Here is a 230,686-nt window from a genome sequence, read left to right on the forward strand (position 1 = left end):
TGGGAGAAATGCAGCCCCAAAACAGGCAGAAAAAGTCAATTTCGGTTCCGTGATTCCCATTTCCGTGCCGGCTACTTTTGCGGTATAACCTGAAATGAAATGATACATGGCTTGACTTTTATTCAGTCTTGAGATTGGAGGAATGACCCCAAAAGCATCCGCCGTCAGGAAGAAAATATTCTTCGGAATTCCTGCTATGGAGGGTTCAAGGGCATTTGGAATATGATGGATAGGGTAAGCAGTTCGGGTGTTTTCGGTGACGGATTTGTTGGTAAAGTCCACTTCACGGGTTCCGGGGATAAACCGGGTGTTTTCAACAATGGCTCCAAAACGAATTGCATCGTGAATTTCCGGCTCCCGCTCTTTATTCAGGTCAATGACTTTGGCATAGCAGCCTCCCTCAAAATTGAATACAGTGTCCTCAGTCCAGCCGTGCTCATCATCTCCAACCAAATTTCGATTTGGATCGGCAGAAAGCGTTGTTTTACCGGTACCTGATAGCCCAAAGAAAATCGCTGTATCGCCTTTCTTTCCAACGTTGGCGGAGCAATGCATGGATAAAACCTTGCGCTCATGGGGAAGGATGAAATTCAGCACTGAGAAAATGCCCTTTTTCATCTCTCCTGCATAGCCAGTTCCGCCGATCAGGATCATTCGCTTGGACATGTTCAGAATCGCGAAGTTCGGGTTTCTTACTCCGTCTTCTTCGGGATTTGCTTCAAATCCAGGGGCACAAATGATGGTGAAGTCATGTTCGAAATTCATCAACTCTTCCTGAGAAGGCCGAAGAAACATGTTTGCACAAAATAGGTTGTGCCAGGCCCAGGTGTTGATTACACGAAGTTTCAAACGGTAATCCGAATCTGCACCCGCGTAAGCATCTCTTACAAATAAATCCTTGTCTTCGAGATACACTTTCATTTTGTGGAGAAGCGAATCAAACTTAGTCGGTTCAATAGGGATGTTTATATCACCCCACCAAACGGCTTCACTCGTTTTTTCATCAAAGACGATGTACCGGTCCTTGGGAGAGCGGCCGGTAAATTTTCCGGTATCTGCCATCAAAGCACCGGAGTTGGTCAGTTTACTTTCATTTCGAGAAAGTGATTCCTCAACCAATTCTGCTTGGGAGAGATTGAAATATACTTTTCCCTTGGCATTTAACTGAAGAAAAGAAAGGGGAGAAGTAGGGGAGTCCAGAACCAGGTCCTGCATAAGATTTGGGTTTACAAACTGAAAATTGTCTTGTCAAAATTACCAATTGAAATTGAATCCAAAATCATAAAAAACCCTAAAATTTCGCTTTTCAATCGATTTCGGAAGTAAATCAATTTCAAGAATGACTTTTATCAGGAATCCCTAAAGGATCCATATAAAAACTTTTGGCCCAAATGAGATTTACCTTATAAAAGCAAACCACATATCCCGAAATCTTTGGAAACAAGGAGTAAAAAAGTTTATCATTGTAAAACTTATTTCCACCCAAATAAAGAATTTCCTTGGAAAAACAACTGAGTACTGAGATTGAAGGACCAACTGCTTTTGGTCATCCAAAGGGCCTTATGACCCTTTTTTTTACTGAAATGTGGGAGCGTTTCAGTTATTACGGAATGCGTGCATTGCTTATCCTCTTTATGACCAAAGCCATTGTGGATGGAGGATTGGGATTTGACGATAAGACTGCCGGAGCAGTCTATGGACTTTACACCATGGGCGTTTACCTTTTGGCTTTGCCAGGTGGCGGGCTTGCAGACCGACTATTTGGATTGAAAAAATCCGTATGGTATGGAGGAATCATAATTGCAATGGGCCATTTTATGATGGCATTGCCGGGAATTGAAACTTGGATAAACGGCGCAGCAGGTCCAAAGGAATCTCTTAGCACATTGGACACTACCTCTTTCTTTTTGGGGTTGATTCTAATTGTACTGGGTACAGGCTTATTGAAGCCGAATATCAGTTCCATTGTTGGTCAACTCTATCCTGAGGGTAGCTCAAAAAGAGACGCCGGTTTCAGTATTTTTTACATGGGAATTAATATCGGTGGATTCATAGCACCGATCGCGTGTAGCACAGTTGCTGAATATGACATGCACATGGGTTTTGGCTTGGCCGGCTTAGGTATGGTGCTTGGATTGATTCAATATAAGCTAACCGGAGGTGCCTTGGATGGGTATGGTGATGCCCCAGTTTTAAAAACAAAGGAGGAAATAACTGCTCAGAAGAAACTCCGCTCTGTAACTTCAATCATTGGCTTGGTAGGTGCAGCGATCATCGCAGTACTATTCACCGGAATTATCCCAATAGATGCTTCCGGAATTGCCAGTGCTTCAGGAACTGTGATCGCTGTTGTGGCTTTTGGGTATTTGGGGTATGTGATAGCCTTTGGTGGTTTGGGCAAAGCCGATAAAAACAAGGTTGGAGTTATTGCAATCCTGTTTATTTTCTCTGCGATGTTTTGGTCAGGTTTTGAGCAGGCCGGATCAACCTTGAATCTATTTGCAGAGCGATTTACGGACAGGACTATTTTAGGATGGGATATTCCCACCGGATACTTCCAATCGATCAATTCCCTGTTTATCATCATTTTTGCGCCGTTTTTTGCTGCACTTTGGGTGTGGTTGGGTCGGAAAAATCTTGAGCCAAGTTCTCCGCTTAAATTCACCTTCGGGTTGTTGCAGTTGGGGTTGGGTTTCTTTGTGATGTATTTCGCCACCAAGATCGCTGCCTCAGGAGAATTGGCAGCTCCAAGCTGGTTGATCATCACTTATTTACTTCACACCTTTGGCGAGCTTAGCTTATCTCCGGTTGGATTGTCACTTGTCACCAAACTAGCTCCAAAAGGTTATGGAGGGCAAATGATGGGAATTTGGTTCCTTTCAGTTGCATTGGGTAACCTCTTTGCAGGCTTGATCGCAGGTGAGGCTAGTGGTGGAACAGAAGAAGGCCTGGCAGCAATGCCAGACCAATTTATGATGATTGTTTATACGGTAATGGGCTCGGCAATTCTCTTGTTCTTGCTAAAACCAGTTCTGAGGAAAATGATGGGAAATGTTCATTAATCTTAGGCCACTAGCTTCTATTTAAAATTGAAAAGAGGCTGCTTCATCTCCATGAAGCAGCCTCTTTTTTTTTTTAGCGATAAAAGATTTGAATTTTTGTCTTTTAACCGAATAGAATTGCTTGAAGCGCTAATTAATTAATAGAGGATCTCACCTATACATCCATATTTTAAAAAGGTAGGTTTGTTCCAAATCTTAACCTAATCATCTTTAATTTCACGCTTTGCCTAATTCCCCTTTACCCTGATAGTCTTAATCCAACCTTTACAAATAAGATGTCATTTTTACTGGGTTCTGAAAATGGCTTTCTGCCCATCTTAATCTGTTCTTTTGGATATATACATCGGGCCAAATTGGCGAGAAATTACACCCTTCTTCAACTAGTCAATGGGTATAGGCAAAACCCAATTCTGAGGCGATGCCGATTGAAGTTTTTGAGGTTCCTTAAATTGATTGAATAAAAAAAGCTACCCGATTGCTCAGGTAGCTTTTTTCATTTTTGGGTTATTTAGTTAATTAATTCAGGAACTCGTCAAAGGTCAAGCTGATGTAGTACATCGTTCCAACAGTTGGGTTACCCCAAGCCTGACGATAACCTGTGGAATTAAACAGGTTGCTACCACCAATTTTCAGGATTGACTTCATGCTTTCAAGTTTGTAGCTGAGCTGTGCATCAAATGTTCCAAAGGCCGGCATAACAGACAATTGCTGAGAGGATACAGCTGGTGCAACAAATGAAGACTGCCATACAAATTCACCCTGCCATCTGTAGGAAAGTGAGAAACCGGTATTTTTCACAAATTCACGGTTTGCAAAATTGATCACATAACGATACTCTGGCGTATTGAATGATGGCTGGAAACCTGTTTCCGCAAAGTCTTCCAGGTTGGATAGCGTATTGTAAGATACGTTACCACCAACAGAATAATTCTTAGGAAGTTTATAATCCAATCCTAAAGCCCAACCCCAAGATTCAAGTACTTCAGTTCTGTTGACTGGCATGGAGTAAACGTTTCGGGTGTTTGCACTGAGCAAGTTCAAACCAAGTGCCGATGCCGGGTTTGCTGGATTTGGATTTTTGTCCTGAACCAAAACCTGTCCACCAATGAAGTTTTCAAATCGGTTGAAATAGGCATAAGCATCAACCAAGAGTCGATTTGCGAACAAGCCTTTGTATCCAATTTCAAAAGATTTTACCACCTCAGGTTTGAAGGTTGTTTGCTCATATTCCACCAGCTTATCCTGGTTGGCCTGAGCGGCAAATACTGGTACTAACTGAGGAGCTACTGTTTGTACAAATGCCTGTATAGCTGCCGGAGTAGCAGGGATTTGTCCGGCTTGAGCAGCTGCCAATGCTCGTCTTGTTGCTTCTGCAATTGCGGCCTGCTGAATTGCAGGGCTTTGAGCTGAGGCAAGTACTCCAGCACCGAAGTTTTGGACGGTTGCCAAACTATAAACCGGATTTGTATCAAAGTTATATCGTTCTCTAAACAGCGGCAGACCACCAATCAATCTGGCTTGAGGAGTGACTAGGTCGATGTATTGATCCTGAGTGGTAGGGATGCGGAAGCCTGTCTGATAGGAAGCCCTGAAATTGTGGTTCCCAGCGGTATATACACCTGAAACTCTTGGAGACCACTGACCTTCGAAGTTTTCGTTTTTGTCATATCTCAAAGAGGCTGTCAACTTAAATTTGTCATTGAACAATCTCTTAGCACCCTGAAGGTAACCGCCATATTCATTGATGCTGAATTCATCTCCGTTTTCATCTGTTGCGAAAAGGGTTTTTTCAGAATTAAGGGCATAGATTCTATAATTGGCACCCATTACGAAATCTGCAAACTTAATCCCCGTGAAAGTATAGGAGCCTTCAAAATGATACAAATTGGTTTTGTCCACAAACTGAGCACCTACACCACTCGCGTCACCCGGAATAGGTTTGGAGATCACCTTTTGCTTTGCATCCTCAAATCCAGGTGTTCCAGGCACCAATCTTCCCTGATCTGCAAAACCTCTCGCAGCCAGGTGTGCAGCATTAACATCTGCACCTTGTGCTCTAGCTTGGGCAAATGCACCTACGTATTGTGGAAACCAAAGGGTACTTGGTTTCCAAGCTTCGTTGATGCCTTGAGCGGCAATACCTACTGCAAATGCATCACCTGATCTCTCCTGAGTTGTATAAGCTCTCAGGAACCAGTTGGAACCACGCAATTCAGCCTTGTATTGTCCCAAATTAAAGTTGGCGATGGAATAACGGTCAGCACCGGTATAAACCGTCGTTCCGTATCCGTAATTACCTTGGATAATTGCCTCAATTCGGTCATTAACTCTCCAGTGGAGTGCTGCGTTGAATTTGAGGGATTTGGTATCATAATCTGCCAGATCACTTTCCAGATAGCCTGTTCTTGAAACAAAGGTCTGAGGAATCAATCCCAACAATTGTGCAGGAAGAGCTCCTGCTGCGACCATTTGCTGGGCAATGCTGTTCATGTTTACGTTTGTCTCGTCACCATAAATGTTGACACCATTGAAAGCAGGATTATTTGCTCTGCTTCCTGTTTCAATTGTCGAACCGTTTAGCAAAGACTGATCCCTGAAATCATTGGCTTGCCAGTCATCAGCTCTTAGGTAGGACATGTTGACCTTGAAAGCTACCTTATCGCTGAAGGCTTTCGCATATCGAGCACTGAAATCATAAAATCCGGTTCCCGCTGTTGTTCTGCTGTCTTCATTCATAAAGCCAGTTCTAACACTTGCTGATAGGCCTTGATACTGAAATGGATTCTTTGAATTCATCAACAGGATACCATTGATCGCATTTGGTCCATACAAGGCGGAAGAAGCTCCGGGAAGCAATTCAACGCTCTCCAAATCAAGCTCTGATATACCCACAATGTTACCAACAGAGAAATTCAACCCTGGAGCTTGATTGTCCATACCGTCAATCATTTGAACAGTCCTTACGTTTCCGTTGGCATTGAAACCTCTGGTATTGAAAGATTTGAACGTAAGGGATTGGGTACTCATTTCGACACCTTTCATGTTATTTAAGGCATCATAAAAGCTAGCTTGAGGTACTTCCCTAATGGCGATAATATCCATTTTTTCAACAGAAACTGGAGATTGCATGATGCTTTCTTCCACTCTGGAAGCTGAAATCACGACCTCTTGTCCCATGATGGAAGCTTCGGCCAACTCTACATTCAAATTACTCATTCCTCCAGTAACTTCGACTTCTTTGGAAGTAAAACCAACCATTGAAAACACTAATGTAAACGGAGGTTCCTGATTCACATTGAGGGTAAACTTACCGGAGAGGTCAGTGATCGTTCCAATCACTTTTCCTTTAACGATTATGTTTACACCTACCAAGGTCTCTTTTGTTTCCGCGTCGGTGACAGTTCCTGAGATGGTAGTCTGTGCATAAGCTGCACTGGTTCCAATGGAAACCAGCAGAGCAAGTGTAAACACTGCTCCCCAGATTTTTCTTGTAAAATTTCTCATAGGCTATTTTGTGAAATTGTTAAGGTGATTAATAAATCAGCATATGGCCGTTCATTTGTTCGAAATTTATGGTAAAAACCGAATTTCCAACGGTCAAGATTTAAAATTTTTTAACTCTTTAATAATGATAAAATTGCCTAAAAATGGAAACTGAGGGTATTTTTCCTGATTATCAAAAATTTTTAGGAGGTTCTATTAGAAATACTTAACTCACTTGCTGATTTTATTAAAAAATCCAAAAAACAGAATTTCACATAGGATTTTTTGAGTAACCAAAAAAGGCCTGATTTTCATCAAGCCTTTTTCGTTTTTTATCTGATTACCGAGAATTCCTTTTGTTTTCCTCGTTAACATGTTTGACCAATCGATCGCACAATTCTTTCATTTCTTCGGACATATATTCATCTCCAGTGCTGTTCAAAATGGTTTGGGCCATACCTCCAATTATATCGATATAGAATCTTTTCATTTCCACCACAGACATCTCGTCAGTCCACAGATCTATTCGAAGCGTAGCATGATTTAGGTTATCCCAAACATTTACACTGATACTTTTGGTGGATTCCATCCCCACACTTTCCTTATCCGAGGCATCCCATTGAATATTCTTTGGAAGGTTATTTCCATCCAGCTCGATCTGGAAATTGATTTCTGATTTTTTCATCTGCTTATTCTTGTTTTTAAGGACCGACGAAATATTGAATGCTTTTAACGGCATTTCAGTGTATCGCTGGCACCTTGCTTGATTACATGGATTCAAAATTTATCGGGTAACCATGAGTTGGTTTTGCAGGTTCCCTGTTTTAAAATTAGTCGAATGTCATTTCCGGAATTTCTCCGTAAATGATGAGTTTTCCGGCGGTTTTGGATTTGATTTCTTCGACAGAAACTCCAGGAGCTCTTTCTTTTAGAATAAATCCACCTTCGGGAGCAATTTCAAGCACTGCAAGATCGGACACTATTTTTTTCACACATTTGATTCCAGTAATTGGAAGGCTGCACTCAGGCAAAAGCTTAGATTGACCATCCTTGGAACAATGTTGCATAGCAACGATAATATTCTTGGCTGAAGCAACCAAATCCATAGCTCCTCCCATTCCTTTGACCATTTTACCAGGGATTTTCCAGTTGGCGATGTCACCGTTTTCCGATACTTCCATGGCGCCTAAAATAGTAAGATGAACATGCCCGCCACGAATCATGGCGAAAGATTCCGCTGAATTGAAAATGGCAGAGCCAGGCACCATGGTAATGGTTTGTTTGCCTGCATTGATCAGATCAGGATCTACTTGATCCTCGGTAGGGAAGGGGCCAATTCCCAAAAGTCCGTTTTCAGACTGAAGGACCACATCCAGATGCTTTGGAATGTAATTGGCTACTAGGGTAGGGATTCCGATTCCCAGATTGATATACTGCCCGTTTTTCACTTCTTTGGCGATACGTTGGGCGATTTGTTCTTTGGTTAGCATTTGGGTCTATTTGAAATCGAAGTAATTAAACTTAAGGCCGAAGAATTAACTCAGCCTACTTTCCTTCATCTATTTTGAAATAGTTCTGTGTTCGATTCTTTTCTCGTAATCCACTCCTTGGAAGATTCGTTGCACGTAGATTCCCGGAGTGTGTACCTGATTGGGGTCTAATTCACCTGCCGGCACCAATTCTTCGACTTCCGCAATGCAAATTTTCCCGGCTGCTGCCATGATGGGATTAAAATTTCTGGCCGTCCCCTTGAAGATTAGGTTTCCTGCGGTATCACCTTTCCAAGCTTTCACAATCGAAAAATCAGCCCGTAACCAGCGTTCCATCAAGTAAAGTTTTCCGTCAAACTCCCGGACTTCTTTTCCTTCTGCCACTTCCGTTCCAACACCCGCAGGTGTGAAAAATGCCGGAATACCTGCGCCCCCAGCTCTAACACGCTCCGCCAAAGTGCCCTGAGGAATCAAATCCACTTCAAGCTCACCATTTAGCAACTGTCTTTCAAATTCAGCATTTTCTCCGACATAGCTTGAAATCATCTTTTTGACCATTCGCTTTTTGAGCAAAAGGCCAATTCCGAAATCGTCCACACCTGCATTGTTTGAAACAATGGTCAATCCTGATATCTCTTTTTCCAAAAGGGCTTTAATGCAGTTTTCAGGAATACCGCTCAGACCGAATCCTCCCATCATCAGCATGCAATTGCTGGGTATATCTGCGACGGCTTCCTGTGCATTTTTTACGGTTTTGTTGATCATAACTTATTTGGGTTTATAGCAAGGCTTTTGCAGTCTTCTGATCCTGAATCAATTGGTTTTTCAACGCTTCAAGGTTCTCAAATTTCCGCTCCTCTCTTAAGAACTCATGAAAATAAACGGTAATCTGTTTGTCATAAAGATCTCCATGAAAATCAAACAGATTGGCTTCAACTGTCTTTTTTGAACCGTCCACAGTAGGCCGATTTCCAATATTGAGCATAGCTTTGTAAAGGATTCCATCTACCATTGTTTCCACTGCGTAAACGCCGTCTTTTGGAATTAGTTTGTAATCGTTTGGGATATGAATATTAGCCGTGGGAAATCCAATTGAACGGCCGATCTGCTGTCCTTTGATTACTAATCCGTTCAGTTCATACGGTCTACCCAGATACGTGACAGCTGTTTTTACATCGCCTGATTCCAATGCTTTTCGGATTTTGGTACTGGAAACTCCGATTTCATCTACGTCCTGTCGGGAAATTTCCTCCAGTTCAAATCCGAATTCTGCGCTGTTTGCCTTCAGGTATTCAAAGCTTCCTTCTCTGTTTTTTCCAAAACGGTGATCATATCCGATTACCAGTTTTTTGGTTTTCAACTTTTCCATTAGAACTCTCCGGATAAATTCTTCCGAAGTCATTTGGGAAAACTCCTTTGTAAAGGGAATGGTGATCAAATGATCAATCCCGAACTGGCGGAGCAGCTTGGTCTTTTCTTCGAAAGTGCTGAGCAGTCTTAGGTTGTGTTCATTGGGATAGAGGACCAACCGAGGGTGTGGCCAAAAAGTAATCAAAACTGTTTCTCCATCGATGGCCGTGGCGATTTCCCGAATCCGGTTAAGGATTTTTTGATGACCCAAGTGGACCCCGTCAAATGTTCCTGAAGTCACCACTGCATTTCTCACAGGAGAAAAATCCGCTAATCCTTCATAGATTCTCATGAGGTCGGGCTTTGATTTCTTCTATCAATTCCGGCAGATTGTGGGCTTCAGTCAATTGAAAATCTCCAATTCGGGTTCGGCAAAGGGCTTTCAGGTAAGCCCCAACACCTAAAATTTCCCCCAAATCCCGAGCAAGACTTCGGATATACGTTCCTTTGGAACAGGAAATCCGAAAATCCACTTCATTATTTTCAAATCGGGTGATTTCAAACTCTCTAACCTGAACAGGGCGGGCTTCCATTTTAACTTCAAGGCCTTTTCGGGCAGATTCGTATACTCTTTTACCATCCACTTTAATTGCTGAGTGCATGGGGGGAACCTGTAAAATATCTCCTGTCAGCTGTGCAACCGCGGCTTTTACCTGTTCCAAAGTTATGCGGGAAGCATCAGCAACGGGAATTATCGGTTTTTCCAGATCAAAAGATTCTGTGGTAGCACCGATTACAAAACTCCCGGTGTATTCCTTTTCCTGCCCCATGTAGGTTTCGATCTGCTTGGTTTGCTTGCCAGCACAAACGATCAAAAGTCCTGTTGCCAAAGGGTCAAGGGTACCTGCATGGCCGACTTTTTTGATACGAAGGGCATTTCTCACCTTTTTAACCACATCAAAGGAGGTCCATTCCAGTGGTTTGTTGATCAGAAATACTTCTCCGTAAGCTTCTTGTTGCATGTTTTTGTATTGAACAGCTTACTATAATTGAAGCTGAGAGCGAATGATTTTAGCTTTTTTCGGTTTTGGCGAAAATAGCGTAAAACTCAAAAATAAAGCCTGCCAAGGTTACTATAGGGCCAATGGTCAACCCGAGTACCCCGTTGCCGTGTGGTTCACCGTCCAGACCGATCAGAATAAAACCCAGGACAATCAATCCCAGGCCAATCAGCATGAGACGGTAGTTCTTTTTTGAAAAAGGAAAAGGAGTATTGCTCATGGTTAATATAGTTCGTCCAAGGACATATTTAGATATCTATTTACGGCGCGTAAGGTACTCAGTACAGAAAGGATTCCTCCGATAATGATCAAGGAAGCAAATAGTATCAGTAACATGGTTTGATTTTCAAGCATGGCAAATCCTTCGATATTGGCTTTTGTGTATTCAACCAATGCAAACAAAATCCCTGAAGCTACTGCTCCAGCCAGCATACCAAAGGCCAAGGCTCTTACCAAAAATGGCTTTCTGATAAAACCACGAGTAGCACCTACTAACTGCATCGAGCGGATCAAAAATCGCTGGGAAAACAAGGCCAATCGAATCGTATTGTTAATCAGCATTACCACAGTGATGATCAGTATCAGAATAAAACCTCCCATAACCAAGCTTACTTTGAGGAGATTTTTGTTGATGGAATCTACCAGATCTGTCATGTATGAGACTTCAAAGACTCCCGGAATCGCTTCTAAATCTTTTGCGATGGCCTGAAGCTGTTCTGAGGTCTGAAACTCTTCTGCAACTGAAATGACATAACTGTCACGAAGTGGATTGTCTTCGAGAAACTTGGTAAAGTCCTCTCCGGTACTTTCAATAAAGGCAGCAGCAGCTTCCTCATCTGAAATAAACCTTAGGCCGGGTGTATCCGATTTGGTCAAAATAAAAGGCCTGCCGGCAATGCTTTTTTGAATTTCCTGAAGTTGGTCTTCGGTTAAATTTTTATCGAGAAACACTTGGATTTCGATGTTTTCCCGGATCATTTTGGTCAGAGACCTAGCTTGGATCAAAATGACACCAAAAAGTCCCACAATGAAAAGTGATAGGGTGGTGCTAAACAGCACACTGCCAAACTTAAAATGTCCGAGTGTTTTTTTCTTTCGGGTTGGGTTAGCCATGATTGGGTAATTCGATTCAAAAATAGGAAAGCAAAGGGGATTTAACCAATCGATGTGCCAGAAAGGATCGGGATGATTTTTTCCCCGGTAATTCCCCAGATTTTGTCATTTTCCTCCGGCTGGACAAGAGCAAGTCCAGTAAAATTTCCAAAGGCAGGCAAAATCAACCGGGATTGAGTTTGGAAGAAGCAGGGGATTCTCACGGATTGTCGGGCTTTTCCAACCAATCTGACTCCGGGATGAATGTGTCCACAGATATTCAATAATCCTATGGGCACTTCATCCATGGGCTCATGGGACAAGAGGAATTTTTCCAAGCCTAAAGGCTGATTGTGAATCTTTAAAACCGATAGGCTGTAGGCCTTTGGAGAAAGGACATCGTGGTTTCCTTTGATCAAGTGAAATTGAGTCTCTTCAAAGCGAATGAGAAAATTGTTCAGGTATTCCCACTGTTCATTCCAATCGGAGTGAAACAGATCTCCGAGAAAAAAAGTATTGGTCGGCTTAAGGGATTCATGCAAGCGTTGAATCCTAAGCAGATCCATGTCGTGAACAGGTTCGGGTATGGGGATTCCTGATTTTCGAAAATGTGCGGCTTTTCCAAAATGCAAATCAGCAATCAGAAGTGTGGAGAGTTCTTTGATCCACAAGGCCTTGTCTTTCAGAAAAACCAACGAAAAACCTCCAAATTCAGCAACAACTGGTATGTTTTCTTGAGTTAATTTTTCCATGGGGAATAAAACAATTTCAAATCTATTCGTATTTACCGATATCAAAACTCGATCAGCATGAATAACCGACAGTTTATTTCACTGTTTCTCTTATTGTTCTTGGGAATGGTATGGAACATTCAGGCACAGTCTGAAAACGCCATTTTGGGACTATGGTACAACACCGAAAAGACAGCTCAGATACAGATTATTAAAAGTGGGTCCGAATACATTGGAAAGATTATTTGGGTTAAAAATCCCAATACGGACGGCAAGCCTGTGTTGGATAAACAGAACACAGATCCCAAACTAAGAACAAGACCGATTGTAGGTTTGTCTATTCTTGACGGGCTGAAATACGCAGGAGGTATCTGGAAAGACGGAGAAATCTATGATCCCAATTCTGGAAAGACATATTCCTGCGAACTCCGGCTTAAATCTGAATCAATACTGGAAGTCAAAGGATATTTGGGTTTTTCCTTTGTCGGGAAAACGGTGGAATGGTTTAAGGTCAAATAAATAAAGCGGGATATCCCGCTTTATTTATTATAAAACCAGTAGTAAGAGAATTCTACAACCTTTTTCAAATCAGAGTTTCTTTCCGAATTCCACTTTCATTTCTGTTCCAAATAGAAAGACTTTAGGAAATAAGCCAACTGCTCAAATTCAATCAAAAAAGCGTCATGCCCAGCGGTGGAAGTGATTTCTTTGTAGGTTCCTCGTTTTACTTTTTGACTGATGTATTGTGATTCAGCCGGCAAAAAGAGGAGATCTGAATCCACTCCAATAGCTAGAACTTTTGCCTCAATCGAACTTAAGGCAGCATCAATCCCACCTCGGTCTCTTCCCAAATCATGGCTGTCCATGGCCTTGGAAAGAGTCCAGTAGGAAAGGGCATTGAAGCGCTTGGCAAGTTTTTGGCCCTGGTAGCGAAGGTAGGAGGAAGCCCTGAACCCGTCCAGTTTTTCCTCCTTTTCACTTTGTTTGATTTTTAGATCTAAAGGATGACGGTAGCTTAGCATGGCGATCGCCCGAGCAGTTTCCAACCCTTTGGATCCAGCCAATTCATGGCGTTCTCCCCAAGTACAATCTGATTCAATAGCCATTCGCTGTGTTTCATTGAAGCCAATTACCCAAGGGGAAGTTTTTGGGGTTGAGGCTAGAATTACTGCATTTTTCAATTTTTGACCCAAGGTCACTGCCCATTCCAGACCAACCTGACCACCCAAAGAACCACCAATCAAGGTGTGGATTTGTTCGATTCCCAGGTGATTCCGCAGTCTTTCCAAACTTGCCGCCAAATCACGCGTGGTAACTTGGGGAAAGTCGTAATAATAGGGTTCACCTGTTTCGGGGTTTTCACTAAACGGATTGGTGGAACCATAGCAACTGCCCAGGAGATTGGCGCAGATGATGAAATGATTGGCCGGATCGAAAAATTTATCTTCTCCGATCAGTCCATTCCACCATTCGGCAGCTTTGGAATCTCCCGTAAGTGCATGGATGACCCAGATTACATTGGATTTTTCGGCATTCAACTGTCCATAAGTGGTATAAGCGAGGTCAAAATTTATTAGAACTTCGCCGGATTCCAGATGTAGCGATTCAATCGAATGGAAAACTTCCTGGGTCATAGTCAAGTCAGCAAATGGGCTTGTCAAATTCATTGGGGATAATCAGATTTTTTCGAATGCTTGCTGCAGATCAGCTTTGATGTCGTCGATGTGCTCGAGTCCAACAGAAATTCTCAACAGGTTAGGAGTGACCCCTGCAGCTTTTTGTTCTACATCAGAAAGTTGCTGATGGGTAGTCGCGGAAGGTTGGATAATAAGCGTCTTGGCATCACCCACATTTGCCAGGTGAGAGATCAATTGGAGGTTGTTGATGAATGCTGAAGTTTGCTCTTTGCTACCTTTAATTTCAAAACTCAACACCCCTCCAAAACCATTTTTGAGGTATTTTTTTCCTAAGGCATGATAAGGAGAAGAGGCAAGTCCCGGATAATTGACTTTAGCTACCTGAGGATGAGCTTCCAGCCATTTGGCTACTTCCAGCGCATTTTCGACAGTTCTTTGAACCCGAAGGGAAAGGGTTTCAATCCCCTGTAGGAGTAGGAAGGAATTGAATGGACTGATGGCAGGTCCAAAGTCTCTGAGACCTTCCACTCTTGCCCGAATCGCAAAAGCGATATTGGGAAGTCCGAGTGGGTTATTTTCTCCAAAAACCTGCCAGAAGTTCAAGCCATGATATCCCTCAGAAGGTTCTGAGAACTGAGGATATTTTCCATTTCCCCAATTGAAATTACCTGCATCCACGATAATGCCTCCAATGGAGGTTCCATGTCCACCTATCCACTTGGTAGCAGAGGAAGTCACGATGTTGGCACCGTGCTCTATTGGTCTGAACAGGTATCCTCCCGCACCGAAGGTATTGTCCACCACAAGCGGAATGTCATACTTTTTGGCCAAAGCAGCGATCGCCTCAAAATCCGGAATGTTAAACTCGGGGTTGCCGATGGTTTCCAGGTAGATAGCCTTGGTTTTGGTGTCGATCAGTTTTTCAAAAGCTTCAGGAGAATCTCCTTTTGCAAATCTGGCATCGATGCCGAGACGTTTGAATGCTACCTTGAATTGGTTGTAAGTTCCTCCGTAAAGAAAGGATGTGGAAACAAAATTGTCTCCTGATTCCATGATATTGTTCAAAGCCAAAAATTGGGCTGCCTGACCGGAACTGGTTGCAACAGCGGCGACGCCACCTTCAAGTGCAGCGATTCTTTTTTCAAAAACATCTGTCGTCGGATTCATAATCCTAGTGTAGATATTTCCGAATTCCTTTAGTCCAAACAGGTTTGCGCCATGTTCTGCGCTGTTAAACACGTAGGAAGTTGTCTGATAAATTGGAACAGCCCGAGAGTTAGTAGCTGGGTCTGGTGCTTGTCCTGCATGGAGCTGGAGCGTTTCAAAGCGGTAATTTGCTGACATAAGTTTGAAGAGTTAAAGGGTTAAAGAATTGTGGGTTAAAGTGCCCGATTGCTAAAATGAAAATTGAGTTTTAGACGTAGAATTGCCTAAAATTCAAACAGAGAAACGATACGTAACGATGTGTGGTTGGCTTGGAGCCTAAGAAAAGGGAAGGATTAAATCGCTTGGTCATCTTTCAAGGAATTTATAGTCCCGATTGAGACCCTCTCAACCGGCAGGAATTGGCACCTTGGATTTTCCAGGTTGCCAGAGGGTCACCGAGCCTGTCTCTCGCCTCTTCTTTATAAATCCCAACACCAAAAAGTGAAAGGACACTGCAAATAAAAGTGCAGGAAACGGAAATTCAAAACTTAAATCCGCTTCCTGCTAAAATTTTTAAATGGGATCATTGAGCAATTGCTCTGGATCCAGTCTGAAAATGGGATTAACGTTGTTTAAATCTGGTTCAATTTTTATCAATTCTTTCACCAAACCATTGTTTAATCCGTAAACCCAGCCATAAATGTGAGGCGCTTTGCGAATATGCCAAGCCTTCTGAACGATGGATGTTTTCATTAAATCCTGGCATTGCTCCATTACATTCAGCTCTACCAATCGATTGACTCTGGATGAGTGATCTTCAATGGAATCAATTTCTTTTTGGTACATTTTATATACCTCTTTGATATTTCGGAGCCACTTATTGATCAAACCGAAGTGTTTGTTGCCTAAAGCAGCTTCAATCCCTCCGCAACCATAGTGGCCACAAACGATGATATGCTCGACTTTCAATACATCCACGGCATACTGTAAAACGCTCAATAAATTGAGGTCGGTGTGAACGACCATGTTTGCAATATTTCGATGAACAAAAACCTCTCCCGGATCTGTACCTGTTATTTCATTTGCAGGTACACGGCTATCGGAACATCCAATCCAAAGAAATTTAGGCTTTTGCTGATGTGCAAGACGGCTAAAAAAGTCCTTGTCTGTTCTGATTTTTTCCTCAGACCAAGCTTTGTTTTGTAAAAGAAGTTTATCGTATGGATTCATAAGTGTTTTTGTAGATTATATGAAAATCCTTCCAGAGTTATGGTAATGTTTTTTGAAGGTGCTGTTGCAATGAAATCATTTAAAACTTCCTGAATGTCATGATCAATAAACTGGGCTTTTTGGGCATTTAGGATTACACTACTGCCTTGAGGTATTTCAGCTAATTTATTCAATAAGATGGCTTTATTTAAAAAAGAAACATCTTTTTGAAGTTTTACAAGGTAATTCCCTCCAAGCTCTGTGACCGTAATGGCTCTTTGAAAATTGGTTTTCATGACAAAAAACAACCCAAACACCATTCCTATTCCAATTCCTACCAATAAGTCGGTCAAGAGAATGGCTACAATTGTGACCATAAAAGGAATGAATTGGGCAATACCTTTTTCATAGGAAGAAATGAATATAGACGGTTTGGCTAATTTAAATCCAACTAGAAAAAGTACAGCAGCCAAGCAACTCAATGGGATCTTGCTTAAAAGCCCCGGGATAACCAAAACAAGAATAGCCAGAAGAAATCCATGAATTATGGCTGAAAGCTTTGTTCGTCCTCCGGATGCAATATTGGCTGAACTCCTCACGATAACTGCAGTGATCGGCAGTCCTCCTATCAATCCGGAAAGTGTATTGCCAATTCCTTGGGCTACCAATTCCTTACTTGCTGGTGTAATCCTTTTGTATGGATCCATTTTATCCGCAGCATCAATACTCAGCAAGGTTTCAATGCTTGCAATGGCAGCTAAAGTAAAAGCAACTACCCAGAATTCCGGTGAGGTAAAAAGCCCAAAATCCGGAAAAGTCAATAACGAACCCAATTCAGAAACTGAATTTACCATCGGAATATTCACCAAGTGTTCCCCATCAAGCTTCCAATCCGGTTTGATGATGCTATAAAGTTCATTGATCACAATCCCGGAAACTACCGCCCATAGGGCACCTGGTACTATCCCAAATATTTTGTGGTTTTTTAGTCGTGGATTTTCAAAGGAAATCAGAATGGCCAAGGCAACCAAAACAATCGGGATTGCACCGGGGCTGAAGTATTGAAAGGCATACCATATCTCTGTAAAGGTATTATGCTGGTCTGCCTGAAGAAAAGTTTCATCACCCATGGTATCCTTGTCATAGCCTAGGGCGTGGGGAATTTGCTTCAAAATCAAAATCAAGCCGATTGCACTCAACATTCCTTTAATTACCGAATGGGGGAAATAATAACCCAAAACCCCAGCCTTTAACAACCCAAGAAAAAGCTGAATCAATCCTGCCATTACAACAGCTCCAAGAAATAACTGAAATGTGCCAAGGGAAGAAATGGAATCTAAAACGATAACAGTTAGCCCAGCTGCTGGTCCGCTGACGCTTACATGGGAACCTGAAAGTGCTCCAACGACAATTCCACCAACGATTCCGGCAATCAACCCGGCCATTGGTGGTGCCCCACTGGCAATGGCAATACCTAAACAAAGAGGAAGTGCTACTAAAAATACCACCAAACTCGCTTTTAGGTCGTATTTCAAGTTTTCACCAAACAGGTTATCCATAGGTATTTTAGGTATAGTGCTTTCCGGATTGGAATGTTACCTAAAAGTAGATTTTTGCTATGAATGTTTATAAAAAAATTTGATGGATGAGATGAAGTTTATTTAATTAATTTTTGGTACGCAGCATCAATTTTCTGGAAATCAAATTCCGCGTTTGCCTTTTTCATTTTACCCTGAATTTCAACCAAACAAAGATTTCCAATACTTCCCTCATGGGTATGAGATAAGCTATTCTGATTAGGGGCAAAATTATCGGCCTCTATTTCCATCCCTACTTGTTTGTAAGCATCCCGGAATGGGACGCCACTCAATACCAATTCATTGACGGCTTCCACAGAGAACAAGTGCTTGTAAAAAGAATCCAGCAGGATATTTTGACGGACCTTTATTGATTGAAGCATAAAAGTGCTCATGCTGAGGCAGGATTTCAGCTTCTCGATAGCCGGAAAAATTTCCTCTTTGAGTAATTGCATGTCCCGATGATACCCAGTGCTCATATTGGTCAATAATAAACTGACAGCAGTCGGTACAGCTTGAATCTGATTGGTTTTTGCTCGGATCAACTCAAAAACATCCGGGTTTTTCTTATGGGGCATAATACTGCTTCCCGTAGTCAAATCATCCGGAAAAGAAATGAAGGCAAAATGCTGATTCATAAACAAACAGACATCCGTTGCCAGTTTATTTAATGTGCCACTGATTCCTGCAAGGGCAAAAGCCAAAGTTCGCTCAGTTTTGCCGCGACTGTTTTGTGCATTGATGACATTGTGATGAAGATCTGAAAATCCCAAAAGTTCCGTTGTAAGCGTCCGGTCCAGCGGAAAACTGGATCCATAGCCGGCTGCAGAGCCTAATGGATTCTTGTTACTGAGATCAAAAGCTGATTTCAGCAACCCCATATCCTCAGCCAAACCTTCAGCAAAAGAGCCAAACCAAAGACCGAATGAAGATGGCATGGCCAATTGGGTATGGGTATAACCTGGCATCAGGTCATTTTTGTGCTTTTCAGAAAGCTCGATCAGCAGGTCAAAAAGAATTTGGGCTTCTTCGGCAATATCCCTGATGGCTGATCGATAAAACAACTTCAGGTCTACCAAAACCTGATCATTTCGGCTTCTTCCACTGTGAAGTTTTTTACCAACCTCTCCATAACGCTCAGTCAGGAGAAATTCGACTTGGGAATGAACATCTTCAACACCGGGTGCTATGGAGAATTTTCCCTGTTCAATTTCATGGTAAATTTCCTTCAGCCCCTGTTGTAAAATCTTGTTATCCTCAGCCGTCAACAGCCCGATTTTAGTCAACATGTGGGCATGGGCCATGGATCCCAACACGTCAAAAGGTGCCAGAATTAGATCAAATTCCGGATCTCTTCCAATGGTAAATTGTTCGACTTCCTTTTTACTGCCGGTAGCTTTCTGCCAAAGTTTCATAGAGAATCAGATTTGTTTCGAGCTGAATTCAGCGTATTTGTTGATGATGGAAATGTAGCCTTGAATTCCTTCCCTGATTTCTTCAAGGAAAATGAATTCGTCTGCGGTATGGGAGCGAGCGGAGTCTCCGGGTCCAATTTTTACTGAAGAAAAAGGAATAAGTGCCTGATCAGAAAGGGTAGGACTTCCGAATTTTTCCAGATCCAACTCTTCTGCCACTCGGTACATCAAATGATCACCGGCAAGATGAGATGATTGCAATCGCATCGACCGGGGAGTCAGATCCGCTTTGAGGGCTGACTTTAGCTCTTCGAAAGCTTCCTCCAAAGTGTAAGCATCCGTGACCCGCACATCCAAAGTATATTCACAAAGATCGGGTACCACATTGTGTTGATGTCCTGCCTTGATAACCGTGGCGGTCACTTTGGTGCGACCCAAAAACGGGGATGTTTTGAAAAATTCAAAGTTTCGAATCTCGTCCAGGTCATCCAGAGCCAGGTAAATCGCATTGATTCCTTCCTCCCTTGCAGCATGTCCCGCTTTGCCATGGACTTTTGCATCTATCACGAGCAGACCTTTTTCGGCCACTGCCAGCTTCATTTGAGTAGGTTCGCCCACAATCGCCAATTCTGCTTCAGGAAGTTGCGAAATGATAGATGAAATGCCGTTAGAGCCAGAAATTTCCTCTTCGGCTGAAGCTATCATTAGCAAATTGAAGGGGAGGGGCTTTTCGATAAAATGACAGAAGCAGGCGATCAAGCTGACCAAAGGCCCACCGGCATCATTTGAACCGAGGCCAAAAAGCTTGCCTTCTTCCTCAATGGGCTGAAAGGGATCTTTCGTATAACCTGAATTGGGCTTGACCGTATCATGATGGGAATTAAGCCAAACAGTTGGCAAAACCGGATTGTATTCACTGGCAAAAGCCCAGACGTTATTTCCTGAACGATTGGTTTTTATTCTTTTTTGTGCCAAGAAAGATTCAATTTGATCTGCAGTTTGGTCTTCCTCTCTTGAAAAAGATTGGATTCGGATCAGATCTTTTAGCAGTAATACCGCCTCATCAAAAAGAGAATTTAGAGAGTCCATCAGTACAAGTCGTATCGATTCCGTTCAATCGTAGTGCCTGAAAGCTTCCCTTTGGCGGCTAGAAGTAGGTTTTCTGCTTTTCCGATCCACACGTTGTTCACCCCCTTTTTTAACGCTTCGAAGGCATTATCCAGCTTAGGGATCATGCCGGAATGAATCACATTTTCTTTGCGAAGCTCGGCATAGATATCCTCGTTAATCAATGGGATGATGGAATTTTCATTTTTTTCATCCACTAGAACACCGCTTTTGTTGAAGCAGAAATACAGATTGACCTGATGCGATACCGCCAAGCTCGTCGCCAAAGCTGAAGCGATTGAATCCGCGTTAGTATTGAGCAATTGTCCTTTTTTGTCGTGTGTGATCGCGTTGACCACCGGCTGTAACCCTGTGCTAAGAAGGGTGTCAATCAAACTGACATTGATCTCCTGAATGTCACCTACAAAACCGTAATCAATTCCTTTTACCGGACGCTTAATGGATCGGATTAAATTACCGTCTGCTCCTGTCATTCCGATGGCATTCACCTTCAGAGCCTGAAGTTTGGCTACGATATTTTTATTGATCAAACCTGCATACACCATCGTCACAATGTCCAGCGTATCCTTGTCGGTGATTCTGCGGCCATCCACCATTTCAGGCATCACGCCCATAGATTCTCCAAATCGGGATGCCATCACACCTCCTCCGTGAACGAGGATTTTGTGTCCGGGGAATTTTGCAAAAAGCGTCAGAAATTCATCCAACTTCTCCGGGAAGTCGATGACGTTTCCGCCGATTTTGATAATTGAAATCTTCATAGGTGTGAGAGCTTAAAAAGGGTTAACCCAGAATAGAACTGAGTACAGCCTGAGCTGCGTAAATTCTGTTTTCTGCCTGCTTTTGTACCAAAGAACGGGAACCATCCAGGATTTCATCTGAGAGCTCCAGATTCCTTCTGACAGGTAGACAATGCATTACTTTTGCGTTTTTGGCCTTTTTCAGATGCTTCTCCGTCAACATCCAGCTAGGGTCTGTTGACAGGATTTTGCCGTAATCATTAAACGAAGACCAGTTTTTAACATACACAAAATCAGCATCTTCCAAGGCTTTGCTTTGATTGTATTCGAGCGTTGCGCCTTTGGTGAAAACTTCGTCCAATTCGTATCCTTCAGGGTGGGTAATGGTCAGGTCATAGCCCATACCTAATGTCCATTCGGAAAAACTGTTAGCCACCGCATGAGGAATCGCTTTGATGTGAGGCCCCCACGTCAGGACTACTTTAGGCTTCTTCTTTCCATCTGAATATTCCTTCATGGTGATCTGATCTGCCAAGCTTTGCAGCGGATGACGGATGGCGGACTCCAAACTTACCACAGGCTTTCCGCAGTATTTGACAAATTGGCCAAAGATGAAATCGTTGACATCTTCATCCCGGTTGGTCAGGGAGGGAAATGCCCGAATCGCAAGAATATCGAAATATGAACCCAATACACCTGCGGCATCTTTGATATGCTCCACTGTCCCTTTGTTCATAATCGCACCCTCTTTCATCTCAAGTGCCCAGCCTTCTTTGTCCATATTGAGTACGATCGGCTCCATTCCCAGATTCTGGGCAGCGATCTGAGTTGAAACTCGAGTTCTAAGAGAAGGATTAAGGAAAATGCATCCGACCCTTTTGCCTTGACCTTTGGCCAAGTCAAGTCTGGGGGTTGCTTTATAGGCACGCGCAAGGTCGATCAATTCCTGACCCAGTTCTTTGGATTCAAATCGGATAAAATGCTTCATTTCAGTGTAAAAGGGATGAAAAAGACTCAGGCGCTAAGAACTTCTTTTAAGGCGACCAAGAACGAATTTAATTGATTCCATTCGATGGACAAGGGTGGAAGCAGTCGTATCGTTTGCTTTTTGGAAGCAGATCCAGTAAACATGTGGTATTTCTTCACCAATTCAGATCGCACAGGTCCTGCGTCACGGTCCAGGTCAATTCCGATCATCAGTCCTTTTCCTCTGACTTCAGTAATTCCGGGAATTTGCTTCAGTTCAGCAATCAGTTTTTCTCCCAATTCCAAAGCCTTGGCTTGAAGGTTTTCAGCCTCCAAAACTTCCAAAACAGCTAATCCTGCCGCACATGCGAGATGGTTTCCTCCGAAAGTTGTCCCAAGCAATCCGTGACTGGCTTTGAATTCAGGTGAAATCAGCAAACCTCCGATTGGAAAACCGTTGCCCATGCCTTTGGCCATGCTGATCAGGTCAGGCATGATGCCATCCACCCACTGATGGGCGAAGAAGCGTCCGGTTCTACCATAGCCTGATTGGACCTCGTCCAAAATCAGTTTGGCTTCATATTTTTTGGCCAAAGAAGAGATGCCCTGAAGAAATTCAGCAGAAGGCACTTGAATTCCGCCTACACCTTGGATTCCCTCTATGATAATTCCCGCAATGGTATTGGATTTCAAAGCTTCTTCAGTATCGTCCAAATCACCCCAAGGTAGGATGTGAAAATCTTCCCGGGCATTTGATGGGGCAACTATTTTAGGGTTGTCTGTCAGTGCAACAGCTCCAGAGGTTCTGCCATGAAAAGAACCGGAGTAGGCGATAAACCCTGATTTCCCGGTGGCGAAAGAAGCCATTTTGATGGCATTTTCATTGGCCTCAGCTCCGGAATTGCAGAGGAAAAGCTGGTAATCGTGTAAACAGGAAAGATGGCCGAGCTTGTCAGCAAATTCCTTTTGAATCGGAATCTCGATTGAATTGGAGTAGAACGCGATTTTGTCCAATTGATCCTTGATCCGCTTTACATAATGTGGGTGAGTATGTCCGATGGAAATCACCGCATGACCTCCATACAAATCCAAATATTCTTGACCCTGATCATCCCAAAGTTGGCAACCCTCAGCTTTGACCAAGGTGACCGGGATTAGGGGATATACGTCGAATAAATTCATTTTAAAGTTCGAGTTACGAAGTACGAATTAGAAAAATCAAATTTCGATTTTCAGATTTTTGATTTCGGATCGACCGAAATCCCAACTCCGAAATCAGAAAGCAATAGATTTCAGGTTTAGCCCCATTTTTTCATCCAGTCCAAAGGCCAAATTGAAATTCTGAACTGCCTGACCGGAAGCTCCCTTGAGCAGGTTGTCGATTGCCGAATAAATGACCAATTGTCCGGCTTCTTTCTGGACAAAAAGGAAACACTTATTCGTATTAACTGCTTGCTTCAGGTCGATGTCTTGCGTTGATACATGGGTAAAAGCAGCAGTTTGATAAAATTCCTGATAGGCTTTAACTGCTTCTTGTTCTGTTCCTTCAAAAGGAAAATATGCCGTCACCCAAATCCCTCTGGAAAAATTCCCACGGTAAGGTACAAACAACAATTCTGAATTGAAGTCTGCATTCAACTGCCTGAAAGTCTGTTTGATTTCTTTTAAATGCTGATGGGTAAACAGCTTGTAAACCGACATATTGCCGGTTCGGTAACTGAAGTGGGAAGTTTCTGCCAGTTTTTTTCCTGCTCCAGTACTTCCGGTGATTCCGGAGATTTGGACTGCATCTTTCACCCATCCTTTTGAAATGGCCGGTGCCAAAGCCAGCTGAATCCCTGTTGCAAAACAACCTGGATTGGCAATTCGCTTTGCAGTTTTGATTTTACCGGCATTCACCTCAGGTAGTCCATACAGAAATCCGTTGGATTCGTCCCTGAAATCAGTGGAAAGGTCAATGATAACCGTTTCGGATGGAAAGGGGTGAGCCTCCAGAAATCCTTTGGTTTCACCATGAGGTAAGCCCAAGAAAACGGCGTCCACGCTATTCAATGGCACTTCATCTGTAAATACCAATTCGGTATCTCCGATCAAATCAGGATGAACATCGGTTACTTTTTTGCCTTTTTGGCTGTTGGAATGGACGCAAACAAGGTCACAGGCTGGGTGATGAACCAGTATCCGGAGCAGTTCCCCTCCGGTGTATCCGGCAGCACCGATGACTGCGGTTCGAATCTTAGTCATTGCTGTTGACTTTGTGGAAGATGGCTGTCTGATTCCCCAAAATTCGAGTAAATCCTTTCACATCTTCTCCGGTGTAGCCCTTGTTCATTTCTCCGTAGCTTCCAAATTTCGAAGACATCAAATCATGGTCTGAGATGATTCCCAATAAGGTAAATCGGTAAGGCTGAAGCAATACCCGAACATCGCCGGAAACGTATTTTTGTGTATCAGCAAGGAACGCTTCAAGGTTTCTCATCACCGGATCAAGGTAATGCCCTTCATGAAGGTGGTTGCCATAAAATTCTGACAATTGGTTTTTCCAGAACATCTGCCACTTGGTCAAGGTGTGCTTTTCCAAAAGCTGATGGCCTTTGATGATGATGATAGGGGCTGCAGCTTCGAAGCCTACACGACCTTTAATCCCAATAATGGTGTCGCCAACGTGAATATCACGGCCGATTCCATAAGGTGCTGCGATTGCCTGTACCTTCTGAATGGCCTCAACTGGTTTTTCATATGCAACTCCATTCACGCCCTTTAACTCACCCTGAACGAAGGTCAATTTAATTTCCTTTGGTTCGGTTTCCGTAACCTGGGTTGGCCAGGCTTCTTCCGGAAGGTATTCAGAGGAAGTCAAGGTTTCCTTTCCTCCAACTGAAGTTCCCCAAATTCCTTTATTGATGGAATAAGCGGCTTTTTCGAAATTCATGGAAACCCCGTGCTTTTTCAAATAATCGATTTCTTCCTGACGGGAAAGCTTCAAATCACGGATCGGAGTGATGATTTCGATATCCGGCACTATGGTCTGGAAAATCATATCAAAACGAACCTGATCATTTCCAGCGCCTGTCGAACCATGGGCTACTGCTTTAGCTCCAATGGACTTGGCATATTCGGCCAAAGACTTGGCCTGAAGAATTCGCTCAGCTGATACGGATAGGGGATAGGTGGCATTCTTAAGGACATTACCAAAAACCAGGAACTTGATTACCTCCTGATAGTAAGTGTCCAATACTTCCAGAATATGAAAGGAAGCAACCCCGAGACTTTTTGCACGCTTTTCGATAGTTTCCAATTCTTCTTTGGAAAATCCACCAGTATTTACAATCACTGCATGAACTTCATATCCAAGGTCTTTGGTTAGATGAAGCGCGCAAAATGTGGTATCCAAGCCCCCACTGTAGGCTAAAACAACTTTTTTCATGATGTTTAATAGGTTTGTTCCCGAAGGAAATTGATTACAGGAAAAGGCTCATCACCGAGTCTTTTGACTTGGTGAGTTTAAGCATAACGAATTTTTTTAGCTGGACCCAACGATCAAACAGCTTCAGTTCTTTTTTAAAATCCTCCCGAAGAGCCAGGTCCTCGGTATGGTTCTTCTTCGCATGGGGATCATATAGCATGGCTGTACAAAGACAGTTCTGACGGTTTTTGGACATCAGAATCTCATAATTCACACAACTTTGGCATCCTTTCCAAAACTCCTGATCGTCTGTGAGATCTGAATAGGAAACTGGAATGTAGCCCAATTCGGAATTGATTTTCATCACTGCCGCACCGGTGGTCAATCCGAAGATCTTGGAATCAGGATATTTCTTACGGCTAAGTTTGAAGATCTCCTGCTTGATTTTTCGGGCTAATCCGTATTTGCGAAACTGGGGAGATACGATCAAACCAGAGTTGGCTACGAACTTACCGTGGCCCCAAGCTTCGATATAACAGAATCCAGCCCAAGTGCCATCAGAAGTGAGCGCAATGACCGCTTTTCCCTCATCCATCTTGGTTTCGATATAGGCGGGACTTCGCTTGGCAATTCCAGTTCCACGAGCTTTCGCAGAGCTTTCCATTTCCTCAGTAATAACAGTCGAGTAAACTTTATGAGAGGAATCAGCTACAATGATTTTGAAAGAGATGTCTTCCATGGATATTGTACGAATTAACCTTGCCTTTTGGGCTCAGGGGTTGGGATTAAGAAACTATTAGAATTTTAGGCGAGAGGAGTTTTCCGCATAGGAAAACAAATGATGGCATAGGGTCAAACCCTAAAAGTATACCTGTTCCTCCTCGAAGGGGAAAAAATTGGCATAACAGAACTCAAAACAGCTGGAATGATTGCTGCTAAGGATTGGTTCGCTATGTAGATTCGAGTGATCATGCTTTTGAGGCTGCAAATGTTGTACCTCAAAAAATCAATTGCAAGAAAATTATGTAATATTTTGATCCTTCAGGATTTTTACATCTTAAAGAACGGTTCCGGTTGTTTTTACTACTGAACTTAAGGATGTTCAGGATTTAATTTGGAAGGTTTGTTTCAACCCGCCATTTCTTTCAACGCAGCCACCAGTTGATCCAATTCGGCTGTGGAAGTGTAGATATTAGGTGAAACCCGAACACCTTTAACTCCTGAACCATCAATTGGCGCTGTGAAGATTTTGTATTTATCCATCAGTGTTTTGCCCATATCAGCAGGTGTATATTTCTCTACCCATACATTTCCAATTCCGCAGCAACGGTGATTTTCATGAGGAGTGTTTACTTTGATTCCCGGATAATTTCTTACCTGATCCGACCAATACTTTTGAAGAAACCTCAATCGGTGCTCTTTTCGATCAATTCCAATTTTATCCTGAAATTCCAATGCATTTATTACGGAAAGGTCTGTAGCTGCAGGGTGAGTACCGATATGATTTAGGTAACCAATCGTTTTTAAATTCATATCAAAAGGAGCCAAAAGTGGCTGAATCTTGCTGATTTTATCCTTTTTCACAAATAGCATTCCCGCTCCAAGCGGCACGCTAAGCCATTTGTGCAGGCTGCTCCCGTAATAATCACAATCCAATTCATGCATATTGAAAGCAAAATGTCCCACTGCATGAGCGCCGTCAAGCATGATTTCCACCCCGTGCTGATGTGCCATATCCGCAATCTTTCTGACTGGAAGAATATGTCCGGTAATATTCACGATGTGTGGCACCATCATCAATTTGGTATTTGGGGTAATAGCCTTTCGGTACGCTTCAACCACTTCCTCATCATTTTGAGGATGCATAGGAATATCAATTTTCACTGTTTTGATTCCCCAACGTTTGGATGCCAATTCGAACATGGTCTGCATACTTCCATAGTCCTGATGTGAAAAAATCACCTCATCCCCGGGTTTCCAGGGATAGCCAGAAATAATCAAATCAAGCGACTCTGTGGTATTCCTAGTCAAAACCACTTCTTCGGGTGAGGCTCCTACGAACTTGGCAAGCTGGGCAGCACATTTGGCTTTATTTTCAAACTGTACCCCACGCATGTAAAAAGAAGCTTGGTAATTAATCTCCCGGATGTGGGTGATGTATTTTTCCAGGGTTTCTTCCGGCAAAAAACAATAGTACCCATTTTCCAAATTGATGTAATCGGGCTTAATCCGATAGCCTTTTCGGATTTGGTCCCAGATATCATCTGCTGAATAATCCAGATTTTCCAGCGAAAACTCTTCCGCTTTAGCAGAAAAGAAAGTTCCGCTTCCGATGCCCAAGGCGGCCAAAGATTTAAGAAATGAACGCTTATTCATAGTGTGGGGTGGTTTCTCAGAGCAAGTAGGAAAGTAGCCAAATGATCACAAGAATCAGTGCCATCCATGTAATCCAAGGGGAACGTTTTGGGAACTCAAACTTGCAAATCGGGCAAACCGATGCTTTGGAGTCTATTTCCATTGCACAGGAGGGACATTCTTTGGTTTTCACGGTGATTCTTGAACTCTTTGGATTAAAATCCGATTTGACTTTTAATTAAAGAAAAAAAGTAATGAAATCAAGTATGTCCGTGTCCATATCAGACAGTGAAATGATTATCGGCCAGACGGGGTTTCCATATTGCCTTCAAAAAATATAATCTTATGAAAATCGAAATTTGGTCCGATATCGCTTGTCCCTTTTGTTACATCGGAAAGAGAAAGCTGGAAAAAGCAATTCAAAAATTCCCTTACAAAGATTCAATTGAGATCGAATGGAAGAGTTTTCAGCTCAATCCCGACCAAAAGACCGATCCGTCAGTCAGTTCTTTTGAATACCTGTCAAAATCCAAGGGTTGGTCAATGACTCAGGTGAAAGATATTACCGCGCATGTCTCTGAAATGGCAGAGGCAGAAGGCTTGACTTTTAATTATGAAAAAACCGTCATGGCCAATACAAAAAATGCCCATCGGCTGATTCATTTGGCTAAAAAGACCGGAAAGGGGAACGAGATGAAGGAGCAATTGCTGAATGCCTATTTCACCGACGGTATGAATGTGGATGATTCGGCGACATTGATTTCCCTTGGAAAAGAAGTTGGACTGGATGAAGCTGAAGTAAAAACAATGCTTGAATCGAATCAGTATGAAGAATCTGTAAATCAGGATATTTATGAATCCAGATTGATCGGAGTTAGGGGAGTTCCTTTCTTTGTTTTAGATCGGAAATTCGGAATCTCCGGAGCTCAGGCCGATGAGGTTTTTGATCAGACCTTGGAAAAAGCCTGGACAGAATTTGCCAAAAACAATCCGATTCTGGATATGGCAGGTAGCACCGAAGGAGAGAGTTGTGATGTGGATGGGGAAAATTGCTTTTAAAATTGTAGAAAGTCCGAAGACCGAAGCCATTTCTGACTTCGGTCTTCGGTCTACCAGCTTTTTTACCAAACTCCTCTTGTTTTCATCTTCAGGGTGTATACAGCATCCATTGCGGTAATAAACAAGGTTTTTCTGTCCAAGGCCCCAAATACAACATTTGCAGTCCATTTGGCAGGAACAGGGATATGAGCGATTTTTTCACCGTTTTTGTCAAAAACAGTGACTCCGTCCCCGGTGAGATAGACGTTGCCACGCTCATCAAGTGTCATTCCATCTGATCCCATCTCACAAAAAAGCGTTTTGTTGGTCAGGTAGCCATCATCCTGAATGTCATATTTCCAGGTTTTTTTAGCCCCGATATCTGCGACATACAAGTTCTTCCCATCTGGAGTTCCCACGATCCCGTTTGGCTTGGTCAAGTCTTCAGTCACTCTGAAAAACTCTGAGCGATCGGCGGACAAAAAATAGACATGCTCTCCATCTTGCTGTCTTTCGGGAGTTCGGATTCCTTCCCAATAAGGCCTGGCATAAAGTGGATCAGTGAAATACAACCCCCCTTTTGGCCTGACCCATACATCATTTGGCCCGTTCAGTTTTTTGCCTTTAAACGAGGGAACAATCACTGTTTCTTTTCCTGTGTTCTGATCTATTGCCCAAAGTTCATTATTCAAATCAGCCGCGGCAATGAGGGTACCGTCCAGTTGAAAATATAGCCCATTGGATCTTCCTGCACCTTCCCTAAAAAGGGTAACCTTATTGCTACCGGCTGACCATTTGTAGATTTTATCGTTGGGTTGATCCGTGAAGAAAATATCACCCATTCGGTTTACTGCCGGACCTTCGGTGAAGGTAAATCCATCCTGGACTTTTACCAACTCTGCATCTTTTGCCACAATTCCTCTTTTGTCTTCTATTTGGGCATAAAGAGCGGTTGAGGCCAATAATAAGGCTGAAAAAGCCAAGGCATTTTTAAAATTTCTATGCATAAGATTTTGGGTTATTTGCGTTGCATGACGATGACCAATTTATCCAAATCAGGACTGTAGGCCATTCTGGTGATATTCTGGTGGGTGTCAGAGGTGATTTTGCCTAGGAATTCCCATTCCGATTGGTTGACTCTCTTTCTATAAATTCCATTTCCCTGAGCCATCAGCAGGTAATTGTGATCTAGCCAAATAAAATCAAGTGATCCCGCTAAACCAAAGCCAAAAATATGCGCTTTTCCATTTTCAATATCGTAGCTGCGAATTGGTAACTCCAACCCAGCCAAGGTTTCTTTTGGGGATTTCATGGATAGGTAGCTGATCTGGGAAGTTTTGGGTCTTCGCTTCACCGATCGACCAATATGGGTATCTATTTCCAACAAATCGCCTTTTCCTCGGGCGTATACCAAGCGATTGGGTTCTCCAAGGATAAACATCGCTGCTTTGTTGTCATACCAGTCATAATAGCCCACCGGGGCTATGTCGTCATAAAGCAGCTCCGGTGCTTCGAGATTAATCGGATATAACCAAAGGCGCTGTGTGCTGTCCGGCTCCATCACTACAGCAGATACGTACTGGCCACAATCCGTGAGCGTTGGGGAAAACTCGCTTCGGTCCGCCGTTCTGCTCAGATTGGTGAAATTGCCCGTTCGGAAACTGTAGAGAATGATATCATGATTTCCCTTATCATCTGCCGCAGAAAAAACCAACTCTGCATCGTTGATGAAATTGGGTTGATTGTCGTATTCAGGTCGATTAGTTAGCGGTTTGGCAGTTTCAGTAAGGATTTTCAGCTTCCCTCCTTTGCCTTGTGTATCCAATACCCACAAGTCAAAACCTCCCTGAGCTTGAGCCAATTGAAGGGATGAAAGGAAAAGGATGAAAACTATTGACAGAAATACTCGCATGAAATTGGGCTTAAAGCCAACCAAATTACAAAATGAAGGTTAAAGTGACGTGGGGAAATTAAAGCTTTATACCAATTCTTTTTTTGACGAACTAAGACATCGACAGGATATTCTTGCAGATGATGCAGTTTCAGCTTTGATTCGAAATCCGGAATGGATCGAGTTGATCAACACTTGGGATAGTATTCCTTCTGAATTGCCTTCGTCTTTTTCTCCTGAACTCAAGGAGTATTTTGGCTTTTATGAAAAGAAAAAAGTATTGGTAGATGAGAATTCCCTAACTGGCGGACAACGATTTTTTGATAAAAATGGAGAGTTGTACTTGGCCATGCTTGGTTTTTATGCGCTTCCATATTGCTATGCATTTGCAGATGGGGCCCAAGTCTTGGTAAGATCTAAGCGGATTTTGGAAAATGTCGGGGAGCGATTGGGAGAGACTGCCAGTTTCGTGATGGATATTTTCGAACCGGGAGCATTTTTTCAAAAGGGAAAGGCCTATCTCACCTGTTCAAAAGTTCGGTTGATTCATGCGTTCAGTCGTTATTTTATCCTTCATTATGCAAAAGACTGGAATCCGGCTTTCGGCCAACCTGTCAATCAGGAAGACATGTTAGGCACTAATCTGGCTTTTAGTTTCATTGTGTTGAGGGGATTGACCAAGCTTGGTTTTCAACCTTCTGAGGATGAATACCGGGATGTTTTAAAGTATTGGAAATGGATCGGTGAATTAATGGGGATTGATGTTTCATTTTGGCCAGAAACCTCCAAAGAGTCATTCGAATTGGATAAACTAATCCGTAAGAGACACCTGAAAAGTTCGGAAGCCGGGCAAAAGTTATTGGATTCTTTAATCCTGAATTATCGAAGTACCATTCCGGATCCATTGATTAATCAACAGGTGGAGCGCCTGTTGTTTTTTTTCCTTGGCAAAGAAGCCTCAGCAGCACTTGGGTTAAAAGCAAGCAGAAAGCTTCCCGGTAACCTGCTGGGATTGATGTTTACATTTTTAGGATGGAAAAATTTTGGAGGGAAAAAAGGATATGCCCACATCAGACAAACCATGGAAACCCAGCAAAAAAGTCAATTCGGAAGGGTGCTAACTATCCGATTACCTGAGCTTAATCGTACATAATCGAACACTATTTGTTCGCAATTCACCCAAGTATTTTACATGAACGTGGAAATCTGTGGATTTAGGCCACATTTGCCAGCTGGCACCTTTTTCGTACTTTGAGTGGCATGAAGCAATTCACCGCATATCTGAATCGATTTCCTATGGAGTTGGTTTTTTGGATCGGAAGCTTAGCCGCTATTCTGATGCTGGACCCACACTCCGGAAGCCATCTGAGCTTATGTCCGCTCAGTCAGTTGGGATTCGACTGGTGTCCGGGTTGCGGATTGGGAAGGTCCATGAATCTCCTAGCGCGGGGTGATTTTCAGGCTTCCTGGTCTATGCATCCACTCGCCATGCTGGCTTATGCAGTGATCTTCCACAGAATCTGGAATCTTATAAAAACCCTAAAAACAACACACAATTATGGCTAATGTATTGAGACACCTTCCTGAATTGGAGGGTATGGAACTGGGATACATCCAGGGCTTGATGAAAAATATGGATGAAGACCAAGCGTCGCTTTTTGCTCAGGTTTATAGAGCAAGAAGAAAGGACGCGCAAATGATATTGATTTTGACCTTGATCGGTTTCTTTGGTTTTGCGGGATTACATCGCTTTATCCTAGGACAGATCGGTTTGGGGATTCTTTACATCCTGACAATCGGACTTTGTTTCATCGGTACCATTGTCGATTTGGTAAATTACAAGAGTCTGGCCTATGAGTATAACATCAAAGTGGCTCATGAGACTCTGGCCATGATTTCGAACCACTTCCCAACTATGGGTAACAATCCCACTACCTGATTTAATTAAACTTACACACGAAGGAGCCTCGGGAAACCGGGGCTTTTTTGGTTTTACCAATCCTCAGCCGAATCATTGGTGAAGTCATTTTCTCCTAAAAAGCTCAAAATTTCTTTCCCGTGATCAGATAGAATCAGATGGAATTTTTGAAGTAATTCTCCAACTACTTTCAATTCTTCAAAAGAAGCTTGGGCAATATGAACAGGAAGTTCAATCAGGCTTTCTTCTTTTGGAGAAAACGGGGGAGGAACCGCTGAAGAAAAGTAATAGGGCCACATTGTTTTTGCGCAACTTATTCCCCAAAAATCGATTGGATATTGGTTGGAATAGGATGTCAACCGCTCATTGATTTCTTCAAAAAAGTGTTCCGTTTCAGATAATCTGATTCGGGAACCTGCTCTGGATTTTCCTTTGGTTTTCAAGTGCTTAATTTGAGACTTTCCCTGCTTTTGTCTCACCATATAGGCTCTGAAGACCCTATGATCCAAAAGCTCTCCTCTGTGAAAATAGCCTGTAACTGCCTGCCCTGCTTTGATCAGCACCAGTGAAAAATGCGGATCGGCTTTTGACTTTATCTCCCTATTTCCTGTCCAATCCACAGTCAAGGGCAGATAGAGTTTTGCCAACCAGTCCTGTCCATTATCGATGATCAATTGATGCTTTTTCGGTTCGAACGTCAAATTGAAATTCCGGCTTTTGGAATCAGAAATCAGCTTTTCTGCTGATGATTGACTTAAGACTTTTGCCTGTGGAATATTCATCTCGGTGGAAAAAACAATTGGTTATCTTTGCACAAAGAAATCGAAAAATCATGCAGGAAGAAATCCAGAAAGTTTTTGACCGAATGTGCGATCCCAAAGAATCCGAAGCGTATCATTTTGCGGACAAACTCGGTGGGATGGCAGATGAGGAAGTAAAAGAAAAACTGATCGAACTGGTAAAAGGCGACAATTGGGAAATAGCTTATTTGGCTTGCCGAGCCTTATCCAAGACCCCTTTTCAGGAAGAGGCATTGGATGTGATTTTTGAAACCATTTTTGATAAAAAGAATAAGTCTGTTCAAGGAGCATTTGTCCAAATTTTGGAAGAATTTGATCTAAGCTCCAGGTTTGTGGATGTTTTCCGGGTTTACCTGTTCGGTAACTTCAAGGCTTCAACTTTAGCAAAGGATTATTTGGACGGGGTGGAATTTGACATCACTCCGAGAACTATCCGAAAAGCAGAAAAGCATTGGAACCATTACCTCCATAATCCTGAGGATGAAGGGAGTTTGATTCTTAAAAAATCTGAGGTTGAGCCCATGTTGCAGGAAATGAAGGAATTATTTTCCTGAGTCGATACAACAAATCCAAAATTCCTCTGTTAAAAATATATGAGGAAGATGGAAGTAATTGAGCTGCACCAGCAGTTTTTCACTGATTTTGGGTTTGAGTTTCACTCATCTCGAATGCTGTTCTACAAATCATTTCCCCAAGGGCAGCAGGTCGTATTTGTCCACTACACGGAATATCCTGATGTCAGCTATTTAGAATACAACTTGGGAATCCGGATCAATGCCGTTGAACAGATTATCCATCAATTCCTTCCTACACTCAGCGACTATGCTGAACGTTCCATTACCCTGATCCAAACTCCTGATGCGATAGGAAAATCTATCCCCAATCGGTTTGTAATTGAAGATGAAACTCAGCTGGCAGAAGCCATCCTCGCTGCTGAAAGGTTTTTTGTCCTAAATGGATTTCACTGGCTGGATGAAATGATTCAGCCGGAGAATTTGGAAAAAGCTTTTGCCCAGCAAAAAGATAAAGGATTTAAAACCCAAAACTTTGTTTACAATGCCTTTCGTGGGGCGACGTTGGCAAGATTTTATAATCCGAAAGACTATCCAATTTTGAGAAATTTCTATCTGGAACAAATCAAGAAACGAGAAATGACTCCTTTTACCATCGCTTCATTTCTTCAGCTCTTGGATTATCTGGACAAAATCAACGTTTGATCAAGTTTTCCTTTTGACTCCCCGTACTGCCTCGGCGCTGATTGGATCATCCGGCCATTCGTGCTTTGGATAGCGCCGTTTGAGTTCTTTCTTCACTTCAAAATATCCGTTTGCCCAAAAGCTTTTCAGATCCTGGGTCAATTGAACAGGTTTGTATCCTGGAGAAAGCATTTCAATCAACACTGGAACTTTTCCTTTATTCACTTTCGGAGTATCCAGCAACCCGAATAATTCCTGTAAGCGTACTGAAAGGAGAGGAGTAGCGCCTTCCTCCTTGTATTCCAGTTTGATTTGGCTTCCTGAAGGAACGTCTATTTTGCTTGGAGCAAGTTCTTCAAGTAGCTTTTGTTGGTCAAAGGAGAGGCTGTGCAGCAAAATTTGACTTAGATCCAATTTCTTGAAATCCTCATTTTTGGAGATGTTGTCCAAGTACGGTTCAAGCCAATCTTCGGCAGAGGAAATCAAGGTAGTTTTGGTCCATGAAGGCCAGTTTTGCTCGTGATTCCAGGCCTGTAGAGACTGAATTCGGTAGATCAACTGCATTACATCCTCGTTCCAATCCAATAGAAACTCGCCATCCTCAACAATAGCATCCAGAATGGCTGCTTTTGCCAAAGACCTATCAAACTTTTGAAGTGGTCTTGTACCCAAAATGATTGCACCGATTCGGATTTCGGAATGAGCGATCAAGCCACCTTTTTTTCGATCCCATTCCAACACTTCCTTGGTTTTAAGCATGGGAGCCAGGTCTTTTGGATTAAGAGGTGCTGCCAACCAGATTTTGCCCATTCCTTCGCGTGCGTCCACATGAGCTACTGCCAACCATGACTCGTGGGCTAAGTCGTCCCGATGTCCGATTTGAGCTATTTTTCCGTTGGAAAGCTGAAATTGAGCATTGTTTCCGGGACGGGCAGCAGCGATTCGCTCGGGATAAGCATAGGCCAAAAGCAATCCGGTAGCCCATGGATCCGCCGGCGTATTTTCAGGGGAAATCCCAAAAAGCCTGCGGTATTGCGCTGCTACTTTTTCAATTTTCTTGATTCGGGCCATGTTGACGCCTCTGTCCCGGAATCTCCGAAGTGTATCGATCCGGAGATTCAAATCTACCCCGGAATCAGCAGGCAAAGGATCTCGCTCCTCCAAAATTGCTGCAATGTCAGTTGCCAGCGCCAGTTGTTTCATCCGCTTGGCATAGATCAGCATGTGGGCGATCCGAGGGTGAACTGGCAATTGATGGATTTCTTTCCCGTGTTCAGTCAGCTTTCCATCAGCAATGGCATCGATGGCTTCGAGTACTTTTTCGGAAAGTGCCAAAGTTCCTGCAGGTGGCGGTGTCAACCAAGTCATGGAGCGAATGTCGTCCTTCCCCCAGGCCTTCATGTCCAGAACCAAACTGGTCAAATCAGCCTCCAGTAACTCTGGAGTGCGATAGTCCGCTAATTGTGCTTGGGTTGCCTTGGTCCAAAGCCGATAGGAGTGACCAGCTGACAATCGACCTGCCCGACCACTTCGCTGATCTGCCGAATCTTTGCTGATTCGATGCAAAACCAATCTAGAAAGTCCTGATCGGGCATCAAACCGGTTGGATTTGGCAAATCCCGAATCCACAACCACCCTGACTCCCTCGATAGTCAGGGAAGTTTCTGCGATGTCGGTTGACAGTACTATTTTCCTTTTCCCTGAGGGATGAGGAAGAATGGCTCGATTTTGTTCCGAAGGGGAAAGTTGGCCATATAAAGGTACAATGACATCTTGGGGCAAAGTTCTCCGCAGGATTTCCTCAGCTTTCTTGATTTCTCCCTGCCCCGGCAAAAAGACCAAAAAATCTCCTTCGTATTTTTTTGTCAAGGGAATTATTTGCCGTGCTGCATCCTCACCAATGGAAAATTCATCCACTTCATTGAGGTAATGAACATCCACCGGATATTGCCTTCCTTGGCTTTGAATCACTTTTGCGCCAAGCATATTCGAAAGCTGATCCGCGTCAATAGTGGCTGACATTAAGAGGATCCGTAGGTCTGGTCTTAGCACCTGTTGCACTTCTCTGCAAAGTGCCAATGCCACTTCTGAGAATAGATTTCGCTCATGAAACTCATCGAAAATAACCAATCCAATTCCTTCCAATGCATTGTCCTGATGCATCATTCGGGTTAAAATACCTTCTGTAATGACCTCAAGCCGGGTTTTCTCCGTGATGGCCGATTCAAATCGAATCCGATATCCGACTGTTTTCCCCAGTTCCTCACCGAGCATATCCGACATCCGCTGAGCAATACTTTTGGTTGCTAGGCGACGGGGTTCGAGCATGATGATTTTCTTCCCTTCAAGCCAAGGCTCCTTCAATAAGGCCAAAGGCAAAAGGGTACTTTTTCCCGCACCTGGAGGAGCCTGGATGATTAGGGAATTTTCAGTTGAAAGGTGATTTTTGACCTGAGGGATAATTTCCGTTACCGGAAGGTCAAAGGAAAAAGGATTGAAGTCAGACATCGCAGGCAAATTTAATCCCGAGTCGGTCAGTTTTCAGTTGATCCGTGAAAAAAGTGGGAATAAAAAAGCCACCGAGCTATCACCCGGTGGCTGTAGTTTTCTGGTATAATTGGATCAAGAACCGATTTTAGCAGTTGCTTTGGCGTATTCCCATCTTACTTCAAATCCGTCAGGCTTCACTTCATATACCAATCGCTCCTCCATGGTAGAAGTTTGCTGAGAAGGTACACTTACCCTAAGTGCATCTTGCTTAGCATCATAATCATAAGCTCCCCATTGCTTGGCGACTTTGTTGAAGATGAAAGTAGACTCAGTTTCACCTGGGATAATGAAGAAACTGTAAGTTCCTGCGGGTAATTTTTGTCCCTGTACGGTGATGTCTTTGGAAGTAGTGAAGGTAGTTGCTTCATCAGCACCTGCTCTCCAAACCTGACCTAATGGAACCAAGTCTCCCCAAATCACACGGCCTTTTACTGCAGGCGAGGAATAGTTGATGGTGATTTTAGAACCAGCAGCGGTTCCTTCAGCCTTTTTTGCAGGGCTTGCTTTTTCCTGTGCAGTTACGGAAAACGCTACAAATGCCATCATAGCAAAAGTCAAAATTGCATTTTTCAATTTCATGTAGAATTAAGTTTAGTTATTTAGTCAGTTTGAAATTCATTTAAAATCTGGGTAAAGAAAAAGCCTTTTCAAATGTCTTTGAAAAGGCTTAACAAATTTTAATTAAATCTTAACCCAAGCCTGCTTTTTGTTGCTTTCCACGATCCGTTCGCCAATGATCAACTCTCTCAAACCGCTTGCAAAAGTTGGATAGGAGGGGTTTTCGGGCTGTTTTCCGGCAGCAACTGCTGCATAGACTTCCTTAAACATTTGCTTGGAAGTATCCGGGAATCCTTCATTGTGTCCTCCAGGGAAACTGATCAAGGCGGATGCCTCAGGGTAAAACAGGGAAGGATCTTTCATCAGATGCTCATTCGCCTTTTCACGCTTTCCGATCCAAAGTTCATTTGGCCGTTCTGAATTGAATTCAAAATTTGACTTGGACCCGGAGATTTCGATGTTCAGTCGGTTTTTTCGTCCAGCACTCACTTGGGATACCGTGACAGAACCTTTGGATCCGTTGTCAAAGCGAAGCAAAACAGTCGCATGGTCTTCGGTAGTGATCGGAACCTCCGCATAATCAGAAGCTTGAAGCATTTTTCCGGAATAGGTTTCAATGGCTTTCAATGGCTTCAATCGAGTCTTGTGAACTGTAGAGAAATCTGCCATCACTTCGATGATTTTCAACCCTGTCACATACTCGGTAATGTCCAGCAAGTGCGAACCAATGTCGGCAATCGCTCTAGAATCACCGGATTTGTCAGGTTCCAGTCTCCAGTTGTAATCGGTTTGAAGGAAAAGCCAATCCTGAAGATAAGACCCCATCACGGAGTACACTTCTCCCAATTCGCCTTTTTCACGCATGGTTTTCATCTGACGAACCATTGGATAATAGCGCAAATTGAAGTGAACGGCATTGACCAGACCGGTTTGTGAAGCAATTTTCACCAACTCTTCGGCTTCGTGGATTTTTACTGCTAGAGGCTTTTCGCAGATCACGTGTTTTTCTGCTTCTAAAACGGCCTTCGCTTGAGCGTAGTGAAGAAAATTCGGAGTACAGATGTGCACCACATCTATGTCATCCTGCTTAAGCATTTCATTGAATGTGTAGGCTCTTGGGATACCCAGGGTTTTTGCCTTTTCATTGGCCAATTCCTGTGTGACTTCGCAAAGTGCTACTACTTCTACATTGGGTAATCGTCTAAGTGCCTCGAGATGAGCAGGTCCGATAAATCCGGTGCCTACGATGGCAGCTTTGATGGTTTGGGACATAGGTTTAGGGTTTTGTTAAAAAACAGAAGGATCGAAGATAAATAAATAATTTCCAAGAATCAGGTCCAAAAATCAAACTATTGAAGCTAAAATTTCAGAACTTGAATCTTCACCATGCTCAAAAAATGAACTTTTGGAGAAAAATTCCTAAGGATTTTGATTACCAAATCGCAAGAGTCTGTAAGCACTGCGAAAATACTTTTCAAGGCAAATTTTGCAATCATTGCGGAGAGAAAGTTTTGGAAAAGCAGGACCAAACTTTCAAGAATTATCTACTGAATTTGTTGAATGCATACACTTTCGTTGACGGTAAATTCTTTAACAGTATTTGGACTCTTTTGCGTAAACCTGGTAAGCTAACTTCCGATATTTCAGATGGAATAACGGTGCCCTACATGCAGCCGATCTCCTTTTTCTTTTTGGCGAACTTCATTTACTTTTTCTTTCCTGTCATACAGACCTTCAATACCAACCTTTTCAATCAATTGAATAGTATGCCGTATAGCGGCTTTGCGAGGGAAAAAGTGAATGAATTCCTCATCAATAATGATATCAACCTTACTGAATTTTCAACGGTATATGATCTGAACTCCACTGGAAATTCCAAACTGCTCCTTTTCCTCTTTGTCCTATATCTTCTTCCATTTATAATTCTGACCAACTTCTCCAAGCAGGTCACATTTGTGAAATACTTTCAACTCAGCCTGGAGTTTGTGACATTTATTTTGATCGTCCCTACTGTTGGGATTTCTTTATTGACAGCAGGGCTAGGCAAGATTCTCCAAGCAATCAACAGCGATTGGAATGTGGAAGTTGGTGACGCGTACTATTCTTTATTTCTTGCCTTTATCATTCTATGCTTTTTCGTCCCAGCAATTCGTAGAGTGGTTGGATTTTCATGGTGGAGAAGTATTCTTGGAGGATTTCTTTTGGTTTCCTCGCTGATAGTGGTCATTACGATCTATCGATTCACTCTTTTTATTGCCACCTTTTATTCGCTTTGAGATGAAAAACTTAACTGAAACCCCAAGATTTGAATCTTCAAATTTTGCCATTTTGTTGATGCGAATTTGGCTAGGAACAGTCATGTTAAAGCACAGTGGAACCTATCTTTTCCAAGGAAAAGTACCTGAATTGGCGGCATTTCTAGAATCCTTGAATTGGCCTATTCCATTGGCCATGGCTTACGCCTCTCAGCTGGCAGAATTTGGCGCAGCCATTCTGATTTTGCTTGGGGTTAGCTTTGGAGCCTGGATCATGGCCTTTACCCTTGGCATTGCCGTACTTTTTGCCCATTCAGGCAAAATCTACTCAGAGGCAGAGTTACCCTTTACTTATTTTTTATTGAGTGTTGTACTTGGCCTGATTGGTTTGGGTAAGCCTGGTTTGGATTCATTGAGATTCTTAAAGAAGGGAAATAGGTCCATGAATTAGTCAGAATTGGGAAAGTAAGATTCATTCATCCCTATTTAGAGCAACTCATCCAAAATCAAGGCAAGACACCTGAATTACAATTCGATATCCAAAAAATTATCTCTAAATTTTGTTTCTGAATAAACTAAAAACTCATGGCAAACTTTAACCTGAAAATTAACGGAAAGTCCCACACCGTTGATGTCGAAGACGATACCCCACTGTTGTGGGTCCTTCGGGATCACCTGGGATTGGTCGGTACCAAATTTAGCTGCGGGATCGCTCAGTGCGGTGCCTGCACGGTTCATCTCAATGGAAACGCCACTTTTTCCTGTGTTACTCCTGTTTCCAGCGTTGGAAATGGGGAAGTAGTCACCATTGAAGGACTTTCAGAAGACGGGGATCATCCCGTACAAAAGGCATGGGCGGAGGTCGATGTAGCTCAGTGTGGCTATTGTCAGGCAGGTCAGATTATGACCGCTGCCGCTTTTTTGGAAACCAACTCCAATCCAAGTATGGAGGATATAGACAATGCGATGAACCGGAACATTTGTCGCTGTGGTACCTATCATAAAATCCGTGAGGCTGTCGCTTTAGCCGCTAAAACCAAATAACCATGGCAACTCAATTGAAAGCAAGCAGAAGAGATTTCCTCAAAATCGCAGGAACTTCAGTAGGAGGATTAGTCATAGGATTCAACTGGTTCAGCTGTGACTCTCCAAAGGTCGAAGTACTCAGTACCGAACAGATTCTTTCCCAAGCTAAGTCCTTCAACAGTTATTTGTCCATTTCTCCAACAGGGGATGTGGTGATTTACTCCCCTAACCCAGAACTGGGTCAAAATATCAAGACATCATTCCCGATGGTCGTGGCAGAAGAACTGGAAGCGGACTGGGAAAAAGTTCGAGTGGTTCAGGCTAATCTTGATCCCGCCAAATATGACCGCCAGTTGACCGGTGGATCAGGTGCCATGCCTCATAGCTGGGAAAGACTGAGAAAAGCAGGAGCTACGGCCAAGTTTGTTTTGGTGGCAGCTGCAGCTAAAACCTGGAATGTCCCAGCAGCTGAGATCACCGTCGAAAAAGGAATCATTTCTCACAAAGGCTCCGGAAAAAGCGGACACTTTGGTGAGTTTGTAACTGAGGCTTCAGCCATGACTGCTCCGGAAGAGGTCACTTTAAAGGACAAGAAAGACTTCAAGATCATTGGTACCCCCGTAAAAAACGTGGATTCTAAGGACATGTATACCGGAAAGCCAATTTATGGACTTGATTTTCAGCGTGAAGGAATGCTGCATGCCATGATTCAGCGTGCTCCTTTTGGGATGAAAATCAAATCGGTGGATGACTCCGGTGCTAGAGCAGTCTCCGGAGTGAAAGATGTGGTCACTTTTGGAACCAGTGTAGCTGTAGTGGGTAATTCTACTTGGCCACTGTTGAAAGCGAAAAAACTCCTGAAAGTTGAATACGAACCGGATGGAACAGTGGAAAGTACAGCTGACCATGACCGGCTTTTTGCGGAATTGTTAAAGTCAGGAAAGGCTGAAGTCAAGCGGAAGGATGGCAATGTGGACGCAGCGTTCAAGGGTGCTGCTCAGGTAATTACCTCGGAATACCAGTGTCCTTTTATTGCGCATTCCCCGATGGAACCTGAGAATTTCTTTGCCCATGTGAAAGGGGATAAGGTAGAGTTGATTGGACCGACCCAAACTCCAGATCGTGCCAGACAGGAAACCGCCACGCTTTTGGGTATTCCACCGGAAAATGTCTCCGTGGAAATCACAAGACTTGGAGGTGGATTTGGTCGAAGACTTCGGGCAGATTACGTCATCGAGGCCGTCGAGGTGTCAAGAGCAGTAAACGCACCGGTAAAGGTTACTTGGAGCAGAGAAGATGAACTGACTGGTGGTGCTTATCGTCCGGCAGTTCGCTATCGATTTGAAGCTGCTTTGGATGCTTCGGGAAATATGATCGGATACAAACTCCGAGGCGTGGGAATGAACGCAGGGAATACCACCCGTGAAAATAACTTCCCATCGGGTGCAGTAGATAACGTCCTGATCGAAAGCATCGAACATAAGTCAAGCATTACCACTAATGCTTGGAGAGCTCCGATCACTAACTTCCTAGCTTATGCAGAGCAAAGTTTCTTGGATGAAGTAGCTTTAGCTGCAGGAAAGGATCCTGTTCAATTCCGTTTGGATTTGCTCAACCGTGCCAAAACCACTCCTGTCGGTGAATTGGGGTATGATGTGGACAGAATGATCGGTGTGGTGAAAACTGCAGCCGAGAAGTCCAATTGGGGCAAGAATCCAAATGTGAAACAAGGCTTCAGTGTCTATTTCTCTCACAGATCCTATGTGGCACAAGTGGCTGACATCGAAATGCAAGGCGGAACTCCAGTTTTGAAAAAAATCACGGCAGTAACCGACTGTGGCATGGTAGTCAATCCTACCGGCGCAAACCACCAAGTACGCGGCGGAATTGTAGACGGAATGGGCCATGCGATGTATGCCAACCTGACCTTTGAAAACGGGGTTCCAAAGCAGAAAAACTTCGATTCGTATCGATTGATTCGACTGAAAGAAGTTCCTGAAATCGATACCCATTTTGTGGATTCAGGATTTGATCCGACAGGATTGGGTGAGCCTGCATTACCTCCAACCGGTGGGGCGATTGCTAACGCAATTTTCTCAGCCACTGGTAGAAGGCTCAGAAGTCAGCCGTTCATCGAACAGAAAGAATTTTCGGACATCAAACTGGAAATCCGACGAGCCTAAAATTTTAAAATTACCGGATTGAAAAAATTGGAGATTGCCTAGATCTTGACGGTAAGTTTAAAAAAAAAGCCTCTAAATTAATTTTTAGAGGCTTTTTCATTTTAAGTTCCATTTAAGAAGGACCTTCTGATCGTTTACATACAGTATTTTTTCTTGAGACACATAGCCGTTTAGAAATTAATTATTCAAGCAATCTTTTCGGCCTCGGCTCTCAAAATTATATTTTCATCCGCCTTTCCGGATTCAATAAAATCTACAGCAGCTTTAGTCTTGGCCTGTCCTTTATTCAATAAAACTCCTAAAGACACCATCACTCCAATTCGGGTTCCGACCTTTTTGGCAGCAGTATCAAAAAGAGGTTCCAATTCCTCATAAGTCACCTCCTCGGCAAATTCCCGGATGGAATTCATGGCTGTTTCCAGCTTTTCTCCTGAAAGGTTCGTGAGCTTTTTACCGATTTGCTGGATCTCGTTAAGAGCTTTTTTCTGACCTTGAGGCTGAGTTGGGGCCTGAGGTTTTGGTTGATTTTGTGCCGGAGCTTGAGTGTTTTGCTTAGCCCAAGTGTCCTTTAATCCAACGGTTTTGTTGAACACCAACTTACCATCTTTGGAATCCGGATCAAGCGTAAAGTAGCCCAATCGCTGGAATTGATATTTGTCATTCAAGGTGGCATGTGCGAGGAAAGGCTCCAAATAGGCTTCTTTGATCACATTAAGTGAATTTGGATTGATAAATTCCAAGAAACCTTTTTCCTCATGAGCATCCGGCGCCTCATCCAAGAACAATCGATCGTACTCCCTAACCTCAGCTTTGATGGCATGTGCAATTGAAACCCAGTGAAGTGTTCCTTTGACTTTTCGTTCGCTGGCTTCAGTTCCACTTCCTGAACGTGTTTCAGGATCGTAGGTACAGTGGATTTCGAGGATATTACCTGCATCATCTTTTACTACTGATTCTGCTTTGATGATATAGGCACTTTTCAGACGAACCTCATTGCCAAGGGAGAGCCTGAAGAAGTTTTTACCTCCGTCTTCCTTGAAATCTTTCTGCTCGATAAATAATTCTTTGGAGAAAGGGACTTCATGGGTGCCAGAATTGGCTTCTTCTGGATTGTTTTCCATTTGAAGCATTTCAGATTGGCCTTCCGGATAATTGGTGATGATCAATTTGACCGGATTCAAAACTGCCATCACTCTGGTCGCTGACTTATTCAGGTCTTCTCTGATACAGAATTCCATCAAGGAAACATCCGTCACGTTATCCCGCTTCGCTATTCCAGCCAAATCACTGAATTTGCGAATGGAAGTAGGGGTATAGCCTCTTCTTCTTAGGCCCGAAATAGTAGGCATTCGTGGATCATCCCAACCTGACACAACCTTTTTTTGTACCAGCTCGAGCAGTTTTCGCTTACTCATAACGGTGTAACTCAAGTTTCGACGTGCAAATTCCCGCTGTTTCGGTCTCAAAAGTTTAGGATCATAAATTTGATCCACATACCAATCATAAAGTTCTCTATGCGCCTTGAACTCCAAGGTGCAAAGCGAATGGGAAACTTGCTCCACGTAGTCAGATTCCCCATGGGCCCAATCGTACATTGGGTATATGCACCAATCGTTACCTGTTCGATGGTGATGTGCGTTGATAATTCGATACATGATCGGATCACGCATGTGCATATTTGGTGAAGCCATGTCGATTTTGGCTCTCAAAACGTAACTGCCTGCCGGAAACTCCCCATTTTTCATTCGTTTGAACAAGTCCAAACTCTCAGCAATTGGTCTGTTTCTATAGGGACTGTCTGTTCCCGGAGTGGTAGGAGTGCCTTTTTGCGCCGCGATCTGCTCTGAAGTTTGCTGATCAACGTAAGCTTTGTCTTCTTTGATCAGTTGAACCGCCCAATCATGAAGCTGCTGAAAGTAATCTGAGGCGTAGCACTCGTTAGCCCATCGGAAGCCCAACCAAGCAATATCCCGCTTGATGGCATCTACGTATTCCTGTTCTTCTTTCGAAGGATTGGTGTCGTCAAAGCGTAGGTTTACCGGAGCATTATACTTTTCGCCCAAGCCAAAGTTGAGACAAATCGAAGCTGCATGACCGATGTGAAGGTAGCCGTTGGGTTCAGGAGGAAAACGAAAACGAAGCTTTTCCTGCGGAAAGCCGTTAGCCAAGTCTTCTTCGATAATATGTTCAATAAAATTCAGAGATTCTGTAGATTCCTTCATAGCCTAAAATTCAGGGCCAAAAATACTTCAATTGCGAGGAATTGCAACCAAAAAAGGAATGAGGCAGGATTATCTTATTGCACCTATATGCTAAATCTCATCCATCTCCCGACTTGGCCAATAGGCTCCAATCAACTTTACTTTCTCTGTAATCGGATCTATTTCAAAGGTGATTTTCATTTCCTCTCTGGCTTGCTCGTGAATAGCCAGGCAAGCATTAAAATGGACTAAGTCAAAACTTAAAACCATTGATCCGGTAGTTTTTGACTCAAATTCAGGACCTGATCTCAGTTTTACTTTTTCTGCTACAGCTCCTTCTTTTTTAAAATAATAAGAGAGAAAAATTCCAAGTTCTTTTTCATTCTTCACAAGTATCTCTTCCAAATCCTCTTTTGGTTTCGGGGATAAAGGAAAATCAAAAGTCCAGAATTCTTGCATGGTATTTAAAGTGGAAATGGGAAAGGTCACCCAAATCTACCTTTTCAACAACTTAAACCCAATTTCCCTTCCCTGACCCTGGAACATGGCCAAATTGATCCAAAACCAGGCAAATTGTTCCATCAACTCAAATTTGTCACTTCCTCCAATTGAATAACATTCCCCAAAGCCCGCATCCTTGGCCAATTGAATAGCTATTTTTTTCCCTTTTTCACTGTCTCCTGCCACAAACAGATCGATGGCCATATTTCCATAGGTTGGATTCTGCATGTTGTTGAATCCTGTCGTATTGAAGCATTTGACTACATCTCGGGTTTGGGTATTGGCCAAAATGGCTTCGGCAGTTGTTTTGAAACCTACCGGACCTCTGCCCATAACGATATTCATGGAGTCAATGATTACCTTACCAGTGGTGTCTCCCAGACTTTTTGCAACATCCACTGCTGCAGTGGCCGGTGTAGCAATTAAAACTACGTCTGATTTAGCAACAGCTTCTGCCAAAGGAAACAGCTTGGTATTGGGATTATTCAGCAGTTCTTTTCCTTTGAAATTGGCGGTATCCTGAACTCCAAGATTGATTTCATGTCCGGATTTGGCCCATTTGGTAGCCAGGGCTCCACCTACATTTCCGGTTCCGATTATTGCGATTTTCATGGATTAGTGTTTTTGGTAGTTATTTTCTCAGGGATAAAATACATGGCAGGAACTAAAAGCAGCAATACAAAGCTCGGGTAAATTGAAATCGGGCTCAACAAAGCCGCCCCCAAATACATACCTAAAGCCAATCTGTTTTTCCGTAGAATTTTCCTCTGTGCTTCCAAACTGATTGACTCATGGAGCAATTCCTTTCGGTTTACATATTTTCTCAAAAGAGCGAAGGCCCAAGAGTTAAAGAGAAAAATCAAACTGTAAAACGCCGTGGCATGCCAAAGACCTGGGTTTGCACCGATCAAGCTGGTTGCAAAAGGGATCAAGCTCATCCAGAAAAGGAGATGAAGATTGTACCAAAGCAATGCCCCGTCGCTGTGCTTGATTTGGTGAAAAAGCTGATGATGATTCACCCAAAGAATCGCAAGCACAAGAAAACTCACCACATAAGACAGCAATTTTGGAAGCAGGTTTACGATTGCCTTCCAAAAATCATCCTCAGAAATTGCCTCTGTGATTTTTAGATCAAAAACCATCACTGTGATGATAATGGCAATAACACCGTCACTGAAGGCTTCGATTCTGGATGTCGTTATGGGGAAGTGTGTGCTCATTAGAATAAGAATCCGTTTTCCGGAAGCATTTTTTCAGGAAGATTTTCTTCTCCCAGCATTTCTCTCAAGTCCCTTTCAATGGTGTTACAAATCGCCGTAAGAGGGACATCCGTAATCCGGTTCTCAAACGGATCTTCATTTACTTCCCCGACTTTGGCTAAAATGGAAAAGACAAAGGAAATGGTCAAAGAAACCGGGATCATCATAAAATTAACCCCCATTTTATTAAAATCACCAATCAGGGAAAAAGGCAAAAGGAAAATGAAAGCAAAAAGAAATAACCTGGTAAAAAAGTCGTACTGACGCAGTAGGGGCGTGTTTTTGATCCGCTCGCAACCCCCTTGGAAGTTGGCTAAAGCCAATAATTGTCCTTCCATTTGAAACGAATCAAAACCTCCCAAGACACCTGAGGCCATGGCATGATAGATTTTTTTGCCTATCAGCAGCTGTATAAAATTAGGTTTGTTTTGACTGCCCTCTAAGCTTTTGAATTCCTCCTTTTCCAAAAAGGGTTCTACTTCGTCCCAGTTTTCCTGTTTTCTCAAATGAAGCCTCAGCGCATGGACCCAAGCAATGCAAGCGTAAATCATCTGTTTCTTAAAAGCCTCACTTCGAACATTATCGTAGTTGGCCTGATGGGAGTGACTGTCTGTAAAAGTGATGATCAATCTGGCTAAAACGCGACTGGAATTAACGATTCCTCCCCATATTGTCCTGGCTTCCCACCATCGTCCATAGGAATTGTTGTTTCGGAAAGCAATGAAAATCGCCAAGGCACTTCCCAAAATCGCTGAAATGGAGAAGGGAAGGGCTACAACACTGATTTGATTTTCATAAGCCCACCAAACCAATAAGGAAACCAAAAGAGAAAATAACACTTCGCTTTTCACATATTGAAATACCCGAATCGGGTTGAAATTGCGTTTGATAATCATGCTGATTAGTTTTTCTTAAGTTGATAGCTGATTCCAAAGGTCAGAATCCGGTCCTCCTGTAGGACTTTGGTCGTTACTACTTCTTCGAAAGTGTAGGTATATTGAGCCGTGGCTGACAAACCTTTCCATACCGAAAGGTCAAAACCTATTTCCAAAGAAGTTCGGTTATTGGGTACTTCTTCCAATCCGGGCTGCCAGTAGCCAGAATAATACAGCCTGATTTTTTGATCCAATAGCTTATGCCAACCAGCTAGGTAAATCGTTCCTCGCCACAGAGGAATATCACTTCTGCCATTATAATAAGATTCATTATACAGATCATTCCGAAATGAGGTAGTTTCATAGACTAAGCTGCCTGACAGTTTCAGGTTTGACTTTGGGAGTTGGATTACTTGCCAAGTATATCCAGCACCACCGAAGATTCGGCTTTTGATTTCTCTCCGGTAATTCGTCTGAAAATACACCATTGCGAAAGGATAGTATTTTCTGAAAGGTTTGAAATAGAGGTAGTTTCTACTATTGATGTCATTATCCGCTTTAAACCCGCTGAATTCCTGATAAAGGCTGTTGTTTTGACTTTTAAAAACCAATTTTTTGTAACTGTTACTGACCAAGTCCAATTTTCCTCGAATAATCAGCAGGTCTACATTTCCTTTTTGAAGTGCTCCCGTCATGCCAGCCCTGAGTTGAAATCTTGCAGTATCGCTTTCGTTGAGCTGAGCCATTACCGGATCAAAAAAAGAAAGGAGAATAAGGCAGGAAAGAAAAAACGGGGGACCAAAATTTCTTCTCATCCACATCTCCTTTCTTCTTTGGTTTATTTGGAGTTCAACAGATCCACGACCATTTCAGCCGCAGCGGCGCCGGAATTTTGCTGCTGACCTGTAACCAAATTCCCGTCCATGATGGCATAAGAGGAAAACGGAGCAGCAACTTTGAAAGTGGTACCTTGAATTTTCCGAGCCTCATCCTCAATGCGATAGGGTTGGATTTTCATGCCGACAGCCTGATCTGCAAATTCTTCTTCTACATCCGCAAATCCTGTCCATATCTTACCTGCAACTAGAAGCTCTCCGTTGGACTTTTTGGCTTCTAAAAGCAAGGTAGTGGAATGGCAAACCGCTGCACTGGGTTTTCCGGCTTCGTAAAAAGCCACAAATAGCTTTTCCAATTCCTTGTTCCCCCGAAAGGTGTACATCGGGCCTTGTCCTCCGACTAAAAATATAGCGTCAAAGTCAGCTGGATTGACTTCCGTGAGTTTTTTGGTGTTTTCCAGCATAGCCTTAAATTCAGGTTTTTGCAAATAGCCCAAGGAAATGACGTCGTGTGCGGAATACCCGCTGGGATCATTTGGATTGGAATAGGAATCCATTTCAATTTTTCCACCCGCGGTGGAAACCAGTTCTACTTCATAGCCTGCTTCCTGAAACACGCGAAGCGGATGAGTCAATTCTGCAATCCAAAAACCAATCGGCCAACCGGTTTGCTTGGATACAGCAGGGGAACTGGCAACCATCAAGATTTTTCCTTTTGAAGGTGCGCCATGAAAGTGAACGTAGCTTTGTTTTTCTAAAATTTGATTCATGATTGTTTTTGAATAGTTGATCGAATCAAATTTTGAAATGAATACTATCTTTGAAAAGATACTTACCTAAGTTTATGATATGAACGTTTTGGTAAGAAATGGAAAATTGAAGCCCTATGCCTGATTTTTTGTTTAACAAAAAGCTGTATTACAATCCGGTCGAGTTTGCGATGGATCGGATAGGAGGTACTTGGAAGATGCCGATTCTTTGGCGATTGAAGGATCGCGTCATGCGTTACGGAGAGTTGAAAAAGGACATCCCGCATATCACCCATAAGATGCTTACCAGTCAATTGAGGGAATTAGAGGAAGAGGGTTTTATCCTAAGAAAAGTATATCCCGTTGTACCTCCTAAGGTAGAGTATTCAATCACGGCGCGAGGAATGAGGGCAATTCCAATTATTGAGACTATCCGAAATTATGGATTGCAATTGATGGAAGAATTTGAAATTGTCCACAAGCAATAGCTGAAAATTAACTGCCATGAATTATCCAATTTACCTCGATTACAATGCAACCACTCCCTGTGCACCGGAAGTGATTGAAGCTATGCTTCCGTATTTTGGGACGCATTTCGGCAATGCTGCCAGCAAAAGCCATCCTTTCGGTTGGGTGGCAGAAAATGCCGTAGATGAGGCTAGGGAAAAAGTCGCTCAACTTATCGGTGCAAAAGCCAAGGAAATCATTTTCACTTCAGGTGCTACTGAGTCCATCAATCTGGGAATCAAAGGAATTTTTGAGGTCTATTCAGGTGAAAAACAGCATTGCATCACCTGCTTGACGGAACATAAGGCGGTTTTGGACACTTTCGCCGAATTAGAAAAACGAGGAGCCGAAGTCACCTATCTACCAGTCAATTCCAAGGGGGAAATCAGTCTTGAAGAACTCGAAGCCGCCATCTTACCCCATACCAAACTGATCTGCCTGATGTGGGCAAATAATGAGACAGGAGTAATTCATCCGATAGAGAAAATCGCCCAAATGGCCGAATCGAGCAATATTGTTTTTTTTACTGATGCGGTGCAGGCTGCTGGAAAAATCCCTGTTTCTACCAGTGGAATCCATTTGATGGCGATCTCAGCCCATAAGCTCTATGGACCAAAAGGAGTAGGTGCGCTGTATGTTAGACACAATCACCAACTTCCTAAGCCCTTGGCCCAAATCCATGGAGGAGGTCATGAAAAAGGAATGCGAAGCGGGACACTGAATGTGCCCGGAATTGTCGGTTTTGGAAAGGCAGCTGAGCTACGATTTGTGGAAATGAAAGAGGAAGAAAAACGCCTTGGCAAGCAAAGGGATCGATTGGAAAACGGGTTGTTGGAAATCACGGATAGCAAACTGAACGGAAGTCAGGGAGCTCGACTCTCTCATGTCAGCAATATTGCATTTGGAGGTGTGGAAGGGGAGGAACTCCTCAAAAGAGTGAATCAAAAAGTAGCGGTGAGTTCGGGTTCGGCTTGTACTTCCATTTCCCCTAAGCCTAGTCACGTACTCCAAGCAATGGGCTTAGGTTCGGATTTGGGAAGGGCTTCAATCAGGTTTAGTTTGGGTAAAAACACCACCGAATCCGATATTGACCTGACTCTTAATTGGGTAAAGAAAGTAGTTTTGGAATTGAGAAGTAGTTAAGGTTTTAATTTTCCCAGCAGAGCTTGATCAAAGTTATTATTCGGGAATTTCCAAATCTTTCAATCTTTTCAAATCCTCCTCCGTATCCAAATCCACTGCTCCCTGAGGAAAGTCCAGTTCAAAAACATCATCTGCATTTCTCAGAATGACCTTTTTGGCTCCTTCAGAAACCTTCAATTCGAGCATTTCTTTAAAATAGGTTTGATCAAAAATCACCGGAACTCCCAAAGTATCCGAATAGCTGCAAGCCACAATTCCTTTTCCGGATTTTCCCTTCAACGAAATTAATTGATCCAAAAGACCGACATCCACGAAAGGCTGATCTACTAGCATCAAAATGACTTGATCGGGTTGCTCTTTTTCCAGTAAAAAACGAAGTCCTGCCTGCATGCTTGTGGCCATTCCTTCCTGCCAATTTTCATTAATCACATGAGGGATTTTCTCAGAATCAAAACCCGATTTGACCAATTCAGGATTCCATCCCAGTACCACCACCAAAGTATCTGCCTTACTTTTTTGGGCTTCGTCAATGGCTTTTTGAATAAGTTTTTTTCCCTGAAATTCAATCAATTGTTTTGGTCTTCCTAAACGAGAAGATGAGCCTGCAGCTAAAAGAATTATCCCAGTCTTCATTAGCCTTTCTCGTGAATAGGACCTTGCTTGTCCCTCAAAAAAATGGGCTGTTTCTTATTGAGAACTGCCTTTATTTCAGCTAAAATAGAAAGGGCAATTTCTTCGGAAGTTTCTGCTCCGATTTCGATTCCTATCGGGGCATACATGTTTTCAGTATAAACCTGGATTCCTTTTGATTGGAGTCTTTGAATCAGCTTTTCGGTTTTACGCTTTGGCCCCAAAACCCCGATGTATGGAATCATGTAGGTCATTAGTTTTTCCAAGACAATGACTTCATATTCAAAATTGTGAGTCATGAGCAAGGCCACCGTATTCAGATCAGTTTCGATCTGATTAATGACTTCTTCGGCAGGACCTTGGATAATTTGTTTGGCCGAGGGGAATCGGGTTTGAGTTGCAAGATTTTTTCTTCCATCGATTAAAATCAACTCAAATCCCAAAATCTCGGCAAGTTTGGCTACAGGAATCGTATCATTTCCAGCGCCAAAAAGAAGGATTCTGACAGAAGGCTTGATTACTTCAAAGAAAACAGAGAGTTGCTGATATTCGGAAAAAGACTGAATGAGATTTTGAGGGGCATCGAATTCTGAAATTTCCTTTTCTAAAACTTGTCTGAAATCCGCATGAACCTTGGATAAACTTCCGAAATCTTGACTTCCTTTTTTTAAAAAGACAGTTCCGATCTGTTCTGATTTAGAATTTTGAACAGAGAAAAGAGTCAACAGGAGTGAAGTCTGCCGATCGGAAAGTGCCTTTTTGATCAATTCAACTGGATTTTCAGAATTCTGAAAGTCAATCGGTTCAATCAAAACATGGATTATACCGTTACAGCCAAGTCCCACGCCGAATTTCTGATCATCTTCATCCGTGGTGTCATAGGTAACCAACATTGATTTTTGCTGAAAAATCACCGCTTGGGCTTTTCGAAGCGCATCACCTTCCAAGCATCCTCCGCTTATTGCACCGGTCAGATTTCCCTCCTGAGTTACCAGCATTCTGGCACCGGGCCGACGGTAAGCAGAACCATCCACTTGTACCACAGTGGCCAAAGCCACGGATTGGTTCTCTGATTTACAGACCTCGTAAGCTTGGATTATCTGCTGAAGTTCTTTCATTTATTCGAACTGGATTAATTAGCGAGTTGAAGCTTTTCTTTTCTGAATGAAAACCAAACCGAAAATAGCGCTGACACAACCAAGTACCCTACGAAAAAGTACACCGAACCAGGCAAAAAGCTATTTAAACCAAACCAATCTCCTGAAGTAATTACAAAATACATGGCGTAGGACGCTTTCAACAACTCCCAAGCCCAGGCATTCGGGTTTCGATCCATCAGTTCGGTGTAGGCAAACACGGTGAGAAACACAAACCCTCCATAATAGAAAATCCCTGGAGCTCCGATAGCAGCAAGATTTCCGAATAAGTAGCTGAGCAAAAGCAGGAGGACAATCAGCTGTCCAAAACTCCAAACCAGCATTCCTTTCGTGAGAAATGGGTTGTATTTGTCGAAGTGGTACACATCCTGAATTTTATTGACTGGATATTTTTTGGCCACATCGGCAGGTCTCCAACCAAGTGGCATAAACCATATTTTGAGCTTATCCATCCAGTTTTGGGCTCTCCAGGCATCTTTGATCAATAGCCAAAGGTGCATAAAATTGATCTTGATCGGATTCCAGGTTTGTACTGGTCTAGTCACGCCATAGACGGGAGGAATTTCGTCCTTTTCCTCCTGATAGGTGCCAAACCATTTGTCCCAAAAAATGAAAATCTGCCCGTAATTCTTATCCAGGTATTCAGGATTGATGGCATGGTGGACACGATGATGGGAGGGAGTGACAATGATTTTTTCCAAAAAACCCATTCTTCCAATGTGACGGGTATGATACCAAAACTGGGCGAAAAGGTGAAGAGGAGCAACAATGGCGATTACTTGAGGAGGCACCCCCAAAATAGCTGCAGGAATAAGAAATACAGCGAAAATCTTAACGATGGAGGAAATGCTCTGACGAAGAGCACATGCCAGGTTGAACTCTTCGCTGCTGTGGTGAATGATGTGGTTGTTCCAAAAAACATTGTACTCATGTGCAATGCGATGGGTCCAATATCCTGCAAAATCCAAAGCGAAAAAGGCAATCACATACACCAGCCAAGTCGCTTCAATTTGGAAAAAGGAGAATTTTTCAAACAACCAACCATAAGAAATCACGGCAATACTGAGCCCCAAAACGTCTTTGGTGACATTTGTGATTCCCGAACTCAAACTGGATATCATATCATTGACAGGGACTGTGTCATTGCCCTTCCAAATGCCCCAGAATTTTTCAAATAATACCAGCACAAAAAACGCCGGCATTGCAATCAATAAAATCTGTCCGTAAGCTTCCATCGGGTTTATCGTTCTGGATCTAAACTTATTGATTAACTCGCTTCCGTTCAACATTTCTTTGGGCTGTCCTGGATTTTTTGATGAAAATCACATGTAGATGTTTGAGTGGAAAAGTGAGGCTGTTTGAATCTTATTACTTTTAAGCATGGAAATTCCATCGCTTGCCGAACTCAAAAAAGACCTGAGCTACTTATCCGAAAAAGAACTGATCACGCTGATCACGGATTTGGCCAAATTCAGTCGGGAAAACAAAGCCTTTCTCTACTTCAAACTCAACGAGCGGGATCAACCCGGCCTTTTTGTGGATTCGGTCAAAGAAGAATTGGAGGAAGCTTTTCAGACAGCCAATACCAAAAATTATCACCTCGGAAAAAAAGCAGCTCAGGCTATTCGCCGAAAACTTAACAAGGCGCTTAAACTGAGCAAGAATAAAGCAGATCAAACTGAATTGATTTTATTTTTCTGCGAAGAACTCAAAAAATACGGCTACCTGAAATTCAAACATCCAGTGATCAACAACCTCTTTCAGGTGCAACTTGGAAAAGCAAAAAAGCTGATTTCGGGACTTCATGAAGATTTACAGAGCGACTTTTCATATCGAATCGAAGAACTTGAATAAACCCCACCTATGACTATTTCTATTTCTCAAAATCCTGTGGAATTGGGTCAAACTGCCGGAAAAATCGGAGCTGAACTAATCCGGAAATCGATCCAAAATCAGGGTTTTGCTAACCTTATTCTTGCCACAGGAACGAGTCAGTTTGAAACGCTAAAACAGCTTTTGGCCGAAAAAGACATCGATTGGAGCAAGGTGACGGTGTTTCATTTGGATGAATACCTTGGACTTCCAATTACCCATCCGGCGAGTTTTCGGAAATATCTACTGGAAAGGTTTTTCGTTCATGTTCCGCAATTGAAAGCCTATCACTTAATTGATGGAGAAAATGATCCCGGAAAAGAATGTGAGAGACTGTCGGCTTTAATTCAAAATCACCCGATAGATGTCGCTTTCGTTGGAATTGGAGAAAATGGACACCTGGCCTTCAATGACCCACCTGCTGATTTTGAAACGGAGAATCCTTACTTGGTTGTCAATTTGGACCACGCCTGCAGGATGCAGCAGTTGGGAGAAGGTTGGTTTCCAAACTTGGAAGCGGTACCCACTCAGGCCATCAGCATGTCTATCAGACAGATTATGAAGTCAAAAGCTATCATTTGTTCAGTTCCAGAGCTGAGGAAAGCCCAAGCCGTAAAAGAATGCTTGGAGGGAGAAATCACCAATCTTCATCCGGCTTCGATTCTGCAAAGTCATCCCGAATGCCGGATTTTTTTGGACAAACCCGCTTCATCCTTGCTTTCCAACCATTGATCGGAAATTTTTTGGATGGGTGACATAAAATTTGGTATTTAAGGCAAGGGGAAATCAAATCCGATTTCCTTTTGCCTTAAACCCAAAACCAGCCTATGTCAAAAACCACCGCTGCGGTTCGTGCCGATCAGCTGAGCCAACGGGACACTTGGATTTCGATCGGAATCATCGGGATGCTGTTTTTTATTTTTGGATTTGTTTCCTGGGTCAATGCGATCCTGATTCCCTATTTCAAAATCGCCTTTACCCTTAGCAACTTCGATTCATACCTCGTTGCTTTCGCTTTTTACATTTCCTATCTAGTCATGTCTGTGCCTTCATCTTACCTGCTTAAAGCAGTGGGATTTAAGAAAGGGATGATGGTTGGATTCTTTGCTATGGCGGTTGGAGCCTTCATTTTTGTTCCTGCAGCGATGAGCCGAACCTATGAGATTTTCCTATTGGGGTTGTTCACATTGGGAACAGGTTTGGCGGTACTTCAAACTGCAGCAAATCCGTATGTGACTGTATTAGGTCCGAAAGAAAATGCCGCCCAACGCATCAGCGTGATGGGGATTTTCAATAAAGGCGCAGGGATTTTGGCGCCGATCTTGTTTGCTGCGGTCATTCTAAGAGTAGGGGATAATGAGCTTTTTCAGCAGTTGGACACCATGACCCCCGAGGCGAAAGACGCTGCCTTGGATGAATTGATCCGGCGAGTCATTTTGCCTTATTCCGTAGTCGGAACCGTGCTTTTGGCATTGGGGATATTTGTACGGTTTTCTCCACTTCCGGAAATTGACACCGAGCATGAGACGGCTGAAGTTGCAGAAGCTAATTCAGGCAAAACCTCCATTTTCCAGTTTCCTCACCTGATTTTGGGAGCTGTGGCAATTTTCCTGCATGTAGGTACTCAGGTCATCGCTATCGATACGGTCATTCCATACGCCAACTCCTTTGGGATTGGATTGATGGAGGCCAAAGTTTTTCCGTCCTACACACTGGCTTTTACGATTTTGGGATATCTGATCGGAATTTCTCTGATTCCCAAGGTGATTTCTCAGGTAAATGTGCTTCGGATTTGTACGCTTTTGGGTACGGTATTCACACTGCTGATCATTTTTACTTCCGGTCAAGTAACAATTTTGGGGATCACAACAGATGTTTCCATTTGGTTTGTGGTATTGTTAGGGTTGGCCAATTCTTTGGTTTGGGCAGGGATTTGGCCTTTGGCTTTGGACGGATTGGGTCGATTCACCAAACTCGGCGCTTCCATCATGATCATGGGGCTTTGCGGAAATGCGATCATGCCGCTTGCTTATGGGGCCGTGGCTGACGCGATCAACGTGCAGCAGGCCTATTGGGTGCTTTTCCCTTGCTATCTGTATTTGGTGTTTTATGCGGTACATGGACATAAAATCAGAAGATGGAAACTCGCCTGATCGGAAAGTCTTTTTTGGACGGAAAGCCGCTGGAAGTCTGCGTTTCCGAAGGAAAGATCAAGTCTGTTTTATCTGTTGATACCTGTCCGGAAAATGTTTGGATAGGAACTGGTTTTACGGATATTCAGGTCAATGGCTATTCTGGTCTGGACTACAATTCGATTCAAAGTGATATTTTGGCTTTGGGTCAAATTTCCAGAAAATTGCTTTCATGCGGCGTTACGAGCCATTTTCCGACGATCATCACCAATTCTCCGGAGAAGATTTCAGCTTTAATTCATCAGGTGGTTCAGCTTCGCAAAATGGATTCATTGGCTCATTCCTGCATCACAGGAATCCATATCGAGGGGCCTTTTATTTCACCGGTGGACGGACCACGAGGAGCTCATTTCAGAGAGTTTGTCCAGGCACCGGATTGGAATTTATTTCAAAAATGGATCAATGAAAGCGAAGGCCTAATCCGGATGATCACCCTTTCTCCGGAATGGGAGGGAAGTACTTCCTTTATCGAAAAATGCGTGGAATCCGGGATTTTAGTTTCCATCGGTCATACCAATGCAAATCATGAGCAAATCATGGAAGCTGTTAAAGCAGGAGCAAGGCTTTCCACCCATTTGGGAAATGGAATGCACAGTCTCATAGCTCGCCATCCCAATTACCTCTGGTCTCAACTGGCAGCCGAAAACCTTTCTGCCACCATAATTGCGGATGGATTTCATCTTCCGGCTGAAGTGATTCAGGTGTTTAAGAAAGTGAAAGCTGAAAAACTGATGCTAGTCAGCGACTCCGTGGCTTTGGCTGGAATGCCGCCTGGAGAATACGAAGCTGCTGTTGGTGGAAAAGTGACCTTGGCGTCAAATGGAAAGCTTCACTTGTTAGGAAATCCCAACACACTTGCAGGATCGGCGATGAATATCCTCCAAGGCATCAATTTTCTTCTTAAAAACAATCTCGTAGATCTTCCTGAAGCCTGGCAAATGGCATCTATTCGGCCTCATAGGCTATTTGAACCCGCTTTTGAACCTTTCACAATCGGTCAAAAGGCCGACCTTATTTTAGCTGAACAGCTACCTGACCACAGTTTAAAAATCATCAAGGTCTTTAAAAACGAAGTAGAAATACCTCTTGGTTAACCCAAAATCAAAACCACAGCATTATGAAAAATAATCTCAATCGTCGTCATTTTATCAAATCTGCTGCTACCGGAGCATTGGGGCTCGGCGTTGCATCTTCCGCTTTTTCCTTTAATATCCTTTCCCAATACCCGCTCAAAGACAAATATCGAGTAGCCATAATCGGTGTCAACAGTCGGGGTTCCCAACATATACAGGCTTTCGCCAAAATCCCGAATGTGGAAATCGCTTACATCTGCGATGTGGATTCCCGTGCTCGGGAAAACGGAATCGCCTTGGCATTAAAGGAAGGAGTAAAAACGGCACCAACAGGTTTGGTGGATTTCAGGAAAGCCTTGGAAGACAAAACTCTGGATGCAGTCTCGATTGCCATGCCTGATTTTTGGCACACTCCAGCCTCAATCATGGCGCTTCAGGCAGGAAAACATGTGTATTTGGAAAAGCCAGGATCGCACAATCCTGCCGAATCGGAACTGCTCGTGGAAGCTACCAAAAAGTATGGAAAAATCGTTCAGATGGGCAATCAGCGCCGATCCTGGCCGAGAGTGCAGGAAGCCATGAAAGAGCTTCACTCCGGTGCAATCGGAAAGGCCTATTATGCCCGAGCCTGGTATACGAATACACGAAAATCCATTGGATATGGCAAGCCAGCAGCTGTTCCTGAATGGCTGGATTTTGAGCTTTGGCAAGGTCCTGTTCCCCGAAAAGAATTCAAAGACAACCTGATTCATTACAACTGGCACTGGTTCTGGCATTGGGGCACAGGAGAAATCGTCAATAATGGCGTGCACTTTTTAGATTTGGCTAGATGGGGATTGCAGGAAAATTACCCAGTCAAGGCTTATTCCAGCGGTGGGAGGTATCACTTCCAAGATGATTGGGAAACACCGGATACTCAAATCGCCTCTTTCGACTTTGCCAACGGGAAGTCCATCCTCTGGGAAGGTCGCAGCTGCAATGCCCGCGACATCAACGCGATGGGCTCAGGTGTCTCTTTCCACGGAGAAAACGGAACGCTCGAACTCCTGAACAACTCCTACAAAATCTACGACAATGCCAACAAATTGGTGAAATCCGCCGAACCAACCACCAATACTGTGGTCGATCAGCGAGGGGCAGGATTTGACATGGACATTGCTCATTTCACCAATTTCATCAATGCCATTGATAAAGGGGAAAGTCAGATTTCTCCTTACCCTGAGATTCAAAAAAGCGTATTACTGTGTCATTTGGGCAATATTTCATACCGAACAGGCAAAGCTTTAGAAATTGACCAAAATTCAGGAAAGATCCTTGGTGACAAGGAAGCTATGAAACTTTGGGGCAGAGAATACCAAAAAGGTTGGGAACCTAAACTCTGATTCACATGACTACGAGCCTTTCCGTCGGATCAAAACGTCTGGTTTCCATCGATGCCCTTCGGGGTTTTGACATGCTGATGATTTGCGGTGCCGATGCGTTTTTCAGAAGCCTTGAAGGAAAAACAGGTTTGGGATGGGTAGATGCCATTGCCCTACAATTTGAGCATCCAGAATGGGTTGGATTTGCCTTTTACGACTTTATTTTTCCGCTTTTTCTGTTCATTTCAGGAGTTTCTATTCCTTTTTCCCTTACCAAAGCTCTGGAAACTCATGCTCCTAAAAATGAGATTTACCGGAAGGCTTTTGTTAGAATGCTAATTCTGATTGGATTGGGCATGCTCGACAAAAATGCACCTTTTCCGTTTTTCGATTGGGAGCAGATCCGGCTTGGAAGTGTGCTGGGAAGGATCGGAATAGCTGGATTTATTACCGTCGTGCTGGTTCTCAATTTTGATTCGATCAAGCGACTGTTGATTGTCGCGGTAATTTTACTGTTGTACTACGCTGCAGTTTTTTTGGTTCCGGTACCGGGATTTGGAGCTGGCGATTTGAGTTTCGAGGGAAATCTGGTGGGTTGGTTTGACCGGACGTTTCTACCAGGAAGATTGCTTCAGGGGCAATTCGACGAACTGGGAATTCTGACCACGTTTCCAGCTATTTGTTTGACCATTTTGGGAGCTCATGCAGGAGAAATCCTGAAAAAAGTCGCTGCCTCCGAAAACGAAAAACTCAAAGAATTGGTGGTGACCGGACTGATTTGCATTGGCATTGCGCTGATTTGGAACCTTCATTTCCCAATTTTCAAACGGATGTGGACGAGTTCCTTTATAATGTTGACTTCCGGTTTGGCATTTCTTTCAATGGGCCTTTTTTACCTGATCATCGACATTCTGAAATTTCAAAGATGGGCTTTCTTCTTTGTAGTGGTTGGAATGAACAGTTTGACGATCTACATGATTTATCGCTTTGTCAATTTCAGGTATACTTCGAGGCTTTTGTTTGAGGGGCTTTATAAACCCTTGGGAGAAAATTGGATTCCGGTGATGGAGAGTTTGGGCGCTTTGGGGTTGGTTTGGCTGTTCTTGTATTTTCTTTATCGGAAGAAGATTTTCTTTAAGGTGTAATCTTTTGGTCAACGGTCCACTGTCGACAGTCAACAACTTCTTCTGGAAAAATCAATTAGATTCAAAGGTTAACTAACTAGTAACAAATATTTTATTATCAAATACTTATGAAATCATCGCGTCGATCATTTATAAAAAAAACCACAGCTTTAGGAGCTGCAGCCAGTTTGAGTTCGTTGCCTTTTTCACTCTTGGCAAATCCCCAATCTGATCCGATTAAAATAGGAATCATAGGTTTGGACACCTCTCACGCACCCGCATTTACCAAGCTTTTCAATGCTGAAAGTCCCAAGCCGGAATTGGCAGGTTTCCGGGTGGTAGCGGCTTACCCTTATGGCAGTCGTGATATCAAATCGAGCATGGACCGAATTCCGGGTTACATCGATCAGGTGAAGGAACTCGGGGTGGAAATAGTAGATTCAATTGATGCCTTACTGCAAAAAGTGGATGTGGTACTTCTGGAAACTAATGATGGAAAACCTCATTTGGAACAAGCTAAGGTCGTATTCAAGGCCAAAAAGCCTGTATTTATTGATAAACCGGTTGCAGGTTCTTTTGCAGATGCAGTAAAAATCTACCAAGAAGCAAAAGCGGCAGGAGTTCCGATGTTTTCTTCATCCTCCCTTCGCTACCAAAAAAATGTCCATGCCGTCCGCCATGAAAACAAAATCGGTAAGGTCTTGGCCTGTGATGCCTTTAGTCCTGCAACCTTGGAGCCCAGCCATCCGGATTTGTTTTGGTATGGGATTCATGGGGTGGAAATCCTCTTTACCGCCATGGGTGCGGGATGTGAGTCTGTGACGCGATATTCCACTCAAGATGCGGAAGTAGTGGTAGGCACTTGGAAAGATGGAAGAATCGGAACCTTCCGGGGCATGCGATCTGGAAAGCACGACTATGGAGGAACTGCCTTTGGAACAGAAGGAAACCTATTCTTTGGTCCATTTGAAGGCTATGAACCCTTGGCTATCCAAATCGCTAACTTTTTCCGAACCAAAAAACTCCCGGTTGATCCTCAGGAAACGTTGGAAATCTATGCCTTTATGGAGGCAGCCGATGAGAGCAAAAGGCGGGGAGGAGCACCGGTTAGCCTTTCAGAGACTTTCAAGCTAGCAGGGAATTAACCCTGAAACAGAGGTTTATAATTATTTTTTGCTTTATCCCTAGAATGAAAAGAGGTTTTCCTTGTATGGAAAACCTCTCTATTCATTCCAAAATCAAACCTTGGTTACTTCGTTTCGATCGTAATCTTTTGAGGAAGCTTCTCATTTAGACTTTTCAAATCATTCTGGATGATACCATTCAGTTTTGACAAATGACCTGCTAACTCCTTCGACAATTCTTCAAAAACCACATAGGCTGCATCTGTTGGCCTGGCTTGACCAGTTTCCACACTTCGTTGCAAAGAAGCCAAACGGTTGTTCAGTTTGATTGGAAAATTCAGGGGATCCTGAGGGCTTTGATTCTGAACCTGATACAAATCTTCCTCGATCACTCTCATCTTATCCAGCATCGCCTTTAGCGCTGTGCTGGTGTTTTGATCAGTTGAATTTTCAAGTAGGGTTGCTTGTGCTCTAACTTTTCGAATCAGAATAACCGCCTCGTTCGCCTCAGAAACCTTATTTCGGATTTGAACTGCCAGATCAAACTGCTTTTGCAAATCCTCAGCAGTTATCCCCACCAAGTTAGGATCCATTTCAAGTTCGAAGGAAGTGGTTTTTTCTACTCCTCCGGCCTTGAGGCTTACCTGATATTCCCCAAGTGGTGCCAAAGGACCTCTTTGTGGTCTTGCACTCCAGATAATCATACCGTCAAATACTGTAGCTCCCGGATAGCGCATGTCCCAAGTAAAGGTATTCAAGTCATGCTTTGTAGATGGAGAATTCCGTTCGGTTTTTCCTTTTTTTCCGGTATAGCTAGTGATCAGATTACCTTTAGCGTCCTTTATTTCAATCGTTACACTGTCCGTTTCAGTTGGCAAATAGTATTGAATAACGGCGTTATAAACACCACGAATTGGGTTTGCAGGTTTGAACAAAGCAATCTCTTTTTTGGCATTTACCTCCATTGCTTCTCGCAATGGCCGGATATCATCCAAAATCCAGAACCCTCTTCCATGAGACCCAAGTACGACATCGTCATTTTTCAAAACCAAATCCCTGATCGGAGTATCCGGTAGATTCAGCTGTAAGGACTGCCAATCAGCACCATCATTAAAAGAAACATATACGCCATGCTCTGTTGCCAAATAGAGTAGCCCCGGCTTGACCAAATCTTCCCGGACAGCTCTCGCAAAATGTCCATCTGCAATTCCGTTGGTTATTTTGGTCCAAGTTTTTCCATAATCCGTGGTCTTGAAAACATAAGGCTGACGGTCGTCTACCTGATACCGGTTGGCTGCCAGATACACTGTTCCAGGCTTGAATTTCCCTTCATCCAGGATTTCGATTCTGGAGTATCTTGGAAGGTCTTTTGGGGTAATGTCAGTCCAGCTTTTTCCACCATTTCTGGTAATGCTTACTTTCCCATCATCAGATCCAGCCCAAATGGTATTGATATCATGGCTTGAGGGTGCCAAGGCAAAAACAGTCCCATAAATCTCAGGACCATTCATGTCTTTGGTGATTTCTCCACCGGTGACACCCAAGGTCTCTGGATCTGCAAATGTTAAATCCGGGCTGATTTTTTCCCAGGATTGCCCGTCGTTGGTCGTTTTCCAGACGTGCTGGGAAGTGGTGTACATGACCGTAGGATCCAAGGGTGAAAACATAATTGGGAATGTCCACTGCCATCTTTCCGGCAATGCAGATGCTGGTTCACCGGAGAAAAATCTTGGATAAACCTGAATATCCCGAATCTGGCCTGTTTTTCGGTTGTATCGGGTGAGTAAAGCTCCTTGACTACCTGAATAAAACACATCCGGGTCAACAGGGCTTTGTGTGATCCAACCACTTTCTCCGCCCCCAACTTCATAATGCCAACCATGCCCGGGACCACTTCCAAGCTTATGTTCCCAACCATCACTTGGCATTGCGATCGTGGTATTATCCTGCTGAGCGCCGGCCACATGGTAGGGCACATCACTCGTCGTCATAACGTGATAAAGTTGGGTAGTCGGATAGTCTTCTTCAGTCCAGGTTTTTCCACCGTTTATACTTACAACCCCGCCACCGTCATTGGAACTGATCATTCGCATGGGATCATTTGGGTCAATCCAGAGGTCGTGGTTATCGCCATGGGGTACTGTGATTTCTATGTTAAATGTTTTGCCTCCGTCAGTCGATTTGAAAAAATCCACATTCAAACAATAGACCGTTTCTCTATCCATTGGATCAGCATAGATGCGTGAATAATAGAAAGCCCGCTGCCGAAGTTTACGTTCCTCATTTACTTTTTCCCAAGTCCATCCGCCATCATCCGAGCGGAAAACTCCGCCTTCATTAGCTTCAACAATAGCCCAGATTCGATTGGGGTCTGCAGGGGAGACCGTCACGCCGATTTTTCCGATCGGACCTTTTGGCATTCCAGGGTTTGAGGTCAAGTCAATCCAGGTATTTCCCCCGTCCAAGGATTTGAAAAGTTTGCTATCGGGACCTCCTCCCCACATCTTCCAGGCTTTACGGTAAACTTGCCAAGTGGATGCATAGAGCACATTTGGGTTGGTACGGTCAATGATCAGATCTGCAGCGCCTGCTTTGTCACTTACGTAAAGCACTTTTTCCCAGGTATTTCCTCCGTCTTTGGATCGAAAAACGCCACGTTCCTCATTTTCTCCGTAAGGATGGCCTAAGGCTGCCACATAGACGATATTAGGATTGGTTGGATGGATTCGGATCCTTGAGATAGCCTGGGTTTCTTTCAATCCCAAATGCCGCCAGGTCTTACCACCATCGATGGTTTTGTAAACGCCGTCACCCTGCGTAATGCTTCCGCGCAACTGGGTTTCACCGCCACCGATGTAAACGATATCGGGATTGGTTTCCGCAACTGCTACTGCTCCGATACTGGAGGAACTAATTTGGCCGTCGGTAACAGGAAACCATTCGTTTCCTCCATCCACCGTTTTCCACAGTCCTCCGCCTGTTGCGCCAAAATAATATTCATTAGGTCTTCCCGGACTTCCGGCGCTTCCAAGGGAGCGACCGCCACGGTTGGGTCCAATGTTTCTCCAGGAAAAACTCTCATAATAGGAGGGATCGACGACAGGTTTTAGGTTTTGGGCCAAAAGCCTTGGCTCCGGCAAAAATAGCCCTCCTGCTAAAAAAGCCAGAGTTAGAATTGAGTGTTTATTCTTCATAAAGTTCAGCTGGTGGTTTGATTTGAATGTACTAATTCTCGAGGAAGGATCGATGGGGAGTTTTATCAAAGGCAGGAATTTGGGACTTATGTAGTAAAGTAATAGGGGTGAGGCATTCTCACAAAAAGAATTAAATTTTGGTTAGATATCCTTTTCTCACTTACCACACTATTAAAAAACCATGATTCGACATTCAGTAGTATTGAAACTCAAGCATAAAGCAGGTTCTCGGGAGGAAAAGGAATTTCTGGATGAGGCTTGGAAACTGAAGTCCATTCCAGGAGTCATGAAGTTTGAAATAATGAAAGAGATTAGTTCAAATAATCCATACCAATTCGGGATTTCAATGGAGTTTGAAGACCAGAAAACCTATGATTTCTATTCAAATCATCCGGATCATACGCGATTCGTTGAGCAACACTGGATTCCTAATGTTGATGTTTTTATGGAAATTGATTACCTCCTTGAATAAAAGACGAAAAATACGAATCCTTGCACGGATCGATTTTTTTAGAAAACTTGATAGCCTGTAACCATCTCTAGCTTCAATCCCCGAATGAATTTCCGAATTAATCTAATCAGCAGCGTTCTGTTTTTTGCGCTTTCCACAGCTACTTATTCCCAGCAAAAATTTACCAAAGCGGATACCTTACGCGGAAGTATTACACCCGAACGGGCTTGGTGGGACTTGAATCATTACCATCTAGCCGTGGAGATTTTCCCAGAAACAAAATCCATAAAAGGCTCAAATACAATTCGATATAAAGTTTTATCTGAACATCAGGTTTTACAATTAGATCTTCAGGAGCCACTGAAAATCACTTCCATAGTTCAGGAAGGGGAGAAGCTCGACTTCAAACGGGAAGGAGCAGTACATTGGGTAACGCTAAAGAAAAAGCAGGTTCCGGGAAAATTTGAAGAGTTGGTGGTCAGTTACGAAGGCCAACCTAAAGAGGCGGTTCGACCACCTTGGGATGGTGGGATCACATGGACAAAAGATTCCAACGGAAAATACTTTATCGCTTCATCCAATCAGGGTATTGGTTCCAGCATCTGGTGGCCAACGAAAGATCATCCGGCAGACGAGGTGGACAGCCTGATGATGAGTATCACCGTTCCCAGAGGCCTGATGGATGTTTCCAATGGGCGTTTGGTCAACATCGAAATGGGGCAAACCACCGATACTTTTCATTGGTCAGTTCTTAATCCGATCAATGATTATGGCGTCAATATCAATATCGGGGACTATGTCCATTTTGGAGAGAAATACGCAGGTGAAAAAGGAACCTTGGACATGGATTATTTTGTACTCCGCGAGAATTTGGAGAAAGCAAAGGTTCATTTTCAGGATGCCGGACGAATGATGAAAGCATTTGAGCATTGGTTTGGACCGTATCCTTTTTATGAAGACGGATTCAAACTGGTGGATGCGCCCTACTTGGGCATGGAGCACCAGAGTTCGGTCACCTATGGCAACGGCTATCAAAACGGGTATCGGGGACGCGATCTCAGTGGCACTGGCTGGGGATTGAAATTTGACTTTATCATCATCCATGAAGCCGGTCATGAGTGGTTTGCCAATAATATCACTTACAAAGACGTGGCTGATATGTGGATCCACGAAAGCTTCACCAATTATTCCGAAAGCCTCTTTTTGGATTATCATTACGGAAAAGAAGCCGGTCAGCAATACGTCCGAGGTACCCGTATGAACATCGCCAATGACCGACCCATCATCGGAACCTATGGTGTCAATCAGCGGGGATCGGGTGACATGTACTATAAAGGTGGCAACCTACTTAACATGCTTCGTGAAATCCTGAACGATGATGAAAAGTGGAGACAAATCCTGAGACGTTTGAATCAGGAATTTTACCATCAGACAGTAACAACACAGCAGGTGGAAAGCTATATCTCTCAGGCTTTTGGGACCGATTTAAAACCAATTTTTGACCAATATTTAAGAGATCATAGAATCCCGGTTTTTGAATATTACTATTCGGATGAAAAGACGCTGAATTATCGGTTTAGTAACTGTCTGACTAATTTTGAAATGCCGGTAGACGTTGAATTAGGTGGTAAAAGCCAACGGATCAAAGCAAATACCAAATGGAATCAGTTGCAGGTAGGCCAAAATTCAGAATTGGAGTTTGACCCTGATTTTTATGTTTCTGTTTTCAAGTTGAGGTAGTGGGATTTCTTTCTCGGTAAAAATCAGATGATTTTTATCATAGATCACTTTCTTTAATCCGGCTAACTTCTGGAAGAGAATCCAGAAGATATGATCCCTTCAAAATATCCGGTTATTTCATTACTCCTCCTGCTTGCCAATTTTGGCCTTGGCTTTTCCCAAGAAGCCAAAGAAATCATGCGAAAAGCGGATGAAAAAATGAGGGGAAAAACCTCCGAGGCAGAGATGGTGATTAGGACTACTCGTCCTACTTGGAGCCGTGAAATGGGCGTGAAAACCTGGATGAAAGGCAATGAATTTGCCATGATCCTGATCCAATCGCCTGCAAAAGACAAGGGAACGGTATTTCTCAAGCGAAAGAAAGAAGTCTGGAATTGGTTGCCCACTGTGGAGCGGACAATAAAACTTCCTCCATCCATGATGAGCCAAAGCTGGATGGGAACTGACTTTACCAATGACGATTTGGTCAAGGAATCTTCAGTTTTAGAAGACTACACCCATTCCATTCTCGGAGACACCACCGTAGGCAGCAGGGAAAGTTACGTGCTTCAGTTGATACCCAAACCTGAAACAGCCTTAGTTTGGGGAAAACTCATTGTAGTCATTGACAAAAAAGATTACTTGGAGTTGCACACCCGGTTTTATGATGAAGACGGGTTCTTGGTCAATACCATGACAGCATATGACTTCCAGGAAATGGACGGCAGGCTGATTCCCACCCGCTTTGAAATGATTCCACAGGACAAAAAGAATCAGAAAACGGAGATTATCTACAAAAGTATCCGATTTAATCGGCCACTGGAGGACAGCTTTTTCACTATGGATCAAATGCGAAAACTCAACTAAGATGTGGTTGCTGAAGCTGGCATGGAAGAATATGTGGCGAAACCGGAACCGGACGGCCATAACCATTGCGGCGGTATTTTTTTCGGTAATCCTATCCATCCTCACCAATTCCCTTCAGGACGGGATTTTTGATAATCTGATCAAAAACGTAGTCAGCTTTTACAACGGATACATTCAGGTACATAAGCAGGGATATTGGGACGAACAAATTTTGGATAACACCTTTGAAGGTACCTCAGCCCTAGAAGACAGTATTCTAGCCTTGGAAAATGTGAATGCCTTGGCGCCACGTTTGGAATCTTTTGCACTCGCCTCATCCGACACGCTCACAAAAGGTTGCCTTGTAATCGGCATTTCTCCAGAAAAAGAAAACTCCATCACGGAACTCAAAAACAAGCTGAAAGAAGGGGAGTATTTGAACGAACAGGATTTCGGTGCCTTGATAGCTGAAGGACTCGCAAAGCGTCTTAAACTCTACCTGCATGACACCTTGGTCATAATCGGTCAGGGCTATCATGGAGCAATGGCTGTCGGAAAATATCCAATTAAGGGTATCCTAAAGTTTGGTTCACCAGATTTAAACGATCAGATGCTGTATCTGTCGCTCCCGGCAGCACAGGAACTTTACGGTGCGCCAAAGATGCTTACTTCTTATGTGGTGGGTTTGGAAAATCCATCTAATCTTGATCCCACCGCAGAAATTTTAAGGGACAAGTTAGGCAACGAGTATGAAGCAATGACTTGGGAGGAGATGATGCCTGAAGTGGTCCAGCACATTCGAACTGACAAGGGCAGCTTGGTCATCATTCAAGGCGTTTTGTACATGCTCATTGGTTTTGGAATCATCGGAACCTTGCTTATGATGATGGTGGAGCGCAAATATGAAATGGGAATGCTCGTGGCAATTGGCATGAAAAAGCGGAAACTGATGCAGTTGATGCTGATTGAATCAGTTTTTACCGTGTTAAGCGGCTGTATTTTGGGTATGCTGGCGAGTATTCCGATTGTATTTTATTTAAATCGGTATCCAATCAAATTCAAAGGTGAATTAGCCGAAGTGTATGAGGAGTTTGGATTTGAGGCCATTTTTCCAACATCCACAAATCCTGAAATTTTCCTGACCCAAGGGCTCTTTGTGATTTGTATGGCGCTTTTGCTTTCCCTTTACCCGATTGTGAAAATAGCCCGTTTGGACCCTGTCGCTGCGATGAAAAAATGAACTTGAAACTGGCTTGGCGAAACGTATGGCGAAACAAAACCAGAAGCCTGATCATCATGGCTTCTGTGGCTATAGGTTTGCTTGCAGGTATTTTTGTACTGGGTCTTTACCAGGGAATGATGAGGTCTCGGGTTCGAACGGTTATTGACACCGAGGTAGCGCACCTACAAATCCACCATAAAGAGTTTAAAGAAGATTATGACCCTTCCTACACCTTGGATCAGGAACTGATTTCAAAGAACCTGAAGAAAATCTCTGAAATAAAATCTTTTGCAAATCGATCGGTGACCCAGGGGATGCTGGCCACGACCACTGGCACTTCAGGAGTCCGCATATACGGAATACAACCCAAGGAAGAAATTGAGGTCTCTCAGCTGGCATTTAAGATCAAGGAAGGAGAGGTATTAAATCCCTCCAAAAAAAACGGCATCCTGATCGGTAAGAAGCTGGCCGACAAAATGAAGTTGAAGCTTGGGTCAAAGTTGGTGCTGACTTTTACAGACAGGGAAAGTAGCGTGACCTCAGGAGCGTTTCGGGTAAATGGAATTTACCAAACCATCAATACACCATTGGACGAGGTCATAGTGTACATAAATCGAAGTACATTAAATGAATACCTCGGTTTGGAGGACACCAGTCATGAAATCGCCATTTTATTACACCGGGATGAAGACCTTGAGTTGGTAAAAAATTCACTTCAGGCTCAATTTCCTCGGTATTCGGTGATGACTTGGAAGGAAAATTCCCCGGAAACCGATCTGATGGTGGGAACAATAAACCAATATTCAACCATCATTATCATCATTATAATGATTGCTCTTGCCTTTGGAATCATAAACACCATGCTGATGTCTGTGATCGAACGAACAAGAGAAATTGGGATGCTATCAGCCTTGGGTATGAATCGGAAAAAGGTCTTCGCCTTGATCCTAACTGAGACTGTTATCCTGACATTCGTAGGAGTGCCAGTAGGATTTATACTGTCTTGGTTTTCAATTCTTTATTTTTCAAAAGCTGGAATTGATATTTCCCCCTTCTCTGAGGAAGCGATGTCCAGTTTTGGCTTCACAAGTATAATTTACCCTGAATTTCCAGTTGATACAATGGGAAGTGTATTGATCATAGTCATCAGCACTGCGCTGATTTCCGCCTTTTTTCCCTCTTTGAAAGCGATTAGACTTCAACCGGCTGATGCCTTGCGGCAATAAATTCCAAATGCATGAACACTGTCATCGATGCTCATCAGGTAAGCAAAACCTTTAATCCAACCACCATTCCCATATTGGCGGTAAATAATGTTCACCTTCATCTGGAACGGGGTGAATTTACCGCATTGGTTGGCCCATCAGGGTCAGGAAAGACCACCTTGTTGAATTTGCTTGGAGGACTGGATAAGCCGGATAAAGGAAGTATTTTCATCAATGGGGTAGATATCACCAAACTATCTCCCAATGCGCTGATTGATTTTCGATTGAACAACATCGGTTTTGTTTTTCAGTCTTTTAATCTGATACCCGTGTTGACTGCCAGAGAAAATGTGGAATTGATCATGCAGCTGCAGCACAAGGATAGGAGGGAGATCAATGAACGGGTGGAGACTTTATTCAGGGAAATCGGTCTGGAGGACAAATTGGATACCCGTCCAGCGCAGCTATCAGGAGGACAGCAGCAGCGTGTGGCCGTGGCAAGAGCATTGGCATCCAAGCCACAATTTGTACTGGCGGATGAGCCAACAGCCAATTTGGATTCCAAATCTGCAACCAACCTCCTGGACATAATGGCAAAATTGAACCAGGAGGAAAACATCACCTTTATTTTTTCCACGCATGATGTTCGGGTGATCGAGCGGGCTAGGAGGGTGATAACGTTGGTTGATGGTCAAATCCATTCCGATACGGCAAAGGTTTCAACAGAAGTACCTCATACTGCCCAAAAAAGAACCCCATGATCCATGGCTGATGTCGGGTGCTTCCAGAGAATTTTTATCTTTTTCAGCCTTTTTCTGCTGTTACAAAATTCTCTATTTGCTCAATCCGAAACAGAACGACCCAAAAAACTGGAGTTGAGGGGGTATGTAAAAGACCTTCAATCACTCACTTTTGATAAAAATTTTGATAGCCTCATTACCGGCAACCTGATTCATAACCGAATGAATCTGAGATGGAATCCCAGTCAAAAATTTAAAGGTGCAGCAGAATTTCGAACCCGGTTATTTTGGGGAGAAGAAGTAAAATACACACCTGAATTTTCGGCAGCTATCCGAAATTCCAACGAATGGATCAACGCATCTGTGACTTGGTTTGAGACGGAAAGCATGGTGATGCAGACCTATATTGATCGGTTTTGGTTGGAATACCAACACCAAAATTGGGAAATCAGGCTGGGTAGGCAACGGATCAATTGGGGAATCGCAACGATTTGGAATCCGAATGATATTTTCAATACCTACAACTTTCTGGATTTTGACTATGAAGAAAGACCAGGCAGGGATGCAGTAAAAGTTCGCTACCGTCTGTCCCAAACATCGAGCATAGAATTGGCTGCCTCTGCAGCGGATGAAAGCAATAAGGCTGTAGCTGCGATCAAATATAATTTTAATAGGTCAACCTATGATTTTCAGTTTTCCGGAGGAGTATACCATGAAATACTTACCCTGGGAACAGGTTGGTCAGGAAGTATCGGTCAAGCAGGATTCAAAGGTGAGTTGCAATATTTTGCTCCTCATCAGGACACTACTAGCCAGATTAACTTAGTACTTGAAAGTGATTATGTGTTTGAAAAAGGCTGGTATGTCAACCTTGGTTTTTTGTTCAACAGCAAAGGGATGGATGATCCCGTTGAAAATCTCAGCCTTTTTAATTTTCAATTATCACCCCAAAACCTAATGCCGACCAAATGGAACGGTGTCTTTACCACAGCCAAGCAATTCACACCGCTGCTTTCCGGACAAGTAGCGGTGATCTATGCACCAGGGACTCGGTTGATGCTGGTGCTGCCATCTGTTCAATATAATCTGTCGACCAATCTCGATGTAGACTTTACCTGGCAATCGTTCTATGCAGAACAATACCAAGACTTTCAGGGAGTAATCCATAGAGGATACCTCCGAATGAAATGGAGTTTTTGATTATTTGTTTTATAATTTATATTATGTTAAATATAAAAATTGCAAACCTGTTACTAATTCTTTTTTATCTTCCCACCTGTTTATTACCAACCTGATATCCCCTGCCTGAAAATGAATAATTGGTTTACCCGATTGGGACTATACTTGGGTCCTTTATCATTTTTGATGATCTATTTTCTGGTAGATTCCCCCGACTTAAATCCGGAAGCTAAAGCTATGCTTGGTCTTACCGCTTGGATGGCGATCTGGTGGATTTCTGAAGCAATGCCCATCGCAGCTACTTCTTTCCTTCCTTTAATTTTTATGCCACTCTTAGGTTTACTGGATATTGAATCTGTTTCAGCTAATTACATGCATCCAACTGTGATGCTCTATATGGGTGGATTCCTTCTTGCTACAGGAATTGAAAAATGGGGACTTCACCGTAGAATAGCACTTACCATTATTAATCTCATCGGAACAGATCTCAGAATGATTGTCTTGGGGTTTATCGTTGCAACCGGATTTATATCCATGTGGATTTCCAATTCTGCTACAGCATTGATGATGCTTCCAATCGGACTTGCTGTGGTAAATCAGTTAACAATTCAATTGGAAAACTCAGATCAGTTAGTTTCAGACAACTTTGGAAAAAATATCATGCTGGGAATTGCCTATAGTGCCTCCATTGGTGGCTTGGGTACGCTGATTGGGACCCCTACCAATCTGGTTTTTGCTGGAGTGATTGAGGAATTGTATGATTACAAGCTTGGATTTATAGAATGGATGTTGTTCGGTGTGCCTTTGGTAATTGGTTTGATTCTCATTTGTTGGTTTTATCTGGTCAATTTTGGAAACAAACTCCCTAAAAAATTTAGTATTCCTGAAGGCAAAAGCATTATTGGGACTCAACTAAAGTCTCTTGGTAAAATTACATTTGAGGAAAAGGCTGTTTTGATTGTTTTTGGATTGGTTTGTCTGGCCTGGATTCTTCGTGGGTTTGTCCTGGATCAATTGATCCCTGGAGTTGATGATACCATCATTGTGTTAATCGGAGTGGTTTTGGTTTTTTTATTGCCCTCTTCCACTCCCGGTGTACGGATATTGGACTGGAAAACCTCCGAGCGGATCCCCTGGGGTGTTTTGATTTTGTTTGGGGGAGGTTTGGCTTTGGCTGAAGGTTTTAAAGTTACTGGGCTTGCTGATTGGATTGGTTCAGGGTTTTCGATGATAGAGGGCCTCAGCTTTTTTGTCCTATTACTGATTATCGTGGCATCTGTTGTTTTTCTTTCTGAGGTAACCTCAAATGTTGCAACTGCAGCTATGATTCTGCCGATTTTGGCCTCCGTTGCAATGAAATTTGATCTTCATCCTTTGGGAATAATGGTTGGTGCCACAGTTGCTGCAAGTTGTGCCTTCATGCTCCCTGTTGGGACCCCTCCCAATGCGGTTGTTTTTGCATCTGGATTTCTTCAGATCAAGGATATGGTAAAAGCTGGATTTTGGTTGAATGTCACTTCAATTATCCTGATCACATTAATGGTTTATTTTGTCCTTCCTTTAATTTGGGGAATTGACTTGGAAGCATATCCTTTTTGATTTCAATAATTTGATTTTCAATTCAGGATTGGGGGGCAGAAATTCGATATCTCCAATCCAAAATCGATTCTGCCCCTAAAACTCCTTATTTCGTCACATTTTTTTGATAGCGCAATTGGCGTGCTCTAATCTTGGTGAAAGTTTTACTCAACTGAAACTAAACCAACTATTTTATGCACGCTACTCTCCATTTACTGATTTCGGGCTTGCTTGGACTGGGAATCAGTACTACCCCCTCCGAAAAGAGGTTTGACGAAGACGATTTTAAAGTCCTCGAGCAAACAGCCAAAGAGCAGCAGTTCAATGGCTCAATGGCTATATATCAAGGAAATCAACTCGTATTCAAGATGTCCAGCGGAGCAGCTGATCCAGAAAAAGGATTAGCCAATGACCTTGATGTACGGTTTAATGTAGGCTCCATCGGTAAATCCATGACTTCCATTCTGGTCCTTCAGCAAGTTGAATCAGGGGCGATCAACCTGGATCAGACCATCGACCACTATCTGCCTGAATCCGAACCGGTGCCCAATGATCACTTGATTACGGTCCGGCATTTACTCACCAATACCTCCGGTTTGGGAGATTTCTTTGAAAGTCCCGACTATCTGGAAGGACAGCGGTATGACGTAGGGAGTCTTTTTCCCCTAGTCCAGAAAATGCCTTTGATCAAAGAAAAACCAGGTACCGGCCTGGACTATTCCAATTCAGGTTTTATCGTATTGGGAAGAATTCTTGAGCATATTCATAAAAAACCTTACCAAGCGATTGTACAAGAACAGCTACTTAATCCACTGAAAATCAATTATAAAAATCACTCCAAAATGGCTACCGGTTGGAGGCTGGAAAATGATCAATTGGTTTTGGGGGAAGGAAATGATCCATCCTCCTGGTCCTCTGCAGGAGGCATTTTCCTCAGCATTTCAGAAATGCATCAGCTCGTTTCTCACTTGGCAAACGGTGGCTATTTGAAACCTGAAACCCGCGAATTGATGTGGACGCCGCAAGTTCAACCTGCGCACGAACCGCCTTTTGTCCATTATGGATTAGGCTGGATGATCGAAAAGCCACAGGATCTCCATTTCCTTGGTCATAATGGCGGAGTCAGGGGATTTCAGGCAGCATTCCGGTATTTGCCGCAGACGGACACCTACATCTATACCTTTTCCAATCGGGAAAACGGTGCCGAAGGACTCTTCATGACTGCATTGATGCAACTCATTCAAAAACCCTGACTCATCCTTGGAACCGCTCAGTAAACAAGTTCAAAATCTAAAAATGGACCGAAGAAAAGCTTATTACCTCCTGATTGGAGCTGCTATTGTGTACAACCTCATTTTAGCCTTTTCCTAAAAGGATGCATTTCAATCTGCTCCAATAATTAATCTGTCATTTATCTCCCAACCTTAAATAGTCCTTATTTTACAGCTATGAAATCCAAAAGTCTTGATTTCCGACAAATCGAATGGTGGATCGTTACCAGTGCCACCCTGATTGCCTTTCTTTTTATTCTTTTCGGCCATAGCCCAAGCTTCAATGGCGACTCAGGTTTTGAAATTTTCAAATTCGCCAGCCGCCTGCTGATCCTTGCGGTCCTTTATTCGGCTTTCCACCTTGTTCATATGGTGCTGATTCCGAGATATCAAAGTGAATCAAAGAAATGGAAACCTATTGTTTGGATCGTGTTCACAGGTATGGTCTCATTTGCAGTATCAGCCATATTCGGCTATCAAGCTCAGTTGACCTCAGCGCCATTCCCCACCTTTTTCCTTGGGATAATTGTGCTTTACGCCTGCTACCTGATTGCATCAAATCTGTTAAGTCAAGCACTGACACCTCCTAAGCTTCGTGATTTCCAAGCGTACAATATCACTCGACTGATTTTCTCCTATTTGTTCACTTTCTTTTTTCTAATCCAGGTTAATCCAATAAGCAGCGAAGGGCCATCCATCATTTTCGGCATTTTCATCCCAGTAATTTTAATTGCCACTTTTTACAATTTCTATTTGGTCTATGGCAAAAGGAAAAAAGGTAAAATCAAACAGTCCAGATGGTACAATTGGGGCTTGGTGGCAGGACTATTCATCTTATTTGGAATCATTGCCGCCAATGCAGGACAAGAAGAAATCTTTCTTATTGGGGGATTAGGAGCCAATGCTTTTTTGCAGTTGATCTTTTTCCCACTGACTTCTTTACTTTTTAAGAAATATGATTCATTTATCGGCCAGATTTCGACGCTTTCTTACCAAGTAGATCAGGGACATGCGAGCATGGATTTTCTCCGATCGCAAATCAATCCTCATTTCCTTTTCAATGCCCTCAATACGCTTTATGCCAGTGCATTGATAGAAAATGCAGAAAAAACCTCTGACGGCATTCAAAAGCTTGGTGACATGATGCGGTTTATGCTCCATGAGAATCAATTGCCGCGAATTCCGCTATCCAGGGAAATCGCTTACCTGAGAAACTACCTGGATTTACAGATGCTTCGCTTTGGTGCCCAATCCAACCTGGAATTGGACATCCAAATCAATGAAAGCCAATGTGCGGGTGAAATAGCTCCGATGCTCATTATTCCATTTGTGGAAAATGCCTTCAAACACGGTATCAGCACCAAGGAAAAATCGTGGATTCGGCTTAATTTAAGATGTATTTCAGGTTCGGTTCACCTGGATTTGGTCAACAGCATTCATCCCGACAAGCCTGCCGCAGAGCAATCCAGAGAAGAATCCGGAATCGGCCTGGAAAATGTCAAAAGCCGTCTTCAGTTGGTTTATCCTGAGCGCCATCAGTTAAATGTTATCCAAAATGACACCGACTTTTTTGTTCATCTTTCGATCCAACTCAACTGATAAATGATTTCAGCAATCGCAATTGACGATGAATCCTATGCCCTGGAAGTAATCAAAGCCCACGCTTCCAGGGTCCCTTTTTTGGAGTTGAAAGCTACATTCACAGATGCCGTCCAAGGCCTCGAATATCTGAAAACAGAGTCTGTTCAGCTGGTCTTTTTGGATATCAACATGCCCGATATTTCAGGAATGGACTTGGCTGCCTTACTTCCCAAGGAAACTCTGGTCATTTTTACGACGGCCTATTCTGACTATGCCGTCAAGGGCTTCGAACTGGATGCGTTGGATTATTTGCTTAAGCCTTTTAATCTCAGCCGCTTTCTGAAAGCCTGTCAAAAAGCGCAGGAATGGATCGATTTGCAGCCAAAAAATGAACCTGCTTTTCTTTTTGTCAAAACCGGAGAAGGACAAGAGCGCGTGGACTTCAGCGAGTTGTTGTATTGCGAGGCGACAGGAAACTATGTGACTTTCCAACTGCCTACCCAAAAAATCCTCAGTCGGATGACACTTTCTGAAACGGAAAAGCTCCTACCCTCTTACTTTATCCGAACTCACCGCTCTTTTTTGGCCAATAAAAACCAGATCACCAAAGCCGAACGGCATCAACTTCACCTGGGAGGATTCCGGGTCCCCATCAGTTCCTCCTATCTGGATTCCGTTTTGGAGAAAATCAAATAAGCAGAGTGTTTTTGAATTCTTTCCGGTATTCCATGGGGGTCTTTTTGATCCTCTCCCTAAAAAGCTTGTTGAAATTGGAAAGGGTAAAGAACCCGCATTCATAAGAAATCTCGCTGATATTCAGGTCCGATTCATTCAAAAGCTTACAGGCATGGGAAATTCGAACGTCAGTCAGAAAATCGGAAAACGATTTATTCACCCTGGATTTGAAAAATCGGGAAAAAGCAGAAACAGACATATTGGATAGTTGGGCTGCCTCTTCCAAACTCACTTTTCCCTGAAAATTCTGCATCACATATTCATAAACCTGCCCCATTCTATCCTTTTCTGATTCCCGGTTGGTGTTGATGTAGGCAGAATCGGCGATCATTTTGCAATCCGGAGAATCCACCATCAGGTTCAGGATTTTGAGCAGTTGAATCAGACTTTTGGCTCCTTTCATTTCGAGCATTTCGATCATCATTTCCCGGATCAACAAGTTGGTGCTGCCTTTTACCTCTATTCCTCTCAAGGATTTCCGAAGCATTTGGGCTATGCCGTCAAATTCTTCCAGTTCAAAAACGGAGTTGTTCAGTAAGTTATCCTGAAAATAGATCACAATCCCATGTGTTTCCAATCCATTAGAGGGATCATGGTATTCCTTGTCATTTTTCCATAAATGAGGAAGATTCGGCCCAGTCAGTACCATGTCCCCTTCCCGGAAAGCCTGCATATGATCCCCAATAAACCGGGTACCTCTCCCCTTCAAGGCGGTAAACAACTGGTATTCTGAGTGAAAATGCCAGTTTACATCAAAATAGGGCGCGATTAATTCCTTGATTACAAAAGCTTTTCCTTCAGGGATTCTGGATTTTCGAAAGGGGGTTTTCACGGTTTATTGCTCTTTTTTACGCTTATTGAAAGTCAAATTGACAAAAAACAGTCATAAAACAAGGTAAAACAGTGAGATTTTATTGCGGTAAAATGAGAATATTTAACCCTAAAATAAGAGAACCCAAAGTATGACCCAATTCAAACTGCTTAGAAGCTTCAGTCTTCTGTTGCTCGCCGCACTTTCCCTTCTGGCAAGCTGTGGCAAAAAGAACAACTTCCTCTCCATGACCGAACCCCGACGGGTAGAAATTCTGGTCCTGGGGCATGACAGTGAGCATCACAATTCCGAAAAATTGATGATGTATCTAAGTACTCCCCTGTTTCAAAAAGGCATCAACCTGACCTACACGTCCGATGTCAATGACCTGAATGAGGAGACACTTTACAATTACGATGGTCTAATGATTTATGCCAATCATGACTCTATCTCTCCTTCTCAGGAAGCTGCTTTGAAAGATTATGTGCAAAGCGGAAAAGCCCTGATTCCTATTCACAGTGCCTCTTACTGTTTCCGAAATTCCGACTGGTACGTTAGTGCAGTCGGTGGTCAATTCAGTAAGCATGGTGATGGTCGATTCACTGCTACTATCGTGGACAAAGCCCATCCGATCATGAACGGCATAGAGGAATTCGAGACTTGGGATGAAACCTACGTACACACTGCCATCAATCCAGACAAGCAAGTCTTGATGGAGCGCGTGGATGGTGATCACCGAGAACCCTACACTTGGGTGAGAAATGAAGGAGATGGCCGCGTCTTTTACACCGCTTATGGTCACAACGAAGAGACTTGGAAGCAGCCTGAGTTTCAGGAACTGGTAGCCAATGGGATTCTTTGGGCAGTTGGTGAAAAAGTCAACGAGCTTCTGGCCGCTTATGAAATCCCAACTCCGGAATTCAAGGATGCTGAAATCCCCAACTACGAAAAGCGCGATCCTGCTCCAAGATTCCAACTTCCACTTTCTCCGGAGCAAAGCATGAAGTTGATCCAGGTTCCGGTGGGATTTGAATTGCAGTTGTTTGCTTCCGAACCGATGATCATCAATCCCATGGCGATGGCTTGGGATGAACGAGGTAGATTGTATGTAATTGAGACCGTCGACTATCCAAATGAGGTAAGAACTGAGGGCGGAAATGACAAGATTAAAATCCTCGAAGATACCGACGGAGACGGAAAGGCGGATAAAGCAACTGTTTTTGCGGAAAATCTAAATATTCCAACCTCGATCATGGCGGTCAATGGAGGTATTCTGATCTCTATGGCTCCTGATTTTGTATTCTTGAAAGATACTGATGGGGACGATGTAGCAGATGTTCGTGAAGTGGTCATGACCGGTTGGGGAAAAAGTGACACCCATGCAGGTCCTTCCAACTTGAAATATGGCTTTGACAATAAAATCTGGGGAGTCTTAGGCTACTCTGGCTTCAACGGAGAAGTCAGTGGCAAGCAGCACTCCTTCGGGCAGGGCGTTTATCGCTTTGATCCAAGTGGAGACAATCTGGAATACCTAGGAAACACCTCCAACAACACCTGGGGACTCGGATTTACAGAAGATTTCGAAACCTTCATTTCCACAGCCAACGGTCAGCACAGTGTTTACTTTGCCATGGCTAATAACTATGTGAAGCGACCAGTTTTTCAGGGTTCTGCCAATACGGTTCATGGTATTGACTCTCACTACGACATGCCCCACCTCACTCCTTTCCTGAGACAGGTAGATTGGCATGGAAGCTATACAGCTGCTGCAGGACATAACTTCTACACGGCCAGAAGCTTTCCGGAGAAATATTGGAACAAAATTGCCTTCGTAGCCGAACCAACTGGTCGGGTATTGCATAATGCCATCATCAATCCGGATGGATCAGGTTATAAGGAGAAAAACGGATTCAATATCCTGGCAAGCTCTGACGAATGGTTCTCCCCTGTGCACGCAGAAGTAGGTCCGGATGGAGCGCTTTGGGTTGCCGATTGGTATGACTTTATCATTCAACACAATCCGACTCCAAGAGGCTTTGAAAACGGTGCAGGCAATGCCTATATCAACCCCCTTCGCGACAGCAAGCATGGTAGAATCTACCGAATGGTGTACAAAGGCGGGGAAGACTCCGAGACATTTGACCTGAAGGACGCAGATCCCGATGAGCTGATCGAAGCCCTGAAAAGTGAAAACATGTTCTGGAGATTGACCGCTCAGCGATTGATCGTGGAGACCAAAAACAAGGAAGTACTTCCTGAATTGTATAATATCATCGGTACTGAAACTACCGATGCGGTAGGCCTCAACGGTCCGGCAATCAACGCGCTGTGGGCATTGCACGGATTAGGCGAACTGAGCGGTGAAAACAAAGAAGCGATCCAAGTGGTGGAAAAAGCCCTCAGCCATCCATCCGCTGCAGTTCGAAAAAATGCCCTGAGAGTTATCCCTCGCAACGAGGCCTCATTGACAGCTATTTTAACTGCCAATCTGATGAATGACCCGGATTTGCATACCAGAAAATATGCCTTCCTAGCTGTTTCCGAGATGCCATTCTCCGAGGAAGCTGCCAAAGCATTGGTCAAAGCAGCTGACGTACCTGAAAACGGAACGGATGCTTATTTGCCACAGGCCATTTTCGCAGCGGTTCTGTCGCATCCAACTGAATTTGCAAAACGGGATAATACAAAAGCACTTCAGACCCCTAGTGATGCCGAATTCTCTTTGGCTGACCGAATCAGTCGAAGCTTAGTGGCTGAGCAATATCCGTTGGATCAGCGCAACTCCATTCTTTTCCCACCGGATGTAGCCGGAAAAGAAATTGCCATCCGAATGATTATTTCAAAGGCAAAAGATCCGTTGGAAGGTGTCTTGGTAGCCCAGGGAAATAACACCAATGGTTACAGCTTGTACATCTTCCAGGATGCGTTACATTTTGTAGTAGCTCAGGATGAAAAACAAACGATTATCAGTTCCAAAAAAGGGCTTCCGGAAGAACAATTCACTATTGATGCGACTTTGGTCGAAGACGGAAGCATGAGTCTGAAGATCAACGGGGAGGAAATTGCCAAAGGAAAAACCAAAGGGCTATTCCCTGCGGAGCTAAGTCCTCGCAATGTCCGCGTGGGTCGAAACGACAGCCGAAATGTGGTGGGTAAATACGAAGGTACTTGGTGGTTTGGAGGAAGACTCAGCAACAAATCCACGCTTGCTCTGAAGAAACCAGGAGCGGATGTTCAGTTGCTTTCGGATGAAGTAACAGCAGCTGCAGCAAATGGCACCACAATTATCAAGTTGGCGGTGGTTCCTCACGAAATGAAGTTCAGCAAAACTACCTTCACGGTGAAAGCAGGTTCTCAGGTGACGATCGATTTCGAAAACCCGGACTTCATGCAGCACAACCTTGTGGTTGGACAGAAGGGATCCATGGAAACCATCGGCAAAGCCGCGGATGATTTGGCCCGTGATCCAAAAGGTGCTGAGCAAAATTACGTTCCTAAAATTCCTCAGGTCATTGCCGCCACCCGACTGGTGGATCCGGAAGGAAGAGAGTCGATCGTCTTCACTGCACCTACAGAGCCTGGAGAATATCCGTTTATCTGTACCGTGCCAGGTCACTGGAGAATCATGAACGGAATCATGAAAGTGGAATAAGAATGGCCTTGAATGTAAAATTTGCAGTCAGCACCTGGCTCTGGACTTCTCCTTTCAACAACGAAACCGTCAGGCTTTTTCCAAAAATCAAAAGCTACGGGTACGATGCGGTGGAAATTCCGGTGGAAGACCCCAGTTTAATAGATATTGATTTGGTAAAGAAAGCATTGGCAGATAATGGGCTCAGTCCCATTATCTGCGGGGCTTTCGGAACCAGTCGAGACCTGACTCACGACGATCCCTCCTTTCACAAAACCTGCTTCGATTACCTCGATTCCTGCTTTGAAATTTCCTCACAACTCGGGGCTAAATTTGTGGCAGGTCCGATGTACTCTGCTGTTGGAAAAGCCCGTTTGGTCTCTCCGGAGCAGAAAAAAATCGAATGGAACCGGGCCGTGACCAACCTCCGAAAAGTCTGCCATCGTGCAGCAGAATTCGGACAGGAAATCGCGATAGAGACACTGAACCGGTTTGAAACGGATCTGATCAATACTGCTGAGGAATTGATGCAATTGATCACAGATATCAACGAACCACAGGCCAAAGCAATTCTGGATGGATTTCACATGAATATCGAAGAGCCCAGTATTGAAGCAGCCATTCGAAGAGTCGGCGACAAACTGATCCACGTTCAGGTATCGGAAAACTACCGTGGCACTCCCGGAACCGGCCAAACCAACTGGGCGGCCTGGAAGCGAGGCCTAGAAGCGGTCAATTATCAGGGCGTAATCTCCATCGAAAGCTTCACCCCAGAGATTAAGGAATTGGCCGGTGCGGTATGCATCTGGAAACCTTTGGTTCCATCTCAGGACGGCTTCGCCAAAGAAGGCTTGGAATTCCTCAGGAAATGGGCCGCGGAATAATGAAGGATGAGGTCTGAAGCACGAAATGGGAATTATGAGATTTTCGCATCCTTTACAAGTGCTGAACTTAGGTCACTGAGCTTGTTGAAGTGGTTAAAGCATCGGCATAGGTAACTACCCAACTTCCAAACATCCTGACCTCCTAACATAAAAACACCCTTTTTCAACCCAAAAATTAACTCACAAATGAGCAAAAAACCAATCAACATCGCGATCATCGGACTGGGATTTGGTGCGGAGTTTATTCCGATTTATCAAAAACACCCATTGGCCAACATGTATGCGATTTGCCAGCGCAATAAGGAAAAAGCAGAGGAAATCGGAAAGGCATTCGGTATCGAGAAAGTCTACACCGATTACGACGAGCTCCTGAAAGATCCTAACATCGATGCCGTCCACATCAATACACCGATTCAAAACCATGCGGAGCAAAGTATCAAAGCACTTCGTGCCGGCAAACATGTAGCCTGTACGGTTCCCATGGCGACCACAGTAGAAGAATGCCGCCAAATCGTGGAACTCTGCGAGGAGACCGGGCTCACCTACATGATGATGGAGACGGTGATTTACAGCCGTGAATTCCTTTTCGTCAAGGAAATGTACGAGAAAGGGGAACTGGGCAAAATTCAGTTTCTCCGCGCTTCCCACCAGCAGGAAATGGCTGGTTGGCCAGGCTATTGGGAAGGCCTCCCTCCCATGCATTACGCCACACATTGTGTAGGTCCAGTTTTGGCTTTGCCAAAGGGTCAGGCGGAATATGTGTCCTGCTTGGGTTCCGGTAGAATCGATGAAAACCTAATTCCAAAGTACGGTTCCCCATTTGCGATCGAAACCTGCCACATCAAACTAAAAGATTCCGACTTGGCCGCTGAGGTGACCCGTTCCCTGTTCAATACGGCCAGACAGTATCGGGAAAGCTTTGATGTGTACGGCTCCAAAAAGTCCTTCGAGTGGACCTTGATCGAGCATGAGGATTCGGTCATCCATACCGGAGAAGTGCCGGAGAAAGTGAAAATCCCGGACTATGCACATTTGTTACCAGAGGAAATCGCTCCGTTTACAACCCAAGGCGTGTATGATTCGGATGAAAACCAGCACCTGTCCTTTATTCAGGGTTCAGGCCATGGAGGTTCGCACCCGCACTTGGTCAATGAGTTTCTAAACGCCTTGACTGAGGGCCGTGCTCCGTATCCAGACGCAAGACAATCCGCCAACATCACCTGTGTAGGGATTTTGGCCCATGAGTCGGCCATGGAAGGAGGAAAAATCAAGTACCTGCCGGAGTTTACCCTGAGCAAGAAATAAAGCAAAAGGCCTGGATATCACCTCCAGGCCTTAGTTTTTTAAAGACAAAGAACACAACTGTTTTTTACCACTGAGTTCACAGAGAAATTGGAGAGAGAATTTGTAAGGCGCCCCGCCACAGTCTTTCCAACTTCCTAACCTCCAAACTTCTGTCGTCCAGGATTAGAAATCCTACCTTTATTCCTTCACCTTCTTCGCCTCGGCAGTAAACATATCCATCAAGGATCCGGTAGCACTTTCATCATCCACTTTTTTCAGGCTGATATACACGTCATAACCGGTAATTGTAAAATACGCAGTCAAAACATCCTCCGAAATGGTGACGGAAGACATAGCGATTTCATTGCCGGAGGCATCTTCCATAAAATACCCCTTGGTCACCCCATCCACTGTCTCAAAACGCATCGGAATGGTGGCAGTACCTTGAGGGGTATCTTTGACAGTCACCGCCCATTTGCCTTCGAAATACTCGGGGGAAAAGGACTGAAAACTGGACAAGCCAACGACCGTATAAGCAGCAAAAAGGGCAAAAAAGAGAACTGTACTTAATTTTTTCATGATTGGTAAGTGTTGAATTGATGGTTAGAAATATAAGAAATTATCCCTTTTCGCGAATCATCAAAAACAGACAACTGTCAAAAGCAAAAACTCTCAGGGAAGTAAATTTCATCCTCAGGAGGATTAAAGGATAAAAAAGATAAATTCAATTAAACTAAAACAAAAAAACAACTCATTTCTGAGTGGTTTTTGGAGCCCCTTGCCGGGATCGTCCCGATGGCTATCGCGGACAGCGACCTACTGATTTTCATCTGCGTACTTTTTACACAATTTTTCACCTATTTCCGGATAGCGAATAAAATCCTCAACATATTTCCTTGATCTGTTTTTCTTGATGTGGGACTCTATTTTGATCGCTTGCCACTTAGATTGACAAGGCAAACTTTTCTTCATTTGCCAATCAGATGCAATTTTTGTAAAGGAATCTTGATAAAGATGGGAATTATGTTCAGTCAAACGACGATCAAGATCTTCCGTTTGACCAATGTAATAGCGGTCCGTTTGTTGTGAGTAAAGAATATAGACAAAATGTGAATTCATTGAAAAGTGGTCTAAAAAAGAAAAAGGGAAGCATTTCTGCTTCCCTATCTTGGAGCCCCTTGCCGGGATCGAACCAGCGACCTACTGATTACAAGTCAGTTGCTCTACCAGCTGAGCTAAAGAGGCTTTCCTTTATTGTGGGGCAAATATAGACCTTCAGTCCATTCGCTCCAAACCCAATATCAGAGATTTTTATATGTCTCAGATTTTGAGCTAGATTAATTTTAGAATTCTTTCAGGATCGAAAGCTTCTTCTTCAACTTATCGATCTCTTCTTCCGCTTTCTGGATTTTGATGTCAAATTGATCCCGGAGTTTGTCTGCTGTTTTGGAAGCTGTAAAGAACTCAAGGTTATTTCTCCATAGCGTGATGCTGTTTTCCAGATCGGAAATCTGCTTACGAATGCCGTGTTCTTTCTTGTTTAGCGTCTTCACAGAGTTTGGATCGGACTGGATTCGGTTCAGGTTCAATCGGAACAGGAAGTCATCCTTATCTGATCCAGCCGGATTAAGTTTCTCCAGGTACTTATCCACTGCATCTTTAAACTGCGCTTGGATTTCCTTGATGTTTTTCCGAGGCACAAATCCGATTTCGTTGAACTCGGCCACCCATGCGGTCAAGGTCTCTTCACTCAATCCCTCCCCTTTGGTAGCATCTACGATCTGCTTGATCAGATCCTGCTTTTTCTTCAGGTTTTGGTCAAACTCGGTATTTGCTGCCTTATTGGTATTTCTTCGGTTTTCAAAGAAAGCATCACAAGCTGTTTTGAACTTCTTGTAAAGTGCATCGCGGTTTTTCTCAGGTGTTGGACCAAGCTTTTTCCACTCCTGCTGAAGTTTCACAAGTTGATTGGCTGTAGACTGCCAATCGGTGTTTTCCATCAGGGCTTCTGCCTGGGTAATCAAGTCCTCTGCCTTTTTTTGGTTGGTTGCCCGAATTTCATCAAGCTCCTTAAAGAAGACATTCTTGTTATGGAAAAACTGCTTAAATGCCGCCCAAAACGCTTTATTGATGTCTTTTCCAGCTTCTTTGGGTACTGGACCGATTTTCTCCCAAGCCTTCTGAAGTTCCAGAATTTCCTTGGTTTTGGTATTCCAGTCTTTGATACGATCCGCTTTGAAATCCGCGTAAGGTGCCAGCTGTGCTATCAGGTTTTCTTTTTCGGTTTGATTTACTTTATAGACCTCTTTTTGACCTTCGAAAAAGTCTTTTCTTCGATCGTAAACCGCATCGGAAGCAGCTTTGAACCTCTGCCAGAGGTTTTCCTGATCTTCGCGTGGCACAGGTCCGATGTGCTTAAATTCCTCATGAAGTTCATTCAACTGACGGATCGCTTCCTTCAGATCTTTGACTTCTTTGAGTAACTCTGCCTTGTGGCAGAGATCCATTTTACTTTCGAGGTTCTTCTTTCGATCGAGCTCCTTCAGTTCAAAATAGATACTTCTGTTGTCATAAAACCGATCCATCAAGGCATTGAAGCTCGCCCAAAGGTTTTTGCTTTGCGCCATTGGCACAGGACCTATAGCCTTCCATTGCTCCTGAATAGACTTAATCGCATTCATACTCAGCGTGGTCTCTTCCCCATCAACCAAGTCACGAAGTCTGTTGAGCAATTCAGTTTTTGCCGTAAGATTCTTTTCTTTTTGTTTATCGGCTTCTTTTCTTAGCGAATTGAGCTGGTATCGGAAATCATTGAATGTTTTGGAAAACTCCCGCTCCTCTTCATGCTGACGGTATTCGAAGTCGTCTTCGGAGCCGCCATCTGCCTTGAATTTGGAAAGTGCTTCTTCTCGCTCTTTTGAAACCAAGTCGTCAAAAGCCGCTTTGATCTCATGAGCTAGTTTGTCCAGCTTCAGAATCGATCCGTGCTGTATTTTATCTTTAAGGAGCTTTAGGAGTTGAATTTTAGTAAGACCGGCAAGCTCGATGTGCTCATCTGTATGCTCTTCCTCTTCGACGGCCTCTTCGTGCGTTTCAGCGGATGAAGCCGTGACTTCCTCCGATGGGGTATGGTCATTGAGTTCCTCCGACTCTGATTCGGCCAACTCTTCTGAAACAGAAAGTTGAGAACCAGAAGCTTCTTCCATCTTTTCCTCAACAACCTCTATTACTTCTGGGGAAATTTCAGGTACCGACACTTCTGCTGTTCCTAATTCAGAAGCAACAGGTTCTGTTTCCTCAATTTTGGAATCTGCAAGTTCAGCTACTTCCTCAGTTTCACCGGCTTGATTTTCTTTTTCGATACCTTTTGCTTCCTCAGCAGAAGCTTGGGTCACCTTGTCCTTATCGGACAATTCATTACTTTTCTCGGTCATAAAAACACTACTATTTCAAGGCAATATGGGCAAAAGTAGGGATTTTGCCTAATTTAATCTTGGGTCCAAGGGATAATTTGCAATTACCTTAAACTCCCCTCCCATGTTTTTTAGGAGTACCCGCCATAGCTCTTCGGGTGTATTTTCAAGGACCTCCGAATCGATTTTTGATTCACAAATGATCCAGGTGTTTTCGCTTAACTCGTCGGACAATTGACCCGCTCCCCATCCACTGTAGCCGATAAAAAAACGGACTGAGTCAGCCTGCATGGTTCCAAGTTTTAAATTCTCGACCAAAGCTTCAAAATCACCTCCCCACCAAAGATTTTCCCCAATTGGAAGGCTTCCCTCCAATTTCTTTTCACCGAAATAGATAAAATGAAGGGTATTCTGCTCCACTGGACCACCGACATAGACCTCACTTTCCAAAAATGAAAGTTCCTCAACCAATTCGCTGAGATGTAAAATTGAGGGCTTGTTCAAGACCAATCCAAAGCTTCCTTCCGAGTTGTGCTCGCAAAGCAATACAACCGAGCGAACAAAGTTTTCATCCTGCAAAAAAGGCTCTGAAATAAGTAAATTTCCGGCCTGAGGCAGTTTGGAAGGATCATTCTTCATGCAGTTCAATTTCGTTTTGTGTGAAATATATAGGCTTAAATTTTAAAAATCCAATGCCTGTGGTACTTTTAACAATCAATTTTCAACTTCTCCTACAATTCATGAATCTTTCTGAAATCCGCAAAGACTATTCTTATAAATCATTGGATATCAATGACGTTACCCATGAACCCTTTCATCAATTTAAGATTTGGTTTGGGGAAGCGGTGGATTCTGAGGTTCCGGAGGTAAATGCCATGTGCCTGTCCACATTTGGGCTAAATGGATATCCAAACAGTAGAATTGTACTTTTGAAAGAGGTGGATCATGGTTTTGTCTTTTTCACAAATTATGAAAGTGAAAAAGGTCAGGAAATCGCAGCAAACCCTAAAGCAAGCCTTACCTTTTTCTGGCCTGAGTTAGAAAGACAAGTCAGAGTCACCGGGGATTTGGAAAAAGTCAGCGCTGAGGAATCTGATCGGTATTATTTTTCAAGACCTTTTGGCTCACAGATTGGAGCTTGGACTTCGCCGCAAAGCAAGGAAATTTCCAGTAGAGAAGAATTGGATCAAATTCAAAAATCAGTCGAAGAGCGGTTTACCAAAGAACCCATTACCCGACCACCTCATTGGGGAGGATTCCGCCTTATCCCTTTCAAAGTGGAATTTTGGCAGGGACGTCCCAGCCGACTTCACGATCGGATCAATTACCAAAAACAAAGTAATGGAGAGTGGAAGATTTCCCGATTAGCTCCCTGATTATTTCAGATCAAAAAGATCCTGAACTCCAATAAATCGCTCCACGGTAAATCCTTCGCCGTACTTAGCCATGATTCTATGGCCCAGCTCTCTTGCCCTTGATTCAATAAACGGAAGAAACTCCGGTGAAGAGATGAAACTTACAGGTTCCTTGCTGGAAGGATCGAAAAACTGCGATTTGAAAGCCAGAATACTGGCAATTTTGGTGTCCCAATGGGGGGTGATGTCAAAAATAAAATCAGGCTCAATGTAATTGTTCTGAATGTAGTGGTAGACGAATTTGGGTCTCCAAGCCTCTTGCAAGACACCATCCAGAGTTGTTTCAATCCTTCTCAAGCCACTCATAAAGCAAGAATTTGTAGCAAGTGATGCTCCTTTGCCATGATCCGGATGACGGTCTGAAATGGCATTTGCCAAAACAATGTCAGGCTGATATTTCCGAATTACTTTGATCAATTCCAGTTGATGGGATTCATCATCCTTGAAGAATATATCCCTGAATCCCATATTTTCTCTGGCAGAAAGCCCCAGAACTTTTGCGGCAGCAGCAGATTCCTCCAGCCGTATTTCGGGGGTGCCTCGGGTTCCCATTTCACCATGGGTCAAATCTACAATACCCACTTTGTACCCTTTGGCTACATGTGCGGCTATCGTTCCTGAACAACCCAATTCAGCGTCATCAGGATGCGCAGCGATCACCAGAATATCAAGTTTGCTCATGGCTATTTGCTTAAGTTTCTATTTTACTCGGAGGTTTTGGCCAATTCTCAGGATTGTCCGGGTTGAAATTCGGTTCAATCGTGTCAATTGGCTGACTGTAACGCCGTATTTACGAGCAATGGACCCCAAATTTTCTCCCCTTTTTACACGGTGGTAAGCAGCAGCTCTTGCCTGAGCTACCTGACCAAAAAGCTCTTTGGAAATCGTGAACATCGGTCCAGCTATGGTGAGATTTGGAAAATCATACACTTTTTGGGGGTCAAAGGGTAATCCTCGATATCTCAGCTCATAATGAAGGTGAGGTCCTGTACTTCGTCCCGTACTACCTCCTTTACCGACTACTTCACCTGCTTTCAATTCCTCTCCTACTTCCACCAGTTGCTTGGAAAGGTGTCCATAAAGGGACTCAAGGCCATTTTTATGCCTGACCAAAATATAATATCCCCAACCATAACGGTCATAGGACCTTACTCTGACGATACCGTCAAACGCAGAATAAACAGGATCACCGGTTTCCAGATCCAAATCTGTTCCATAGTGACCTCTACCCCATCTTGGACCATACACGGAATTCACTTTGATTTGATCCAAAGGCATTTTCCAGTGTTCACCAGCCTCAATATCATACAACTTAAGGGTAACACTATCCTGAAAATCTTTGATCTGAAAATTATAGATATCTACTTTTTTACTGTCCCAATTGGAAAAATATTCATAGGCCGTCACCCAAATACTGTCGATTTGAATTTGTTCGGATATTCGGATAAGTTGATTTGTGGGAGCCCAGGTAAGGTCGTTTTCATCTTCCGAGATGATGGATCTCATCCGGGCGAGGTTTACATTATTTTGAAAAATCAAAGAATCCGTCTGCGAAGAAAGTGTACGCAGATAGGTTTCCTCGTCAAATTGTCTCAGTTCGATATTTCTCCTCTCCTGAGAGTTTGCTGGATTGGTAGTAGTATTTTTCTTGATAATCTTAGGAAAAACTTGAGCATTGGCTTCGAAAAAACCAATGCTCAAGATCAATCCAAGAATAATTTTCAGAATGAAATTCCTCATCAATCGGGTTTAATGATGCTCTTGCGCAGCCAGGAAGCGTTCCGCATCCAATGCTGCCATACAGCCTGTTCCTGCTGCAGTGACGGCTTGTCTATAAACATTATCCTGAGCGTCACCGCAGGCAAATACGCCTTCAATGTTTGTTTTGGTACTTCCGGGGATAGTCTTGATATATCCAGAAGAATCCATCTGGATAAAATCTTTGAAAATCTCGGTGTTTGGTTGGTGACCAATAGCAACAAAGAAGCCAGAAATTGCAATCTCGCGCTTTTCTCCGGTTTTATTGTTGACAACACGAACTCCGTTGACTTCTTCTTCGCCGAGAATTTCTTCTGTTTCTGTATTCCAAAGGATTTCAATTTTTGGATTGTTCATTACCCGCTTTTGCATGATTTGAGAAGCTCTCATTTCTTCCCTTCTCACGATCATGTAAACTTTGGAGCATATATTAGCAAGGTAAGAGGCTTCCTCACAAGCCGTATCACCGGCTCCAACAATGGCCACTTCCTGGCCTCTGAAAAAGAACCCATCACATACCGCGCAAGCAGAAACTCCTTTACCATTTAATCGGGATTCACTTTCTATACCCAGCCATTTTGCAGAAGCACCGGTAGAAATTATCACCGTTTCAGCGTGAATAATTTTCTGATCATCCACTGTAACCAAATGCGGTCTGGCAGAAAAATCAACTTTAGTCACCATGCCATAACGTACATCTGTTCCAAATCGCTCGGCCTGTTTCTTAAAATCTTCCATCATCTCAGGACCCATAATTCCATCTGGGTATCCAGGATAATTTTCAACATCATTGGTGATGGTGAGTTGACCTCCTGGCTGTCCACCGGTATAAAGAATCGGGGATAAACCTGCCCTTGAGGCATAAATAGCGGCGGTGTAGCCGGCAGGGCCTGATCCGATGATCAATACCTTGACCCTTTCAATTTCTTGGTTCATTAATAGCTTGTATTAAATCGGTTAAATTTTGTCATTTTTGAATAGGTAACAAAACCAGGTAGAGTTAAAATTCCCAAAAGAGAGGGTTGTCACTTATTCTCAGTTGAATAAAATTTGGTGGGATTAACAATAAAAAAGGGGCCTGAGCCCCTTTCGATCTTTTATCCCAGATAAGGTTTGAGCGTCTTACTTCTGGAAGTATGACGCAGCCTTCGGATTGCTTTTTCTTTAATCTGTCGTACTCTTTCTCTGGTCAAATTAAACTTTTCACCGATTTCCTCCAGGGTCATAGCGTGTTCACCATTCAATCCAAAATAAAGGGTGATCACGTCTGCTTCCCGTTGAGTCAAGGTAGATAGCGCTCGCTGAACTTCTTTTCTGAGAGAATCAGTCATCAAGCCATCGTCCGGTTTTTCATCTCCGTCGTTTTCCAATACATCAAGAAGACTGTTTTCTTCTCCTTGAACAAACGGAGCGTCCATGGATACGTGACGACCTGAAATCTTCATGGTATCAACCACCTCGGAAGCAGTCACTTCAAGCACTTCTGCCAACTCCTCAGGAGACGGCTCGCGCTCGAACTTTTGCTCCAATTCGCTGAATGTTTTTGATATCTTATTCAACGAACCAACTCGGTTCAATGGCAGACGAACAATTCTGGATTGCTCTGCCAATGCCTGAAGGATAGACTGTCTAATCCACCAAACTGCATAGGAAATGAACTTAAAACCACGGGTTTCGTCAAAACGCTGCGCAGCTTTGATCAAACCAAGGTTTCCTTCATTGATCAAGTCTCCCAGGGAAAGACCTTGATTTTGGTATTGTTTGGCCACAGATACCACAAATCGGAGGTTAGCTTTGGTCAATTTTTCGAGGGCAAGTTGATCGCCTTCACGAATCCGCTTTGCCAAAACCACTTCTTCATCCGCTGTCAACAGGTCCACTTTACCAATTTCCTGCAAGTATTTATCCAGTGATTGGGATTCTCTGTTGGTAATCTGCTTGCTAATTTTTAGCTGCCTCATTCAGAATAGAATTTGAGAAATTAATTTTTTAATGCAATAAGATAGTCAAATGTTTGATCAAGCCTGACCTTTGGATTCAGGTTTTTCAGGCTTTGGCAAAAGAACCTTTCGCGAAAGTTTGAATTTACCTGTCTTTTTGTCAACGTCAATCAATTTGACCATGATCTCTTCACCTGGTTCGAGCACTCCATCCATACTTTCCAGACGCTCCCACTTGATCTCGGAGATATGAAGTAAACCATCTTTGCCCGGCATAAATTCCACAAATGCACCAAATGGTTGAATGTTTTTCACTTTACCAGTATAAACCTCACCAATTTCAGGCTGAGCAACAATTGCTTTGATCCTTCTGATCGCTGCATCCATATTGGTTTGATTTGCAGAGAACACATTAATCTTGCCTTGACCTTCTATTTCTTCAATGACAATCGTAGTAGCTGTGTCTTTTTGAATTTCCTGGATTACTTTTCCACCTGGTCCGATTACTGCGCCAATCAATTCCTTAGGGATCCACATCATAAATGAACGTGGAGTATGAGGCTTAAGATCAGCTTTAGGAGCTGCAAGAGTTTTAGAAATTTCTCTCAGAATATGAAGGCGTCCTTCTTTGGCTTGGTACAGTGCTTCTTTTAAAACAGAGTAATCCAAACCTTCTACCTTAAGGTCCATCTGACAGGCAGTGATTCCTTTTTCGGTACCAGTCACTTTGAAGTCCATGTCTCCCAAATGATCTTCATCACCAAGGATATCAGAAAGGATTGCATATTTCTTGGTCTTAGCATCGGAAATCATCCCCATTGCAATTCCGGTAACAGGAGCCTTAATCTGAACACCCGCATCCATCAAAGCCAAAGAACCCGCACAAACAGTTGCCATCGAAGAAGATCCGTTTGATTCCAGAATGTCTGAAACGATTCGAATGGTGTATGGATTTTCGTTTTCAGGAGGAAGGACTTTCTTCAACGCTCTCATGGCCAAGTTGCCATGTCCTACCTCTCTTCTACCTGGGCCTCTGTTAGGTTTAACCTCACCGGTTGAAAAACCAGGGAAGTTATAGTGCAAAAAGAATTTGTTGTAGCCTGAAATAACAGCGCCATCAACCATCTGCTCGTCCATCTTGGTACCCAAGGTACATGTCGTTACAGACTGGGTTTCACCTCTAGTGAAAACTGCAGAACCATGAGCAGAAGGCAAGTAATCAACAACCGACCAAATCGGTCTGATTTCATCCAAATTTCTGCCATCCAATCTTTTCTTGGTCTCAAGCGTAAGATTTCTTGCAGCTTCTTTATGGATTTTATGAAAATATGGTCCGATTAAACTAGCCTCAAAACCATGATTTTCACCAAGGTTAGCGACGAATTCATCTTTAATTTCTTTGATCAAGGCCGAACGCTCAGACTTATTTGCGATTTGCTTACTTACTGAAGCAAACAGCTTGTCGTAAAGCTCAGACTTCATTTTATCGTACAAGGCGGGGTCGGATTTTTCGTGAGAGTATTCTCTCTTCTTTTCTTTCCCAACCATCTTGGTCAATTCCATTTGAGCCAAGCAGTGACGCTTGATCTCTTCATGTGCAAACTGCAACGCCTCGACCATTTCATCTTCCTGGATTTCAGAAGCCTCACCCTCAACCATCAGAATATATTCCAATGAACCGGCAACGATAAATTCCAAGCTTGCTTTTGCAAGTTGGGCTGGACTTGGATTTAAAAGCAATGTGCCGTCGATTTTGGCGACACGAACTTCAGAGATTGGACCGTTGAACGGAATATCCGAAACCGCCAAGGCAGCTGAAGCAGCCAGGCCAGCCAAGCAATCCGGTAAAACCTCATCATCAGAAGACATCAAGGTTATAGCAACCTGAGTATCTGCATGATAATCATCAGGGAAAATCGGACGAATAGCTCGGTCAACCAATCGGCTGATCAATACTTCATAGTCAGAAAGCTTTCCTTCTCTCTTCAAAAATCCTCCTGGAATCTTTCCGGAGGCAGCAAATTTTTCTTGATAGTCAACTGACAAAGGCAAAAAGTCTACTCCTTCCAAAGCATCTTTTTTTGCAACTACGGTAGCCAACAACATGGCTTTACCCATTCTAACTACTACAGAACCGTCAGCCTGTTTGGCAAGTGCTCCTGTCTCGATAATGATTTCTCTGCCATCCTGTAAGTAGATGGACTTGGTGATTAAATTTGGTAACATAAATGGTTATTAGTATAATTTCTTCGGTCTGAAAAATTTTTGCATCTAGCTTAAAAAAGAAAAAAGTAAGGTTCTCAAGTTAGAGAACCTTACTGAAAGGATTATTTTCTGATTCCGAGCTCGGCAATGATTGCTCTGTATCGCTCAATGTTATTCTTATGGAGGTAATCCAGCAAGCTTCTTCTTTTACCTACCAGCTTCATCAAACCCAATCTTGAGGAGTGATCTTTTTTATTTGACTTCAAGTGCTCAGTCAAATGCTGGATTCTGTGTGTGAAGAGGGCAATCTGAGATTCAGGAGATCCTGTATCAGTAGCAGATTTTAACCGTCCATGATTCTTAAACAACTCTTGTTTTTTCTCTGATGTTAAATACATGTTTAGCTAAATTTTATAAAACAGTTACAAAGGTATGACTATTATTTCAAAAAGTAAACGCTCAATTGGATTTTGCTAAGGATTTGGCCAAAAAGCCGGACACTTTTTTCCATAGTCCAGAATAAAAATCAGCTTCAAAAAGCCGCGCATCTTTTCTTGCTTGTCTAAGGAAAAACAGACCAAAAGGTAGCAGGCATAGGTTAGAGAATACTGTCCCAAATAACGAATCAGTTACTCCCTCTTTTGCCCATTTTTCACCTGTGATGGTCAACATGTAGAATAAAATGAAGAAAATAATTGAAATTAAAACCGGCATCCCCAAACCACCTTTTTTAATAATTGATCCCAAGGGGGCGCCAATCAAAAACATCACGAAACATGCTATAGCCTGGGTGTATTTTTGATACCAAGCGATCTCATATCTCCGGTATTCTCTTTCATGACTATCCACTTGAGACATTTTTACATTAAATGTATTCTTTAGATTTCTTGAATTGTTCAAGGCCATCGTCATGGCATTGGAAATATAGCCTCGCTTGTAAATAACGGAGTCGAGAAGTTGTTTTTCCGTTACAGTTAGGGGTGCTGTTCTTGGTACTTTCTTTACCTCCTCTTTTCCTGTTGTGTCCACGGAGGTAATTAGGACAGGTTTTTCCGCTACGGTATCCTGAATGGCAAATCTCCTTCTAAGTTTCCGCTCAAAAAGCGAATCAGACTTGGGCGCTTCGGTTGTGGAAGCTACTGCTAGATTTAACTCTCGGGAGTTTAGAGAGTCAATGATTTTCAGCTGGCCTGAATCCTGTTCAATTTTTACTTTAACCAATGAGTCTTTTTCTCGGGACTCTTTTTCTATTCGACTCCTTCTTAGTTCATCATCCCGCTGTTTTCTCCTCTTGATTTCTTCAGGAGGAGTCAGCTTTCTGTTTTTAGTGAAAAAAGGATAAATACTTTCAGCAGTTTGGAAATTCTGAAATTTCAGGTCATTTACGATTGTATTGATAGAGTCTAACCCAAGTCTAATCTCATTAATATTTTTGATTGCACGATTGGTCGACCATAGATCTTCAGGAGTACGGCTCAATTGAAATGCATCCAGATTAAACACGATAACATTTTCATCAAACTTCGTTCTTGAGAACTCAACTGGCGGTTCAGAAATACCGCGAGTTGACCTGGCCTCTTTATAATTCTGACCGTTATACAGCGTAAGTTTTAAATAGCTATCATTGAAAAATGTCTCCATTCTGCCGGAATCGGCCAAGGTGACATTCAAATTACCATCCTGCTCTGCATGATTATAGATAATAATGTCTTTAAGCCTGACATCATCAAGTTTTTGGTTGACTTTAATACTGTAATTAGGAATACCGGCATAAAAAACACCCTCTTTGATATCCAATGCCGGTGACTTCATCCTTATATCATATAAAAGGCTGAAGGTTTTCAAGTTGACTTTGGGGACCAGATAATTATTGGATAAAAAGGCAACTATGGTCAGCATAATTGCAAAAATCCCAATAGGCCGCATGGCCCTGATCAAAGAGATTCCGCTGCTTTTGATTGCTGTCAACTCAAAATGCTCGCCTAGATTACCAAACGTCATAAGGCTTGAAAGCAATACCGCCAAAGGAAGAGCCATTGGAGAAATGCTGATCACAAAGTATCCGATCAATTCGGCGTAGATCCAAAACCCCAATCCTTTCCCGAAAATCTCATCAAAATACTTAAGCATGTTGACAATCAGTAGAATGAAGTCAACAACCAAAAAAGTCAGTAAAAATGGCCCCAAAAAGGATCCTAAAATAAGCTTATCGAGTTTTTTCATCCTTACACACTTCGCCGGAAAAGCAACGATTACCGCTACCGGAATTCAAAGTTGGTAATTTGAATGGAATTTATCCACCGATAATCTCTTTTAACTTGGAAACCATTCCATCCCATATCGCTTCCAATTCTTCTTCTTCATAATCATTGGAATAATCGATTACTTTCAAAAAAAGCGACTGAGTCAATTCATTTTCCTCCAACTTGAACTCAATGAAGGAATGATCGGACTCATTTGGGTTTTTAGGATCAAAAAAATCAAACTTCACATGGATGTTGGACCTAAGAGAAGTTAATCGGGCATAGTGATCTTCATTGTCAAAATTGAAAATGTAATTTTTATCCTCATCAATCCGCACTTCATCTGCAAACCACTCCTCTAACCCACTGGCAGTACTTAAATAATGAAAGACAATTTTCTTGGAAGCATTTATTTGATAATCAGCTACAAACTTATTTTTGACCATAATGCGATAATTTAAAGGTGATTTTTTCACACTTTTTCTCAAAACTGAACTTGCATTTCAAAGTACAAGACCTCATATTTGCATTCCCTTTTAAAGGGGGCTAAAAGAGGCTTATTTCACAAGGAAAACGCCTGATTTTTGGGAATCTGATGATGGTTTAAGTTAGCCATTAATTTCAAAAACCCACACGATAAAAAATTTATTTAAACTAATTCGGCGAGGTATTCCGATAACCTCTGGATTCATATCCGACGCGGCGGAAACGGCTCCATCGCCTTAAAGAATTTGAATTATTAGTTTAAAAATATTTGGCGAGGTAGCTCAGTTGGTTAGAGCGCAGGATTCATAACCCTGAGGTCACGGGTTCAACTCCCGTCCTCGCTACAAAGGCTTTCAGAAATGAAAGCCTTTTTCATTTTTGGAATTCGGTAATTTGAAAAACCTTTTTGGCTATATTCCAACTGAATGAGCCCTAAATCCATCCAAAACCCACCAACCTCTTTTTTCAAAAAACTCGGTTTTCTGGGCCCTGGGTTTATTCTTTCTGCTTCAATTGTTGGCTCAGGTGAATTAATTGCCACCACAGTACTTGGTGCAAAAGGTGGTTTTATCACGTTTTGGGTGATTCTGGTAAGCTGCCTGATCAAAGTCGCTATTCAGCTTGAATATGGAAAAAATGCCATTGTTTCAGGTAATCCTTTGATGCATGAGTTCAATAGACTTTCAGGTCCGGTATTTGGAAAAGGAAACTGGGCGGTATGGTCTACATTCTTATTGACCCTAATCAAAATCCTGCAGCTTGGAGGCATGCTAGGAGGATCAGCCATTGTTTTATCCCTTATTTTCCCGGGAATCCCTGTGACTCTATGGGTGATATTGCTTGGATTTAGCCTCAGTTTACTGATTTTTAAAAACTACTACCACCTCATCGAAAAAGCAGCCACTTTGATGGTATTTGGGTTTACCCTATTTACAATAGCCTCCCTAATAGGTTTGTTTTTTACCCCCTATCGATTCTCCTTTGAACAAGTTTTATCAGGATTGACTTTCGAATTACCCCAACAGGTCATTTTTGTTGCAATCGGAGCTTTTGGCATTACTGGAGTTGCAAGCGATGAAATCATCGCTTATACCTATTGGTGTCAGGAGAAAGGTTATGCTGCATACACTGGCCCAAATGATGGTTCGGAAGCCTGGAAAATTAGGGCTCGAGGGTGGATAAAAATAATGTATCTGGATGCTTTTTTGGCCATGATAATTTACACACTGGTAACTGCAGCGTTTTATCTTTTAGGCGCGGCAGTCCTTTATGGTCAGAAGGAAATTCCGGATGGTACTGAATTGATTAATGCATTAGCCAATATTTATACAGAATCTCTGGGGCAAGGCGCAAGATTTGGCTACTTGGCTGGTGGTTTTTTTGCCCTTTATTCCAGCGTGTTTGCAACACTTGCTTATTGGTCCAGGTTATTTCCAGATCTATTTTACCAGTTTGGATGGATCAAAACTACAGATGAGTTGACCCGTGAAAAATGGATCAGAATGTTAGCTTGGGTGTTTCCAATACTTTGGATTGTCACTTACCTATTCGTAAAACTTCCCGGATTTATGGTGCTTTCAGGAGGAGTTGTTGGGTCAGTTCTTCTTTTGGTTGTGGTAGTAGGCGCAGTTCAATTTCGGGCAAAAAACAGGGAGTTAAAACTACTATCAGGCCCTTGGTCGGAAATCATGTTCTGGCTAAGTGTGGTTTCAATTTTACTGGTATCTGCCTATGGAATTTTCAAACTATTCTAAACAAAAAAAGCCTTCCCAAAGGAAGGCTTTTGCAAAATAAGGAAGTGCAAACCTTATTTTACTCTTTCAACTACAGCTTTGAATGCCTCAGGATGGTTCATTGCCAAATCAGCCAAAACCTTTCTGTTAAGTTCGATTTCAGCTTTCTTCAACAAACCCATCAATTGAGAATAGGAAACACCGTGCTCTCTGGCACCGGCATTGATACGCTGAATCCACAAAGCTCTGAATTCTCTTTTCTTTGCTTTACGGTCTCTGTATGCGTACTGAAGACCTTTCTCATACTTGTTTTTGGCTACCGTCCACACGTTTTTACCTCTTCCGAAGTAACCTCTAGTGGCCTTAAGTACCTTTTTTCTTCTTGCTCGTGACGCTACCGCGTTTACTGATCTAGGCATAGTATTTTGTTTTTTGACACTTGGTGTTCCGATTTGTTCGGAATCTTGTTTACCAAAGCATCTGGTGAATTAATAAACCTTACTTTTTTTAAGAGGATGGAATGAAGATCAGATCTTCAGCATGTCTCTTACTCTACCTTCGTCGGAAGTATGTACCAAACCAGCTTTGGTGAGGTTATGCTTACGCTTAGTAGATTTTTTCGTCAGGATGTGGCTTTTGAAAGCGTGTTTCCTTTTGATCTTGCCGGTCCCTGTTAAAGAGAACCGCTTCTTTGCACTTGATTTGGTTTTTACTTTAGGCATTTTGCTGTATTTAGTTGGTTGAAATTTATTTTTTGCCAGGTTTCGGTGCAATAAAGATGTTCATCCGCTTACCCTCCAACTTTGGCATTTGCTCTACTACTCCTTGATCTTCAAGAGCTTGGGCAAATTTCAAGAGTAGCATCTCTCCTCTTTCTTTGAAAACAATCGAGCGGCCGACGAAATGTACATAAGCCTTTACTTTTGCTCCTTCTTTTAGAAAGTTGATCGCGTGCTTCAACTTGAAATTGAAGTCGTGGTCATCTGTATTAGGTCCGAATCTGATTTCCTTTAAAACAACTTTGGCCGCATTTGCCTTGATCTCCTTTTGCTTTTTCTTTTGCTCGTACTTAAACTTTGCGTAATCAATGATTTTACAAACTGGAGGCTCGGCATTAGGGGAAATCTCAACAAGATCCAACTCGTTGTCTTGGGCTAGTTTAATGGCTTTTTCTATAGGAAGAACGGCGTTGCCCCCTTCTACAAAATCACCTACTAACCTTACTTCACGTACTCTGATCTTGTGATTGATACGATAAGGTTCTTCTTGTCTTCCTCTTGGCTGCTGTGGTCTTGGATTCAAGTTAGCTTTGGTTGTTTTTTGTTAAATGCCTGCAAATATCGGAATTATTTCTAATTCTAAAAAAAGAATAAAATAATACGTTTTACTGCTGACTCAATGATTCTGAAATAATCCCTTGAAAATACTTGATGAATTCCTCCGGAGAGAAGGTTCCCAAGTCTCCTTGTCCGTGCTTTCGCACAGAAATCTTACGTTCTTCCTGTTCTTTTTCTCCTACGATCAGCATGAAAGGAACCTTCTTAACCTCCGAATCACGAATCTTTCTGCCGATTTTTTCATCTCGGTTATCGATATTTCCAGTTATGCCTGCTTCGTCCAAAATACTTTTCAGTTCTTCTGCATAAGCAATATACTTCTCTGAAATAGGGAGAATATTAATCTGTTCTGGTGAAAGCCAAAGTGGAAAATCACCTGCACAATGCTCAATCAAAACTGCTACAAATCGCTCCAAGGAACCAAATGGTGCTCTATGGATCATCACAGGTCGGTGCTTCTGATTATCAGAGCCAATGTACTCCAACTGGAATCGCTCCGGTAATTGATAGTCAACCTGAATGGTACCCAACTGCCATTTTCTACCCAAGGCATCTTTCACCATGAAATCGAGCTTTGGGCCATAAAAGGCTGCTTCGCCTAGTTCTGTGACAGTTTCAAGTCCTTTTTCTGCGGCAGCCTCGATAATTGCAGATTCTGCTTTTTCCCAAGCTTCGTCTGTTCCGATGTATTTTTCCTTTTTCTCAGGATCTCTCAAAGAAATCTGAGCAGTGTAATCCTGAAAGCCCAAGGCTTTGAATACATAAAGTACCAAATCAATGACTTTGATGAACTCTTCTTTCACCTGATCCGGACGGCAGAATATGTGCGCATCATCCTGAGTAAATCCCCGAACCCGAGTCAAACCGTGTAATTCTCCGCTTTGCTCGTAACGGTAAACGGTTCCGAACTCAGCATAGCGAATCGGTAAATCTTTATATGATCTTGGCTTATGTTTATAAATCTCACAGTGGTGAGGACAGTTCATTGGCTTCAACAAAAATGCTTCACCTTCATGTGGTGTTGTTATCGGCTGGAATGAATCTTTGCCATACTTCTCATAATGACCGGAAGTTTCATACAACACTTTGCTTCCGATGTGGGGAGTAGTCACCTGTTGATAGCCTGATTTATCCTGAGCCTTTTTCATGAAGCTAATCAAGCGCTCACGCAGCAGCGTGCCTTTGGGAAGCCAAAGCGGCAATCCCATTCCCACTTTTTCAGAGAAAGTGAAAAGCTCCAGTTCACGGCCGATTTTTCTGTGATCGCGTTTTTTGGCTTCTTCCAAAAGCGTCAGATAATCTTTCAATTCCTGAGCCTTTGGGAATGTCACCCCATAAATACGAGTTAGCATTTTTCGCTTCTCATCCCCTCTCCAATAGGCGCCTGCAATATTGGTCAACTTTACTGCTTTGATAAATCCGGTGTTTGGAATGTGTGGGCCTCGGCAAAGATCTGTGAAGTTTCCTTGCTCATAGAACGTAATCGAACCGTCTTCCAATCCTTCCAAAAGGTCAAGCTTGTATTCATCCCCCTTTTCCTGGAAGTAGGCAACAGCGTCTTTTTTTTTGACTTCCTTACGGATGTATTCATTCTTTTCCTTGGCAAGCTCGATCATTTTGATTTCGATCTTTTCCAGCTCATCACCTTCCAACTTGTGATCTCCAAAGTCTACGTCATAATAAAATCCAGTCTCAATTGGCGGACCAATGCCGAATTTGGTGCCGGGATACAGGGCTTCCAATGCCTCAGCCATCAAGTGGGCGGATGAGTGCCAGAAGGTGTTCTTCCCTTCAAGGTCATTCCAGGTCAGCAATTGCAAAGTGGAATTCTCATGGATGGGACGGGTTGCATCCCAAACCTGTCCGTTTACTTTGGCTGCAAGGACATTCCGTGCCAAACCCTCGCTGATACTAGCAGCAATCTGTAGCCCGGTAGTTCCTTTTTCATACTCCCTAACGGAACCGTCCGGAAGGGTAATCTTAATTTGTTGTGACATGTGTTTTTGTTTTTCTGCCCATACAAACAGGCAGGTTGATTCAACTGCAAATATGCATAAGCAGCAGGCAAAGGAAAAATATTAAAGAACCGAATCCTGAAAACTTTCTTTCAAAGAATAAACTGAGCACTGATTTTCACCTGAAATGGTTTCGCGCCGGGATTATCCAAATAAGTCATCCGATGGAAAAAATCCACCCTGAAAAATTTGAAAATATTCTCAATTCCATAGCCTAGTTCCAAATAGGGTTTCCCAAAATCCAATCGTCCAAAGGTATTCAATGGATTGCCTTCCGGATCCACAGCGGGCACATTCTCTACATTATAGTTTTCTACCGAACCCCAAAGTACATTGGCATTTCCAACGGCTCTCCATTTCAACCGCTTAATCAGAGGAATGGAATTGAGGAGAAAGCCTTCGAAGGCATGCCGGTAGCGAATGCTGAAATATTGATCTGAGGTGAATTCGGTGAAATTCATAGTGTTGAAAGCGGCCGTTGTGTAGAAGACCGTTTCATTACCAAGGTGATTTTTCAGGATCGGGTAAGGAACCTCTCCAAAAATCTTTCCCGCATCCAATTCATACCTGCCCACTCCCAGCAATCCCATATTAATTCGCTGATAGACATAAAATGAAAGTTTGGAGTACTCCATGTCACCACCCAGCCATTGCATTCCTTTGGTATAATTGACTTCAAAAATTGGCCATTTTAACGAGCCCAATGAAGCGCGTTCATTGTCATTGATAATAATGATTTCATCCCGGCCATATCGGATTCCAAGCCTTATTTCGGCTGTTTCAAAGCTTGATTTATATTCTCTGGTGTCTTTTTCCAAATAGTAAAAATTGTAAAGCGGATCAAACTGACCGGAGTTCATGCCCGCTTTTACCAAAAATCCCTTGAAAAATTCCCGCTGAATGTTGATCCCGTGATTGGTACTTAAATACGGACTTCTTAACGTACCAAAACGGCTGGCGGCAAGAAATACACTGTTGCTCTGGAGGTTCGCAATTTCCAATCCGACCTGATCAATTTCCTTGTTGGAATAAGCTTGGATGGTTGTCCATCGGTTTCTGTCAAGAATTCGGGTGACTGAGCCGGAATATTTCCAGGTTTCATCTCCAAAACCATAAGCCAAATATCCCTTCAGTTCCCACTTTTTACTAAACTTATAATTGGTTCGTACCCCCATCCCCAAGCGCACACTTTCCACGTCATTGTAATTGAAAAATCCTGGCCAAGGACCGATATCCACCTTTCCGATCATTTTGTATCCCGTTGCAAAAAACTTCAATCCTTCCGAGTAAAATCGGATAATCGGGATCCGCTTCAAAGTATCCACCATCTGCAGCACTGCCAATTCCTCCGAACTCAGAGGATCTGGCCTATTTTCAACCCAAAAATTTGCATCTGAATCTCCAAAGTCCGGTTTCAACTCCACCGCCTGGTTAAAGAAACTGGTAGCCTTGGGATCGTTGACTACGACACTGTCCGTGGCCGTGTAAAACTTTGCCAAAAGACCAGCTGTATCATCTGTTACTTGGGCAATTTTAATTAAAACTCGGGTTTTGGAAGGAATCAACGGGCCTGCAGAACTTGGTTCTAGTTCTTGCTGGATTTTGATCCGGTCAACAAAGTTCAAATTTGCCGTCTTGGGAATCGTAAGGTCTACTTGCTTGAGTGAATAATCGTCCTTCTTGATCCAGATCGTGCCCGAAAAAGCCAAATCCTGCTCCCTCCGAGGATAAACTGTGAGTTTGTAACAGGTATCCTGACCCACCAAGACAGAGTCCAGCAGATCATAATCGTAAAAGGTTTTCCATCCGTCGGCTATGGGCGAAATGAAATCCTTGTTCAGGATGGAAAGCCAGTTTTTGTAAAAATTATATTCCTGGAAAACCGATCCGGTAATTTGGGAGGTAGTAGAACCATCGGTGATCCCCACTCCGGAAACCTTGGATTTTTCGATTACTTCCTTGCGAAGCTCAGGGTTATTTCGGTAGTAAAACTTGGAAACCGTTTCAGAGAAAAAAACCGGAAGGATCTTTTCCCCCTCGTCATTGGTCAACTCCTGTATACTGTCGAGCACCGATGTGACTTTCTGAACAGATTTTCGCTGTCGGAAATCCTCCGAAAGATTATCGATGTCGATTTCAATTTTGGTGTAATTCTTTGTTTCGTAGGCGTTCAAGGATCGTTTGTCAAAGTCCTTTCTTCGTTCTGAGGCCCTTCGGATAATTTCAAAGGCAGGATTTTCACCCGCCTCAAAGACAAAAGCTTCCAACTCAAATGAAGTTGGTCTCAACTGGAAATTGATCGTTTGGTCGGGCTGATTGAGTAACGGCTTGGACTGGGTGATATATCCCAAGTAGCTGACTTGTAAACTGTCACTCAACGTCCTCGACTGAATGAGGTAATTTCCCTCAAAATCCGTAGTAATTCCAGTGGTGGTGCCTTTCAGGATTACATTGGCAAAAGCGATCGGGTCACCTGTTTCTGCATCTGTCACCCTTCCTTGGATGGTAAATTGGGCCCAAAGGGGACTTGAAAAAAGAAGGAAAACTGCAAAAAGAAGGGCTCGAAGCATTGAATGCACTGTAGCTGAAAATCTAAAACTGACGCAAGTTAAATTTAAACTGGAGCTTCTTGGTTCATTCCAAGTGTGAAATTTTCCAAAATCAGAGCTCTTTATTGAACACCAAAAGCTCTTGGAATGATTAATCGGCATGTATATTTGAGGCCAAATTGATTTTGAACATGATATACGATGTAGTAATTGTCGGAGGTGGAATTGTGGGCTTGGCTACTGGGCTTAAAATTCAGAAAGCGCGTCCAGATCTAAAGATTGCCCTTTTGGAAAAAGAAGGTCAACTTTCCAAACACCAAACCGGCAATAATTCCGGTGTGATTCACTCAGGTCTTTATTACAAACCGGGTTCCTTGAAGGCCACAAATTGCATCAATGGGTATCATGAATTGATTCAGTTTTGCCAGGAAGAAAAAATCCCATTTGAAATCACCGGTAAAGTGGTCGTTGCAACTCGGGAGGAACAAAAGCCATTGCTCAAAACACTATTGGAAAGAGGTTTGCAAAATGGACTTACCGGCACCCGATCAATCACCTTGGAAGAATTGAAAGAATTCGAACCTTATTGTGCTGGTGTGGCTGCGCTTCATGTGCCTCAGACAGGTATCGTTGATTATTTTCAGGTGGCCTTAGCCTATGGTAGAAAAATAATTCAAAGTGGCGGAGAGATTTTTCTGAATCATAAAGTATTGAAAATAAGTCAAAAAGACGGAATCAATTACATTGAAACGTTAAATAAAACTTTTGAAGCAAAATTGGTAATCAACTGTGCAGGATTGTACTCAGACAAAGTTGCTCAGATGAATGATCCTGAAATAGACGACGTGAAAATCATCCCTTTCCGTGGAGAATATTACAAGCTGAAAAAGGAAAAAGAATACCTGGTCAAAAACTTGATTTATCCGGTTCCGGATCCAAACTTCCCTTTCTTGGGAGTTCATTTTACCAGAATGAAAAAAGGAGGCGTCGAAGCGGGTCCAAATGCCGTTTTGGCTTTTAGAAGAGAGGGCTATAAAAAATCCCAAATCAATCTTAGCGAACTTGTAGAAACGCTTGCGTGGCCTGGATTTCAAAAGGTAGCTGCCAAATATTGGAAAACTGGTTTTGGGGAATTATACCGTTCGTTTTCAAAGGGCGCCTTTACGAAAGCCCTTCAGGAATTAATTCCGGAAATTCAGGAATCGGATTTGGTAGACGGAGGAGCTGGTGTACGTGCCCAAGCATGTGATCGAACAGGAGGTTTATTGGATGATTTTGCTATCCGTGAGTCTCCTTTCGCTATTAACGTGCTGAATGCCCCTTCACCTGCTGCGACAAGTTCTTTGTCTATTGGAGGTACGGTTGCCGAGATGGCAATAAAAAGATTTTAAAATGAAAAGGAGGCTTTTAGCCTCCTTTAATTCTTTCCGGTAAAAAATTCCAGAAAGCGATATTCTGCCCAGGTAAATTCCTGATTTTTAACAACAAATCCGGTATGCCCACCTCTTTTTGGCATTTCCAAAAGAATTTCCGGCTTAGATTCCGCCAGCTTTTTTGGATAACATTCCGGGCCAAGCAGTGGGTCGTTTTGCGCGTTTACAATCAAAGTGGGAATCTGGATTTTGTCCATCCAATTATCAGCGCTCACAGATCGATAAAAGTCAGCTGCGTCTTTGTATCCATGCAGTTTTGCAGTGAAATGGGTGTCAAATTCATCGAAATTCTTCACTTTCTTGAGTAAATCCAGGTCGATAAGTTCAGGAAACTGAACTGCTTTTGCTTCCATTTTCTTTTTCAGCTTTCCCAGAAAACGGTTTTTGTAGAAGAGGTTTGAGCGATATTTTAACGTTTCGGCACTTGAAGGAAGATTGCATGGCGTAGAGTAAACTGCCGCTCGGGTGATTTCTTTAGGTAAATCCTGACCCTGTTCTCCCAAATATTTCAAGGTTTGAGCTCCTCCCATGCTTATTCCGGCTAGAAAAATTTCCTTGTAAAAATGATGAGTTTGGATATGCCTTATGACCGTCTCCAAGTCGTAACTGGCGCCATGATGGTAAAGAATTGGCTTTAAGTTCAGTTCACCCCCGCAGGTTCGATTATTCCAGGCCACTACGTCAACTCCATTGAGATTGAATAATTTGGCCAAACCCATTGCATAATGCCTTTTGGAATCGCCCTCCAAGCCATGGGAAATAATGAGAAGCTTCTCCCCTCCGACTCTCGACCAATCAATAGTCAAAAAATCCCCGTCAGGAGTGGAAATTTTCTCGCGCAGATATTGAACTCCCTCAACCCTCCTAAACAGACTTGGGATGATGGTCTCCAAATGCCCATTAAAAAGATATGATGGCGGTCGACCGTATGAAGATTTGAGAATTGGCATGTATAGAAAATCGAAAAGCCTTAATTCAAGTTCATTTTGCCATAAAATTGACGAAAAAGGCCGGGTTTAGCCACGGGAAGTTAAATTCCGCAAGGAGTTAATAAAAAAATCAGACCAATATGCTTTTGTTCCTATCCTAGTTTTTAAGCCGATTCACTTCTTCAACAGCTATTTTTACTTTTTCCAGAAAATCATGAAAATGAGCCTCAAATGATTTTCCGAATCCTTCCGTTTCCAATATTATTTTCCCTTCCTGGAGCGAATTGGTTAATAAGTCAAATTCAAACATGGCCAAGGTTGGCTTAACCTTATGTCGAATCTGTTGAATTTTCACTTCATCTCTGTCCATTAGGCCCTCCGAATATTTTGCCTCGAGTTCCAACAAACCATTGTAAATCGCAGAGGTCAGTTCCAGCCTGAATTCCTCATCTCCTTCTGCCATTTCCAGAATCCTTTGATTTAATTCCGGGTAAAAGTTGCTCATAAAGTGGTTTCTTTAATTGACTTACCTGCCAAAAACCCCGTGGACCAAGCTGCCTGAAAATTAAAGCCTCCTGTAATTCCGTCAATATTTAGGACTTCTCCGGCAAAGTATAGTTTTGGGTGAAATTTACTTTGCATCGTTTCCGGATCGACTTCATCCAAAGAAATTCCGCCTGCGGTGACAAACTCTTCCTTGAAAGTTGTTTTTCCCTTTACCTGCAAAATATAGCAAAAAAGGTTCTGTACTAACCTGTTCAAAAGCTTTTTTGGCAAATTCCCATAAACATTGCCATCCACTATACCCGATCGTTCACAAAAATGCTCCCAAAGTCTGGACGGTATATTGAATAAGGGATGGGAATGAACTTTACGATTGGGGTGAACTTTACCATAATTGGTCAATTGGTCAATGTAATCATTCTCTCCAAGTGCAGCATTCCAATTGACAATCGCTTTGGCTTGATATTGATGTTCGTGGAGCCACTCAGCACCAAATGCGGAAAGTTTCAATACAGCCGGACCGCTGATTCCCCAGTGCGTAATTAAAATCGGACCCCGATAATTCAATTTGGTTCCTTCGATTTTAACAAGACCCTCGGGAACGGAAATTCCCATTAAATCACGAATTGGCTCTTCCGGAGTGTTGAAAGTGAAAAGGGAAGGTATTGGATCTACGATATTGTGATTGAGTGATTTAAGAAAAAAATATCCTTCTGATTTTGGATGCCCTCCTGTAGAAATGACCACTGCATCGGCCCGAAATACTCCCTTTTCGGTAATCAATTCATAGCCAGATGCGGTAGGATTCAGTTCTTTGATTCCGGTGGATACCAGAATCTTAACTCCGGATTTTTCAGCTTCTCGTTGCAAGCAATCCATTATGGTCTCGGAAGAATCACTCACTGGAAAAACTCTGCCATCCGATTCGATTTTCAAAGAAACTCCCCGGGATTCAAACCATTCAAATGTGTCCTGGATTGAAAAATGATGAAAGACCTTTTTCAGAAATTTTTCGCCCCGAGGGTAATTTTTGATCAGTTTGGAGATTTCCATCGGTTGGTGCGTAACATTACATCTACCCCCACCGGACACTTTTACCTTAGAAAGCAACTTGGGTGTTTTCTCAAAAAGAGTCACTTCTCTTTCAGGGCCACTGGCCTGGATAGCGGCAAAAAAACCTGCCGCTCCTCCTCCGATTACAGCTACTTTCAATTTTATAAGAATTTATTATAGAGATAATTAAGCCTATCTTTTTTTACCTGAGAATGAACCCAAAATTCCTCTTGCCAGCTCACGGAACAAGGTTCTGCCCAATTGTCGGACCATGGTATTTTTGCTGAGCTCTTCGATCAGGGATTCATCCTCCTTGGTCCGGGTGGTTGTCCTACCGGAAGAATTTGGAAGTGGTTGCGAAGATCGCTCTTGTTCCTGTTGAACAGACATCATTTTGCGCTCCAATATTTCAAAAGCGCTATCATGATCAATGTCCTTATTGTATTTGTATACCAAATCCGAAGTAGCGACCAATTGGTCGATTTCGGAGTCTGAAAGAATATCCATCCGGGTAATTGGAGCCCTTACCAGAGTGTGAGCCAAGGGAGTCGAAATTCCCTTTTCATTCAAAGCCGTAACTAAAGCCTCCCCGATCCCCATCGCAGTCAATACTTCAGCCGTATCGTAAAAAGGTGAATCCGGGTAATTTTCTGCGGTCTTGGTGATTGCCTTTCTGTCTTTGGCGGTAAAGGCTCTCAGAGCATGTTGAACTTTCAGTCCTAATTGACCTAGGACACTCTCAGGTACATCGGTTGGTGTTTGGGTACAAAAGAAAACCCCCACTCCCTTGGATCGGATCAATTTGATGATTGCCTCGATTTTTTCAAGCAAGTCCTTGGAAGCATTTGAAAACACCAAATGTGCTTCATCGATAAACAAACAAAGCTTGGGCTGATCAGCATCCCCTTGCTCTGGAAACGACTCATAAATCTCAGAAAGCAAGCTCAGCATAAAAGTAGAAAAGAGCTTGGGCCGGCTTTGGATATCGGTCAGGCGAATCACTGAAATAACACCTTTGCCGTCTTTGGTCCGAACAAAATCATCCACATCAAACGATAGCTCCCCAAAAAACCGTTCCGCTCCCTGCTGCTCCAATTCAATAATCTTTCGCATGATGGTATTGACGGATGCAGACGAAACCTGGCCAAATTCCTTCTCAATGGCATCCTTACCCTCATTGGTGATGAACTGGAGCACACGCTTGAAATCCTTCAGGTCCAACAAAGGAAGATGATGTGTGTCGCAATATCTGAACACCAGCGCCACCACTCCTTGTTGGGTATAATTCAGTTCCATAATCTGCGAAAGCAACACTGGTCCAAATTCCGAAACCGTGGCTTTTAACCTTACTCCTTTTTCATTGGAAATGGACATGAGCTCGACCGGAAGCCCCTGAGGATCATAATCCACGCCTATTGTTTCAGATCGCTTTAAAATAAAATCGTTGGTAGTTCCAGGCTTAGCAAGACCGGAAAGGTCACCTTTAAGGTCCATCAAGACGGAGGGAATCCCTTTGAGGGAAAGCTGTTCCGCAATAACCTGAAGGGTTTTGGTTTTGCCAGTACCCGTAGCACCTGCAATCAAACCATGACGGTTCATGGTTTTTAACGGAATTTTCACTTGGGCTTGGGGAATAGGCTCACCGTCCAAAATCCCTGTGCCGAGTATGATGTAATCCTTTTTAAAAACCTGTCCTTCTGCGAGATGCGTTTTAAACTGCTCAATTTTGCTCATGGGTAAAAAGTTTTGGTTTCCAAACTACAAAAAAACCCAACCCGAACGGAGATATCTTTTGCTCAAACAGGAATTCTTCCATTTAGTAAACCTTAACTTTGGAGTGCTGATTCTAGTTAGTTACTTGCCAAAAAATATTTCTCCGATTGAATTCCCTCATTTCTAAGATACAATTACTTCTTTTCGCGGCTTTGTTTTCTGCTGTTTCACTTGCAGAAGCCCAAGTGAATCTGGGTCAAACAGACCGATGGATGAAAGGTGCTCTGGCAGCCATGGAGCGAAAAGATTACCAAACTGCCAATTCGATTTTCAGGAATCTCATTGAATCAGGCCTTCCTCTACCCGACGAAATGCCCTATTATTTTTCAGAGACACTTTTCGAATTGGGCCAATACGACAACAGTTCGAATTTTCTAAACAAATACCTGGAGTTGACCGGCTTCAAAGGTGAAAATTATGAAGGAGCAAAAGACCTTCAGGCAAGACTGAAAGCGCCTTTGGCAGCAATCGAGTCCTGTGAATTGTGCGATCGAAGGGGCTACCGATACCAAACCTGTTTTACCTGTGACGGATCAAAACAAATCGAGCAAACCTGCAACTATTGCAAATCAAAAGGGATAGTGGGCTGCAGCCGATGTGCTGCTTCTGGAATGATCAAAAAAGTAAACGTCTTTAATATTGTCGAATTTTTTGAGTGTGAGCGATGCTCAGGCAAAGGCCGATTGACCTGTCCCGAATGTGCAGGGTCTGGAAAAGAAGTGAGTGACTGTAAAACCTGCTCCGGATCGGGAAAAATCACCTCAGACTCAATCTGCGACCACAAACCTCATGTCCACGAAGGGGAGTCGGTAAAGTAAAAAATCCCGCATTTTACGGGATTTCGATTACTTGCAATACTTGGTAAAAGACTCCTCTGCTCCCGGATATTCCAAAACCATAGCCAGTTTGAAATCCTCGCAAGCTTGCTTGTTCCGCTCCAAGGCAACCTTCAACATGCCTCTGTTGAAATATGCCTGCCCGAAATCTTTATCAAGTTGGATGGCATTGCCGTAAGCTTTGAGCGCATCCTCTGCCATACCCAATTGATGCAATGCCCTTCCTTTCAGGAAAGAAGCCATAGCGGGAGCTCCGGAGATTTCTTCAGCTTTGGTGGCATAAAGCAAGGCACTTGCATAACTTTTTTCCTCAAGCTGAATTGCTGCCAAACTGAGGAGAACTTGAAAATTATTTGGATCCTGTGTTAAAGCAGATTCAAAATCCTTTCGTGCTTCATTGAATTTACCCAATTCCTGGTAAGCCCGACCTCTGTTGTAGAGTATCTTGACATCATTGGGATTGAATTTGAGTTCCTCGGAATATTTCTGAGCCGCTTTTTCAAATTGACCCTTCTCAAAAAATGAATCCGCTGGATTGCTTTTAGATTCACTACAAGCCCAAATCGTCCCGGCCAAAACCGGAACGAGAAGGACTCTGATTATTAATTTCATGTTTGTTGTTTTAGACTGCTACGTTGTTTTCTCTTAGCGCATCGTTGAGTGATGTCTTGAGATCGGTAGAAGCCTTTCGCTGACCGATGATCAGCGCACAAGGAACCTGATATGTTCCTGCTGGAAAATTCTTTGATAATGAACCCGGAATCACAACCGAACGAGGAGGAACAAAACCTTTGTATTCCACAGGTTCAGATCCAGTCACGTCGATGATCTTGGAACTTGCCGTCAACGTGACGCCTGCTCCGATAACCGCCTCTTTTCCGATTCTCACTCCTTCAACAATGATTGCCCGAGACCCTATAAAGGCACCCTCTTCCACAATCACGGGAGCGGCCTGAACAGGTTCCAACACTCCACCGATACCCACACCACCACTCAAATGAACGTTTTTGCCGATCTGCGCACAGGAACCGACCGTGGCCCAAGTATCAACCATCGTGCCACTGTCCACATAAGCACCGATATTCACATAGCTTGGCATCATCACAACACCACTTGCCAGATATGCACCATAACGGGCCACTGCGTGAGGAACTACTCTTACACCTTGCTTGGCATAGTTGGTTTTGAGTGCCATTTTATCATGGAATTCAAATGGACCCACTTCAATTGTTTGCATTTTTTGGATCGGGAAATAAAGAATTACCGCCTTTTTCACCCAGTCATTTACTTTCCAGTTTCCGTCTTCGGTAGGCTCAGCCACTCTGAGTTGACCCGCATCCAAATCGGCAATGATGGTTTTGATGGCAATTTCGGTTTCCTTTTCCTTAAGCAATTCCCGGTTTTCCCAGGCAGCCTCAATGATTGTCTTGAGTTCCATTATTTTATTTAGTTTCGTTTATGAGTCAGATTCAGGGCCAAAAGGTTTCCGTTTTGATTGCTTCGACTTTGAAGCCCGTCAAGGACGTCCGGGCCTATAGTAAGCTGGCCCGTTCGCTTGGCGAAACAAATAAATACCGCCTATTTATCATAGGTTTTTCTCCTAAAAAGCCTAAAACAGAACCTGGATTCCGATTCTTTTCTTCTATGAGTCATTTCGACTCCAAATTGGATAGAGTCTTGGTACAGGGAAGATTTTTACTCAGGCTTCTTTGGATCCGCCCAAAAATCCTGATTTGTTGCACGTTTGAATTGATACCGATTGCTGCTTTTTTCAAGCCTCTCATTGGATATCAATTGGTCTATGATGTACAGGAAAACTATCTAGCCAATCTAGATCTAAATCCGGCATTATCGTTTGATGCAAAACAAAAAGCTGGAAGACTAATTCAGAAATGCGAGTCCGCCCAAGGCATCGATCTTTATCTCCTGGCGGAAAAATGCTACGTCAAGGAAATGCCCGAAAAGCAGCCGTTTCTCATCATAGAGAACAAATACCAAGGTGAAATCCGACAAAAAGGGCCTATCCAATTTGTCGGGAAAAATGATTATAAATTCTGCATCACCGGAACCATCACTCCTGCCTTTGGGACCTTGGATGCTATCCTTTGGTTTATCGAGATTTTAAAATCATTCCCAACATCCAAATTAGAAATCCTTGGACATTGCCCAGTCGATTCATTTAGAAAAAAGCTGGTTGAAGTTACCCTTGACTTTCCACAAGTTTCACTCAGAATTAACCCAAACCCAATTCCCCATCAGGAGTTAATCGATTGTCTCGGCGCCTCAGACTTTGCCCTTTTACCTTATCAGAGCCATCCTGCGATCAATGGTAAAATGCCCACCAAGCTGTACGAATGTGCAGCCTTGGGAATTCCGGTATTGATTAGTCCTAATCCAATTTGGGAGGAATTTTTTGCTGATTTCGCCGGTGGATATTCGGTTGATTTTTCAAACCCAGATACTGCAATTGCTCAGTTTAAGGAAGGGTTAAAGCAAACATTTTTTACTTCCACACCGCCTGAATCCATTTTGTGGAAAACTGAAAAGGCTCATTTTCAGAAAGCTATACAGAATCTCCTTTACTAACCCCTAATCTTTAGGCATTATGGATGGATAACTGTGGAAAGTTATCCACTCCTCCCCTGCTTTTGACACCCATTTTCACAGAATGGAAACTGGGACTTTTCGTCACGGTTTTCAATTTTTCGCTATTTATTAAATCACAACTAGCTGGTTTTTAACATCCTGGTTAATTAATAGAGTACACTAATTTTATTTTTAGCCTTACCTAAATCTTGAAACACACTTTAAATATACTTTTCCACACCTGATTTAGCTTAAGTAAAATTTATTTTTAGCTATATCTAAATTAATTTTTATATTTGTCTCATTATCCATATTGAGTAAAAATGGAATTGACTACAGCAGAAGAGAATTACCTCAAGGCGATCTACCACCTCTCTGATGGAGGAAAAAAGAGTGTGTCGACAAATGACATCGCGGCTGAGATGAATACAAAGGCGGCGTCTGTAAGTGACATGCTTAGAAAACTTGGCGAAAAAGAGGTCATTGAATACCGCAAATATTACGGACTTCAAATCACCGAATCCGGAAAAAGGCATGCACTTCAAACGATCCGAAAGCATAGACTTTGGGAAGTGTTTCTCGTGGAGAAACTCAACTTTGCCTGGGATGAAGTACATGAGGTGGCAGAGCAACTTGAACACATCCACTCCCCGCTTCTTATCCAGCGTTTGGACTCCTATCTCAATTACCCAAAGTTTGACCCCCATGGTGACCCAATACCAGATGAGTTTGGGGATGTCAGATCCCGACCAAGGGTTCAACTCAATGAAATGGAAGTAGACCAGACCGGACAAATCGTGGCAGTAAAAGACAGTTCGGCTGCTTTTCTCCGCTACTTGGACAAGGTGGGCGCCTACATCGGTGCACGAATCAAAATATTAGATAAGGTAGAGTTTGACGGATCCTTAGAAATATTGGTCGATCAAAAGAAAACCCTTTTTATGTCAAAGGAAGTAGCCTGCAATATTTTGGTATTACAGTCATGAGAAAGCTCCTACTCTTTTTCTTACTGATTGGGTTGGTTATTTCCTGCAAAAGTGACTCGAAAGAAAGCCGTCAAAAACCAAGGATAGTGGCTACTACCAGTATTCTGGCTGACGGGATCAAAAACTTGGTGGGAGACCAAGCGGAAGTGGTTGCTTTAATGCCTGCCGGAGTAGATCCCCACCTTTATAAAGCCTCAGTTAGGGATTTGGACTTACTCACTAATGCAGACCTTGTCGTATATCATGGTTTGTACCTCGAAGGTAAAATGACCGAGATATTTGAGAAATTGGCCCTAAGTCAATCCCTTATTGACATCTCCGTTGGTATCCCAAAGGAAAGTTTGTTGCGGTCTGGACCCGAGGCCCATAGCGTTGACCCTCACATTTGGTTTGATGTTAACCTTTGGTCAAAGGCAATGAAATACACAGCAACAGAAATGATCACATGGAGGCCTGAATGGAAGTCAATCATTGAATCCAATTCATCCTCCTATCAAGAACAACTCGCCAAGCTTGATGCTGAAGTCCGACTCAAAGTCAATGAACTCCGGTCAGCGGGACAGGTTTTGGTGACTGCGCATGATGCTTTTGCTTATTTCGGAAAAGCCTATCAACTCGAGGTCAAATCCCTTCAGGGACTTTCGACCCTGAGCGAACCCGGGCTCCGGGATTTGACCGAGTTAATTCAGACCGTTCAGGAAAAGAAGGTAAAGGCAATTTTTGCAGAGCAAACCATCTCTCCCAAAGCCATCCGTGCTGTCGCAGCCGGAGCAGCCGAACGGAACCATGAGGTTAAACTTGCCGGACCACTCTATACTGATAGTTTGGATGCCGAAGGAACACCGGCTGGCACTTACATCGGAATGGTAGAAATGAATTTGAAAACTATTTATGAAAACCTCTTGCCATGATTAAGCAGGTAGAAAACCCAATTCTTGAAATTCATGACTTAACGGTCAGCTACGATCAAAATCCTGTTCTCTGGAATGTGGACCTGAGCTTACCCGGCGGCAATTTGGTTGGCATACTCGGACCAAATGGTGCCGGAAAATCTACCTTGATCAAAGCCATCATGGGACTGATCTCTCCCACTTCCGGCTACGTCAAGGTTTTTGATAAACCTCTAAACGATGTCAGAGCACGAATCAGCTATGTTCCGCAGCGGGAATCCGTGGACTGGAATTTTCCTGCATCTGTTTTGGACGTAGTCCTGATGGGAACTTATGGTAAACTGGGACTCTTCCGGAGACCTGGGAAAAAGGAAAATGAAATCGCAATGAAAAGTCTGGAACAAGTCGGAATGAGTGGCTTTGTGAGCAGACAGATTTCTGAGCTTTCGGGCGGACAGCAGCAGCGGGTTTTTATCGCCCGTGCGCTAGCCCAGCAAGCAGATCTTTATTTGATGGATGAGCCTTTTGCGGGAGTGGATATGGCCACAGAGACAGCAATTTTTCAATTGCTGAAAGAAATGACGGAAGCGGGAAAAACCATCATAGTTGTCCATCACGATATTCATTCGGCAATGAATTTCTTTGACTGGCTCATTATGCTTAACCTCCATCTGGTGGCCTCCGGTCCAAAAGAACTGGTAATGAATGAGGAAATGCTTCGAAAAACCTACGGAGGAAAGCTCAATCTCCTCACCCGTGTCACCGACCTGATCAGACAACAAGACTTCAATCCTTTGAAAAGCTGACATGGAAGATTTTATCTACTTCTTTACTTTTCAAGACCCCTCGATCGCATGGGTTGTTTTGGGTATTACCTTATTGGGAATCGGTTCCGCCTATGTTGGTACTTTTTCATTTCTAGATAAAAAAGCCCTGCTTGGTGATGCCATCTCCCATGCTGTCCTGCCAGGAATTTGTCTTGGATTTATGTTGGCTGGAGAGAAAAACCCTGTCTATATCGTCACAGGAGCGTTTTTATCAGGAGCCCTGGCCACATTTATGAGTAGCTGGCTGAAGCGCAACACCAAACTCAGCGAGGACACGATCATCGCAACCATTCTGTCGGTGTTTTTTGGATTCGGGATAGTTCTGTTGACTGCACTTCAGAAAAGTGGCAATCCAGAAATTGCCGGATTGAATTCCTTCATTTTTGGCAATGCCATTGGGATCTCGGAATCAGACCTTATGCTTTACGGCGGGCTCTCAATATTGATTATCCTGGTTTTGACCGTAATGTTGAAGGAATTCAGACTCATGGTTTTCGACCCGGAGTATGGAAAAGCCATCGGTTTTCCAATGAAGACGATTTCATTTCTGTTCAATGTGTTGATGATATTGGCCGTGGTAATCGGAATCCAGGCCATTGGAGTCGTATTAATGGCAGCTTTGCTCATTACCCCGGGAGCCGCAGCGAGATTCTGGACTGACCGGTTGAATCCACTTTTGATCCTGGCTGCATTCTTCTCTGTGCTTTCAGGAATCTTGGGGACCTATGTTTCCTTTGTGCTTCCCCAAATGCCAACAGGTCCATGGGTTGTTGTTTTTCTTTCGCTGTTTGCTTTGATTTCATTTTTGATCTCCCCGAAAAGCGGAATGCTTTTCCGGTATTTTGCCCGTAAAAAATACCTCAGGAAAACCCATCGGGACCACTTGATGAAGGCCTTGTATAAAGCCAGAGAGGAAGGCAAAAGAGGGCTCACCATAGAAGAAATCTATCAACTCTATCCCTATCAAAAATCTGAAATTGACCAATCTATCTTAGATTTAATCAAATCGGATTTTATATCTAAAAATCAATCATTTATAATCCTTAGTGAGCAGGGGATTTCAGATGCAATGCGGATCGTTCGTTTGCATAGACTATGGGAATTATACCTTAATGAGTCCATGAATATAGCCCCGGATCACGTCCATGATTCGGCTGAACAGTTGGAGCATTTACTTACCCCTGAACTTGAAGCTTTACTCGAAAAAAGGTTGAACTACCCCACTCTTGATCCCCACCAAGAAACTATCCCCCGAGAAAAATCATGACCTTTGACAGCAATGCATTTCTGATCATTTTCACCGGTTCGCTGATTGCGATTTCATGTGGTTTTTTGGGCGTCTTTATGATGCTTCGCAAAATGTCCATGACCGGTGACGCCATTTCCCACGCCGTACTTCCGGGAATTGTTATAGGATTTTTCGTATCAGGCAGTCAGCGGAGTCTGGAAGTCATTATCGGTGCCGGTCTTTTGGGGATTTTGGCCACGTTGATGATTGACTGGCTTCGCAAAAAAGCACGAGTTCAATTGGATGCTTCCATAGGGATTACCTTTACTCTCCTCTTTGCTATTGGAATTATTCTGATCAATCTACTGGCCTACAAAGTTGATCTGGATCAAGAATGCGTCCTCTATGGGGAAATTGCCTACTTGCCAATTGACAGCTGGATCACCAAAAGCGGATTGAATCTCGGGCCTCGAATTACCTGGCTCGCAGCCTTAAATTTTATGTTTGTAGTAGGATTTATCTATTTATTATACAAGGAGTTAATACTTACCAGTTTCGATGAAAGCTTTAGCTCTGTGATGGGTATTCCGGCAAAAGGAATTAATCTGGCGTTGATGAGCATTGTATCCTACACCACGGTCAGTAGCTTCGAGTCGGTCGGCGCGATCTTGGTTGTTGCCTTACTTGTAGTACCACCAGCCACATCCTTCCTCTGGACCAAAAGCCTCATGCCTTTGTTGAAACTAACCGCTGTTTTAGGCATTTTAATTGCACTGCTGGGATATTACCTTGCCTACTGGTTTGACAGTTCCATTGCTGGTATGATGGTAACCGTTGCTGGGATATTTTTCGGAATCAGTGTTTTGATTCAGGGAAAAAGACCCTTCTGGGCAAAAGGAACTTCCACAGTGAATCAACCGTTTGGAATTTGATGAATACTATGAAATCGTTAGTCTTCCTTTTTGCCGCCTTACTCTTGAGCTTTTCCTTAAAAGCCCAAGACCAAATTCAATGGATGAAATTTGAAGAAGCTGTTGCTGCCAATGCCAAAAATCCAAAAATGATTTTGGTTGACGTATACACCGACTGGTGTGGTTGGTGCAAAAAGATGGATAAAGAGACGTTCACTGACCCGAAAGTAGTCGATTATGTAAACAGCAAGTTTTACGCGGTTAAAATGAATGCCGAGGACACTCAAAGGACGTTTGACTTTATGGGCAAAACTTACAATGAAGCCCAAATGGCGGCGGCAATGCGAGTTCGCTCCTATCCAAATTTTGTGATCATCGAGCCTAAGCTCCAAAACATCGCCCAACTTCCCGGCTATCGGCAACCTGCTGAATTTTTGTCCGGACTCAATGAATTAATCGAAAAAGCTTTCCGAGTAAAACCATGAGTTTTTCCCTCGCCGAGCGCGAAGACACCATTATTGCTCTAGCCACTCCACAGGGAGTTGGGGCAATTGCTGTTATTCGGCTTTCCGGAAAAGATGCAATCAAAGTAACCAATGAGGTTTTCTTTGGAAAGAATCTTGAGAACCAACCTTCTCATACCATTCATTTCGGCACGATCCGAAATGGAGAAAAAATCATCGACGAGGTGCTGGTATCCATATTCAAAGCACCAAAATCCTTTACCAAAGAAAACGTAGTGGAAATTTCCACCCACGGCTCTTCCTATATCATCAATCAGGTGCTGAAGCTTTTTGTTAGGAAGGGAGTTCGACTGGCCAAACCAGGAGAATTTACTCAGCGTGCGTTTCTAAATGGTCAGTTTGATCTCGCACAGGCCGAAGCGGTGGCAGATCTAATCCATGCAGACTCAGAGACTAGTCATCAAGCCGCGCTGAATCAGATGCGTGGTGGATTCAGCTCGGAAATCCAGGAATTGAGAAATCAGCTCATTCATTTTGCCTCCATGATTGAACTGGAACTCGATTTCACCGAAGAGGATGTCGAGTTTGCCAGTCGGAATGACCTTCGGGTACTGGTTGAGCGGATTCTGAGAATCGTGGAAGAGTTGATTCTGAGCTTTGATTTGGGTAATGTGATTAAAAACGGGGTTCCAACTGTCATCGCCGGAAAACCAAATGCCGGAAAATCCACCTTGCTCAATGCCCTCTTGAATGAGGAAAAAGCCATTGTGTCAGATATTGCCGGGACTACACGGGATTTTATTGAAGACGAAATCAGCATTGGAGGAGTAATCTTCCGATTTATCGATACGGCAGGTTTGCGGGAAACGACCGATACCATTGAGGCCATCGGAGTCAGCCGAACTCAGGAGAAAATGAAAACAGCATCCCTGATTCTGTACCTATTTGACCTGAGCGATACAGATCTAGTGGAAATCAATCGGGACATCAACAAACTGGAAAACCTGGGCGTGCCTTTCCTGAAAGTAGCCAACAAAACAGACAAGGCTAAGGAAAATATAATCAGTGAGTTAAAGGCTCAGCATCCCGATACTATTTTTATTTCTGCAGGCCAAAAAGAAAACCTTGAAGGCCTTAAAGCACGCATCCTTGAACTCGTCAATCTTGATAAATTCCGTACTGGAAATACCATCGTGACCAATGTCCGCCACTACGATAGCCTGACAAAAACCCGGGAATCCCTGCTAGATGTGTTGACAGGGTTGGATAATCAAGTAACCAACGATTTTCTGGCCATGGACATCCGCCGAGCCCTACATTACCTCGGAGAGATTACAGGAGCCGTGACTACGGATGATTTGCTCGCTAATATTTTCTCGAAGTTTTGTATCGGAAAGTAGAATCCAAAAATGACTTGTCCTTTCAGCCAGAAAAATGAAGAGCTATTTTCCCTTTTAATTTCTGGGCTTTAATAATCTGATCCCTCTTTTCAATTTACAAACAGCTCGTCTACTAACAGTAAGCCTGCGCCGCCCTTTCTTTTACTCCAGCTACCTATTTTTTCCACAGGCTTAGCCACGACTTTGATATATTTTGCTTTAACCGGCTTAAAATCACAGGTGATTAGCTCAATGTAAGGAACCCCTTCCTTATTGGGCTGGATAGGTCTCATTTTCCCCACCAACCTTAATGAATTTGGGTCATCTCCTCCCCAGATTTCAATGGATTCCGGAGGAAAAATAACATTGCTGGGCTCCACCAAAACGCGCATACTTACAGCACTGATGTTCACGCTTTGACCATATTCCAACAGCAATTCCATTGGATTACCTCGAAAACCTGCCCAATTGTTTGCCCAAGCCGGACTGTTGGCGTTATAGGTTCCGAGCTCAGTATCGAAGAAAGTTTTGGAGCCATTTGCAGGATGAACACGACTCAACTTACTTAACAGCAGCACTGTATCCGGTTTGTTACTGTTTTTATAAATATTGAAAGTGGCGACTTCACTGGCACTCCACCCTTCCTTATAGGCTCTGGCCTTCACCAGTTTTCCCTCTGTCAGGACTGTTTCACCAAAAACAAATTTGGGGGAATTCTCCTTGTCAGGATCGGTCCCGTCCAAGGTGTAGCGAATCTCGACGTCACGAATCGGGTGCCCGATATTTAAGGCCATGGTATCTTTAAAAATAGTCGAAGCATTGGCCAGTTGAGGCAGGTTCAACTGAAGTATTTCCTCATCCAGACCCTCTCTTCCGTAAATCCATGCGATTTGTTTAAACTCGTTTTTGAGTGTTTCCAGCTCTGATTTGGTCAAAGGTGTTTCCCAAACAGTCATAGTTTTCAGGGACTCAATACCTCGGGCAACCGTCTGAATCGAAGTTAAATCCACCTTTGTTCCTGAGATGGAAAGATGCTGGAGCTTACCAAGTTTCACCAATTCTACAAGGCCTTTGCCGGTTATTTCAGTATAGTTCAGGTTAAGCCTGATCAGATTTTCAAAGCGCAAAAGAGCCTGGATATCCTGATCTTTTACCGGCATTTTATTAAGATTTAAGGCTACCACCTGTTCACTCACTTTTACCAGTTCATCGATAGAACTTGAGGTAAAATTTGCAGGGCTAAAGAGTACTACGTCCAAGGCTGGAGAATCTTTAGCCAAAGGAATTACTGCACGATAGGAAGTATTGAGTTCTTGGATGGTTTGGGGATTTGCTTCAGCAAAGTCAAAAGAAAGCTCCTGTGTTTTGGAATCAAAAAATCCCTTGGCCATGATTCTCAATTCATCAGATTCAGGAAGTGTAACCAGAAGGGTTTCCGGTTCCAGATTGGATTTAATCCATTGTTCCAAAATAGCTTTTTCGCTATCAGTTAACTGAGGTTTTCCAGTTGGAGGCATGTGGTCCTCATCTTCCTCGGGCAGGTGGATCCGATTTAGTAAGGGACTTTCCTCCGGTTTTCCTCCCACAAACACCACCCCATTTTCTCCCCCTTTCAACAAAGCTTCCAGAGTAGTCATGATTAATTCCCCCTTTGCTTTGGAGGGATTGTGACAGGAATTGCATTTACTTTCTAAAATCGGAAGAATTAAATGGTCAAAGACCTGCGCTTCCTCAAATGGAACTTGCTCTACTTTGTTCGCAAGAATAGGCTCCAAAATAAAGTTTTCCCCATGGGTTAGATTTGATCCAAAATGTCCTGCCAGAATGATGGAGAGAGCAGTCACTCCAATCCCTACATTGGCTATGTTGCCTGGATACCAAGGATAATTTCGAAATGCATAAACCAAGGAGGCAAGAAAAACCATCCCGGCCCCAGACCATTTATGCCAATTCAGCATCTGACCGGAATAACCTTCCTCCTGAGCCAAAAACAAGCCCATAATAGCGGCAATCAATCCTGTCAAAATGGAAAATAAGAACAGATTTCCGGAAAACTTCTGAAAGAACGCCTGAGAGCGGAATTCCGGTTTAAATCGGAAAAGCTCAAGGAAAAGCGCCAAAAGCAAGAGTGCGATCGGAAAATGAAGCATCACAGGATGCAACCGGCCAATGGGCTGCATCCAAAGAGGAATATGGATATACGATTCAAATAGTAGGAAGAAAAGCAATAAACAATTGCCTCCAAACAAAATTCTTTCTGCAATGCTGGTCAGCTTGCTCTTCATAGCTGGGGTGATGTTAATAGTAGGGATTCCAATTTTTAGGATATCAGGCCTTTGACCACATGGCCGGAAACATCAGTCAATCTGAATCTTCGTCCAAGGTGCTTATAGATTAGTTTTTCATGATCCAATCCCAGCAAATGCAACACAGTAGCCTGAAAATCATGAATGTGTACCGGATCTTTGGCCACATTGTAACCCAATTCATCAGTTTCTCCATAAACCAAACCCGGCTTAACTCCTCCCCCTGCCATCCAAATGCTGAAACAACGTGGATGGTGATCCCGACCATAATCCGAGGGGTCAAGTTTCCCCTGGCTGTAATTTGTCCTTCCAAATTCTCCTCCCCATATCACCAGCGTCTCGTCCAAAAGCCCACGCTGCTTTAAATCTGTCACCAAAGCTGCGGAAGCCTGATCGGTATCTTTGGCTTGATGGGTGATTTCATAAGGAAGATTTCCATGCTGATCCCATCCTTGGTGATAGAGCTGCACAAACCGGACTCCGCTTTCGGAAAGTTTTCTAGCCAATAAGCAATTGGCGGCATAAGTCCCGGGAACCAAGCAATCAGGACCGTATAGCTTGATTACCGAATCAGGTTCTTTATTCAGGTCCATGATTTCGGGGACCGTCGTCTGCATTTTATAGGCCATTTCGTATTGCTTGATTTTGGCACTGATCTCCGGATCGCCAAATTTTTCATAGGAAAGCTGATTCAACTCCGAAATATTGTCCAGCATCACTCTTCGCTCTTCCCTACTCATTCCTTTAGGGTCTTTCAGGTATAAAACGGGATCTTCCCCGCTGCTAAACTGTACACCTTGGTGGACGGAGTCCAGGAATCCATTCGTCCAAAGTTTGGAATATACCCCTTGACCATTTCCAATACCTCTGGAAAGCAATACGGTAAATGCAGGTAAATTTTGATTCTCACTTCCCAAACCATAACTCAGCCAGGCTCCCATACTTGGTCTATTACCCTGCTGTGCTCCTGTCTGGAAGAAAGTCAGCGCAGGATCATGATTAATTGCTTCCGTATGCATTGACCTGACAATGCAAAGGTCATCAACTATTTTGGCGGTGTAGGGCATCAAATCGCTTATCCATGCCCCGGATTGCCCATACTGTTTGAAATCAGCAAAAGATCCCACCAACGGAAATGAAGATTGGTTGGCTGTCATTCCCGTCAATCGCTGTCCACCTCGTACTGAATCAGGAAGTTCCTGTCCAAACATTTCTTTCAGCTTGGGCTTGTAATCGAAGGTTTCAATCTGAGAAGGGGCACCATTTTGAAACAGGTAGATTACCCGTTTCGCTTTGGGGGCAAAGTCCCTTAATCCTGGAATCATCTCGGCATCCATACTTCCGGTGCCTTTGAACAAGTCCGGCATCAGCAGAGATCCTAATGCCACGCTTCCCACTCCCATACTCAGATGTGACAAGAATCGTCTTCTGTTGATGTTTAATCGGTATTCGAAAATATCTTTCTCCATATCAGGTTTTGGAAATGGTTTCTTCTAGGTTGTAAATGCTGACGATCACTTGCATTAGGGAGGCTAACTGTATGGTATCCAGACCGGGAGGATTTGGATATTCCCCGACAGCTAAAAGCTCTTTTGCATCTGCTTCATTCAATCCCTGGATCCTTCCATCGTAGTATCTTTTTAGAATTCCGAGCTCCTGTTCGGTAGGAGTCCGGCAAACTATCATTCGAAATGCTTTTTGAATGTTAGCTTCCGAATCTTTTGATTCTTTGAGGATTTTTCCTGCCAAAACCCTACTGGCTTCCAGTACTGTGGGATCATTTAGCATCACCAAGGCTTGAAGGGGTGTATTGGTAATGGGGCGCTGAACTTCACATTGATCTCGATTGCTTCCATCAAATATGATCATCGCTGGAGGAGGAACCGTTCGTTTAATAAAGTTGTACAACCCTCGTCGGTAGAGTTTTTCGTGATGATCCTGCTTATACACTGACAAAATCCCTCTGCCAGAAGTAGCTCCTTCCCAGAGTCCGGCAGGCTGATAAGGTTTGACACTTGGTCCACCAATCTCAGGATTAAGAAGTCCGCTACTTGCCAGAATTACATCCCTCACAAATTCTGCTTTGATTCGGTGGCGTGGAGCACGGCTTAACAACAAGTTATCAGGATCTTTTTCCAGTTTCTTTTTACTCACCACAGCAGACTGCCGGTAAGTGGCTGAAGTGACCATATGTCTTACCAATCGCTTGATGTTCCAACCGTTTTCCATCAAGTCCACCGCAAGCCAATCCAGAAGTTCGGGATGGGTCGGTAATGCTCCCTGCATTCCAAAATCCCCCGGAGTACTCACAATGCCTCTTCCAAAGATTTCCTGCCAAATCTGATTTACAAAAACCCTTGCCGTTAGAGGATTTTCTCTGTTAAACATCCACTTGGCCAATCCCAGCCTGTTTTTCTCATATTTGGGTCCAAAGCTCAAAATCGACTCAGGGGTTGTGGCTTGCACCTCAACTGTCTGCCTATCATATACACCCCGGTCAAGCACATAGGTAGGTCGAATGGAATCGAGCTCACCCATCACCGAAACAATCAGATCAAGGGTGTCTTTTTTATTGATGAATGTGAGAATAGAGTCCACTTCTGCATTGCTGATTTCCATCAGAGGGCGCTTGGCATAGGTCTCGGGGCCTCCTACCGAGGATTCGATTCCTTTTTCCTTGATGTTGTTAAAAAAGGAGAAAAAGGAATAGTATTCTTTCTGGGAAATGGGGTCATACTTATGGTCATGGCATGCGGCACACTCCATTGTGATTCCCATCAGGGATTTGCCCACGGTATTGGTTCGGTCGGTTACATACATTACCCGGTATTCTTCATCCACTACCCCGCCTTCCTCGGTGATTTTATGGTTTCGGTTAAATCCAGTAGCAAGTATTTGTTCTTTTGTCGCATTTGGAAGTAGGTCTCCGGCCAGTTGCCAAGTGATAAATTGATCGTAAGGCATATTCTTGTTGAAGGCATGGATTACCCAATCTCTCCAAGGCCATTGACTTCTGTAGCTGTCATCCTGAAATCCATGAGAATCGGCAAAACGGGCTAAATCCATCCAATAGACCGCCATTTTTTCCCCATAAGTCGGGCTGGAGAGGAGTCGATCAATCGCTTTTTCATAAGCCTCAGCAGAGTTGTCCGCCAAAAATTCATCCATCATTTCCAGAGTTGGAGGCAGACCTGTAAGATCCAAACTAGCCCTTTTTAATAAGGCCTCTTTGTCTGATTCCTCATTAGGCTTGAGTCCCGATTCTTCCAACTTTGCCAAAATGAAAAAATCCACCTCATTTTTTGGCCAATTTTCATCATCCACCTCTGGAAGCTTGGAGCTTATTGGAGGTACAAAAGCCCAATGCTTCTCGTATTCCGCTCCTTGACGGATCCACTTTTCAATTAGCCTGATTTCCCGATCGGTAAGTTTAAGGTTTGATTCGGGAGGAGGCATTTGGATACTGGGGTCATCGGAAATGAGTCTGCGATAGGCTTCAGACTCATCAGGCTTTCCAGGAACCCAACCGTGTGCGCCGGGAGTTTCTTTCAAAGCCTTATAGGCTTCTTCCGCAATATCAAGCCGCAATCCTGCTTCTCTCTTGTTTGCATCTGGTCCATGACAGGCAAAGCAATTATCAGAAAGAATTGGCCTGATGTGAAAATTATAACTAACCTGATCGGGCATTTTTGAACTTTCAGCTTCTATCCCATCCCCATTATCACAGGAAGGAAGAAAGAACATGGCTGAGATCAGCACTACCCCTAGAAGATATAATCGGTTGTACATAGATTTATTGCGCTAAATCTGATAAGGTTGACGCGTTAATTTTCTTTACAGAAAGCTTAAAATATAGTTTTTATGTTAGCTAGGTGTCCTACTGTATCCTATTTATTCTGGCTTAAATGTTTTTTCTGAAATTTTTTACTGAATGAAACCCATTATTCAATGCATTCTGGGATTTATCCATGTGGTCCCCTTTCACTTAACTTCTATTTTTCCAGGACTTTAGAATCCCAGACTTAAACTACTTGGTTGAAGTTCAAAACGAGATAGCTCCTCTTCAGCCAGGCATTCCAAATTTCAGGTTTCAAAAGACACCGATTTCCTACTTCTTGTTAAGTCATCAATATTCAAAACTCTTGAAGAATCAATTGAATTTGGAAGTCTGCCAAAAAACATTGCTCAGCCTTTTGTATTTCGCAACCAAAATTTTGAAGCTCAAATTAATATTTATGAATATTATACTGTATTTTAATTTTTTTCAAAATTTTATTTTGATTATTATTTCTTTTATCCTAGTTTTCAATGGTTTATGTGGAAGGCATCGAAAGAATGGTTTGTCATTCCAAAGGACTTGTATCATTTAAACATTGATCAAACTCTATGAAACTGGGAATCCTTGGCGGCACTACGCTCGCCAGAACATTGGGCAAAAAATACCTGGAAGCAGGTCTTTCTGTAGTATTCGGGGTAAGGTCTGATTTTGACACCGAAGCAAGTGATTGGAAAAACCTCAATCGGCTTCACAACAGAATCTGTCCTTTTGAATCTGCAATCATACAATCGGAAATTATTTTGATCTGTTGCGAAAATCAATATTTACCGGAAGTCTGTGCTGCGTTAAAAAATGTAGAGCTGGACGATAAGATTATCATTGACTGCACCAATGCGAATTACGATAAAAGTCTTGCCAGCAAAAACACGCGCTTGATACAAAAAGCAGCTCCAAAGGCCTCCCTATTCAAGGCATTCAATAATTTGGGAATAGATTATCCAAAATCCGACATTCTGGGAGTAATAAAAGAGACCTATTTCTGCGGGGATAATGTATTGGATAAGATTAGGGTAAAGCGATTGATTGAACTTATTGGATTTAGAGCAATTGACGCCGGAAAAATGACCAATGCCCCTCTTTTAGAAGCCTTTTATCACCTAAGCAAGGAAATCAGCTGGAATAGAAAAGATCCATCCAATTACCACTTCAAGTTAGTTTCAGTTTAAAGTCAATTTTTTGAATCACCCTTATCAAAAAAAAGTGGACTCCTCAGAGTCCACTTTTTGTTTTTCAATAAAATTAGATTGATACAAAACCAATTTCTTTTGATTCTCAATTCAATTTTTTCGAATGGAATCAAGCTGATTCTCCATGCTGAGAAATATCAAGCCCAATCTCTTCATAATCCCCTCTCACTCTCAATGAGACAAACTTGTTCAAGAGGAAGAAAATCAAATATCCCATCGCAAAAGAGAAAACAGATACAACAACTAACACTAGCATATGGGATCCGAAAACTGACCAACCTCCATAGAGCAAACTCGAACCTGGCTTATTTGCAAAAATCGCAGTAAGAATCATTCCCATAATCCCCCCGATTCCGTGGCAGGCAAAAACATCCAATGTATCGTCAATTCTTTTTAATGCTTGTGCATGCATGGCAAGATTGGAAACGATAGCACCTGCAAAACCGAAGAAAAGGCTTTGAGGGATCGTAATAAATCCAGCCGCAGGGGTAATCACAACTAGTCCAACCACCGCGCCGATACATGCGCCTAATGCAGTAATCTTTCTTCCTTGCATTCTATCAAAGAACACCCAAGTCATCATGGCAGTAGCTGAACTGATCGTTGTCGTTGCAAAAGCAATTGCCGCTGTTCCGTTTGCTGCCAATGAGGAACCAGCATTGAAACCAAACCAGCCAAACCAAAGCATACCAGTCCCAAGAAGGACATAGGTAATATTGGATGCGGAGCTGTTGGTATTGATTCGTTTCCCAATAAAAATTGCGCCTGCAAGAGAGGCTAAACCTGCACTAATGTGAACCACCGTGCCTCCTGCAAAATCCACTACCCCAAAGTAAGCTCCTATTATTCCATTTGGGTGCCAAACCATATGAGCCAATGGAGCATAGACTAAAATGCAGAATATCCCCATGAAGAAAATATAACCGATGAATCTCACCCGCTCAGCGAAAGATCCGGTAATAATAGCAGGAGTAATAACTGCAAATTTCATTTGAAACAGTGCAAAAAGGACAAACGGAATAGTCCCGGAAATGACTTTGTGCGGCAGAGCTCCTACCTGATCAAACATAAAGTATTGAAATGGATTACCGAAAAACCCATAAGTTTTACCGTTTATTTCAATTCCGATTGGATCTCCAAAAGCAATACTGAAGCCTACCACTACCCAAACCATGGTGATGACCCCCAAAGAGATAAAGCTTTGAAGCATGGTGGAAATCATATTTTTCTTTCCTACCATTCCACCGTAAAAAAGCGATAGCCCCGGTGTCATCAATAAAACCAAACAGGAAGCAGTAAGCAGCCAGGCAATGTCAGAAAAAACCAATTGTTCCTCTGTTCCAAAACTTTCAGGTCCCGGTGATTGAGTTGGCCAAAACAATCCAGCTAAAGCAGTGGCAATGATCAATCCAAAGGCTATTTTCCATTTCTTTTTCATACAATAGGGTTTTTCGGTTTGAATTTTAATCAAAAATCAAATTTTTTTTGATTTAGGTAAACATTTTGGTCTAAAATTAACTCATTTTCATCTAAGCATTCGTTTTATTGAAAAAGAAATAATAATATCTTATCCTTATCTTAGGGTTCATGTGCTGCTTAATAACTAAGCAATTGGATTGTTTGGGATTATATTCAGCTATCCTAATTCGGGTAATTGCTGTTATCCCTAAATCCAATTTCTGAGCATTTGAAGTCGGATTAAATTTGATCAACACTTAAAATCCTGATTCATAGTATTAAATCGAGTTCAATAACCCGATTTCAAAGCCTGGTGAAGTAAAAAATTGCAAAACTTAAAAAGGATTTACTTTCACCTTCTAAAATTCAAATCCATCTTTATACACCGAAAGCGGAAAACAAGCATTGATGAAAGTACTAGTCATAGATATTGGAGGATCCAACATTAAAATCCTGGCAACAGGACAGCCTGAGCGGATTAAAATTCCTTCAGGTAGGGATTTCACCCCCGAACAAATGGTTCCACTTGTAAAGGAAGCTTCCAAAGACTGGGATTATGAAGCGATTTCAATTGGTTTTCCAGGAGTGGTTAAGCACGGTAAAATCGTAGCCAACCCAATTAATATGGGAATCGGCTGGACTGGATTTGACTTTGAAAGTGCCTTTGGCTGCAAAGTGAAAATCATTAATGATGCTGCCATGCAGGCTTTGGGAAGTTATGAGGGTGGAAAATTACTTTTTATGGGATTCGGAACAGGTCTTGGCACAGCCATGATTTTCGAAGATGTCATTTTACCGTTGGAAGGGGGTCATCTCCCATTTAAGCTGGGGACTTTTGAATCCCATGTCGGTAATGACGCCTTGAAGAAACTCGGAAAAACCCGATGGAAAGAATTGGTTTATCAGACCATCGCTCATTTTCAGCATTGCTTTCAGCCTGATGAAATTGTCTTAGGAGGGGGCAACTCCAAGCTCCTGGAAGAAATCCCACCTTATTGCCGATTGGGATCCAACAAAAACGCATTTACCGGAGGATTTCGCCTTTGGGAAAAATCTTTCAGATCCTAAACCCGCTAATCCAAACTTATACCAGTAGTTGGAACTTTAGAACTTCAACTTCCTATTGAAGCAAATAATTGCTTTATAAAACCCTGACTTAAACCTTTACACACTATCCATTTTCTCTTTCATGAGTCAAGTAAAATCAGATGCTTTGGTTTTTTACGGTGCAACCGGAGATCTGGCTTATAAAAAAATTTTCCCTGCCCTTCACATGATGGTCAAGCGGGGAAATCTCAATTCACCCATCATTGGCGTAGCTCGCGGAGATTACGATTTGGATAAACTTCGTGCCCGAGCCAAGGAGAGCATTCAAAAGCACGGGAATTACGAAGAGGAATCTTACAAGAAATTCTGCAGCTTTTTAGCCTTTGTCGGAGGAGATTATACTGATCAGGAAACGTTCCGAAGGATTCGAGAAGCATTGGGTGAAGCCAAAAATCCAACTCATTACCTGGCTATTCCACCGGTGCTTTTCCCTACCATTATTGCTCAGTTAGATCAGTCAGGCTGTGCCAAAGGTGCTAGAATCATTGTCGAGAAGCCATTTGGAACTGATTTTGAATCCGCCCGTGCCCTAAACAAGGTGCTGTTGGCAAAATTTTCAGAAAGTGCCATTTATCGAATCGACCATTACCTTGGTAAGCGTCCGGTCAATAACATTGTGTTCTTCAGGTTTGTCAATTCCCTTTTGGAACCTGTTTGGAATAAGGACCACATCGAAAGCATGCAAATTACAATGGCCGAGGATTTTGGAATCCAAAGTAGAGGCGCTTTTTACGATGTGACAGGAGCCATAAGAGATGTGATTCAAAATCATCTCTTTCAGATTCTTTGCAATCTGACTATGGAACCACCCAAAGCACTGGACAGTGAATCTATCCGGGATGAAAAAGTAAAAGTACTCAAAGCAATATCTCCACTCCGCGCTCAGGACGTGATATGTGGACAGTACCAGGGTTACCTCAGTGAAAAGGCTGTAAAAGAAGGTTCGAAAACCGAAACTTTCGCAGCAATCCGATTGCATATTGATTCTCCCAGATGGGATGGTGTGCCTTTTTACATCAGAGCAGGAAAAAACCTACCGGTGACTTCCACCGAGATTCTGATTCGGTTCAAACATTTGCCTTCAGCTTATTCTTCGATTGCCACTCAACCCAATCATATCCGGTTTCGCATAAGTCCCGATGTAAAAGTTGCTTTTGGAATGCTAATTATGGCTCCGGGAGAGGATATGAGCTCCGTATTATCCGAAGTTCAGGGAAATCCAACACCATTCCCTAATGAAAAAGATGCATATGAGCGTGTCCTGACTGATGCAATGGCCGGAGATCCGACCCACTTTGCGCGTCAGGATTATGTCGAGGAAGCTTGGAAAATCGTAGATGACTACCTTTCATCTGACCATCCTGTTTATTCATATGAACCAGGCACTTGGGGACCTGAAAATGTTGACGAACAAATCCTTCCTCCGGGGGGATGGAATAATCCTATTGTAACCAAACGATAAAAAATGGAACTCAAAATCCTCCAATCTGCAGATGAAGTAGCCCGTCAAGCAGCGCTTTTTATTGCAGATTTAATCAAAGAAAATGTCGCAAAAAAAGGATTTTTCACCTTGGCTATCAGTGGTGGCCGCACCCCTTGGGAAATGATTAAGATTCTGGCTCAAGAAAACCTTCCCTGGGAGAAAGTTTACCTATTTCAAGTGGATGAACGCATCGCACCGGAGGGAAATCCAGAACGAAACCTTACCCAGCTTTTTACCACCATTCAGGGAACCAGGCTAATGACTAGGCTAAATATCTTTCCGATGAGGGTAATTGCTGAAAATCTTGAAGAAGCCTGCGAAGAATATGCCAGCCACATTCAGGAGGTTACCAGAAACGGGAAGCTTGATCTTATCCACCTTGGGTTGGGTTCCGATGGGCACACAGCCTCCTTGGTCCCCGGTGACGCGGTGTGTGAAGTAGCGGATCGGGATGTAGCATTGACCACCTCTCCTTATCAAGGAAGGCAGCGAATGACACTCACTTACCCCCTGATCAATCGGGCTGAAAAAATCCTTTGGCTCCTAACCGGAGAAGAAAAAACGGAAATGCTTCAACGATTACTGAATGCAGGTCAGGAAATTCCTGCGGGAAGAGTCTCCCAAAATCAAGCATTGATTTTTGCAGATGAACCTGCCGCCAAAAACCTAATTCAATAATCAGGAACCAGCCTTTGGCTGGTTTTTCTTTTTAAAGTTTACCACTTTCACTCCTCGGGTTAAATAAGCTTTTAAGCTCATTCCAAAAGCATCATTTTCAGCTACCTCATCGCCGTTGGCAAACTGATGATTCCAATAGACCTCGTAATTGATAAATCTAGTCACCCGGAATTCTACCCCAACCTGCGTCCGAAACCTGTTTATGGAGGAGTTTCCAAAATAGGCAAAGTACTCCACAAACGCAGATGCAGTGAAAAACATGTATTCTGTCCTAAGATCCCGCTCCATCATCAATCTTGGCCGATAACGGCTTTTGAAATCTCCATCAAGAACGCGCCAATCAATTCGATTTTTAAGAGTCAGTAAAACCTCAAAAGGCAAATACGATCTGGAATTTAACTCGGTAACGACGATATGTTCTTTGAAAGGATTCTCGGCCTCCGGCGGTGAGGCCCCATATTGATACCCCCCACGTAACCAAAGAAATTTACCGGGAAGGCTATCATTTCGATCCGGCAAAAACTTATTGGCCAATTTGAGCGGAAAGGTGAAATAATCAAAATAAATCCCAACACCCCCATCGGCATAGTTGGACTCTTGCAATTTTGTGCCGGATACCGTCCCGTAAAGCCTGGATTTAGGACTGATTTTATAATATAAATCCAAAGCTGGCCATACCTCTTGGGACTTAGTCGCCAATTGGGCAAAAGAATCATGGGAAAAAATTCCTGAAAAAATCAATACCAATAAACATTTACCAATCCCAAACCTCTTTTTCATTCTAAATAACAAAACAGGATTAAATCTAGAGATTGATCCCTACAAAAAGAAACGAACACACTTCTTGGAGCCAATTAGACTAGTCGGTAAAGTCTAATTCACTTTTTAGCCAAAAAATACGGCATTTTCCGTATGGAGGCTACCCGAAATAAATCGGATCAATTTGATAGATTCGGTGCATAAAATCCTAGAAAATATTAAAATCCCAAACCTTATGAAGAAACTACTTTTGATTCCCATCCTTATGCTAGTAGCGCTCGTTGGCTACAGTCAAACCACCAAACTCACAGTCAATATCAAATTTGTCGGCATCGAGGAAGGTTATGATCACGAAACAAAATCTGTGGTGTTAATCGACGGCGAGGAAATTGCCTTTTCTCCAAACACCCTGCAAAGTAAAACAGGAGCTTTCACCGTAGACGTCCCTCAGGGATCTCACCAATTGAAAGTAGTAAACTATGCACTTTATGAGGGAAATTGGGAAGAGCATACGGTTGCCAATGAATACAGCATTGACTGCCTCTACGAAGAAACTCATACGTTTAAAAAGCCTGAAAAACTTTACCTCCTGTTTGACATCGACAGTGGAACAACAGCTTCCTGGAAAAAGCCTGTAAAAATGAAAAAATGAAATTTTCTCCTCAAGCCCGGTTCGCAGCCGGGCTTTTTTGTTGACAGATATAGAAAGTATTTCCGCTTTACTATCTTTCCGCAAAATCAAACCTTATGGAAAGGCTTTTCCGCCAAGCGATTCAAAACCCTGCAAAAGTTGCCATTGTTGATCAATCCAAAGCGTATTCTTATGGTGAATTGATGACTTCCGCCACAAGGATTGCTACTTTTTTGCTGGGAGAAAAGTCAGATTTGAATGAAGCCCGGGTCGGATTCATGGTTTCACCCGGATTTGACTATGTGGCAGTCCAATGGGGCATCTGGATGGCCGGGGGAATTGCTGTTCCACTTTGCATTACCTATCCTTTTCCCTCCCTTCAATATGTGATCGAGGATACAGGAGCAGACATCATCCTGGTGGGTCCGGAGTATGAGGAAATTTTGCATCCCTACTCCGATTACTCCAAAATCCGGTTTATTCGCCTTTCTGCCGGAATTGCTACTACAGAACCCCGAACACTACCTCAAATCAACCCCAACCGAGGGGCGATGATTCTCTATACCTCAGGAACTACCAGCTTGCCAAAAGGGGTATTGACCACACATGGCACAATTGAATCCCAGATCAGCACCCTAATCGAGGCCTGGAAATGGTCCAGTGAAGATTACACGGTTTGCCTGCTTCCCCTCCATCATGTTCACGGAATCATCAACGTGGTCTGTTGTTCCCTTTGGGCTGGTGCCACAGTAGAGTTTATTCATCCCTTTGATGCAAAGCAGGTTTTTGAAACTTTTATGGAAGGAAAAGTAAATGTTTTCATGGCAGTTCCGACCATCTATTTCAAGTTGATTTCCCAGTTTGAATCAGAGTCATCTGAACGAAAATCCGCCATTTCGGCCCGCTTGAACCAATTCCGTCTGATGGTTTCCGGCTCGGCAGCATTGCCAGTTTCAGTGATGGAAAAGTGGCAGCAAATCTCCGGTCATTACCTATTAGAGCGCTACGGGATGACTGAGATCGGTATGGCTATCAGCAATCCCTATGATGGGGAACGAAAAGCCGGATACATCGGCAAGCCACTCCCGGGGGTGGAAATCCGATTGGTGGATGAACAGAACGTCGAAGTACCGTTCGGAGAACCCGGGGAAATTCAGGTAAAGGGTCCTTCGGTTTTCAAGGAATATTGGGGAAAGCCGACTGCAACAGCAAACGCATTTACTGCCGATGGATGGTTCATGACCGGAGATATCGCTGTAGTAGAGCAGGAATACTTCCGGATTTTGGGTCGTGACTCAGTTGACATCATCAAATCCGGAGGGTATAAAATCTCAGCATTGGAAATCGAGGAAGTCCTGCGAACCCATCCGGCAATCAAAGATTGCGGCGTGGTAGGGCTGCCGGACGAAGAATGGGGAGAGTTGGTAGCTGCTGCATTGGTAAGCGATCACGCCTTGGATACCAAAGAACTGACAACCTGGCTCAGGGAACGAATACCGGCCTACAAAACCCCAAGAAAATACCTGCTTCTGGATGAACTTCCTCGCAATGCCATGGGAAAAGTGGTCAAGAATGATCTGAAAAATCTTTTTTGACCTTCACCTTAAAATTCAATTGATCAATCCAAAGCTTCAAGGCTGTTGGTCTTATACGAAAAATCTTAATACAATCAACCTAAATCCCCATGATCAAAGGCCTTGCCCTACTTTCATTCTCATTCATTCTCGGTATGTGGACAGGTGAACTGCTTGGATCCTGGCTGGGGATCAGCGCCAATGTGGGCGGTGTTGGGTTTGCAATGATTTTCCTGATTGTGACCAAGGAGTATTTCACTCAAAATGGCTGGTGGAAAGGCGAACTGGAATTTGGAATTGAATTTTGGAACAAACTATATATCCCGATTGTGATCGCGATGGCTGCCAGTTTGAATGTAAAATCAGCGGTTTCCTCCGGTACCTTGGCCATATTCGGAGGAATAATTCCAGTGGTGCTTGCCTTTGGAGTTTTCTATATGCTGATCAAATCCTTCAAAACAGAAGAATGAAATGGAGGAATTTGTAAAAATTATCGACAAAAACGGGCTCATAGTCGCTTTCATATTAGTAGGCTTATTGACTTGGTTGACAGATGTGTTTTCCAAAAAAATCCTCCAGTCCAAGATACCGGGATCGGCCATCGCAATTTTCCTCGCATTGGTTTTTGGCTATCTGGGAGGAGTAGTCGGAAAAGGTGAAAACGGACTTTCCGACATCGGTCTGTTCAAAGGTCTGGCTACCCTTGGTGGCTCGATGTTTCGGGATTTTTCAATTGTCGCAACCGCTATTGGAGCAAGTTTTTTATTGATCCGAAAAAGTGGGCTGCTGGGATTGATTTCCTTGATTTTGGGAATTGGCGTATTCTTTTTAGCAGGTGTTGCCATCGCCTGGGCCTGGGGCTATCGAGATGCGGTGAGTCTTTGCACGATCGGTGCTGGAGCCTGTACCTACATCGTTGGGCCAGTTACCGGAGGTGCCATCGGTGCGAGTTCAGAGGTGATTGCGCTCAGCATAGGGACTGGAGTAGTCAAGACCATTGCCGTTACAATTCTCACTCCGATTTTGGCTCCCAAAATCGGACTCAACAATCCCGGCTCCGCCATGGCTTTCGGCGGAATCATGGGGACTTCCAGCGGGGTAGCCGCAGGATTGGCTGCTACCGACCCGAAGCTGGTTCCCTATGGTGCAGTGACCGCAACCTTCTATACCGGTTTGGGATGCTTGGTATGTCCTTCGCTTTTTTACCTTTTGCTGGATTGGGCCCTCTAGAATAGCAAAACAGACCTGATTTAGTTGATTAAACTTGCCTGGGTTATTGACTTTTGTCAGGAATGTCTTTCTGGGGATGGGGTAAGTTTCGGCCTTAATCTACCCCCTATGAACAAATTAATACGCTTTGGAAGAATTTCCCTCTTTATCATTTACTTCTGGTTTGGAATCCTAAAAGTCCTGGGCATCTCCCCTGCCGAACCTCTGGTTAACAATCTCTTCGATCAGATTCTGGCCGGAATAATCCCATTTGATATCTTCTCCCGACTCTTTGGACTGTTTGAATGCATTATCGGAATCATCTGGCTTTTTCCCCAAATCACCAGGATGGCCTTGTACATTTTACTGATTCACATGGTTTCGACCTTTTTGCCAGTACTTCTCTTGCCAAACGATACCTGGCATAGCTGGTTTACGCCCACCTTGGTCGGTCAATACATCATCAAAAACTTTGCGTTGATCGCACTAGGAATGATTATTTTCCAAGTTGATCAACCTAAAACAAGGACGCCGGAAGTGTCGATTTAGCACAGCCCCCAAAACAAAAATCCGGTTCATCAAACCGGATTTTTGGCTATTTATTAAACCAAAAGTAACCAAAATGAGTCTTTGAAGACTTATTTTGATCGAGTAATCTACAATCATAATTTTTGTTTTTAAAATATTTTAAAACTTTTTTATTTCTAATAGACAAGTATCCAAAATAAAATATTGATATATCGGAAATAACTTCCTTGCTCGAAAAAAGCAAAATGCAGCTATGGAACCCTGCCGGTAAATTCGGACCTTTACAGAAATATTATTTTTATGGAGATCCTGATCAAGAATATGGTGTGTCCACGCTGCATCGAAGCAGTCAAAAAATCACTGGAGGATGCCCAAATTGATTTTGATAACCTAGAACTCGGAAAAGTAACCCTTTCCACACCATTGAGTGAAAGGCAAAAAACGGAACTTGCCCAGTCCTTAAACCAAAAAGGATTTGAGTTGCTTGAATCCAAATCATCCGCCTTAATTTCCCGAATTAAAGCCCTGATCATCGAGCAAATCCACCATTCTGATCAAAATTTGGGGGAAAACTACTCAACCTACTTAGCTGATAAACTGGATCATGAGTACAGTTCCCTGAGTCGTCTTTTTTCCCAGGTCGAGGGAATCACCATTGAGAAGTTTATTACCCGACAAAAAATCGAGCGGGTCAAAGAATTACTTTTTTATGACCAACTCAGTCTCTCCGAAATTGCCTTCCAGCTGAATTACAGCAGCGTGGCCTACCTCTCGGCCCAGTTCAAAAAAGAGACCGGCATGACTCCATCCGAATTCAAGCGAAACCATCCCGGAGAAAGAAAATCTCTGGATCAGATTTGAGGATTTATTATAATCCTCAATTCAAACGGGCTGACACTGCTAAGTCGATACCGTCAATTAATTATTCGATTGATCCGGTCCGCCTTTCCTTTTACCATCGAATCTACCTTTGAGGCAGTATCATTGATCAAAGAATCCAACGAGTTTACCTTTTCCAATTCTTTATTGATCATTGCGTCCAGCGAATCTGCCTTGTCCAAATTTCGGTTAATTAATGAATCCAAGGAATTCACTTTGCCCAATTCCTTATTCATCAGGGAATCAAGCGACTCTGCTTTTTCATTGATCAGGTTTACTTTTTCCTGAAGTTTCCCCTCCAGATTTTCACAGGAAGTAGTGACTACCAGAAGAAAAAGTAAAATAGGAAGGACGAACATTTTCATTTTGACAGGATTTACAAATCACTAATGTTAGCGATTTGGAGTAAATACGACCAATCTTCCACCTAGTTGGGAAAACATCAGCTAACCCTGAGAAATAAGTTGAAGTAATTACTATGATACCTATAGCATCTGTTTATAGTAACCAACAATCTTCCAAAAAAATGGCCTTAAGCCTCCAAAAATAAAGAATCCAACGAAATGGGATGAATTTGACAACTTTGAAGAGCAAGTCCCGATTAGCTCCGCAATTTCGTATGGTTGAACTTGTGGGAAAGAAGGTAATCTGTTCGACAACCTTCGGGGTCGGGGAATTGATGTCGTTCTCAATTGGTTCAAGTCTTCGGGCTTTGACCCATAATTATTCAGTCTAACAACTGCTATTAAAAAAAACTTTTCCTGACAGGCACAGGGATAAGAGATTGCTTTTCAACCTACCCCAGCCCTTCTCCAATTTCCCCAACCTCCCCACCTCCTTCCCCACATCAAAATCTTATAAATCTTCTACAAAATCCTATAAGATTTTTGAGTGGGTCATTCCCCAATTTTGTATCATTAAAACTAGCTAATGATGGATGCAACTGAAATCCGTGATCCGAAAAGCCTGCCAGGCACAGGTAATAAATCGGAAGGATCATTAATCAAACAAACTTTTCCGGTGTTGGGTATGACCTGCGCAGGCTGTGCTGCCAGTGTGGAGTCCATGCTTAGCCACACCGATGGCGTCAAATCGGCAGCCGTCAACTTTGCTGCCAATACGGTCTTGGTCGAATACACCAAGGGAACCACACCTGAATCCCTCCAAAAAGCCCTTCAGTCGGTCGGATATGATCTGATTGTAGATGCGGAAGATCCCTCTGCCGCACAGGATGAGGCTCGGTTGGAACATTACCTCAAGGTCAAAAAACAAACAATCGGTGCAGCCATCCTAACCCTGCCGATAGTTGTTTTCGGCATGTTCTTCATGGATTGGGAACCGGGAAGATGGATTTCTCTGGTGCTAAGTGTTCCGGTATTGTTTTTCTTCGGAAGGGATTTTTACATACACGCCTGGAAGCAAGCCCGAAACGGGAAGGCCAATATGGATACACTGGTGGCCCTGAGTACTGGAATCGCATTTATTTTCTCGGTGTTTAACACCCTTTTTCCCGAATTCTGGCATGCACGGGGGATACATCCTCATGTCTACTTTGAAGCAGCCACAGTCATTATTGTGTTTATTTCCTTTGGAAAACTTCTCGAGGAGCGGGCCAAATCCGGTACCTCCGAAGCCTTGAAAAAACTCATGGGCCTACAGCCGAAAACACTCAAAGTGGTGGTTGATGGCGTTGAAAAGGAACTCTCAATCGCTGAAGTGCAAGTTGGAAATGAAATTCTGGTGCGTCCGGGTGAAAAAATTCCAGTAGATGGCCGAGTAATCAGCGGTGATTCCTACGTAGACGAAAGCATGATCAGCGGAGAACCCGTTCCTGTTCTGAAAAAAGCGGGAGAAAAAGTCTTTTCCGGAACGGTCAATCAAAAAGGCAGCTTTCACTTCATCGCTGAAAAAGTAGGGAAAGAAACCCTCCTTTCCCAAATCATCCAGAAAGTGCAGGAAGCACAGGGCAGCAAGGCCCCTGTTCAAAAATTAGTGGATAAAATTGCCGGAATCTTTGTTCCAACCGTCATTTTGATCTCCCTGTTGACGTTTGGCGTGTGGATGGTTGTTGGTGGAGAGGATGCGTTTACCCATGGTCTGTTGACCTCCGTGGCCGTATTGGTAATTGCCTGTCCTTGTGCCCTGGGTTTAGCTACTCCTACAGCCATCATGGTTGGAATGGGCAAAGGAGCCGAAAATCAAATCCTGATCAAAGATGCCGAAAGTCTGGAATTGGGGCATCGGGTGAATGCTGTGATCCTAGATAAAACAGGGACTATTACGGAAGGAAAGCCAACAGTGGCAAGTGTTCAGTGGGCAGAATCCAGTGGGCAGAGTTCAGTGGGCAGTGAACAGTCAACAGTACACCGACCACATTCCACCCACGGGGAAACGTATCCAGCTGTGGACAGTGTGCAAACGTCATTGCGAGCGACAGAGGAGCGAAGCAATCTGGATAGTGCAACAGCTTTTTCTTCTCCCCCTTCAGGGGGTTGGGGGGTACAGCAAATCCTTCTGGCCTTGGAATCCAAATCCGAGCATCCTCTCGCGGACGCAGTGGTAAAGTACCTGAAAGAAAAAGGCGTACAGCCGAGTTCGTTGCAGGGTTTTGAAAGCCTTACCGGTCGGGGCGTTAAGGGCAAAGTGGAAGGCAAATCCTACTTCGTGGGTAATCAGAAAATGCTTCTGGAAAATGGAATTGCAATCACTGCAGATCTTGAAGCCGAAGCAAAAGTCTGGAGTGAACGAGCCCAAACGGTGATTTGGTTTGCAGATGAAACCCGATCACTGACCATCTTAGGTATTGAAGATCAAATTAAACCGAGTTCAAGGTCCGCAATCCAAAAACTCCAAAAGTCGGGAGTGGAAGTGTATATGCTAACCGGCGATAACAGACAAACAGCAGCAGCAGTGGCAAAACAAATGGGTTTGACCGATTTCAGAGCAGAGGTAATGCCGGCGGACAAGGCTGAATTTGTCAAGGAACTGCAGTCCAAGGGAAAAATCGTAGCCATGGTCGGCGACGGAATTAACGATTCCCAGGCTTTGGCTCAGGCGGATGTCAGCATCGCTATGGGACACGGCTCGGATATTGCAATGGATGTAGCTAAAATGACACTGATTACCTCAGATTTGGAAAAAGTCCCTCAGGCATTTAAACTTTCAACATTAACCGTGAACGGAATCAAGCAAAACCTCTTTTGGGCTTTTATTTACAACATCATCGGCATTCCGATCGCTGCAGGCATCCTCTACCCGATCAACGGCTTCCTGTTGGATCCGATGATTGCCGGTGCCGCGATGGCTTTCAGTTCGGTATCGGTAGTGCTGAATAGTCTCCGTTTGAAAGGAAGAACCTTGTAAAAGTACGCTAGCCTAGTTTAGGCTATCAACAAAAAAACAAATCCAAATATCTCTATTCTCTTATTCTCTAATTAACTAATTCAAAAAATGAAAACGCTTCAATTCAAAACCAACATCAAATGCAGCGGCTGTATTGCCACTGTTACTCCACACCTGAATGCTGCAGAATCAGTTTCCAACTGGTCTGTGGATATAGCCAATCCATCCAAAATTTTGACAGTCGAAGGTGAAAACTTATCCGAAACAGAGGTCATCGAAAAAGTAAAAACCGCAGGCTACACTATTGAGAAAGTAGAAGGGTAATCCTTCTGCTTTCTCCTGAAAAAATTTTAAACCCTTTAACTCTTCTACATCATGAACCGAATTCTGATTCTCCTTTTACTTCTTGGGTTTTCCTTCACTGCCAAGGCCCAAACCAATCCAATTTTGTCCAACTATTTGACGCTCAAAGATGCACTGGTGAGCAGTGATGTGACCAAATCCAGTGCCGCCATCAGTGAACTCTCCAAAAGCCTGAATGCTTCTCCTGAATTTCCCCAAAAGAAAGATCTGGTAAAGCAAACAGAAGCAATGGTAAAAGCAGGAAGTGATCTGGAAAAACAACGGGCTGCATTTGCTGGGTTGTCTACCGTCCTCTGGGAAGCTGCAAAAACCCAGAAATGGGCCAATCAAGAGCTGTTTTATCAATATTGCCCGATGAAAAAGAGCTATTGGCTTAGCACAGAATCCGCCATCAAAAACCCATACTATGGCTCAAAAATGCTAGCCTGCGGTAACGTCAAAGAAACGCTTAAACCGAAGAATTGACCCCAAACCATCTCATGAAAAAAGCACTTCAATATCTTTCCAATAAACTTGGATCCAAAACTTCATTCCTTGGTCTTTGCTTGGTTTGTTCCGGGATGATTCTATCCAATCCTAGCCAGGCCCAGCACGAGCACCACACAAATTCTCCTCAAGCCCAGCAGGACACCATCAAAGGAAGCATCCAACGAGAAGTCCATCAATTGGTAGGGGAAAACCACTTTACCCTAAACTATTATGCTCCTGCGGTACGCGGAAGAATGATATGGGGAGGTTTGGTAGCCTATGATCAAGTCTGGGTCACTGGTGCTCATCGAGCCACGAATGTGGAATTTACGCAAGCCATCCGAATCGACGGAAAAGTTATTCCAGCAGGAAAATATGCGATTTTCACCATCCCGGAAAAAAAGAAATGGATCCTGATCCTCAATACCCGATGGGATCAACATCTGGCAGATGAATATAATGCTGCTGAGGATGTCATTCGACTCGAAGTCAAACCAGAGAAATCCAAGGAATTCTTCGAGCGCCTGACGTATGAAATTCAGGAAGTATCTCCTGAAGAAGGAACGATAGTGGTGAGTTGGGAAAAAGTGAGCGTCCATCTGGACTTCACGAATGTGAACTGATATTATGAAACAAAATTGGAAATCCGCTTTGCTTTTTTTGGGATTGGGGCTTTTTACGGTGGAGGCTTTTTCCCAAAAACGGGTGGAATATGACCTGTTTGTGAAGGACACGCTGGTCAACTTCAGCGGAAAGGTGAAGCCTGGCATTGCGGTCAACGGACAAATTCCTATGCCTACCCTGCACTTTACCGAAGGGGACACCGCGATAGTTCGGGTGCACAACCTGATGCACCATGAGACCTCCATTCACTGGCATGGACTTTTGCTTCCCAATGAACAGGACGGAGTTCCTTATTTAACCACGGCTCCGGTCAAATCCCACGGAACCCATACGTTTGAGTTTGTACTCAGACAAAATGGAACCTATTGGTATCATTCGCACACGATGCTTCAGGAGCAAGTCGGGATGTACGGGGCAATAGTAATTCACAAAGCCGGTGAGCAGCCCAAAAATGAGGAAGTACTCTTGCTCAGCGATTGGAGTGACGAAAATCCGCATCAGATCGAACGTTCCCTGCACTTTGCTACCGATTGGTATATGGTTCAAAAAAATTCAGTACAGAGTTATGCGGAATCCATCAAAGAGGGAAAATTCTCTACCAAACTCAACAACGAATGGAAGCGCATGCACGCCATGGACGTGAGCGACGTGTACTACGAAAAGTTTTTGGTGAATGGAAAGGAAAGTGAGGAGCGGAAAAGCTATAAACCCGGGGAGAAAGTTCGTCTTCGGGTGATTAACGGAAGTGCATCCACCTATTTCTGGCTGACCTATGCCGGGGGTAAAATTACCGTGTTGGCTTCGGATGGAATCGATGTGGAGCCGGTTGAAGTGGATCGCCTGATTGTTGGGGTTTCTGAGATCTACGATGTGGAAGTGACCGTGCCGGAATCCGGAAAAATGGCTGAATTTCTCGCCACTTCCGAGGATCGCATTGGATCCGCTTCCTTTTGGTTGGGTTCAGGAGAAAAACTCCCTGCTACTCCCCTTCCTCGGCTGGACTATTTCGAAGGCATGCAGATGATGAACGACATGATGACTGTAGGTGGCAAAATGAACGATATGGGCATGAATATGAGCCTCCAGCAAATGGATATGAATGGGGTGATGTATCGGGAATTTACCGAACCACCATCCACAGATCAGAATCCCGGAGAAATCGTGACCCTCAATTACGGTATGCTCAAATCTCCGGTTAAAACCACCCTTCCCGATGGACCTGTTCGAACGTTGGAGTTTGAACTCACCGGAAATATGAACCGGTACGTCTGGACACTGGACAATAAAACGATTTCCGAAAGCGATAAAATCCTCATCAAAAAGGGAGAAAACATCCGAATTATCCTGAAGAACAATTCGATGATGCGGCATCCCATGCACTTACACGGGCATTTCTTCCGCGTGGTAAATGAAATGGGGGACTATTCTCCGTTAAAAAATGTGCTGGATATCATGCCCATGGAGACGGATACCATTGAGTTCAATGCCTCAGAGGAATATGGAGACTGGTATTTTCACTGCCATATTCTTTATCACATGATGGCTGGAATGGGAAGGATTTTCACCTACGAAAACTCCCCTCCCAACCCTCAGATCCCGGATCCCCGGTATGCATTGCGAAAAGTCTATGCTGATGATCGCCGGTTTTATCTCGGGGCCGAAATAGGGCTTGAAAGCAATGGCTCCGATGGAGAAGTGACCCTGATGAATACCCGATGGATGTTGCAGACTGAATGGAGACTTGGCTTGAATCCGAAAAACGGATACGAAACGGAAAGTCATTTTGGAAGACTTCTTGGCCGAAATCAGTTTGCTTTTGGCTATGTAGGATGGGACTTCAGGTATAGGGAAACAGATGAGGCGGAGGAAAGCTTATTTGGTCAGACCAATACCAAAGATGACCGAAGCGTCTTCCACCTGGGATTCCAGTACACTGCCCCCTGGTTCATTGTGGCCGATCTGAAGGTTGACCATACAGGATATGTACGCCTCCAACTAAGCCGGGATGATATTCCAATTACCAAGCGGGCTAGGCTTTTCGGCATGGTCAATTCGGATCTGGAGTATGCGGTGGGTGCTCGATACATTCTCACCAAATACTGGTCGGCTTCCTCCCATTACGACAGTGACATGGGCTGGGGAATCGGAGCGACATTTACCTATTAAGGAAAAAAAGGCTTTTGGTTTTAGAAAAATGGAGGCTTGACTTATCTTTCGAAAAATCAACTATGGAGAAAAGGATCTGTCATCCTTTTCTCCCTTAGGAAAAAGCCCTCTTCTTTCGCTAATGATATCACCCAAGAAGCTGATTGTACTTTTAATTTTTTTGGCCCTCTCGGGTCATCTTACTGCTCAGGAAAGCCCTGTGATGCTTCCTGTGGTGACTTCCAAAATCAACGGAATCAACATCTATGGAAAGCCAGTGGACCAGCAAACCCGCTGTGTTCACTGGCATTCCCAACTTGATGTAATCGCCATTAAATTTAAATGCTGCGAAAAATATTACCCCTGCTTTTCCTGTCATGAGGAAACTGCAGACCACGATCCGAAAGTTTGGCCAAAGAAAGAATTTGATACCAAAGGAATTCTATGTGGGGTCTGCGGGACCGAACTGACCATCAATGAGTACATGGGAAGCAACAATACCTGCCCAAATTGCAAAGCGGCCTTTAACCCGGGTTGTAGCAAGCACTATCATTTGTATTTTGAAACTAAGATGGAGGACGGGAGCCCCAAGACTGAAGAAAAATTTCAAACCAGTAACCGATAGCCCATTACCTGTTACCTCCAATCACCCTTAACTAATGAGAAAAAATAACCAGTACTTTGCCCGAAGAATTCACCGGTTTTTGGGCGTTTTTATTGGAATCCAATTCTTTTTCTGGACGGTTTCTGGCTTGTATTTCTCCTGGACAGATATCGATGAAATCCACGGGGATCACTTCCATCAGGACCACATGATGCACGTGACCGCCAGTAATCTGGTAGATCCTGCTAGTTTGGATTCCACCTTGGAAATTTCAACCCTGGAGTTACGATTCGTGAATCATCAGCCCTATTACTGGGTAAACCAAAGCCAGCTTTTCCACGCCCAAACAGGAAAAGCCAAAGGGGAAATCACAGAAGAGGAGGCCAAGGCAATTGCCAAGATTTACATCAAAGAAGACTTGCAGATCAAGTCAGTGGAGTATCTCACCGAAACAGGGAATCACCATGAATTTCGGGGAAGGCCTCTTCCTGCTTGGGCAGTAAACTTTGACCATCCGGAAAATCTGACGGCCTATATTGATGCAAAAAGCGGGAGTTTTGAACGTGTTCGGCACCGCAGCTGGAGATGGTTTGATGCTCTTTGGATGTTTCACACGATGGATTATGCCGGTCGGGACAATTTCAACAACCTCCTGTTGAGGGCTTTTTCCCTGTTTGGACTGGCTACAATAGCCTCGGGTTTTACGCTGTTTTTCATGACTATGAAAAAAACAGGATCTGTAAAAAAATAAGTGTTTAGCATTTTATGCTTCTTCTCGAGAAGCTGCATAGTTCATTTCCTACACACCTTTTCCGAAGTTTGAAACTTTGGAAAAGTTTGGGTCATTTCGTTTACTCCTTCCACTTCCGATTCGCCTTTTTTTCTGCCTGGACTTTCTTGGATTTGAGACGGTCTTCGACTGCACCTTTACTTGGTTTGGTTGCCTTCCGGATTTTCTTTTTGTGAAAAGACGTTTTCAGAAGGTCGTAAAATTTCCTGATCACGAGTTCTTTATTCTGAATCTGAGATCGCTTTTCCTGGCAGGAAAGATGCAGATTTCCTTCTTGATCAATTTTGTTGGCGGCTTTTTGAAGCAAAGTCAATTTTTCCTCTTCACTCAAAACCAAGGAATTATTCACATTAAAACTGAGCTGGACCTTAGTCTCCACTTTGTTGACATTCTGACCACCCGGACCGCTACTTCTGGCAGTTTGGAATTCCAATTCGGATAAAAAAGCTCCAGTTTGGATGCGGGATTGTAGGGAGAACATAGGATTGGAAAATTTGAAGGTTACAAAAATTGGAAAATCATACTAAGGACTAACCTCAATCAATTTTCCAATGTTACAATTTTTCAATCTTTCAATTACCCAATTCTCTACCTTCACGAACTTATTGAAACCAAATCGACGTTTCCATCCCGTAACCTAATGGACCTTGAATCCATTATCTATTACTTATGCGAACAAAACCTAGAGTAGTCGTCGGCCTCTCCGGAGGGGTTGACAGCAGCGTTGCCGCCCATTTGCTGATCGAGCAAGGATATGAAGTCATCGGAATGTTTATGAAAAACTGGCACGATGAATCCGTAACAATCTCCAACGAATGCCCCTGGATGGAGGACTCCACCGATGCCATGCTGGTAGCGGAAAAACTGGGAATCCCCTTTCAGGCCATCGATCTCAGTGAAGAATACCGCGAACGCATCGTGGATTACATGTTTGCTGAATACGAAGCTGGCCGAACTCCCAACCCTGACATTCTTTGCAACAGAGAAATCAAATTTGATATTTTCCTCAAAGCCGCCCAAAAACTCAAGGCTGACTTTGTAGCTACCGGTCATTATTGTCAAAAAGGTGAAATCGAGGTAGATGGAAAGCCCGTGTACCAGCTTTTGGCCGGAGCTGATCCCAATAAGGATCAAAGCTATTTCCTCTGTCAGCTTTCTCAAGAACAACTGGCAAAGGCATTATTTCCAATTGGCCATTTGCAAAAACCGGAAGTCCGAAGAATCGCCAAGGAAGCAGACTTGATTACAGCCGACAAAAAGGATTCTCAGGGGCTATGCTTTATCGGAAAGGTGCGCTTACCGGAGTTTCTACAGCAGCAACTCAAGCCCAAAAAAGGCAAAATCATCCAAATCCCGGAGAATCTGGAAGTTTATTACAACGTTCAGATACCGGCAGGAATAGCGCCAGAAGACTGGGATGAGGAGATTTTGGATGCTGTTTCTCTACCAATTCATTACACACCAAATCAAGGAAAAGTACTCGGAGAGCACACCGGAGCGCATTATTTTACTGTTGGCCAACGGAAAGGTTTACAGGTGGGCGGGACAGGAAAGCCGCTATTTGTAATTTCCACCGATACCAAAGAAAATGTGATTTACACGGGTTTGGGTGAAGACCATCCGGGATTGCTGAGAAATGCGCTATTCGTGAAATCGGATCAGATCCACTGGATTCGGGAGGATCTGGCCCTTAAACCCGGAGAATCTGCTCGGTATCAGGCCCGTATTCGATATAGACAGCCCTTGAGCGGTGCTACCTTGATCCGGAAAGAAAAAGGGCTTTATGTTCTATTTGACCAACCCCAAAAAGGAATTGCTTCCGGTCAGTTTGTGGCTTGGCATCAGGGTGAGGAATGCATCGGTTCCGGGACTATCTTTTAATTTAACTCAGCATAATCAGAGATAAGGAGGATTTCCGCGATTGGGACTAAGTTTCATTCAACCTCTCTATTGCTTTCGGTGAACTCCGTGGTGGAAAAAACATGCTAAACATCCTTTTTGAAGACGAATACCTTGTAATCATCGACAAGCCTGCGGGCTTACTGGTACACCGTACCAGGCAGGCCTTTGGGGAGTCGGATTGCGCCTTGCAATTCCTAAGAGATCAGATTGGGTCCTGGGTTTCGCCTGTCCATCGATTGGACCGAGCTACCAGCGGTATTTTGCTTTTCGCAAAGCAGGAAGAAATTCTTCCTGCCTTGAAAAATCAGTTTATGGATCGATCTGTCCAAAAGTCATACCTCACGATTGCCCGCGGGATTCCCCAGGAAAAAACCGGATTGATTGACCACCCCTTGCATAGCGAGCGCTCGGGAAAACTACAGGAAGCTCAAACCAGTTTCAGCGTAGTAGCCCAATCCGAAATACCCTATAATTCAACTGGAAGGTATCCTACGAGTAGGTACAGCCTTCTTAAAATCGACCTTCATACAGGACGAACTCATCAAATTCGGAGGCATTTGGCACATATCAGGCACTACATCATTGGGGACAAAAAACACGGAGATAACAAGCAAAACATTTTCTTCGAAAACCAATTTGGATTGAAGAATCTATTGCTGCATGCTTACCACTTGGAATTCAAACATCCGGTCACTACTGAAATACTAAACTTAACCTGTCCGATTCCAGTACATTTCCATTCAATCATGCAGGAATTGGGCTGGCAATCGGATGAAATCCTGAAAGACAGGATTTGAAATCAGGATTTTCACCTATTTTCCCAACGAAACTAATTACCCCATGAACAAACCGACTTTATCCTTGGGCTTATTGCTCATTGCAGGTTCTTTTGCCAATGCCCAAAAACAGGACATTGAAAAGAACTTTAACAGTAAAGAAGCCATTTCCAATTTCACTTATCTCGCATCCGATGAACTTAAGGGAAGAGATCCTGCTAGACCAGATGTGAAATTGACTTACACGTTTCTCGCAGATCAACTTCAAAAATCCGGAGCAAAGCCAATTCCCGGAGCCGATGGGTTTTACCAGAATATTCCGTTCAGGCTTTCTGCACCGCCCAAATCAGGAACCATAAAAATGGGTGGTATGGAGTTTAAGCAGGGACAAAATATGTTGGTTTTGGACGGAAAGTCCTTCTCTGGAACCTATGAGTTGGTGGATGTAGGATTTGGAATGGCAGCAGACTTTGCAGGAAAAGACTTGAAAGGAAAAATTGCTGTTACCAACGCCGGTGCTCCAAATAAGCTCAGTCCAAACCAACTTTTTTCCGAAGGAAGAGAAAAAACTGCCCGAGCAAAAGAAGCAAGTGCGGTGGCTTTGATTGAACGGTTTAATGTTCCCTCAGTTCCATGGCAATTGGTTTCCGGTTTTTTGAACCGAACCCAAATGAGTGTTAGCCAAGGTGCTACGAGTGACCTTCCCTACGTTTGGATTGAGGATCTGAAAAATCAAATGACCGGCGATAAGCTAAAATCAGCTGAAGTTTCAGTAGAAGGAAAAGTAAATTCGACCGTTGAAGGCAAAAATGTACTGGCTTGGATCGAAGGAACCGATCCGGTTTTAAAAAATGAATACATCATGCTTTCCGCCCATTACGACCATGTGGGAGTAGGTACTCCGGATGCAGAGGGAGATTCCATTTACAACGGTGCCCGTGACAATGCTGTCGGAGCTGTGGCAGTGATCAATGCCGCCAAATACTTTGCGAAAAATCCTCCGAAACGATCTGTACTGATCGCTCTTTGGACCGCAGAGGAAAAAGGATTATTGGGAAGTGGCTATTTTGCAAACAATCCATTGGTTCCATTGAATCAAATCGTTTACAATCTGAATATTGACAATGCCGGCTACAATGACACCTCAATCATTACAGTTATCGGGTTGGGAAGAACCAGCGCTGATTTTTTGATCAACGAAGCCGTAGCAGAATTTGGGTTAACTGCCAAATCTGACCCATCTCCTGAGCAAGGACTTTACGACCGCTCTGACAATGTGAACTTTGCCCGAAAGGGTATCCCTGCTCCTAGTTTCACCTTGGGCTTTACAGCTTTTGATGACAAAATCAACCAGTATTACCACAAAGCTGCCGATGAGGTGGAAAGCTTTGATCTGGATTATGCTCAGGTTTATTGGAAGTCCTACATCCTTTCCGCTCAGAAAATTGCCAATTGGAGCCAAAGACCTACCTGGGCAGCTGGTGACAAATACGAAGAGGTAAGCAAAGGTCTTTATGGAACAAAAGAATAAATCTTAGAAATAAGAATTTAGAAAAATCATAAAAAAAGCCCGATTTCTTAATGGAAATCGGGCTTTTCGTTTTTCAACCTTACTACTTCAGAATTGAGCTCTAAGGTCTCCGATCTAAATTCTAATACAGCATCCCCGCAACTGTCGCCGTCATTAAACAGGCTAAAGAGGCTGCAGCCAAAGCCTTGAAACCTAAACGGCTAAGATTACCCTGTTGATTTGGTGCAACGATAGAGATTCCTCCTAGTTGAATGGCGATCGAACTGAAGTTGGAAAATCCGCAAAGCGCATAAGTGGCAATTACAATCGATTTTGGACTGATTGAAGCTGCCTCTTTCATATCCGCTAAACTTAAATATGCAACAAATTCGTTGATAACAGTTTTCTGCCCAAGCAAACTACCAACCTGAAGTGTATCAACCCATTCCACACCGATTATCCAAGCAAAAGCACGAAACATCTGTCCAAACAAATATTCCAAAGAAAAACCTTTGAATTGTCCACCGGTGGAGCTTTCCACCCAGGCATTGAGGCCTGTATACTCACCAATCAATCCGCTGAGTCCAAAGTTGATTGCAGCGATGACCGCAATAAAGGCAAGAAGCATCCCTCCTACATTCAAGGCTAGTTTCAAGCCTTCTGCTGCACCGATCGACATGGCGTCGATCAGGTTCACGCCCATCGCTTCCTTATTTACTTCCAGTTTATCCTGCTTGATTTCCTTTTCTGTTTCAGGGATGAACATCTTGGACATTACAATGGCGCCGGGTGCATTCATAATACTGGCACCTAGAAGGTAAGCTGCAAATTTGCTTTGCTCCTCCATACTATCCCCACCTAAAAAAGCAACATACCCAGCCAAAACTCCTCCGGCAATTGTAGCCATGCCACCTGTCATCAGGCACATCAACTCGGATTTACTCATTTGGGGAATGAATGGTCTTACCAATAATGGGGCTTCAGTCTGACCCAGGAAGATATTTCCTGCTGCAGAAAGTGACTCCGGACCGGAAAGTCGCATGGTCCGTGCCATCACCCAGGCAATCCCAAATACTACTTTTTGCAGAATCCCCAAGTAATACAAGCCAGCGGATACGGTGGAAAAGAATATTATGGTAGGAAGAACCTTGAATGCGAAAATGAATCCAAAACTGTCTCCGGCCAAATCGCCAAAAATGAAGGTGGCACCTGCGCCGCTGAAACTGAGAAACTTTACAAATCCCTCAGAAAGCAATTCAAATCCCATCCGGACAAATTCGACTTTGGTGATTAAAAAACCGAAAACCAGTTGTAGGGCGATCCCTATCCCGACCAATCTCCAATCTATTCTCCTTTTATTATTTGAAAAAATATATGCCACCAGTACTATGACGGCCAAACCTAAAGCACCTCTCAAATATTCCATGCAAAGCAATTTATTGAAGGGCTAAAAATAGGCCAAAGGCAGGCAAGAAAAAAGCCCCGAATTTGGATTCGAGGCCTTGTTTCTAGTTTCTCTTGTTTATTTCGTCCCGGATTCGGGCGGCTCTTTCGTAATCTTCGTTGTTGATCGCTTTTTCCAGCATCTGATTCAATTTATCCAAACTGAAATCTTTTAGCGAACCTTCCTTCTTTGGAGCAAGTTTTGGCTGGGAAGACTTTTCCTCTTTTTTACTTTCCTGCTTTTTATCCTCCTCAGTGAATTCTATGGCAGCCTCTGACATTACTTTCTCCGCACAGAAAATAGGCGCTGTAAATCTTACTGCAATAGCTATCGCATCCGAAGGCCTACTGTCAATTTCAACTTCTGCAAAACTGCTTTTACAATGGATTTTGGCATAAAAGACTCCCTCCTTCATATCTGAGATGACAATTCGGTCAATTTCAAACTTGAAGCTATCAGCAAATGATCTAAACAAATCATGCGTCATAGGTCTGTTGGGAATGATTTTTTCGATCTCGATGGCAATCGCCTGAGCTTCAAACATCCCAATGACAATAGGTAATCTTCTGCTTCCTTCCACCTCTCCCATTACCAGGGTAAATGACCCTGATTGAGAGTGGTTGGATGAGAGCCCCAAAATTTCCAGTTCTACGAGTTTTTCCACAAAAATTAAAGTTCTGCTTTAAGCGCCTCCGTTAGTTTTGGTAATACCTCAAAAGCATCTCCCACAATCCCGTAATCGGCAGCTTTGAAAAATGGCGCCTCAGGGTCTTTATTAATAACCACGATGCATTTTGATGAATTGACCCCTGCAAGATGTTGAATCGCTCCTGAAATTCCTACCGCCACATACAAACTTGGCGCAACTTTTACACCTGTTTGACCTACGTGCTCATGATGAGGTCTCCAACCTATATCTGATACCGGTTTGGAACAGCCTGTTGCGGCACCGAGAACCTTAGCCAGATTTTCAATCATTCCCCAGTTTTCCGGACCTTTCATTCCTCGACCACCAGAAACGACGATATCAGCCTCAGGAAGCAGGATTTCTCCCGTTGCTCTTTCGGTTGAAGTGATTTTGGAAGCAAAATCCGAATCAGAAAGATTTACTGAGAATGCTTCCACAGAAGCATTTGCACCATCGGTCTTTAAGTCTACGGCATTTTTCTTTACCGCAAGAATCTTATTTTCAGTGGTGACTTTTGTTTCAGCAAAAGCCTTTCCTGTGTAGATGCTTCGCTTGACCACATACCCATTATCGGTGTTAGGCAACTCAATCACATTGGAAACCAATCCCGCGTTCAATTTGATCGCCAGCCGTGCTGCTACTGCATCACCAAGAGAGGATTTGGCCAAAACCAAAGTTTTAGCTCCAACAGATTTGAAAGCTTGAGCTACAGCAGCTGCATGAGCTTGAATGACTCCGTCGTTTAACCGGGAATCGGAAGCATGCAATACTTTCGCCGCTCCGGCTTTTCCAACAGAAGCCAATTCGCCTGAATCAACTGTACCCAAAGCCACAGCGATAACTTCACCTTCCCGGGTCTTTGCTGAAAGTTCTTTTGCAAAGGAAACAGCCTCAAGACTGGTCTTTTTTACTTTTCCCTCTGCATGCTCGATATATACTAAAATAGACATAAATTCTTGATTTAATGAGATTTACCAAAGATTGATTAAAGTACCTTAGCTTCGTTTTTAAGCAATTTTACCAACTCACCAACATTGTCTTTGTCGACAAGCTTAACCGACCCTTTTGCAGGAGGAAGTTGGTAGCTGGAAGCTTCGGCCTGCGTTTCCTGAGAGACAGGTTCCACCACCTTCAAAGGCTTGGTTCGGGCAGACATGATACCTCTCATGTTTGGAATTTTCCATTCTGCAATGGGTTCTTGGCACCCAGCAATCAGTGGCAGCTGAGCTTCTACATATTCTTTTCCCCCCTCAATTTCTCTGGCCATTTTCACCTTGGATCCTTCTACCTCCAATTTCATAACAGGTGAAAAAGAAGGCATTCCAAGCAATTCACCAACCATTCCATGAACCATTCCTCCATTGAAATCGATGGACTCACGTCCCATCAGAATCAAATCATAACCACCTTCTTTGGCATAATGGGCTATTTGGGTAGCCACAAAAAAGGAATCTTTTGGAAAAGAATTTACCCGAATTGCATCATCTGCACCAATAGCGAGTGATTTTCTTAAAGTCGGTTCAGTTTCGGCTTCTCCTACATTAATCGCAGTCAATGTGCCTCCAGTTTGATCTCTAAGTTCTACAGCTCGGGCCAAAGCGTAATCGTCATAGGGTCCGATGATGTATTGCACTCCTGTGGTATCAAACTTGGTATTGTTGGCAGTAAACTGAATCTTGGAAGTCGTATCCGGCACGTGGGTGATACAAACAAGAATCTTCATTGGTTTAGAGTTAGATTATTTTAGATTTATTTTGCGTGAAAATAACAGGCTACCTTTAATTAAAAAAACAATTCATGGGCAATTTGGACAGACTTCAATTACTGAGAGACTTTATCAAAGAAGAGCCCGAAAACCCCTTTAACTACTATGCTTTGGCACTGGAACTTCGGGAAAAACTCCCCGAAGAAGCGTCTGAATTGTTTGAATTTCTCCTAAAAAACCATCCCGAGTACCTTCCTGTTTACTTTACGGCCGCTCATTTTTTTGCAGAGTCAAATGAAATCCAAAAAGCACGGGAAATTTTTGAAAAAGGAATTCAATTGGCAGATTCTCAAAAAGAAGAAAAGGCCCTGAAAGAACTAAAAAACGCCTTTCAGAACTTCCTTTTCGAATATGATCTCGATTAGGATTTTATTTTAAATCCGGATGGAAAATGCTCTCCAAGGATTTCTTGTTCCCCTGCTTTGAATCCCAAATCATAAAGTTGCTGGCAGTTTTCTGCATTGTCCATCGCGGCCAAATTGTCCACATCTTTTTGAGTAAATGGTTTTGTTGGTTTAAAGCGTTCATTTAGGTCCTTGGTATCTATAAAGAGATTATACCTCAAATAGGAAATCAGTCCTTTTTTCCTTTCCGGATCATCTGAAAGGATGTCATCCTTCATGACTTCCACTTCACTGTCAATGTGAAATGCCGTTGGGGAATGGGAAAGCCACTGTAGTATCTGTTGATTTTGCCAGCTGGCATCCTGCATGAACATTTCGGGAAGATTAGCTGCCCAACTTAACAAATGGCTCTTTTTGATCTCTTTTGGCATTTTTTTCCAGCGAGTCATTCCTGTTCCCACCGAGACCAACAAAATATTATCCTCGCCCATACGCCAGTGATAGGGGAATCCTTTAAGAGTAGCAACCATAAGCATCTGAAGCGCAGGATTATTTGCCATGGATACTCCTCCGTCTACAAAAGCTGCATAACTATTGTCTCCTCCTACTTCGATTGACTGCGGGAGAAAATAAGTTGGAGCGGCTGCGCTGGCACGAACACACTGCCAAAGGGGAATCGCTTTGTTGTTTCCATGTCCAGAGTCATAAAATTTACCTTTCGGATGGTTGTTTAACGGCCAAACGGAGTTGGTATCTGCGCGCTTGGCCACGATGACTAAGGCAGTTCGAATTTTTTCCTGATCTCCAAGTGTAGTTTCTCCGAGCACATTACGAAGTTCAGTAACCAATGCTTCATCATTATACTTGGCTTTCACAGCATCATCTATTTCAAAAATTTTCCACCACTTAAACTTCCTGCCAAATATCTTTTCACCCAATTGAAAGTACTTTTCCCTGATTTTATCCACCTCCCATCCCAATGCCAATAAAGTAGCAATAATGGATCCCGTGGAGGTCCCTCCGATCATGTCAAAATAATCCGAAAGCAAGAGCTTTGGGTTATTGTGCTGCTTTCTCAAATGATCTTCAATATGCTTGAGGTATCCCAATGAAAGGGCTCCTCGGATTCCTCCCCCATCAAGTGCCAAAATTCGTTTGGGCCCGTTAGGAGCAAGTTTTTGTGCAAGTGTTGTCATAAAAATCAGGTTTTTTTAAAAAAGGGTTTGAATGAATTGAAAATCAATTTACTAAATTGAACTTGTTCCAAATCACCAGAATTGATTTTTGCTATGATTACCCAAAAAGAAATGTTAACACACTTTTTACCCATCATGGAAAGTGCTGGGAAGAGATTTAAAAAACGAAGTCTTGTACGGGCAAAAAAAGCCGAGCCTGGTCTTCATGTAATTACAATGACCAGTGACGGATTTGAAACTCAAAATACAGCCGAAAAAGGCGATTGGCTGGTTGAAAACCAAACCTCTGCCAAGGAACGTTACCTCGTTAAGGCTGAAACTTTTGAAAAGAAATATACCCTCATGGACTCCTTGGGAAATGGATGGGGATGCTATCGCCCAAAAGGCGAAGTCTATGCTTTGGAAGTGACTAAAGCTGAATTGGAAAAATTGGGAGCAAAGGATTCTTTGGAGTTTCAGGCTCCCTGGAAAGAGACAATCATTGTTAAATCTGGCGATTTCTTAGTAATCCCACTTGAAAAAAACGAAATCTATCGGATTGCCAGGAAGGAATTCACCCAAACCTATGAGCAAATCAAAGAGTGATTACAATTTTCCCAAGTTGATCACCTGCCCTCATCCGCTCAAAGGCCTTTAAAGTATCCGCCAAAGAAAAAACCTGGTCGATCACCGGATGGATCTCATGTTGCTTTACAAAAGAGATCATATTCGAAAAATCCTGATCTGACCCCATCGTTGAACCGATGATTTTCAACTGATTCCAAAAAATTCTCCTGGCTTCCAGCCTGTTTGGAGGACCAAGGGTAGCGCCGTAAATGACGATTTTTCCACCCGGTTTACAAACCTGAGTGAGATTATTAATAGCATCACCGGACGCCCCGTCAATGATCAAACCAAACCCTCCGGTAGTTTCCAAGGCTTTGGTAACCCAATCCGCTTCCAGGTAATTGAAGGCAAAAGATGCCCCCATGGTTTTGGCATGATCCAATTTGGAGGACCGACTGCTACTTACCCCAAGCTTTGCTCCCAATGCAAGTGAAAACTGAGCAGCAAACTGAGCCACTCCACCTCCAAAACCTGTTACCAACACCTGATCTCCAGCTTGAGCCTGTCCTTGGTAAATCAACGCCCGGTAGGCAGTTACTCCGGCTAAAGGCAATGCCGCAGCTTCTTCCCAGGTAAGATGGACAGGTTTTTCCACCAAGCGATCTGCCGGAACTACCATGTATTCTGACAGGGTTCCATTCCGGGGAACACCAAGAACTTCGAAGGCTTTGCTTTGAGCAGCCTGATTGGATCCCCAGTTTATCGCTGGGTTAATGATTACCTCTTTACCAATCCAAGTAGAATCGACATTTGGAGAAACAACTTCCACAATGCCAGCCCCATCTGAACCCATGATAGCACCGTCTCTTAAATTAGCGTATTGACCCTGGCGACACCATTCGTCGCGGTGATTAAGGGCAGCTGCCTTGATACGGACTAAGGCTTCACCAGGACCAATTGCAGGTATTGGCAGGTCTACAAGTTCTATTCCTGACTCGATTTGTCTGTTAAGTACAATTGCTTTCATGGAAATTAGAAGGCTACCGGACCGTTATCTCGTTTAAACACGTCATCGATATCATCTTCATTTGCCCGGCTGGAAATCTTAATTGTATTGCCAGATTCAAAAGCTGAAACCCCAGTGGAACCTGAGGTAAATTTCTGGGAATAAGTCGTTTCAACTGCCTGATTGGGAGGGTAATTGATACCAGAATCCAAGTCAGTAAACTTGGTGTATTTACCAATAAACCGAAGTTTGACATTTTCCAAAGAACCGTTTCGGTGCTTGGCGATGATTACCTCACCCACTCCAGCAGTGGAGTGATTGTCCTCGTCCTGAGTGATGCCATAGTATTCGGGACGGTAGAGGAACATAACCATATCCGCATCCTGCTCAATGGCGCCTGATTCACGAAGGTCAGAAAGCTGAGGCCGCTTGTCTCCTCCCCTAGTTTCCACAGCTCTGGACAACTGGGAAAGTGCGATCACCGGAATACTGAGTTCCTTGGCAATTTTTTTCAAAGCTCGCGAAATACTGGCAATCTCCTGTTCACGGTTTCCACCCTGTCCACCACTTTTTGAGTCGCCGGACATCAGCTGGAGATAGTCAATTACGACCATCTGAATGTCATGCTGAGCTTTCAGTTTTCGGCATTTTGCTCTCAATTCCAGAATGGACAAAGCAGGTGTGTCGTCTACGAATAGTGGCGCTTTGGAAAGTTTGGCCGTTTTGTGAACCAGTTGAGCCCATTCGTGATCAGCAAGTGAGCCTTTTTTGATTTTTTCTGAATCGAGTTCAGCCTCAGAGGAAATCAAACGGTTCACCAGTTGAACAGAGGACATTTCCAGTGAAAAAATAGCTACGGGACGATTGTGATCCACAGCTGCATTTCTCAAAACAGAAAGAACAAAAGCCGTCTTACCCATCGCCGGACGTGCAGCAATAATTACAAGGTCGGACTTTTGCCAACCGGAGGTTACTCGGTCCAAAGCTGTAAATCCGGATGGAACACCGGTCAAACCGTCTTTTTGAAGTTTTCGGGCTTCCAGTTCGATGATTGCCTCCCGCATGATGGAGCGCATATCGGAGTAGTTTTTCCGGATGTTTTTCTCAGAAATCTCGAAAAGAGACTGTTCCATTTTATCCAAAAGCTCAAACACGTCGGTCGTATCTTCGAAGGCATCCTTTTGGATTTCCCCGGAAATACGGATCAATTCGCGCTTGATGGACTGCTCGGTAATTATCCGGGCATGGTATTCAATATTTGCCGCAGAGGCAACTTTAGAAGTAAGTTCGGTAATGTAAAAAGCCCCTCCTGCAATCTCCAAAGCCCCGTTTTTACGGAGTTGAGTAGTCACGGTAAGCAGGTCAATAGGCTGACTTTCGGTGAAAAGATCCAAAATAGCCTGAAAAATCACTTTGTGTGACTCTTTGTAAAAACTTTCCACCTTAAGAATGTCGATTACATTCGTCAGCGCATCCTTTTCGAGCATCAATGCACCTAGGACAGCTTCTTCCAGTTCTACAGCTTGGGGAGGAACTTTGCCCAAAAAGTTGGTAGGATTTTCGTAAGATGGCTTTTTTCGGATGATTCGCGGTTGGTTGGTATTATCGGTCATAGAGCAAATGTATCTGCTGGGAAGCAAGAGTTTTTAACAAGTTTTCCCAGACTTATCAACATTGACATGAAAGCAAAAATCAGGCCCTGATCAGGTGCTTACTTTATAGTAAACTCCGTTTCGATAGCCTCGAAACATGGAGCAAAGAATTGCCCAGCTCGAGTGCCAAAGAATCTCTGAAAGGGGAATTCCGAAAATTTTCAAGCCCAAAACAGGCTCATCAAGCATACCGTAGGTCTCCCAGAAATGAGGGAAAAGGATCTGAAAATTGAGATAATAAATTACCAAGGTAATGGCCAAAGTAGCCACACCTGAGACCAAAGAAAGGTAAATCAAATCCGGCCTTTGAATCCAGATGTAAATCGATAAAGCCATGAAAGTCAAAAAGGTAACATATCCTGAATGAATTTTTAAAATAAGGCTGAAAACAGTCAAACTTGCGCATCCTATCAGCCAGAGGAAAAAGAAATCCCTATTCTTTGCAGCGGTCTGACGTTCGAAATCGATCTCCTTTCGGGTAAAGGAAGAATGGATGTATCCCCCTACTCCAAACAATGCAAACCCGATGATGTAATCTTCAACTCCGACTATCCCTACTCCAAAAAGCGTCGGTGGTCTCCAATAATCCTGAAAGTACCACACCTCAGCAATTACTCCCATGATACCTCCGATGGCTCCCACTTTTATCATTCCACTTTTCCAGGGGTTTTTAACAAAAACCACCAGCCAGGCCACCATATACAGCAGCGAAAGAATCAAATAAGCGTACTTGTCGTCAATCATAATTTGAAAAATAACTGGGCGAAAATAGCCAAAAACCCTCCGGCTCAAAAAATCTCAAAAATGAAAAAAGCATTAACCCTGAGCACCCGCATTTTATTTTTAAGTTTGGCAGGTCATATTATTCCTGATTATCCCCTATGAAAAAGTACCACTTCATCGCTATTGGTGGAGCTGTCATGCACAATCTCGCGCTTGCTCTTGTCCAAAAAGGCTATCAGGTGACTGGATCCGACGATGAAATCTACGAGCCCTCCCGAACCCGATTGGAAAGAGCGGGAATTTTACCCGCTGCATATGGTTGGTTTCCGGAAAAAATCACCTCCGATCTGGACGGAATAATTCTTGGAATGCATGCCCGTATAGACAATCCCGAATTGATTCGGGCTCAGGAATTAGGGGTTCCGGTTTTCTCTTTTCCTGAATTCATCTATAATCAAAGTCAAACCAAAAAGCGGGTCGTGATTGCAGGATCTCATGGGAAAACTTCGATTACTTCCATGATTCTCCATGTCTTAAAAGACCAAAACGTCGATTTCGATTACCTCGTGGGCGCCCAAATTGAAGGTTTTGATCTAATGGTTAGGCTTTCGGATGCTCCGGTTATCGTGATTGAGGGGGACGAATACCTAACCTCCCCAATTGACAGAACTCCAAAGTTCTTTCATTACCGCCACGACATTGCCTTGGTCAGTGGGATCGCCTGGGATCACTTCAATGTTTTCCCTGATTTTGAAGATTACAAGGCACAGTTTTCCAAGTTGATGGACCGGACCCTTATCGAGGGTGAACTGATCTATTGTGCTGTAGATCCCTTGGTCAAAGAAGCAGCTGAAAAAAGCTCAACTCCCGGTCAAAAAACACCCTATCAAGCCCATCCAGCTGAAATTCAGGAAGGAAAGACCTATCTAAAAACAGAATCAGGATTGGTTGAAATCGGAGTATTCGGAGATCATAACCTTCAAAATCTTCAGGGAGCCTTGGAAATCTGCCGTGCCTTGGGAGTCAGCAAGGAGCAATTTTATCGATCCATCGGTTCGTTCAAAGGAGCCGCAAAACGTCAGGAAGTCTTGGCAGCAGGCACTTCCGGAATCCTATTCAGGGACTTTGCACATGCCCCATCCAAATTGAAAGCAACCGTAAATGCGGTGAAAAACCAATTTCCCGAGCGGAGGTTGATTGCCGTACAGGAACTTCACACCTATTCATCCTTAAACAAAGCCTTTCTTCCTAATTATGCCCATTCTATGGATGAGGCAGATGAGGCGATAATCTACCTCAATCCTCATGCTGTGGCTTTGAAAAAGCTGGAACTTATGGATGAGGCTACCTTGCGTGAAGGATTTAAGCGGGCAGATTTGAAGCTTTTTACCGAAAGTCAGGCTTTAAAAGACTACCTTTTGACCCAAAATTATTCCAATACTAACCTGCTTTTGATGAGTTCGGGTAATTACGACAACCTGGATCTGGAACCTCTAAAAGCAAAATTCAACACCCATGAAGCTTAATCTAAGAAACCCGATTGCATTTTTTGATCTGGAAGCTACCGGCACCAATGTGGGAACGGACCGAATTGTGGAGATTTCCATTGTCAAACTCCATCCGGATGAAGGCCGAGAAATCTATACCAAGCGCGTCAATCCTGGAATTCCCATTCCGCTTGAAGCATCGTTGATTCATGGGATTTACGACAAGGATGTCAAAAATGAGCCCTTCTTCAAGGATATTGCCAAGGACGTTCAGCAGTTTATCGGTCAGGCTGATTTGGGAGGATTTAATGTGCTGAAATATGACATTCCACTTTTGGTTGAGGAATTTTTAAGGTCGGGAATTGATTTTGATCTGGAAAGAAGAAATCTACTTGATGCTCAGAAAATTTTCTTCCTGATGGAAAAGCGAAATCTCACCGCAGCCTACAAGTTTTATTGTGGAAGAACACTCGAAAATGCCCACAGTGCCGAGGCAGATACCTTGGCAACCTTGGACGTTTTCCAAGCTCAAGTAGAGCGATATCAGGGCGAGGAAGTGGAAGATTTGCAAGGAAACAAAGTAGGTATTTTTCAAAATGACATGAAAAAAATCCACGAGATGGTCAATGAAAAAATGGTGGATTTGGCCGGAAGATTTGTTTTCAATTCCCAAGGACAGGAAATCTTCAACTTCGGTAAACACAAAGGAAAAACCATCGATCAGGCCTTGAAAGAGGAGCCTGGCTATTACGATTGGATGATGAAAGGTGATTTCCCTTTGGATACCAAGAGAAAACTAACACAGGTAAAATTGAGGGGATTTGGGAATAAGTGATTAGGTCTGGCAATCAGCCTCAGTTGAGATATAAATCGATAAGTTTTGATGGCACAGTGGTCTGAGAAAAGAGCCCGAATTCTAGATTTGAATTCGGGCTCTTTCTCTTCAAAAGCTTTTAACAAACTCCTATTTAGCCTTCTCGTAGTACTCCATTGCTTTTGGCATATTGGCATTTAAACGCTCAATTCGGCGATCTGGTCCAGGGTGCGTGGATAGAAATTCCGGTGGTGCTGCGCCTCCTGATTTGGACATTCTCTCCCAGAAAATCGGAGCCTGTCTCGGATCATAGCCTGCCATCGCCATGAAAATAAGGCCCATTTCGTCTGCCTCAAGTTCATGTTTTCTGGAGAAACTCAACATTCCCAGTTCACTCCCCATACCGATTGACTGAAGCAAAATCTGCTGCGTCATGGTAGGATTTTGCCCCATAGCAGTGGAAACAGCCGACATACCCATGTTCAACATCATACCGTTGGACATTCTTTCGCGGGCATGAGATGCTACTGCGTGAGCAATTTCGTGACCCATTACCACTGCAATCCCTGTCTCATCCTGGCAAATTGGCATGATCCCGGTGTAAAAAGCCACTTTTCCTCCCGGCATACACCAAGCATTTACTTGGTCACTTTCCAACAGATTAAATTCCCAGGCAAACTCCTTTACCAAGCTTTCATATCCTTCTGAAATCAAATAGGCTTCAACCGCCTTTGCCATTTTTTCCCCTACGCGGACTACTTTTTTACCTTCAGCGGTAGTGGTCAAAATCTTACTGGAGGATTTTGCTTTATTGTACTCTTCGTTTACCAATGGCTGAATTTCTGCACTTGACACCATGGCCAACTGACTTCTCCCGGTCAAAGGAACCGTGGCACATCCATATGCCAAAAGCCCGACCGCAAAAATTAGAACTATCTTTTTCATGTTTATTTTATTTCTTTTTGAAGTAGTTTCAAAAACGGTACCAAGGTACGCCCATCAAGCTAATTTTAGTATTTTGATCCAAAATCACTGAAAATGAAATCCAATTCAGAAAAACTAACTCCTGCAGCATTGGACTACCGGCGTAAAATGACCAATCCCCTGATTTTTTGGTTTGCCATGCTAGTCAAACTTCCCTCTGCTATTTTCTGGAAACTGAAAGTAAAGAGTTTGACTTCAGAAGAATGTGTGGTGACTATTCCCTATTTCTGGCGCTCACAGAATCCATTCAAATCAATTTATTTTGCCGCTTTGGCAGGAGCCGCAGAACTAAGCACCGGAGCACTTTGCCAGTTAGCTTTGGCAGGAAGAGGCCAATTCAGCATGTTGGTGGTTGATTTTCGGGCGGAGTATTACAAAAAAGCCAATTCAAAAATCGCTTTCACTTGTGATCAGGGAACCGAACTTTTTAATTTGATCGAAGGCCTCCGTCCCGGTGATACTTCGCAATTGACAATGATTTCCACCGGTAGAACTGCCTCGGGGGAAACCGTTGCCAAGTTTTTCGTCACTTGGTCATTCAAGCGTAAAAGTTAATTCTCCAAAAGAGACTCAATCCTAAGAAATTCCTTCAAGCTGGCAATTACCCGGTCTTTTGACCAATCCAAAAACTCATGATTCAAGTGAAATTCATTGAATCGGATGATCATTTCATCCCAATCCTTTCGATCAAGTTTATAGCTTTCCATCAATACAGTTCGGATAGAGTCTGAATCAATCACCTCAAGGTACCCTTGTCTCCGCTTGATCCATTCCAGTCGGGCCTCATACCGCCGAAGTTGGGTATTCCGTTTGGTGAAATAACTGATTGGCCCGTAAATGGCCAATCCCCCTCCTCCATCGGATGTTCCGGTACCCATACTAACACCCTTCGATAAGCTCCTTTCCTGTTCCGATTCATCTTCAGCTAGGTACAGTTTCCCGTCTCGAAATCTGAAGCGATAGGGCTCTGCATCCACTTGAAAAGTCGGAAGCAATCTTGCCTTATCCTGAATCTGAAGCAACAGAAACTTGTCCTGACCTAAAACAACTTTTTGATCAATAAATCCCGGAAAACTCAAGATCAGGGTGTCGCCCATTACTCCCGAAACATTGAAATATCCACGGGAATTAGTCTGGGTACTCCCTTTTCCTGCTACAGAAACAGTCACACCTTCCAGATACTTTTTGTCAAAAGCATCAAGCACATTTCCGGAATAGCTCGATTGAGCCCAAACCGAAAGGGTCAGTAGGAAGAAACAAAACAGGAAAACAGGGATCTTCATTGCTCCTGCAAATTACAGCATCGCATACATGAATGAAAAATGGCTTCCGTTAAAGTACCTTAAGGAAACTGTTCATTCCTGAGACTTGATCTCCAGCAGTTTATCCGTTCCAAGAAATTCCGGAGTTTCTGTTCTGTACCAAGTCCGGTTTTTTGGGATTTTCAATCCTTTGAATTCTTCTTCCCCATCAAGGTAAATGATCTCGCCTTTGAGGTTTGGCTCATCCTGGTAAAATTTGTATCCAGCCATCCGATAGGTCTCTGGCTCCAGAAAGAAATACCAAATGTCCTTTTCATACGGTACGCGGACTACATGATAATTGACTCCATTTACAGTTTCCATTCGGACCGAATCTTCGATCTTAGTGCCTTCATCCATCAGTTTCATCGGTAATCCCCAGAGGTATTGGTAATAATTCCGCATCCTCAGGGCTCTCTCTTTTTCAATTTCTCCCTCAAAAACCTGCACCGAATCATTCCAGACGATGTAGTGAAGTCCTTCGATTTTATAAATCAGTTTGTTTTGGGAATTGTCAACCGAAAATTCATAAAAACGGGAATCACGGCCGGCCGGTAAGCTGTCCTGAATTACAAAGGTGGCTTTCAACTCTTTCCAAAGCCCTTTGGGATCGTGGTAGGCAATAGACTTCAAAATATAGTCCCGGCCAGTCACAGGGATTTCGGAGTTGGAATTGCAACCGAATAGAAAGGCCAAAAAGTAGAGCCCAAGCAAGTGGTGTTTCATGCTTTTTTTGATCCAATCTAGCTAATTTGGCCGGATGAAGTTCAGTTTAACCCGTATTGCACCCACACCCAGCGGATTTTTGCATTTAGGAAATGCCTATTCCTTTCTCATGACCAAGGCTCTTGCAGAAAAAACCGGAGCCAAAATTCTGCTTCGGATAGATGATCTGGACCGGGAAAGGTATCGACCGGAGTATGTTCAGGATATTTTTGATACCCTTGATTTTTTGGAAATCAACATTGACTTGGGACCAAAAAACCTGAAAGAATTTGAAACAGAATGGTCTCAAATCCATCGCATGGGCCTTTATGAAAATGCCTTGGAAAAACTTAGATCCGGTGGAAGTTTGTTTGCATGCGACTGCTCCCGAAAGAAAATCCAGATGCTGGATTCCTCAGGGTATTACCTGGGCCAATGCCTGGACCGGAGACTTTCACTAGACAAGCTGGAAGTAGCTTGGAGGGTGAATACCATGGAATCTGATGAAGTTGTTTTCACCGAGTATCCCGGGCAAATGATTTCTGCCTTGATTCCTCAGGATACCGCATTTTATGTAGTTCGAAAAAAAGACAGATTGCCTGCTTACCACCTGACCTCCGTCGTGGATGATATGCATTTTGGCGTGGATTTAATCATAAGAGGAAAAGACCTGTACAGCTCGACATTGGCCCAATTGGATTTGGCCAAAAAACTGGGATATGACCAGTTTTCCAAAATCACTTTTTCCCACCATGCCTTGATCAAAGGAGAAAAACAGGAAAAACTCTCTAAATCCGAGGGAGCTACTTCCATTCAATATTTGAGAAAAGAAGGAAAAAAACTCAGTGACATATTGGGGATTTTGGGACACCTTTTGGGAATAAAAGAGCCCATCCACTCGATTTCCGATTTTCAAAAATGGACCTAAAAAAGCCCGGAATTTCTCCCGGGCTTTCCTGATCTGAAATTGCTCGATCAATTCATTTTCAATATTTGGCTGGCTTTCCAGGAGCCACAGATGACTTGATAATAAACTGACGGATATCTTCATTGGATGTGGCTAAATCCTCGGCTCTCAGATACATCATGTGGCCGGAGCGATAGCCTTTGAAGTCAATTCGGTCCTTCATTTTTCCATTTGGATCAATGTGCCAAGTACTGTACTTCGCATTAAAGTAGTCAGTTCCTCCATCAAAATATCCGGACTGGACCATCAGATGAAGGTATGGATTCTGACGCATGGCAGTTCCCAAATCATATCCGGTTGTTTCATTGGTTCTGTCCCAAGGATTGACGGGGCCGAAAAGGTTATAAGTCAGATCAGTGTTGAATTTCAGGACGTTTTTGGCATAAGTCTGGAATGCCGGTGCAAAGGCATGGTTCCAACTAGTCAAAGCCGGATCGAAATCATAGGCAGAACCTGCTTCCATCCGATCAAAGCCTTTGTATCGGCTGTCCAAACGGCCAACGGTCATTCCATCACGCTCTCTCAAGAGTTCTTTCCAGAAAAAGCTGGTTGGAACCATCAGGTTATACTGAAGGATCGCCTCTTTCTTCAACCCCGAATAGTAGGCCATTTTAGTAGCGATGGCATCCCTCTCAGCCTCAGAAAGCATACCTCCTTTGGTCATGGCAGGAAGAATTTCATTAATCGCCATCGGTTCTACGATCGCTAAAATTTCATCCAAATCCTTCGCTTGCAATTCGGCAGGAAGGGCTTTGTGATACCAGGCAGTAGCAGCATAGTAAGGCCAATAGTTGGCCATTTTCACCGGACCTCCTCTGTCTATTCCCATATCAGTTGGGGACACCAGAATTACCCCGTTGAAATACATCCAATGGGAATTTTGCAGTTGGGCCACCAAACCTGCAACCCGGGTAGTTCCATAACTTTCGCCGATCAAATACTTTGGTGAAGCCCATCTGTTTGCACGGGTCACGAAGGTATTGACCCAATCTGCCAAATACTTGATATCAGAATTGATTCCGAAAAAGGTACTTCTTGGCGTGTCTTCTTTTACAATTCTGGAATATCCTGTATTTACAGGATCGACATAAACGATGTCAGCGACATCCAGAATGGAGTGGGGATTTGACTTTGTCCCATACGGCTGTACCGGATAGCCCTCATCGTCTATATTGAGCAAGACAGGCCCTGTGTAGGCCAAATGCATCCAAATGGAAGCAGAACCTGGACCACCATTAAAACTGATCACCAAGGGCCGTTTCGTTTTGTCAGTCACATCAGTTCTCTCGTAGTAGGTGTAGAAAAGGGATGCTATTGGTTCGCCCTTTTCGTCCCATACCGGCTGAGTTCCTGCAGTTGCTTTGTAGGGAACCCGCTTGCCTTTGATCGTCACTTCAGCAGTTGATTCTACCTTGGACTCAATTGGGATTTTACGGGTTTCCTGAGCCAGGGAAATGCCGCAAAGCAAGACCCCGAGGAAGAGTAAGTAAATTTTTCTCATAGTTCTGATTCTAAGTTTGATTAAAAATTAAGCAGGAAATAAGCACAGTGGGAGTTGATTTTACAGGAGCGGAAAATCTCATTACTTTGAATGGGTACTTGTCCCTACCAACTTAGCAATCACTACTGCAGGATAAAGTACTCCAATTGTGGAAAGCATGACTGCGAGCATTTTTGACATGATGTTGACAGGAGTATAATCCCCAAACCCTACAGTGGTCAGGGAGACCAAGCAAAAGTAGATGTAAGTCGAAAAGTCTGAATCTACACCACTGAGCTTGATGATTTCTAAATCCTTGTTTATTCCCGAAATCGAAGACCCCACACTGATCTGAATAACCTCCAAAGCAAAAGCTCCGAGTATTGCGATTAATAAATAAACATTAATCGCTCCGATCACCCTATAAAGATTGATCTCATAATTTCTAAATAACAATCTGATATTCAGAAATATAAATACCAGCATATTCAGTAATCCCATAATCCGTTCGAGAAAATAAAACTCAAAAGGAAAATCGCTGATTCTGAGAATTCTCAAACCTAATTGGGCAAGGAAAAGAAGGGTGGTCAGCGCTATCAGAAGCTTATTGTCCGACGCCCATATCCCAGTAAAAAACAGGAATATGAACACGATGTTGACAAAAAACATATTTACATGTCCATATTCAATCAGGACTGGCAGGATAAAAACTGTAAAAACCAGTGCAACCAAAAGCACTACAAAACTGGCATCATTGAGCCAGTAATTCGCAATATGCTTTACGACCCTTTTTACCCGGTGTACTTTGGAATTTTCTTCCTGCGTCATTTGGATCAATTTATTTCTAAAGTTCCCACCAACACCCTGACTGCTTTTCCTTTGATCATTACTCGGTCATCGTGCTTTTCCAGAAAAAGCTCTCCTCCTCTTTTGCTTGCCTGATATGCTTTCAATTGGGTTTTTCCTGTCTTTTGATTCCAATAATCCATCAAAGCACAATGGGCAAAACCGGTCACCGGATCCTCAGGAACTCCAACGTTGGGTCCAAAAAACCGGCTTACAATATCGTATTGTCCATCTCCTTTTGCCGTGACAATAAAACCCTCCTCACTGTTTTCTGCTATTTCTCCGAAATCTGGAATTAATTCCCTTACAGCTTTTTCGCTTTCAAGTTCAAAAATCCAGTTTTTCCTGAGTTGAGCAGCATGAACTATAGGATTTCCAAAAAGCTCCAAACTGAATCTTGGATGAGTGTCAGTAAACGTAGGAATCAACGGGAAATCCATGATTAGCCATCCCCCTTCACTTTTCACCCTCAATTCACCACTTCTAGTCTGAAATCGAATGGTTTCTCCTTCATGAGCCCAACCGGATTGTAACATCCAAAAAGAAGATGCCAAGGTAGCGTGTCCGCATAGGTCAATTTCCAAAGTGGGTGTAAACCATCTAAGTGAAAATACTCCATGTTCTGCGGTTCGTTCCACAAAGGCGGTTTCGCTCAGGTTCATTTCCATGGCAATAGCCTGCATTTGTTCCGCCGACAAAGTTTTTTCCAACAGGCAAACACCCGCTGGATTTCCTGAAAAGGGCTTGTCGGTAAACGCATCGACAACTGCAATAGGTAAATTCATAGCTTAGTATCTCTCTTTCAATATTGAAAAATGGTGAATAAAATGTCCTGGAATGATCCAAAACAAGGCTCTTGGAGTGATTGGATTTCCGTTGGCATTTCCCACATTATCCAATACACTTTCACTTAAGGTTGTGATTAAGGTTAACAAAGCCTTCCTCTGGGCCTCAAAATCTGCCAGTAGATTTTCAACTGGCACCTGCCCAAAACGGGCATTAAGAACATATGGATCCTGATCAAAACCAGGCAGAGCTTTACTTTCCCCTCTTGCAAAGCACAAAGCCCTGAATGTCATAATCCGCTCCGTGTCTATCATATGACCCAAAACTTCCTTTGGAGTCCATTTTCCAGCAGCATAAGGTCTGGAATCCCATCCCGGTTCTTTGGATTGGAACAGGTTTTTCAACTCTTCGATTTGTTGAAGCGCAAGGACTGAGAAATTTTCATCCGGAATTTTGGAAAGGTAGGTATCGTAGTAGCCGGGGTATTCGCCTTTTTTTGGCAGTGAGAATGTGTTCATGTAAAACTTGAGTTGGTTTATAACCTTACGGGATAAATTTAGGGTTAAGGATAAAACCAACCTCATTATGCGAAAAATTTTATTCACCCTGAGCCTGGGCTTTTTGTCCCTCGGTTCATTTGCACAAAGTACAATCATACGAAATCCGGAAATTGAAAAACTGGTTCAGGAGGTTTCGTCAGACTCCCTCAAAAAGTACATTTACGATTTGTCTGCCTTCCATTCCCGTCATACGCTCAGCACCGATGAGAAAAACGGAATGCCTGCTGCACAGCGCTATGTACTTTCCAAATTCAATTCATTTGCGAAAGCCTCCAACGGCCGCATGACCGCACAAATCGAAGAGTTTGTGATCCCTGCAGACGGTCGGAGAATTACTGCGGATTCCAAAGTGGCCAATGTGATCGCTACACTTAAGGGAACAAATCCAGCCGATAATCGGATATTCATTGTTTCAGGACATCTGGACTCCAGAAACAAAGACGTAATGGATGCGACCGGAGGGTCTCCCGGTGCCAATGACGATGGCAGCGGCGTAGCAGCTGTAATTGAACTGGCTCGGGTTTTGGCCAAAAAGGAATTCTCCGCAACCGTCCTATTCGTTGCTTTTACAGGTGAAGAACAAGGCCTCAAGGGAGCAACTTATCTTGCTGACAAAGCAAAAGCAGAAGGCTGGAAAATAGAGGCAGTCCTCAACAATGACATCATCGGAAACAGCAACTCCTCCCAGACGCTCATCAGCAACAACACCCAAATGCGGGTATTCTCTGAATCAATTCCACTGGCTGAGGACGAGCGTGGAGCTGCTATCCGCCGTTCCACCAATTCAGACAACGACAGCCCGTCCCGTCAACTTGCTCGATACATCAAAGAAAACGGGGAAAAATACGTGGATCATATGGAGGTTAAATTGATCTATCGAAGCGATCGATTCCTGCGTGGAGGAGATCAGACACCTTTCATGAGAAACGGATTTACGGCCGTGAGAATGTCAGAAATGAACGAAAACTTCTACCATCAGCATGAAAACGTAAGAGTGGAAAATGGAATCCAATACGGTGACCTTCCCGAATTCATGGATTTTGAATACCTGAGAAAAGTATCTGCTGTGAATCTGGCTTCCGCGGCTTCCTTGGCCAACTCAGCGGAAATGCCGGAGGAAGTACGAATAGATGTCCGAGGTTTGACCAATACCTCTACCCTGCTTTGGAAAGCTCCGGCAGTGGGAAAAGTAAAAGGTTATTATGTGTTGATCCGCGAAACTTCCTCTCCGATGTGGGAAAAGAAATTCTTTACTACCGAGACCACCATAACCTTACCGTATTCCAAAGACAATTACTTCTTTGCTGTACAAAGCGTAACTGAAGGCGGAGAGGAAAGCTTGGCTGTTTTTCCTTCACCATTAACCCGTTGATCGACGGAAGTCCTAATTAAATCAATTCTAAATTTCCATCGAAAAAAGGAACTTGGGGAACGATTGACGGGTGATTTCGTTAAGTTTAATGAATAAATTTTATAGACTATGAAACAGAAAGAGATCGTAACGCTCCAGCGTTCATTACTTCCCGATACCGAAGCCTTACTTAACAAGCAGATTGAAATGGAAGGTAAATCTTCAGCTTATTACCTTTCAATGGCTTCTTGGTGCCACATGATGGGCTATGCCAATGCCGCCAAATACCTTTACACCCATGCGGATGAGGAACGGATGCACATGATGAAAATCTTCCAATATGTAAATGAGGCTGGAGGTCATGCCATTCAACCTGAAATCACCGGAATTCGACACAATTTCAATTCCTTGAGGGAGGTTTTTGAGTTGATTTTGGAGCATGAAATCAAGGTTACCAAATCAATCAACAACATCGTGGATCATGCATTTTCTGCAAAAGACTTTGCGACTTTCAGCTTTATGCAGTGGTATGTGACTGAGCAGCGAGAAGAAGAAACTATGTCCAGAAGAGCGCTCGAACTCTTTGAAATCATCGGTGAGGAAGGAATTGGGCTTTGGACGATCGATCAGGAGTTGGGTAAGCTTCATGCTGCTGCCGCATCCGGAGAATAATTTTCTTTGGTCAATCCTATCAATAAGAGGCTGTCTCATTACGAGGCAGCCTCTTTTTTTAACCTGCTTGATCCTATGATTTTTTGCAAAATCTGCAAAAGGGAGGCAATCGATCGAATAAAGTAGGGAAAATTAGGAAAATGAGGCCAACCCGGAATCACATTGGGGATTACGGATAATCTGAAATATGACGATGTGAAAGGGGAGTTTCAAAGGCATTTGATGAGAAATACCTTTCTCAAAAACATCCCTTGTCATGGAAAAGCCTATTAACACACCCGTAAAAAATCTCATTCTATGCTTTGCCGCCTTTTTGTTTTTCGAATTATGCATCATGGTAATAGCGCATGCCTTGGAAAATCCACCCGCCAAACTTCTGATCCTGATAGGAGCTGGTTGGTTGATGTGGACCTTTGTAGAGTATGGAATCCACCGATTTCTGATGCACGAATTAATTGTCCCCGGAAAAAAAGATGAGCTTTTTCATCACCAAAATCACCATCAAAATCCCAGTGAACTCCTGGTCGGCTGGCCACACCGTTTGTTGATAGGTGTTTTGGGTAGTTTACTATTGGTTGTAGCAATTATTTACCAAAACCCTTCTTTCTCTTTTTTTACCGGTTTCTTTATCGGCTTTTTGTTTTATAATTTCCTTCATTACCTACTGCACAGACCCATTGGAAAATTCCTGCTTCCCAATGTCCAACGAGCTCATATTCTTCACCATACCCGATTTCCAAATTGTGGATACAGTTTTAGTACTGTACTTTGGGATTGGCTCTTTGATACCTTACCTCCAGCAGATGCATTGGTTACAGAGCAAATGAAAAAGACTTACTTCAACCCAAGAGCCCCAAGACAAAGACAAAAACCAAATTTAATAGTAGACTGTAACTTAAAAAAGGAAACCAGTTCAACTCTCTTCATTCTGATTGCAGGCGCCCTACTTCCAAGCTGCGTACCGGTATTTTCAGACCTTCAAAGCGCCCGCACTGTTGGAGCCGGACAAGTGGAAATGACTCCATTTGTTACAATCAATGATGCACAAACTGAATATGGTGCCAATGTAGCAATCGGTATTACCCCCAATTTTGATCTCTGGGCGAGGTATGAATACGTGTCTTTAGGAGATGGAGAAGGTACGGGAGTATTCGGCATGGGTCCAAAATTCGGAATTGTACCCGGACGGATTGCAGCGTTTCTACCTGTTGGAAATGCCTTTAATCCCGACTTCTCGGATAATTGGCAATTTCAGCCCACGATACTTCTTACCCAACCCATAGTGGATGACAAATTTGAAGCAACACTTTCACCCAAATACCTGGTCTATTTCTGTGATTCCTGCGGTGGATATTTTGCTACCAATCTGGGATTTGCATGGGGAAAAGATTTGAATCTTTGGGCAATCCGGGCTGAGTATGGAAGGATTTTCAGCGAAGGTGGAGTTGGCCAATTCAGCATGGGCTTTTGATTTAATCTTAATCCCAATGAGTAAGGTTTTTTAAAAACTTTTGGTGAAAAATCGGGAGGTCAAAACCTCCTTTTTTTATGCTTAACCGAAAAGGATAATCAAAATTGGAATATTGCAATCTACCATAAAGTCAAAAATATCTAGTATAAATTTTATTTTGCTTTATTAGTTATTTTCAAAACATTTTTAATAATACAAATCTATCACCAAAATATTATTTCTTCTTCGTTGATAATAAGTATAACTTTTCTTACTTTGAATTTGACTTTTATCGGTATTTGACTTTTCTAAAATAACCCAATATGACGATTTCATCTAATACTCAGGCACAGTTTTTCCAAAGTCTGAAGCACACCATCCCCTCCTACGCATCTTTGGTAGACGAGGTCGCCGAAACCCTCAACGTGAGCATGGATAGTGCATACCGCAGAATTCGAGGAGAAAAACTTCTTGACTTTGAAGAGCTGAGGATTCTTTGCCAACGATTCAACGTCTCGCTCGACAAGTTTTTTAGCATGAATTCAAATTCAATTCAGTTTCAGGGTAGACTAAACACCTATCATGAAGATGCTTTTCAACTATGGATGGAAGACGTTTTGGCGCAGCTCAGTTTGGTCAACAGCTTCAGCCATAGGCATGTATATTTTTTGGTTAAAGACATGCCTCCTTTCCACCATTATTACCATCCAGCCTTGGCAAGTTTCAAATTTTTCTTTTGGATGAAGTCGATTCTGTACTATGATAGCCTGAAAAATGAAAAGTTTGCCATTTCAGATAATCTCTATTCCAGATATCAGGAATTGACACAAAAGATCCTAAAAGTCTACCTCAAGGTACCCACTTCCGAGATTTGGAATGAAGAAGGATTGACTACCACGATCCGACAGATCGAAGTCTATCACGAAATGGGACTTATCAAAAACCCACAGGATACGATCACGCTGTATCATTGCCTTTTGGAAGTGATTGATCATCTCGAAAAGATGGCAGAAACGGGAAAAAAATCGATGTTTGGACAGACGCCAACCGAGGAAAGCGCGGAATACCGTCTTTTTCTCAATGAAATTGTACTCGGGGACAATACGTTCATGGCGGAAATCGGAGATACGAAAATTACCTACCTTAATCACAGCGTTCTCTATTTTGTGGGATCCGTTGATCAAAAATTCAACGAAAGCATGTTTCGAAATCTCGAAAATCTGATGAAAAAATCGACGCTGATCAGCGGAACCGGGGAAAAGGAACGTAAGCAGTTTTTCAATAAACTTCGAAAAAAAGTCCAGGCGAAGATCTCTTTGGTAGAAGTTTAAATCAATGTGAGCAGATCTTGATGGCTTAAAATTACTTTTTCAGCTAACTTGCCAGAATGAAACGCCCAGCATTTTCTTCCTTTCTTGTCTTTTCACTTATTCCAAGCCTTGTACTCTTTTCCTGTAAGTCAAAAGAGGAATCCAAGGAGGCAGTATCATCCTCTTCCACGTCTGCAGTTCAATTTGCAGACCCTGAGCCACCGCAAAAAGAAGCTGGAATGGCTTGGATACCCGGTGGAAAATTCACTATGGGAACAAACGAGGAAGATGCCTATCCTGCCGAAAAACCTGCCGTGGAAGTGGAGGTAAGCGGTTTTTGGATGGATACCCATGAAGTTACCAATGCAGAATTTGCCAAGTTTGTAGAGGCAACTGGCTATGTCACAGTGGCTGAACGCAAGCCGGAATGGGAAGAGCTCAAAAAACAACTTCCTCCCGGAACACCCAAGCCGGATGAATCCATTTTGGTTCCTGGTTCCATGGTATTCTCCCCACCACCCTATGCCGTACCTACTGCTGATATTTCCCTTTGGTGGAAATGGGTGAACGGTGCCAGCTGGAAGCACCCGGAAGGCCCTGAAAGCACGACCAAGGGGAGAGAAAACCATCCTGTAGTTCACATTGCATTTGAAGATGCAGAGGCCTATGCCAGATGGGTTGGCAAGCGTCTCCCAACTGAATTTGAATGGGAATTTGCTGCTCGAGGAGGTGTAAACGGTAAGCGATTCGCATGGGGAGATGAACTTCATCCAAACGGACAATACCTTGCCAATACCTTTCAGGGAGTTTTCCCTCATCAAAATGACGGCAAAGACGGTTTTATCGGAACGTCACCTGTGGCCACATTTGCTCCTAATCCATTTGGATTGTATGACATGATAGGCAATGTCTGGGAACTCACTTCGGACTGGTATGACTTTCTGAAATTTGCACGCCTTGCAGGACAAGCACCAAAACTGGATGCCGGTATGAACCCCTGCTACAATCCGGAAAATCCCTACGCCATGGAACATGTCATCAAAGGTGGCTCCTTCCTCTGTGCAGCAAACTACTGCGTCAATTATCGGCCTTCTGCCCGGCAGGGAACATCCTTTGATTCAGGTACTTCCAATGTAGGTTTCCGCCTTATAAAAGATCCCCAAACCAAAGCGCTTGGATTAAACCAATAAATTCTAACTGAGTTATTCAAACGGCATTTAATCCAAGTGCCGTTTTTTTTATTTCCATTTTATGAACAAAATAAAATTCCTATTGCTATCCACTTTTCTTCTTTGGGGAAAAGTCTCTTTCGCTCAACTTACCCCTGGATTTTCTCCGAAAGAGTACAAAGACTTTTTGGGAATCACAGCCGGAAGCGTCCAGGATTCGGCTTTTAGAAAAGGCATACCTCAGAATCAAAACCTGAAACGGATTTATGAATCTCCATTGGTCGGACTGGACAACAAATGGTACCTATGGGTGAATAAACCTCAAAAAATCGCCTGGCTCACCATTCGGGGAACTGCCAATAACCCCACTTCCTGGTTGGCTAATTTTTACTCGGCAATGATTCCAGCAAAGGGAATGATGAAAATATCGGACACCAATTCCTTTGAATACAACTTCAGCAATAATCCCAAAGCAGCAGTTCATGTGGGTTGGACACTTTCCACTGGTGCACTGGCAGAGACCTTGGTTCCTAAGATGGATTCACTTTATCAGGCTGGCTATCGGGATTTTGTGGTTTCGGGGCACAGTCAGGGAGGGGCAATATCCTATCTTATGACGGCTCATTTATATCACCTAAAGGAATCCGGAAGATGGCCCGAACCGATTCGGATCAAGACTTACGCCAGTGCAGCACCTAAACCCGGTAACCTCTATTTTGCCTACCACTATGAATACATCACGCGTGGAGGCTGGGCATACAATGTGGTCAATGGGGCTGATTGGGTACCTGAGACTCCTTTTTCCGTGCAAACCGTGAAGGATTTCAACACCATCAATCCATTTACCGATGCCAGTGCTTTCATCAGCAAACAAAAATTCCCTCAGAAACTAATCTTCCGGAAGGTTTACAACAATCTGAACAAGCCGACGGAAAAGGCCAAAAAGAACTTCCAGAAGTATTTGGGAGAATTTGCCGGAAAACAAGTAACCAAAAACCTACCCGAATATCAATCTCCGGAGTTTTTCAACAGCAATCACTTTACCCGAGCGGGAAATTTCATCGTGCTGAATCCTGATGAGGAGTATTCCAAAATTTATCCCGACGACAAGGAAAAGGTATTCAGACACCACGGACTTCAACCTTATCTCTTTTTGCTGGAAAGGCAGTATCCTGAATAGATTAGGCTATCAGGCAGTTGGATAGCCTTTGATAATGCGGGCTATGTACTTTCCTATGATATCAAATTCCAGATTGACCAAGTCCCCGACCTGAAGCTGATGGAAATTGGTATGTTCATATGTATAGGGAATAATCGCAACCGAAAACCGCCCCGGGCCTGAATTAAAGCAAGTCAAGCTCGTGCCGTTGATGGTAATGGAACCTTTTTCAACCGTGACATTACCAGTGGACTGGTCAAATTCAAAATCGAAAAGCCAGGATCCATTTTCATCGGAAATGCCCTTCACCACACCAGTTTGGTCCACGTGTCCCTGCACGATGTGCCCATCAAATCGGCCGTTTGCCGGCATGCAGCGCTCCAGGTTTACTTTCTTCCCAACTTTCCACCCTGCAAGGTTTGTCTTTCGGATGGTCTCCTCAATCGCCGTAACCCGATAAGTCTCCGAAGTCACATTTACCACCGTCAGACATACGCCATCATGGGCAAGAGACTGATCTACTTTGAGTTCAAAAGCGATGGAAGCACTTAAATCAAAATGCACATTGCTACCTTCTTGGGTGATTTTTTGGATTGTTCCAAAGGACTCGATAATTCCTGTAAACATGGCTGAAATTTAAACTTCGACAGATCAAACGGATAAGCAAAAAATGCCCTTCCGGGTTCAAAGTAAGGCAAATATTCATTTATCTTCGAACACCTAAACCCGCCCGGAATGCTAAAACTTGAAGATACTTACCTGCACAAAGGAAAACGCCGCGCGCTTGTCGCCGAGCTTCGTGCAAAGGGTATCAAAAGTGAGCGGGTTTTGGAGGCGATCAATACCCTGCCCCGTCATTTTTTCTTTGACACCGCGCTGATTTCCCATGCTTACGAGGACAAAGCATTCCCAATTGGTGAAGGCCAGACGATTTCACAGCCTTATACGGTTGCGTTTCAGACGGAACTTTTGGATGTGAAACCTGGAGACAAAATCCTCGAAATCGGAACAGGATCCGGATACCAGGGAAGCATTCTTCATCTGCTTGGTGCTGAAGTTTATACCATCGAGTACCAAAAAAAGCTGTTTGAAGGAACCCAACGGTTTTTGAAAAGGCTGGGGATTGAAATGCACCTCTTTTACGGAGATGGCACAGGTGGATTGCCTCAATTTGCTCCCTATGACAAAATCATTGTAACAGCCGGTGCTCCAGTGGTACCGGAGGCATTGATTCAACAGTTGAAAATCGGAGGCATTTTGGTCATTCCTGTTGGTGACCGCAAGCGTCAAGCCATGGTGAAAATCACCAAAAAGTCCTCAAAAGATATTATCAGGGAAGAATTCGATGGGTTCGCATTCGTGCCTCTCTTGGGAAAAGAAGGCTGGAAGTGAAAGAATGGGAGGTTCGGAAGCTGGGAAGTTTGGAATTCAAACCGGAAAATTGAAACTGGCCCAAGATTAAACCTGGAAATTCCATCATTACCCAAAAAATACAGCCTATTCGCCACTACATTTCAAACTCAATCAAAACAGTATAATGTTTTGAAATTTGATTTTTGTTCTAGCACGACAAAATTTTATTTCTATTTTTGTCCAAAATCAGCCATATGTCTAAGCAAAAGTTCGCAAAGGAATCTGTCACCATCATGACCGAAATGGTCCTTCCCAACGACACCAACACGCTCAACAATCTCATGGGGGGCCGTCTGATGCATTGGATGGACATTGTGGCTGCCATTGCTGCTCAAAAACACTGCAACCGAATTGTGGTCACAGCTTCAGCTGACAGCATTTCTTTTAAGCAGCCGATTAATTTGGGGAATGTCGTCACCTTGAGATCTCAGGTGACCCGCTCGTTCAACTCATCCATGGAGGTGTTCATCGAAGTGACTGCAGAGGATATTCCCGCGAAAAAGAAAATCATGACTCACCGGGCCTTTTTCACCTTTGTGGCGGTGGATCAAAACGGTAGACCCATCGAAGTACCCGAACTAGTGCCTGAATCTCCAGAGGAAAAAGAACTTTTCGAAGGGGCATTGAGAAGAAGGCAACTGAGGTTGGTTTTGGCGAAGCGGATGAAGCCTGAAGATGCTATTGAACTGAAGTCTATCTTCAACCTGGACGATAAATAATTGAAGATTGGCCTGTCGCTCCAACTGTTTGGAACTCCTGGCCAATCCTTAATTTTTGATTTCTTTTTCCTTTTTTAAATCAAGTTTAAGCTTTGCCAAACGGCATTTTTTGACCAATTTCCGGCCATGGAAAAGGAAAGTCTTGAGGAACTCAAATCTCTGATCGAAGAGGAAATTTACCTGATTCCTGAGGACAGGAAGGCGATTCTTGCCCAATTAGAGGGTATTCCCACCGCCAATTTGGACGTCAAACCTATCCCCGAGGCAATAACCCCTGTTGAGCACCAACCTCAAAAGGAGTCTGTCGTCATTCCTGTTTCCTCTTCACAACCTGAACCTCAATCTATTGTCGAAGAACTTTTGGTTGAGCCGATAAAAATCCGTGGAAATTTCTCGAAAGGAGTCCTGATTCTGCATGAGGAAGGCGAGCTCAGCGCAGAAGTGATGGATATGCTAGTCAAAATGATCAATGCCTGCGGTCATTCCATGAATGAGGTGGGTTTGGTCGCCTCCGAAAGTTTGGAAGGTCGCAGCATGGAGGACTTTTTGGCACTTAATTCCCATACAGTTTTAAAATTCGGACGAATCAAGCATCCAATCAATGCACTGCCAGCACCATCCTATGAGGTTTTTGCCGAAAATGAAACCGAATATCTGTTTGCAGATTCATTAACCATGATCGCTGAAGACAAAAACCTGAAAAAGAAACTCTGGACTTCACTTCAAGTCCTCTTTAACCTTACATCTAAATGAACGCCGAACAAACCAAATGGGCCCGACGCTTTAAGTGGATCAGTCTGATCGAAGGACTTTCTTTTTTGATCCTTCTTGGAATTGCTATGCCGATGAAATACGTATTTGATATGCCCTTGGCGGTCACCTATGTGGGCTGGGTACACGGAATTCTTTTCATCCTGTACATCTACATGGTCTTCCCGACTGCACAAAAGCTGAAATGGGAATTTGGTCGGACTTTCTTTGCTTTACTCGCTTCGATTCTCCCTTTTGGTCCATTTATTTTTGACAGAAATCTGAAGAAAAACCAACACGTTGACTTTTAAGTCATGGCGCTGATCAGTAGGAAAAAGCTCATTTACCCCATCAGTTCGGTACTGAGGCGCTATCTGATCAAATACTCCCGGGAAGTTGACATTCCCATTCATTACCATGAATTGCTGCGCTATACCAGTTCCATAGCGTTGTACGACTCCAAGGACCAGGATACGCTTTGGGAAACGGTTTTTTACGCGGAAAGTGATCGGGAGGAGATTCATCAAAACGTAAAAAAGATCTACGCCCTACTCAAAGCTGGCGGGGATATGAGCGTAATGGATCACCTGTTTATCGATCGGATAGACTTGTGCATTTATGGAAATACACAGCCTTTTCGGGTTCGTATCGTAAACAGAATCAACGATAACTTCGACTACTTTTATATCAAAAATGCTGACGCATCCAGGGTATACGGATTGGAAATGGAGCACCTCCTCTCCCCCAACCGAATCTCCTACCTGGTTCATCAAAACACCTTGATTGAGGAACACATAGCAGGTATTCCTGGTGAGAAATTCATGAAACTCCACATGGATGACCCTCATTTGAACCCGATTCGACTGGCCAAGGAGTTTGTGAAATTCAACGAGCGCTGCTTCGTACGCCTGCTTGGCGACATGCATTCGTCCAATTTTGTAATTGATGTGACTCCGGACTTTGAAGAGACCCACTACCGAATCCGAGCAATTGATTTTGATCAACAGTCCTATGAGGGCAAAAAGTCCATTTACCTGCCCCAATACTTCAAGGAAAACAATGCACTCATCCAACTGGGCATGAAATACATCACACCGGAATCCATGCGTCAATATCAGCGGGAAGAGCGGGCCTTGATTTCTACGCGACTGAAGTCTTCTCACAAAGAAATCGAAGATATCCTCCGCTGCATGGAGCATGATAAAATCGCTCCTCAGGAAAATGTGGATCTTTTGAAATCAGACTTAGCTAAACATTACAAAAATCCGGCATTCCTGGACTGTCGAAATATGGGGGAAGTCCTACGCCTCAGTCTCAATCAGGTGATTCGATAGGCAGGCAAAATCAGGTACAGAAAACTTCCGGATTTCTTGGAAAAAAATCTTCTATATTATGATGTGTTTACTTTGAAAAGGGCTTTTCAGACCCAATTTTAGACATTTCTAAAAGCTAAATCCAACGCAGACAAACTTGCCCTACATGACTCAATTCAAAAAATCCTTTGGAAAATTTGAGTGGCTGGACCTCGAAAAACCCAAGCCAAAAGACCTACTGGAACTGACCCAACCCTATCACATAGACCTTAATCTCCTGGAAGATGCCTTAGAACACGGTCACCTTCCCAAGTTGGAAAAACACGGAGATTTTACCTTCATCATTCTTCGGGCATATTCTGTAGAACCACATCAGAATCATGCAACCGTTGCACAACTCAGTAATAAAATTGCCTTTTTGATCAATGAAAGTCGGTTGATCACCATTCACCAAAAGCCATTTGAATTTTTGGAGAAATGCAAAAACGAGGATTTTGAGGATTCAGAAGCCTTAATGCTTTCCATCATCTTGGAGATGATCACAACTTTTGAAGCACCCATGCAGTGGCTGAGTGAAAAAATGGATGAAAATGAAAAGGAAATTTTCCTGAGTAAGCGAGGAAAAATATCAATCGAGCATCTTTACTATCAAAAAGCAAAAGCAAGAATTTGCAGAAAGTTGCTTCAGCTTTCCCAAAATGTCCTGAATCAACTTACTGTGGAGGAAAAATACATTTCGAATCTTCAGGACATCAAAGAATCCGCCATCAGCTACATGTTGCATTTCGATGAAGTCATCGAAGATGCCCATGCCATATTGAACACCCACCTTTCCCTCAGCGCCCAAAAGAGCAACGAGGTCATGAAACTCCTGACCATCTTTTCGGCATTTTTCCTGCCTTTGACCTTCATTGTGGGTGTCTATGGGATGAACTTTGATTATATGCCCGAATTGGGCTGGAAATGGGGATATTACCTGACATGGGGTGTTATGATTACGGTTTCAATTGTCATTTTCACTTGGTTTAAGCGAAAAAAATTCGTCTGAAAAATCCCTGATCTGCTTCCCTGTCTGGCCGCAAATAGTTTCTAAATCCCCATGCAAGAATCAATTTTTAAAATTCCCAAAATGGATTGCCCGTCAGAGGAAAATCTGATCAGACTGAAGCTGAATGATCTTTCAGGGCTGAAGCAGTTGGAATTTGATCTGGAAAAGAGGGAACTGAAAGTCTGGCATCAGGAGGAAATCCTACCTCAGGTAACGCAGGCCTTGGAGAATCTCAACCTTGGCAGTAAATGGGTAGTAAGCAAAGTGGCAAATCCGGTCGATGCATCGGAGGATAAAGACCAGCGGAAATTACTCTGGACGGTATTGGCCATCAATTTCATTTTTTTTATTCTCGAATCCCTCTTCGGATTTATCTCCAAATCCATGGGATTGGTTGCCGATGGTCTGGATATGTTGGCGGATGCCCTGGTCTATGGACTAAGTTTGCTTGCAGTCGGTGCGACGGTGTTCAGAAAGAAACAAGTTGCCTTTGCTGCCGGAATTTTCCAGATAATGCTGGCCATTTTAGGCTTTTTGGAAGTGCTTCGGCGGTTTTTTGGACGTGGAGAACTTCCTGATTACAAGTGGATGATAGGAGTTTCTTTTTTCGCACTTCTGGCTAATGCCTATTGCCTTTTCCTGCTTCAAAAATCAAAATCAAAGGAGGCTCATATCAAAGCCAGCCTTATTTTCACTTCCAACGACGTCCTGATCAATTTGGGGGTCATTTTTGCAGCAACACTTGTATTGTGGCTGGATTCCGGTATTCCGGATCTTATCATCGGAGCCCTGATTTTTGTCCTGGTAATGATCGGAGCGATGCGGATTTTAAAGCTGGCGAAATAAGCCCAAAGGTCAGAAGCTGATCACCAAATCCAATCTAGGGAACTCCAAGAATATCCCCTGGCTCCTCCCATCAAATTCCAACAGCAATCCAGACTTTTCGGAAGGTTCAAATCGAAGTTGGGGATGGTCCTGAAATCTGTTTAAAAATTCAATTTGAGCAGATTCAGGAATTTGAAAAATGGCTTGAGTCAGTCTCCGAATTCCGTTGGAATGATCCAAGGATTCTGCATAATCTGTTTTAGGACCTTTGAAAGGACCTCTAAAAGTCCAGGGTAAGGCGGGATTTTCCCGATTGGATAAAATCTCAAACTGCATTCCCTCAGGGAAATAAATCGGTTGATAATATTCACATTCCAAAAAAACAGAGTCCGATTCATCGGTATTTTCCAAACCCAGACCAAACCTGGAAAACCCGGATGCTTCGAATCTCACCCGATCCGTCAAACCCGTTTTTCGGATCAAGTCACTTTCCAACTCCCAAGGATCATTTTCCCAGATGATTTCCAAATAGAAATTCTCAAAATAGAATTTCCGATTGCGGGTTCCCTGTCCAGGATGAATCCGATTAATCCCCTCCAAAAATCCTGCACTCAAAAAAAGATCGGCTTCCATACCGAGGTTTCGCGAAGAAATAAAAATATGGTCGATGAGCATAAGACTCATACTCCCCTCCTAGCGGAAAAGTTTTGGTTTTTTTTCAACTCACCCATGCAACCCAACTCCCAATTTTCCCATCCCTAATCCCAGAAAACTAACCCACAAACAAAATGAAGAAATTAACCTTTTTTGCACTGGCTGCCCTTCCAGCAGCCCTTGTCCTGACTCAATGCCAGCAGGCAAAAACCGATGCTACAGCAACTCCAGAACCCACAGAAACCTACGGAGGTTATGCCAGTCGGGAGGAACTCGGTGAACATTTGGTGACTATCGCTGGCTGCCACGATTGCCACACTCCAAAGAAAATGGGGCCCAACGGACCGCAGTTGGATATGGAAAATGCCCTTTCCGGACACCCGGCAACACTTCCGATTCCGGATTTAAATCGTGCAGAACTCGAATCCAAAGGTGCCGCAGCTTCTCAAACCATGACTGCTTGGATTGGACCTTGGGGAGTTTCTTTCTCGTCCAATATTACTTCGGATGCGACCGGAATCGGCAACTGGACCGAAGAGCAATTTTTCACCGCCCTGAGACAGGGTAAATCCAAAGGAATTGCGACGAACCGGCAAATGCTTCCACCCATGCCCTATGAGATGTTTGCCCACATGACTGACGATGAAATCCGGGCAATTTTTGCTTACCTGAAGAGCACCAAGCCGGTCAACAATGTGGTGCCTGAGCCACTTCCACCACTAAGTGCTCAACCTCAATAATTCAGAATTGAACCTTATTTAACATGAAAATCAAGCTATTAGCACCCGCATTTTTTATTCTTTCGCTGAGCGCCTTTGCTCAGGAAAAAACACTCCACTACAACGAACAAGTGGAGAAAGAATGGAACTACGCTCAGGTCTACCGGACTGGAAATCTGCTCTTTCTTTCCGGAGTCACCGCCAAGGGAACTATGGAAGAATCTGTGGCACATGTCTATAAAGTCCTGCAAATGACCCTGGACAAGTACGGTCTGGACAAAACTCATGTGGTCAAAGAAGGACTCTTCACCCGGGATATGGAAGCGATGAAAAAGGCCCAGCCTATTCGCAAAAAGTTTTACGGCGATCATAGTCCAGCAAGCACTTGGGTTCAGATAGACCGACTCTTTGAGGAAGATTACATGCTGGAAGTGGAGTGGGTAGTCGAAATCGAAAAACAATGAGCAACTCCGCAAAAATCCCTCAAAAAAATCACCGAGTGGGGTGGTTAGTGGTCTTTTTGATCTGCCTCGGGTTCAATTCCATCTGCCTGGGACAGACACTTCCTGCCAAGGAATCTCTGCTTGAAGCCGATCGAAGCTTTTCCAAAATGGGAAGGGAAAAAGGACTAAAGGCTGCATTTCTCCACTTTGCCGATCCGGAAGCGATTCTACTGAGGGATGGCAGCGAACCCATCCGTGGACTGGAAGCTATTGGAAAGTCATTTGGTCCGGAGGTTCCGGGTTTTGTACTAGCCTGGGAGCCTGAGTTTGCACGCGTGGCTGAGTCCGGTGAACTGGGCTATACTTTGGGGCATTTTCAGGCTTTGGATTCCGAAGGGAAGATCCTGAATAAAGGAAGCTATACCTCTGTTTGGAGGAAAAACTCCAAGGGCGAATGGAAATGGCTGATTGATGTTGGAGTCAATTATTAGACAGTTTTTTTTTATCAAAAAGCAACCCACTTCGCCTTTTTTCCATCCTTCCAACAAAACCAACTATTACTAAAATGAAAATCTTAAAAATCACTTTTCTGGCATTTTTGGGGATTTGCTTTGGGGTATCAGCCCAAGAACTTCAACAACCCCTGGAAGATTTCCCGATTTCCAACAAGGGCTATGCCTTGCTCAAAACAGGTGAAGTCATCGAAGGGAAAATCATCAATTCCACCAGTACCCGCGGAATCACCAAGGTCAGCTTGGAAGACGAATCCGGTACACGCCACAAAATCAGTGCGGAAGACATGTATGAATTTGCAGTGGCAATGAACGGAGCTGTAAGGCTCCAATACCTCATGGATCGAGGTTCATCAGTGAAAAAACTGCTGTCCAAAGATCAGCCGACTGCCAAGCCAAAGGACTTTATCATTTTCCGAAACACCAGTGTAAACGGGGAAAAAGAACTGCTTTTGCAACTTCTGAACCCGGATTTTGACGATGTATTTGAAGTGTTTTATGATCCAGTGTCACGCAAGACTTTTGGATTGGAAGGTGAATACATCAAGTGGACAGGAGATAAACACCGGGCCTATTTCATATCCAAAAACGGTGCTCCGCTGATGAAAGTGAAAAAAGGAAATTACAAAAAGTCCTTCGAAGTGCTGTTTGGAGACTGCCAGCAAATGCTTTCAGAAGTCAAAAAGCCGAAACTGGAAGACCTTGGTCAGCACATCAATCTCTACAACGCCTATTGTGCCTTTTCAAATTAATCGACCATGAAAAAAGTTAATCGTTGGGTGCTTTTCACCCGCATTTACATTGGCTTTTCGATACTGAGTTTATTATCAGTGAGTATCATGGCCTTATTTGACCCGCAGTCGGTAATGGATTTGGTGGGAGTTAAACTGGAAAACACAGACGCCTTGAGTTCGATCCGGGGAGTGTATGGTGGAGTGGGAATCACGATCTGTCTGAGCCTTGTCTACCTGCTCATCCTTTATCCTGAAAAGGGCGCTGCTTTTCTTAGCATTTTTTGGGGTGCCTATGCCTTTTCGAGATTGATCACTTTGGTCTCGGATGGTCCTTTGGGCGACTTTGGGACTCAATGGCTCTTGATTGAGAGCTTCCTTGCCCTTGTCGGATTAGGACTCTGGCAGTTTTTGGTATCCGAGCGGAGGAAGCAAAAGTTTATCCTCAAGCCGGGCATCTGATTTATTTTTTGAGTTCAATTCCCTCCCGCTCCAAGGAAAAAATTGGGGCGGGATTTTTTATTTCAATTTGTCTTTGGGAGTTCTGTTCCCATGTTTCTCCACTTACGGAAATTTCAAAGTCTTTACTCAAGTGAGTAAAATCCCCAAAATAATCACTGATTTTTAAATCCAGGGCTTCAATTTAAGGATCTCAATTTCCCAAGAATCCACTTACCAATGCCCAAAAATCTTATTTTGAATTTTAGTAATTTGATCTTTACCGGTGATTTAACTCAACTATCACTTTTAATCTTTTGGCCATGCTGAATTTTCTTGAACCCTATCAGGCAGAATGGTTGACTGAATTTGAGCAACTGAAAAAAGCCTTGCTTCAGGTTTTGGAAGAGTATGAGATAGACGTTCAACATGTTGGGAGTACAGCAATTCCTAACCTTTTTGCCAAACCTATCTTGGACATTGATGTCATTCTGGAGAATAAATCTCTAATCGGAGAAATCACCTCAAAACTTGAACTAATAGGGTACAAAAGCCGGGGGGAACAGGGTATTCCAGGGCGATTTGCTTTTAGACAGGAATCCAAAAAGACACCAAACATAGGCAAAAGCAAAATTTGGCAAGAACATCATCTTTATGTTTGCTACTCCGACAGTCTGGCGTTAAAGAATCACCTTTTATTCCGGGATGCCTTGTTGAAGAACCAAAAACTTGTACAGGAATACTCTCAATTAAAATTAAAGCTGACAAAAGAACCAGGGATGACAAGAGAAGACTACACCAGAAAAAAGACTGACTTTATTCTTTCAGTTTTGTCTTCATTTGGACTTGATGAAACTGAACTGAATGAAATTAAAAGGGCAAATCTTTAAGCTCTTCAAATTGAATAATAGATGCTGTTTGGTAGACTTTTGAATTCCTAAACCAGGCAAAATTGCTTTATCCCCCCAATTTGCGGAATTTGAAATCCCTCCAAAAACAAAGAAGCCCAAGGCCAGGATTAACTCCTACCCTTGGGCTTTTTGATTGCTTTCGCCCTAAAAACCTGGATGTTAAGATTATGGTGTAATTAAAAAATACACCAAGTTCAAGCCATTACCGAGCTTCCGGCTTGGCCTCTGATCCGGCCAAAATTCCCCCATCCACATTGAGCTCAATTCCTGTGACATACTTGGATTCATCGGAAGCCAAATACAAGGCTGCAAAAGCCACATCCTCCGGATGACCAAATTTCCCCAAGGGAATTCCGGCTTCAATATCCCGGATCATCTGTTGCCTCAACTCTCCTTCACCGAGCATGGCATCCCACATCGGCGTCATGATTGCTGCCGGATGAATGGAATTGCAGCGGATGTGGTATCCTTTTTCGGCACAAAGTAAGGCCACCGACTTGGTGTGATTTCTTACTGCCGCTTTGCTTGCGGCATAAGCTGCCGCCGCAGGAATCCCGACCAGACCACTTCGGGAAGAAATATTCACAATACTTCCTCCTCCTTTTCGCTTCATCAGGTTAATCGCATACTTACACCCCAGCACAGTTCCATTAAGGTTGACAGCAATTACTTCATTGAAAGAATCTATATCTACTTGTTCGGCATCATGGGGACCTTTGGTTTCCAAAAAACCGGTAATCCCAGCATTGTTCACCAGGATATCAAGCCCCCCGAACTCCAGCAAAATCCGCTCGTATACGTTTTGCCATTCTCCTTCATTCTTTACGTTCAGATGAATATAGCTTGCTCGTTCACCCAGCTCGGAAGCGAGCCTTTTTCCCATTTCATCCTGAATGTCCGAAATAATCACCCGTGCACCTTCGGCATGAAAAACCCGAGCAATGCCTTCCCCAATTCCACGGGCACTACCCGTGATCAGAGCTGTTTTATTATCAAGTCTTCCCATAGTTGTATTTTTTCTCTATTATCCTTCTAACTATTACCAAGCAAAATCCAAACGTCGCTTGAATGGTTTAGGGAATAATAAATCAAGAGCATCCGGGTAAAGTTAATCGTAGCCGATTTTTGTACTTAAAAGTATTTATAAAAACCACGATCGAATGTTTTTGGGCCAGAGGGCAATACGATATCCGGGAAAAACAGGCATGCAATTGAGGCAGCCATATAGGGATACATATCGGCATAGTTGCTAAACACAATGATCGTGAGCTTTTCCTCCGGAAAATAAAGGACATCTCCCAAACCGGGACCACCGGTGTGACCAAAAGCCTCATGCCCATTAAATTCTAGTCTGTTCCAGCCTAAGGAAGTAAATGACCCATTCAAGGGCATTTTGCTCGACAGTTGCTCCACAATTTCCCGATCTATAAAATCCCCTTTGTCCAGCGAAACAGCCCATTTCACGGCATCTTCCAACGTGGTATAAAGGCCCCCACCGGCATAGGAAGTAGGATTGTAATAAGATTTTAAGATTAGCGGTTCGGTTGTTCCTTTCGTAAACAGCTGACTTTTGTTTTTAATCGGCCTCATCACTTGGGCAGGAAAATTTCTGACCTCCTGGTCAAAGCCGGAACCTTTCATTCCCAAAGGACTAAACAATTCCTCTTCGAAAATTTCAGCTATGCTTTTGCCTCCGATTTTTTCGAGCACGAATTGCAGCACAAACGCATCCCCATTAATATAAACTTCTTTTTCACCCGGATTATACAACAAAGTCGAGTCCCGCATGTCTTTGTACACCTGCTCTTTGCTGGCAGGTTTGTCCGATGTGGAAGGAGCTGTACCCAAAAAGCCACCAATGCTAGCCGGCCAGGGAATACCTGACTGATGGGATAGCAAATGCTTGATTTGGACCTGGCTCCAGCTTGCTGGGGCATCGGGCAAATATTTCACAACTGAATCGTCCAAGCGGATCTTTCCATCCTGAATGTATTTCATCACCAGCGTGGAGGTGAAAAGTTTGGTTACTGAGGCTATCTGGAAGGCTGTGGTTGGTGTCACTTTTTGGTTCCACTCCAAATTGGCCATGCCATAAGTCTCCTGGTGCAAGATTTTCCCGTCTTTGATCACGGCAACCGCCATTCCGGGTATTTGCAGTTCGTTCATTTCCTTTTCAACCAATTGGTTGATAGCATTGGAAGACGGCTGACTTGGCTTCAGAGAAAAGTAGGCCAGGCCAAGTGAGGCAAACAGAATAAGAAGATAAACTTTCATATGTGTAGTTGTTTTTTTAAAAAGACAAAGTTGAATTGGTCAGGAGCTGAAGACAATCGTTTTTGGAAAGAGTCGATTTCAGTCTGTCATTTGAAAAAATCCAATCAGATTACTTCGATTGGATCAATCTCAGCCCGAGCCCATTATATATTATACTAAATTCCGGTTCTGGAAAACCTTTTCAATTCCCTAAAAGCACTCCAAAAGCCGCCTGTATGGCACGGTCCATTCCATTGGCTACCTGCTCAGGGGTATTGATCACCAGTTGGTCTGGCTCGAGGCCAATTCCCTCGTAGCTGATTCCGGCATCGTCCCGAAAATCTCCCCTACTCATTGCGACGATCCAGCCGTTGGGAAGTTCTGTTTTAGGATTATCGGAAAAAGCACCATAGGTAAAATTTCCGACAAAGGTCACGTTCTCATTTTTTCGCATGGCCAAAGTAAAGGTCTCCCCCGCGCTGCCAGTGCCACGATCCGTCAGGACCACCACAGGTTTGAGGAACGTCGACTTCGCGGGATTCACATACCAGAAAATCCAATCTCCAAAATCGCTGTGACCCGGTCCATTCTTAAAACGGGTTTTCATGTACAATTCCCGATTTTCAGCGAAAAATCCAGCAACTACCTGAGCCGATCTATCATCCCCTCCTTCAATTCCCCTAGCATCAAAAATGAGTTCATCCGTGGTCTTAAGGTAAGCAATGGCTGTTTTCATCTGTTCCTCATAAAATCCTGGAGCTTCACCCAAATTGTCCAAGTATAGGTACCCGATGTTCGTGTTCTTGAATTTCCCATAAACCATCATCGGCTCGTCGTCCGGTCCAAAAACCTTTTCTTCACTGAGTTCACCACGGATCAGATCCAGGCTAAAAGTGCCCTCCGGAAACTCCGGACCGCTGTCGTACCTTCTGAAACCCGGGTTGGGCTTGACTAGCCACACGTGGCCGTCATTGAGCTTGGCCAGCATCTCACTCATCACATCAAAGAGTTGGTCATCGGTCAGTTGATCCGTGACTTTGGGAGCAAATTCCTCATGAACTGCCTGCCAGTCCAGATTTTTGAGTTCAAACAAGCTATAGTTCTGGTCAAATTCCGACCAGAGCACTTCAAAAGATGAAGTGGGAGTAGCTGCAGGCTGCTCGCCAAGCATAGTTTCATTGCAGGACGAAAAGCCCAAAAGTGCTAAACTGAGGGCAATCGATCCGGTAGTTTTAAGTTTGTAAGTAAACATAGTGGTGTCGATTAGTGGTGAGCGAATTGGAAGAAATAAACCCAAGCCAAAGCAATTTCATGGTTGGATTTCTTGATGGATCTGGGCTCGCTGTAATGCAGCCAGTCCAGTGAGTACCGAAATTCCAGTCCACTTCGGTGGGCCAAGTGGTAGCGGTAGGAAAGCTGGATTTCGGGATGTTGGTAGGTACCGATGGAGGCAAACTCGCTTTCTTCCAGAAAAGCCTTGGCCTGTGATTTTTCAGGCTGGGAAACCACATTGGAATAGGGCATTCGTGCCGTAAAAGCAACGAGCGGCAAAATCACATCGCCTTCGATACGGTGTTTTTTTCCCAACTCAACAAAATGGGAATAGCGAGCAGCAAACTCCAGGGAATTCATAGACCAAGTGTTCATAGCCAACCCATCGGCATAATAAAACTCATCCCGGATCATTCCTCCCAAATAACCTTGGCTTTTCGATTTTGAACTGACTTGGCGTTGATACCCTGCACGGATCTCACCGAAGTATTGAGAGGGAATCAAAACAAAGGAATCCCCACCTTCTTCGATCTGAAATTCCCGTTCACCCAATTCCGGAGCGATCATATTTCCGGTCTTGGCTTCCAACCCAAATTCCCAGCGGTTTTTCTCGGTGATCCGCTTGTAATCAAGATTGAGTCCATTGTAAGTCGTGTAGTAAATCATGGGCGAAGCTTGCAGATCATGCAGCTTTTGAGTTCCTCGGAGATAGCTAATCCGGAACTCAGCACCTGGTTTTTCCTGGGAATCCTGCGCTCTTGCGCTGGCAATAGCCAAGGCAAAGCAAAGCCCAGCTACCAATTTTAAAGTAGTTTTCATATGATAAGATTTAAGTGTGAATCAGGGTCTTTTGACCAGTTGGAGGGCTCTTTCCATCACCGGATCCTTTGCGGAAAGCAAATCTCCGGCGGTCGGCACAACTCTTACATCAGGAATGATTCCCCGGTTTTTGTCCATTGAAGAATCCAAATCAGCCATGTGAAATCCCAACCTTGGGACGCCGAGGTCTATCTTGGAATGCGGCAAGGTGATGATGGTAAAGAAACCGCTGCTGTTGACTTCAGCACCGCCAGCCGTCTCCTCTCCCACGAATGTGGCTCTTCGGTCTGACTTTACCCGAGAGGAAAACTCCGTGGTCACTGAGAAACTTTGACCGTCAACCAAAACAATCAGATTGCCTTGGAAGGCATTTTTATAGGGTTTTTCCGTTTTGGAAGGAGCTTTTGTAAACAGATATTTCCCGTCTTTTTCCTTGGAAAATGAATTGGCCATTCGGAAAATCTTGGAGGTGTAATTTTCGAAATCCACTTTCTGATTCGGTTTGGTGGTCACAAAATCATAGTAATCAAACTCATCCAAAGCGAGGTATTTGTACAGATCAATACCGAGTTTTTCATTTCCTCCTTCATTTCCCCGGAGGTCCAAAATCAGGTTGGAAATCCCTTCATTCTCAAGTGATTCAAAGGAGTTTTTCAAAAACTTCTTAAAGTCAGGCTCACCTTTGTAAGAAAAAAAACGATTGATGTCCATAATTCCGGTCCAGCCATTGGTCATTTTGAAGGAAAAAGGCTCTTCTGCTTCCTTAAAATTTGCTTCGATCTGATCCTTGCCGATTCCTTTACCTTCCCATTTGACGCTTTTCCCGGAATCAGTCAATTCCACCGTGTACGACTCACTCACGCCATATTCGGTTGAAAAATAGGCAGCAAAGTATCGGTTCAACTGAAAGTATTTTCCGCCAAGACTTTCCCCATCACCATAAGTCAGGCCGGCCAGGAGTTTCTCACGGATAGCTTCGATCGTTTCCCCGTTGATGGATTTCACTTCAGCCAAAACTGGTACCTTTTCTCCTCCTAAATGACTGATAACCTTCACAATTTGCTCCTCAAAATAGAGCCGTAGCGGAAACAGCTGATCCTGAAAGAATCCGTAGTGCTGGTCTTGTCCTTGAACAATCCATTTGATGTGGCCATCTTTCAAATCGACCAAAACAGGCTTTAGCAAATTGTAAAACTCCCGTTGGGACTTGGGTGTCGTGAGTTGAGCTTCAATGGCTTTAAAGTGATTTTCAAAAGTCTGCCGGTCGGTATATCGGTACATCTCAGGGTGAAATTTTTCCAGACTTTCACGGAAAATCAGGAGATCCTCGCGCATTTCTTCAGGCTTCAGGTCCTGTCCAAGAAGATTGGGAACCCACAAGGATAAGCCAATCAAAATCGTGAGTAGTTTTTTCATAGTTGGGAATTTATTCGGGAGATGGAAAAGGTTACCGGGAGGTTGCTTTCAAAAAGTTGAAATTGGCTCACATAAATATGTGATTTAGTGGCTGCAAAAATTTCAAATCCTGTCTAATGGATTAATTTTAGGGACTTTACATGCGAAAAATACTTTACTTCCTCTTTTTTCTCCTTAGCCTCCATGCGGCATCCGCGGAAACCAAAAGGTTTTATGTCACCCGATTAGGAACCGCGGAAGGTTTGGCTTCGAACCAGGTCCTGACTGTCTTAAAGGACAAACACAACTACCTCTGGATTGGTAGTTCGAATGGCTTGCAGCGCTTTGATGGGCGCAAGTTCATGACCTATCAAATCGATACACCAGAAGGCCGTCAACCCACCCAATCAGTTTCGGAGATTTTGGTGGATCGAAAGGAGAAAATGTGGCTACGTGTAGGTGATCAGTATGGCAGTTATATTCCCGAAAAACAGGAGTTTACTATCTATCCTTTCGAAAAAAAAGAAGATCGATTTCAGGGTGAGTCGCTCTGGATGGACAGCAAAGGCAACTTATTTGTGATCCTGAACAACAACAAACTCCTGTGGATCGATCAAGAAAAAGGAATAATCACAGACCAAAATCTCCCCATTCAACTACCCGATGGTTGGAGACCCCGGTCCATTTTTGAAGACAGGAAAGGCCGCTATTGGATCAGCAGCATTGAAGGAATCAGCGTCTATGATCCTCAAAATGGAGCTATATACACCCATGAATCCAATCCCCTGGGTCTGGAAGTCCTTAAAAAACCAGACCTTACCTATGTATTCAATGTATTTGAAGACTCCGAGGGAATCTTTTGGATCAATTACTGGGCTCCGGATGAACGGTTGCTTTCCTACGACGCCTTAACCAAAGTCTGGAAAAATCACAAAAGCGAGCTTTCTCCGCAAAACACCAATTATCAGGAGGCTTTTGGAAGTCTGGAATTGCCCCATGCAGAAATCTGGAGGTATGGAATTCAAACCCTGGCCAGTTTTGACCGAAGATCAAAAACCTTCACCCCGCTGATTCAAAGTGACATCCGGTTTGATAAAATTTCCAAACTGATCTGGGACGATGCTGGAGGCATTTGGATGGCCACAGATGCGGGATTGTATTTCCTCCATTTTGATACCCCGAGCATCTATTTTCAAGAACGTAATACCCAAAACGGCAACTTTGAATATCAAGCTGTGGAGGAAGTCATCCACCGAGGAGACACCAGTGTTTGGGTGGGAAGTTGGGGAAAAGGAATTGGAATCATCAAGCCTTTACGCGGAGAATTGGAAACGGATTGGATGTATCGAGGGGCGCCAACTGCGAGTGAAGCCCGTCAGGTCTGGGATATCCACCACGACAAAAAACGGAATTTGGTATGGGGGGCCCTGCAAAAAGGACTCCTGCAGGTGATCGAACTGGACTCAAAAAAGGTTCACTTTTTATATCCGGAAGTTTTTGAGGGTTCCACGATTCGAACGATCGCTGAGGATGCCAAAGGAAACTTATGGTTTGGGACTCAGGGCGGAAGCATTATCAAGTATGAAGGAGCTGGAATCGACAAAGCGGGATTTCGAAGGTACCGGAAATTCCAAGGTCGAATTCCAAAAGTCCTGATCAGCAATGACCAACATCTATGGGTCACCACAACCAACGAAGGGGTATACGAGCTTGATCTTCAGGATGGGAAAATTCTCAGGCACCTGGATAATTCTATCCTGAATTCAAACAATAACGAACGGCTCATGCAGGTCAATGACAGCATATTCTTGATTGGATTTGAGCTCTTGAACAAATACAATATCCGAAGCGGCCAAAATGAAGTGTTCTCCTATTCAGATGGTATGCTTAGCAACACGATTTTTGGAATGGAAATGGATTCGGAAGGCCTGGTCTGGATTTATACACCCAATGGACTGACCCGCTTTGATGTCCAAAACAATACCTTCTATTCCTTTGGAAAAAATCATTTCTTTTCGAACATCCCCAGTGACGGACGAAGCGGAACCCGATTTGCCAATGGAGAGTTGGCCTTTGTAAGCAATAACGGGATCATCATTTTTGACCCAATGCAATTTGCACGCAATCTTCCTCCTCCCATCCCATCGATCACCAGCATTGAACTCTTCGGCCTCTACATCGGCGATAGTTCCCTGCCTGAGATGCGTAAGGAGTTCAGCTCAAATGAAAACAGTCTGAGCTTTGATTTCAATATTCTGAACTTCTCCAAGCAGGACCGATTCACTTATTACTACCGCCTGATTGGTGCCGAACCGGATTGGATCAAAGCCAATGGAAATTTTCAGGCCGTGTATTCTCTGCTTCCCCCAGGAGATTATCAATTTGAAGTCAGAAGTGCCAATGAAGCCGGGATATTCTCGGATTCGGTCGTTTACCAATTTGAAATCAAACCTAGCCTGGTTCAGACTTGGTGGTTCAAGGCCCTATTGGGATTGATATTCATCGGGATCGTATATCTAATATATCGGATGCATGTCAACCGAATTCTCGCTGTGGTCAAACTCCGAAGTCGATTGGCTCGGGACCTTCATGACGATATGGGGTCCACTTTGAGTACAATCAACATCCTGAGTTCAATGGCCAAAACCAAAATCGGAACCGATCCAGCCAAATCCAGCGAGTATATCTCCAAAATCTCCGAAAACAGTCAGCGGATGATGGAAGCCATGGATGATATCGTATGGAGTATCAAGCCCCAAAATGACACCATGGAAAAACTGATCGCACGGATGCGGGAGTTTGCAAATGAGGCTCTGGAAAGCAAAGACATCCTCTTCAATATGGAGATTGATGAAAAGGTTCTGGGGATGAAGCTAAGCATGGATGCCCGCAGGGACCTGTTTTTGATTTTCAAGGAAGGAATCAACAATGCCGCGAAATATTCTAAGGCCAGCCGTCTGTTTATTTCATTCGCATTGGAACGAAGCCTTTTCATCCTTAAGATCAAAGACTACGGGGTTGGCTTCAACCTGAACGATCTGGATGATGGCAATGGACTGGAAAACATGAAAAAGCGTGCTGCCAATCTCAACGGTTCACTAACCATCAACTCAAAACCTGGAGAGGGAACCGAACTGATTCTTCGGATTAACCTATAATTCCACATCAATATGTGATTGAGGAGCAACCTTTGATCATCTAATTTTGAACTACACACCATTGCCATGATAAAACTGCTGATCTACGAAGACAATGCCCAACTGCGCGAAGGGTTAACCATGCTGATTGACGGCAGTGAGGGATTCAGTGTGATGGCAGCTTTCAGAAATTGCTCCAACGTGGTTCATGAAGTCAAAACCTACCAGCCGGATGTGATTTTGATGGATATCGACATGCCTGGGGTAAATGGACTGGAAGGTCTCAAACTGGTAAAAGAGACCAATCCGGAAGTGAAGGTGCTAATGCTGACGGTATTTGATGATCATCAAAATATCTTCCAAGCATTGCAAAACGGAGCAAATGGATACATTTTGAAAAAAACTCCACCTGCAAGGTTGTTGGAGTACATTCAGGAGGCCTCCACTGGAGGTGCCCCAATGACTGCATCTGTAGCTGCTCAGGTCTTGAAGATGTTTTCCCAGCTAAACCTGCCTGCAGATAAAAATTACAACCTCTCAGACCGGGAAAAAGAAGTTTTGCAACTACTGGTCAATGGCTATTCCTACAAAATGATTGCATCTGAGATGTTCATTGCAATGGATACAGTAAGAAGCCACATCAAAAAGATCTACGAAAAGCTTCACGTCAATTCAAAAAGTGAAGCTGTAGCTAAGGCCTTTCGTGACAAGATCGTCTGAACTTCAGGTTACTTCCTTGTAATCTCCTATAGAATTGACCTGCCTGGTTTTGAAAACCTCGCAGGTCTTTTTTTTGGATTTAGGGACATTTTTGGAGGAATCAAGATCACATATTTTGGTTTTTTTTAGCTTCCAACACCCTATTTTTCACCCATTTATGTGATTTCTGGAGAGGGTTTTTCAAGGCAATTTTGTAGAGTCACTTTTACATTACATTCCTATGAAAACATTCTGGAAATTAATTCTGATTCTTTGGGGAATAACCTTTTCTACCAGCATTGCGGAAGAAAAAACCAGCACAAAAACCTGCGCCGACTGCAGGGCCATGGTCCAAAAAACCACACAAACATGTGGTGTCTGTGAGGCAGCCAAGGCGGACTCCATCACGTAAATACTAACATCAACCAAAGGCCCTTTTTGAAATGAAACCAACTATTTCTAATTCTTTAACTACCCATGAAAAACCAATTCGTGAAGCCCGGAGAAATTCAACTCCTCCACTCACAGCCTATCGAACATTTGTTTTTAGGATGCTTGGCTCAGAATCCAAAAATCCAGCGTGAACTTTTTGACCGGCTGTCTCCAAAGATGCTCTCGCTTTGCCTAAGATACATCAAGGAGACAGCTGCTGCTGAGGATGTGATGCTCATTGCCTTTCGGAAAGTTTTTGACAGGATTGGACAATTTCGTCAGCAAGGCAGCTTCGAAGGCTGGATTCGTAGAATTGTAGTCAATGAATGCCTGATGTATCTCGAAAAGCAACGAAATCTTTATCGGGAGATTGGGCTAGAAAGGATATACCCAGAGGCAAATCAAAATGGTCCAAGTGACAATTTGGATTGGGAGGACTTGTCAAAAATGCTCCAATACCTTCCAAAAGGTTACCGAAAAGTCTTTGAACTTTTTGCCTTGGAAGGATTGAGCCATGAGGAAATTTCCAGACAATTGGAGATCTCCGAAAACACCTCCAAGTCCCAACTCAGCCGTGCCAGGGTTCAGCTCCAGCGCCTGCTTCATTTTAGAAACATCAAGAACTGATGACCATTAAAATCAACCACGTTGCCATTTGGGCCCAAAATCTGGACAGGTTGAAGGATTTTTACTGCCTGCATTTCAACGCGCAGGCAGGGACATTCTACTTTAATCCCAACAAAGGATTCAGCAGCTATTTCTTAAGCTTTGATTCCGGTTCCAGGCTCGAACTGATGCACAGCATTCACATGAATACCAGTCCGGGTCTAGTGGATTTGATCAGGCCTGGCTATGCACATTTGAGTTTTGAGATTGGCACTAAGGAAGATGTCGATCTATTTGCTAAAAAATTAAAGAAATCCGGCTTGCCTATTCTTGATGGACCCCGATGGACTGGTGACGGATATTATGAATTTGTCACGTCAGACCCTGAGGGAAACCGGATCGAATTCATGGCATCGCCACTACCCTAACTATTAATTTTGTCCACAAAAGGACTGAAAAATCAATTTGGTAAAATTGGATCAGAAGCCTTACGTAATACAATGAAAAACCAAAACCAACCTTCACTGAGAACCCCAATGCTGATTGTGGGTTCTCGACTGTTTTATGAGCGTGCTTTTCCCGCTGGGATGAAGGAGCACTTTGATCTCCATTATTTTGACCATAAAGGTTTCTACCACAACCCCGGATTATTGGAAAGTGCCTACCAAAATTTAGAGGAAATTGTAGCTGAAATTGAGATTTTCCGGCAAAACTTTGGCTTGGAAAAATTCTTTTTGTTTGGACATAGCGGGCATGCTTACATGACACTGGAATATGCCAAATCATTTCCAAATCAAATCTTGGGGTTGGTCTTGTGTGGCTGCAGTCCTGATTTAAGTCCAAAATCTCACCTAGCAGCAGAGAACTATTTTACTCAGCTTGCAGATGAAAATCGAAAGCAAATTTTCGAACAGGACATGGCAGGCTTATTCAGTAAAATTCAAGCAGAACCTGACTTGAGGTTTACCCATTTTGTTCTATGCCAAAAGGCTAAGAACTGGTTTAATCCGAATTACGATGCTGCCTGGCTTTGGAAGGATGTCCCAACCCATTTACCCACCTTGGATTACGTCTGGGGAAAACTATTCCGTGACTATGAAGTATGCCAAAACCTGGAGAAAATCACCTTTCCGGTTCTATTCCTTCAAGGGAAGTATGATTTTGTAGCAGGTCCAGCTTCAAGTTGGGAAAGCATTATTTCCAAATTACCAGATGTTAAAGAAAGCATTTTTGAATTGAGCGGACATTATCCAATGGTAGATGAGCCAGAGGCTTTTCTGGAGGTTTTGTGTCATTGGACCAATAACTTGATTAATTGAGTTTTTTAGCTGGTTCTTTTTTTTTTCTAGTTATCCACTTTATTGCCTAATCAAAAGAAAAGGAATATTAGGTACAGTTTCAATTGCTATGGTTAGATATCCAGTGGTCTGGGGAATTCAGTCCTGTAGCTTAAGGACAGCTGAGTAATTTCCACAGCTTGCTCAACTTAAAATTTTATTGGGGTTAGAAACGGGAAATCCAAATTCCCCAGATGCTTGCTTACTCGAAAATCAGCCCTAAGTTTTTTTAGAGATAAATTTGTCCTCAGCATCTTATCATTTACATAAACACTATTAATGTTTAAAAACTTTAAAACGATCCAATAAAATACCTGATAAACGATACTTTTGTATTTGTAACCGGTAGCGTTTATAATGGGAGTATTTAAAATTGGTGAAGTTTTTTTAGTAGATGATGACCCTATCGTAAAAATGGTAGCCATCAAAATTTTGAAAAATATCGGCTTTGAAAGAACCATTACTCAATTTGAAAATGGACATACTGCACTACTCGAAATAAAAAAGAGAGTTGCCGATCAAACTTTAATCCATCAGGCTGAACCTGTTTTATTGCTTTTGGATATCAATATGCCTGTCATGGATGCTTGGGGATTTTTGAATGAGTTTAGCCAACTAAGCCAAGATGTTCGAGGTCATTTTTTGATTTCCATAATTACCAGTTCAATTGACAGTCAAGATCGGAAAATGGCATTCTCCTACTCAGATGTCAAGGACTACATTACCAAACCCATTTCCGGAAAGCACGTCACGGACTTTCTAACCAAACACGGACTTTACGAGGAATAGAAACCTTCATTTAAAGGATTTAAAAACAGTCTCTGAATCTGGATTCCCAGATCATTTTCTCTAAAGGAAACAAAAAAACCTCCGTCCGAATCGAACAGAGGTTTCTCTAAAATAACCCTAAAATCAATTTACCAGATATGGATATTCGAGCCGGGAATATCCTCAAAGTTCATATTGAAGGTTTTGAGCCTGTCTTGAAGAGAATTTTTCACAGATATTCCATGTTGACCCGATTTGGCAATCGTAGAATTCTTGATCACTAAAGCTCCTTCAGGCACATCATCCACATGAATTGCTGCTGAAAAACGGTCCGGAGAGGTTTTACCAGCATGCAGAATTTCAGCATAATTAAATTCATTCTCCTGACTGGTGGTAGAGATCAGGATACCAAGCCAAGATCCTGGAGTTTCTTCCAGACCTTGAATCCTCACAGTTCCACCGGCTATTCCGTCCAATTTCAAATAGGACTCACCGAGATTTCCAGGAAGAACCGAAATTCCAGCACCTGGCATCATTTTCAAAGTTACTCCTGCTTCCAGTCTAAGGCCTGATTTAATGATCAGGTTATTAGTGCTTTGGCCTTTGACCAAATAGGGAACCCTTTGCAAAAATCCTTTCCAAGTAACCTCCTTTACCCCGAAATCAATAGGCTGTTGGCTATCAACCAATACTTCAGCCTTTCCGTTGCTTTCAAATCTGTTGTTGTAACCAAGTTTCTCCACATGGTTTGTCGAAACAACGATAGGATAGGAATCATGATTATTCACTGAATTCATATTGAAATCAAAGAAACTTGCCTCTCCTTTTGTCACCAATCCGCTGGCTTTCCCTTTATCCAAAATGGTGTGTTCAACAGAAGCCCAAGTTTGCCTGCCAAATGTTAGAGTTGCAGATTCATTTCCCGATACTACTGGATTGCTTCCCGCATGGCGAATCTCTGCCCATAAAATTTTGCTTTGTTGGCTACCTGAATTTTCAATATGGATTCCTTTCCAATAACCCTTTGTTTTCGTAATCCCTTCAATCACCACAGGTTTTCCCATTTCCCCAAGCAACAGAATCTTGGATTGCTGAATCACACGGATTCCCGTATTTTCTGCCATGTTGATGTGAGCTCCATCAGAGATTACCCAATTGCTTCCTCCGTATATCACTAAATCCTCAAGGATATCATAATCGGCTTCAAAAGTCGGCCAGATGTGTTCTGTTCCATCATTGAGCCGTGCCTCAATCACTTGAATCTTTCCTGGTCCAATCTGATTCAGGATTGAAACATCCCTTACCAGATAAGCTGGAATTCGAAGGTGTGCTGTGGTGTTATTCTCAATTTTGCAGGAAATAAATTCAGAGAAATTGCCCCCGTAAACAAATTCAAGTCCTACCCCCCGGTTGGAGTGAATGTTGGTCTTTATCAGTCTGACCAACCCACCTTCTTCGACCATCAAGGCAGTCCCCAAAGGTCCCTGGCCAGCATTTTTGATTTCCACACCGCGGAGAATGTTTCCGGGACTTCCAGACTCCATCAGGATTCCTTCCCAAAACCCAAGGGTATTCTCCTTGCCTTGGAATACAATTCCCAAATTGTCCAGTGGTGCATCAGCGATCAAGGTACCATTCGGAGAAATAGTCAATCGGACATCTTGTTCAAAACCAATCCGTACTCCTGGTTTGACTGTTAACCTTGCCCCTACCTTAATATCCTTGGTGATGATATAATCAAAAAGCATGTCCTGATCGACAAAAACATTTTCCAAAACCCGGTCCTGAAGGATATCTCCGGTGATTAGAATTGAACCGTCGGCGCCACCGTTATCCTCTTTAACCAAGATTTCAACCAAGTCCACAGAGAAATTTGACTGTACCTTTACAGTAAGTTTTACTAAATAATTACCTGGCTTGTCGGGTTGAAAATTAGCCACAGCATCGTCAGGAAACCGAATTTCCGCCAGACTTCCTTCAGGCTTTTGGATTATTTCCCAAATAAATTCCATCGCTCCTCCAAGTTCATTGACAGACTTCGACCCATCGAGTTGAATTGAATTCCCAATCACAATCTCACGGTTTTCGCCAGCCTTGGCTTCAAGTTTGGAAACCGGGCCTTCAACGACAATGACTCTCACAGTATCTGTATCAAACCAACTTTGATAAGTAACGGTCAATTTGAATACATACTCTCCCGGCTTATTTGTAGAAAACTGAACCGCAACCTTATTTAATGTAGAGGTCTTAATCGTTGCTCCTTCAGGTTTTTCGATCAATTCCCATTGATAATTGATGGGGGCTCCGACAGAATTTACGGATTCACTTCCATCCAATATGGCTACGGCATTTGGAACCAACTGCTGTTCCTCTCCCGCTTCCGCAATCAATGGATTGGTCGGCTCTTCATCTATTTCTTCACAAGAGGAAACTAACCCTGCAAATACTAACAGGATCAATCCCAAAATTTTAAAATTCTTCATTTGAGTTGGTTTAGTTGTCTTGAAAAATTCAATTCACTTCCCAGATTGGATTTCAGATGCTCAGGTTGCATGCACTGACAAAATTTTATTTGGAAACTTTAGGCCAAAAAAAGAGGCTGCCTCTTCAGGAAGGACAGCCTCTTATTTATTCTGGTAGGTGTCTGATTCAATTTACCTCCAGCCAAAGCGAAGGCATGAAGTATGAGACGATCTATTTTTTTGAAAAAATTTGTTATTCCCAAGCAAAAATTTCTTCTCCGCCAATCTCTTCAAAAACCAAACCGGAGGTTTTCAACAAATCCCTGAAATCTTTATTGATGGAAATCCCATGGAGTCCTGTAAAAGCGATTTTCACCTGCTGCATCACCAATGATCCTTGTGGTAAATGGTTCACCCTGACAGCAGCTGTCACTTGGTTTGGAACGACCCGACCGGCATGAAGAATTTCGGCATGTTGGATTAGGTTCTGGGTGTTATTGGTGGAATATACGATTCCATCCCAGCTACCTGAGGTTGAATTGGTTCCTTGAATCACGACTGGTCTTCCCGCCAAGCCTTCAATTGCCAAATACCCCAGGGAACCATTGGCATTCTTCACCTCTATTTTGCTGGCAGGTTGCATTTTGATAATTGCTCCAGCTTTAATCCTCATGCCAGATTGGATGTTAAGATTTTTTCCCTGTCCCCGAACGACATAAGGCACTTGACTCAAAAAACCCTTCCAAATGATTTCTCCATTTGTCTTTATGAGTGGCTTAAATCCGTCAACGGCTACTTCCTGAATGCTATTATCCTCCATTACGGTTAAGTAATCCAAATATTCCACTAACTCAGCTCCTACTACGATCGGACGACCCAAATGGCCCTTGATCGCATTTTCCTTAAATTCAAGCCTTATCCCGTCTACCCAAGCTTCAAATCCGTTTCCACGCCCTTGGGCTAAAAGGGAGCGACTCATTTTTAGGTAGGCTCCATTTCCAAGTTTTACAGTGGCAGGCTCTTGCCCTTCAATAGGTTCACTTCCTGCATGACGGATTTCGGTGTATAGAATACTGCTGGGATTGTTTTGGGAATTTTCGATATAAATTCCTTTCCAAGATCCCATTTCCTTGGACATGCCCTCAATTTTCACCGGACTGTTTGCTTGACCGAATAATTTTAGTGAAGCCCCTCCGATCACCCGGATAGACTTATTTTCAGCCATATTGACCTTCGTTCCTGAAGAAATATTCAAATTGGACCCGTTGTAAACCACCAAGTCCGTCAAGACCTCGTACTCAACATTAAAATTTGGCCAAGAATTATCTAAGCCATTGAAAATCCTTCCATCTGTCACCTGAATAGGTCCATTTTGGATTTGATTCTCAAAAACCAGGCTGGCGATCAATCTGGCAGGCATCTTAAGCGGGGCTATTTCATTTTCCCGGATTGTATTATCCTTAAATTCAACGATATAAGCCGAGTCATCAAACCAAATCCCAATTCCAAGATTATACTGAATTTTGGAGAAATTAAGAAAGAGTTTGGTCTGCGGTCCCACCTTTAGGCCATAACCTAGATTTCCGGCATCTCTAATTTCTATTCCGCTGATGTATTCCATAGGATTTTGGGAAAGAAGTTGGATCCCATCCCAATATCCTTTCTGTGCTTGCTTACCCTGAAAAACAATAGGCTTGTTGTTGAAATCTAACGTATAGGCTTTGAGAGATGCGGAAGGATCTATAATCAGGCCAGTACCTTCTTCAAATCCTATCCTTACTCCGGGTTCTATGGTAAGCTTGGCTCCACGAACGATGACATCCTTAGTCACCAAGTAATCCAACTTGTCGGAATCATTTAAAAACACATCTGTCAAAACCCTATCAGAGGTAATATCTCCCTGAATAAGGATTGGCTGTTGATCAGATCCAGAGCCTTGCTCAACCGTAATTTTTATGAGATCAAATGAAGTTTTTGTTCCGACTTTCACGGTGAGCTTGATCAAATACTCCCCACTCGCATCGGGCACAATAGAGGTAACCGCTTCATTCGAAATCCGAATTTGGGACAGGCTACCTTGAGGCTTTTGGATTAATTCCCAAACAAACTCCATAGCTCCTCCCAATTCATTGATAGAACCTAAAGCACTCAATGGCACTTCCTGAGACAAGGAGGCTACCCTATCCTCTCCTGCGCTCGCAACCAAACGCGCCTCGGTCGATTCCTTAACCTTTATTATTACCCGATCAGTAGATGTCCAACTTTGATAACTCACCGTCAACTCGAAAACATAATCTCCTACTTTGTCAGCAGAGAAATTTACAGCAGGTTTATCCAAGTTAGAAGTTGCCACCGTGGCTCCTTGAGGCTTTTCGATGAGTTTCCATTCATAATTCATCGTCTGTCCTATAGAATTTACAGATTGACTCGCGTCCAAAACAGTCTGGGAACCTGCTTCGATTTCCTGTTCTTCTCCGGCTTCTGCCGTCAGTGGATTGGTCGGCTCTTCTTCTATTTCTTCACAAGAGGTAACTAACCCTGCAAACAACAAGAGGATTAATCCGAAAATTTTAAAATTCTTCATTTGATTTCTTTGATTTAGTTGGTTGGGATTAGCATGTGATATTCCCGCTCATTACCGGATTCGTCCAAAAGGCTCAACACTCCCCTTTTGAATCCATTGCCCAAATCCTGCGTCAACAGGTGATATTCCATCCGGAATTCAGAGACTGGTTCATTTCGGTCGAAATTGACCTGAGAATTGCAACTGCTTTGATACCTTTTCCTTCGAAGGGTAGGCTTAAAAATCACTTCCTCCTCCTCAAATTCAAGGGTTCCTTTTAGGTATTCCACTACAAAAGACTGGCAACCTCCCACTCCTGAGGAGGCTAAGGTGATCCAAACAAAAGATCCATCCGGGTAAATCTTCAAGCCCAATCCTGGCCGGGGATTCATAGACCAAGGGTCTTTTGCTCCGCCAAACCATCTTCCGGTTGTCGGATTAAAAAGCTGATCGTTAAAAGAGAACTCATTGGTAAAGCTGAAGTCATCCAACCATGCTCCCTTCAATATTTCCGGCACTTCGATCACAGGAGCTGGTAAAGTGGGTTCTGGACTTTCTTCGCAAGAAGAAAGATTGATCAGGAACAGTATCCCGATAAGTCCTAAGTACTTTTTCATTTGAGTTGGTTTAGTTGTCTTGAAAAATTCAATTCACTTCCCAGATTGGATTTCAGATATGCAGGTTGCATGCACTTCAAAATTTTATTTGGAATCTCTCGGCATAAAAAAAGCCCGGGAGATTTTCCCGGGCTGAATTATTCTTTTCTAAGAGGAACGGTTATTTCACCAGTCTTCTCAAATATCCCCCATAACCACTTTTCCCCAACTTGTCGGCTGCTTTAAGCAATTCCTCCTTACCGATAAACCCATTTCGATAGGCGATTTCCTCAATACATCCTATTTTCAATCCTTGTCTTTCTTCGATCACTTCCACAAACTGGGCAGCCTGAAGCAAAGACTGATGTGTTCCTGTGTCCAACCAAGCAGTACCCCGGTTCAAAATGGCCACCTGAAGCTTTTCCATTTTTAGGTATTCGTTGTTTACATCTGTAATCTCCAATTCTCCACGCGGACTTGGTTTGATGTTTTTGGCAATTTCAACCACCTGATTATCATAAAAGTATAATCCGGGAACGGCGTAATTTGATTTTGGATTCTCGGGCTTTTCCTCAATGGAAATTGCCTTTTGGTTTTCATCAAACTCGACCACCCCGTAACGCTCAGGATCATTGACATGATAGGCAAAAACAACTCCTCCATCCGGATCGGTATTTTCCTGCAATGTCTTGTGAAGCCCAGAACCATAGAAAATATTATCACCCAATACAAGAGCAACTTTATCCTGACCAATAAACTTCTCTCCAATGATGAAGGCCTGCGCCAACCCATCCGGACTGGGTTGCACAGCATATTCAAAGTTGCAACCTACCTGAGAACCGTCTCCCAAAAGTTTTTGAAAAGCAGCCGAATCCTCCGGAGTAGTAATGATTAGTATTTCCCGGATTCCTGCCATCATCAGTACAGATAATGGATAATAAATCATCGGCTTGTCGTACACGGGCATCAGCTGCTTACTAACAGCGATTGTTAGTGGATACAAACGGGTACCGGATCCTCCGGCCAAAATAATTCCCTTCATGTGTTTTTAATTTGATTTTCAAAGGCCATTCCCCGGAGTGTCACTTTGGGCCTTGCTTGATTTCAACGTTTTTATGTCTTTTAAAAAGGTCGGTCAAAAGTACAGGATATATGCAAAAATTGACAGTATTTTGAAGAATCTTAGAATTCACTCCTTCGAAAAACTCATCATATGCAATTCAGATCTTTTTCAATCACACTTTTTTTACTCTGCTGGATATCTTTCTCCTGCAGTAAATCTCCCGAAGTCACTTTTAACCCTTCTTCCAACGAACAATACAGACCTGACTATCATTTTACCCCTGCCAAAGGCTGGATGAACGATCCAAATGGGATGTTTTATCTCGATGGAGAATATCATTTGTTCTTCCAGTATTTCCCCGACAGCACAATTTGGGGACCTATGCATTGGGGACATGCGATTTCCACTGACTTGGTGAATTGGGAAGAACTCCCAATCGCACTTTATCCGGATAGTTTGGGATATATTTTTTCCGGTAGCGCAGTAGTAGATTCAGACAATACCTCAGGCTTGGGAACAGCTGAAAATCCACCAATCGTAGCAATTTTTACTTACCATGACATGGCTGGAGAAAAATCAGGTGCTGCTGATTTCCAAAGCCAAGGAATTGCTTTTTCATTGGACAAAGGCCGAAGCTGGACCAAATATGAGGGAAATCCTGTGCTTCCCAATCAGGGGGTGAGAGATTTCCGGGATCCAAAAGTCAGTCAAATCCAGCTATCCGACGGCAGCAAATCCTGGGTAATGACCTTGGCAGCACAAGACCGGGTACAATTCTACAAATCTCCTGATTTTAAAAACTGGAGTCTTTTGGGCGAGTTTGGACAGGGAATCGGCGCCCATGGAGGAGTTTGGGAGTGTCCTGATCTAATTTCACTCACAAGTCCCGCCGGTGAGCAAAAGTGGGTTTTGATCTCCAGTATCAATCCCGGAGGACCACAAAAAGGCTCTGCCACCCAGTACTTTATCGGAGATTTCAAAGATGGGATATTCACCCCAGATGATACCATGATTCGCTGGCTGGACTACGGTCCCGATAATTATGCCGGGGTCACTTGGGCAAATGTTCCAAAAGAACAAAACCGGACTTTGTTCATCGGATGGATGAGCAATTGGCTCTATTCCCAAGTGGTACCTACCAAAACTTGGAGGTCAGCGATGACTTTATCAAGAGAGCTCAGCCTTTTTGATGTGGATGGCACATTACTGGTGAAATCAGCACCGGTCAAGGAACTGGAAACTTTGCGCAAAGAACCGATTGAGGTCAATGAACTATCCAATTTACCGGCTCAGGCTGTGGAAATTTTAGCTGAACTGGACGGCTCGGATTCTTTTTCACTGACCATCTCAAATGAACTAGGCGAACTAATCAGCATCACCAAAGAATCAGGTTTGGTGTCTATCGACCGGTCAAAGGCAGGCAAATCCAATTTTCAGGAAGACTTTGCTGCCATGCATTCCGCACCGATGAGTTGGAAGGCCGAAGAAATCCGGATTTTCCTTGATGCAAGCTCAATAGAGCTTTTTGTCAACGGAGGCGAACTCGTCATGACTTCCTTGGTTTTTCCCAATTCTCCTTGGAAAAAAATTGAATTTCATCAAGGAATCAACGAGGGAGTGATTTATCAGCTTAACTAATTGAAATCAAATCCATTTATTTATTCTTGGCTTTTGGTTTACATTTGAAGATTAGCCTCCGTTCAATAAAATGAAAAAACAAAAAATTGCACTCTTCCTTAGCCTCACTTGGCTGATTGGAATGATTGCTGTTTTTTCATTTCCACCAACCCTTGATGCTTCCACTGATTCATCGAATGAACAGTCAATAATCCAGAAGATCTCCTCTCCGGAAATCCTTCTAAGGACTTCATCCGAATCTTTGGAGATTCCTCCTTTCAAAATTGACTGGCGGTTCAATGGCTTCCTTTATCCACCATTTTCGGTTGAATATTTCACCGTTTATCCCATCTATTTATCGTCCTCGTTTTATGATCGATCGAATCCCCTATTCGATATTCTGATTACTTTTTTTCACTATTTCCATACTTGGTAGAATGAGTTTTTGAGCCACTTAAAGCAAAAAAATTCTAATTCATATTTATCTACCTAAATCATGTTTGAAATTGATTTCGCAACACTTGCGGTGACAAGTGTTATTCTATTGGCTGTAATCGCCCCATTCATTTACTATTCCATCAAGTCCAAAAGAGCCAAGGCTGAGTTCTTTAAAAAATTCGAGCAATTCACTTCCGGGTTAAATTTAAGCCCTGACCTAAGGGAAGATTGGAGAAATCGGTATATCTTGGCTTTCGACAAAGCCAAAAACACCCTCATATATTACCAATCCGGTGAAAATGAGGAAAAAAGAGAAATTCCACTGCAGGAAGTCAAGCGCGTTAATGTGAATGAAACCTACTTTGAGAATGATTCGGCTTCAGGAAACAGAAAAATATTAGATCAATTGGCGTTGCAAGTGCATTTTAAAAACCCCACAAAACAAGTATTGAATCTCGAGATTTACTCCAGTGAAAACTACTCGGACCTAGTGGGAGAAACTGTATTGGCAGCTAGGTGGGCTGAACTTATCAATCAACAATTAACCAAATAATTGATAGGGCTTTCCTCTTTTGGGGAGCCCTATCTGTATTTTAAACCTTAATCTATGAGTAATACTAAAGAATCCTGGGGATCGCGAGTCGGTTTGATTCTGGCCATGGCAGGCAATGCCGTAGGACTTGGAAACTTTCTAAGATTCCCTGTTCAGGCTGTACAAAACGGAGGAGGAGCTTTTATCCTACCCTATTTGATTTGTTTCCTTTTGATGGGGATACCCCTTCTTTTCATAGAATGGTCTGTGGGCCGTTATGGAGGTAAACTTGGCAATCACAGTACTCCATACATTCTGGATTCGATGAGTAAAAAGCCCTATTGGAAATACATCGGGGTCTTTGGGATTTTCACCAACATCGCGGTGGTAGCCTATTATACTTACATCGAATCCTGGACATTCCTATATGTTTTTCACAGCATTTTCGGAACATTTACCGGAATGGGAAAAGAGGAAATCAGTTCCTTTTTTGACAACTACGTCAATTTGACTAGTTCGGACTTGGGTATTCCATTGCTTCCTGTTGTAGTCTACATTTTAGTTTTGGCAATAAACGTTTATATACTATCCACAGGACTTGGAGGGATAGAAAAAGTCGCCAAAATAGGGATGCCATTATTGATCTTTTTTGGGATAGTGCTTGCTTACAGAGGTTGGACTATGGGAGCCGATTATGCTTCCGATGCATTCCCTGATGCCAATGCTTGGGATGGTATAAACTTCCTTTGGACACCTCAATACAGCTCCTTGGCTGACCCTAAAGTCTGGTTAGCAGCAGCAGGTCAGATCTTCTTCACCTTGTCTGTGGGGATGGGCTCCATACAGTGCTATGCATCCTACATGAGAGAAAATGAGGATATCGCGTTGAACTCAGTCACGGCCGGTTTCACCAACGAATTGGTGGAAGTGTTGTTGGGTAGTGCCATTGTTATTCCAATTGCCGCAGGTTTCCTTGGCTTGGATTGGGTATTGGAAAATGCAGGTTTCGGAATGGCCTTCCAGACCATGCCTTACCTCTTCCAGCAATGGGGCGCTGTCTTTGGAGTGGTAGCCGGAGTTTGCTGGTTTGGTTTGCTTTTCTTTGCAGGGATCACTTCTTCGCTTGCCATGGGTACACCTTGGATGGGATTCATGCACGATGAATTTGGCTGGGGAAAAGTTAAAGGAGCGGTTTCCTTTGGGTTAATCGCATTGGCAATGGGACTTCCGACAGTTCTTTTTTACCAATATGGCTACTTTGACGAGTATGACTATTGGGGAGGTACTGTCAGCTTGGTAATTTTTGCATTGTTGGAAACAATCCTTTTTGCCTGGGTATTCGGAATGGAAAAAGGTTGGGCTGAAATCACCCGAGGTGCGGACATCCGTATTCCTGGAGCTTACAAATGGATCATGAAGTATGTTACTCCTGTCCTACTTCTTTTGGTATTCATCGGCGCACTGTTCACCCCAGAAGGGAACAACTGGGCCGGAGCTATTTCCGCATTGTTCGACGGTCAGCTTTATACTTTGGATCCTGGTTCTTTGATTTCGAAGATTTCACACGGAGACATCAAAGCCCAAATGCTTCTGAATCCCGAAAATTCGGAATTCCTGGAAAAGAAAATGTTCTACTCCACCATTGCCAGAACCCAGCTAATTTTGCTCTTTTTAGCAATAGCAGTAATCGTTTGGTATTCAAACAAAAAACGTCAATCAGCCTTATCATGAACACCTCCGCATTGATTCTATCCCTCGTGACCCAAGGTCTGATTTTGGGTGTTACGCTATACTGTTTCTATTTGGTGTTGAAAAAGCCAAAAACAGATTGAATGATTTGAAAAAATTAGACCTGCATTCGATAAGGATGCAGGTTTTTTCATTTTATATAAGTGGGTTAAAAAGAATACAAAATCCCATTTTTTCGGTATTATAGATAATTATTTAAACCACTTTTCTATGAGCGAATCTACCCCTAAAGAGTATACCAACGGTGAAGTTGTCATCACATGGGAATCCGAAAAATGCATCCATTCAGGTAACTGTGTGAGAGGTTTGCCAACTGTTTTTTCTCCTAAGAAGCGGCCTTGGATAAATCCAGAAGGAGCAGAAACGGATCAGATCATTGCCCAAATAAAAAAATGCCCCTCGGGAGCCTTGGGTTATTATCATAAGGGGAAATAAGAGTACTACCCAAAAGAACCCATTCTGAATATGCGGAAAATACTGGTGCTCTTTGCTCATCCAAAATACGAGCACTCCGATGCCAACTTTGCTTTGATCCAGGCAATCAAAGACTTGGAGCATGTTGAAGTACGTGATTTATACGAGCTCTACCCTGATTTCAACATCAATGTTCAAGTCGAGCAGGAAATACTCTTTGAATATGAAGTAGTCATCTGGCATCATCCGATCTATTGGTATTCTTGCCCTCCATTATTGAAGCAATGGATTGACCTGGTCTTGGAATATGGCTGGGCCTATGGGCCCAGTGGAATTTTTCTAAAAAACAAGTATGTCCTAAATGCGGTGACTTCTGGAGGTTCCCAGGAAATCTATTCACACCAAGGAAGAAACCGATACACAATGGAGGAATTTCTGAGACCTTTTGAAGCCACGGCCTATTTGTGCAATATGAGGTATTTGCCTCATTTTCATGTTGGGGGAACCCACCTGATCACAAAAGAAGAACTCGAGGACAAAGCAAAGGAATATCAAAATCTGATTTTGACTCTTCGAGATGCCGATCAAATCCCTATTCCTTTTATTCAAAAGCCCTGAACCATGGACGGTTTCCTTTTTAATGCGATCATATACATTCTGGCAGCGATTGTTTGTGTTCCAATTGCCAAAAAGCTGGGAATGGGCTCAGTGCTGGGCTATCTAATTGCAGGAATTCTGGTTGGTCCATATGGCTTTGGGTTTATCAAGGATGAAACCCAGGGCCAGGATATTATGCACAGCACAGAGTTTGGGGTGGTGATGATGCTTTTTTTGATTGGTCTTGAACTAGAGCCAAAAAACCTGTGGAAAATGCGAGACCTGATTCTAAAGGTGGGATTAACGCAGGTTTTGGTCACAGCTGGCTTAATTTTCGGTTTTGGTCTTGCCTTGGGCGTGGATTGGCGAATTAGCCTTGCAGCTGGATTTTCCATGGCTTTATCTTCTACAGCAATCGTCCTCCAGTCGCTCAAAGAGAAGAATCAACTGGATAGTCCTTCAGGGAAAATGTCCTTTGGGGTCTTATTGATGCAGGACATTGCAGTGATTCCGATTTTGGCCATATTACCACTCCTGGCTGTGGCTGTTCCTGCCACTTCAGGTGAGTCCCATGGAGGATTGCTTGAGCACCAACCCGGTTGGATGCAAACCCTGATGATTTTCGGAGCAATTGGTCTGGTGGTTTTTTTGGGCAGATTTGGCTTTGGTCCCCTGCTAAACTGGGTTTCCAAGACCAAACTCAGAGAGCTTTTTACCGCTTCAGCATTACTGATTGTGGTGGGAATTGCTTTTTTGATGGAGTTGGTAGGACTCAGTCCTGCTTTGGGAACTTTTCTGGCCGGGGTGATTCTGGCCAACTCTCCATACAAACATGCCTTGGAATCTGACCTTGACCCGTTCAAGGGGCTGTTGCTAGGTTTGTTTTTTATGGCTGTCGGTGCAACAATCAACTTCAACCTGATTTTCTCTGATGTAGGTACCGTCCTTTCACTCACTTTGGGGGTGATGATAATCAAGTCCTTGGTCCTGACCGGGATTGGCTACGCTAAAAAACTCAGCCTCAGTGAAAATCTTGGATTTTCCATCGGGCTAGCGCAGGTTTCGGAGTTTTCATTTGTGACCTATGCTTTTGCTCTTCAATTGGGCATTTTTGCTACGTCGACTTCTGATTTACTGATGGCGATTACAGCTTTGAGCATGACTTTTACCCCAATTCTAAGCTTGGGCCTAGACAAATTGATTCTGCCGGTTTTGGAAAAACGGAATGAGAAACCAAAACGTGAGGCGGATTCCATTGAGGGGAAAAACAAAGTAATTCTGGTAGGATTTTCTCATTTCGGCTCTACTATGGGTAGATTTCTACGCGCCAACGGTGTGGAGGCCACGGTAATGGACTATAATCCTGATCAGGTAGATCTGCTGCGCAAAATGGGTTTCAAGGTTTATTTTGGAGATGCTACCCGATTGGATCTTCTTCATGCAGCAGGAGCTGAAACTGCAAAAATTCTCATCTCTGCCATCAACTCCACTGAGACCAACAAAAAGCTGTTTGAACTTTGCCGTGAGCATTTCCCGAATTTGGAGGTAATGATCCGGGCCAAAAACCGCTACGAAGCGTTTGAATTAATGGAATTGGGAGTTGAAAATATCTATCGGGAACATTTGGACACCTCTATCCGAATGGGACAGGAGGCTTTGGAAAAGCTTGGCTTCCGTGCATACACGGTTCAAAGGTTGGCAGCTCAGTTTAGAAAATACGATGAAGACTCACTAAAAATCCTCGCTCAGTACAAAAACAACCAAAGTGAATATATTTCCCGGGTCCGCAAACAAATCGAAATTCAGGAAACCTTGCTGTCGGGTGAACTATCCCGGAAATTTTCCCTCAACGACCATGCATGGGACAGCGATCAGATGAAGGAACCCAAGAACTGATTCCTTACCCAATCTTTTTTTTCGATTTTCATAACTTTCATTTGGAATATTAAACACTGTTTAATTATTTTTGATCGATCAAAAAAATACAATGGGAATCTCAGATCGAAAAGAACGGGAAAAAGAAGAGCTACGTGATCGGATTTTGATCGCCGCCAAGTCACTTTTTCTCGAGCGTGGAGTGGAAAAGACCTCCATTCGTAACATCGCAGACCGAATCGAGTACAGTCCCGGAATCATCTATCACTACTTCAAAGACAAAAACGAGATTTTTCACGCATTACACCAAGGCGGCTTTATCCAATTAATGGAGAAAATGCAGGTTTTGAATTCGGTAAGGAATCCTATGGAACGGCTGAAAGCTATGGGAAGTATTTATGTAAGATTTGCTATGGAAAACCCTGACATGTATGATCTTATGTTTATCAAAGAGGCTCCAATCGATCATGTTTTCAATTCAAAGGATGATCAATGGAAGGAAGGCGGAGGCACGTTCAATTTTCTTCGTAAAACAATCGAAGATTGTATTGCAGCTGGATATTTCAAAGGGCATGATAGCGAGGCTCTTTCTTACATGATCTGGTCAACTGTGCATGGGATGGTTTCACTTTCCATTAGAAGGCGATGCGAAGTGGTACTTCCGGACCGACAGGATAGCATAGTGGTAGATGGCTTGGAGGAATTTTACAAAATTCTCGATCGGCTCTAAAAAAATTTTCCCAAACATTAAACAGTGTTTATTAAATACACATCGAATAATCAAATGAAAAAAACCGCACTTCTTCTGGTGGTAAATTTGCTTTTCGCCTTTGTGCCCGAAGCCGGAGCTCAAAGCGCATTGGAACAATACCTGAGGGAAGGACTGGAAAATAACCTGGTCCTCAAGGAGAAAAACATTGAATTGGAGCGAAGTCTCCTGGCCTTGAAGGATGCCAAAAGTTATTTTCTTCCTTCCATGGAATTTGGAGCCAGTTACACCTTGGCCAGTGGGGGTCGGACGATTGACTTTCCTATTGGTGATTTGCTAAACCCGGTGTATTCCACACTCAACCAACTCACAGGCACCAACGCATTCCCCCAACTTGAAAATGTGTCGGAGCAATTACTTCCGGACAATTTTTATGATGCGCGTTTCCGGGCATCCATGCCAATTCTGAATACTGACTTGGCTTTTCAGAAGCAAATCCGGCAAAAGCAGGTGTTATTATCCGAGTATGAGCTCAAAATCTATCAGGCAAATCTGATCCAAGACATCAAACTGGCCTATTACAACTTCTGCACCGCCCACACCGCCATCGAAGTCATCAGGAGCAGCAAAGGACTCGTAGAACAAAATCTCCGGGACAATCAATCGCTACTCGCTAATGGAAAAGGACTCCCATCCGCAGTCCTGAGAGCCGAAAGTGAGGTGGAAAACATCAACGCTCTGCTTATCGAAGCAGAAAGCAGAAAGCGAAATGCTGCCAACTACGTGAATTTCCTTCTCAATCGGCCAGTAGATTCCGAGGTAGTCTTTGAGGAACAACTTGCCGACTTGACCAAACTTGTCGAATTGATGGGGGAAAATGACCTGAGCTCCAGACCTGAATTACTTCAGATCCAAACGGCTGAAAACATCCAGGAAACTGTCCTAAAAGCGGGTAAGAATTACTGGGTCCCCAAATTGAATACTTATGCGGATCTGGGTTCTCAGAGTTTCGATTGGGCTTTTGACCAACAATCCAGATACCTGCTTTGGGGAATCAACCTCAATGTCCCGGTTTTTCAGGGAAACAGAAATCGCAATCAAATATTCCGAAGTGAATTGGGACTCAAATCCATTCAAAATCAAAAAGACCTCCTGGGTGACAAACTTGAGTTGGACCTTCAACTCACTAAAAACGAAATCCTTGCCAATCAGGCCGCACTCAAATCCTCGGAGAAAAAACTGGAATCCTCGGCAGCCTATTTTCGCCTGGTAGACCGTGGTTTTCGGGAAGGTGCAAATTCCCTGATCGAATTCATCGATGCCCGTAACCAGCTCACTCAAGCTTCCCTGCAGAAAACCATCAATTCCTACAATCTGCTCAAGTCACTGGCCCAACTGGAGCGACAACTCACCACTGAAACTTTCTAGCCATGAACAATTCATCCATTTCTATTCTTTCGCTGTTTTTGGCCTTCTTAGTAGGCTGCGGCAAAACCGACACCAGCCTTCAAACTCCTCTTCCGGAAAAAGGCATTCCTGTGAAAGTCATCTCTTTGAATTCAGGAAGTTTTTCCTCTTCCATTTCAGCTAGCGGGACTTTTTCAACCAAAGATGAAACTGTTCTTTCCTTCAAAGTCGGAGGGATTATTTCCAAAATAAATGTTCAGGAAGGTGATGTGGTCAAAAAAGGGCAAATACTTGCCACTTTGGACCTTACAGAAGTCCAGGCCGGACTAACTCAATCCAAGCTGGCCTATGAAAAAGCCCTTCGGGATTACGAGCGGGTCGGACGCCTGTATCGGGACAGTGTAGCAACCCTCGAACAATACCAAAACAGCAAAACAGCAGTCGATATCGCCGAACAGCAATTAAAGACCGTAGAATTCAACCTTTCTTACGCACAAATCCGCGCCACGCAAAACGGATTTGTGCTTCGAAAATTTGTCAACCCGGGTCAGCAGGTGACTTCAGGCGCTCCAATCCTTCAGATTAACGGAGCCAATCAGGGTAATTGGGTTCTTCAGGCTACAGTAAATGACCAAAATTGGAGCACCATCTCCATAGGGGATTCTGCCTATCTTTTTCCGTCCAATTCCAACGACACCATTCCCGGAAAAATAATCCGGAAAAGTCAGGCAGCTGATCCCGTTACAGGGGCCTACTGGGTCGAAGTTTCGCCAACTAAGCAGGATCAACTCAAGCTGGCCTCGGGGATGTTTGGCAAGGTGATCATCATGCCATCCCAAAAAATAGATGGCTGGCAGATTCCCTATGAATCCTTGCTTGATGCACAGGGTACAGTCGGCTTTGTCTTTGTGACCGATGATGGGAAGCATGCAAGAAAAATCCAAGTTGGTTTAGGGAAAATCTCCAGTGAATCTGTTCAGGTCCTCTCCGGACTGGAAAATCACAAAAACCTGATTGTATCCGGTAGCGCTTACCTGACCGACGGTTCACCCATTCAACTTGTGAATCCATGAAAATCTCTGAATTCGCGGTAAAGAATTACCAATTCACCTTGGTCATCTTTCTGATGACTGTTGCAGTGGGTCTTACTACGTTTTTGAATATGCCCCGGAGCGAAGATCCAGTGATCGAGGCCCCACAGTTTCCTGTCATCGTCATTTATCCGGGGGCCAGTCCTGAGGATATGGAAGAACTGGTAGTGGATCCCCTTGAGGAGGTCATCTATGAATTGGAGGACATCAAACGAATCAAAACCGAGATCAAAGACGGAGTGGCAGTACTCTTTGTGGAATACAATTACAACGAAGATGTCAACGAAAAATATCAGGAACTTGTCCGTGAGGTGAATACACTGCGGCCTGATCTACCGGAGGATATTTTTTCCATCAAAATAAATAAGGTCCGTCCCTCCGATGTCAATATCCTCCAAATCGCACTGATCAGCGAAAATGCTTCCCGCGACAACCTTAAAAAATATGGTGAGCGACTTCAGGAAGAGTTGGAAAAAATCACCGAACTGAAAAAAGTAAATCTGTTTGGACTGCCGGATCAGATTGTCCGCATCGACTTGCGTCTAGACAAGATTGCTGAAATGAATATCCCCCTTAATGCCATATTGGGAAGTATCCAAAGTGAACTGAGCAATATACCGGGCGGTCAGGTGGAGGCAGGAAGCAAAAGCTTCAATGTTAAAACCAGCGGAAATTACACTTCAGCGGAAGAAATTGCCGAGACGATTGTCTATTCCGTACAAGGAAAAACCATCCAATTGAAAGATGTGGCAGAAGTCAGGTATGACTTTGAAGAAACCAAACACATCACTCGGCTCAACGGATATCGGTCCATCTTCGTCACTGCCGCCCTAAAGGAAGGGAACAACATTTCGACAGTTCAGGAAAAATACCTCGCCGCCATTGAAAAGGTCAAATCCGAGTTGCCGGAAAACATTGACCTGATCATTGCCTTTGATCAGGCAAACTATGTCAATCAACGACTAAGCGGACTAGGAAGTGACTTTCTAATCGCCATCGCATTGGTTTTCATCACGTTGTTGCCACTGGGTAACCGGGCTTCGATCATTGTCATGATTTCGATTCCACTGTCTCTTGCTATCGGATTAATCCTGCTTGAAGCACTTGGCTATGGTCTCAATCAGTTGAGTATTGTGGGATTGGTAGTTGCTTTGGGTTTGCTGGTAGATGACAGCATCGTCGTCGTGGAAAACATCGAACGCTGGATCCGCGAAGGATATTCCAAAAAAGAGGCAGCCCTCAAAGCCACAAAGCAAATATCTCTTTCGGTAGTGGGCTGTACGGTCACCTTGATTATTGCCTTCCTTCCTTTGGTCTTTTTGCCAGAGGGTTCAGGTGATTTTGTACGCAGTCTTCCCATGGCTGTGATCATGAGTGTGCTGGCCTCCATGCTGGTATCACTGACCATCATTCCATTCCTTTCCACTTGGATGCTCAAAGACAAAGACCAGGCACATTCCAATAAAATCTTTGATCTTTTCCAAAAGGGAATCCACCTCAGCTACGCCCCTGTTCTTGAAAAAGCACTCCAAAAACCCGTCAGGACTTTGGTCATCGCAGGGGTGATATTCACTCTTTCGATGGGCTTGTTTCCCGTTATCGGCTTTAGTCTATTCCCGCCTTCGGAAAAGCCCCAATTCCTCATCAACATCACCACTCCCCTGCAGTCCAATCTGGGTACCACTGACGAAGTAGCCAAAAAGGTTGAGAAAGAACTGCTTCAGGTTCCTGAGTTGATGAACTTTGCCACAAATGTTGGAAAAGGAAATCCGAGGATTTACTATAACGAAATCCCCGAAAACGAGCGAACAGATTACGCACAGCTATTTGTCCAACTTGATCCCAACACTTCCCCTCCACGAAAAATGGAAATCATCAGTGAGCTGAAAGCCAAGTTTGCTGACTTTGCAGGTGCAAAGGTGGAGGTTAAAAATTTTGAACAGGGTCCTCCAGTCACCGCTCCGGTTGAGGTCAGATTATCCGGCGAAAACCTGGATACGCTTCGAAACCTGGCCGCCAAAGTGGAGAACATGCTCAAGGATACGCCCGGCACAATCTACGTCAATAATCCGGTAGCCAACCTAAAAACAGACATTCGGGTTGCAATCCAAAAGGAGAAAGCAAGACAATTGGGAGTCAATATTGTCGATGTTGACCGGACCGTAAGATTGGCATTGGCAGGCTTGAATTTGGGCACCTTCACTGATCCCTCGGGTCAGGAAAGAAGCCTCATAGTCACTTCACCGCGGCCGGAAAAAGCCACTTTGGAATCATTTGAAGGCCTCTATATCAACAACCAACAAGGGGTCGGAATCCCGCTATCGCAGATCGCGGACCTTAGATTGGAAAGCAGTACCCTAACGATAGACCACTTCAATAAAGTCCGGTCCGTTTCGGTCACAGCCTTTGTCGATCAAAATTTCCTAAGTGATCGGGTAATTCAGGAGGTGCTTACTACTATGGAGGGAATCCAACTCCCAGAAGGGTATTCCTATGCCATGGGTGGGGAGTTTGAGACCCGGCAAGAATCTTTTGCAGGTTTCAATACAGTGATTATTGTTACGGTCTTTTTATTCATAGCAGTTTTAATTTTGCTTTTCAAAACCTTCAAAAGCACCATAATCGTGTTATCAGTAATTCCGCTCGGAATGGTAGGTGCTTTGATTGCTTTATGGATCACAGGAAACTCTCTATCCTTTGTTGCTATTATTGGATTAATTGCTTTAGCTGGAATCGAAGTCAAAACATCTATCCTACTTGTTGACTTTACCAATCAATTAAGACAGGAAGGAAAACCTTTGGATGCTGCAATACGTGAAGCAGGAGAAATTCGGTTTTTGCCGATTGTCCTGACTACCATCACAGCAATCGGAGGCCTAATTCCGGTGGCATTAAGTACCAATCCACTGATTTCCCCATTAGCCATCGTGCTGATTGGAGGATTGATTAGTTCCACTTTATTATCACGAATTGTCACACCGGTAATGTATAAGCTATTACCACCAAAAGTTTAAAACTATGAACCAACATTTTACCCAACTGAAAAAAGCCATCGAGGTATTTCACTCCTATGGCATCAGCCTGACAGGAAACCGAAAAAACGCGCACCTGATTCAGCAACTAAACATGGATCCGATTTTTGTAAACGGATTGATTTTCGAACTGGAATATCACCTTCAGGTGGTTATTCAGGAAGAAAAACTGAAGAAAGCTTTAACACCAAAGGAAATCATCGACTTGCTGCTCGAGATTCCTCAGGACAACTAAATGAGAGCGACGGGACTCCGTCGCTTTTTTTTCTCTTGAAAATTTTTCTTGATTACCAAAAAATAATCCTGCTTCAGTTTCGTCCTTAATGGCAAGATCCTGAACCAATGAGATTGCTAATTCTAAGTTTTTTCCTGATTTCTTTTTTGACCCAGGCTCAAAACCAAGCATCTTCCTCCTACCAGCAATACAACCAAACCAACTTTTACAAGATTGAAGCCCTGTATAACGCGGTTGATTTTGACCAAGTGGACTATCCTTTACTTCAGGCCGCGATATTTTTTGTGACCAATGAAGAGCGAATAAAGGCAGGATTGAAACCCTTTGAAAAGCAGATTCCCATAGAAAAAGTAGCACAAGGCCATGCAGAGGACATGGTGAAGTATGGTTTCTATTCCCACACCAGCAAGATTCGAATCAAGCGAACTGTACTGGACCGACTTCATTTGGAAGGAATCAACCCTGTCCATTACGGTGAAAACATATGTTCCACTTATGGACTTCAATACCAAACCGGAAGAAAGGTAAATCCCCCCTATCCCTCTGGTCAGTTCACCTATGCATTCACCTCCAAACGTGAGGTAATTCCACCACACACCTACATTTCTTTTGCCCGCTCCGTGGTAAAGCTTTGGATGGATTCCCCCAATCATCGGATAAATATTCTGAATCCCAATTTCACCATGTTGGGATGTGGCGTCAAGGTGTACCGTGAAAAGAACTTTTACAACATGCCGTATTTCATGGCTGTTCAGAATTTTGCAGGTAAGTGAACTTAGGGCAACTTTTTAGCTGAAAATCAGGTTTTCTACCTGATCAGATCTCCCCATGAAGAGAAGAACTTTCCTAACAGGTTTAGCGGGAATGATTCCCGCTGGAATCTTGCTTTCAAACACAAATTTTAACGACACGCCTACTTTGAGTCATACATTCAATCCCAAGCTTCCTTACGACAAAACACCTGAAAACTGGAAGGGCACACCTCAACTCAGCGATGGCACTTTTCAAAATCTATATCATCCTTTCGAGGCAAGTCTCGCTGCTGTCCTGAAGTGGAAACTGAATAAAAATCCACAGGAAGAAGAGAAAAAGGCGGACAAGAGACGACTGGATGTGGAGAAAATTGGAACATTCCAACCCAACGGAAAAGATGAATTGATCTGGCTTGGACATGCGAGTTACCTGTTGTATATCGGAGGAGTCACCATTTTAATTGACCCGGTTTGGCTGGACAATTGGGTGCTCAAGCGTAATTCGGTACTCCCCATTATTCCCGAGCAAATCCGTGACGTGGATTACATTTTGATTTCCCACGATCATCGCGATCATTGTGATGAAGCCACCTTAAAGTTACTAGGGGGCCTTTTGCCCGATGCAAAAATCCTTACAGGGTTGAATATGACCCCACTTCTGCAGCCTTGGATGCCAAAAAATAAGATTCAGGAAGCAGGTTGGTTTCAGTCTTATGCACTCAGCGAATCCCTTCGGATCACCTACGTTCCATCCCGGCATTGGTCCAGAAGAGGGTTGATGGACACAAACCAACGCCTTTGGGGAGGTTATTACATCGAAAGCAGTGACAAGACCATATATTTCATGGGAGATTCCGGCTATGGCCCCCATTTCAAATTGATCTCCGATACTCTTGGAAGTCCTGACTTTGCCTTGATGGGTGTGGGTGCATTCAAACCGGAGTGGTTTATGCATCCTGCGCATACGAGTCCTATGGATGCTGCCCGGGCTTTTAGGGACATGGGAGGGAAAAACTTTATTCCGATGCATTTTGGCACGTTTGATCTTTCCGATGAACCCATGTTGGAGCCCTTGGATTGGTTAAGGGCAAATCCCGAAGCGGTAAACGGAGCCCTGATTGATCCTTTTTTAGGGAGAAACTTAATCTAGCAAAAAAAAAGACCGGCAGCTCCGGTCCTTTTATTGAATTCAATTTCCAATAACCATTTTTTCATCTCAAGAGCAGAATCCAATTCAACTGTTAGACCTTCGAATTACTTCTTGGAGTTTCTGAATTTCACACTTAACCTGAATTAAAAAATCATTCTCATTATAAACCTCTTGAGGATTTCCCTCTCTTGGTTCAAAGTTGAGATGGTTCAACAGAACTTTTTGATCCATTTCGAATCCTGACGAATCGAAAGTGGACTTTAAGGAAGAACTCCCTGTGTTCCCATGAATGAAAAAAGCAATCTTTCCATCCTTGGAATGGACTAGCTCAGGGGCCTGAAGCTCCATAGACTCAAAAATGGTAACCTGAAGGATTTCATTTTTTTCAGAGGGCTGGAAACTTCCCTCCTGAGTTTTTTCCTCCGATTTGTCAGATATGCCTTGTGCTTTGCTTTCAAAAATCCCAAAAAAGGAATCAGAGGTCTGAGTCAATTTTTTGTTAGCCGCGTCAAAAAATCCGGGCTTAATTTCCTCCTCGAAAGCAATACCTCCTACCATTAAGAGGACAAAGAGCACATCGAATACGATTAATTTTTTCATGTGATAGTAATTGATTTTAAAAGGCCACATGGAATCTCGCATGCCCTATACAGGATGTCAGGGCTATCGGAGGATTTGTCTCCTGAGTCATGCTTGATTTCATTGATGAATAACAGTTGGTTGGAATAAATATTTACTCCTATCCAATCTATTATGATGCCAAGCAGAAAAAGTGCTCAAAATTGCTTAAAAAGGCATTCAGCAAGATTAAAGTGACTCAAAATCGGACACCTGTGTCCACTATAAAACATAAAGCAGATTGACTCTGCTTCAGTTGTGCATTTTCAATTAGTTTACCACTTTTTGAGATGCTGATATACCAAGTGCTGCGGAAAGCCCATTACGGTAAAATAGGAGCCTTCGATACTGCTGACTCCCACGAAACCGATCCACTCCTGTATTCCATAGGAACCCGCCTTATCGAAGGGCTTATAGTTTCGGATGTAGTGCCAAATCTCATCTTCTTCCAGAAATCTCAGGGTCACTTTTGCCTCATCTTCGATCGTAACACGCTTCTTCAGATCCTTGATAGTCACAGCCGTCATGACCGTATGAGTGGTACCGGACAGACTTTTGATCATTTCAAAGGCCTCCATTTCGGTCGTTGGCTTGCCTAAAATCCGACCCTTCTGGATTACAATGGTGTCTGAGGTGATCAGGATATCCTCTTCTGCCAACGGTTCCGGATAGCTCTCAGCTTTAAGTTTGGACAAATAAGCTGCTGCATATTCCGCAGGCAAATCATCCGGAACTGACTCATCAATTGGGTTGACATTTACCACAAAATCCAACTCGAGCCCCTTCAAAAGCTCTTGTCTTCTGGGTGAATTGGATGCCAAAATAATTCTTCTACTTTTTAATTTGCTCAAAAAAGGCTCCATAGTCATACTCAAATTCTTCCTGCTTTATACTTCCAAACAACAAACCACCCAATGCTTTTGGATAAAAGTAAGTAGATTTTTGAGGCATCACTGCTCCTGATTTACAAACTTCCAAAACCTGCTGCAATTCTATTTCACGGGTGATAATTGCAAAACTGGCCTTCCCTCCTCTTACTTCCCGAAGACATCGGGAGAAATTACGCTCAAAAGCCATTTGATCGGAATTTCGTTGCTCCTCGGAGTCCAATCCAAGGATTTTCTCAAATAGAATGTCATGCAAAATCACCAAATCAAGGCCTCTCAAAACCTCAGGAATATCCCGCCTGACTTCTTCAAACCGATCCAGTTTGAATTTGATTACATAAGCTTCATCCGAAAAAATCAATCCGAAGGACCATTTTCTCTGGAACGTGTAATTTTCCAACTCTTCAGCATCTCCAACTTTTCGAACATCAAACCATTCCTGGATTCGTTGAAATAGCTCCTGCTCGGACATCTTCAGTCCATAAAACAAGCGGTGGGTTGGAAGGATTTTCAGGTGATTCCCATGCACATTGGTTAGGTACATTAAGTGGTAATCTGAGCCTTTCCATTTGGCTTCGGGAAATGAATTCTTTTGAAGCTTCCGGTATTCAATTGCCCCTTCTAGCCTGTGATGCCCATCAGCCAAAATCACTTTCTTTTCTTTCAAAACAGCCAAAAACCTGGAAATAACCCGGGCATCATGGATCACGGCCAAAACTTCCCGTACCCCTTGATAATCCTCTACTTCATAGAGGGGTGAGGCCATCGCCGCATCCATGTAATTTTCCAGCTCATTGCTTTCATCCTCATAAAGTCCATGGGTCGGACTTGCCTGAATCTGAGTAGCCCGCAACAAATCAATCCGGTCGTTTACCGCAGAGACAATCGTGCTTTCATGGCGAAGGATTTCCTGATCTTCCCAATCGTATGCCTTGATTTGTGCGATAAAGCCTTTTCGGCAACGCTCCTCCTGATCTCCCGGCAAGCGAAAATATTGGTAGTAGACATAAATTCCCGGCAAGGAATCCTGTTTCAGCACTTGGTCCTTCTTCCATTTTTCCAAGGTCAAGCGGGCATTTTCTGCTGGATTTTCACCTTGGGGTACCGAAAGGTGGATACTGTTGAGTGGATTTTCATATAGCACTTCCCGCTGCCTTGCTGACACCACGTCGAAAAGCGGCGCAGTCAGTTCTTCCAGATTTTCACACAGTTTTTCGGCATATCGCCAGGCTTTGAGCGGTAATATCTCAGCCATCAGATCAATCGGTTTTTCCAGTGAGTGGATGGGACTTCCTTGAGGGCAAGGGTAGGATTTATCCGGTTTTCCTCCTTGCTATAAAATTCTACAGCTAAAGCTGCCAGTAATTCCTTTTCCTCCTCCGTAAAAACCGGCTCCAGTTTGTCCGGAGTGAAATATCGCTCTACGAATTTGGTATCAAACTGACCGGAGGTAAAGGCCCCATGCTGCAAAGCAAAACGGCAAAAGTCCAGCGTGGTCTGAATACCGGTAATCCGGTATTCATTGATTGCACGGATCATTCGGTCGATTGCATCCTGTCGGTTTTCACCATGGGTGATCAACTTGGCGATCATCGGGTCATAATAAATCGGAATGTCCATCCCCTCTTCAAATCCGTCATCAACTCGGATTCCAGGTCCCTGCGGTCTACGATATGTCACCAATTTTCCAATGTCCGGCAAAAAGTTGTTTTTGGGATCCTCGGCATATACCCGTATTTCCACCGCATGCCCATTGATTTTCAAATCTTCCTGAGCAAATGAAAGTGGATTACCTTCCGCGATCATGATCTGCTCGCGAACGAGGTCTTTGCCGGTAATCATTTCAGTGACAGGATGCTCTACCTGCAGTCGGGTGTTCATTTCGAGGAAATAAAAATTCAACTGGTCATCCACTATGAATTCCACAGTTCCCGCGCCATAATAATCACAGGCTTTGGCTACACCAACAGCCGCTTCACCCATGGCTTTACGCATTTCCGGAGAAACCACCGCAGACGGCGCCTCTTCGATAACCTTTTGGTGACGACGCTGAATCGAACATTCCCGCTCGAACAGGTAAACGGTGTTTCCAAACTGATCTCCGAGCACCTGAATTTCAATATGTCTTGGAGAAGTAATGAATTTCTCGATAAAAACAGCCCCATCCCCAAAGGCAGATACTGCCTCGGACACCGCACGCTGCATTTGTTCTTCAAATTCCTGTTCGGATTCGACGATCCGCATTCCCTTTCCTCCTCCGCCTGCTGAAGCCTTGATCAAAATGGGGTAACCGATCTCCTGCGCTCTTGCCTTGGCTATTGAGATGTCTGAGATGGCTTCTTCCGTACCTGGCACCAATGGAATATCATATTTGGCGACAGCCTGCTTAGCTGCCAGCTTTGAGCCCATTACTTCGATTGATTGTGGAGATGGTCCGACAAAGATCAAACCGGCATTGGTAACCATTTTGGCAAACTCAGCATTTTCCGAAAGAAATCCATAACCAGGATGAATGGCGTCCACACCGAGCGATTTGCAGACCTCAACAATTTTGTCTCCAAGCAAATAAGACTGATTGGATGGTGGTGGTCCTAGACATACGGCCTCATCGGCAAACTTGACATGGGGAGAAATCCGGTCGGCCTCCGAATAAACAGCAACTGTCGAAATCCCCATTTCTCGGGCTGTACGCATGATTCTAAGTGCAATTTCGCCTCTATTGGCGACCAAAAGTTTCTTGATTTTTGGCATAATTCTCTAAAGTTTTCTTGGGCAAGGCGGTAAGACCGGAAGCGAAATAAGGAAATAATTCTGAGCTTTAAGGATAGTCCTTTTTGATAAAAACTGTTTTTTGCTTCAAAGGTATAATAGTCTTATTTTTGGCCGATTTTAATGAGAAGTCATTGTTCCCATAAACACTAAATTCAAACTACTTTGGATCTATTTGCAAAATTAAAAACGAATATGGGCCCGTTGGGCAAACACTCTGAGTTTGCGGACGGCTATTGGTCATTTCCAAAATTGGAGGGTGAAATTGCTCCCCGAATGAAATTCAAGGGCAAGGAAGTTCTTACTTGGAGCTTGAACAATTACCTGGGATTGGCAAATCACCCGGAGGTACGCAAGGCGGATGCCGATGCTGCTGCCAAATGGGGAGCGGCATATCCGATGGGAGCCCGAATGATGTCCGGTCAGACCAATCTTCACGAGCACTTGGAAGATGAACTGGCGGCTTTCGTTGGCAAAGAAAAATCCTACCTATTGAACTATGGCTACCAAGGCATCATGTCAGTGATCGATGCGATCCTCAACAGAAATGACGTGGTAGTTTATGATTCCGAGTGTCACGCCTGCATCATTGATGCCTTAAGAATGCACTTGGGCAAGCGTTACGTATTCCCACACAACGATATCGAAAGCTGCGAAAAGCAGCTCGAAAGAGCGACCAAACTTGCTTCAGAAACCGGAGGAGGAATTCTGGTAATTACCGAAGGAGTATTCGGGATGACCGGGGATCAGGGTAAATTGAGAGAGATCTGCGAGCTGAAGAAGAAATTTGAATTTAGACTGTTGGTGGATGATGCACATGGTTTTGGTACCATGGGAGAAACCGGTGCAGGAACAGGCGAAGAGCAGGGAATCCAAGATCAAATCGACCTTTACTTCTCCACATTTGCCAAGTCAATGGCTTCAATCGGTGCATTTATCGCAGGTGACGCTGATGTGATTCTCTACCTGAGATACAATATGAGATCCCAGATTTTTGCAAAATCCCTTCCTATGCTACTGGTGGAAGGTGCCCTGAAAAGACTGGAATTGCTCAGAAGCAAGCCTGAACTGAAAGACGATCTTTGGAAAATTGTGCATGCCTTGAGAAAAGGCCTTCATGAAAATGGATTCAGCACAGGAAAATCAAACTCACCAGTAACCCCTGTAGTCCTAAATGGGACTGTAGGTGAAGCAGCGGCACTTTCTATGGATTTGAGAGAAAATTACGGGATCTTCTGTTCAGTAGTAATTTACCCAGTAGTACCCAAAGGCATGATTATCTTGAGATTAATCCCAACTGCAGTACATACCCTTTCGGATGTTGATGAGACCGTGAAAGCTTTCGCAGCGGTGAAAGACAAATTGGCTTCCGGGATTTATAAAAATTCAGAGCTGGCTCTTTCTTTCGGAGAATAAAAAAAAATTAAAAAAAAAGGCCTCTGGATTGAATTAGTAAGTATTTGGGCTATATTGAGTCACAATAAACTTATCATCAACCTATAAAATAAACTTTTACTATGAGCAGATTTAGTGAAGTAAAAAATCTTGTAATGAGCCTTGAAGGTGATTTCGAAAAGTTCTATGAGAAGGGTAATCAGGCAGCTGGTACCCGAGTACGTAAAGGAATGCAAGAGTTGAAAAACCTTGCACAGGAAATCCGTACCGAAGTTCAGGATAAGAAAAACGCCGGTTGATCCAAACAAAATAAAAGGTGGCTTTTAGCCACCTTTTTTCTTTGGTTCAATCCTAAAAGTGGAGCCTTAAAACTCCACTTTATTATTTTCCGGCTGTAGATCGGCCATTCGCTTGCTTGGATCGATTTCAACAGACTTTATTGTTTCCAGCTTTTTAGTGATTACCAAAGTTTTGCTGAGGCTAGTCCAAGGCCAACTTTCAGTATGAATTCGTGCAGGAAGGCCTTTTTCGGGAGCTTTTTCCCCTCTCATCATTTCCAAAGGCAAATAAATTGTTTCAGAGGTTCCGTCCTTGTAAGTGATCACCAAATCAACAGGCATGGGCATCAAGCCTATTCGCTCCAGGGTAATCTCCGTATTTTCACCGCTTGCCCTCACTCCTTTTATTCCATAATCGATCGTCTTGGTAGAGTTGACAAAATATTCTCTGTACCAATCCAATTCGATTCCGCTTTCCTTTTCCATTACCCGGATAAAGTCATTGTCATTGGGATGACGGAATTTCCAGGTATTAAAATAGCGGATCATTCCCCGGTTTCTGACTTCCTCACCGATCACATATCCCAGCTGAGCCAGGAAAACCGCACCTTTTGAGTATGCTGCGGCACTGTACGCCTGATTGGTGTGGTAGTGGTCCGAATGGGTTGACATTGGTTCTTCCAATCCTGATTTCGCAAGCCGATAATATCCTGAATACGATCCTGCCAGAGGATTGGAGGATGGTTGGAAAATATTGGACATAGTGAGACTACTTGCATAACTCGTAAATCCTTCATCCATCCAAGGATAAAGCGATTCATTGGTAGCCAAAACCCCATGAAACCAGCTGTGCGCGAGCTCATGCACCATCACTCCCACCAAACTCGAAAGAGGTCGCTCACCGGTGATCAAAGTAGACATGGCATACTCCATTCCACCATCTCCCCCCTGTACCACGGAGAATTGCTTATAAGGATATTGCCCAAAATTCTTTGATAAAAAGTCAATTGCTTTTGGCGTGTATTCCTTTAGCTTTTCCCAGTTTTCACTGGTTTTTTCTCCTGGAATGTAAAAATGATGTACCGTGATTCCGTTTGGCATCTCCACTTTGTCGTGCTTATACCTGGGATCAGCAGCCCACATAAAGTCATGAACCTTGGGAGCAACAAAGTGCCAAGTCAAGGTATTTCCTTTTGACGGAGCAACTTTGTCACCGGCATCTTCATAGCCGTGGCCGATCTCATTTGGGTTTTGGAGGTACCCTGTTCCGCCCAACACATAGCTTTTATCAATGGTGATTTTTACATCAAAATCTCCGAAAATCCCATAGAATTCGCGACCTACATAGGGATTGGCATGCCAGCCCTGCTCGTCATAGTTGGACATTTTGGGATACCATTGTGCCATGGAGTATCGCACGCCTTCAGATCCATCACGGCCGGATCTTCTTACTTGTAATGGCACCTGTCCTTCGAATTCCATTTCAAAGACTGCCGTGCTATTAGGTAATATCGGTTCATTCAAATTCACCTCCAAGACCGTCTCTACCTCACGATAAGCAACTGGCTTACCGTTCATTTTGAGGCTTTTAGCATGGAGATATCCG

At 43.4% G+C, this 230,686-nt stretch carries 217 protein-coding genes, 2 tRNA genes and 1 riboswitch (2 of these 220 cut by a window edge); of the genes, 116 read left to right on the forward strand and 103 right to left on the reverse strand.

The genetic code is table 11. From position 1 onward, the window contains the following. On the reverse strand, positions 1 to 1,215 hold the 5' portion of the coding sequence (gene pckA / locus D0X99_RS09200; protein ID WP_119477424.1) for a phosphoenolpyruvate carboxykinase (ATP). Its footprint begins 387 nt before the window's first position; the window shows 1,215 of its 1,602 coding nt (coding positions 1-1,215); it begins with the start codon at positions 1,213 to 1,215; the stop codon falls past the left edge of the window. Positions 1,216 to 1,562: 347 nt separating this feature from the next. Here pckA and D0X99_RS09205 point away from each other — a divergent pair, with 347 nt between their 5' ends. Then, on the forward strand, positions 1,563 to 3,062 hold the full coding sequence (locus D0X99_RS09205) for a peptide MFS transporter (RefSeq protein WP_233553688.1): 1,500 nt from the start codon (positions 1,563 to 1,565) through the stop codon (positions 3,060 to 3,062). Positions 3,063 to 3,578: 516 nt separating this feature from the next. Here D0X99_RS09205 and D0X99_RS09210 read toward each other — a convergent pair. From D0X99_RS09210 to pdeM, 9 genes are all read right to left on the reverse strand, one after another. Next, on the reverse strand, positions 3,579 to 6,566 hold the full coding sequence (locus D0X99_RS09210) for a TonB-dependent receptor (protein ID WP_119477428.1): 2,988 nt from the start codon (positions 6,564 to 6,566) through the stop codon (positions 3,579 to 3,581). 319 nt (positions 6,567 to 6,885) lie between these two features. Then, entirely contained in the window at positions 6,886 to 7,230 is a 345-nt protein-coding gene (gene gldC, locus D0X99_RS09215) for a gliding motility protein GldC (protein WP_119477430.1), read from the reverse strand. 145 nt (positions 7,231 to 7,375) lie between these two features. Continuing rightward, positions 7,376 to 8,035 (reverse strand): CoA transferase subunit B, encoded by a 660-nt coding sequence (locus D0X99_RS09220; RefSeq protein WP_119477432.1) that lies wholly within the window; start codon positions 8,033 to 8,035, stop codon positions 7,376 to 7,378. Between the two features lie 69 nt (positions 8,036 to 8,104). Next, positions 8,105 to 8,800 (reverse strand): CoA transferase subunit A, encoded by a 696-nt coding sequence (locus D0X99_RS09225; protein ID WP_119477434.1) that lies wholly within the window; start codon positions 8,798 to 8,800, stop codon positions 8,105 to 8,107. A gap of 13 nt (positions 8,801 to 8,813) precedes the next feature. After that, complete coding sequence (locus tag D0X99_RS09230) at positions 8,814 to 9,737, reverse strand: bifunctional riboflavin kinase/FAD synthetase (protein WP_119477436.1); 924 nt, start codon at positions 9,735 to 9,737, stop codon at positions 8,814 to 8,816. After that, positions 9,724 to 10,407: a tRNA pseudouridine(55) synthase TruB gene (gene truB, locus D0X99_RS09235; RefSeq protein WP_119477438.1), complete on the reverse strand. Its 684-nt coding sequence runs from the start codon at positions 10,405 to 10,407 to the stop codon at positions 9,724 to 9,726. Before truB ends, D0X99_RS09230 begins: the two co-directional genes overlap by 14 nt. Before the next feature lie 49 nt (positions 10,408 to 10,456). Further along, positions 10,457 to 10,666 carry a DUF3098 domain-containing protein gene (locus D0X99_RS09240; protein WP_119477440.1) on the reverse strand — a complete coding sequence of 70 codons (210 nt, stop codon included), beginning with the start codon at positions 10,664 to 10,666 and terminating at the stop codon, positions 10,457 to 10,459. Positions 10,667 to 10,668: 2 nt separating this feature from the next. After that, a complete protein-coding gene (locus D0X99_RS09245; protein ID WP_119477442.1) occupies positions 10,669 to 11,559 on the reverse strand; it encodes a cell division protein FtsX in 891 nt (296 codons plus the stop codon). 41 nt (positions 11,560 to 11,600) lie between these two features. Next, on the reverse strand, positions 11,601 to 12,290 hold the full coding sequence (pdeM, locus tag D0X99_RS09250; protein ID WP_119477443.1) for a ligase-associated DNA damage response endonuclease PdeM: 690 nt from the start codon (positions 12,288 to 12,290) through the stop codon (positions 11,601 to 11,603). Positions 12,291 to 12,347: 57 nt separating this feature from the next. On the opposite strand from pdeM, the gene D0X99_RS09255 reads away from it, so the two are divergent. Further along, a complete protein-coding gene (locus D0X99_RS09255; RefSeq protein ID WP_119477445.1) occupies positions 12,348 to 12,788 on the forward strand; it encodes a DUF2147 domain-containing protein in 441 nt (146 codons plus the stop codon). A gap of 95 nt (positions 12,789 to 12,883) precedes the next feature. Here the strand turns inward: D0X99_RS09255 and metX are convergent, their stop codons facing one another. The 13 genes from metX to D0X99_RS09320 form a co-directional block, all read right to left on the reverse strand. Continuing rightward, on the reverse strand, positions 12,884 to 13,936 hold the full coding sequence (metX, locus tag D0X99_RS09260; RefSeq protein WP_119477447.1) for a homoserine O-acetyltransferase MetX: 1,053 nt from the start codon (positions 13,934 to 13,936) through the stop codon (positions 12,884 to 12,886). 9 nt (positions 13,937 to 13,945) lie between these two features. Further along, positions 13,946 to 15,250 (reverse strand): O-acetylhomoserine aminocarboxypropyltransferase/cysteine synthase family protein, encoded by a 1,305-nt coding sequence (locus D0X99_RS09265; RefSeq protein ID WP_119477449.1) that lies wholly within the window; start codon positions 15,248 to 15,250, stop codon positions 13,946 to 13,948. A gap of 181 nt (positions 15,251 to 15,431) precedes the next feature. Then, positions 15,432 to 15,540, reverse strand: a riboswitch (SAM riboswitch). An 85-nt stretch (positions 15,541 to 15,625) separates the two neighbouring features. Continuing rightward, positions 15,626 to 16,282, reverse strand: a complete 657-nt coding sequence (locus tag D0X99_RS09270) for a carbonic anhydrase (RefSeq protein ID WP_119477451.1) — start codon at positions 16,280 to 16,282, stop codon at positions 15,626 to 15,628. Then, positions 16,279 to 17,820, reverse strand: a complete 1,542-nt coding sequence (locus tag D0X99_RS09275; RefSeq protein WP_119477453.1) for a SulP family inorganic anion transporter — start codon at positions 17,818 to 17,820, stop codon at positions 16,279 to 16,281. The genes D0X99_RS09270 and D0X99_RS09275 overlap by 4 nt, the downstream gene beginning before the upstream one ends. A gap of 98 nt (positions 17,821 to 17,918) precedes the next feature. After that, on the reverse strand, positions 17,919 to 19,253 hold the full coding sequence (argH, locus tag D0X99_RS09280) for an argininosuccinate lyase (RefSeq protein WP_119477454.1): 1,335 nt from the start codon (positions 19,251 to 19,253) through the stop codon (positions 17,919 to 17,921). Between the two features lie 6 nt (positions 19,254 to 19,259). Beyond that, complete coding sequence (locus D0X99_RS09285) at positions 19,260 to 20,342, reverse strand: M20 family metallo-hydrolase (RefSeq protein WP_119477456.1); 1,083 nt, start codon at positions 20,340 to 20,342, stop codon at positions 19,260 to 19,262. After that, on the reverse strand, positions 20,342 to 21,142 hold the full coding sequence (argB, locus tag D0X99_RS09290) for an acetylglutamate kinase (RefSeq protein WP_119477458.1): 801 nt from the start codon (positions 21,140 to 21,142) through the stop codon (positions 20,342 to 20,344). Before argB ends, D0X99_RS09285 begins: the two co-directional genes overlap by 1 nt. A gap of 22 nt (positions 21,143 to 21,164) precedes the next feature. Continuing rightward, positions 21,165 to 22,109 (reverse strand): Rossmann-fold NAD(P)-binding domain-containing protein, encoded by a 945-nt coding sequence (locus D0X99_RS09295; RefSeq protein WP_119477460.1) that lies wholly within the window; start codon positions 22,107 to 22,109, stop codon positions 21,165 to 21,167. A 26-nt stretch (positions 22,110 to 22,135) separates the two neighbouring features. Beyond that, positions 22,136 to 23,269, reverse strand: a complete 1,134-nt coding sequence (locus tag D0X99_RS09300; protein ID WP_119477462.1) for an aspartate aminotransferase family protein — start codon at positions 23,267 to 23,269, stop codon at positions 22,136 to 22,138. A gap of 93 nt (positions 23,270 to 23,362) precedes the next feature. After that, positions 23,363 to 24,331: an N-acetyl-gamma-glutamyl-phosphate reductase gene (argC, locus tag D0X99_RS09305; protein WP_119477463.1), complete on the reverse strand. Its 969-nt coding sequence runs from the start codon at positions 24,329 to 24,331 to the stop codon at positions 23,363 to 23,365. Beyond that, positions 24,324 to 25,514, reverse strand: a complete 1,191-nt coding sequence (locus D0X99_RS09310; protein WP_119477465.1) for an argininosuccinate synthase — start codon at positions 25,512 to 25,514, stop codon at positions 24,324 to 24,326. The genes argC and D0X99_RS09310 overlap by 8 nt, the downstream gene beginning before the upstream one ends. A gap of 34 nt (positions 25,515 to 25,548) precedes the next feature. Next, positions 25,549 to 26,232 (reverse strand): GNAT family N-acetyltransferase, encoded by a 684-nt coding sequence (locus tag D0X99_RS09315; protein WP_119477467.1) that lies wholly within the window; start codon positions 26,230 to 26,232, stop codon positions 25,549 to 25,551. Positions 26,233 to 26,621: 389 nt separating this feature from the next. Further along, the gene (locus D0X99_RS09320) at positions 26,622 to 27,869 is read right to left on the reverse strand and encodes an aminotransferase class V-fold PLP-dependent enzyme (RefSeq protein WP_119477469.1); all 1,248 of its coding nucleotides are present in this window, start codon (positions 27,867 to 27,869) and stop codon (positions 26,622 to 26,624) included. A 41-nt stretch (positions 27,870 to 27,910) separates the two neighbouring features. On the opposite strand from D0X99_RS09320, the gene D0X99_RS20390 reads away from it, so the two are divergent. Further along, positions 27,911 to 28,090, forward strand: a complete 180-nt coding sequence (locus tag D0X99_RS20390) for a hypothetical protein (RefSeq protein ID WP_158587693.1) — start codon at positions 27,911 to 27,913, stop codon at positions 28,088 to 28,090. Positions 28,091 to 28,193: 103 nt separating this feature from the next. Continuing rightward, positions 28,194 to 28,907 carry a DsbA family oxidoreductase gene (locus tag D0X99_RS09325; RefSeq protein ID WP_119477472.1) on the forward strand — a complete coding sequence of 238 codons (714 nt, stop codon included), beginning with the start codon at positions 28,194 to 28,196 and terminating at the stop codon, positions 28,905 to 28,907. 62 nt (positions 28,908 to 28,969) lie between these two features. On the opposite strand, the gene D0X99_RS09330 is transcribed toward D0X99_RS09325, so the two are convergent. Then, positions 28,970 to 29,893, reverse strand: coding sequence for an SMP-30/gluconolactonase/LRE family protein (locus tag D0X99_RS09330; RefSeq protein ID WP_119477474.1), 924 nt, complete (start codon positions 29,891 to 29,893; stop codon positions 28,970 to 28,972). Between the two features lie 11 nt (positions 29,894 to 29,904). Further along, complete coding sequence (locus D0X99_RS09335) at positions 29,905 to 30,798, reverse strand: TolB-like translocation protein (protein WP_119477476.1); 894 nt, start codon at positions 30,796 to 30,798, stop codon at positions 29,905 to 29,907. A gap of 49 nt (positions 30,799 to 30,847) precedes the next feature. Between D0X99_RS09335 and D0X99_RS09340 the strand changes: the two genes are divergently transcribed. The 3 genes from D0X99_RS09340 to D0X99_RS09350 all read left to right on the forward strand — a co-directional run bounded on the left by D0X99_RS09340 (position 30,848) and on the right by D0X99_RS09350 (position 32,716). Continuing rightward, entirely contained in the window at positions 30,848 to 31,930 is a 1,083-nt protein-coding gene (locus D0X99_RS09340) for an oxygenase MpaB family protein (RefSeq protein ID WP_119477478.1), read from the forward strand. 107 nt (positions 31,931 to 32,037) lie between these two features. Further along, positions 32,038 to 32,343: a DUF2752 domain-containing protein gene (locus D0X99_RS09345; protein WP_119477480.1), complete on the forward strand. Its 306-nt coding sequence runs from the start codon at positions 32,038 to 32,040 to the stop codon at positions 32,341 to 32,343. Next, the gene (locus tag D0X99_RS09350) at positions 32,336 to 32,716 is read left to right on the forward strand and encodes a TM2 domain-containing protein (protein ID WP_119477482.1); all 381 of its coding nucleotides are present in this window, start codon (positions 32,336 to 32,338) and stop codon (positions 32,714 to 32,716) included. The genes D0X99_RS09345 and D0X99_RS09350 overlap by 8 nt, the downstream gene beginning before the upstream one ends. 53 nt (positions 32,717 to 32,769) lie before the next feature. Here the strand turns inward: D0X99_RS09350 and D0X99_RS09355 are convergent, their stop codons facing one another. Then, positions 32,770 to 33,477 carry a hypothetical protein gene (locus tag D0X99_RS09355; protein WP_119477484.1) on the reverse strand — a complete coding sequence of 236 codons (708 nt, stop codon included), beginning with the start codon at positions 33,475 to 33,477 and terminating at the stop codon, positions 32,770 to 32,772. A 50-nt stretch (positions 33,478 to 33,527) separates the two neighbouring features. Here D0X99_RS09355 and D0X99_RS09360 point away from each other — a divergent pair, with 50 nt between their 5' ends. Then, positions 33,528 to 34,049 carry a HEAT repeat domain-containing protein gene (locus tag D0X99_RS09360; RefSeq protein WP_119477855.1) on the forward strand — a complete coding sequence of 174 codons (522 nt, stop codon included), beginning with the start codon at positions 33,528 to 33,530 and terminating at the stop codon, positions 34,047 to 34,049. 48 nt (positions 34,050 to 34,097) lie between these two features. Continuing rightward, entirely contained in the window at positions 34,098 to 34,712 is a 615-nt protein-coding gene (locus D0X99_RS09365) for a hypothetical protein (protein ID WP_119477486.1), read from the forward strand. On the opposite strand, the gene hrpB is transcribed toward D0X99_RS09365, so the two are convergent. From hrpB to D0X99_RS09380, 3 genes are all read right to left on the reverse strand, one after another. After that, positions 34,713 to 37,199 (reverse strand): ATP-dependent helicase HrpB, encoded by a 2,487-nt coding sequence (gene hrpB, locus D0X99_RS09370; protein WP_119477488.1) that lies wholly within the window; start codon positions 37,197 to 37,199, stop codon positions 34,713 to 34,715. Between the two features lie 114 nt (positions 37,200 to 37,313). Next, the gene (locus D0X99_RS09375) at positions 37,314 to 37,820 is read right to left on the reverse strand and encodes a DUF2911 domain-containing protein (RefSeq protein ID WP_119477489.1); all 507 of its coding nucleotides are present in this window, start codon (positions 37,818 to 37,820) and stop codon (positions 37,314 to 37,316) included. A 102-nt stretch (positions 37,821 to 37,922) separates the two neighbouring features. Beyond that, positions 37,923 to 39,071, reverse strand: a complete 1,149-nt coding sequence (locus D0X99_RS09380; RefSeq protein WP_119477491.1) for a Gfo/Idh/MocA family protein — start codon at positions 39,069 to 39,071, stop codon at positions 37,923 to 37,925. A gap of 125 nt (positions 39,072 to 39,196) precedes the next feature. On the opposite strand from D0X99_RS09380, the gene D0X99_RS09385 reads away from it, so the two are divergent. From D0X99_RS09385 to D0X99_RS09400, 4 genes are all read left to right on the forward strand, one after another. Then, positions 39,197 to 40,075 carry a DUF3667 domain-containing protein gene (locus D0X99_RS09385; RefSeq protein WP_147392212.1) on the forward strand — a complete coding sequence of 293 codons (879 nt, stop codon included), beginning with the start codon at positions 39,197 to 39,199 and terminating at the stop codon, positions 40,073 to 40,075. A gap of 58 nt (positions 40,076 to 40,133) precedes the next feature. Continuing rightward, entirely contained in the window at positions 40,134 to 40,505 is a 372-nt protein-coding gene (locus tag D0X99_RS09390) for a DoxX family protein (RefSeq protein WP_158587694.1), read from the forward strand. Between the two features lie 134 nt (positions 40,506 to 40,639). Next, the gene (locus D0X99_RS09395) at positions 40,640 to 41,098 is read left to right on the forward strand and encodes a (2Fe-2S)-binding protein (RefSeq protein WP_119477497.1); all 459 of its coding nucleotides are present in this window, start codon (positions 40,640 to 40,642) and stop codon (positions 41,096 to 41,098) included. A gap of 2 nt (positions 41,099 to 41,100) precedes the next feature. Next, complete coding sequence (locus D0X99_RS09400) at positions 41,101 to 43,263, forward strand: xanthine dehydrogenase family protein molybdopterin-binding subunit (RefSeq protein ID WP_119477499.1); 2,163 nt, start codon at positions 41,101 to 41,103, stop codon at positions 43,261 to 43,263. Positions 43,264 to 43,448: 185 nt separating this feature from the next. Here the strand turns inward: D0X99_RS09400 and D0X99_RS09405 are convergent, their stop codons facing one another. The 7 genes from D0X99_RS09405 to D0X99_RS09435 form a co-directional block, all read right to left on the reverse strand. After that, positions 43,449 to 45,485: a glutamine--tRNA ligase/YqeY domain fusion protein gene (locus D0X99_RS09405; protein WP_119477501.1), complete on the reverse strand. Its 2,037-nt coding sequence runs from the start codon at positions 45,483 to 45,485 to the stop codon at positions 43,449 to 43,451. A 90-nt stretch (positions 45,486 to 45,575) separates the two neighbouring features. Continuing rightward, entirely contained in the window at positions 45,576 to 45,869 is a 294-nt protein-coding gene (locus tag D0X99_RS09410; RefSeq protein ID WP_233553689.1) for a hypothetical protein, read from the reverse strand. 90 nt (positions 45,870 to 45,959) lie between these two features. Next, the gene (locus tag D0X99_RS09415; RefSeq protein WP_119477505.1) at positions 45,960 to 46,577 is read right to left on the reverse strand and encodes an NADPH-dependent F420 reductase; all 618 of its coding nucleotides are present in this window, start codon (positions 46,575 to 46,577) and stop codon (positions 45,960 to 45,962) included. Then, a complete protein-coding gene (locus tag D0X99_RS09420; protein ID WP_119477507.1) occupies positions 46,574 to 47,185 on the reverse strand; it encodes a TMEM175 family protein in 612 nt (203 codons plus the stop codon). The genes D0X99_RS09415 and D0X99_RS09420 overlap by 4 nt, the downstream gene beginning before the upstream one ends. Next, complete coding sequence (locus tag D0X99_RS09425; RefSeq protein ID WP_119477509.1) at positions 47,185 to 48,120, reverse strand: bestrophin family protein; 936 nt, start codon at positions 48,118 to 48,120, stop codon at positions 47,185 to 47,187. The genes D0X99_RS09420 and D0X99_RS09425 overlap by 1 nt, the downstream gene beginning before the upstream one ends. 5 nt (positions 48,121 to 48,125) lie before the next feature. Next, the gene (locus D0X99_RS09430) at positions 48,126 to 48,845 is read right to left on the reverse strand and encodes a DUF481 domain-containing protein (RefSeq protein WP_233553690.1); all 720 of its coding nucleotides are present in this window, start codon (positions 48,843 to 48,845) and stop codon (positions 48,126 to 48,128) included. A gap of 92 nt (positions 48,846 to 48,937) precedes the next feature. Further along, the gene (locus D0X99_RS09435; RefSeq protein ID WP_119477513.1) at positions 48,938 to 49,705 is read right to left on the reverse strand and encodes a type 1 glutamine amidotransferase domain-containing protein; all 768 of its coding nucleotides are present in this window, start codon (positions 49,703 to 49,705) and stop codon (positions 48,938 to 48,940) included. 116 nt (positions 49,706 to 49,821) lie between these two features. Here D0X99_RS09435 and D0X99_RS09440 point away from each other — a divergent pair, with 116 nt between their 5' ends. Together D0X99_RS09440 and D0X99_RS09445 are read left to right on the forward strand one after the other, a co-directional pair. Then, positions 49,822 to 50,172: a winged helix-turn-helix transcriptional regulator gene (locus D0X99_RS09440; protein ID WP_119477515.1), complete on the forward strand. Its 351-nt coding sequence runs from the start codon at positions 49,822 to 49,824 to the stop codon at positions 50,170 to 50,172. A 16-nt stretch (positions 50,173 to 50,188) separates the two neighbouring features. Continuing rightward, positions 50,189 to 51,334: a cysteine desulfurase family protein gene (locus D0X99_RS09445; protein ID WP_119477517.1), complete on the forward strand. Its 1,146-nt coding sequence runs from the start codon at positions 50,189 to 50,191 to the stop codon at positions 51,332 to 51,334. A 36-nt stretch (positions 51,335 to 51,370) separates the two neighbouring features. Here the strand turns inward: D0X99_RS09445 and D0X99_RS09450 are convergent, their stop codons facing one another. Genes D0X99_RS09450 through D0X99_RS09460 form a run of 3 tightly spaced genes read right to left on the reverse strand, consistent with a single transcriptional unit; the run spans position 51,371 to position 54,410 of the window. Then, positions 51,371 to 51,967 (reverse strand): nucleotidyltransferase family protein, encoded by a 597-nt coding sequence (locus D0X99_RS09450; protein ID WP_119477519.1) that lies wholly within the window; start codon positions 51,965 to 51,967, stop codon positions 51,371 to 51,373. Continuing rightward, positions 51,967 to 53,082, reverse strand: a complete 1,116-nt coding sequence (locus D0X99_RS09455; RefSeq protein ID WP_119477521.1) for an XdhC family protein — start codon at positions 53,080 to 53,082, stop codon at positions 51,967 to 51,969. The genes D0X99_RS09450 and D0X99_RS09455 overlap by 1 nt, the downstream gene beginning before the upstream one ends. Before the next feature lie 14 nt (positions 53,083 to 53,096). Continuing rightward, positions 53,097 to 54,410 (reverse strand): sterol desaturase family protein, encoded by a 1,314-nt coding sequence (locus tag D0X99_RS09460; protein ID WP_233553691.1) that lies wholly within the window; start codon positions 54,408 to 54,410, stop codon positions 53,097 to 53,099. A 91-nt stretch (positions 54,411 to 54,501) separates the two neighbouring features. Here D0X99_RS09460 and D0X99_RS09465 point away from each other — a divergent pair, with 91 nt between their 5' ends. The 7 genes from D0X99_RS09465 to D0X99_RS09500 all read left to right on the forward strand — a co-directional run bounded on the left by D0X99_RS09465 (position 54,502) and on the right by D0X99_RS09500 (position 61,888). Further along, positions 54,502 to 54,975 (forward strand): hypothetical protein, encoded by a 474-nt coding sequence (locus D0X99_RS09465; protein ID WP_119477523.1) that lies wholly within the window; start codon positions 54,502 to 54,504, stop codon positions 54,973 to 54,975. A 9-nt stretch (positions 54,976 to 54,984) separates the two neighbouring features. Then, on the forward strand, positions 54,985 to 55,725 hold the full coding sequence (locus tag D0X99_RS09470) for a glucosamine-6-phosphate deaminase (RefSeq protein WP_119477525.1): 741 nt from the start codon (positions 54,985 to 54,987) through the stop codon (positions 55,723 to 55,725). A 95-nt stretch (positions 55,726 to 55,820) separates the two neighbouring features. Further along, a complete protein-coding gene (locus D0X99_RS09480) occupies positions 55,821 to 57,146 on the forward strand; it encodes a sugar MFS transporter (protein WP_119477527.1) in 1,326 nt (441 codons plus the stop codon). Next, the gene (locus tag D0X99_RS09485; RefSeq protein WP_119477529.1) at positions 57,131 to 58,279 is read left to right on the forward strand and encodes an N-acetylglucosamine-6-phosphate deacetylase; all 1,149 of its coding nucleotides are present in this window, start codon (positions 57,131 to 57,133) and stop codon (positions 58,277 to 58,279) included. Before D0X99_RS09480 ends, D0X99_RS09485 begins: the two co-directional genes overlap by 16 nt. Positions 58,280 to 58,302: 23 nt before the next feature. Then, positions 58,303 to 59,640, forward strand: coding sequence for a Gfo/Idh/MocA family protein (locus D0X99_RS09490; RefSeq protein ID WP_119477531.1), 1,338 nt, complete (start codon positions 58,303 to 58,305; stop codon positions 59,638 to 59,640). 5 nt (positions 59,641 to 59,645) lie between these two features. Then, on the forward strand, positions 59,646 to 60,764 hold the full coding sequence (locus D0X99_RS09495) for an acyltransferase family protein (protein ID WP_119477533.1): 1,119 nt from the start codon (positions 59,646 to 59,648) through the stop codon (positions 60,762 to 60,764). A gap of 107 nt (positions 60,765 to 60,871) precedes the next feature. Next, positions 60,872 to 61,888 carry a Gfo/Idh/MocA family protein gene (locus tag D0X99_RS09500; RefSeq protein WP_119477535.1) on the forward strand — a complete coding sequence of 339 codons (1,017 nt, stop codon included), beginning with the start codon at positions 60,872 to 60,874 and terminating at the stop codon, positions 61,886 to 61,888. Positions 61,889 to 61,992: 104 nt separating this feature from the next. Here D0X99_RS09500 and D0X99_RS09505 read toward each other — a convergent pair whose 3' ends face one another. Next, the gene (locus D0X99_RS09505; RefSeq protein WP_199708056.1) at positions 61,993 to 65,061 is read right to left on the reverse strand and encodes a glycosyl hydrolase; all 3,069 of its coding nucleotides are present in this window, start codon (positions 65,059 to 65,061) and stop codon (positions 61,993 to 61,995) included. 181 nt (positions 65,062 to 65,242) lie between these two features. Here D0X99_RS09505 and D0X99_RS09510 point away from each other — a divergent pair, with 181 nt between their 5' ends. The 11 genes from D0X99_RS09510 (at position 65,243) to D0X99_RS09560 (ending at position 77,549) form a co-directional block, all read left to right on the forward strand. Continuing rightward, the gene (locus tag D0X99_RS09510) at positions 65,243 to 65,533 is read left to right on the forward strand and encodes a Dabb family protein (protein WP_119477537.1); all 291 of its coding nucleotides are present in this window, start codon (positions 65,243 to 65,245) and stop codon (positions 65,531 to 65,533) included. 84 nt (positions 65,534 to 65,617) lie between these two features. After that, positions 65,618 to 67,252 (forward strand): M1 family metallopeptidase, encoded by a 1,635-nt coding sequence (locus D0X99_RS09515; protein ID WP_119477539.1) that lies wholly within the window; start codon positions 65,618 to 65,620, stop codon positions 67,250 to 67,252. A gap of 90 nt (positions 67,253 to 67,342) precedes the next feature. Further along, complete coding sequence (locus D0X99_RS09520; protein ID WP_119477541.1) at positions 67,343 to 68,098, forward strand: outer membrane lipoprotein-sorting protein; 756 nt, start codon at positions 67,343 to 67,345, stop codon at positions 68,096 to 68,098. A 1-nt stretch (position 68,099) separates the two neighbouring features. Next, positions 68,100 to 69,317 (forward strand): ABC transporter permease, encoded by a 1,218-nt coding sequence (locus D0X99_RS09525; protein ID WP_119477543.1) that lies wholly within the window; start codon positions 68,100 to 68,102, stop codon positions 69,315 to 69,317. Continuing rightward, positions 69,314 to 70,525 carry an ABC transporter permease gene (locus D0X99_RS09530; protein ID WP_119477545.1) on the forward strand — a complete coding sequence of 404 codons (1,212 nt, stop codon included), beginning with the start codon at positions 69,314 to 69,316 and terminating at the stop codon, positions 70,523 to 70,525. Before D0X99_RS09525 ends, D0X99_RS09530 begins: the two co-directional genes overlap by 4 nt. Before the next feature lie 11 nt (positions 70,526 to 70,536). After that, complete coding sequence (locus tag D0X99_RS09535) at positions 70,537 to 71,265, forward strand: ABC transporter ATP-binding protein (RefSeq protein ID WP_119477547.1); 729 nt, start codon at positions 70,537 to 70,539, stop codon at positions 71,263 to 71,265. Between the two features lie 201 nt (positions 71,266 to 71,466). After that, entirely contained in the window at positions 71,467 to 72,444 is a 978-nt protein-coding gene (locus D0X99_RS09540; protein WP_147392213.1) for a hypothetical protein, read from the forward strand. Between the two features lie 111 nt (positions 72,445 to 72,555). After that, the gene (locus tag D0X99_RS09545; RefSeq protein ID WP_119477551.1) at positions 72,556 to 74,022 is read left to right on the forward strand and encodes an SLC13 family permease; all 1,467 of its coding nucleotides are present in this window, start codon (positions 72,556 to 72,558) and stop codon (positions 74,020 to 74,022) included. Positions 74,023 to 74,195: 173 nt separating this feature from the next. Then, a complete protein-coding gene (locus D0X99_RS09550; RefSeq protein WP_119477553.1) occupies positions 74,196 to 75,254 on the forward strand; it encodes a serine hydrolase domain-containing protein in 1,059 nt (352 codons plus the stop codon). Positions 75,255 to 75,449: 195 nt separating this feature from the next. Further along, entirely contained in the window at positions 75,450 to 76,871 is a 1,422-nt protein-coding gene (locus D0X99_RS09555) for a sensor histidine kinase (protein ID WP_119477555.1), read from the forward strand. Between the two features lie 3 nt (positions 76,872 to 76,874). Then, positions 76,875 to 77,549, forward strand: coding sequence for a LytR/AlgR family response regulator transcription factor (locus tag D0X99_RS09560; RefSeq protein WP_119477557.1), 675 nt, complete (start codon positions 76,875 to 76,877; stop codon positions 77,547 to 77,549). Here the strand turns inward: D0X99_RS09560 and D0X99_RS09565 are convergent. Beyond that, positions 77,542 to 78,420 carry an AraC family transcriptional regulator gene (locus tag D0X99_RS09565; RefSeq protein ID WP_119477558.1) on the reverse strand — a complete coding sequence of 293 codons (879 nt, stop codon included), beginning with the start codon at positions 78,418 to 78,420 and terminating at the stop codon, positions 77,542 to 77,544. The genes D0X99_RS09560 and D0X99_RS09565 overlap by 8 nt on opposite strands. A gap of 130 nt (positions 78,421 to 78,550) precedes the next feature. Between D0X99_RS09565 and D0X99_RS09570 the strand changes: the two genes are divergently transcribed. From D0X99_RS09570 to D0X99_RS09580, 3 genes are all read left to right on the forward strand, one after another. Further along, positions 78,551 to 82,051: a PVC-type heme-binding CxxCH protein gene (locus D0X99_RS09570; RefSeq protein WP_119477560.1), complete on the forward strand. Its 3,501-nt coding sequence runs from the start codon at positions 78,551 to 78,553 to the stop codon at positions 82,049 to 82,051. Between the two features lie 2 nt (positions 82,052 to 82,053). Next, a complete protein-coding gene (locus D0X99_RS09575; protein ID WP_119477562.1) occupies positions 82,054 to 82,914 on the forward strand; it encodes a sugar phosphate isomerase/epimerase family protein in 861 nt (286 codons plus the stop codon). A 186-nt stretch (positions 82,915 to 83,100) separates the two neighbouring features. Beyond that, on the forward strand, positions 83,101 to 84,219 hold the full coding sequence (locus D0X99_RS09580; protein WP_119477564.1) for a Gfo/Idh/MocA family protein: 1,119 nt from the start codon (positions 83,101 to 83,103) through the stop codon (positions 84,217 to 84,219). 177 nt (positions 84,220 to 84,396) lie between these two features. On the opposite strand, the gene D0X99_RS09585 is transcribed toward D0X99_RS09580, so the two are convergent. The 5 genes from D0X99_RS09585 to D0X99_RS09605 form a co-directional block, all read right to left on the reverse strand. Then, entirely contained in the window at positions 84,397 to 84,777 is a 381-nt protein-coding gene (locus D0X99_RS09585; protein ID WP_119477566.1) for a hypothetical protein, read from the reverse strand. A gap of 237 nt (positions 84,778 to 85,014) precedes the next feature. After that, positions 85,015 to 85,317, reverse strand: coding sequence for a GIY-YIG nuclease family protein (locus tag D0X99_RS09590; RefSeq protein ID WP_119477568.1), 303 nt, complete (start codon positions 85,315 to 85,317; stop codon positions 85,015 to 85,017). A gap of 50 nt (positions 85,318 to 85,367) precedes the next feature. Next, positions 85,368 to 85,443 (reverse strand) — tRNA-Thr (locus D0X99_RS09595). Positions 85,444 to 85,541: 98 nt separating this feature from the next. Beyond that, positions 85,542 to 87,632: a DUF349 domain-containing protein gene (locus tag D0X99_RS09600; RefSeq protein ID WP_119477569.1), complete on the reverse strand. Its 2,091-nt coding sequence runs from the start codon at positions 87,630 to 87,632 to the stop codon at positions 85,542 to 85,544. A gap of 48 nt (positions 87,633 to 87,680) precedes the next feature. After that, positions 87,681 to 88,250, reverse strand: a complete 570-nt coding sequence (locus tag D0X99_RS09605; RefSeq protein ID WP_119477571.1) for a YqgE/AlgH family protein — start codon at positions 88,248 to 88,250, stop codon at positions 87,681 to 87,683. A 101-nt stretch (positions 88,251 to 88,351) separates the two neighbouring features. On the opposite strand from D0X99_RS09605, the gene pdxH reads away from it, so the two are divergent. Continuing rightward, positions 88,352 to 88,987 (forward strand): pyridoxamine 5'-phosphate oxidase, encoded by a 636-nt coding sequence (pdxH, locus tag D0X99_RS09610; RefSeq protein ID WP_119477857.1) that lies wholly within the window; start codon positions 88,352 to 88,354, stop codon positions 88,985 to 88,987. On the opposite strand, the gene bshB1 is transcribed toward pdxH, so the two are convergent. The 8 genes from bshB1 to D0X99_RS09650 form a co-directional block, all read right to left on the reverse strand. Next, the gene (bshB1, locus tag D0X99_RS09615) at positions 88,988 to 89,707 is read right to left on the reverse strand and encodes a bacillithiol biosynthesis deacetylase BshB1 (RefSeq protein ID WP_119477573.1); all 720 of its coding nucleotides are present in this window, start codon (positions 89,705 to 89,707) and stop codon (positions 88,988 to 88,990) included. Positions 89,708 to 89,725: 18 nt separating this feature from the next. Then, positions 89,726 to 90,766 carry a M23 family metallopeptidase gene (locus tag D0X99_RS09620; RefSeq protein ID WP_119477574.1) on the reverse strand — a complete coding sequence of 347 codons (1,041 nt, stop codon included), beginning with the start codon at positions 90,764 to 90,766 and terminating at the stop codon, positions 89,726 to 89,728. Positions 90,767 to 90,775: 9 nt separating this feature from the next. Then, positions 90,776 to 91,720, reverse strand: coding sequence for a thioredoxin-disulfide reductase (gene trxB / locus D0X99_RS09625; protein WP_119477576.1), 945 nt, complete (start codon positions 91,718 to 91,720; stop codon positions 90,776 to 90,778). A 161-nt stretch (positions 91,721 to 91,881) separates the two neighbouring features. Continuing rightward, a complete protein-coding gene (locus tag D0X99_RS09630; RefSeq protein WP_026951708.1) occupies positions 91,882 to 92,745 on the reverse strand; it encodes a sigma-70 family RNA polymerase sigma factor in 864 nt (287 codons plus the stop codon). A 57-nt stretch (positions 92,746 to 92,802) separates the two neighbouring features. Beyond that, complete coding sequence (gene pnp / locus D0X99_RS09635; protein WP_119477578.1) at positions 92,803 to 94,950, reverse strand: polyribonucleotide nucleotidyltransferase; 2,148 nt, start codon at positions 94,948 to 94,950, stop codon at positions 92,803 to 92,805. Positions 94,951 to 95,051: 101 nt separating this feature from the next. Then, a complete protein-coding gene (gene rpsO, locus D0X99_RS09640) occupies positions 95,052 to 95,327 on the reverse strand; it encodes a 30S ribosomal protein S15 (RefSeq protein WP_119477580.1) in 276 nt (91 codons plus the stop codon). A 61-nt stretch (positions 95,328 to 95,388) separates the two neighbouring features. After that, a complete protein-coding gene (locus D0X99_RS09645) occupies positions 95,389 to 97,152 on the reverse strand; it encodes an LptF/LptG family permease (protein WP_119477582.1) in 1,764 nt (587 codons plus the stop codon). Positions 97,153 to 97,222: 70 nt separating this feature from the next. Beyond that, on the reverse strand, positions 97,223 to 97,618 hold the full coding sequence (locus tag D0X99_RS09650; RefSeq protein ID WP_119477584.1) for an START-like domain-containing protein: 396 nt from the start codon (positions 97,616 to 97,618) through the stop codon (positions 97,223 to 97,225). 310 nt (positions 97,619 to 97,928) lie between these two features. On the opposite strand from D0X99_RS09650, the gene D0X99_RS09655 reads away from it, so the two are divergent. Both D0X99_RS09655 and D0X99_RS09660 read left to right on the forward strand, forming a co-directional pair. Further along, a tRNA-Met gene (locus D0X99_RS09655) sits at positions 97,929 to 98,002 on the forward strand. Between the two features lie 81 nt (positions 98,003 to 98,083). Further along, positions 98,084 to 99,412, forward strand: a complete 1,329-nt coding sequence (locus D0X99_RS09660; RefSeq protein WP_119477585.1) for an Nramp family divalent metal transporter — start codon at positions 98,084 to 98,086, stop codon at positions 99,410 to 99,412. A gap of 53 nt (positions 99,413 to 99,465) precedes the next feature. On the opposite strand, the gene rplT is transcribed toward D0X99_RS09660, so the two are convergent. The 5 genes from rplT to D0X99_RS09685 form a co-directional block, all read right to left on the reverse strand. Further along, a complete protein-coding gene (rplT, locus tag D0X99_RS09665) occupies positions 99,466 to 99,810 on the reverse strand; it encodes a 50S ribosomal protein L20 (protein WP_077350132.1) in 345 nt (114 codons plus the stop codon). A 108-nt stretch (positions 99,811 to 99,918) separates the two neighbouring features. Then, entirely contained in the window at positions 99,919 to 100,113 is a 195-nt protein-coding gene (gene rpmI, locus D0X99_RS09670) for a 50S ribosomal protein L35 (RefSeq protein WP_119477587.1), read from the reverse strand. A gap of 25 nt (positions 100,114 to 100,138) precedes the next feature. Then, entirely contained in the window at positions 100,139 to 100,693 is a 555-nt protein-coding gene (gene infC / locus D0X99_RS09675; RefSeq protein ID WP_233553692.1) for a translation initiation factor IF-3, read from the reverse strand. A gap of 82 nt (positions 100,694 to 100,775) precedes the next feature. Then, on the reverse strand, positions 100,776 to 102,725 hold the full coding sequence (thrS, locus tag D0X99_RS09680) for a threonine--tRNA ligase (protein WP_119477589.1): 1,950 nt from the start codon (positions 102,723 to 102,725) through the stop codon (positions 100,776 to 100,778). 110 nt (positions 102,726 to 102,835) lie between these two features. Continuing rightward, positions 102,836 to 105,313, reverse strand: a complete 2,478-nt coding sequence (locus tag D0X99_RS09685; protein ID WP_119477590.1) for a DUF5686 and carboxypeptidase-like regulatory domain-containing protein — start codon at positions 105,311 to 105,313, stop codon at positions 102,836 to 102,838. Between the two features lie 170 nt (positions 105,314 to 105,483). On the opposite strand from D0X99_RS09685, the gene lhgO reads away from it, so the two are divergent. Further along, the gene (lhgO, locus tag D0X99_RS09690) at positions 105,484 to 106,683 is read left to right on the forward strand and encodes an L-2-hydroxyglutarate oxidase (RefSeq protein ID WP_119477591.1); all 1,200 of its coding nucleotides are present in this window, start codon (positions 105,484 to 105,486) and stop codon (positions 106,681 to 106,683) included. A 26-nt stretch (positions 106,684 to 106,709) separates the two neighbouring features. Here lhgO and D0X99_RS09695 read toward each other — a convergent pair whose 3' ends face one another. The 4 genes from D0X99_RS09695 to D0X99_RS09710 form a co-directional block, all read right to left on the reverse strand. Continuing rightward, positions 106,710 to 107,675: a YheT family hydrolase gene (locus D0X99_RS09695; protein ID WP_119477592.1), complete on the reverse strand. Its 966-nt coding sequence runs from the start codon at positions 107,673 to 107,675 to the stop codon at positions 106,710 to 106,712. 136 nt (positions 107,676 to 107,811) lie between these two features. After that, the gene (locus D0X99_RS09700) at positions 107,812 to 108,159 is read right to left on the reverse strand and encodes a hypothetical protein (protein WP_119477593.1); all 348 of its coding nucleotides are present in this window, start codon (positions 108,157 to 108,159) and stop codon (positions 107,812 to 107,814) included. Next, positions 108,156 to 109,370: a BaiN/RdsA family NAD(P)/FAD-dependent oxidoreductase gene (locus D0X99_RS09705; RefSeq protein ID WP_119477594.1), complete on the reverse strand. Its 1,215-nt coding sequence runs from the start codon at positions 109,368 to 109,370 to the stop codon at positions 108,156 to 108,158. The genes D0X99_RS09700 and D0X99_RS09705 overlap by 4 nt, the downstream gene beginning before the upstream one ends. Positions 109,371 to 109,403: 33 nt before the next feature. Then, positions 109,404 to 110,945, reverse strand: a complete 1,542-nt coding sequence (locus D0X99_RS09710) for a helicase HerA-like domain-containing protein (protein WP_119477595.1) — start codon at positions 110,943 to 110,945, stop codon at positions 109,404 to 109,406. Positions 110,946 to 111,091: 146 nt separating this feature from the next. Here D0X99_RS09710 and D0X99_RS09715 point away from each other — a divergent pair, with 146 nt between their 5' ends. Next, entirely contained in the window at positions 111,092 to 111,802 is a 711-nt protein-coding gene (locus D0X99_RS09715) for an outer membrane protein assembly factor BamD (RefSeq protein ID WP_119477596.1), read from the forward strand. A gap of 27 nt (positions 111,803 to 111,829) precedes the next feature. On the opposite strand, the gene D0X99_RS09720 is transcribed toward D0X99_RS09715, so the two are convergent. Next, positions 111,830 to 112,432, reverse strand: coding sequence for a tetratricopeptide repeat protein (locus tag D0X99_RS09720; protein WP_119477597.1), 603 nt, complete (start codon positions 112,430 to 112,432; stop codon positions 111,830 to 111,832). A 10-nt stretch (positions 112,433 to 112,442) separates the two neighbouring features. Beyond that, on the reverse strand, positions 112,443 to 113,258 hold the full coding sequence (locus D0X99_RS09725) for a 2,3,4,5-tetrahydropyridine-2,6-dicarboxylate N-succinyltransferase (protein ID WP_119477598.1): 816 nt from the start codon (positions 113,256 to 113,258) through the stop codon (positions 112,443 to 112,445). Positions 113,259 to 113,278: 20 nt separating this feature from the next. On the opposite strand from D0X99_RS09725, the gene D0X99_RS09730 reads away from it, so the two are divergent. From D0X99_RS09730 to mnmE, 8 genes are all read left to right on the forward strand, one after another. Further along, the gene (locus D0X99_RS09730; RefSeq protein WP_119477599.1) at positions 113,279 to 114,406 is read left to right on the forward strand and encodes a glycosyltransferase family protein; all 1,128 of its coding nucleotides are present in this window, start codon (positions 113,279 to 113,281) and stop codon (positions 114,404 to 114,406) included. 323 nt (positions 114,407 to 114,729) lie between these two features. Further along, positions 114,730 to 115,392 (forward strand): metal-dependent transcriptional regulator, encoded by a 663-nt coding sequence (locus D0X99_RS09735; RefSeq protein WP_119477600.1) that lies wholly within the window; start codon positions 114,730 to 114,732, stop codon positions 115,390 to 115,392. After that, positions 115,389 to 116,303 carry a metal ABC transporter solute-binding protein, Zn/Mn family gene (locus D0X99_RS09740; protein WP_119477601.1) on the forward strand — a complete coding sequence of 305 codons (915 nt, stop codon included), beginning with the start codon at positions 115,389 to 115,391 and terminating at the stop codon, positions 116,301 to 116,303. Before D0X99_RS09735 ends, D0X99_RS09740 begins: the two co-directional genes overlap by 4 nt. Then, positions 116,300 to 117,088, forward strand: a complete 789-nt coding sequence (locus D0X99_RS09745) for a metal ABC transporter ATP-binding protein (RefSeq protein WP_119477602.1) — start codon at positions 116,300 to 116,302, stop codon at positions 117,086 to 117,088. The genes D0X99_RS09740 and D0X99_RS09745 overlap by 4 nt, the downstream gene beginning before the upstream one ends. Before the next feature lies 1 nt (position 117,089). Beyond that, positions 117,090 to 118,376, forward strand: a complete 1,287-nt coding sequence (locus D0X99_RS09750; protein ID WP_119477603.1) for a metal ABC transporter permease — start codon at positions 117,090 to 117,092, stop codon at positions 118,374 to 118,376. Further along, complete coding sequence (locus tag D0X99_RS09755) at positions 118,373 to 119,269, forward strand: metal ABC transporter permease (protein ID WP_119477604.1); 897 nt, start codon at positions 118,373 to 118,375, stop codon at positions 119,267 to 119,269. Before D0X99_RS09750 ends, D0X99_RS09755 begins: the two co-directional genes overlap by 4 nt. An 8-nt stretch (positions 119,270 to 119,277) precedes the next feature. Then, the gene (locus D0X99_RS09760; protein WP_119477859.1) at positions 119,278 to 119,733 is read left to right on the forward strand and encodes a thioredoxin family protein; all 456 of its coding nucleotides are present in this window, start codon (positions 119,278 to 119,280) and stop codon (positions 119,731 to 119,733) included. After that, positions 119,730 to 121,112 carry a tRNA uridine-5-carboxymethylaminomethyl(34) synthesis GTPase MnmE gene (mnmE, locus tag D0X99_RS09765; protein ID WP_119477605.1) on the forward strand — a complete coding sequence of 461 codons (1,383 nt, stop codon included), beginning with the start codon at positions 119,730 to 119,732 and terminating at the stop codon, positions 121,110 to 121,112. Before D0X99_RS09760 ends, mnmE begins: the two co-directional genes overlap by 4 nt. 89 nt (positions 121,113 to 121,201) lie before the next feature. Here the strand turns inward: mnmE and D0X99_RS09770 are convergent, their stop codons facing one another. From D0X99_RS09770 to D0X99_RS09780, 3 genes are read right to left on the reverse strand one after another with little or no spacing between them, the layout of a single operon-like run. Next, the gene (locus D0X99_RS09770) at positions 121,202 to 123,376 is read right to left on the reverse strand and encodes a c-type cytochrome domain-containing protein (protein WP_119477606.1); all 2,175 of its coding nucleotides are present in this window, start codon (positions 123,374 to 123,376) and stop codon (positions 121,202 to 121,204) included. Positions 123,377 to 123,411: 35 nt separating this feature from the next. Then, on the reverse strand, positions 123,412 to 124,866 hold the full coding sequence (locus tag D0X99_RS09775) for a DUF1501 domain-containing protein (RefSeq protein WP_119477607.1): 1,455 nt from the start codon (positions 124,864 to 124,866) through the stop codon (positions 123,412 to 123,414). A gap of 1 nt (position 124,867) precedes the next feature. Continuing rightward, complete coding sequence (locus D0X99_RS09780; RefSeq protein ID WP_119477608.1) at positions 124,868 to 127,186, reverse strand: PSD1 and planctomycete cytochrome C domain-containing protein; 2,319 nt, start codon at positions 127,184 to 127,186, stop codon at positions 124,868 to 124,870. Between the two features lie 597 nt (positions 127,187 to 127,783). Here D0X99_RS09780 and D0X99_RS09790 point away from each other — a divergent pair. Beyond that, complete coding sequence (locus tag D0X99_RS09790; protein WP_119477610.1) at positions 127,784 to 128,401, forward strand: NADPH-dependent F420 reductase; 618 nt, start codon at positions 127,784 to 127,786, stop codon at positions 128,399 to 128,401. 130 nt (positions 128,402 to 128,531) lie between these two features. Here the strand turns inward: D0X99_RS09790 and D0X99_RS09795 are convergent, their stop codons facing one another. Continuing rightward, positions 128,532 to 129,860 carry an ammonium transporter gene (locus D0X99_RS09795; RefSeq protein ID WP_119477611.1) on the reverse strand — a complete coding sequence of 443 codons (1,329 nt, stop codon included), beginning with the start codon at positions 129,858 to 129,860 and terminating at the stop codon, positions 128,532 to 128,534. 428 nt (positions 129,861 to 130,288) lie between these two features. On the opposite strand from D0X99_RS09795, the gene D0X99_RS09800 reads away from it, so the two are divergent. From D0X99_RS09800 to pgl, 3 genes are all read left to right on the forward strand, one after another. Then, a complete protein-coding gene (locus tag D0X99_RS09800) occupies positions 130,289 to 130,948 on the forward strand; it encodes an ROK family protein (RefSeq protein WP_119477612.1) in 660 nt (219 codons plus the stop codon). A gap of 121 nt (positions 130,949 to 131,069) precedes the next feature. Beyond that, positions 131,070 to 132,449: a glucose-6-phosphate dehydrogenase gene (gene zwf / locus D0X99_RS09805; protein ID WP_119477613.1), complete on the forward strand. Its 1,380-nt coding sequence runs from the start codon at positions 131,070 to 131,072 to the stop codon at positions 132,447 to 132,449. 3 nt (positions 132,450 to 132,452) lie between these two features. Beyond that, the gene (gene pgl, locus D0X99_RS09810) at positions 132,453 to 133,148 is read left to right on the forward strand and encodes a 6-phosphogluconolactonase (RefSeq protein WP_119477614.1); all 696 of its coding nucleotides are present in this window, start codon (positions 132,453 to 132,455) and stop codon (positions 133,146 to 133,148) included. Here the strand turns inward: pgl and D0X99_RS09815 are convergent, their stop codons facing one another. Next, complete coding sequence (locus tag D0X99_RS09815; protein ID WP_119477615.1) at positions 133,149 to 133,928, reverse strand: DUF2490 domain-containing protein; 780 nt, start codon at positions 133,926 to 133,928, stop codon at positions 133,149 to 133,151. Between the two features lie 214 nt (positions 133,929 to 134,142). Here D0X99_RS09815 and D0X99_RS09820 point away from each other — a divergent pair, with 214 nt between their 5' ends. The 6 genes from D0X99_RS09820 (at position 134,143) to D0X99_RS09845 (ending at position 138,710) form a co-directional block, all read left to right on the forward strand. Beyond that, positions 134,143 to 134,559, forward strand: a complete 417-nt coding sequence (locus D0X99_RS09820) for a hypothetical protein (protein WP_147392214.1) — start codon at positions 134,143 to 134,145, stop codon at positions 134,557 to 134,559. 95 nt (positions 134,560 to 134,654) lie between these two features. Continuing rightward, positions 134,655 to 136,133: an acyl-CoA synthetase gene (locus D0X99_RS09825; RefSeq protein ID WP_119477617.1), complete on the forward strand. Its 1,479-nt coding sequence runs from the start codon at positions 134,655 to 134,657 to the stop codon at positions 136,131 to 136,133. Positions 136,134 to 136,222: 89 nt separating this feature from the next. Next, the gene (locus tag D0X99_RS09830; RefSeq protein WP_119477618.1) at positions 136,223 to 136,582 is read left to right on the forward strand and encodes a malonate transporter subunit MadL; all 360 of its coding nucleotides are present in this window, start codon (positions 136,223 to 136,225) and stop codon (positions 136,580 to 136,582) included. Between the two features lies 1 nt (position 136,583). Beyond that, entirely contained in the window at positions 136,584 to 137,342 is a 759-nt protein-coding gene (madM, locus tag D0X99_RS09835) for a malonate transporter subunit MadM (protein WP_119477619.1), read from the forward strand. A gap of 108 nt (positions 137,343 to 137,450) precedes the next feature. Beyond that, a complete protein-coding gene (locus tag D0X99_RS09840) occupies positions 137,451 to 137,870 on the forward strand; it encodes a hypothetical protein (RefSeq protein ID WP_119477620.1) in 420 nt (139 codons plus the stop codon). Positions 137,871 to 138,149: 279 nt separating this feature from the next. Next, entirely contained in the window at positions 138,150 to 138,710 is a 561-nt protein-coding gene (locus D0X99_RS09845; RefSeq protein WP_119477621.1) for a helix-turn-helix domain-containing protein, read from the forward strand. Positions 138,711 to 138,763: 53 nt separating this feature from the next. Here D0X99_RS09845 and D0X99_RS09850 read toward each other — a convergent pair whose 3' ends face one another. Then, entirely contained in the window at positions 138,764 to 139,093 is a 330-nt protein-coding gene (locus tag D0X99_RS09850; RefSeq protein ID WP_119477622.1) for a hypothetical protein, read from the reverse strand. Positions 139,094 to 139,661: 568 nt separating this feature from the next. On the opposite strand from D0X99_RS09850, the gene D0X99_RS09855 reads away from it, so the two are divergent. From D0X99_RS09855 to D0X99_RS09885, 7 genes are all read left to right on the forward strand, one after another. After that, positions 139,662 to 142,091 (forward strand): heavy metal translocating P-type ATPase, encoded by a 2,430-nt coding sequence (locus tag D0X99_RS09855; RefSeq protein WP_119477860.1) that lies wholly within the window; start codon positions 139,662 to 139,664, stop codon positions 142,089 to 142,091. An 87-nt stretch (positions 142,092 to 142,178) separates the two neighbouring features. After that, the gene (locus D0X99_RS09860; protein ID WP_119477623.1) at positions 142,179 to 142,394 is read left to right on the forward strand and encodes a heavy-metal-associated domain-containing protein; all 216 of its coding nucleotides are present in this window, start codon (positions 142,179 to 142,181) and stop codon (positions 142,392 to 142,394) included. Positions 142,395 to 142,445: 51 nt separating this feature from the next. Beyond that, positions 142,446 to 142,898, forward strand: a complete 453-nt coding sequence (locus D0X99_RS09865) for a DUF3347 domain-containing protein (protein ID WP_119477624.1) — start codon at positions 142,446 to 142,448, stop codon at positions 142,896 to 142,898. A 14-nt stretch (positions 142,899 to 142,912) separates the two neighbouring features. Continuing rightward, on the forward strand, positions 142,913 to 143,524 hold the full coding sequence (locus D0X99_RS09870) for a DUF2911 domain-containing protein (protein WP_233553693.1): 612 nt from the start codon (positions 142,913 to 142,915) through the stop codon (positions 143,522 to 143,524). 4 nt (positions 143,525 to 143,528) lie between these two features. Beyond that, on the forward strand, positions 143,529 to 145,691 hold the full coding sequence (locus tag D0X99_RS09875; protein WP_119477625.1) for a multicopper oxidase domain-containing protein: 2,163 nt from the start codon (positions 143,529 to 143,531) through the stop codon (positions 145,689 to 145,691). Between the two features lie 121 nt (positions 145,692 to 145,812). Then, positions 145,813 to 146,295, forward strand: a complete 483-nt coding sequence (locus D0X99_RS09880; RefSeq protein ID WP_119477626.1) for a CHY zinc finger protein — start codon at positions 145,813 to 145,815, stop codon at positions 146,293 to 146,295. Positions 146,296 to 146,329: 34 nt separating this feature from the next. Continuing rightward, a complete protein-coding gene (locus tag D0X99_RS09885) occupies positions 146,330 to 147,025 on the forward strand; it encodes a PepSY domain-containing protein (protein ID WP_119477627.1) in 696 nt (231 codons plus the stop codon). 100 nt (positions 147,026 to 147,125) lie between these two features. On the opposite strand, the gene arfB is transcribed toward D0X99_RS09885, so the two are convergent. After that, entirely contained in the window at positions 147,126 to 147,545 is a 420-nt protein-coding gene (arfB, locus tag D0X99_RS09890) for an alternative ribosome rescue aminoacyl-tRNA hydrolase ArfB (protein ID WP_119477628.1), read from the reverse strand. 188 nt (positions 147,546 to 147,733) lie between these two features. Between arfB and mnmA the strand changes: the two genes are divergently transcribed. From mnmA to D0X99_RS09905, 3 genes are all read left to right on the forward strand, one after another. Further along, the gene (gene mnmA, locus D0X99_RS09895) at positions 147,734 to 148,945 is read left to right on the forward strand and encodes a tRNA 2-thiouridine(34) synthase MnmA (RefSeq protein ID WP_119477629.1); all 1,212 of its coding nucleotides are present in this window, start codon (positions 147,734 to 147,736) and stop codon (positions 148,943 to 148,945) included. Positions 148,946 to 149,046: 101 nt separating this feature from the next. Then, the gene (locus D0X99_RS09900; protein ID WP_119477630.1) at positions 149,047 to 149,763 is read left to right on the forward strand and encodes a pseudouridine synthase; all 717 of its coding nucleotides are present in this window, start codon (positions 149,047 to 149,049) and stop codon (positions 149,761 to 149,763) included. A gap of 43 nt (positions 149,764 to 149,806) precedes the next feature. Beyond that, positions 149,807 to 151,273, forward strand: coding sequence for a M28 family peptidase (locus tag D0X99_RS09905; RefSeq protein WP_119477631.1), 1,467 nt, complete (start codon positions 149,807 to 149,809; stop codon positions 151,271 to 151,273). A gap of 121 nt (positions 151,274 to 151,394) precedes the next feature. Here the strand turns inward: D0X99_RS09905 and D0X99_RS09910 are convergent, their stop codons facing one another. The 4 genes from D0X99_RS09910 to D0X99_RS09925 all read right to left on the reverse strand — a co-directional run bounded on the left by D0X99_RS09910 (position 151,395) and on the right by D0X99_RS09925 (position 155,107). Then, positions 151,395 to 152,678 carry a NupC/NupG family nucleoside CNT transporter gene (locus D0X99_RS09910; protein ID WP_119477632.1) on the reverse strand — a complete coding sequence of 428 codons (1,284 nt, stop codon included), beginning with the start codon at positions 152,676 to 152,678 and terminating at the stop codon, positions 151,395 to 151,397. Positions 152,679 to 152,760: 82 nt separating this feature from the next. After that, entirely contained in the window at positions 152,761 to 153,360 is a 600-nt protein-coding gene (locus D0X99_RS09915; RefSeq protein WP_119477633.1) for a bifunctional nuclease family protein, read from the reverse strand. 5 nt (positions 153,361 to 153,365) lie between these two features. Beyond that, positions 153,366 to 154,334 carry an electron transfer flavoprotein subunit alpha/FixB family protein gene (locus D0X99_RS09920; RefSeq protein ID WP_119477634.1) on the reverse strand — a complete coding sequence of 323 codons (969 nt, stop codon included), beginning with the start codon at positions 154,332 to 154,334 and terminating at the stop codon, positions 153,366 to 153,368. Positions 154,335 to 154,369: 35 nt separating this feature from the next. Continuing rightward, positions 154,370 to 155,107, reverse strand: coding sequence for an electron transfer flavoprotein subunit beta/FixA family protein (locus D0X99_RS09925; RefSeq protein ID WP_119477635.1), 738 nt, complete (start codon positions 155,105 to 155,107; stop codon positions 154,370 to 154,372). 74 nt (positions 155,108 to 155,181) lie between these two features. Here D0X99_RS09925 and D0X99_RS09930 point away from each other — a divergent pair, with 74 nt between their 5' ends. Beyond that, positions 155,182 to 155,514 carry a tetratricopeptide repeat protein gene (locus tag D0X99_RS09930; RefSeq protein WP_119477636.1) on the forward strand — a complete coding sequence of 111 codons (333 nt, stop codon included), beginning with the start codon at positions 155,182 to 155,184 and terminating at the stop codon, positions 155,512 to 155,514. Here the strand turns inward: D0X99_RS09930 and D0X99_RS09935 are convergent. Continuing rightward, positions 155,511 to 156,689, reverse strand: a complete 1,179-nt coding sequence (locus D0X99_RS09935; protein ID WP_119477637.1) for a patatin-like phospholipase family protein — start codon at positions 156,687 to 156,689, stop codon at positions 155,511 to 155,513. The two genes, D0X99_RS09930 and D0X99_RS09935, sit on opposite strands and share 4 nt — an antisense overlap. 111 nt (positions 156,690 to 156,800) lie before the next feature. Between D0X99_RS09935 and D0X99_RS09940 the strand changes: the two genes are divergently transcribed. Further along, a complete protein-coding gene (locus D0X99_RS09940; RefSeq protein ID WP_147392215.1) occupies positions 156,801 to 157,274 on the forward strand; it encodes a hypothetical protein in 474 nt (157 codons plus the stop codon). Here the strand turns inward: D0X99_RS09940 and D0X99_RS09945 are convergent. From D0X99_RS09945 to D0X99_RS09955, 3 genes are all read right to left on the reverse strand, one after another. Next, positions 157,264 to 158,262 carry a zinc-binding dehydrogenase gene (locus tag D0X99_RS09945; RefSeq protein ID WP_119477639.1) on the reverse strand — a complete coding sequence of 333 codons (999 nt, stop codon included), beginning with the start codon at positions 158,260 to 158,262 and terminating at the stop codon, positions 157,264 to 157,266. The genes D0X99_RS09940 and D0X99_RS09945 overlap by 11 nt on opposite strands. A 5-nt stretch (positions 158,263 to 158,267) precedes the next feature. Continuing rightward, the gene (gene dnaB / locus D0X99_RS09950) at positions 158,268 to 159,854 is read right to left on the reverse strand and encodes a replicative DNA helicase (RefSeq protein WP_119477640.1); all 1,587 of its coding nucleotides are present in this window, start codon (positions 159,852 to 159,854) and stop codon (positions 158,268 to 158,270) included. A 90-nt stretch (positions 159,855 to 159,944) separates the two neighbouring features. Then, positions 159,945 to 160,637, reverse strand: coding sequence for a lycopene cyclase domain-containing protein (locus tag D0X99_RS09955; protein WP_119477641.1), 693 nt, complete (start codon positions 160,635 to 160,637; stop codon positions 159,945 to 159,947). A 137-nt stretch (positions 160,638 to 160,774) separates the two neighbouring features. Between D0X99_RS09955 and D0X99_RS09960 the strand changes: the two genes are divergently transcribed. Continuing rightward, positions 160,775 to 162,142, forward strand: coding sequence for a UDP-N-acetylmuramate--L-alanine ligase (locus D0X99_RS09960; protein WP_119477642.1), 1,368 nt, complete (start codon positions 160,775 to 160,777; stop codon positions 162,140 to 162,142). After that, complete coding sequence (locus D0X99_RS09965) at positions 162,132 to 162,938, forward strand: 3'-5' exonuclease (protein ID WP_119477643.1); 807 nt, start codon at positions 162,132 to 162,134, stop codon at positions 162,936 to 162,938. The genes D0X99_RS09960 and D0X99_RS09965 overlap by 11 nt, the downstream gene beginning before the upstream one ends. Before the next feature lie 129 nt (positions 162,939 to 163,067). On the opposite strand, the gene D0X99_RS09970 is transcribed toward D0X99_RS09965, so the two are convergent. Then, on the reverse strand, positions 163,068 to 163,862 hold the full coding sequence (locus D0X99_RS09970) for a M48 family metallopeptidase (RefSeq protein ID WP_119477645.1): 795 nt from the start codon (positions 163,860 to 163,862) through the stop codon (positions 163,068 to 163,070). Positions 163,863 to 163,955: 93 nt separating this feature from the next. On the opposite strand from D0X99_RS09970, the gene D0X99_RS09975 reads away from it, so the two are divergent. Further along, the gene (locus D0X99_RS09975) at positions 163,956 to 164,456 is read left to right on the forward strand and encodes a DUF4442 domain-containing protein (protein WP_119477647.1); all 501 of its coding nucleotides are present in this window, start codon (positions 163,956 to 163,958) and stop codon (positions 164,454 to 164,456) included. Here the strand turns inward: D0X99_RS09975 and D0X99_RS09980 are convergent. Then, positions 164,453 to 165,184: a peptidase associated/transthyretin-like domain-containing protein gene (locus D0X99_RS09980; protein ID WP_119477649.1), complete on the reverse strand. Its 732-nt coding sequence runs from the start codon at positions 165,182 to 165,184 to the stop codon at positions 164,453 to 164,455. The genes D0X99_RS09975 and D0X99_RS09980 overlap by 4 nt on opposite strands. Positions 165,185 to 165,256: 72 nt before the next feature. After that, positions 165,257 to 165,928: a DUF6503 family protein gene (locus D0X99_RS09985; protein WP_119477651.1), complete on the reverse strand. Its 672-nt coding sequence runs from the start codon at positions 165,926 to 165,928 to the stop codon at positions 165,257 to 165,259. Positions 165,929 to 165,962: 34 nt separating this feature from the next. On the opposite strand from D0X99_RS09985, the gene D0X99_RS09990 reads away from it, so the two are divergent. Then, positions 165,963 to 166,835, forward strand: coding sequence for a glutamate--tRNA ligase family protein (locus D0X99_RS09990; RefSeq protein ID WP_119477653.1), 873 nt, complete (start codon positions 165,963 to 165,965; stop codon positions 166,833 to 166,835). Positions 166,836 to 166,893: 58 nt separating this feature from the next. Here the strand turns inward: D0X99_RS09990 and D0X99_RS09995 are convergent, their stop codons facing one another. The 4 genes from D0X99_RS09995 to D0X99_RS10010 form a co-directional block, all read right to left on the reverse strand. Continuing rightward, positions 166,894 to 168,375: a S10 family peptidase gene (locus tag D0X99_RS09995; protein ID WP_119477655.1), complete on the reverse strand. Its 1,482-nt coding sequence runs from the start codon at positions 168,373 to 168,375 to the stop codon at positions 166,894 to 166,896. 81 nt (positions 168,376 to 168,456) lie between these two features. Then, complete coding sequence (locus tag D0X99_RS10000) at positions 168,457 to 169,182, reverse strand: potassium channel family protein (RefSeq protein WP_119477657.1); 726 nt, start codon at positions 169,180 to 169,182, stop codon at positions 168,457 to 168,459. 5 nt (positions 169,183 to 169,187) lie between these two features. After that, positions 169,188 to 169,985, reverse strand: a complete 798-nt coding sequence (locus D0X99_RS10005) for a PhzF family phenazine biosynthesis protein (protein WP_119477659.1) — start codon at positions 169,983 to 169,985, stop codon at positions 169,188 to 169,190. A 3-nt stretch (positions 169,986 to 169,988) separates the two neighbouring features. Continuing rightward, entirely contained in the window at positions 169,989 to 170,504 is a 516-nt protein-coding gene (locus tag D0X99_RS10010; protein WP_119477661.1) for a DinB family protein, read from the reverse strand. Positions 170,505 to 170,571: 67 nt separating this feature from the next. Here D0X99_RS10010 and D0X99_RS10015 point away from each other — a divergent pair, with 67 nt between their 5' ends. From D0X99_RS10015 to D0X99_RS10040, 6 genes are all read left to right on the forward strand, one after another. After that, on the forward strand, positions 170,572 to 171,918 hold the full coding sequence (locus D0X99_RS10015; protein ID WP_119477663.1) for a M28 family metallopeptidase: 1,347 nt from the start codon (positions 170,572 to 170,574) through the stop codon (positions 171,916 to 171,918). A 108-nt stretch (positions 171,919 to 172,026) separates the two neighbouring features. Then, positions 172,027 to 172,569 carry a ferritin gene (locus D0X99_RS10020; protein WP_119477665.1) on the forward strand — a complete coding sequence of 181 codons (543 nt, stop codon included), beginning with the start codon at positions 172,027 to 172,029 and terminating at the stop codon, positions 172,567 to 172,569. A 256-nt stretch (positions 172,570 to 172,825) separates the two neighbouring features. After that, on the forward strand, positions 172,826 to 174,040 hold the full coding sequence (locus D0X99_RS10025; protein ID WP_119477667.1) for a sterol desaturase family protein: 1,215 nt from the start codon (positions 172,826 to 172,828) through the stop codon (positions 174,038 to 174,040). 302 nt (positions 174,041 to 174,342) lie between these two features. After that, positions 174,343 to 175,350 (forward strand): hypothetical protein, encoded by a 1,008-nt coding sequence (locus D0X99_RS10030; protein ID WP_119477669.1) that lies wholly within the window; start codon positions 174,343 to 174,345, stop codon positions 175,348 to 175,350. 56 nt (positions 175,351 to 175,406) lie between these two features. Beyond that, positions 175,407 to 176,519: a formylglycine-generating enzyme family protein gene (locus D0X99_RS10035; RefSeq protein WP_119477671.1), complete on the forward strand. Its 1,113-nt coding sequence runs from the start codon at positions 175,407 to 175,409 to the stop codon at positions 176,517 to 176,519. Between the two features lie 61 nt (positions 176,520 to 176,580). Further along, a complete protein-coding gene (locus D0X99_RS10040; protein ID WP_119477673.1) occupies positions 176,581 to 177,678 on the forward strand; it encodes a lipase family protein in 1,098 nt (365 codons plus the stop codon). Positions 177,679 to 177,687: 9 nt separating this feature from the next. Here the strand turns inward: D0X99_RS10040 and D0X99_RS10045 are convergent, their stop codons facing one another. After that, on the reverse strand, positions 177,688 to 178,284 hold the full coding sequence (locus tag D0X99_RS10045) for a riboflavin synthase (protein WP_119477675.1): 597 nt from the start codon (positions 178,282 to 178,284) through the stop codon (positions 177,688 to 177,690). A 108-nt stretch (positions 178,285 to 178,392) separates the two neighbouring features. Here D0X99_RS10045 and D0X99_RS10050 point away from each other — a divergent pair, with 108 nt between their 5' ends. The 7 genes from D0X99_RS10050 to D0X99_RS10080 all read left to right on the forward strand — a co-directional run bounded on the left by D0X99_RS10050 (position 178,393) and on the right by D0X99_RS10080 (position 183,746). Continuing rightward, the gene (locus D0X99_RS10050) at positions 178,393 to 179,049 is read left to right on the forward strand and encodes a protein-L-isoaspartate(D-aspartate) O-methyltransferase (RefSeq protein WP_119477677.1); all 657 of its coding nucleotides are present in this window, start codon (positions 178,393 to 178,395) and stop codon (positions 179,047 to 179,049) included. Positions 179,050 to 179,264: 215 nt separating this feature from the next. After that, a complete protein-coding gene (locus D0X99_RS10055) occupies positions 179,265 to 179,789 on the forward strand; it encodes an acyl-CoA thioesterase (RefSeq protein WP_119477679.1) in 525 nt (174 codons plus the stop codon). 126 nt (positions 179,790 to 179,915) lie between these two features. Continuing rightward, the gene (locus D0X99_RS10060) at positions 179,916 to 180,542 is read left to right on the forward strand and encodes a hypothetical protein (protein WP_119477681.1); all 627 of its coding nucleotides are present in this window, start codon (positions 179,916 to 179,918) and stop codon (positions 180,540 to 180,542) included. Further along, on the forward strand, positions 180,539 to 180,850 hold the full coding sequence (locus D0X99_RS10065; RefSeq protein ID WP_119477683.1) for a DUF3817 domain-containing protein: 312 nt from the start codon (positions 180,539 to 180,541) through the stop codon (positions 180,848 to 180,850). The genes D0X99_RS10060 and D0X99_RS10065 overlap by 4 nt, the downstream gene beginning before the upstream one ends. Positions 180,851 to 180,853: 3 nt before the next feature. Further along, positions 180,854 to 181,873, forward strand: coding sequence for a hypothetical protein (locus D0X99_RS10070; protein WP_119477685.1), 1,020 nt, complete (start codon positions 180,854 to 180,856; stop codon positions 181,871 to 181,873). A 145-nt stretch (positions 181,874 to 182,018) separates the two neighbouring features. Continuing rightward, a complete protein-coding gene (locus tag D0X99_RS10075; RefSeq protein WP_119477687.1) occupies positions 182,019 to 182,900 on the forward strand; it encodes a CorA family divalent cation transporter in 882 nt (293 codons plus the stop codon). Between the two features lie 51 nt (positions 182,901 to 182,951). Continuing rightward, positions 182,952 to 183,746: a cation transporter gene (locus D0X99_RS10080; protein WP_119477689.1), complete on the forward strand. Its 795-nt coding sequence runs from the start codon at positions 182,952 to 182,954 to the stop codon at positions 183,744 to 183,746. Positions 183,747 to 183,755: 9 nt separating this feature from the next. Here D0X99_RS10080 and D0X99_RS10085 read toward each other — a convergent pair whose 3' ends face one another. After that, positions 183,756 to 184,358: a hypothetical protein gene (locus D0X99_RS10085; protein WP_147392216.1), complete on the reverse strand. Its 603-nt coding sequence runs from the start codon at positions 184,356 to 184,358 to the stop codon at positions 183,756 to 183,758. Positions 184,359 to 184,513: 155 nt separating this feature from the next. Here D0X99_RS10085 and D0X99_RS10090 point away from each other — a divergent pair, with 155 nt between their 5' ends. The 6 genes from D0X99_RS10090 to D0X99_RS10115 all read left to right on the forward strand — a co-directional run bounded on the left by D0X99_RS10090 (position 184,514) and on the right by D0X99_RS10115 (position 188,112). Beyond that, on the forward strand, positions 184,514 to 185,119 hold the full coding sequence (locus tag D0X99_RS10090; RefSeq protein ID WP_119477692.1) for a c-type cytochrome: 606 nt from the start codon (positions 184,514 to 184,516) through the stop codon (positions 185,117 to 185,119). A gap of 23 nt (positions 185,120 to 185,142) precedes the next feature. Beyond that, positions 185,143 to 185,562, forward strand: a complete 420-nt coding sequence (locus D0X99_RS10095; RefSeq protein ID WP_119477694.1) for a RidA family protein — start codon at positions 185,143 to 185,145, stop codon at positions 185,560 to 185,562. Next, positions 185,559 to 186,032, forward strand: coding sequence for a YybH family protein (locus tag D0X99_RS10100; RefSeq protein ID WP_119477696.1), 474 nt, complete (start codon positions 185,559 to 185,561; stop codon positions 186,030 to 186,032). Before D0X99_RS10095 ends, D0X99_RS10100 begins: the two co-directional genes overlap by 4 nt. Before the next feature lie 74 nt (positions 186,033 to 186,106). After that, positions 186,107 to 186,805: a hypothetical protein gene (locus D0X99_RS10105; protein WP_119477698.1), complete on the forward strand. Its 699-nt coding sequence runs from the start codon at positions 186,107 to 186,109 to the stop codon at positions 186,803 to 186,805. Positions 186,806 to 186,811: 6 nt separating this feature from the next. Beyond that, a complete protein-coding gene (locus tag D0X99_RS10110) occupies positions 186,812 to 187,246 on the forward strand; it encodes a DUF4345 domain-containing protein (RefSeq protein ID WP_119477700.1) in 435 nt (144 codons plus the stop codon). Between the two features lie 299 nt (positions 187,247 to 187,545). Then, positions 187,546 to 188,112 carry a GrpB family protein gene (locus D0X99_RS10115; RefSeq protein ID WP_119477702.1) on the forward strand — a complete coding sequence of 189 codons (567 nt, stop codon included), beginning with the start codon at positions 187,546 to 187,548 and terminating at the stop codon, positions 188,110 to 188,112. Positions 188,113 to 188,335: 223 nt separating this feature from the next. On the opposite strand, the gene D0X99_RS10120 is transcribed toward D0X99_RS10115, so the two are convergent. The 5 genes from D0X99_RS10120 to D0X99_RS10140 all read right to left on the reverse strand — a co-directional run bounded on the left by D0X99_RS10120 (position 188,336) and on the right by D0X99_RS10140 (position 193,893). Next, positions 188,336 to 189,139: a glucose 1-dehydrogenase gene (locus D0X99_RS10120; protein WP_119477704.1), complete on the reverse strand. Its 804-nt coding sequence runs from the start codon at positions 189,137 to 189,139 to the stop codon at positions 188,336 to 188,338. Positions 189,140 to 189,264: 125 nt separating this feature from the next. Further along, complete coding sequence (locus D0X99_RS10125) at positions 189,265 to 190,407, reverse strand: serine hydrolase domain-containing protein (RefSeq protein ID WP_119477706.1); 1,143 nt, start codon at positions 190,405 to 190,407, stop codon at positions 189,265 to 189,267. Between the two features lie 181 nt (positions 190,408 to 190,588). Beyond that, a complete protein-coding gene (locus tag D0X99_RS10130) occupies positions 190,589 to 191,638 on the reverse strand; it encodes a S41 family peptidase (protein ID WP_119477708.1) in 1,050 nt (349 codons plus the stop codon). A gap of 11 nt (positions 191,639 to 191,649) precedes the next feature. Next, entirely contained in the window at positions 191,650 to 192,477 is an 828-nt protein-coding gene (locus D0X99_RS10135; protein WP_119477710.1) for a hypothetical protein, read from the reverse strand. 21 nt (positions 192,478 to 192,498) lie between these two features. Then, positions 192,499 to 193,893, reverse strand: a complete 1,395-nt coding sequence (locus D0X99_RS10140) for a S41 family peptidase (RefSeq protein ID WP_119477711.1) — start codon at positions 193,891 to 193,893, stop codon at positions 192,499 to 192,501. Between the two features lie 140 nt (positions 193,894 to 194,033). Between D0X99_RS10140 and D0X99_RS10145 the strand changes: the two genes are divergently transcribed. From D0X99_RS10145 to D0X99_RS10175, 7 genes are all read left to right on the forward strand, one after another. After that, positions 194,034 to 197,030 (forward strand): sensor histidine kinase, encoded by a 2,997-nt coding sequence (locus D0X99_RS10145; protein ID WP_119477712.1) that lies wholly within the window; start codon positions 194,034 to 194,036, stop codon positions 197,028 to 197,030. Between the two features lie 66 nt (positions 197,031 to 197,096). Next, complete coding sequence (locus D0X99_RS10150; RefSeq protein ID WP_119477713.1) at positions 197,097 to 197,729, forward strand: response regulator; 633 nt, start codon at positions 197,097 to 197,099, stop codon at positions 197,727 to 197,729. Between the two features lie 220 nt (positions 197,730 to 197,949). Further along, the gene (locus tag D0X99_RS20395) at positions 197,950 to 198,120 is read left to right on the forward strand and encodes a hypothetical protein (protein ID WP_158587695.1); all 171 of its coding nucleotides are present in this window, start codon (positions 197,950 to 197,952) and stop codon (positions 198,118 to 198,120) included. Positions 198,121 to 198,185: 65 nt separating this feature from the next. Continuing rightward, entirely contained in the window at positions 198,186 to 198,767 is a 582-nt protein-coding gene (locus tag D0X99_RS10160; protein ID WP_119477715.1) for an RNA polymerase sigma factor, read from the forward strand. After that, on the forward strand, positions 198,767 to 199,174 hold the full coding sequence (locus D0X99_RS10165) for a VOC family protein (RefSeq protein ID WP_233553694.1): 408 nt from the start codon (positions 198,767 to 198,769) through the stop codon (positions 199,172 to 199,174). Before D0X99_RS10160 ends, D0X99_RS10165 begins: the two co-directional genes overlap by 1 nt. Before the next feature lie 72 nt (positions 199,175 to 199,246). Beyond that, entirely contained in the window at positions 199,247 to 200,065 is an 819-nt protein-coding gene (locus D0X99_RS10170) for an alpha/beta fold hydrolase (RefSeq protein ID WP_119477716.1), read from the forward strand. A 375-nt stretch (positions 200,066 to 200,440) separates the two neighbouring features. After that, positions 200,441 to 200,872, forward strand: coding sequence for a response regulator (locus D0X99_RS10175; RefSeq protein ID WP_119477717.1), 432 nt, complete (start codon positions 200,441 to 200,443; stop codon positions 200,870 to 200,872). A 128-nt stretch (positions 200,873 to 201,000) separates the two neighbouring features. Here the strand turns inward: D0X99_RS10175 and D0X99_RS10180 are convergent, their stop codons facing one another. The 4 genes from D0X99_RS10180 to rfbA all read right to left on the reverse strand — a co-directional run bounded on the left by D0X99_RS10180 (position 201,001) and on the right by rfbA (position 207,514). Further along, positions 201,001 to 203,334 (reverse strand): PKD domain-containing protein, encoded by a 2,334-nt coding sequence (locus D0X99_RS10180; protein ID WP_119477718.1) that lies wholly within the window; start codon positions 203,332 to 203,334, stop codon positions 201,001 to 201,003. 232 nt (positions 203,335 to 203,566) lie between these two features. Next, positions 203,567 to 205,897: a PKD domain-containing protein gene (locus tag D0X99_RS10185; protein ID WP_119477719.1), complete on the reverse strand. Its 2,331-nt coding sequence runs from the start codon at positions 205,895 to 205,897 to the stop codon at positions 203,567 to 203,569. A gap of 14 nt (positions 205,898 to 205,911) precedes the next feature. Next, complete coding sequence (locus tag D0X99_RS10190) at positions 205,912 to 206,493, reverse strand: hypothetical protein (RefSeq protein ID WP_119477720.1); 582 nt, start codon at positions 206,491 to 206,493, stop codon at positions 205,912 to 205,914. A 160-nt stretch (positions 206,494 to 206,653) separates the two neighbouring features. Beyond that, positions 206,654 to 207,514 (reverse strand): glucose-1-phosphate thymidylyltransferase RfbA, encoded by an 861-nt coding sequence (gene rfbA, locus D0X99_RS10195; protein ID WP_119477721.1) that lies wholly within the window; start codon positions 207,512 to 207,514, stop codon positions 206,654 to 206,656. Positions 207,515 to 207,685: 171 nt separating this feature from the next. Here rfbA and D0X99_RS10200 point away from each other — a divergent pair, with 171 nt between their 5' ends. The 13 genes from D0X99_RS10200 to D0X99_RS10265 all read left to right on the forward strand — a co-directional run bounded on the left by D0X99_RS10200 (position 207,686) and on the right by D0X99_RS10265 (position 223,133). Continuing rightward, the gene (locus D0X99_RS10200; protein ID WP_119477722.1) at positions 207,686 to 209,173 is read left to right on the forward strand and encodes a glycoside hydrolase family 32 protein; all 1,488 of its coding nucleotides are present in this window, start codon (positions 207,686 to 207,688) and stop codon (positions 209,171 to 209,173) included. Between the two features lie 475 nt (positions 209,174 to 209,648). After that, the gene (locus tag D0X99_RS10210; RefSeq protein WP_119477724.1) at positions 209,649 to 210,143 is read left to right on the forward strand and encodes a hypothetical protein; all 495 of its coding nucleotides are present in this window, start codon (positions 209,649 to 209,651) and stop codon (positions 210,141 to 210,143) included. Positions 210,144 to 210,197: 54 nt separating this feature from the next. Continuing rightward, entirely contained in the window at positions 210,198 to 211,853 is a 1,656-nt protein-coding gene (locus tag D0X99_RS10215; protein ID WP_119477725.1) for a sodium-dependent transporter, read from the forward strand. Between the two features lie 228 nt (positions 211,854 to 212,081). After that, a complete protein-coding gene (locus D0X99_RS10220; RefSeq protein WP_119477726.1) occupies positions 212,082 to 212,306 on the forward strand; it encodes a (4Fe-4S)-binding protein in 225 nt (74 codons plus the stop codon). A 30-nt stretch (positions 212,307 to 212,336) separates the two neighbouring features. Next, positions 212,337 to 212,903, forward strand: coding sequence for an NAD(P)H-dependent oxidoreductase (locus D0X99_RS10225; protein WP_119477727.1), 567 nt, complete (start codon positions 212,337 to 212,339; stop codon positions 212,901 to 212,903). A gap of 3 nt (positions 212,904 to 212,906) precedes the next feature. Continuing rightward, on the forward strand, positions 212,907 to 214,778 hold the full coding sequence (locus D0X99_RS10230) for a monovalent cation:proton antiporter-2 (CPA2) family protein (protein WP_119477728.1): 1,872 nt from the start codon (positions 212,907 to 212,909) through the stop codon (positions 214,776 to 214,778). Between the two features lie 91 nt (positions 214,779 to 214,869). Continuing rightward, positions 214,870 to 215,487: a TetR/AcrR family transcriptional regulator gene (locus D0X99_RS10235; RefSeq protein ID WP_119477729.1), complete on the forward strand. Its 618-nt coding sequence runs from the start codon at positions 214,870 to 214,872 to the stop codon at positions 215,485 to 215,487. Positions 215,488 to 215,541: 54 nt separating this feature from the next. Beyond that, a complete protein-coding gene (locus D0X99_RS10240; protein WP_119477730.1) occupies positions 215,542 to 216,894 on the forward strand; it encodes a TolC family protein in 1,353 nt (450 codons plus the stop codon). 2 nt (positions 216,895 to 216,896) lie between these two features. Next, positions 216,897 to 217,946, forward strand: a complete 1,050-nt coding sequence (locus D0X99_RS10245) for an efflux RND transporter periplasmic adaptor subunit (RefSeq protein WP_119477731.1) — start codon at positions 216,897 to 216,899, stop codon at positions 217,944 to 217,946. Further along, positions 217,943 to 220,978 carry an efflux RND transporter permease subunit gene (locus D0X99_RS10250; protein ID WP_119477732.1) on the forward strand — a complete coding sequence of 1,012 codons (3,036 nt, stop codon included), beginning with the start codon at positions 217,943 to 217,945 and terminating at the stop codon, positions 220,976 to 220,978. Before D0X99_RS10245 ends, D0X99_RS10250 begins: the two co-directional genes overlap by 4 nt. Positions 220,979 to 220,982: 4 nt before the next feature. Then, the gene (locus D0X99_RS10255; RefSeq protein WP_119477733.1) at positions 220,983 to 221,231 is read left to right on the forward strand and encodes an acyl carrier protein; all 249 of its coding nucleotides are present in this window, start codon (positions 220,983 to 220,985) and stop codon (positions 221,229 to 221,231) included. A 107-nt stretch (positions 221,232 to 221,338) separates the two neighbouring features. Continuing rightward, positions 221,339 to 222,004, forward strand: coding sequence for a CAP domain-containing protein (locus D0X99_RS10260; RefSeq protein ID WP_119477734.1), 666 nt, complete (start codon positions 221,339 to 221,341; stop codon positions 222,002 to 222,004). A 55-nt stretch (positions 222,005 to 222,059) separates the two neighbouring features. Further along, a complete protein-coding gene (locus D0X99_RS10265) occupies positions 222,060 to 223,133 on the forward strand; it encodes an MBL fold metallo-hydrolase (RefSeq protein WP_119477735.1) in 1,074 nt (357 codons plus the stop codon). Between the two features lie 84 nt (positions 223,134 to 223,217). Here the strand turns inward: D0X99_RS10265 and D0X99_RS10270 are convergent, their stop codons facing one another. The 4 genes from D0X99_RS10270 to accC form a co-directional block, all read right to left on the reverse strand. Continuing rightward, positions 223,218 to 223,733, reverse strand: coding sequence for a hypothetical protein (locus D0X99_RS10270; RefSeq protein WP_119477736.1), 516 nt, complete (start codon positions 223,731 to 223,733; stop codon positions 223,218 to 223,220). A 293-nt stretch (positions 223,734 to 224,026) separates the two neighbouring features. After that, positions 224,027 to 224,602, reverse strand: a complete 576-nt coding sequence (locus D0X99_RS10275) for a Maf family nucleotide pyrophosphatase (protein ID WP_233553695.1) — start codon at positions 224,600 to 224,602, stop codon at positions 224,027 to 224,029. After that, positions 224,583 to 225,893: a DUF1015 domain-containing protein gene (locus tag D0X99_RS10280; RefSeq protein WP_119477738.1), complete on the reverse strand. Its 1,311-nt coding sequence runs from the start codon at positions 225,891 to 225,893 to the stop codon at positions 224,583 to 224,585. Before D0X99_RS10280 ends, D0X99_RS10275 begins: the two co-directional genes overlap by 20 nt. Continuing rightward, positions 225,893 to 227,389, reverse strand: a complete 1,497-nt coding sequence (gene accC, locus D0X99_RS10285; RefSeq protein ID WP_119477739.1) for an acetyl-CoA carboxylase biotin carboxylase subunit — start codon at positions 227,387 to 227,389, stop codon at positions 225,893 to 225,895. Before accC ends, D0X99_RS10280 begins: the two co-directional genes overlap by 1 nt. Before the next feature lie 183 nt (positions 227,390 to 227,572). Here accC and D0X99_RS10290 point away from each other — a divergent pair, with 183 nt between their 5' ends. Both D0X99_RS10290 and D0X99_RS10295 read left to right on the forward strand, forming a co-directional pair. Continuing rightward, positions 227,573 to 228,823: an aminotransferase class I/II-fold pyridoxal phosphate-dependent enzyme gene (locus D0X99_RS10290; protein ID WP_119477740.1), complete on the forward strand. Its 1,251-nt coding sequence runs from the start codon at positions 227,573 to 227,575 to the stop codon at positions 228,821 to 228,823. Between the two features lie 101 nt (positions 228,824 to 228,924). Continuing rightward, positions 228,925 to 229,101, forward strand: coding sequence for a histone H1 (locus D0X99_RS10295; RefSeq protein WP_119477741.1), 177 nt, complete (start codon positions 228,925 to 228,927; stop codon positions 229,099 to 229,101). A 66-nt stretch (positions 229,102 to 229,167) separates the two neighbouring features. Here D0X99_RS10295 and D0X99_RS10300 read toward each other — a convergent pair whose 3' ends face one another. Beyond that, a protein-coding gene (locus tag D0X99_RS10300) for a M1 family metallopeptidase (RefSeq protein ID WP_119477742.1) crosses the window boundary here: on the reverse strand, positions 229,168 to 230,686 show its 3' portion. It continues 320 nt past the right edge of the window; 1,519 of the gene's 1,839 nt are visible here — the last part of the coding sequence; the start codon falls outside the window, past its right edge — the gene reads right to left on this strand; it ends in the stop codon at positions 229,168 to 229,170.

Source organism: Algoriphagus lacus, assembly GCF_003583985.1.
Taxonomy (GTDB): domain Bacteria; phylum Bacteroidota; class Bacteroidia; order Cytophagales; family Cyclobacteriaceae; genus Algoriphagus; species Algoriphagus lacus.

Coding starts and splice junctions, on each gene's coding strand:
- D0X99_RS09720 (WP_119477597.1), bottom strand. CDS start 112,432: ATGAAATTAATAATCAGAGTCCTTCTCGTTCCGGTTTTGGCCGGGACG.
- D0X99_RS09725 (WP_119477598.1), bottom strand. CDS start 113,258: ATGGAACTCAAGACAATCATTGAGGCTGCCTGGGAAAACCGGGAATTG.
- D0X99_RS09470 (WP_119477525.1), top strand. CDS start 54,985: ATGACTATTTCTATTTCTCAAAATCCTGTGGAATTGGGTCAAACTGCC.
- D0X99_RS09245 (WP_119477442.1), bottom strand. CDS start 11,559: ATGGCTAACCCAACCCGAAAGAAAAAAACACTCGGACATTTTAAGTTT.
- D0X99_RS10250 (WP_119477732.1), top strand. CDS start 217,943: ATGAAAATCTCTGAATTCGCGGTAAAGAATTACCAATTCACCTTGGTC.
- D0X99_RS09700 (WP_119477593.1), bottom strand. CDS start 108,159: ATGAGCAACTTTTACCCGGAATTAAATCAAAGGATTCTGGAAATGGCA.
- trxB (WP_119477576.1), bottom strand. CDS start 91,720: ATGAACCAAGAAATTGAAAGGGTCAAGGTATTGATCATCGGATCAGGC.
- D0X99_RS09860 (WP_119477623.1), top strand. CDS start 142,179: ATGAAAACGCTTCAATTCAAAACCAACATCAAATGCAGCGGCTGTATT.
- D0X99_RS09525 (WP_119477543.1), top strand. CDS start 68,100: ATGTGGTTGCTGAAGCTGGCATGGAAGAATATGTGGCGAAACCGGAAC.
- D0X99_RS09465 (WP_119477523.1), top strand. CDS start 54,502: ATGGAAATTCCATCGCTTGCCGAACTCAAAAAAGACCTGAGCTACTTA.
- D0X99_RS10240 (WP_119477730.1), top strand. CDS start 215,542: ATGAAAAAAACCGCACTTCTTCTGGTGGTAAATTTGCTTTTCGCCTTT.
- D0X99_RS09820 (WP_147392214.1), top strand. CDS start 134,143: ATGAAGAAACTACTTTTGATTCCCATCCTTATGCTAGTAGCGCTCGTT.
- D0X99_RS09385 (WP_147392212.1), top strand. CDS start 39,197: ATGAACTTTTGGAGAAAAATTCCTAAGGATTTTGATTACCAAATCGCA.
- D0X99_RS09630 (WP_026951708.1), bottom strand. CDS start 92,745: ATGAGGCAGCTAAAAATTAGCAAGCAGATTACCAACAGAGAATCCCAA.
- D0X99_RS10190 (WP_119477720.1), bottom strand. CDS start 206,493: ATGAAAAAGTACTTAGGACTTATCGGGATACTGTTCCTGATCAATCTT.
- D0X99_RS09540 (WP_147392213.1), top strand. CDS start 71,467: ATGAATCTGAGATGGAATCCCAGTCAAAAATTTAAAGGTGCAGCAGAA.
- D0X99_RS10075 (WP_119477687.1), top strand. CDS start 182,019: ATGACTCAATTCAAAAAATCCTTTGGAAAATTTGAGTGGCTGGACCTC.
- D0X99_RS09685 (WP_119477590.1), bottom strand. CDS start 105,313: ATGCTTCGAGCCCTTCTTTTTGCAGTTTTCCTTCTTTTTTCAAGTCCC.
- D0X99_RS09960 (WP_119477642.1), top strand. CDS start 160,775: ATGAAAAAGTACCACTTCATCGCTATTGGTGGAGCTGTCATGCACAAT.
- D0X99_RS09300 (WP_119477462.1), bottom strand. CDS start 23,269: ATGAATTTATTCGACGTATATCCCCTAATCCCGGTCACCTTGGTCAAA.
- D0X99_RS10230 (WP_119477728.1), top strand. CDS start 212,907: ATGGACGGTTTCCTTTTTAATGCGATCATATACATTCTGGCAGCGATT.
- D0X99_RS09985 (WP_119477651.1), bottom strand. CDS start 165,928: ATGAAACACCACTTGCTTGGGCTCTACTTTTTGGCCTTTCTATTCGGT.
- D0X99_RS10015 (WP_119477663.1), top strand. CDS start 170,572: ATGCGAAAAATTTTATTCACCCTGAGCCTGGGCTTTTTGTCCCTCGGT.
- D0X99_RS09320 (WP_119477469.1), bottom strand. CDS start 27,869: ATGAATAAGCGTTCATTTCTTAAATCTTTGGCCGCCTTGGGCATCGGA.
- D0X99_RS09880 (WP_119477626.1), top strand. CDS start 145,813: ATGATATCACCCAAGAAGCTGATTGTACTTTTAATTTTTTTGGCCCTC.
- D0X99_RS09575 (WP_119477562.1), top strand. CDS start 82,054: ATGGCCTTGAATGTAAAATTTGCAGTCAGCACCTGGCTCTGGACTTCT.
- D0X99_RS10170 (WP_119477716.1), top strand. CDS start 199,247: ATGAAAAACCAAAACCAACCTTCACTGAGAACCCCAATGCTGATTGTG.
- D0X99_RS09325 (WP_119477472.1), top strand. CDS start 28,194: ATGAAAATCGAAATTTGGTCCGATATCGCTTGTCCCTTTTGTTACATC.
- D0X99_RS09310 (WP_119477465.1), bottom strand. CDS start 25,514: ATGAAAAAAGTTGTTTTAGCCTACAGTGGGGGCTTGGATACCACATTT.
- D0X99_RS09905 (WP_119477631.1), top strand. CDS start 149,807: ATGAACAAACCGACTTTATCCTTGGGCTTATTGCTCATTGCAGGTTCT.
- D0X99_RS09620 (WP_119477574.1), bottom strand. CDS start 90,766: ATGAGGAATTTCATTCTGAAAATTATTCTTGGATTGATCTTGAGCATT.
- D0X99_RS10255 (WP_119477733.1), top strand. CDS start 220,983: ATGAACCAACATTTTACCCAACTGAAAAAAGCCATCGAGGTATTTCAC.
- D0X99_RS09775 (WP_119477607.1), bottom strand. CDS start 124,866: ATGGAGAAAGATATTTTCGAATACCGATTAAACATCAACAGAAGACGA.
- D0X99_RS10035 (WP_119477671.1), top strand. CDS start 175,407: ATGAAACGCCCAGCATTTTCTTCCTTTCTTGTCTTTTCACTTATTCCA.
- D0X99_RS10065 (WP_119477683.1), top strand. CDS start 180,539: ATGAACGCCGAACAAACCAAATGGGCCCGACGCTTTAAGTGGATCAGT.
- D0X99_RS09505 (WP_199708056.1), bottom strand. CDS start 65,061: ATGAAGAATAAACACTCAATTCTAACTCTGGCTTTTTTAGCAGGAGGG.
- D0X99_RS09745 (WP_119477602.1), top strand. CDS start 116,300: ATGATTAAGCAGGTAGAAAACCCAATTCTTGAAATTCATGACTTAACG.
- D0X99_RS09750 (WP_119477603.1), top strand. CDS start 117,090: ATGGAAGATTTTATCTACTTCTTTACTTTTCAAGACCCCTCGATCGCA.
- D0X99_RS09865 (WP_119477624.1), top strand. CDS start 142,446: ATGAACCGAATTCTGATTCTCCTTTTACTTCTTGGGTTTTCCTTCACT.
- D0X99_RS09605 (WP_119477571.1), bottom strand. CDS start 88,250: ATGAAGAATGATCCTTCCAAACTGCCTCAGGCCGGAAATTTACTTATT.
- D0X99_RS09995 (WP_119477655.1), bottom strand. CDS start 168,375: ATGAGAAAAATTTACTTACTCTTCCTCGGGGTCTTGCTTTGCGGCATT.
- D0X99_RS09760 (WP_119477859.1), top strand. CDS start 119,278: ATGAAATCGTTAGTCTTCCTTTTTGCCGCCTTACTCTTGAGCTTTTCC.
- D0X99_RS09490 (WP_119477531.1), top strand. CDS start 58,303: ATGAAAAATAATCTCAATCGTCGTCATTTTATCAAATCTGCTGCTACC.
- D0X99_RS09600 (WP_119477569.1), bottom strand. CDS start 87,632: ATGACCGAGAAAAGTAATGAATTGTCCGATAAGGACAAGGTGACCCAA.
- argC (WP_119477463.1), bottom strand. CDS start 24,331: ATGACTAAGATTCGAACCGCAGTCATCGGTGCTGCCGGATACACCGGA.
- rplT (WP_077350132.1), bottom strand. CDS start 99,810: ATGCCTAGATCAGTAAACGCGGTAGCGTCACGAGCAAGAAGAAAAAAG.
- D0X99_RS10160 (WP_119477715.1), top strand. CDS start 198,186: ATGAAAAACCAATTCGTGAAGCCCGGAGAAATTCAACTCCTCCACTCA.
- thrS (WP_119477589.1), bottom strand. CDS start 102,725: ATGTCACAACAAATTAAGATTACCCTTCCGGACGGTTCCGTTAGGGAG.
- D0X99_RS10245 (WP_119477731.1), top strand. CDS start 216,897: ATGAACAATTCATCCATTTCTATTCTTTCGCTGTTTTTGGCCTTCTTA.
- D0X99_RS09645 (WP_119477582.1), bottom strand. CDS start 97,152: ATGAAAAAACTCGATAAGCTTATTTTAGGATCCTTTTTGGGGCCATTT.
- D0X99_RS09970 (WP_119477645.1), bottom strand. CDS start 163,862: ATGAAAAAGATAGTTCTAATTTTTGCGGTCGGGCTTTTGGCATATGGA.
- arfB (WP_119477628.1), bottom strand. CDS start 147,545: ATGTTCTCCCTACAATCCCGCATCCAAACTGGAGCTTTTTTATCCGAA.
- D0X99_RS09790 (WP_119477610.1), top strand. CDS start 127,784: ATGAAACTGGGAATCCTTGGCGGCACTACGCTCGCCAGAACATTGGGC.
- D0X99_RS10165 (WP_233553694.1), top strand. CDS start 198,767: ATGACCATTAAAATCAACCACGTTGCCATTTGGGCCCAAAATCTGGAC.
- D0X99_RS09825 (WP_119477617.1), top strand. CDS start 134,655: ATGGAAAGGCTTTTCCGCCAAGCGATTCAAAACCCTGCAAAAGTTGCC.
- D0X99_RS09520 (WP_119477541.1), top strand. CDS start 67,343: ATGATCCCTTCAAAATATCCGGTTATTTCATTACTCCTCCTGCTTGCC.
- lhgO (WP_119477591.1), top strand. CDS start 105,484: ATGATATACGATGTAGTAATTGTCGGAGGTGGAATTGTGGGCTTGGCT.
- bshB1 (WP_119477573.1), bottom strand. CDS start 89,707: ATGAGCAAACTTGATATTCTGGTGATCGCTGCGCATCCTGATGACGCT.
- D0X99_RS09850 (WP_119477622.1), bottom strand. CDS start 139,093: ATGAAAATGTTCGTCCTTCCTATTTTACTTTTTCTTCTGGTAGTCACT.
- D0X99_RS09380 (WP_119477491.1), bottom strand. CDS start 39,071: ATGTCCCAAACCATCAAAGCTGCCATCGTAGGCACCGGATTTATCGGA.
- argH (WP_119477454.1), bottom strand. CDS start 19,253: ATGAAACTTTGGCAGAAAGCTACCGGCAGTAAAAAGGAAGTCGAACAA.
- pdxH (WP_119477857.1), top strand. CDS start 88,352: ATGAATCTTTCTGAAATCCGCAAAGACTATTCTTATAAATCATTGGAT.
- D0X99_RS10210 (WP_119477724.1), top strand. CDS start 209,649: ATGTTTGAAATTGATTTCGCAACACTTGCGGTGACAAGTGTTATTCTA.
- D0X99_RS10215 (WP_119477725.1), top strand. CDS start 210,198: ATGAGTAATACTAAAGAATCCTGGGGATCGCGAGTCGGTTTGATTCTG.
- D0X99_RS09500 (WP_119477535.1), top strand. CDS start 60,872: ATGAAATCATCGCGTCGATCATTTATAAAAAAAACCACAGCTTTAGGA.
- D0X99_RS09510 (WP_119477537.1), top strand. CDS start 65,243: ATGATTCGACATTCAGTAGTATTGAAACTCAAGCATAAAGCAGGTTCT.
- D0X99_RS09230 (WP_119477436.1), bottom strand. CDS start 9,737: ATGAGAATCTATGAAGGATTAGCGGATTTTTCTCCTGTGAGAAATGCA.
- D0X99_RS09965 (WP_119477643.1), top strand. CDS start 162,132: ATGAAGCTTAATCTAAGAAACCCGATTGCATTTTTTGATCTGGAAGCT.
- D0X99_RS10070 (WP_119477685.1), top strand. CDS start 180,854: ATGGCGCTGATCAGTAGGAAAAAGCTCATTTACCCCATCAGTTCGGTA.
- D0X99_RS09845 (WP_119477621.1), top strand. CDS start 138,150: ATGGAGATCCTGATCAAGAATATGGTGTGTCCACGCTGCATCGAAGCA.
- D0X99_RS10045 (WP_119477675.1), bottom strand. CDS start 178,284: ATGTTTACAGGAATTATCGAGTCCTTTGGAACAATCCAAAAAATCACC.
- D0X99_RS10095 (WP_119477694.1), top strand. CDS start 185,143: ATGAAAATCAAGCTATTAGCACCCGCATTTTTTATTCTTTCGCTGAGC.
- D0X99_RS10100 (WP_119477696.1), top strand. CDS start 185,559: ATGAGCAACTCCGCAAAAATCCCTCAAAAAAATCACCGAGTGGGGTGG.
- D0X99_RS09935 (WP_119477637.1), bottom strand. CDS start 156,689: ATGACAACACTTGCACAAAAACTTGCTCCTAACGGGCCCAAACGAATT.
- mnmE (WP_119477605.1), top strand. CDS start 119,730: ATGAGTTTTTCCCTCGCCGAGCGCGAAGACACCATTATTGCTCTAGCC.
- D0X99_RS09445 (WP_119477517.1), top strand. CDS start 50,189: ATGAATTATCCAATTTACCTCGATTACAATGCAACCACTCCCTGTGCA.
- D0X99_RS09695 (WP_119477592.1), bottom strand. CDS start 107,675: ATGCCAATTCTCAAATCTTCATACGGTCGACCGCCATCATATCTTTTT.
- D0X99_RS09360 (WP_119477855.1), top strand. CDS start 33,528: ATGCAGGAAGAAATCCAGAAAGTTTTTGACCGAATGTGCGATCCCAAA.
- pdeM (WP_119477443.1), bottom strand. CDS start 12,290: ATGGAAAAATTAACTCAAGAAAACATACCAGTTGTTGCTGAATTTGGA.
- D0X99_RS09270 (WP_119477451.1), bottom strand. CDS start 16,282: ATGAATCCATACGATAAACTTCTTTTACAAAACAAAGCTTGGTCTGAG.
- D0X99_RS09560 (WP_119477557.1), top strand. CDS start 76,875: ATGATTTCAGCAATCGCAATTGACGATGAATCCTATGCCCTGGAAGTA.
- D0X99_RS10150 (WP_119477713.1), top strand. CDS start 197,097: ATGATAAAACTGCTGATCTACGAAGACAATGCCCAACTGCGCGAAGGG.
- D0X99_RS09390 (WP_158587694.1), top strand. CDS start 40,134: ATGCGAATTTGGCTAGGAACAGTCATGTTAAAGCACAGTGGAACCTAT.
- zwf (WP_119477613.1), top strand. CDS start 131,070: ATGAGTCAAGTAAAATCAGATGCTTTGGTTTTTTACGGTGCAACCGGA.
- gldC (WP_119477430.1), bottom strand. CDS start 7,230: ATGAAAAAATCAGAAATCAATTTCCAGATCGAGCTGGATGGAAATAAC.
- D0X99_RS09730 (WP_119477599.1), top strand. CDS start 113,279: ATGAGTCAGATTCAGGGCCAAAAGGTTTCCGTTTTGATTGCTTCGACT.
- D0X99_RS09205 (WP_233553688.1), top strand. CDS start 1,563: ATGACCCTTTTTTTTACTGAAATGTGGGAGCGTTTCAGTTATTACGGA.
- dnaB (WP_119477640.1), bottom strand. CDS start 159,854: ATGACCGATAATACCAACCAACCGCGAATCATCCGAAAAAAGCCATCT.
- D0X99_RS09440 (WP_119477515.1), top strand. CDS start 49,822: ATGCCTGATTTTTTGTTTAACAAAAAGCTGTATTACAATCCGGTCGAG.
- D0X99_RS09240 (WP_119477440.1), bottom strand. CDS start 10,666: ATGAGCAATACTCCTTTTCCTTTTTCAAAAAAGAACTACCGTCTCATG.
- D0X99_RS09515 (WP_119477539.1), top strand. CDS start 65,618: ATGAATTTCCGAATTAATCTAATCAGCAGCGTTCTGTTTTTTGCGCTT.
- D0X99_RS09910 (WP_119477632.1), bottom strand. CDS start 152,678: ATGGAATATTTGAGAGGTGCTTTAGGTTTGGCCGTCATAGTACTGGTG.
- D0X99_RS09585 (WP_119477566.1), bottom strand. CDS start 84,777: ATGAAAAAATTAAGTACAGTTCTCTTTTTTGCCCTTTTTGCTGCTTAT.
- D0X99_RS09710 (WP_119477595.1), bottom strand. CDS start 110,945: ATGAGCAAAATTGAGCAGTTTAAAACGCATCTCGCAGAAGGACAGGTT.
- truB (WP_119477438.1), bottom strand. CDS start 10,407: ATGCAACAAGAAGCTTACGGAGAAGTATTTCTGATCAACAAACCACTG.
- D0X99_RS09295 (WP_119477460.1), bottom strand. CDS start 22,109: ATGAAGCATTTTATCCGATTTGAATCCAAAGAACTGGGTCAGGAATTG.
- D0X99_RS09480 (WP_119477527.1), top strand. CDS start 55,821: ATGTCAAAAACCACCGCTGCGGTTCGTGCCGATCAGCTGAGCCAACGG.
- D0X99_RS10025 (WP_119477667.1), top strand. CDS start 172,826: ATGGAAAAGCCTATTAACACACCCGTAAAAAATCTCATTCTATGCTTT.
- D0X99_RS09275 (WP_119477453.1), bottom strand. CDS start 17,820: ATGGATAACCTGTTTGGTGAAAACTTGAAATACGACCTAAAAGCGAGT.
- D0X99_RS09315 (WP_119477467.1), bottom strand. CDS start 26,232: ATGGAAGACATCTCTTTCAAAATCATTGTAGCTGATTCCTCTCATAAA.
- D0X99_RS09580 (WP_119477564.1), top strand. CDS start 83,101: ATGAGCAAAAAACCAATCAACATCGCGATCATCGGACTGGGATTTGGT.
- D0X99_RS09495 (WP_119477533.1), top strand. CDS start 59,646: ATGACTACGAGCCTTTCCGTCGGATCAAAACGTCTGGTTTCCATCGAT.
- D0X99_RS09870 (WP_233553693.1), top strand. CDS start 142,913: ATGAAAAAAGCACTTCAATATCTTTCCAATAAACTTGGATCCAAAACT.
- D0X99_RS10085 (WP_147392216.1), bottom strand. CDS start 184,358: ATGGAAGCCGATCTTTTTTTGAGTGCAGGATTTTTGGAGGGGATTAAT.
- D0X99_RS09590 (WP_119477568.1), bottom strand. CDS start 85,317: ATGAATTCACATTTTGTCTATATTCTTTACTCACAACAAACGGACCGC.
- D0X99_RS09795 (WP_119477611.1), bottom strand. CDS start 129,860: ATGAAAAAGAAATGGAAAATAGCCTTTGGATTGATCATTGCCACTGCT.
- D0X99_RS10265 (WP_119477735.1), top strand. CDS start 222,060: ATGAAGAGAAGAACTTTCCTAACAGGTTTAGCGGGAATGATTCCCGCT.
- D0X99_RS09875 (WP_119477625.1), top strand. CDS start 143,529: ATGAAACAAAATTGGAAATCCGCTTTGCTTTTTTTGGGATTGGGGCTT.
- D0X99_RS09545 (WP_119477551.1), top strand. CDS start 72,556: ATGAATAATTGGTTTACCCGATTGGGACTATACTTGGGTCCTTTATCA.
- accC (WP_119477739.1), bottom strand. CDS start 227,389: ATGCCAAAAATCAAGAAACTTTTGGTCGCCAATAGAGGCGAAATTGCA.
- D0X99_RS09930 (WP_119477636.1), top strand. CDS start 155,182: ATGGGCAATTTGGACAGACTTCAATTACTGAGAGACTTTATCAAAGAA.
- D0X99_RS09265 (WP_119477449.1), bottom strand. CDS start 15,250: ATGTCAGCAAATTACCGCTTTGAAACGCTCCAGCTCCATGCAGGACAA.
- D0X99_RS10220 (WP_119477726.1), top strand. CDS start 212,082: ATGAGCGAATCTACCCCTAAAGAGTATACCAACGGTGAAGTTGTCATC.
- D0X99_RS09855 (WP_119477860.1), top strand. CDS start 139,662: ATGGATGCAACTGAAATCCGTGATCCGAAAAGCCTGCCAGGCACAGGT.
- D0X99_RS09285 (WP_119477456.1), bottom strand. CDS start 20,342: ATGGACTCTCTAAATTCTCTTTTTGATGAGGCGGTATTACTGCTAAAA.
- D0X99_RS10020 (WP_119477665.1), top strand. CDS start 172,027: ATGAAACAGAAAGAGATCGTAACGCTCCAGCGTTCATTACTTCCCGAT.
- D0X99_RS10115 (WP_119477702.1), top strand. CDS start 187,546: ATGCTGAATTTTCTTGAACCCTATCAGGCAGAATGGTTGACTGAATTT.
- argB (WP_119477458.1), bottom strand. CDS start 21,142: ATGAAGATTTCAATTATCAAAATCGGCGGAAACGTCATCGACTTCCCG.
- D0X99_RS09975 (WP_119477647.1), top strand. CDS start 163,956: ATGAAATCCAATTCAGAAAAACTAACTCCTGCAGCATTGGACTACCGG.
- D0X99_RS09570 (WP_119477560.1), top strand. CDS start 78,551: ATGACCCAATTCAAACTGCTTAGAAGCTTCAGTCTTCTGTTGCTCGCC.
- D0X99_RS09940 (WP_147392215.1), top strand. CDS start 156,801: ATGTTAACACACTTTTTACCCATCATGGAAAGTGCTGGGAAGAGATTT.
- D0X99_RS09430 (WP_233553690.1), bottom strand. CDS start 48,845: ATGGCTCAGCTCAACGAAAGCGATACTGCAAGATTTCAACTCAGGGCT.
- D0X99_RS09830 (WP_119477618.1), top strand. CDS start 136,223: ATGATCAAAGGCCTTGCCCTACTTTCATTCTCATTCATTCTCGGTATG.
- D0X99_RS09425 (WP_119477509.1), bottom strand. CDS start 48,120: ATGATTATCAAACGCAATTTCAACCCGATTCGGGTATTTCAATATGTG.
- D0X99_RS10110 (WP_119477700.1), top strand. CDS start 186,812: ATGAAAAAAGTTAATCGTTGGGTGCTTTTCACCCGCATTTACATTGGC.
- D0X99_RS09980 (WP_119477649.1), bottom strand. CDS start 165,184: ATGAAGATCCCTGTTTTCCTGTTTTGTTTCTTCCTACTGACCCTTTCG.
- D0X99_RS09920 (WP_119477634.1), bottom strand. CDS start 154,334: ATGTCTATTTTAGTATATATCGAGCATGCAGAGGGAAAAGTAAAAAAG.
- D0X99_RS09900 (WP_119477630.1), top strand. CDS start 149,047: ATGCTAAACATCCTTTTTGAAGACGAATACCTTGTAATCATCGACAAG.
- D0X99_RS09455 (WP_119477521.1), bottom strand. CDS start 53,082: ATGAAAGAACTTCAGCAGATAATCCAAGCTTACGAGGTCTGTAAATCA.
- D0X99_RS09800 (WP_119477612.1), top strand. CDS start 130,289: ATGAAAGTACTAGTCATAGATATTGGAGGATCCAACATTAAAATCCTG.
- D0X99_RS09755 (WP_119477604.1), top strand. CDS start 118,373: ATGACCTTTGACAGCAATGCATTTCTGATCATTTTCACCGGTTCGCTG.
- D0X99_RS09535 (WP_119477547.1), top strand. CDS start 70,537: ATGAACACTGTCATCGATGCTCATCAGGTAAGCAAAACCTTTAATCCA.
- D0X99_RS10175 (WP_119477717.1), top strand. CDS start 200,441: ATGGGAGTATTTAAAATTGGTGAAGTTTTTTTAGTAGATGATGACCCT.
- D0X99_RS09405 (WP_119477501.1), bottom strand. CDS start 45,485: ATGAAGGAATCTACAGAATCTCTGAATTTTATTGAACATATTATCGAA.
- D0X99_RS10120 (WP_119477704.1), bottom strand. CDS start 189,139: ATGGGAAGACTTGATAATAAAACAGCTCTGATCACGGGTAGTGCCCGT.
- rpsO (WP_119477580.1), bottom strand. CDS start 95,327: ATGTATTTAACATCAGAGAAAAAACAAGAGTTGTTTAAGAATCATGGA.
- D0X99_RS09335 (WP_119477476.1), bottom strand. CDS start 30,798: ATGCGAGTATTTCTGTCAATAGTTTTCATCCTTTTCCTTTCATCCCTT.
- D0X99_RS09450 (WP_119477519.1), bottom strand. CDS start 51,967: ATGAAGACTGGGATAATTCTTTTAGCTGCAGGCTCATCTTCTCGTTTA.
- D0X99_RS10185 (WP_119477719.1), bottom strand. CDS start 205,897: ATGAAGAATTTTAAAATTTTCGGATTAATCCTCTTGTTGTTTGCAGGG.
- D0X99_RS09255 (WP_119477445.1), top strand. CDS start 12,348: ATGAATAACCGACAGTTTATTTCACTGTTTCTCTTATTGTTCTTGGGA.
- rfbA (WP_119477721.1), bottom strand. CDS start 207,514: ATGAAGGGAATTATTTTGGCCGGAGGATCCGGTACCCGTTTGTATCCA.
- D0X99_RS10225 (WP_119477727.1), top strand. CDS start 212,337: ATGCGGAAAATACTGGTGCTCTTTGCTCATCCAAAATACGAGCACTCC.
- D0X99_RS10060 (WP_119477681.1), top strand. CDS start 179,916: ATGGAAAAGGAAAGTCTTGAGGAACTCAAATCTCTGATCGAAGAGGAA.
- D0X99_RS09460 (WP_233553691.1), bottom strand. CDS start 54,410: ATGTTGAACGGAAGCGAGTTAATCAATAAGTTTAGATCCAGAACGATA.
- D0X99_RS09735 (WP_119477600.1), top strand. CDS start 114,730: ATGGAATTGACTACAGCAGAAGAGAATTACCTCAAGGCGATCTACCAC.
- D0X99_RS09420 (WP_119477507.1), bottom strand. CDS start 47,185: ATGAGCACACACTTCCCCATAACGACATCCAGAATCGAAGCCTTCAGT.
- D0X99_RS09885 (WP_119477627.1), top strand. CDS start 146,330: ATGAGAAAAAATAACCAGTACTTTGCCCGAAGAATTCACCGGTTTTTG.
- D0X99_RS10105 (WP_119477698.1), top strand. CDS start 186,107: ATGAAAATCTTAAAAATCACTTTTCTGGCATTTTTGGGGATTTGCTTT.
- D0X99_RS10040 (WP_119477673.1), top strand. CDS start 176,581: ATGAACAAAATAAAATTCCTATTGCTATCCACTTTTCTTCTTTGGGGA.
- D0X99_RS10140 (WP_119477711.1), bottom strand. CDS start 193,893: ATGAAAAAACTACTCACGATTTTGATTGGCTTATCCTTGTGGGTTCCC.
- D0X99_RS20395 (WP_158587695.1), top strand. CDS start 197,950: ATGAAAACATTCTGGAAATTAATTCTGATTCTTTGGGGAATAACCTTT.
- D0X99_RS09815 (WP_119477615.1), bottom strand. CDS start 133,928: ATGAAAAAGAGGTTTGGGATTGGTAAATGTTTATTGGTATTGATTTTT.
- D0X99_RS09530 (WP_119477545.1), top strand. CDS start 69,314: ATGAACTTGAAACTGGCTTGGCGAAACGTATGGCGAAACAAAACCAGA.
- D0X99_RS10295 (WP_119477741.1), top strand. CDS start 228,925: ATGAGCAGATTTAGTGAAGTAAAAAATCTTGTAATGAGCCTTGAAGGT.
- D0X99_RS09650 (WP_119477584.1), bottom strand. CDS start 97,618: ATGGTCAAAAATAAGTTTGTAGCTGATTATCAAATAAATGCTTCCAAG.
- D0X99_RS10180 (WP_119477718.1), bottom strand. CDS start 203,334: ATGAAGAATTTTAAAATTTTGGGATTGATCCTGTTAGTATTTGCAGGG.
- D0X99_RS09435 (WP_119477513.1), bottom strand. CDS start 49,705: ATGAATCAAATTTTAGAAAAACAAAGCTACGTTCACTTTCATGGCGCA.
- D0X99_RS09225 (WP_119477434.1), bottom strand. CDS start 8,800: ATGATCAACAAAACCGTAAAAAATGCACAGGAAGCCGTCGCAGATATA.
- D0X99_RS09400 (WP_119477499.1), top strand. CDS start 41,101: ATGGCAACTCAATTGAAAGCAAGCAGAAGAGATTTCCTCAAAATCGCA.
- D0X99_RS09345 (WP_119477480.1), top strand. CDS start 32,038: ATGAAGCAATTCACCGCATATCTGAATCGATTTCCTATGGAGTTGGTT.
- D0X99_RS09395 (WP_119477497.1), top strand. CDS start 40,640: ATGGCAAACTTTAACCTGAAAATTAACGGAAAGTCCCACACCGTTGAT.
- D0X99_RS09990 (WP_119477653.1), top strand. CDS start 165,963: ATGAAGTTCAGTTTAACCCGTATTGCACCCACACCCAGCGGATTTTTG.
- D0X99_RS10055 (WP_119477679.1), top strand. CDS start 179,265: ATGTCTAAGCAAAAGTTCGCAAAGGAATCTGTCACCATCATGACCGAA.
- D0X99_RS09770 (WP_119477606.1), bottom strand. CDS start 123,376: ATGAAGAGCAAGCTGACCAGCATTGCAGAAAGAATTTTGTTTGGAGGC.
- D0X99_RS09660 (WP_119477585.1), top strand. CDS start 98,084: ATGAGCCCTAAATCCATCCAAAACCCACCAACCTCTTTTTTCAAAAAA.
- D0X99_RS10005 (WP_119477659.1), bottom strand. CDS start 169,985: ATGAATTTACCTATTGCAGTTGTCGATGCGTTTACCGACAAGCCCTTT.
- D0X99_RS09550 (WP_119477553.1), top strand. CDS start 74,196: ATGCACGCTACTCTCCATTTACTGATTTCGGGCTTGCTTGGACTGGGA.
- D0X99_RS10125 (WP_119477706.1), bottom strand. CDS start 190,407: ATGAAAGTTTATCTTCTTATTCTGTTTGCCTCACTTGGCCTGGCCTAC.
- madM (WP_119477619.1), top strand. CDS start 136,584: ATGGAGGAATTTGTAAAAATTATCGACAAAAACGGGCTCATAGTCGCT.
- D0X99_RS09955 (WP_119477641.1), bottom strand. CDS start 160,637: ATGATTGACGACAAGTACGCTTATTTGATTCTTTCGCTGCTGTATATG.
- D0X99_RS09375 (WP_119477489.1), bottom strand. CDS start 37,820: ATGAAATTGAAAAATGCAATTTTGACTTTTGCTATGATGGCATTTGTA.
- D0X99_RS10200 (WP_119477722.1), top strand. CDS start 207,686: ATGCAATTCAGATCTTTTTCAATCACACTTTTTTTACTCTGCTGGATA.
- D0X99_RS09485 (WP_119477529.1), top strand. CDS start 57,131: ATGGAAACTCGCCTGATCGGAAAGTCTTTTTTGGACGGAAAGCCGCTG.
- D0X99_RS09780 (WP_119477608.1), bottom strand. CDS start 127,186: ATGTACAACCGATTATATCTTCTAGGGGTAGTGCTGATCTCAGCCATG.
- D0X99_RS20390 (WP_158587693.1), top strand. CDS start 27,911: ATGATCACAAGAATCAGTGCCATCCATGTAATCCAAGGGGAACGTTTT.
- hrpB (WP_119477488.1), bottom strand. CDS start 37,199: ATGTCTGACTTCAATCCTTTTTCCTTTGACCTTCCGGTAACGGAAATT.
- D0X99_RS10030 (WP_119477669.1), top strand. CDS start 174,343: ATGACGATTTCATCTAATACTCAGGCACAGTTTTTCCAAAGTCTGAAG.
- D0X99_RS09355 (WP_119477484.1), bottom strand. CDS start 33,477: ATGAATATTCCACAGGCAAAAGTCTTAAGTCAATCATCAGCAGAAAAG.
- rpmI (WP_119477587.1), bottom strand. CDS start 100,113: ATGCCTAAAGTAAAAACCAAATCAAGTGCAAAGAAGCGGTTCTCTTTA.
- D0X99_RS09740 (WP_119477601.1), top strand. CDS start 115,389: ATGAGAAAGCTCCTACTCTTTTTCTTACTGATTGGGTTGGTTATTTCC.
- pgl (WP_119477614.1), top strand. CDS start 132,453: ATGGAACTCAAAATCCTCCAATCTGCAGATGAAGTAGCCCGTCAAGCA.
- D0X99_RS10260 (WP_119477734.1), top strand. CDS start 221,339: ATGAGATTGCTAATTCTAAGTTTTTTCCTGATTTCTTTTTTGACCCAG.
- D0X99_RS09945 (WP_119477639.1), bottom strand. CDS start 158,262: ATGAAAGCAATTGTACTTAACAGACAAATCGAGTCAGGAATAGAACTT.
- D0X99_RS10280 (WP_119477738.1), bottom strand. CDS start 225,893: ATGGCTGAGATATTACCGCTCAAAGCCTGGCGATATGCCGAAAAACTG.
- D0X99_RS10145 (WP_119477712.1), top strand. CDS start 194,034: ATGCGAAAAATACTTTACTTCCTCTTTTTTCTCCTTAGCCTCCATGCG.
- D0X99_RS10050 (WP_119477677.1), top strand. CDS start 178,393: ATGCTAAAACTTGAAGATACTTACCTGCACAAAGGAAAACGCCGCGCG.
- D0X99_RS09210 (WP_119477428.1), bottom strand. CDS start 6,566: ATGAGAAATTTTACAAGAAAAATCTGGGGAGCAGTGTTTACACTTGCT.
- D0X99_RS09220 (WP_119477432.1), bottom strand. CDS start 8,035: ATGCTAACCAAAGAACAAATCGCCCAACGTATCGCCAAAGAAGTGAAA.
- D0X99_RS09350 (WP_119477482.1), top strand. CDS start 32,336: ATGGCTAATGTATTGAGACACCTTCCTGAATTGGAGGGTATGGAACTG.
- D0X99_RS09415 (WP_119477505.1), bottom strand. CDS start 46,577: ATGAAAATCGCAATAATCGGAACCGGAAATGTAGGTGGAGCCCTGGCT.
- D0X99_RS09555 (WP_119477555.1), top strand. CDS start 75,450: ATGAAATCCAAAAGTCTTGATTTCCGACAAATCGAATGGTGGATCGTT.
- D0X99_RS09840 (WP_119477620.1), top strand. CDS start 137,451: ATGAACAAATTAATACGCTTTGGAAGAATTTCCCTCTTTATCATTTAC.
- D0X99_RS09365 (WP_119477486.1), top strand. CDS start 34,098: ATGGAAGTAATTGAGCTGCACCAGCAGTTTTTCACTGATTTTGGGTTT.
- mnmA (WP_119477629.1), top strand. CDS start 147,734: ATGCGAACAAAACCTAGAGTAGTCGTCGGCCTCTCCGGAGGGGTTGAC.
- D0X99_RS09925 (WP_119477635.1), bottom strand. CDS start 155,107: ATGAAGATTCTTGTTTGTATCACCCACGTGCCGGATACGACTTCCAAG.
- D0X99_RS10090 (WP_119477692.1), top strand. CDS start 184,514: ATGAAGAAATTAACCTTTTTTGCACTGGCTGCCCTTCCAGCAGCCCTT.
- metX (WP_119477447.1), bottom strand. CDS start 13,936: ATGAATTTGACAAGCCCATTTGCTGACTTGACTATGACCCAGGAAGTT.
- D0X99_RS10270 (WP_119477736.1), bottom strand. CDS start 223,733: ATGAAAAAATTAATCGTATTCGATGTGCTCTTTGTCCTCTTAATGGTA.
- D0X99_RS10235 (WP_119477729.1), top strand. CDS start 214,870: ATGGGAATCTCAGATCGAAAAGAACGGGAAAAAGAAGAGCTACGTGAT.
- D0X99_RS10000 (WP_119477657.1), bottom strand. CDS start 169,182: ATGACGCAGGAAGAAAATTCCAAAGTACACCGGGTAAAAAGGGTCGTA.
- D0X99_RS10135 (WP_119477710.1), bottom strand. CDS start 192,477: ATGAAAACTACTTTAAAATTGGTAGCTGGGCTTTGCTTTGCCTTGGCT.
- pnp (WP_119477578.1), bottom strand. CDS start 94,950: ATGTTACCAAATTTAATCACCAAGTCCATCTACTTACAGGATGGCAGA.
- D0X99_RS10080 (WP_119477689.1), top strand. CDS start 182,952: ATGCAAGAATCAATTTTTAAAATTCCCAAAATGGATTGCCCGTCAGAG.
- D0X99_RS09330 (WP_119477474.1), bottom strand. CDS start 29,893: ATGCATAGAAATTTTAAAAATGCCTTGGCTTTTTCAGCCTTATTATTG.
- D0X99_RS10010 (WP_119477661.1), bottom strand. CDS start 170,504: ATGAACACATTCTCACTGCCAAAAAAAGGCGAATACCCCGGCTACTAC.
- D0X99_RS10130 (WP_119477708.1), bottom strand. CDS start 191,638: ATGTTTACTTACAAACTTAAAACTACCGGATCGATTGCCCTCAGTTTA.